The sequence below is a fragment of the Streptomyces sp. NPDC006385 genome, from assembly GCF_040612485.1.
Taxonomy (GTDB): Bacteria; Actinomycetota; Actinomycetes; order Streptomycetales; family Streptomycetaceae; genus Streptomyces.
This window is the reverse complement of record NZ_JBEXQG010000001.1, coordinates 112,388-338,128: the sequence shown is the minus strand read 5'-3', so window position 1 is coordinate 338,128 and position 225,741 is coordinate 112,388. Positions and strand designations below refer to the sequence as shown.

Sequence of the window (225,741 nt, the reverse complement as noted above, 5' to 3'; positions counted from 1 at the left end):
GGCAAGGTCGTCAAGAATCGGCTGCATCTCGACGTGCGGGTCGGCACCGGGCTCGTGGGTGAACAGCGCCTGGCCGCGCTCGAAGCCGAGTGCGCACGACTGGTCGCGCTCGGCGCGGTACGCGTGCGACTACTGCCGGCCGACGGTGACAGCGAGTCGTGCATCGTGATGCAGGACATCGAGGGCAACGAGTTCTGTCTCGACTGAGGGGCCGCGAACGTGTCCTTGCTCTGTCCCCGCGGGCCAGGACGAGGAGCGGCCCGCGATCTGTCGGGGCGGTGTGGCGCGGGACAGTTGGCGGTGAGGGGGGCAGGCATCGGCCCAAGCGCATGACCTTGCTGCGTGGGAGGGCGGCGGCCGGCGGATGACGCCAGGTCCACAGCCGCGCTGACAGGCGGGTGGCCTCGGCGGCGAGGTCGTCGCAGAAGGCGACGAGCATCTGCGGTTCGGGGAGCCTGCTGTCGAAGGTCGTCCTCCCGGTCGGGGTGGGTGCGGTGGGGTGGTGTTTGCCCTTGCCGACGTCCAGGCCGAGATGGACGTCGATGTCGCCGGCATCGATCACGTGCTGTGTCCTGGGGAAAGGTCGGTGGCGCCACGCCCCTCGCGTTCGTGGCCACTGCAGGCCAGGCAGGCGACGCCCCTGCCTTCACGGATGTCAGGGCGACCACTGTGCGATCGGTTGTCGTCTGTGCGGCTACTGCATCAGTTCGGTGTGGGGATGCTCCGGTGACGTCGGGCAGACGTAGAGCTGCTGTCGGTGGCCGCTGCCGATTTGGACGGCGGTCGGTTGTCTCGGGACCGGGTCGCTGACGGGCGGCGCGGCGCGGATGTCGCTGGGGACGCGGCCACGGTCATGCACCTCTATGCCCTTGGCGCGGAAGAAGTCGATCACGGCATGGGTCTCCGGGTAAGCGTGCGAGGGGGACGGCCTGGTGCGGGCTTGGTCTTCGTACTCTTCCTCCGGTATCCAGCCCCGCGTGCTGTCGTCCCATTCGAAGGTGGCGATGGTCAGCAGCGGATCCATCTTGGTGTCGCAGGTCGGGCAGAACTGGGGGACGGGATCGGTGTAGCCCCAAGAGGCCCAGCCGCCGACTTTCCAGCCGGGTGCGACGGACAGGTGGTCCCCGTAGAACTCCTCCGGGTAGGGGGCATAGGAGCTGTCCACAGCGGCGCCGGCCGCCTGCCACTTGCTCCAGTCCCCGAGTGGGTCCCGCAGTTCTTTGCTCAGCTCCATGGGGTTGGGGTACTCGGTGACCTGCTCCGGGGCGAGCAGGCACGGCTCGGGCACATAGAGGTCGAACTGCACCGCGGACGGCTCCGGGGGTGCGGTGAGGATGTCGGTGACCGTGGCCGCGGATCGCCAGAACAGCGCGGTCCTGGGCATGAACTTCATCGGAGGGTGGTCGAAAGGGCACCACAGCACCTGAAGCAGATCCGTCCCCGCGGGCGCGCGCAGATCGGGCACGTCACGCACGTACAGTTGTGCCAGCGGCAGCATCGCTATCGAACCGTCGTACGAGTGAGGGCCCGGCGACCTCCTGATCGGATACTTCCTCGGGGGACGGATTCGGGCGAGGGTCTCTCGTTCCTGCGGGGTCATGCTCCTGCCCTGCGCGGCAGCACGGATCCGTCGCTCCAGCCTCACGTCCGCCAGGGACATGGCCGGCTCCACCCCGTTCAGCTCGTGCGGGCCGTCGCAGTGCGGCCACGGCTCGCCGGCTGGCCACAACAGCGGCCCGCCGACCGAACTGTCGCGCGGCGACGGAGACCCGGGGGAGGGGTGCAACCGGGTCGCCGTCCGTGCCAGCGGCGCCAGTTGAGGAAAGACCGCGGCGACGTCGAGCGGCCGCGGCGGGGTGGTCCGGTTGACGTTCATAGCGGTTGATGCTGCCAGCAGCCTCTGACACTGGGCACATCGGTCCACGACCACTGACACCGGAACAGTCTTCGTGGGTGGGTGGGCGGACCAGAGAAGATGGCGGCGATGCAGGGTTCGGTGACGTAGAGCACGGCTTGATCCACGCGCACCGCGTGTCAGTGATCTGAGCGAAACCGCCTCGTAGTGCTTCGATCGCGACGCGTACCGCCAGGCCCTTTCGCCTGCATCAGCGGGCTGACCAGAGGAAGATGCCCGCGATGTGGAGGCCGGCCAGGTAGACGGTGGCGGTCTTTTCGTAGCGGGTGGCGATCCCTCGCCATTGGCTGAGGCGATTGATGCACGCTCGACCGTGGCGCGCTGCTTGTACGCCTCACGGTCGAAAGCCGGAGGGCGCCCGCCCGCCCCGGCTGCCTCGCCGCAAGAGGTGGGTGCTTGGGTCCGACCGGATCGGGATGACCGCCCGGATACGACGGCTGGTGGCGGGGCCTTCCCCGTCGACGGGTCGACGGGTCGACGGGGCGCACGCAGACGTGCCATCACCTGGGTGAAGGTGGGCGCGTCGATGGCCTGCCCCGCAGGTCAGGAGGAACACCAGCGGGCGGCAGCGTCCGTCGGCCGCGAAGGGGACCTTCGTGGTCAGCCCGCTGCGGGACCGACCGATGGCATGGTCGGCCGGACTCGCCTGTCGATGCCCCTTTTTCGATCCGCGCCCACTGCGCGTCAGTCAGCGACACAACCAGACCGACGGTCAGATGGTCTGAACGAAGCAGCGTAGTCGTGCGCGTACGCTGCCGCTGGTGCCGCAGGCCCGGCAGGGGTCCGTGGACTGGGGCCAAGTCCTCTCCTGGGCGTGCTGCTGGTCCTGCTTGTGCTGAATCGTCATCGCGTTCTCCAGCGGTGGTTCGTTCAGGACATCGCCAACTCCGCCTGCGAGCGTCAGACTTGACATCACGGAAGGGCAAACCCGCTTCCCCCATGCGTCATCGTCCAATCGGACCCACGGTCACCACCAACACCGCCGTCGACCTCGATCGGCTCGGCGGCCTGTCAGAGCCCGGCCGGCACGGCGTCGGCCCAGGCGTCACGCCCGGTCAGGCGGTGTTGCCATGAGCACCCGCCAGATCCTGCCGGGGCCGCTCGCCGAAGGCCCGAGCCACGGCTACGCCCTCAAGCGACGCTGCGGCGAACGCTTTCCGAGAGGCCGGCCACTGGCCTTCGGCCAGGCGCACATGCCCCTGCAAAGGCTCGTCCGCGACGGCTCGGCCCAGGTGGACGGCGCGGCTTCGGACCGCCACCCGCAGCGGACCGTGTACCGCCTGACCGATGAGGGGACGCGCGAGTCGGCGGAGTGGACGGCTGAGGTCGCCCCGTCGGTGCCGTCAACGAGCAACGAAGTCTTCCCCGAGGTCGCCGTCGCGATCCTCGTCGGCAGCGATCCCGCTGCGTACCTCCACCACCTCGACGCCGAACCCCGCTGGCCGAACACCACCGCAGCCAGGCTCACCGTACTGACCACCGAGATCGATGCCTCATGACCACGACGCCCCACCCCCCTGGTGGTGACCTGGCCCGCAGCGCGCCGAGTTCCGCCCACCTCGACGACACCCCTCCGCCGACGGCACCCCACCACTGGCAGGACCGTCTGCGCCGGTTCGGATACGCCGCACGCCCCCGCACCGACACCCGCGAAAGCCTGGTTCCGCCCTTTCCCGCGCCGCCAACCCGTCTCTGGGAGTTCATGGGCCTCAGCCCGGCACTGGCACACCGGGGCGCGACGGTGAGGGGCTGGCTGGGGCCGCTGCTCGTCGCCGTCCTGGCCGGAGCGATCCGGTTCTGGCATCTCGGTAGTCCGCGGGACCTCGTCTTCGACGAGACCTACTACGCCAAGGACGCCTGGTCCCTGCTGCAACTGGGCTATGAGGGCACCTGGCCGGATCGTAAGATCTCCGACCCGCAGATCCTGGCCGACCCCCAGGTGATCTTGCTCTCCGACACGGGGTCTTTTGTCGCGCACCCTCCGATGGGCAAGTGGGTGATCGCCCTCGGCGAGTGGATGTTCGGCCTCAACTCGTTCGGCTGGCGCTTCATGACAGCGGCGTTGGGCACGCTGTCGGTGCTGATGCTGTGCCGAATAGGACGCCGCCTGTTCCGTTCGACGGCACTGGGCTGCCTGGCCGGCACGCTGATGGCGGTGGACGGTCTGCACTACGTGATGAGCCGCACCGCCCTGCTCGACCTCATCGTCATGTTCTTCGTCCTGGCGGCGTTCGGATGCCTGCTGATCGACCGGGACGACGCACGCGCCCGGCTCGCGGCAGCCCTCCCGGTGAGCGGGGACGGCCACGTGCGCCCGGACCAGGTCACCGGCGACCGCGCCGGGACGGGAGTACGTCCCTGGCGGCTCGCGGCCGGCGTCTTCCTGGGCCTGGCGGCCGCGACCAAATGGAACGGCCTGTATTTCCTCGCCTTCTTCATGATCCTCACCGTGCTGTGGGACGTCGGCGCCCGCCGCGTCGCGGGGGCGCGCCGCCCGTACCGGGCGGTGCTGCGCAAGGACCTCGGCTGGTCGGTGCTGTCCCTCGTCGCGGCCGCCGTGGTGACGTATCTGGCGACGTGGACCGGCTGGTTCCGGTCCGGCAACGGCTACGGACGCCACTGGGCGGACGGCCGCGGCGGCACCTGGGCGTGGATTCCGGCTCCGCTCCGCAGCCTGTGGCACTACGAGCACGGGGTGTACCAGTTCAACGTGGGGCTGCACGCTTCGCACAAGTACGAGTCCAACCCCTGGAGCTGGCTGGTCCTCGGCCGCCCCGTGCTGTTCCAGTACGAGTCACCGAACTCCGGCAAGGCCGGCTGCCACACGGCCACCGACTGCACGCAGACGATCCTCGCACTGGGCACACCGCTCCTGTGGTGGACGGCATGTTGCGCACTCGTGTACCTGCTCTACCGGTGGGCACTGCGCCGCGACTGGCGCGCCGGCGCCATCCTGTGCGCGGTCGCCGCCGGTTACCTGCCCTGGTTCCTGTACCAGGACCGCACGACCTTCTCCTTCTACGCGGTCGTCTTCGTGCCGTATCTGTGCCTGGCCGTGGTGATGATGCTGGGCGCGCTGCTGGGTCCGCCGGGGGCGACTGGAACGCGCCGCCTACGGGGTGCGGTGGCCGCAGGTGCGCTTGTCCTGCTCATCACCTGGAACTTCATCCATCTCTTCCCGATCTACACCGGGCAGACGATCCCGTACGCCGACTGGCGCGCCAGAATGTGGCTCGACAGCTGGATCTGAGGGTGGACTCACACTCCCTTTCAAAAGCCCGTTCCTCAGGCGCCCCTGTGCTCCGGCCGGGGTGGTCGTGTACGCGAGGGTACTGACAGTGCTCCGCAGCAAGCAGCGGAGCACTGTCAGTGGTGGATGGCAGCATCGGGCGCATGACGGACACCACGGCATTCGACTGGCGTTCCTTCCTGCTCAGGTGGAGTGGGGAGTGGGCGGATTCCCTGCCGGACGGCGAGACGCGGGGCGAGGACGATGAGACGGCGCGGCGGGCGCGCTGGCTGGGCTTCCCGCCCGCGTCCGAGAAGCGGATCGCAGCCATGGAGAAGCGCCTCGGCCGACGAGTGCCCCCGTCGTACCGGGAGTTCCTCAAGGTCAGTGACGGGTGGCGGCACGCGGGCGGGTTCGTGTGGCTGCTGGCGGGGACCGAGGACGCGCACTGGCACAACAACGAGTCGGGACTCGCGGACATGGTCGAGGAGTACCTGGACGAGGACGCCGGGCCCGAGGAGCGGCGGGAGGCGGACATCTGGCGGCGCGGGCTGCAGCTCGACGTCGAGTCCGACATCACTCATGTCCTCATGGACCCCGAGGACGTGGACGAGGACGGTGAGTGGGCCGTGTACACGTGGGCGAGCTGGCGGGCCGCGCCGCCCGAGCGGCACGCGAACTTCCTTGAGTTCATGCGGGGCATGTACCGGGAGTTCCACAGGCTGCGGGCGCACCGGAGCGACGGAGAGCCGGTGTTCGCCAACGACACGACACGCAAGCTGGACGCCCAGGTGGAGGAGGCCCGGCTGGAGGCACTGCGAGGCGGCTGGGAACGGGCCCGGACAGCGCTGGACGAGGCCAAGGAGTACGGCAGACCGCGGGCCGCCGGGCTGGGCGACCAGATACGGCGCCTGCTCGGACAGACCTACATGGTCTACTTCGACGGACTGGTGACGGACCCGCGGTACGCTCCCGAGCTGCTGCCACCGCTGGTCGCCGAGCACGCGGCACACTCCTACCGGGACGACTCCACGCTGACGTTCCATCTGCGGGGCGCCGACGACGACCTCGTGGCACTGGCTTACGCGACGCTGGATCAGGTGCGGAACGGCACGTACCGGTACACGGCGGCCGGACCGTTCGGGGAAGCGGTCGAGAGGACGCGGGAGTTGGCGCGGTGGGGGGACTCCGACGGGGCATGGCGGACGTTCATGAACGCTCTGCCCATGTGGGAGCCGCTGGGGTCGGATCACGTGGCGCCGCTGGGATGGGTGGCCGACCCCGTACTCGGGCCGCTGCTGACCTTGGAACGGGGCCAGGAGTTGCTGTCCACGCCGAGGGGGCGGGCAGGCGAGTAGGACCTAACGGCGGACCAACTGCCGGCAGATCTCGAACTTCCGGTCTCCGCGTGGTCAGAGACGACTACGTTCATCCATGGCCGGACTCGGCATGCCCGCCGTGGTCGCCGAGCTGGGCTTCGAACCAGTCGTGCAGGGCGTCGACCCATGCGGAATCCTGCGTGGAGTAGGTCAGGGTGGCCCCGTCCGCCCGGTCCGCGCAGCGAACTTCGATGCGGTCGAAACCGTCCCGCAGTTCGTTCGAGGTCGAAGGGCATCACTGTTCTGCCCCGCTCGGCCACTAACGCCTGACGTTTCGTCTGACCCTCGCCCGGGTCCCGCTGTGAGCCGCCGGCCAGCAGGGCGACCGCCGTCACCGTGCCGACGGCCATCACGCCCGCGCCCGCCATCAGGGCGCGGCGCCTGCTGCTGTTCATCCAATGCCTCCACCATCACGTTGAGGACGTGGAGTACGCCCGCTCTCTCGTGGTCCGGGATCGAGCCGAGCAGCCGGGAGAACCGCTCCCGCCGCGCGTCAGCAAGGTTCTGCGCCGCTCGCCGCCCCGAAGGGCAACCAGTCTGGGCAGCCAGTTCGGCAGTGCTCGGGTCGGTGCATGAAACAGCGGCTGCCAGGGGCTGTTCGCGACTCTCCTCACCGCCGACGCGTGGCCGGCGCATTTGCCCTACCGCGCATTCTGGCAAGGCGGCGAACCCGTCGAAGTGCACAACAACGCTCCCTGTTTTGCCCATTGCCGCACAGGGGGACGTCACCGCACTGTGGAAACAGGTCGGACAGCCCCCGCCTTTCGACGGTCTCCGCGTCACTGTTTTCTGCATTCGGGACACCTGACCCGTATCCGGGCCACTCCCGAAGTCAGGGAACGGGCGGCGCTCCTGGAATGCGGACCATATTCCCGTCGTAGCGGAATTCCACTGGTTCGGCCACCCGCACCACGCGCCGTGCGGGGAATTGCCGCCAGCCAGAAAGGACTGCCCGTGTACGTCTCTACGGCAGGTTTCGCGGTCGGGACCGGTGGCACTGTCGCCGCCACCACGCTCGTGGTGTCCCCCGCCGGCCTGCTTGTGATGACGGCGCTGGCCGGTGTGGTCGCCGTGCTGATGGCGCTGGGGCTGTGCCGCGTACACCGCCGCGCCTCGCCGTGCCGCCGGACGACGGCCGATGACGTCGGCTTCCCGGAACCGCGACCGGAACCGCCGCCGCCGGCCCCGCCGTGCCGCCCGGGATCGGACGGAACCGAGCCATCTCCAGATCTCCGCCCGCCTGCCGAGCCTTCCTGAGGAGAGCGCCCCATGCCTGCTTCGCTCAGCCTGCTCATCGCCGCCGTCAGCATGACCGTGATCGCTTTCGGGCTCACGTACTTCTTCGCCCTCATGCTGCTGGGGGCGTGGCGGCTCAGACCCGGCAAGGGGCGCCATCGGCGTCCGGAGCGTTCCGCCCGTGCTGACAGGGAACCGGACTCCACGCCGCCGCCCGCAGGTTTCCACCTCTACTTCCTCGTGCCCTGCCTCAACGAGAGCGCGGTGATCGCGCCGACCGTCTCCCGGCTGGCGGAGATCGCCGGGAGCCGCGTCATCGTGATCGACGACGCCTCCGACGACGGAACCGGCGAGCGGTGCCAGGCCCTCGGCTCCTCCCGGGTGCACGTCCTCCGACGCGAACTGCCCGACGCGCGGCTCGGCAAAGGCCCCGCGCTGAACGCCGGGTTCAGGCATCTGGTGCTGGACGTGCACGCCCGCGGACTCGACCCGGAGACGGTACTGGTCTGCGTGATGGACGCCGACGGCCGCCTTTCCCCCGGCGCCGTCGACCACGTCACCGCCTGCTTCGCCGACCCCCGCGTGGGCGGTGTCCAGCTCGCGGTGCGCATCCGCAACCGCGACCGTCTGATCACCCGCTTCCAGGACATGGAGTTCTGGGCCCTGTCGGCGATCTCCCAGCACGCCCGGGTCCCGCTGGCCTGCGTCAGCCTGGGGGGAAACGGACAGTTCGTCCGGCTGCGGGCGCTGCTGGAGCTTGAGGGTCCCTGGCCGCCGTCGCTCACCGAGGACCTGGATCTCACGATCAGTCTGCTGGTCGGCGGGTGGTCGATGTCCACGACACCACATGCCTGGGTCGACCAGCAGGGCGTGGACAGCTGGCGGCGTCTGGTGCGCCAGCGCACCCGCTGGTACCAGGGCACGATGACGGCCACGGGCCGGCTCGGCGAGGTGTGGTCCAGTACCTGCCTACGCCGGCTCGCCGTGCTGGAGTTGACCTGCTACCTGCTGATTCCCTGGGTGCTGGTGCTGCCCTGGTCGATCCTGGGGCACATCAATCTGGTGCTGTTCGGGGTGCGTGTCGCCGACGGCAGGACACCGGTCGACGTGACGGCCGCGGGGTGGGCGTCGGTGGCCTTCTGGGTCTTCTTCTACCTGCTGTCCTGCGCCCCCAACATCACCTTGGGCTGCCTGTACTTCCTGCGCGACCGGGGCTACGGGCTGGCCCGCTCCGTGGCGCTGGGCCACCTGCTGCTGCTGACCAACTATGTGACGTATCTGGCGACTTGGCTGGCCCTGGTTCGCATGCTGCGCGGTCAGACCGGCTGGGCGAAGACCTCCCGGGCCGTCGAGACCACGGGAGGTGCCGCATGAGGCCCCGCACGATCCTGCGGCGGTGGTGGCAGGCGACGAACGGGCCGGCCGACCGTGTCCCCCGACTGGTGGGGGCTGCGGCCGCCACGGTGGGCGCCGTTCTCCTGGCCGACCGGGAGGCCGGGTTCCGGGCGTGGGAGGCGCGGGCCGCCGGTGCGCTCCTGGGCCTGTCCACCGACGCGGCGGTCAGCGTTCCGCCCTCCGGCACCTCACTGTTCTGGGACCTGGGCACGGCCAGGGCCGACGGAGTCATGATCACGGCGGAGTGCACCTCGGCGTACGCCCTCATCGTCCTGCTCCTGCTGACCGGTGCCGTGATCCTGTGGCCAGGGGTGAGGGCCAGCGCCGTGGTGGTGGCGGCCGTCGCCGCCGCCACCGTGCTCAGCGGTGTCAATCTGCTGCGCATCCTGCTCATCGCGCTCACCATCCGGCAGTGGGGCGCGGACAACTGGTTCGACCTGACGCACGTGTACGTCGGCACCGCTCTGTCGCTCCTCGCCGCCATGCTCGCGGCCCTCGTCTTCGCCCTGCTGCTGCGCCGCACGACCGGCCGCCGGCGCTCCGTTCCCGGCCGCTGACGACTCGCCCGCTCCGGCCGCTCCCAAGAAAGGCACGCCATGGCCCGCGTCATGCTCATCTACGGAACCCGCCCCGAAGCCGTCAAAATGGCCCCCCTCGTCAGCCGGTTGCGGCGCAGCGCCGACGTCGACCCCGTCGTCGTGGTGACCGGCCAGCACCGCACGATGCTGGACGAGATCAACGCCTTCTTCGACATCGTGCCCGACCACGACCTGGACCTCATGCGCGACCGGCAGGAACTGTCGGAACTGGCCGGGCACGCGCTGCTGGCACTGGAGCGGCACCTGCGGCGCGAGGCGCCCGCGGCGGTCGTGGTGCAGGGCGACACCACCACCGCCCTCGCCGGTGCGCTCGCCACGTTCCACGCCCGGATCCCCTTGGTCCACCTGGAGGCGGGCCTGCGCGTGCCGGGTCCCGGTGCGCCGTTCCCGGAGGAGACCAACCGGCGGCTGATCGGCCGACTGGCCAGGCTCCACCTCGCGCCCACCGTGGCGTGCAGGAACAACCTGCTCGCCGAGGACGTGCCGCCCGACGACATCGCCGTCGTGGGCAACACCGTTGTCGACGCCCTGCTCATCGCCGTACGACACACGGCCCCGTTCCGCGATCCGCTGCTGGAGGACGTCACCGCGCACCGCCAGGTGGTCGTGGTGACCATGCACCGGCGTGAGTCGTGGGGGGAGCGTATGGCCCAGGTGATGGCCGCCGTCCGTGAGTTGGCCCGCAGCCGGCCTGCCGTACACGTCGTCTTCCCCGTGCACCGCAACCCGGTGGTCCGTGACCTGGTGGTGCCCACACTCGGCGACCTGCCCAACGTGCATCTCGTCGATCCGCTGCCGTACGGGGAGTTCGTCCGTCTCATCTCCCGTTCCTTCGTGGTGCTCACCGACTCGGGGGGCATCCAGGAGGAGGCTCCCGCCCTCGGCAAGCCCGTCCTCGTGCTGCGGGACAGCACCGAACGGATCGAGGCGGTGCGGGCGGGCGTCGCGCAGGTGGTGGGAACCGGCAGCGACAGCATCCTCGGCCACTGCCTGTCCTTGCTGGACAACCCCGTGCGCTACCGGTCCATGGCACGCCGGCGCAGCCCGTTCGGAGACGGCCGCGCTGCCGCGCGCAGTGCCGCCGCGATCGCCGAACTGCTCGGGGTGGGCGTACGCCTGCCGGACTTCCGCGGGGACGATCCGGACGCCCAGAAGGACAACTCCCCTGTGGCGCCACCGCGTCGGGTGACAAGCGCCGGGCGAGTGTAGCGGTGCTGACCTCGCCGAACGGAGTCGATCATCTGCCGACACAGTCTTGATCCACTCGATCAGCAGACACGGACAGACGTTGATCACCCATAGCCTGTGACCGACCCGTTCCTAAACGTTTATGACGGAAAGGGACCGCTGCTTTGCCATCTGCTTCACCTCGCTCTGATCAGGGCGGCGACGGAGCAACGGGCCCGGTGGGCCGCCACCGCCCACTGGCGCCCAGCCCGGCCGGTGCACGCCTCGCCGTTCCAGCCAGTTCGACCGTTCCTCCCACCTCAGGAAACCGGCCTTGCCCCCACACCGAGACGATCTGCCAGCACCCGAGCACCCGCGAGCGCTCCTGACCCGGACGGCCCATGACATGCGCCGGCGCCTGCCCGCTCTCACCTCCGACGTACTCACCCGACTACGCGCCCACCACCCCGACTCGGCGTTCGACGGCGCATGCGTGCACGACTCCCTCAGCGCCTGGCTGGCCGCCCTCGCGGACGAGGCCGCCGACGAAGAGATCAGCGCACGCTTCCACGGCCTCGCGACGGCCGGAGCCGGCCGCGGCATCGCACCGGATGTCATCGCGGCGATCCAGCAGGCGGCCGCCGAGGCGCTCCTGCGGGGCTTCATCACGTGTCTGACGCGCAGTCAGTCGGATGTCATGGACGTCAACGTCATGGTGAGCAGACGCATCATCGAGGTGATCCAGACGGCTACCGCGGCGATCGTCGGCACGCACCGCACTCCCGGCACCGAGCGCGTGCCACGCCCCCGCGACGCGGACGCCCATCATCGCGATCAAGCCGTAGTGGAAGCGCTGCTCGATCCCCGGACCAGTACGTGCCCGCCACCGCTGCCGTCCCACGTCAAGGGCCCTCTTCGGTGGTGCGCCGCCAGCCTCCCGCTGGGAGATCGGCTCCTTCAGGCCCTGCGCAGAGCGCGGGCCGCCAACCCGGCGGCGCTCGTGGGACGGTGCGCGGACAGAGTCGTGCTGCTGACCGGTGACAGACCCCTCCTGCCGGAGGATCTGCGGCCCCACGGCCTGGCCCCGGTCACGTACGAAGGGGTCGCCCAAGCGGCACAGCAGGCACTGAGGGCGGCGGAGGTGGCCGGGCGCTTCGCGGTCGACCACGTCGAGGCCCCCACGGCGCTCCCTCTGATCACCGTCATGGCGCAGGACCAGGAAGAGCGCGACGCGTTCGTGGCCTCCTGCCTGGGGCCGCTGTGCACGGATACCCGGCATGCTCATCTTGAGGAAACCCTGCGCGCGTACCTGGAGCACGGACTGTGTGCCGCCGCCGCGGCTCGCAGTCTTTTCGTCCACCGCCGCACCTTCGAATACCGGCTTCAGCAGATCAAGCAACTCACCGGACTGGATCTGACGCACCCTCTGCACCGTTTGCGGGCCGAGATCGCGCTGTACCTGTGCACTCCGCACGTCACGTCCAGGTCGGGTTGAATTCCAAGACGCTGGAGATGCGGTGAATTTCCTTGTCCTCCTGCCACGTGGAAAAGGCAGGGCCGGCCGCAGCACTGTGAATACAGGGTGAGCCGACGGCGGAGAACGAAAAAACCGCCGCCTTATCGGCTCATCCGCAACCGGTACAAGCGGACCGAAAGGAAACGCCCATGCCAAGCACCCCACGTGCCGCCACGCGGCGCACGACTTCCAGGGCAGCCCTGGGAGCACTGTGCGCGACCGTGTTGCTGGCCGCCGGCGGCGGAGCAGCCACCGCCGCCGACTACCCCGTCACCGCCGACAAGGTGCCGGCCGAGATCGACTGCGACCACCTGTACTTCGCGCACAGGAAGTCCGTCAGCCGCCTCGAGAACGACGCCAACGGCAACGCCACGGCCATCAACCGCGTCGTCGCACGCGGCGACTCGGTCCCCCAGGACTGGGCCGGCAACCTCTCGGTGGGCACCGACCCGGACGCCCCCGGACGGGCGGCCATCGTCTCCGCCCAGTGGAACCGCCACTCCGCCACCCTGTACAAGGTCGCCGACGGGTCCGCCAACGTCACCGACCAGATCTTCTCCGGCAAGTCCTACAGCGCACCCAACGTGCCGGGGGTGACGTGGGGCGGGTACGCCATGGACTCGCGCCGTCAGCTGCTGTGGGGCGGCCAGAACCTCACCGCGGCCAAGAACGTCTTCCGCCTCGACCTGAAGACGGGCAGGACCGAGGTGCAGAACGTCCAGCCGGCCGACCCCACCGACACCGTCTGGAAGCACGGCGCCTTCATCCCGGACTTCCTGGTCGACCACGAGGGAGGGATCTACGCGATGTCCGTCCGGGGCGGGTCGTACCTGTACCGGATCGACACCTCCGGCAAGGAGTGGAAGGCCACTCGGGTGGTGCAGGTGACCGGACCCGTCGCGGGCGAGGGCGGCAACATCTACGGGATGGCCTGGCTGCGCGGCTCGATCTACATGGGCAGCGGCGGCAAGAACCTGTACCGGGTCGACCCGCGTACCGGCCAGTCCCAGCTCGTCGGCAACGTGGCGGCCGCGGGCAACCAGCAGGGCAGCGTCCATCCCAGTGACGGCGGCTGGCTGCTGGACATGGCCAGCTGCGACGTCACCTCCGATCTCACCAAGACCCTGAAGGTGAGCAAGTCGGCCGACCGGCAGGCCGTCGAAGCCGGTGGGCGCATCACCTACACGGTCAAGGTCAAGAACGAGGGCAACTCGCCGAACCCCCAGGCCTCGTTCACCGACGACCTGTCGACCCTGGGCGGTGCCGTCTACAACGATGACGCCACGGCCTCGGCCGGCAGCGTATCGGTGGACAGGGAGACGTCCCGGCTCACCTGGAACGGCAGCCTCCAGCCGGGTCAGGAGGTGACGGTGACCTTCTCCGTCACCGCCAACGACCCCGAGGGTGACAACGTGACGCTGGCCAACACGGTGACCTCCACCGAGGACTCCAACTGCGGGGCGGGCTCCGAAGACCCTGGCTGCACGAGCACCGTCACCGTCTCACGCGGCATCCCCCTCGTGAGCGCCGAGGCCGTGGCACCCGCCCTCGGCTCACTCGCCGCCGCATCCGCTCTCGGCGCCTTCCTGGTCCGCCGCAGGCGGCAAGGCGCCGAACTCTGAGGTGACGCCGTCGGCGCACGCATGACGGCCGTCCCCCAGGGCGGTGGGTTCACGGGCACGCGAACCCACCGCCCACTCGCGTTGACGGGCCAGTGAGAATGCCCCGACCGGGACATCGGGTTCAGGAGAGATCGAACCGATCGAGGGTCATCACCTTGTCCCACGCGGCCACGAAGTCACGCACGAACTTCTCTCCCGCGTCCTGGGACGCGTAGACCTCCGCGACGGCTCGGAGCTGGGAGTGCGAACCGAAGATGAGGTCGACCGCGGTGGCGGTCCACTTGACCTCCCCCGTGGCGCGATCCCGGCCTTCGAACACGTTCTCCTCCGCAGCCGACGCCTTCCACTGCGTGCCCGTGTCGAGCAGGTTGACGAAGAAGTCGTTGGTCAAGGTCTCCGGCCGGTGAGTGAAGACGCCGTGCGGGGACCGCTTGAAGCCGGTGTTCAGGACCCGCATGCCACCGATCAGCACCGTCATCTCGGGAGCGGTCAGCGTCAACAGGTTGGCGCGGTCCAGCAGGAGGGTCTCCGGCGACAACTTCTCTCCCGCCCGGAGGTAGTTGCGGAACCCGTCGGCCCTGGGTTCCAGCACGGCGAACGACTCCACGTCGGTCTGTTCCTGCGTGGCGTCGGTGCGCCCAGGTGCGAACGGGACCGTGACGTCGTACCCGGCGTTCTTCGCCGCTTGCTCGACGGCCGCGCACCCGCCCAGGACGATCAGGTCGGCGAGCGAGACCTTCGTTCCGCCGGCTTGTGAGTGGTGGAAGTCCTGCTGGATCTGCTCCAGCTTCCGCACCACCTCGGCCACCTCGGGCAGGCGGTTGACCTCCCAGTCCTTCTGCGGCGCGAGCCGAATCCGTGCCCCGTTGGCACCGCCCCGCTTGTCGGTGCCGCGGAAGCTCGCCGCCGACGCCCAAGCGGTGGTGACCAACTGGGAGACGGACAGTCCCGAGGCGACGATCCTGCTCTTGAGGGCGGCGATGTCCGCGTCCGCGACGAGCTCGTGATCGACCTCGGGGACGGGGTCCTGCCACAGCTGCGGCTCGGGGACCCACGGGCCGAGGTAGCGCGTGACGGGTCCCATGTCGCGGTGCAACAGCTTGTACCACGCCTTGGCGAACGCTTCCGCGAGCTGGTCCGGGCTCTCGTGGAAGCGCTTCGCGATCGGGCCGTAGACCGGATCCAGCTTCAGCGCCAGGTCCGTCGTCAGCATCATCGGAGCGTGCCTCTTCGACGGGTCATGAGCGTCGGGCACCGTGCCCTTGGCCGAAGGGTCCGTGGGAGTCCACTGCTTGGCACCGGCGGGGCTCGTCGTCAGCTCCCAGTCGTACCGGAACAGGTTGTCCAGGTACCCGTTGTCCCACCTCGTCGGCTCGGAGGTCCATGCGCCCTCCAGCCCACTGGTGAGCGTGTCGGCGCCCTTGCCGCTGCCGTAGGTGTTCCGCCAGCCGAGGCCCTGCTGTTCGATGGGGGCGGCCTCGGGTTCCGGGCCGATGTACGCGGGGTCGACGGCGCCATGACACTTGCCGAAGGTGTGGCCGCCGACGATGAGCGCGACCGTCTCCTCGTCGTTCATCGCCATGCGCCCGAATGTCTCGCGAATGTCGCGGGCGGCGGCCATGGGATCCGGGTTGCCGTTGGGCCCCTCCGGATTGACGTAGATCAGTCCCATCTGCACGGCACCGAAGGGAGTGGCGAGTTCCCTGTCGCCGCTGTAGCGCTCATCTCCGAGCCAGGTGTCCTCCGGTCCCCAGAAGATTTCCTCGGGTTCCCAGATGTCCTCTCGTCCGAAGCCGAATCCGAACGTCTTGAATCCCATCGATTCCATGGCACAGTTGCCGGCGAAGACCAGGAGGTCGGCCCAGGAGATTTTCTGGCCGTACTTCTGCTTGACCGGCCAGAGCAGACGGCGCGCCTTGTCGAGGCTCGCGTTGTCCGGCCAACTGTTGAGGGGGGCGAAGCGCTGAGCGCCGCTGCCGCCACCGCCCCGGCCGTCGGCGACACGGTACGTGCCCGCGGCGTGCCAACTCATCCGGATGAAGAGCGGCCCGTAGTGGCCGTAGTCGGCGGGCCACCAGTCCTGCGACGTCGTCATCACCTCGAAGACGTCCCGCTTCAGCGCGTCGAGGTCGAGGGTCGCGAACTCTTTCGCGTAGTCGAAGTCCTCGTCCATCGGATTGGAGCGGGACGAGTGCTGGTGGAGAATCTGAAGGTCCAGCTGATTCGGCCACCAGTCCCGGTTTGTCCTCGGCCGGGTCGGCGTGGGGGTCGGGGAGGGGATTGCTGGGTTCTCGCTTTCGCTGCCGGACACGTCCGTCCTTCTTTCTGTCTCGGTGTTCTCCACGCACAATGCCGATGACTGTGATGTGGTCGGCGTCCGTATGGTCGCGCACCGCAGACGGCACCGCTACGAAACACGCAGAGCATCCCCGCATGACAGGCGTGCGAGAAAAGACTGCTTTTCTGCTCCCGCGCCGGATCGGATGCTCCGACGAGAAAGTCCCTGCCCCACACCGACGGCATCACGGTGCGGGGCAGGGAATGAAGGCGCGGCCCAGCCGTCAGCGGCTGCCGGCCAGGTCGAAAACGGATCCGCCTTGACCGAGACCAGAGGCGTCCTGGTCGAAAGCAGGGGCACCCTGGTCCATAGCAGGGGCTCCCTGGTCCATACCAGACGCGCCCTGGCCGAAATCAGACGTGGCAGGAGAGTTGCTTCCGAAATCAACCGCGGCGTTACTCGTATCGTCGTTGCTGTCGGCAAGGGCCTGGCTCGCGCCTCCGAGCAGGAAAGTCCCGGTGAGCGCGAGGGCGGCCAGCACGGTAGGTGCACGCATGAGCGTCTCCTTCGGTCGGTGTGTGCTCGCCAGAGGTATGCCGCCGGCCCGCATGCGAGAAGCGCTGACCGCGCACAAGCACCCGAATAGACGGCGCACATGGCGCCACCGCATCAGGCCGCTTCGAAGAAGCAGCTCGCCCGCCAGCCGTACGCCGATCCAGGCCGGTCAGAGCGCGTCCACCGCGCTCACCTTCCAGCCCTCGTCCGTGTGCGTCATCGCCATCCGTACCCGGTTCAAGTCCACGCGCGAGCCCGAGACCTGGGTGCTCTCGGTGACCTGGTTGACGAAGAGGAGGACCACGACCTTGTCCGGCGAGGCCGAGACGACGGAGGCCGCGGGGGCTCCGCCGGCGCCGGGGGCGGCGACCGTTGCCTTCACCACGCCCCGGTACTTCTCGGCCGTCGGGCCGACCACGGTCTTGGTCGTCTTGCCGTACTCGTCGCGGAAGTCACCGGTCAGGTGGGTGCGGGCCCTGGCGAAGTCCCGGTCCAGGTGGCGGTAGTCGTACGACAGGACGGTCGGGGCCGCAGTCCGTGCGGCCGCGAGCGCCTCGGTCCGGGCGGTTTCCGTGCGGCGGGCGTCCTGGTACTGCCGGCCCAGTACGGCTGCCGCGACCAGACCCGCCACGAGCAGGACCACCAGGATCGCGGCGAGCAGCCTTCGACGGCCGCCGGGGCCGGTCGGCTCGGCCTGTTCCTCCGGCGCGTCCTCCTCGAAGGCTTCCGGCGACGGCTCCGGTGGGTCGTCCCAGCCGTCCTCCGGGGCCTCGATCAGCACCGTACGTCCCGCCACCGGCCGTTCGGCCTTGTGCGACGTCTCTTCGTCGGCGGTCGTTGCCACGCCCGCTTCGCGATGCCCGCGTTCCGCGCGCTTGGCCGCCGCTCGGGCCGCCGCGGTCATCGTACGGCGGCCGGGGGAGCCGGTAGTGCGGCCTCGGGTGGTCGCGTTCGCCATGGTCGTACTCCTCACTGGGTGATGCTTGTCAGCCGACGAACTCGACGTCCGACGTCAGCCAGCGGCCGCCCTTGTGGACGAGGTCGAGCTGGAGCCGGTACGTGCGCGCCTCCCCCTTGGGGACCGCCGTGTTGGTGACCTTGCTGTCGGCCACCACCAGGACGCGCGCCGAGTCCTCGTCCGCGCGGACGATCCCCGCCTCCAGGACCTGGCCCTCCGAGACCGACTCGTTCTGGGCCACCAGTTTCGTCAACTGGTCCGTCTGCGCCGCGAACTGCTTCTTGAAGTCACCCGTCGCGCCCGCCAGTACGTTCGCGCTGTCGCGGTCGTAGTGGCGGTAGTCGAGGGAGGTGAAGTTCAGGGCCGACTGGCGGGCCGCGGCCAGGATGTCCTGGCGCCGTTGGTCCGCCACACGTTGGTCGTGCAGGCCGAGGGTCAGCCAGACCGTGAGGGCGGTGACCGCGACCGTCGCCGCGACCAGAGCCGCCGACGTGGCCCGCCCCGACAGTGCCCTGTCCACGCCCCTCAGTGCCCTTCTCACGCCATCGGTCCGACGAGCAGCCATTGCCAGGACTCCTTTCCGAACACGGCCCGCTGGCCGCCCGTCGAGCCGATCTCGACGTTCCTTCCGTCCGGGCCGGTGGTGGTACCGGTCTCCGGGTCGTACGGGGTGACGTACGCCGCCTGGTTCGCCCCGGACGCGGCCCCCGCGCCCGGGGCGTTCTGCGCGCCCCTCACCGACGACTCGCTCCCGCGCGGGAGCGTGCAGCGGGCGTTGGTGTTCGCCTCGCGGGTGCTGGTGTCGGCCGGGTCGCGGCGGGCCGTGCCGTAGCCCTGGGTGCAGGCCGGGGGGTCGTCGGCGTTCAGGACCATGCCGAAGTGCGTGGTGCCGTCGCCCGGGACCACCGTGTAGCTGCCCGCCACCATCACCGGGAAGGTGACCAGGGCCTGTTCCACCCCGGGCAGGCGGGCCAGTGTCACCTGGCCGCCGCTGATCAGGTTGGCCAGCAGCACCGACAACTCCGGTCCCGCCGACTTCAGCAGCGAGTTGACCTCCTGCGCCGCCGGCCTCGCGTTCCCGATCAGCCTGCGCAGGTCCCCGTCGCTCGCCTTCAACTGGGCGGTGAGGGCCGCCAGATCGTGTGCGAAGGACTTGATCGACGAGCCCTGGTCGGCCTGGGTCTTCAACACCTTCCTCGAGTCCTCGATCAACGCGATCGTCTCCGGCAGCGCGTCGGACGCCGACTCGACCAGCTCGTTGCCGGAGTCCACCAGGCGGCTCAGGTTCGGGCCCGTTCCCGCGAATGCCTTGCCCAACTCGTCCACCGTGACCCGCAGATCCTCCTTGCCGACCGAGTTCACCAAGCGGTCCAGGCTGAGGACCAGGTCCGTCGTCGGCAGCGGCACGCGGGTGTTGCGGCGCGGGATGCCGCTGCCGTCGAGCAGGTACGGGCCGTGGGACGTACGGGGTTGCAGGTCGACGTACTGTTCGCCCACCGCCGAGCGGTTCGCCACCACGGCAAGGGTGTCCGCGGGGATGCGGGGCGCCCCGTCCTCGATGTCGAGGGCGACCGAAACCCCGTCCTTCCCCGTCAGACGCAGCGCCCCGACCCTGCCCACCGGCACCCCGCGATACGTCACCTCGGCGCCCGGGAAGATGCCCCCGGAGTCGGCGAAGTCCGCGCGGACCGTGTAGCCGCGGTCCAGGACGTCGTCCACCAGCCCCGTGTACTCGGCGCCCACGTACGACACCCCTACGGCGGTGAGGGTGGCGAAGGCCAGCAGTTGGACCTTGACCGTACGGGTGATCACGGCTGGACCCCCTTCAGCATCAGCTCGGCGAGTTCGAGGTCGATCCCCTCCGGCCAGCCGCCGGCGCCGCGGTGGCCGCCGCCGTAGCCGGCCGTGCACACCGGCGGGCACAGCACCTCCCCGTCGCCCGACGGCGCCGACGGGGACGGCACACTCGGTCCGCTCGGCAGCGCCGTGGGCGTCGGCACGCCCGGCACCTCCGGGAGATCCGGCACGTCCGGCAGGTCCGGCAGGTCGGGCGTCTCGGGCAGCCCGGGTCCCTGCGGAGCCCCGTTCCCGTCTCCGTCGCCGCCGTCCGGCTTCTTCGTCAGGTTGCCGTAGATCCCCGCCAGGTCGAGGTCCGCCGTGATGTGGAGGTTGACGTAGTCGCCCTTGATGGCGTCCACCGCGTTGCGCGGGAAGGGGTAGGTGGTCAGCAGTTCCAGGGAGTTGGGCAGGTCGCTGCCCGCCTTGTCGAGCTGTTGCAGGATGGGCCGCAGCCGCTTGAGGTTGGCCACCGTGTCGTCGTGCGAGGCGTCGACCACCTGCGTGCCGGTCCTGCCGAGCTTGGACAGTGCGGTGAGCATCCTCGTCAGATCGCGGCGCTGGTCGGCCAGGACCTTGAGAGCCGGCGGCATCTCCTCGACCGCCTCGGCGATGGTCTCCTTCTCCTTGCCGAGCCGTTCGGCCAGGCGGTCCACGGCCTTCAGCGCCCGGATGATGTCCTCCTTCTGCCTGTCCAGGCCGCCCAGGAACACGTTCAGCTCCTTGAGCAGGGACTTCACCCGGTTCTCCCGGCCCTCCAGTGCCTTGTTCAGCTCCACGGTGATCGTCTTGAGCTGGGCCACTCCGCCGCCGTTGAGCAGGGCGGACAGCGCGGACAGCACCTCCTCGATCTCCGGGTTGCGGCCGCTGCGGGACAGGGGGATCACATCGCCGTCGTGGAGTCGGCCGACCGGAGCCGTGCCCAACGGCTTGGAGAGGGACACGTACTTCTCGCCGAGCATGCTGGTCTGCCGTAGTTCGGCGATCGCGTTGGCGGGCAGCTTCACCGAGTCGGCGACACGGAGGCGCACGCGCGCGTGCCAGTCCTTCAGCTCCACCTTCTCGACCGCGCCGACCGTGACGTTGTTGACTTTCACCGCCGACTGCGGCACCAGGTCGAGTACGTCGCGGAACTCCACGGTGACGTGGTAGGCGTTCCCGTCCGAGGCCGCTCCGCCGGGGAGCTGGACGTCGTACCAGCCGTTGAACTCACAGCCGGACAGCACCATGGAGCCGAGGGCGGCCCAGGCGACTGCCCCGCCCTTGCGCAGCACGCTCATGCGCTCGCCCCCAGGATTCCGCCGAGCGTCCGGTCGACCGTGCCCGTCGCCGCGGGGCCCTGCGGAACGTCCGGCAGGGAGTCGAACAGTTCGCTCAGCTCGGTGCAGTCGGGGTTCTTGCCGCCCTCGTCACCCGTCGTCCTGAGCAGGGAGCACAGCAGTGACGCCGGATCCTGCGCCTGGTCGGCGTTGTTGCGGGTGTCGAGGGTGCCGGCCGACGGGTTGTAGGCGTTGTTGAGGTTCGACAGGCCCGTCGGGGCGACCTCCAACAGCTCCTCCAGCGCCGCCCGTTGGGTGACGAGCACCTTGGTCACCTTGCTGAGACCCTCCACGTTCGAGGTCAGCGACTTCTTGTTCTTCTTCACGAAGGCCGCCACGTCACCGAGCGCCGTGCCCAGGTTCTTCAGCGCCGCCGCCAGGTCCTCCCGCTCGCCCGCCAGTTGCTCGGCGACCTTCGCGAGGTTGCTGTTGAACGACCGCACGCTCTTGTCGTCGGCCGCCAGTGCCGCCGTGAACACCTGGAGGTTGCGGATCGTGCCGAACAGGTCCGTGCGGCCGTCGGACAGGGTCGTGACCGCCTGAGAGAGGTCCTCGACGGTCTGGTTGAGGTTCTTGCCCTGGCCGTCGAGGTTGTCCGCGCTCACCCCGAGCAGCCGGGACAGGGCGCCGTCCTTGTTGGCGCCCTCGGGGCCGAGCGCCTCGGCCGTGGTGTGCAGGCTGTCGAAGACACGGTCCAGCTCGACCGGTACGGCTGTACGCGACTCGGGGATCTCGTCCCCCGTCCGCAGGACCGGGCCGCCGCGGTACACCGGCAGCAACTGCACATAACGGTCGCTCACCACCGAGGAGTTGATGATCGCGGCCTGCGCGTCCGCCGGGACCTTGCGGCCCGCGTCGTACGCGAACTCCACCCGGACCCGGCCGCCCTCCGGCGTGATCTCCTTGACCTCTCCGATCCGGACGCCCAGCACGCGGACGTCCGAGCCGGGGTAGATGCCGACCGTGCGCGGGAAGTACGCCGTGACGCGGACCGGCTCGGGGCGCGGCCACAGCACGTAGGTGAGCGCGGCGACGAGGGCCGATGCGGTCAGCAGGGCCAGGCGCTTCCGCCAACGGCTGCTCACTGCCCACCTCCCGTCCGTGTCCGCGGCACCACCGGAGCGGCGACCAGGTTCTGGACGTAGGAGTCGAACCAGCGGCCGTTGCCGAGGGTGTTGGTGAAGACCCGTACGTAGGGCGCCAGGAGCCGGATGCTCCGGTCCAGGCTGGATTGGTTGCGTTCGAGCATCTCCACCACGCGGTTCAGGCCCTTGAGCGCGGGCCCGATCTCCTTGTCGTTGTCCTGGACCAGGCCGGAGAGCTGGATGCCGAGGGCGGCGGAGCTCCTCAGCAGTTTGTGGATCGCCTCACGTCGCTTGCTGAGCTCCTTGAACAGCTTGTCGCCGTCCTTGACCAGGGCGGTGAAGTCCTCGGAGCGGTCGGCCAGGACGCCCGTGACGCCGTTCGCGTGGTCGAGCAGCTCACGCAGCGCCTTGTCCCGGGTGGCCACCGTCCGGGAGATCCGCGACAGACCCTTGATGGACGCCCGTACCTCTTCCGGCGAGTCCTCGAAGGTGGTGGAGATCGTGTCCAGTGCCTTCGCCACGCGGTCGGTGTCGACCTCCTCCGTCGTGGTGGTGAGGTCGCTGAAGGCCTGTACGACGTCGTACGCGGGGACGGTCCGCTCCAGCGGGATCTCGCTGTCCGGCTTCAACCGGCCCTTGCCCTTGGGGTGCAGGGCCAGGTACTTCGCGCCGAGGACCGTCTTGACCCGGATCGACGCGCCGGTCTCCGTACCGAATTCCGGTTCGCCCTTGATCTTGAAGGTGACCTTGACGTGGTCGCCGTCCAGGCCGACCTCCTCCACCTTGCCGACCTTGACGCCGGCGATCCGCACCTCGTCGCCCGGCTTGAGACCGCCCGCCTCCGCGAAGGCGGCGCTGTAGGTCTCGCCGTCACCGATGACCGGCAGGCGGTCGGCGTTGAAGGCGGCCACCGTCAGCAGTGCGAGGACGGTCAGGCCGACCGCGCCGATGACGACGGGATTGCGCTCACGGAAGGGGATGAGGCGGGGGCGGCGCAGCCGTGGCCTCCAGATCCTCGGCGGCTCGACCCGCACTTTGATCAGCGGGGCCCGGCGGGGCTTGCGGCGCGGCAGGAGCCGTACCTTCGGCAGCCGTATCCGCGGCAGGCGCGGCGGCTCCACCCGCACCTTGAACAGCGGCTCCGGGCGATGCTTACGGCTCATGCCCCGCACCTCGCCCTCGCCACGTGCAGGTCGGGCGTGAGCACCTGCTGTGAGGTCGACTCCGTCTTCGGCAGCACGATCCGGCCGTCGAAGTCGCAGAGGTAGAAGTTGAACCACGAGCCGTAGGACGCCGTCCCCGTCAGCTCGTTGAGCTTGTTCGGCAGCCGCTTCAGCACGCCCTCCACGGTCTTCTCGTTGTCGTTCAGCGTTCCGGTGAGCTCGGTCAGCTCGGCGATGTCGTCCTTCAGCGGCGGACGCGCGTCCTTCAGCAGCCCCGAGGTGGCCTCGGCCAGGTCGCCGATGTTCACCAGGGACTGCCCGATCGGCTTGCGGTCGGCGGACAGGCCCGAGATGACCCGGCGGAGCTGCTTGAGCAGGCCGGAGAAGCGGGCGCCACGCTTGTCCAGCGTCTGCAGCACGGTGTTCAGGTTGTCGATCACCGAGCCGATCAGCTTGTCGCGGCCGGCCAGCGTCGAGGTGAGCGACGCGGTGTGCACGAGCAGGCTGTTGACGGTGCCGCCCTCGCCCTGAAGGGTCTTGACGATCTCGGTGGCGAGCTGGTTGACGTCCTTCGGGCTGAGCGCGGCGAACAGCGGCTTGAAGCCGTTCAGCAGGGCGTTGAGGTCCAGTGCCGGCTGGGTGCGGGACAGCGGGATCGTCGCGCCCGGGCGCATCCGGGCGCCGTCGCCCGCGCCCTCGGTCAGTGCCAGGTAGCGCTGCCCGACCAGGTTGCGGTAGCGGATGACGGCGCCCGTGCTGGTCAGCAGCGGCCGGTTCCGGGTGACGGTGAAGGTGACCTCGGCCAGCGTCCGGTCCTTGATCCGGATGTCCTCGACCTCGCCGACCCGCACCCCGGCCACCCGGATGTCGTCGCCCTCCTCCAGGCCGGTGACGTCGCTGAACACCGCGCGATAGCGATGCTCCGGGGTGAAGGAGATGTTGACGATGGTGGCGGCCAGCAGGGCTGTCGCGAGGATCGTCACCACCGCGAAGAGGCTGAACTTGATGAGCGGGGCAGCGGTCTGCCGGGCTCCTGCGGTGCTCATGCGACGCTCACCGCCGTCCCGCGCGCCAGCGGCCCGAACAGCAGAGTCGTGACCGGCGGCACCTCGTCGGCCGGCACACCCAGCACCGGCGCCACCAGCGAGCCGACGGCCCGCTGCTCGGCCCGGGTGGCGGTGACGCCGAGCGGACCGGAGGACGAACTCGCCTTCTTCGAACCGTCGTTGAGATGGACAACCGGCGCCGGCACCTGAGGGTGCGGCAGGCCATGGCAGTTCGGCCCCGACCGCTCGCCGTAACGCGGCTCCTCACCGGGCTCGTACGCCCCCTGCGGCCGTACGACCTCCAGCGTGATGTGCATCTTGCCGCCCCGGAACGCCTCTTCTGACGCCTTCTCCTGGCGGACCAGACCGGCCAGCAGGCACGGGTACTGGGGGGAGTAGCGGGCGAACAGCTCCAGCGTGGGGCGGGAGACCCGGCCGAGGGTGATCAGCCGGTCGCCGTTGTCGTCGAGGAAGTCCTCGGCGGTGCCGGCGACGGTGGCCGTGGTCCTCAGCGCCGCCGCCAGCCGGTCCTTCTGCTCGACGATGGTGCGGCTGGTGGTGACGGTGTTGCGCAGGATCTCCATCAGGTCGGGTGCCGCGTCGCCGTAGATCTCGGCGACCTCGGCGAAGCGGGCGATGTCCTCGGTGAGGGACGGCAGATGGGGGTTGAGGCGGCGCAGGTAGGCCTCCAGGCGCGTGAGGTTGTCGCCGATCCGGTCGCCGCGGCCTTCGAGGGCGGTGGCGAACGCGGAGAGCGTGGCGTTGAGCTTGCCGGGCTGGACCGTCCGGAGCAGGGGCAGCAGGTCGTTCATCAGCTGCTGGAGCTCGATGCCGACGCGGGTGCGGTCCTGGGTGATGACGTCACCGGCACGGATCGGGCGAGCCGACGAGGATCCGGCGCCGGCGGGCGGCACCAGGTCGACGTACTTCTCGCCGAACAGGGTCTTGGGCAGCAGCCGCGCGTGCACGTCCGACGGGATGTGCTCGACGTGCTCCGGCTTGAGCGCGATGTCCAGCGTCGCCTTCGTCCCGTCCGCGTGCACCTCCCGCACCTCGCCGACCAGCAGCCCGCGCAGCTTGACGTCGGCGCGCGGATCGAGCTGGTTGCCGAGGCTGTCGGCCTCCAGGGTGATCCGGACGACCGGCGTGAACACCTGCCGGTAGACGGCCACCGACAACGACAGCAGCAGCGCGAGTACGGCGAGGAAGACGACGCCGTACAACCGCAGTCTCAGTACCCTCGGCACCCTCATCGGGCGGCTCACCCCGCGATCCGTACGGTCGTGTTGGCGCCCCAGATCGCCAACGACAGGAAGAAGTCCAGGACGTTGATCGCCACGATCGACGTCCGCACCGCACGGCCCACCGCCACGCCGACGCCCGCCGGGCCGCCGCTCGCGTAGTAGCCGTAGAAGCAGTGCACCAGGATGATCAGGACGGCGAAGACGAGCACCTTGCCGAAGGACCACAGCACGTCCACCGGGGGCAGGTACTGCTGGAAGTAGTGGTCGTAGGTGCCGGCCGACTGCCCGTAGTAGACGGTGGTGATGGTGCGGGCGGCGAAGTACGAGGACAGCAGGCCGATCACGTACAGCGGGATCACCGCGACGAACCCGGCGATCATCCGCGTCGTCACCAGGAACGGCAGCGAGGGCACGCCCATCACTTCGAGCGCGTCGGTCTCCTCGCTGATCCGCATCGCGCCGAGCTGGGCGGTGAACCCGGCGCCGACGGTCGCGGACAGCGCGAGCCCGGCCACCAGCGGGGCGATCTCGCGGGTGTTGAAGTACGCCGACAGGAACGCCACGAAGTTGGAGGTGCCGAGCTGGTTGAGGGCCGCGTAGCCCTGGAGGCCGACCTCGGTGCCGGTGAAGAAGGACAGGAAGGCGATCACGCCCACCGTGCCGCCCACCACCGCCAGCGCGCCCCGGCCGAAGCTCACCTCGGCCAGCAGCCGCAGGATCTCCTTCTTGTAGCGGCGCAGGGTGCGGCCCGTCCAGGCCAACGAGCGGCCGTAGAAGGAGAGTTGGGTGCCCAGCGCCTCCAGTGAGCGCAGGGGTCGATCGAGAAGTCTCATTCGGCTGAACCCTCTAACCCCTCTGCGGGACGACCTGGAAGTACACCGCGGTCATCACGAAGTTCGTCACGAACAGCAACATGAAGGTGATCACCACCGACTGGTTCACCGCGTCGCCCACACCCTTCGGGCCGCCCTTCGCGGTCAGCCCCTTGTACGAGGCGACGATCCCGGCGATTGCCCCGAACACGAGTGCCTTGACCTCGGCCGCCCACAGGTCGGACAGCTGGGCGAGGGTGGTGAAGGAGGCGAGGTAGGCGCCGGGGGTGCCGTTCTGCAGGACGACGTTGAAGAAGTAGCCGCCCGCGACGCCGACCACCGACACCAGGCCGTTGAGGAGCACCGCCACCAGCATCGACGCCAGCACGCGCGGCACGACCAGCCGGTGGATGGGGTCGATGCCCAGCACCTGCATCGCGTCGATCTCGTCGCGGATCTTCCGCGCCCCGAGGTCGGCACAGATCGCCGTGCCGCCGGCGCCCGCGATCAGCAGTGCGGTGACGATCGGCGAGGCCTCGCGCAGTACGGCCAGCACGGAGGCGGCACCGGAGAAGGACTGGGCGCCGAGCTGCCGGGTCAGGCTGCCGATCTGCAGCGCGATGACCGCGCCGAAGGGGATGGAGACCAGGGCCGTCGGCAGGATCGTCACGCTCGCGACGAACCACGCCTGCTGGATGAACTCCCTTGCCTGGAACGGCCGTCGGGGGATCGTGCGCAGGACGTCCAGCGCCATCGCGAACAGGCTGCCGGAGTGCCGCAGGGCTCCGATCGGGGACAGGCTCATGCGCCGGCCACCGCCTTCTGGTGCAGCGCGGCCTCGCGCCGGGCGATGGCCTCCCAGCGCGGTGGCCGCGGGATGCCCGGCCCGGGCAGCAGGCGGGGAGTCAGAGCCTGGCTGCCGGGAGGCCGTGTGCCCTTGCCGTCGTCACCGAGGGTGGCCAGCTCCTGCTCGACCTGGGCGGCGTCCTTCTCCTCCGCCATGCCGATCGGGCCCTGCATACGGCCGTTGAGGAACTGCCGTACGACGGGCTCGTCGCTGGTCAGCAGTTCCTCGCGCGGCCCGAACATGACCAGCTCGCGGCGGAACAGCAGCCCGATGTTGTCCGGCACCTGGCGGGCCGAGGCGATGTCGTGTGTGACGATCAGGAAGGTCGCGTCGATCTGGGCGTTGAGGTCGACGATCAGCTGGTTGAGGTAGGCCACGCGGACCGGGTCGAGGCCCGAGTCCGGCTCGTCGAAGAGGATGATCTCCGGGTCCAGGACGAGGGCCCGGGCCAGCCCGGCCCTCTTCCGCATTCCGCCGGAGATCTCGCCGGGCAGCTTCCCCTCGGCGCCGATCAGCCCGACCATGTCCATCTTCTCCAGCACGATGCGCCGGATATCGCTCTCGGACTTGCGGGTGTGCTCGCGCAGCGGGAAGGCGATGTTGTCGTACAGGTTCATCGAGCCGAACAGCGCGCCGTCCTGGAACAGCACGCCGAACAGCTTCCGCACCTCGTACAGGTCGTGCTCGCGCAGTTTGGTGATGTCCCGGCCCTGGATGGTGATCGAGCCGCGCTCCGGCTTCAGCAGTCCGACGAGCGTCTTGAGGAACACCGACTTGCCCGTGCCGGAGGGGCCGAGCATGACCGAGACCTCCCCGGCGGGCAGCGTCAGCGAGACGTCCTGCCAGATGACCTGGTGACCGAAGGACTTGGTCAGCCCTTCCACACAGATCTCGACACCCATCCGGTCCACCCTTCAGCCTGTGGAGCAGCTCTGACATCTGCTCTACGGGGAGGGGACGGGCGTCCGTCGCTCGGATACCGGATTTTTTTCGGGCGGGTTTCCGGCCGGGTGATCAGCGAGGACACACGGCCGTGCGTCCGGGGCTACGGCAGCGCGCTCGCCGTCGCCAGGGGAAGCGGGGCGGAGGGTACGGCGTCGGAGGCGTCCGGCACCGACGGCGTCCGCGTCGGAACGTCGGACGGGCCCACCGGCGGATCGGAGACCTCGGGCAGGTCCGGGACGTCCGGCACCTCGGGTACCCCGGGCACCTCCGGGACGTCCGGCGCGGACAGCACCGGCAGGGGGGACAAGGAGACCTCCGGGACGTCCGGCACCGACGGCACGGACAGCGGCAGCAACGATTCGTCCGCCGAGGGCTCGGCCGCTCTCCGTTCGGCCGACGCGGCCGCGGGCTCGTTCCCCCGAGGTGCACGGCCCTCGTCGGCGCCGTCCTGCCGCTGCGCCTCCGCACGCGGAGAGGCGACGGCGGGCGTGGGCGCCGTACCGCCTCCGTCCCCGCCCCCGTCGAGTGCGTACGGCAGCACCAGTCCGGCCACCGCCAAGGTCGCCGCCGTCGAGGCCACCGCCAGGGCCGGGGTCTTGCCGGCCGGCCGCGGCCGGCCCCACCCGATCAGGAACAGCGCGAACCCGAGCGTGGCCGCCAGCGACTGGCGCAGCGTGCGCCGGGCCCGGGCCAGCAACGACTCGACGGTCCGGTAGCTCAGCCCCATCCGGACGGCGACCTGGCCGACGTCGAGGTCCTCCGACTTCAGCCGCAGCGCCTCGGCCTGCCGTGCGGGCAGCTCACCACTCCGGACCGCCAGCCACTTCGCCTCGGCCCGGTCGCACACCGCCTCCTCGACGGGCACCGGGCCGGGGGCGATGAGGGTCGGGCTGGTGCGCACCTCGGCCTCGCGGTTCACCTGCCGGTAGCGGTCGACACAGAGCCGCATCGTCACCGTCGTCAGCCAGGCCGCGAGCCGCTCGTCGTCCAGGTCCGGCCGCTCGGCGGCGCGCAGCATCGCCTCGTGGACCGCGTCCTCGGCGTCCTCCGCACTCATCGACCTGCGCCGGGCCACCCTGAGCAGTTGCTCACGGTGGCTCCACATGCGCCGCCAACGCTCGTCGGCGGCGTCCATCTCCGCAGGTGTCTCTGCGGGCATGTCCGCAGGCATGTCCGTCGCCATGAGGGCCCCTTCGCGCTCACCCACCGGTCTCGTGCTGTCCGGCGGTGGGCGACATTACCGGGGAGTATCCGCGGTTGTGGAGGGGGCGGCGGTCATCGAGTCCGCGTTGTTACTGGTCAGTGGGGCATCTGCGGGCAGCAGGCCGTCACCGGAGATCTTGATCTCCGGGACGGAGGCGGGGAGTTGTGGTTCCGCCGTTCCCTCGGGGGGCGGGCGTGTCACCGCGCGGCGGGAGCCGCAGGCGCCCGCACTCGGACGGGGCGGCCGCGGAAGTCGCCCGCGTGTGCGGGGCCTGCCCGGTTGCGCCGTCGCCCCAAAGGAGGAGCCGTTCTTTGGCTCCCCGGACCGAGAGCGGCAACCCCCCGCGCCGGTTGGCTGGGTGATGTGGTCGGCGATGCCGGTCACGCGGTCCGGCCGGCCGGGCACTCTCCGTGCTCCGGCTGTGCCCGTCGTGGCCGGACCGGCCCTACGTGAGAAACGTGCGAGGTGCTTGTGGACGAGCTGATCGGCGCCTGGGCCCTTGAGAACTCCACCACGACACGCGGGGGCATCACCACTCATCCACTCGGCGAGCACCCCAGCGGGCTGCTGCTGTACACCGCCGACGGCTGGATGAGCGCCCTGCTGACGCCCGACCCGGAGGTCCGAAGCCACGTACCCCCCGCGCCGGGCGCGCCCGGCGGGACCGTGGCGTACGCCGGGCGATGGTCCCGCAGCGCGGACAGGTTGGTGCTCCATCACGTCTGGTCCAGCCACTACGCGCCCTGGGTGGGGGCGACGCTGGAGCGTGGGGTCCGCCTGCGGCCGGGCGCGCTGGAACTGACAGCCGTCACCGCGGGCGGTTCCCGCTGGCTCCTGCGATGGCGACGGGCCGTGCCGCCACGGCGACTCACTGCTTGATCTCTTCGATCTCTTCGAAATCTTCGAACTCTTCGATGTGGAGGTGGTGCGCCCATGCGCACAGCCAATGTCAACGGCCGTCTGATGCTCGTCTTCGATGACGGTGCGGTGGACGTGGAGAAGGCGAGCGACGGGCTGTTCCCGTCCGACCCGCAGGCGGTCTTCGACCGCTGGCCGGAGTTTCGCACCTGGGCGACGTCCGCGACCGCGGCCAGTCACGAGCGCGTCCCCTTCGTCCGGCGTGACCTGGGCGCGCCCGTACCGCGTCCCCGGCAGGTCTTCGCCGTCGCCCTGAACTACTCCGACCACGTGGAGGAGTCGGCGTTCGACACCCCCGCTCAGCCCTCCGTGTTCACCAAGTACCCCACGTCCCTCGCCGGTCCCCACGACACGATCGAACTGCCCAGCGCGCTCGTGGACTGGGAGGTGGAGCTGGTGGCGGTGATCGGCGCCAGGGCCCACCGGGTGCCCTCCGCGGACGCGTGGCAGTACGTCGCGGGGCTCACCGTCGGGCAGGACCTGTCCGAGCGGCGCATCCAACTGGAGGGCCCCGCACCGCAGTTCGCGCTCGGCAAGTCCTTCCCCGGGTTCAGCCCGACCGGTCCGGTCCTGGTCACGCCCGACGAGTTCGCGGATCCGGACGACCTGGCACTCGGATGCGCGCTCGATGGGGAGACCATGCAGGAGTCACGCACCAGCCGGATGATCTTCCCGGTGTCCGAGCAGATCGCCTGGATCTCGGGGATCTGCCCGCTGCTGCCGGGCGACCTGATCTTCACCGGTACCCCCGCCGGCGTGGGCGGTGCTCGTGACCCCCGCCGCTTCCTCGCGCCCGGCGAGGAACTGCGCAGCTGGATCGAGGGCATCGGCGAACTCCGCAACCCGCTGATCGCCGGTTCGACCCACCCGGACCGCCCGCACGGGCACCACTGACCGCCCGAGGCACGGGGTCCGCCGCCGCGAGCCACGTGCCATGCGGACACCCGCTCTCTTCCGACACCGCACCAAGGAGCCTGCCATGGCCCTGCACCGTCTCGCCCGCATCACCATGGGCGTCCCCGACGTCGCCGCCACCGCGGCCTACTACACCGACTTCGGCCTGACCGCCCTCGGCGACGGGCGCTTCGCCTCCACCGACGGCGGCGAACAGCTCAAGATCGTCCACACGAACCGCCGCCGCCTGGAAGAACTGGTGGTGAGCGCCGACGACCCGGACGACCTGAGCCGTATCGCCGCCGACCTCAGCCGGCTGGACGTCCCCTTCGTCCGCGACGCGCACTCCGTTCGGGCCGTCGACCCGGGCACTGAGGTCACCGTCACCGTCGAGGTGCAGCCCCGCATCGTCCAGGCCGCGCCCCCACCCGTTCCGTTGAACGCGCCCGGCCGGGCCGAGCGCCCCGACGTGCGTGCCCCCGGCGTCCTGCGGGAGGGCGCCGTCCGCCCCAGGCGGCTCGGGCACGTCGTCCTCGGCTCGACGCATCAGGAGGCGTCGCAGCGCTTCTTCACCGAGGGGCTCGGCTTCAAGGTCAGTGACCTGGTGCCCGGCGCGGCCTTCCTGCGCTGTTCGACCGACCACCACAACGTTCTCGTCCAGCAGGCCCCCCTCGCCTTCCTGCACCACTCCTCGTGGCAGGTGGACGACGTCGACGAGGTCGGTCGCGGCGCGACCCGCATGCTGGAAGGCCACCCCGAGCGGCATGTGTGGGGACTGGGCCGCCACCACCTGGGCTCGAACTTCTTCTGGTACCTCAAGGACCCGGCGGGCAACTTCTCCGAGTACTTCGCCGACATGGACTGCATCGTCGACGACCAGCTGTGGACGCCGCGGGTGTGGGAGGACGCCCGTGCGCTCTACAACTGGGGCCCGCCCGTACCACCGTCCTTCCTGCACCCCGAGGACCTCGCCGCTCTGATGACCGGCGCCCACGACGCGAGCTGACCGGAGAACAGAGACCGCCATGCAGAGCGACAACAACGACATGGGTACGGACATCAAGACGGACGTGAAGACGGACATGACGACGGACATGAGGTACGAGTACGACGTGCTGGTCGTCGGCGCGGGTCCCGTCGGCCTCACCGCCGCCGTCCAACTGGCCGTGCGCGGCTGGCAGGTCGGCGTGGTCGAGCGCTGGCCGCGGCCCTACCCGCTGCCGCGCGCGGTGGTCTTCGACCACGAGATCGCCCGCATCCTTGCCTCACTCGGTCTGGCCGACGCCCTGCCGACCCTCAGCGAGCCCGCCGAGGACTACGAATGGCGCAACGGCAAGGGCGAGACACTGCTGCGCCTCGCCTTCGACGACACCAGCCACTCCGGCTGGCCGGCCATGAACATCTTCACCCAGCCCCGCCTCGAAGCCGTGCTGGAGGAGCGGGCCCGTGCCCTGCCCGGCGTCGACATCCTGCGCGGCTGGGAAGCGGTCGACCTCACCGAGAGCACGACGTCGGTACACCTGACCGTGGCGGAGAGCGCCGGCGACCAGCCCCTGCTCCGGGACGGCACACGCCGGCACCGCACGCTGCGATCCGCCTACGTCATCGGCGCCGACGGCGCCAACAGCTTCGTACGTTCCCGGATGCGCACCACGATGACGGACCTGGGCTTCCAGTACGACTGGCTCGTCCTCGACGTCATCCCGCACGACCAGGACCGGGTGTGGTCGCCCCGCAACCTCCAGGTCTGCGATCCGGCACGGCCCAGCACCGTCGTCTCGGGAGGTCCCGGCCGCCGGCGGTGGGAGTTCATGCGGCTGCCCGGTGAGACGGTCGCCGAACTCGCGCGGCCCGAAACGGCGTGGCGGTTCCTGGCGCCGTGGGACGTGCACCCCGGCAACGCCACTCTCGAGCGGCACACCGTCTACACCTTCCAGGCCCGCTGGGCGCACACCTGGCGCGAAGGGCGGCTCCTGATCGCCGGCGACGCCGCCCACCAGATGCCCCCGTTCGCCGGACAGGGCATGTGCTCGGGCATCCGGGACGCCGCCAACCTCACCTGGAAGCTCGACCTCGTACTCGCCGGCCACGCCGACGACGCGCTGCTGGACACCTACACCGCCGAACGCTCCCAGCACCTGCGGCACGCCATCGAGCTCTCCCTCCATCTGGGCCGCATCATCTGCGAGCCGGACCCCGCCGCGGCCGCCGAACGCGACGCCCGCATGCTCGCCGACCAGCAGGCCCGCCGCGATCCGCTCGCGGGCATGCCACCCCAGACGCTCACCACCGGACTCCTCGCGCGCCAGGCCGACGGCACGCCCGCACACCCCGCGGGCCGGCTCGGCCGCCAGGGCCGAGTCCGCTTCCAGGCGCGGACGGGCCTCTTCGACCAGGTGGTCGGCACGGGCCTCGCCCTCTTGGCGGTCGAGGAGCCGCGCCACGTGCTCGACGCGGACACCGTCGCCTGGTGCGAGCGGATCGGGCTGCGTCTTCTGAGGATCACCGACGATCCCACCGCCGACGGCGAGGGCGATGTCATCGACCTCGACGGCACCTACCTTCCCCACCTGACCGACGCCGGACAGCAGGCCCTGCTGCTACGCCCCGACCACTACGTGTTCGGCGCCACGACCCGCATGGACGAGGCGCCCGCCCTGGTGAGCGCACTGCGCGAAGGGCTCACCGTCAGTTCTTCCGCGACGGCCGGTACCGGATGATTCGATGGTGAACATCGGCGTCACCGGAACCGCCGCGCCGCATCCCGGCTGCCCACCCGCTGACCGCCCCGTCGCCCCATCGCCGGAGGGAACGGCCCATGACTCACCAGTGGCTCCTGGAGCTTCAGCCGGATCCTGACCTGGCCGTCGAGCCGGCGCTGCCCTCGGCCACCGTCGCCGGCACGGCGGAAACGCTGGGCACGGGTCCGGTCCAGTGGGCGGCGCAGATCGCCGAGGCCGCCGGGAGGGAGATCCTCGAGCAGGTCCCGGAGCACGGGGGAGGCCAGGGCCCCGTGACCACCCTGCGGCGGTCGATCGAGTCCGCCGTTCTGGCCGCCGTGCGTCTGCTGGTGTCGGAGCCACCACCCCGCGTCTCCGCCCTGACCGACGAAACGCGTGAAGGATGCCGCGAGTTCGCCCGCCGCGGCATCCCTCTCGACCAGGTGCTGCGCGGCGTTCGGCTCGGCCACGGCCGACTGGCCCACGCGCTCGCCGCAGCGGTCGACGAACACGTAGCGCCCGACCGGCGCCTCGCGGAACTGCGCCGGGTCAACGACCTGCTGTTCGTCTACGCCGACAGCCACGCGAGCCTGATGGCCGAGGAGTACATCGCCGAACGCGACCGCTGGCGAGGCAGCGACGAAGCCGCCCGCCGCGCCCTCGTCGACGACGTGATCGCCGGCCGGCCGGTGGACGCGCAGGCCGCGACTCGACGCCTCCATTACGACATCTCCCGCACCCACCTCGCCGCCGTCCTGTGGTGCGACGACACCGGCGGCAACCCGCCCACGGCGGAGCGGCTGCACAGAACGGCCATGGCGATGACACGCACCATGGCGGCGGCCGGCATGCTGCTCGTCCCCGCCGACAACACGAGCGTCTGGGCCTGGTTCACCCTCGCCGACGAGGACACCGCGGGCCGGACCGAGCGCCTGCGGGACAGCCTCGACCGGCAGCGCGACGTAAGAGCCGCGCTCGGCCCGCCCGCCTCCGGCCCGCAAGGGATGCGCCGTAGCCACCTGGCGGCCCTTGCGGCACAGCGCCTCGCACACCGATCACAGCGGTGGCTCTGCGACTACCAGGAAGTCCGCCTGGTGGCACTGGCGACGGCAGAACCCGAACACGCCCACTGGTTCGTCCAGGACGTCCTCGGCCCACTGGCCTCCGGCGGGGACAGAGTGCGGGAACTGCGTGAGACCCTGCGCGTCTACCTCGCTGAGGAACGCAGCCTGCGCACGGCGGCCGAGCGCCTGCACGTGGCGCGCAACACCGTCACCTACCGAGTCAAACGAGCCGAGGAGCTACTGCCCGCCGCCACCACGACGACGGGCAACTCCCTGGAACTGCGCCTGGCCCTGGAGATCGCCCAGCACCTCCACATGTGACGGCCTGGTCATCGAAGCCGTACTTCCGTCCGGGACAGTCCGGGCAGACCGAGACAGTCCGGACGGTGGATCACTCGTCGATCGCCGCGCCGAACCGCGCGTCGCCGCCCGGGGCGCGGAGCGAGCCGCCGCCGTACGACCAGGAGCCGGTGGCCACCGTCCCGGTGCGGGACGCCGGCAGGACCCAGACCACCCCGTCGGCGGTGTTCTCACCGGGCGCCGCGGCCAGCAGTTCGCGGCGGCCGTCGTCGTCCGTGTCCGCGAGCCGCACCTGCCCGCCCCAGCGGTCCGCGCGCTCCGCCGTGCCCGGCACGCCCGCCGAGTTCTGGTCGAAGGACTTCGCGCCGGCCGCGGTCAGCCCGGCGGCCGAACCGCGCAGCAGCCACACCGCTCCGGCGTCCGAGACGGTGCCGATGTCCTCGCCGGGTGCGCCGACGGCCAGGTCGTCGTAGCCGTCTCCGTCGACGTCGGCGAGGGAGAGGTCCGCGCCGAAACCGTCGCCGAGCTCACCGGTTCCCGGCACACCGTTGACGTCCTGGGTCCACACCTGAGCCACGGTGCCGTGCTCGTCGACCCCCTGAACGCCCTCCTCGCCGCCGAAGTAGACACCGACGACTCCGCCGGTGAGGGGCTCGTGGTGGTCGTCGGGACGGTCGGGCCGGCCGAAGACGAAGTCGTCGTAGCCGTCGTTGTCGACGTCCCCGGAGGCGGTGGCCGCGCCGCCGCCCAGGTCACGGGCGTAGCCGAGGCCGTCGGCGCCGCCCCTGTACACCGCCGACCGCCCCGTGCCGTCCTCCTCCAGGCTCTGTCCGGAGACGATCAGGTCGGCGTATCCGTCGGCGTCGTAGTCACCACTGGTCAGGGACGCCGGCTGGATCGCATCGCCCCCAGGGGCACCGGTGGTGTCCGTGCGGCCGGTGCCCTCCAGAGAGTCGGTGCCGTACGTGAACAGGTCCACGCCCCCGCGGTCGGCCACGGCGAGAACGTCGCCCGGCGTGGCCCCGGTGAACCGCGCGGCGGTGACGGCCAGGCCGAAACCGGCGTGCGCCTTCGGTGCGGCGGCCCGCACGGTGACGCTGCGGGTGGCGCGCAGCCCGTCCTCGGAGCCGTACAGGACGGTCACCCGGCCCGCGTCCGCGAGGGAGCCGGAGTCCTCGCCCGGCGCCGCGACGACGGCGTCGTCGTATCCGTCGGCGTCCAGGTCCCCGGTGGCCACGGCGGTGCCGAAACCGTCGCCGGGTTCGGCGGTGCCCGGGACACCGGGGGTGGCCTGACCGAAGACCGCCGTGCGGCCCCGGTGTGCACCGGTTGCGGTGCCCATGCCGCTCGCGGCGCCGTACTGGACGGTGACGTAACCCGCGCCCCTGTGGCCACCATCGGTGCCGCCGGGAGCGCCGGTGAGGACGTCGTCGTAGCCGTCGCCGTCGAAGTCGCTGTTGCGGTCGCCGGCGTACGTGCCCCCGGGCGTGCCCGCCAGGGCGGTGGGTGCGGCGGCGATGCCGGCGCCGGACAACAGCAGGAAGGACGCGGCGGCGACGGCTGCGGAACGCCTGTGGGTCATGGTTGGTTTCCCCGTGAGTTTCTGTCGGCCAGGTGTGTGGTCGTGAATTGGATGTGCGACCGGTTTCGACAGTTGTGGCCCGCCGATCGGCTGTGACAGAGCGGTGACAAAGGGGGCGGCGACGTAGGTGAGTGGAGCGGGGAGCCACCCTGCCGCCGATACCGCCTCCCACGGCGGGGGAATCCGGCCACCGAATTTCCGCCACGCTCTTGACCCCGAGGAATGTTAGCGCTCACACTCTCATCGCACGTGCTGCCGCATCACCCCCGCGATCGCACATGAGCCTCCCACCAAGCATCGGCTCCCAGTGCCTTCCACCTCCCTTGCTCTCGTGCATGCGATTGAGCCGTCCCTTCGGAGCATAGATGTGATCGATAACATTCCTGCCGTCGCACCGAGACCGGCAGCCGACCGCGGCACCCCCAAGGCCACGCCCCCTTCGGCCGCCGACGGCGAACGTCACCGGAGGCGGAGCCGGATCCGTACAGCCGTCGAGGCGTACGTCCTGCTCGCGCCGAGCCTGGTCGGGTTCGTCCTCTTCCTGGCCGTCCCGATCGCCGGCGTCGTCGGGATCAGCTTCTTCGAGTGGAACCTGATGGGGACGCCACGCTTCGTCGGCCTGGCGAACTACCGCGAGATGATGGGCGACAGCGAGGTGTGGCGCGCCGTGCGCAACACCATCTACTACGTCCTGCTGAACATCCCCGCGCAGACCGTGCTCGCCTTGCTCCTCGCCCTCGCGATGAACCGCAGACTCAAGGGCGGCAAGGTCTTCCGCGTGCTGTTCGTCCTGCCCTGGATGGCCATGCCGGTCGCCCTGGGCATCGTGTGGAGCTGGGCCTTCGATCCGCAGCACGGCGTGATCAACCAGTTCCTGTCGCTGTTCGGCATCGACGGCCCGGCATGGCTGTCGTCGACGACCTGGGCGATGCCGGTGATGGCCTCGGTGAACATCTGGCAGTACACCGGCTACACCATGCTCTTCCTGCTGGCCGGGCTCCAGGCGATCCCCGAGTCGCTCTACGAGGCCGCCGACCTCGACGGCGCGGGAGCGGTGCAGCGTTTCTTCCGGATCACCCTTCCGCTGCTGCGGCCGTCGATGTTCTTCGTCCTGGTCACCAACACCATCGGGTCGTTCCAGATGTTCGACACCGTCTACGTGATGACCCAGGGCGGACCCGGCGGATCGACGGACACCATGAACTTCCACATCTACCAGCAGGCGTTCCAGCTGTTCCGCAGCGGCTACGCCTCGGCGCTGGCGATGCTCCTGTTCGCGATGATCCTGCTCGTGACGGCGGTGCAGTTCCTGTACTTCCGCAAGCGCACCGTCTACGACTTCAGCTGAGAGCGGCCACCACCATGTCTTCTGTCCCCACCGTCGTCCGCAGGAGCGGACTGTACGGAATCCTGGCCGCGGGAGCGCTGCTGTCGGTCGGCCCCTACCTCCTGACCCTGAACGCCGCGTTCAAGCGTCCGTCGGACCTGCTGACGACCAATGCCTGGACGCCCGCGCATCCCGCCACCTTCGCCAACTTCGCCGACGTGTGGAACGACTACGGGATGTCCTCCTTCCTCCTGCACACGCTGCTCGTCGCGGTGGTCGTCACCGCCGGGCAGGTCGTGTTCAGCGCGACGGCGGCGTACGCGCTGGCCCGGCTGGAGTTCCCGGGGCGGGACTGGCTGTTCTGGGGCTACATCGCCACCATGATGGTGCCGCAGATGATCACTCTGGTCCCGCTTTTCCTGATGATGCGTGAGCTGGGGATGGTGGACACCTTCGCCGGCCTGATCCTGCCCACCGTCTTCGGCACCCCGTACGGCGTGTTCCTGGTGCGCCAGCACTTCCGTACCATCCCCAAGGACCTGGAGGCCGCCGCCCGCATCGACGGGGCGAGCACCTGGGGCATCCTCGTGCGGATCATGCTGCCGCTGAGCCGCCCCATCCTGGCCACGCTCGCCACCATCACGTTCATCAACACCTGGAACAACCTGATCTGGCCGCTGATCATCACCAACAGCGACCGGACGCGGGTGATCACCGTGGGCATAGCCGCCCTCCAGGGTCAGCACGTCTCCGACCTGCCGCACATCGTGCTGGCCGGTGCCGCACTCGCACTGCTGCCCCTCATCGCCGTCTTCCTGCTGTTCCAGCGGCACATCGTCCGTTCCATCGCCCTCACCGGCCTGAAGTGACCCACCCGCAAAGCCTTACCCCCCTCGTCCGCGCGCGGATGTGTTAGCGCTAACACATTCGTCTGGAACGGCTCTGCAACCGCCTCCTCGTACCCCACCCGCCCCGAAAGGACCCCCGACCATGTCCGCAGCCACCACAAGAGCCCTGACCGCAGCCGCCACCGGAGCCCTCCTGCTCGGCCTCACCACCGCCTGCGGTTCGTCCGACGCGGCCTCCTCCGACGGCACCGTCACCCTGCGGTACGCCATCTGGGACGCGGTCCAGCAGCCCGCACTGCAGAAGTCGATCGACGTCTTCGAGAAGCAGCACCCCAAGATCAAGGTGAAGATCGAGCTCAACCCGTGGGCCCAGTACTGGAGCAAGCTGCAGACCCAGATGGCGGGCCAGACCGCCCCCGACGTCTTCTGGGACCACGTGGCGTACTTCCCGCAGTTCGCCAAGCAGGGCGTGCTCACCGACCTGACCCCCTACATCAAGTCCGACAAGCTCAACACCTCCGTCTACGACGCCAAGTTGCTGGCGGGCTGGCAGCAGGACGGCAAGCAGTACGGCCTGCCGAAGGACTGGGACACCATCGCGCAGGTCTACAACAAGTCCATGCTCAAGAAGGCGGGGCTGACCCAGGACCAGCTCGGCGGCCTGACCTGGAACACCACCGACGGCGGCACCTTCGTCAAGGCGCTGCAGAAGCTGACGATCGACGTCAACGGCAAGCACCCGAACGAGAAGGGCTTCGACGCCAAGCACGTCAAGCAGTACGGACTCGCCCTCGCCTCGGCCAACGGCCAGACCGACTGGTGGAACGCCGCCACGCAGAACGGCTGCAAACTCCAGGACAAGGCGTGGGGCAAGTGGACGCTCGACCAGCAGTCCTGCGTGCAGGCCATCCAGTTCGTCCGCGACCTGCGGCTGAAGTACCACGTCGCGGTGCCCGCCTCCGTCACCAACACCCCCAACGGGGCCTCGTTGCCGCAGGTCCTGGCCCGCAAGCAGGCGGCCGTCGTCTGGGACGGCAGCTGGGACCTCAACGCCTACCAGGGTTCGATGAAGGGCAACTTCGGAGTCGCCGAGCTGCCCAGTGGCCCGGTGGGCAAGGGAACGGTGTACAACGGGCTCAGCAACGCCCTGTACGCCGGCAGCAAGCACCCCAAGGAGGCGTGGGAACTGGTGAAGTGGCTCGGATCGGAGGAGTCGCAGAAGATCATCGTGGCCGAGGGGTCGGTGTGGCCCGGGATCCCCACGCTCAACAAGGACTTCGTGGCCGCGTGGCAGAAGCGGGGCGTGGACGTCAGCGCCTTCTCGAAGGCGGCCGAGGGCACGACCGTCGGCTACCCCCTGACCACCTCCTCGGCGACGTACAACGTCAAGGTGCAGGATGCCTTCAACCAGGTCTGGCTGGGGCAGCAGTCCGCTGAGGAGGCGGCCGACTCCGTGAACGAGGAGTCCAACGCGGCCATCAAGTAGCCGAACACCGCCGACAGCCGCCCGCCCCCACCGCACGCCAGGAGCCACGACCATGCCGAAGCCAGCCCCGGACGCTCACGCCGAAGAACCCGCCGAGCACGGCCCCGACCGGCACCGTTCGGTGAGCATCTTCGACGTGGCCAAGGCGGCCGGGGTCTCCCACCAGACCGTCTCCCGCGTGGTCAACGGCAGCCCGAAGGTGAAGAAGGCCACCCGGGACCGGGTGCTGGAGGTCATCGACGAGCTGGGCTACAAGCCCAACCGGCTCGCCCGGGCCTTGGCCGGGGGAGAGGTGCGCTCGGTGACCGTGCTCACCTCGGACACCAGCCTGTACGGTGCGGCCCTGGCACTGCGCGGCATAGAGGAGGCGGCGCGGGCGGCGGACTTCGCGGTGGCGATCAGCGTCCTGGACGAGAAGTCGTCGCTGACACCGGACGACGTGGCGAGCAGGCTCGCCAGGCCGGGCGAGCCGGTGCTGGTCATCGCCTTCAACGCGGCCGGCGAACGCGCCTGGCGCGCCCTGCCCGCCGAGTTCCCGGCGGCCGCCGTGGTGGAGCGGCCGCAGGACGGGCGCACCGGCGGCCGGCCCGAGGCCTGGCTGGACGACCGCGCGGCCGCGGCGCAGGCCACCCGGTACCTGCTCAGCCTGGGCCACCGGACCGTCCACTACGTGGCGATCCCCTCCTCCACCACCCGGGTCGGCCAGCGGGCCGAGGGCTGGCGGGACGCCCTGGCCGACGCCGGGCTGCCCGTCCCCGAGCCGCTCGAAGGCGGCTGGAGCCCGCGATCCGGCTATCTGGCCTCCCGGGCCCTGGTCGCCGACCCGCAGGTCACCGCGGTGCTGTGCGGCAACGACGAACTGGCGCTGGGCGTGCTGCGCGCGGCGCGCGAGGCGGGCCGGGACGTACCGGGCGACCTGAGCGTCGTCGGCTTCGACGACGCGCCGTACGCGGGCTACGCCCACCCGGCCCTCACCACCGTACGGCTGGACTTCGAGGGGCTCGGGCGCGGCGCGTTCGGCATGCTGCACCGGCTGCTCGACCCGGACAACGCGCCACTTCCGCCGCTGTGGGCGGAGCCCGAGCTGATCGTCCGTGAGAGCACCGGCCCGGCACCCAGCCGCTCGCACTGACCACCCCCGAGGGGGCGCCGCCCGTGCGCGAGTGCCCCGCACCGCTCTCTTCGCGGGGGATGTGAGCGGTAACACATGCGCCGTACTCGCCTCTCGGCCCACCCACCATCCGTCCTCCCGCAACGTGGCGGGAGGAGAAAGCCAGGTTCCCATGTCCTTCCACACCGGTACCCACCAGGCGGCGCCGCCGCCCGGTCGCCGTGCGAGAACGTCTCTGCTCGGAGCGCTGGCCGTGGCCGCGCTCATCGGCACGGCCCTCGCCGTACCGCAGTCGGCCGCGGCGGCAACCCAGACCTTCACCGTCGACCTCGGCACCACCACCGGAGCCGTCCTGCACGGCTCGAACGGCGCGCTCTACGGGCAGAGCGACGACGGAGTCCCCGGTGACAACCTGCTGGCGCCGCTGAAGCTCACCACCGGCTCCCAGAAGCCCCCGAACGGAGCGCAGCACCCCAACGGCGACATCCTGAAGGTCGCCCCCTCGTTCTTCCGCAACGGCGGCGGCACGATGTACACCAACATCCAGGACATGTACTCGGACTGGCCCTACCAGAACCTGGGCATCAGCGACTACCTCACCAAGGTCGACAGCGCGGTCAACGCGATCAAGGCGACCTCGTACGAGGACAAGGTGGTCTTCGTCCCGTTCAACGAGCCCGACGGCAACTGGTACACCGGCCTCAAGAGCTCCAACTCCACCACCTACCAGACGGCCCTGAACAAGTTCGAGTCCGACTGGAGCACCGTCTACGCCCGGATCCGGAGCATCATTCCGGACGCGAAGATAGGCGGGCCCAACACCGAGTCCTTCAACAGCAAGTTCTTCGGCGACTTCCTGACCTACGCCAAGTCGAAGAACCAGCTCCCGGACGTCTTCACCTGGCACGAGCTGAACCCGGGCTCGCTCGCCGACTACCGTGGCCACTACGCCACCTACCGCTCCCTGGAGAGCGCCCGCGGCATCAGCCCGATCACGGTCAACGTCAACGAGTACGCCAACCGGCGCGACCAGTCGGTGCCCGGGCAGATGGTGCAGTGGGCCGCGATGTTCGAGGACACCAAGGTCTACGCGCAGCAGCCGTACTGGGACATCGCGGGCAACATGGACGGCAACACCGTCCGCACCAACGTCCCCAACGGCACGTGGTGGTTCTGGCGCTGGTACGCCGGGATGACCGGGCAGACGGTCAAGACCACCCCGCCGCAGCCCAACGTCAAGGACACGCTGCAGGGCATGGCGTCCCTCGACACCGGCCGCAAGCAGGCCCAGGTGATCGTGGGCGGCTCCGCCACCGACAGCAACGTGGTGATCAACAACATCCCGAGCGCCACGTTCGGCAGCAAGGTCGAGGTCACCGTGCAGGCCCTCGGCTGGAGCGGTTACGAAGGCGCCTCCGCGCCGCCGCAGACCATCTCCCGCGCCGCTTTCACCCCCTCGGGTGGCTCCGTCACCGTGCCGCTGACCGGCCTGGACCCCATGTCCGCCTACCGCATCACGGTCACCCCGAACGGCGGCGGCACGGCCGCCACGCCCAGCGTGCCGTTCTCCGCCTCCTACGAGGCCGAGAACGCGGCCATCACCAACGGCACCGTCGTCACCCAGGGCACCGGGGCCAACTTCGGCACCGCCCAGATGTACGCGACCTCCGGCACCAAGGACGTCGGCTTCCTCAGCCAGAGCGACAGCAAGGTCGTCTTCACCGTCAACGTCCCGTCCGCCGGCACCTACAACCTCCGCGTCTTCTACGGCAACCAGACCGGCGCCCCGTCCCAGCAGGTTCTGCGCGTGGACGGCGCCAACCCGAGGTTCGTGAACTACCCCTCGACGCTGAACTGGCAGTACCGCTCCACCGTCACCGTCCCGGTCAGCCTGAGCGCCGGCAGCCACACCGTGTCGCTCGCGGTCACGGACCCGACGCTGGGCACCGCGAAGGGGGAGGTGACCCTCGACAAGATCGACCTCACCGCCGCCGCGAGCACCTCGGAGACGGTGTACGAGGCCACGTTCGCCGACATCAGCGGCAGCCCGGCCTACTCGTACGGCGACGTCGGCGAGACCGGCACCGGCAGCCTGGTCATGACCAGCGGGGACAAGGCCACCTTCGACGCGTACGCCCCGACCGACGGCTACTACACCGTCAAGACGGGCTACTCCTCGTCCGGCGGCAGCACCGCCCTCGCCCTGAACGGCACCACGGTCGCCACCTACGCGTCGTCGAACGGGTCGGCCACGACCTCCAGCTCCAGGCTGTACCTGTCCGCCGGTATCAACCGGATCGCGGTCAGCCCGAACAGCGGCACCACGCTCACCCTGCGCGACCTGAAGGTGGCCGGCTCCGGTGACACCAGCGGCGTCGCCAAGTACGAGGCCGAGAACGCCACCCTGGCCGGGCAGGCCGCGGTGGCCTCGGACACCTGGGCGTCGGGCGGCAAGAAGGTCGGCTTCATCGGCAACGGCAGCGGCAACACGCTCACCTTCGGCAACGTGAACGCCTCCGCGGCCGGCCGCTACACGGTCGTCGTCCACTACGCCAACAACCAGCGGGCCGGGTCCGGCAACTACAACATCAACGTCGAGTCCCGCACCGCGCAGCTGTCGGTCAACGGCGGCACCGCCGACACGCTGCCCTTCCGCAACACCTACAGCTGGAACGACTACTGGACCCTGCCGACGACCGTCAGCCTGAGCGCCGGCACCAACACCCTGAAGTTCGCCAACTCCTCCTCCTGGGCGCCCGACATCGACTACATCGAAGTCGCCCCGGTCAACGGCTGACCGTCACCCCGAGGAGCCACCGCCGGGACGGCACTCCCGTCCCGGCGGCGGTCCGGACACCCGCCTCAGCCGCGGCACGCCAGCCGCCCCGCCCCCAGCCCGAAAGGCCGCCATGCCGAGCATCACCCACGACCCCGAGCACAAGCTGTGGGTCCTGTCCGGACCCGGGTCCAGCTACGTCCTCCACCTCGACGACGACCACCGACTCCGCGGCCTGCACTGGGGCCCCCGCCTCACCCTCGAACAGGCCGCATCCCTGCTCCGGTACCCGCAGCCCGGCTACCGGCCCTTCGAGGACGCCACCGACGGCACCCTCGACCTCGACACCGCGGGAGCCCTGCGCTACGCCCTTGCGGGCGTCCAGGTCCGTTTCCCCGACGGCGTACGCGACCTCGAACCCCGCTTCGTCGAGGAGACACGCCGCGACCATCCCGACGGCGGCACGGAACTGGTGCTGCGGTTCGCCGACCACCACTACCCCCTCACCATCGACGCCCACTACCGCCTGCGCCCCGGAACGGACGTGATCGAACGCCACCTCCGGCTCCGGCACACCGGCGGCGAGGCCGACGAGCCGGTCACCGTCGTCCGCGCCGACTCGGCCACCTGGGTCCTGCCCCGGCTGGGGGAGTACCGGCTGAGCCAGGTCCGCGGTCAGTGGTCGGCGGAGACACAGCTGAACCGCACGCCGCTTGCGTACGGGGAGACGGTGTTGACGAGCCGCCGTGGCACCACCAGCCACCTGGCCAACCCCTGGGCCATGATCGACGACGGGCGCACCACGGAGGACCACGGCGCCGTCTGGTCCTGCGCCCTCGCCTGGAGCGGCAGCTGGCGACTGACCGCCCAGCGGCTGCCCACCGAACGGGTCACCCTCTCGGCGGGCTTCGGCCACGACCCGGTCACCTCGGAACTGCCGCCCGGCGCGGAACTGACCACGCCCGTGTGCGCGGGCGCGTACACCGAGGGCGGCTTCGGCGCCGCGAGCCGCCTGTGGCACCGCCACGTCCTCGACCACGTGCTGCCGCACGCCGGCGAAGTGCGGCCGGTCCTGTACAACTCCTGGGAGGCCACCGAGTTCGACATCGACGTCACCGCACAGATCGAGCTGGCGCAGAAGGCGGCGGCGCTCGGCGTGGAGCTGTTCGTCATGGACGACGGCTGGTTCGGCGCCCGCACCCACGACGCCGCCGGACTCGGCGACTGGACGCCCAACCCCGAGCGCTTCCCCGACGGCCTCACCCCTCTCATCGACCGGGTCCACGACCTCGGCATGCAGTTCGGCCTGTGGGTCGAACCCGAGATGGTCAACCCGGACAGCGACCTGTACCGCGCCCACCCCGACTGGGTGCTCCACCACCCGCACCGCCGCCGCACCGAACACCGCAACCAGCTGGTCCTCAACCTCGCCCGCCCCGACGTGGCCGCCTGGCTCCACGGCCGGCTCGACGAACTGCTGTCGAAGAACGCCATCGACTTCCTCAAGTGGGACATGAACCGCCCCTTCACCGAGGCGGGCTGGCCCGACGCCGAGGGCGACCCCGACCGGCTGTGGACCGACCACGTCCACGCCCTGTACGCGCTGCTCGACCGGCTGCGCGCCGACCATCCGCACCTGCGCGTCGAGTCGTGCAGCAGCGGCGGAGGCCGCCTCGACCTCGGCATCCTCGCCCGCACCGACCAGGTGTGGACCTCCGACAACACCGACGCGGCGGACCGCGTCGAGATCCAGCACGGCTTCTCCCAGCTGTACCCCGCGCGTGTCATGGGCGCCTGGGTGACCGACAGCCCCAACCCGTACACCGGGCGGAGCGCGCCCCTGGACTTCCGTTTCCATGTCGCCATGACCGGCGTCCTGGGCATCGGCGGCGACCTGAACCGGTGGGGGAGCGCCGAGCTGTCCCGGGCCGCCGAACTCGTCGCGGCGTACAAGGGCGTACGGCACCTGGTGCAGTTGGGCGAGCAGTACCGTCTACGGCCGCTCGGAGACGGGGAGTTGAGCGCCGTGCAGTACCTGGCGCCCGACGGCCGTGAGACCGCGGTGATCGCTCTGCGGCGTGCACGGCGCTTCGGTCACCGGGACCCCGCGCTGCCCCTGCGTGCCCTCGACCCTTCGGCCCGTTACCGCGACACGACGACCGGAGCCGTCCACCACGGCGCCGTGCTGCTCACGCATGGGCTGCCATTGGACCTGGTAGCGGACGACTACGCCTCCGCGCTCGTCCACCTGGTACGCGAGCCGGCCTGAGCAGGGGAGGAAGCCCGGCCTTGGCCGTGACTGGCCCGGACGAGACATGATGTGCCCGCACCGTCGGCCTACGACCCTGACGGCTCCGGCATCGTGCCGCGTGCCGAGTGGGCCGGCGTTCCACTCTGCGTCGACGCGTCAGGGACCTCCTCGGTCCGCGCTGGAAGGGGAAGATCGTCTCGACGTTCCCGAACGACGACGACGCCGTCCTGTACCCCTACAAGCTCATCGTCGACAAGTACGGCTTCGGTACGCAGGAGCCCGCCGACCGTGTCGAGGCAGGCACCGCGGCCATCGCGCTCGGCGCGGACGGCATGCTCACCCGGCCGACGGCGTGAAGACCCGGTTCGTCGTGCCGAAGCACGATCCCTTCATGGCCTGGGCCCAGCGCGCCACCGTCCTCAAGGACGCGAAAGTACCCGGCCGCCGCAGGCTGTACCTGAACTGGTGGCTGTCGAAGCAGACCCGGTCCGACTTCTCCATGTGCCCCGTGCGCACGGACGTGGCGCCGCACGCCGGGTACCGCCCCTCCGGGAGTACCGCGGCGCCCACTCGACGGCTTCGAGAACTTCATGGCCGACCGTGCCCTCATCGGGCGCTTCCGCCGGCGACTCACCCTGTACGTGGGAGAGGTGAAGGGCGCCCCTTCGCCCGGCTGGCTCGGCCTGCACCCGGGGCGGTGGGCCGGAGAACGACCAGGACCGGCAGGAACCACTTTGACCTCAAGCTGACTTGAGGTTTTACGCTGATCGCGTCCAGGTGATCGATCGAAGGGGGCGTGTACGCGTGACACTCATGGAGTATTCGCAGGAGGAGCTGGCCGGGCAGCCCATCGGCGCGTGGAGCGGGGAGGCGTACCGGCGCGTAGTCGGAGCGCTCCGTGCGCAGTTGGCGGTGGAGGGGCTCACGCAGCCGCATTGGTGGGCGCTCAACCACGTCGCCGGGGATCCAGGCAAATGGAACCGTGCGACATTGATCGAGCGACTGGCGCAGTACGAGGATCTCGGGATCGACTTCAACGGCGTGTTCGACGACCTCGTCACCCGCGGATGGTTGCGGGAAGACGCGGGGATCATGACGTTGACCGAGGCCGGGGAGGCGGGCCGCGTTCGAGCCAGGGAACGCAACTTGCGCGTGCACCGGCAGATGCACGAAGGCATCGACACGGCCGACTTCGTCACCACGATCAATGTCCTGCGCCGCATGGTCGCCAACCTGGGCGGCAACGGCGACCTGCCCGACTGAAGGTCCGCACCACGCTGCCGCCGGGCTGCGACGCGGGCGACTTCCCGGCGTACGCCTCCGGCTCCCACGAGTTCATCGCCGTCGAATCAGGAACCCTGCGCCTGACGCTGGGCGACAGGACCGTGGACCTCGGGGCGGGGGACTCGGTGTACTTCGCCGCCGACGTCACCCACGGCTACGCCAACCCCGCCCCGGAGCCCTGCACCTATCACGTCGCCGCACTCGTCATGCGCCCGTGCGCCGCCCGGCCACGCGCCGGCGGCGAGGGCGCTTTGCAGCGCGAATGCGGGGAGTTGCTGTTCATCCATCGCGCCGAGCGATCCGCCTCCGCTACCGTGACGATCAGAATCGGGCTCGTCGACGCGCTGGTGGCTGGGTGGTGCGTCTCCTCGACGTACCCGATGGAGACATCAGTGTCGTACCGCTCCCTGCTGCGCGTCGCAGGCGTCGGCTTCTTCCCGCTGGGGTTCCTCGCCCGTCTGCCGTACGCGACCTCGGCTCTCTCCACACTCATCCTGCTCCAGGCATCGACCGACAGCTACGCCTTCGCCGGACTCGCCAGTGCGGCCCAGAGCATCGCCATCGCCATCGGCGGACCGCTGGTGGGGGCCCTTGCCGACCGCCACGGACACCGGTCCGTCGGAATCGCCGCCGCGATCGCCAACTTCGGTGCCTGGGCCGCCCTGCTCGTCGCGAGTCAAGGCAGCCGGGAGAGTATGTTCGCCGCGGCCGCTCTCGTGGGCCTGACCCAGCCCCAGGTGGGCCCTCTCGTGCGCGTGCACTGGTCTCGTCTGGTGCGCTCGTACGAGAGGCGCGACCTGATGCCGGCGGCACTGTCCTACGAGGCATCCGCCGACGAGATGAGCTTCGTCGCCGGACCGGCGCTCGTGGGGCTTCTCGCGGCGGCCTGTCCCCTCGCACCCACGGTGGCGACCATGGCCCTGATCGCATCGAGCACCCTTCCCTTCGCCCTCCGCTACGCCCAGGGCACCCCCACGCAGCAACCCCTTGCGGGGGAGCACAGGAAGTCGCGGCTGCCGCGTCGCCCGCTGGTCGTCGTGTTCCTGGCGATGGTCGCGATGGGGGCGGTCTTCGGAGCGATCCAGACGGCCGTCACCGTGTACGCCGACGCGATCGACAAGCCCGGCGCCTCGGGGCTCGTGTACGCCGCGTTCGGCATCGGCAGCGCCTTGGCCGGTGCGGCCTGTGCCTGGCTCCCGCAACGGTTCTCCTTGCGTGCCCGCTACGTCTCGTTCGCCGCGGCACTCTCCGTCGGCATGCTGGTCCTCTTCGTCGGAGCCCGGCTGGCGTCCCTCCCCGTAGCTGTCGTGCTGGCGAGCTTCACCGTCGCGCCCTACATGATCAGCCTGTACGCGTTGACCGAACGACTCGCCCCTGCCGGGCGGGCGGCGGTCGCGATGACCGTCCTGTGCGCGGGCGGCCCTCTCGGGACGGCCGGCGGACAAGCCCTGTCGGGACGCCTCGCGCAAACGCATGGCGTCGAAGGCGCCCTCCTGGTGGCTCTCGTCGTGGCGACCGGTGCGCTCCTGCTCGCCCTCTGGGCGGTCTGGGCCGACAGGAATCGCAACGTCTGGATCATCGACGGCGAACCCGCGAACCCGCGAAGCAGAGCGGGTCTGTGAAGTCGTCAGCCCGACGTGGCCGTGCGGGTTCGGCCGAGGGCGTCCCGCTGCGATGAGTTCCGGACGGGTCGGGAGTCCCTACTGCCGACCGCCGTAGAGCGGCGTACGACGCCGCCCGGCACCGGACACCACGGAGGACACCATGACGACCACGCCTCACGACCCGACCGTCACGCTGCCCGGCCGCCCACCCGTGGTCGACCTGGCCACCTGGCAGGCCGCCCGTGACGAGCTGCTGGTCCGCGAGAAGGCCCACACCCGCGAGGGCGACGCCCTCGCCGCGGCCCGCCGCCGACTGCCGATGGTGGAGTGCGACGGGACGGTCGAGGTCGTCGGACCCGACGGCCCGGTCCCGTTCCTGGACCTGTTCCAGGGGCGCGACGAACTCGTGGTCTACAAGCACATGTGGTACGACGGCGCGCCGCACCAGGGGCAGTGCGAGGGCTGCACCACCACGGCCTGGCACCTGAAGGACGCCGTCTACCTCAACGCCCGCGGTGTCTCGTTCGCCATCGTGACCACGGGCCCCTGGGACGAGGTGGCCTCCTACGTCGCGTTCATGGGCTACACCCAGCCCTGGTACTCCGTGCGCGGCGTGGACGCGCCGGTCGGCGGCGAGATGGGCTTCCTCACCTGCTTCCTGCGCGACGGCGACCGAGTGTTCCTCACCTACTCCACGACGGGCCGGGGCAACGAGCGGGTCAACGGTTCCCTCGGCCTGCTCGACATGACGCCCTACGGCCGTGGCGAGGCGTGGGAGGACAAGCCCGAGGGGTGGCCCGAGGGCGGCAGCCCGTGCTGGTCCTGGCGCTCGGACGCGGACGGGAACGCCACCTGGGGCCCGACCAGCCGCCCCGTGCCGCAGTGGACCCGCCCCGGCGCGACCCCCGTGGAGAACCTCGGCCGGCACGGCCACCACCACTGACACGCCTTGACCGAGGGAGAGCCATGGCGGCCAGGCTCGACCTCCGGCAGAACTTGCGTCGGTTGTTGTCAAACTTTCTTACGGTGAGCTATATAAGTCAGTGAGGTTGTTACACGCATCCCAGCATCCCGAAGAAGGGAGTGGTGACGATGCTGATGCGTACGGACCCCTTCCGCGAGCTGGACCGCCTCACCCAGCAACTTCTGGGCACCCCTGCCCACCCCGCGGCCATGCCGATGGACGCCTACCGTGAGGGCGACACCTTCGTCGTCGAACTCGACCTCCCCGGCGTCGATCCGGAGTCGATCGACCTCGACGTCGAACGCAACGTGCTGACCGTCAAGGCCGAACGCCGCTCCAGCGCGGCCGAGGGCGCCGAGGTCGTGGTCGCCGAGCGGCCCACCGGAACCTTCAGCCGCCAGCTCTTCCTCGGCGACACCCTGGACACCGAGCGCATCGACGCCTCCTACGGCGCGGGCGTGCTGCGCCTGACCATCCCGGTCGCCGAGCAGGCCAAGCCCCGCAAGATCGCGATCAGCGGCGGCGACACCCGCAAGGAGATCAGCGGCTGACCCGGCAACGGACGGGTGGGGCCATGGCCCCACCCGTCGAAAACGGCCACCCCGCGCGGACGAAGCCCGGGAGGAACGATGCGCATGCACTGGGACGCGTTCTTGGACGCGGTCCAAGAACGCGGGGAATACCGCACGCGGCAAGAGGCCGAACGGGCCGCCCGCACCGTTCTCGCCCTGTTGGGCGCACACCTGGTGGGAGAGGTGCGGTCCGAGCTGGCCGCCCGGTTGCCCGAAACCATGGCACTGGTCCTGGTCAACCCCCTCCAGGCACACGAACCACTCCCACCTGAGCGATTCATCCGCGCGGCATCCGCATGGATCGAGGGCGCGACAGAACGGACCGCCACCTGGGATGTCAGCGCCGTGCTCTCCGTGGTGGCCGACGTCGCGGGCGAAGAACTGATGAACCGGATCCTGCTCCAGCTCCCTCCGGGCTACGACCTCCTCTTCGGCCATCCGCAACCGGTCGACTGAGTGTGAGCCGCGCTCAGTCGCTCAGTCGGTGAGTCGGTGAGTCGGTCATCGGGCGAGCCCGGGTCGTGCCGACGTGGTCTTCGATCTGGTCAGGAATCGAGAAGCGTGACTCTCACAGCCGCACCTAGCGTCGTCGTCATGACTTCCATCGAATCCGTCACCCTTGAGGTGGCCGACCCCACCGCCGCCCACCGCTTCTACAGCACCGCTTTCGGCCTGGGCAGTCAGATACGCCTGCTTGCCTCGGACGCACCGACGACCGGCTTTCGCGGGTTCACCCTGTCGCTCGTGGTGTCCCAGCCGGCCGGCGTCCACGCCCTCGTCGACGCGGCCGTGGAAGCCGGCGCCACGGTGCTGAAGCCCGCCACCAGATCGCTTTGGGGCTACGGGGGCGTCGTACAGGCCCCGGACGGGACCATCTGGCAGGTTGCGTCGTCGGCGAAGAAGGACACCGGCCCGGCCACCCGGCGGATCGACGAGATCGTGCTGCTGCTCGGCGTCGAGGACGTGAAGGCCAGCAAGCAGTTCTACGTCGAACGCGGCCTCACCGTGGCGAAAAGCTTCGGCGGCAAGTACGTCGAGTTCGCCACCGGGCCGGGTCCCGTCAAGCTGGCGCTGTACAAGCGCCGTGCCCTGGCCAAGGTCGCCGGCGTCGATCCGGACGGCACCGGCTCGCACCGGCTCGCGATCGGCAGCAGCGCCGGGCCGTTCACCGACCCGGACGGCTTCGCGTGGACGACCGCGGCGCGGACCGCGTCGCTGTGAGCGGTCCGGAGCCGTGGGTAGACGTTGCGTCGTGATCGGTGATGTGGAGTGGACGACGTTCGTTCCGGCGGCGCTGTTGCTGGCCGCCACGCCTGGGGCGAATCAGTTGATGGCCCTCCGTAACGGTCTGCGGCACGGTCTCGCTCCGGCCGTGAGCGCATCGCTGGGTCGCTTCACGGCCTTCGCGTCCATGGTGGTGGCGGTGGCAGCCGGACTAGGGGCGGTGCTGACCGCGTCGGAGGCGGCCTTCAACGTGATCAAGTGGTGCGGTGTGGCCTATCTGTTGTGGCTGGGGGCACGGACGATCCTGACCGGCGTGCGCGGACGGAGCGACGGTGACGAGGAGTCGGCCGTCGGCGGTGTCGATGGGGAGGGCGTGCGCGGACGGCGTACGGCGTGGCGGCTGGGTCGGCAGGAGTTCCTGGTGGCGGTGACGAACCCCAAGGCGCTGATCCTGTTCGCGGTGTTCCTGCCGCAGTTCCTGCCGCGCGGCGCCGAAGGGGGCGCCGCCCCGCTGCTGGCGCTCGGCGCCGCGTACATCGGTATCGAGTTCTGCTGTGCATGGGGTTATGCGGCTCTGGGAAGTCGCCTGCGCCACAGGGGACTCACAGGACCTGGCCGGGGTCGGTTGGACGTTCTGACAGGGGTGGCCATGCTGGGCCTGGCCGGCTGGCTGGCAACGGAGAACCACTGACGGCGCCACTCGGCCACGGCGGGTACCTCTGTCGACGTGCGGATCGGGCCGTCCAAGGCGGACGAGCGGCCGTGCTGCGCCGCGGCACGCCCTGGTCGTACCGCGGCACAGCGCCGAAATGCGCGCACGGGAATTCCGCTTGTGAGCGTAGTTCCGCCGTCCTGGCCCCCTACCGGGATTCCGCTCCGGTCATCCCGCCGACCGCTCCATCTGCTGCCGGAGTGACAGCGGACGCATGTCTGTCCATACGTCGTTGATGTCGCGGAGGCATTCCTCCTTGGTCCCCGTCTTTCCGGTGTCGGACCAACCAGGCGCGAGTTCGCGATCCGCCGGCCAGATCGAGTACTGCTCCTCGCCGTTGACAACAACACGGTAGATGACAGATTCCATCCGTCAGTTCCCCCTTTTTCGTATTCCCCAGGTGTAAGGGATTGCGGCGTCTACCATACCCCCATGAGAATCGCTGTTCTCGGGGGAACCCGATTCATCGGACCGTGGGTGTTGCGCGGACTGCTGGCGCGCGGGCACGAGATTCTGGTTTTTCACCGAGGTGAGACGGGTTGCGCGGACGTGCCCGACCAGGTGTGTCATCTGCACGGTGACCGTGCCGCATTGCACGACCATGCCGCCGCCTTCGCCGCGTTCCGGCCGGACCTCGTGCTGGACATGGGCGCGATGTCCCGGACGGACGCGAGGCGCACGGTCGAGGTGTTCCGCGGTCTGGCCGCGCGGGCGGTGATGATCAGCAGCGTCGACGTGTACCAGGGGTTCGCCGTGGTGACCGGCGCCGCCGAGGACGGGCCGGTGCCGGTGCCGCTGACCGAGGACTCGATGCCGCGCGAGCAGCGGGCCGGGTCGCCGGACGCCTACGACAAGCTCCTCGCCGAGGAGGTCTTCCGGGAGTGCCGCGATCTGCGGACCACCGTGCTCCGCCTGCCGATGGTGTACGGACCGGGCGACCACCAGCGCCGCGCACGCGAGATCCTGCGCCCCATGCGCGACGGCCGGGAGACGGTCCTCCTCGACGAGGGCTTCCGGACCTGGCGGTTGACCCGCGGTTATGTGGAGGACGTGGCGGCGGCGATCGTGCTGGCCACGGGTGATCCGCGCGCCACCGGGCGTACCTACAACGTGGGAGAACGCGATCCCTGGAGCGAGGAGGAGTGGGTCCTCGCGATCGGTGCCGCGGCCGGATGGGGCGGAAAGGTGCGGTTCCTACCCCCTGACCGGCTCCCCGGGCACCTCGTCACGGGCATCGAGTTCCGCCAGGACCTCGTCGTCGACACCAGCCGGATCCGGCGGGAACTGGGCTACACCGAGCCGACGGCGCGGGCCGACGCGATCATGCGCACGGTCGCCTGGGAGTCGGCCCAGCCGGCCGGGGACGACCCCGACGACCGCCCCGACTACGCCGCGGAGGACGCGGCGATCGACGCGTGGCCCGGGAACGCATCCTAAAAGCGGAAAGGTTGAATCCGCAGACTGTTTTCCTGGCAACAAATATCCCGTGCAAAGACGATCCCAAACGATCAAAAGCCGGACCGATAAAGGTTGACTCGTTCGGGTCGGCTCTGTAAGGATCGGTCCCGGCGGTCGCCGCCGAGGAGCTGGCGGTCGTGCACGGGGGCCTTTATCAGCGGGGGTTGCGGCGGCGCCATGTGAAGCGCCGCGTCTTCAGAGAGCATTCGATGGCTCCGGCTGTTCAGCGCTGCCCTGTCACGGCAGCTCAGCCGTCGGCGTGGAAATATTCATCACAGGCAGTGTAAAAAGCGCATCGTGCTGCTGAAACGCTGGGTTCGGCGCGCGGAATCACGGGGGCACAGTGATCGATCTTCCTTTGGCATGCCATTCGTCTATTGACGCGTCGTCGGACGCAATTCCACAGCGCACGTATTGCGTTTCCGGCCCTTTCCGCCGACTCCACGTGGCGGGTTGATCGCAATGTCGCAGACCTTCGACATCCAGATGGCCGGAGCGCGGGAGCTGCCCGATCAGGACCCCGAGCTCGCCACCCTGCTGGACCAGGAACTGGACTACGAGACCGGCGTACTGGCCATCGTCGCGCACGCCAGCGTCGCACCGCCGTCGGTGCTGGCGGCGGCCGGCACGGTGCTCTCCAACGTCACCGCGGAGGGCTACCCGGGACGCCGGTACCACCCGGGCGCGGAGTGGTTCGACGCCATCGAGCGGCTCGCCGTCTCCCGCGCGCGGGCCGCGTTCGGCGCCCGATACGCCAACGTCCAGCCGCACTCCTGCACGGCGGCGAACCTGGCCGTCGAGTTCGGGCTGGTCGCCCCCGGCGACACCCTGCTCGGCCTGCACCTCGATGCCGGAGGCCATCTCACCCACGGGGCGCCGGCCTCCGTGACCGGCCGGGCCTTCCGCTCCGTCGCCTACGGGCTCGACGACGCCGGCCTGATCGACTACGACGAGGCCGCCCGACTCGCCCGCGAGCACCGGCCGAAGCTCATCATCGCCGGCGCCAGCGCCTATCCGCGGCGCATCGACTACCGGCGGTTCCGCGACATCGCCGACGAGGTGGGCGCGTACCTGCTCGCGGACATCTCGCACATCGCCGGCCTGGTGGCCGCCGGGGTACTGCCCAGCCCGGTGGACATCGCCCACGTCACGACGACGAGCACGTACAAGCAGCTCGGCGGGCCGCGCGGCGGCCTGATCCTGATGGGAGCCGAGCACGACACCCCCGGCCCGGACGGCCGTACCCCCCTGTCGACGCTGCTCGACCGCGCGGTCTTCCCCCTGACCCAGGGCACCCCGAACGCCGCGGCGATCGCCGCCAAGGCCCGGGCGCTGGACGTGGTGGCCGCGGCCGAGTTCAGGGCGACGGCCCGCCGCATCGCGGACGACGCCGCCGCGCTGGCCGACGCACTCGGCACGCGCGCCTGGCCCGTGCTCACCGGGGGCACCGACAACCACATGGTCCTGCTCGACGTGGGCCGCCGTGGCCTGACCGGCGCCATCGCCGAACTGGCGCTCAGCGACTGCGGCATCCTCGCCAACCGCAACCGGATTCCCGGCGACTCCCGGCCGCCGCTCGTGGCCAGCGGACTGCGCCTGGGCACCAACATCCTCGCGCAGCGCGGCATGGGGCCGGCCGACATGCCGACCTGTGCCGAGCTGGTGGTCCGCGTCCTGGACGCGGTCGAGCCGGTGTCCGACACCGAGTACCGCCTTGACCCCGACGTCCGCAAGGGCGTCCTCGACGAAGTGGCTGACCTGTGCCGATGTTTCCCGATCCCGGGCTACCCGCAGGCCACGTCGTGAACGTGACGGCAGGACTGCCCACCTACCGAACACCCGCGCCCGACCACCCCGTCCGCCGTACCCGGACCGCGCTACGGCTGGACGAGGACCTGGTCCACTCCCTCAAGGCCCTCGCCGAGGCCCACGACACCGACCTCCGCCACGTCCTCCTGGCCGCCTGCCTCGCCGTGCAGCCGCGGTACACCGGGGAGGCCGCGGCCGCGATCGGGGTCGGCGACGGCGCCGTCCTCGCCCTCGACGACGTCGAGGAGCCGACCTTCGCCCGACTGCTCGCCGCCGTACGGGACATGACTCCGCGGCCCGCCGGACCGGACAGCCGGATCGGCGTCGCCTTCGGGCGCACCGAGGACCTGGCGGCGGACGCCGAACTGCTCATCGACCTCGCCTCGGACGGTCCCGACCTGGTCATCGCGGCCACCTACGACACCGAGGTCTTCGACCCCGGCACCGTCGACCGCTTCCTGGCGCACATCCGCTCCCTGAGCGCTTCCGCCGTCGCCGCCCCGCACACGGAACGACTCGCCGCCCTGCCCGTCCTCACCGAGGCCGAGCAGCGGCGCGTCCTGGTCGACTGGAACGCCACCGAGACGCCGCTCGACCACGACGGCTGCCTGCACGAGCGGTTCGCCGCCCGCGCCGCCGCCGACCCGGACGCGCCCGCGGTGATCCAGCACGGCGCGGCCACCAGCGCCCGGGACATCGACGCGGCGGCCAACCGGCTGGCCCACCACCTGCGCGACCTCGGCGTCGGCGTCCGCAGCCGGGTCGCCCTGTGCGTGGACCGCGGCCCGGACCTGCTCACGGCCGTGCTCGGGGTGCTGAAGGCGGGCGGCGCGTACGTGCCGCTGGACGCGGACTACCCGGCCGAGCGCCTCGCGTTCATGCAGCGCGACTCCGACTGCCAGGTCATGGTCACGCAGTCCCATCTGCTCGCGCGCCTCCCCGAGCCCGGCATCCCGGTCGTCCTGCTCGACGGGGACGCGGAGCGGATCGCCGCACAGCCGGCGGACCGCCCGAAACCCACGGCCGGACCCGACGACCTGTGCTACATCATCTACACGTCGGGCTCCACCGGACGTCCCAAGGGCATCGCGCTGCGCCACCGCGGCGTCCTCAACAACCTGCTGGACCTCAACACCCGCTTCGACGTGGGCCCCGGCGACAAGGTCCTGGCCCTGTCCTCGACCAGCTTCGACATGTCGGTGTACGAGTTCCTCGGCATCACCCTGGCCGGCGGCGCCGTAGTCGTGGCGGACCCCGACCGGGCCAAGGACCCGGCGCACTGGCACGAACTGATCCAGCGCCACCAGGTCAGCGTGTGGAACTCCGCGCCAGCGCTCGCCGAGCTCTACGTCGCCCACCTCCAGGGACTCGACGGCGAACGCACCGGCCTGCGGCTGGCCATGCTGGGCGGCGACTGGGTGACACCGACACTGCCGGACCGGCTGCGCGCCTTCGCCCCCGGCATCCGCGTCATCGTGATGGGCGGCGCCACCGAATCCTCGATCCACTCCACCCTCACCGAAGCGGGCTCACCGCTGCCCGACTGGAGCAGCGTCCCGTACGGCCGCCCCATGGCCAACCAACGCACCTACATCCTGGACGCCCGGCAGCGCCCCGTCCCCATCGGCGTCCCCGGCGAACTGCACCTGGCCGGCATCGGACTCGCCGAGGGGTATCTGGGCCGGCCGGAGCTCACCGCCGAGAAGTTCACCGACTTCTCCTACGGACCCGTCCGCGGCGAACGCGTCTACCGGACCGGCGACCTGGCCCGGTTCCGTCCCGACGGCCGGATCGAGCTGCTCGGACGGATCGACTTCCAGACCAAGATCCGCGGACTGCGCGTCGAGCTGGGCGAGATCGAGGCGCTGCTGCGGGCGCAGCCGGAGATCGCCGAGGCCGTCGTATGCGTGGCGACGGACGGCGCCGGCGACCGGTTCCTCGCCGCGTACGTCGTCGCCGACGCCGAGCGCCGCGCCGGCGGCGCAGCGATGGGCCGTCGGTCGTCCGCGGCGCCGTCGTCGCGCCTGGACACCGATGACCTCCGGGCCCGGGTGGCCCGCGCGCTCCCCGACTACATGGTGCCCGCCGTCCTGACCGAACTGGACCGCCTGCCGGTCACGCCGAACGGCAAGCTGGACCGCGCCGCCCTGATCGGGATGGCCGGTACGCCGAGGGACCGGACCGGCCACGGCACCGCGCCCGCCGACGAGCTGGAGAGCGCGCTCGCCGCGCTGTGGCGCGAGAGCCTCGGGGTCACGGAGGTGTTCCGGGAGGACGGCTTCGTGGCACTGGGCGGCCATTCGCTCAAGGCCGTACGACTGGCGTCGCGTATCCGCCAGACCCTGGACGCCCCCGTCACACCGGCAGCGGTCCTCGGCAGCCGGGACCTGGCGGCGCTGGCGGCACAGGTGCGTGCCGCGCGGACCGAACCCCGGGCCACCGAAGCGCCGTTGACCCGCGGGGACGGGGACAGGGACGGGGCGGGGGACGGGGACGGCTCGGCGCCGCTGTCCTTCGCTCAGGAGCGACTGTGGTACCTGGACCGCCTGATGCCGGGATCGCCGGCCTACAACGTCGCGGTCGCCCTGCCCTGGCACGCCGAGCTCGACACGGCGGCGCTGCGGCGCGCGCTGGACCGGCTGATCGTGCGGCATGAGGCCCTGCGCACCACGTTCACCGAAGCCGGCGGGCTGGTACGGCAGACGGTCGGTGAGCCATGGCCCATCGACATCGCGGTCGAGGACATCGCGCCGGACGACGGCACGCGGGCCGGCGACGCGCTCGACGCGCGGATCCGCCGCGAGGCGGCCGTGCCGTTCGACCTCTCGGCCGGTCCGCTGCTGCGTGCCCGGCTGATCCGGGTCGCCGACGGTCCGCAGGGCCTCGTGCTGACGATGCATCACATCATCACCGACGGCTGGTCGCTCGACGTCTTCTTCGCCGAGCTGGAACGGCTGTACGCCGCCGAGACCGGCGGGGATCCGGTGAAGCTGCCCGAACTCCCGGTCGGCTACCGCGACTTCGCGCGATGGCAGCGAGCCCAGCAGGACAGCGGTGCCCGGGACGCCGACCTCCGGTACTGGCGCGAGCGTCTCGCCGGGGCGCCCACCGTCCTGGAACTGCCCAGTGGCCGGGTCCGGCCCGCCCAGCAGTCCTTCCGCGGCGGACTGCACCCGTTCGCCTGGGACCGTCACCTCCAGGAGCAGCTCGCCGACCTCGGCCGCGGTCAGGGCGTCACGCTCCACATGATCCTGCTGGCCGCGTTCACCGCACTGCTCAGCCGGCACACCGGCGAGACCGACATCGTCGTCGGTGCCCCCGCGGCCATGCGCATCCGGCCCGAACTGGAGCCGCTGCTCGGCTTCTTCGTCAACACCCTTCCGCTACGGGTGGACCTGTCCGGCGATCCCGCGTTCGACGAGATCCTCGGCCGGGTCCGCGACGCCGTACTGGGCGCCGTCGAGCACCAGGAGCTGCCCTTCGAGCGCCTCGTCGAGGAGCTGCGCCCGGAGCGCGACGCGGCCCGCATGCCGGTCGTGCAGTTCCTGGTCCAGTTCAACGACGTCCCCCTGCGGGCCGTACGCCTGGGCCGGCACCGGCTGCAGCCCCGGCCGGCCGATCCCGGCGCCGCCAAGGTCGACCTCACCCTGATCGTGGAGGACCGCGGCGACGGCCTCGACGGCAGCCTCGAGTACAACGGCGACGTCCTGGACCGGGCGGACGCCGCCCGGTTCGCCGAGCAGTTGACGCTGCTGCTGCGGCAGGTGGCGCGGACGCCCGGGACCCGGCTCGCCGATCTGGACCTGCTCGCCGCGGACCAGCGCGAGCGCGTCCTGCACGCCTGGAACCGGACCGGCGCCCCCCTTCCCGAGGCGCCCGTCCACCGGCTGTTCGAGCAGCACGCCGACGCCTCTCCCGACCTCCCGGCCGTGATCGCCGGAAACAGCACGCTCACCTACCGCGAGCTGGAGGAGCGGGCGAACCGCCTGGCCCACCGCCTGCGGCGCGACGGCGTACGCCCCGCAGACCGGGTCGGGATCTGCCTGGACCGCTCACCCGAGCTGGTCGTCGCGATGCTGGCGATCCTCAAGGCGGGGGCGGCGTACGTGCCGCTGGACCCCGAGTATCCCGGCGAGCGGCTGGCCCTGATGGCCGACGACGCCGGGCTGCGGGTGATCGTGACCCGGCACCGGACCGCGACCGAGATCCCCGGCGCGGGCCGGCTGCGGCTGTGCCTCGACGACGACCGGGACGGCCGCGCCGCCGAATCCACCGCGCGGCCGGACGCCTTCGCCTGCGCCCGCAGCACCGCGTACGTCATCTACACCTCCGGCTCGACGGGGCGGCCCAAGGGCGTCGTCGTCGACCACCGCGCGATCGTGCGCCTGGTGCGGGAGAGCGACTACGTCCGCGTCCAGGCCGGCGACCGGGTGGCCCAGGCGGCCAACGCCTCCTTCGACGCCGCGACCTTCGAGGTCTGGGGCGCGCTGGCCAACGGCGGATGCGTCGTGGTCCTGCCCCGTGACATCGTCCTGGACCCGGACAAGCTGGCCGCGGCGCTCGTGGAGCAGGGCATCGACTCGCTGTTCCTGACCACAGCCGCGGTCAACGCCGTCGCGCACCGACGCCCCGACGCCTTCCACACGCTGCGCGAGCTGCTGTTCGGCGGCGAGGCGGTGGACCCGGGCACGGTGCGCCGCATCCTTCGCCACGGCGCTCCCCAGCGGCTGCTGCACGTCTACGGCCCCACCGAGACCACCACGTTCGCGACCTGGCACCAGGTCCAGGACGTGCCGGCCGACGCCGCGACCGTGCCGATCGGCCGGCCGATCGCCAACACCCAGGCGTACGTCCTGGACGCCCGGATGCGGCCGGTCCCGGTCGGCATGCCAGGCGAGCTGTACCTCGGCGGCCCCGGACTCGCCGCCGGCTACCTCGGCCGCGCCGACCTGACCGCCGAGCGGTTCGTCCCGCACCCCTTCGCAGAGAGCCCGGGGGAGCGGCTGTACCGGACCGGTGACACGGTGCGGTACCGGGCGGACGGAGCGATCGAGTTCCTCGGACGCAGCGACGGGCAGGTGAAGATCCGCGGCTTCCGGATCGAGCCCGGTGAGATCGAGGCGGCACTCGGCGCTCATCCCGCCGTGGCCCGCGCGGCCGTCGTCGTCGACGCCCCGCGCGACACCGGCAAGCGGCTCGCCGCGTTCGTCGAGGCCACCGCGGCGGTGACCGGGGAGGAACTGCGCACCTGGCTGCGGCGCAGCCTGCCCGAGTACCTGGTGCCGTCGGTCTACGTCCCGCTGGACGCGCTCCCGATCACGCCGAACGGCAAGGTCGACCGACTAGCCCTGCGGGTCCCGGAGGGGCATCGCGGGCTGCCGGACGGATCCGGACCCGCCCCGCGTACGCCGGTCGAGGACATCCTGACCGGCATCTGGGCGGAGGTGCTCGGCCTCGAACACGTCGCCGTCGACGACGACTTCTTCGAGCTCGGCGGTCACTCGCTGCTCTCGATCCCGCTGCTGGCGCGGGTCAACGAGGCGCTGGGCACCTCCCTGTCGATCCGCGCCCTGATGAACGGTCCGACCCCGCGCGCGCTCGCCGCACAGGCCACCGCGACGGCCGAGGACGCCGGACCGGTGCCGCGCCGCCGCGAGCCCGGTTCCGACGAGCCGGTGCCCCTGTCGTTCGCCCAGCAACGCCTGTGGTTCATGGACCAGTTGGAGCCGGACAGCTCGCTCTACAACGTCCCCCTCGTCCTGCGCCTGCACGGTGACCTGGACCGCGTGGCGCTGGAACGGGCACTGGGCCTCCTCGTCCAGCGGCACGAGGTGCTGCGCACGTCCTACCCGGCCACCCGCGGCCGGCCCCGCCAGCACATCGCCCCGGCCGCCGACGTGGAGCTGCCCCGCACCGACCTGGCCGGCCACCCCGACCCGGCCGCCGAAGCCGCCCGCCTCCTACGGCAGGACGCCATCGAGCCCTTCGACCTGGCGAGCGGCCCGGTGCTGCGCGCCCGGCTCGTCCGGCTCGCACCGGACGAGCACCGACTCTCCCTGGTCCTGCACCACATCGCCATCGACGGCTGGTCCCTCCCACTGGTCTGCGACGAACTCGGCCGGCTGTACGCCGCGACCGTCGCCGACGAGCCGCATCGGCTCCCCGAGCCCACGCTCGCCTACGCCGACTACGCCGAGTGGCAGCACGCCTGGCTCCAGGGCGAGCGTCTGGAACAACTGCTCGACCACTGGCGCGGGGTGCTCGGCACCGACCCCGTCGCTCCGGCCTTGCCGACGGATCATCCGCGGCAGTCGCTGCGAAGCTTCGCCGGGGCGGTCGCGAGCGCCGCCATAGACACCGAACTGGCCCGGCGGGTGCGGGCACTCGGCCGCCGCGAGGGCGCCACCGAGTACATGGTGCTGCTCGCCGCCCTCCAGGTGCTGCTGGCCGACTGGTCGGGCGACCCGGAGGTCACCGTCGGCACCCCGGTCGCCGGCCGCGGCCGACCCGGCCTCGACCGCCTGGTCGGCTGCCTGATCAACATGCTGCCGGTGCGCACCTCGCTCGCCGACCGCCCGGACTTCCGCGCGCTGCTGGCCCGGGTGCGGCACGCCGTGCTGGGCGCCCTGGCCCACGAGGACCTGCCGCTCGACCGGATGGTCGAGGCGCTCGTGACCCGGCGGGACCGGCAACTCTCCCCGATCTTCCGGGTGATGTTCAACCACGTCACCGCCACCCCCGACCCCGACTTCGGGCCGGGGCTCCGGGTCGAGGGCGACATCGGCTGGACCGGCGAGACCGCCATGTTCGATCTCGGTCTCGTCGTCGAGGCCCGGGGCGAGGACCTGCGCCTCACCCTCCAGTACGCCACCGACCTGTTCACCGAGGAGACGGCGAACACCTTGCTCGCCCGGTACATCCGCGTCCTCGAAACCTGCACCGGCGAGCCGGGCCTGCCCGTCCTGCCGTCCGCCGACGGACCGAGGGACGCCGCCCACCCGACCGCCGTGGAAGCCCACGACGCCGACAGGAGGACCTCGTGACAGCCGAAGCGCCGCCGCCGGAACTGCCGACCACCGATGTCTTCAGGGCCTGGACTCCCGATGCCGGACCTGCCCACCCCGGCAGTCGGCGGCTGATCCTGGACCGCGAGCGCTGGACCGCCGTACGGGAGCGGGCCGGCCGGTACGGCGCGACCTCCCCGGACGCGGTGTGCACGGCCTTCACCGACGTGATCGGCGCCTGGAGCCGGAACGCCGACTTCACCGTACGCCGGGACGACGCCCCGCGGGGCGCGATCGTGCCGGACACCGATCCCGTCGCGCCCTTCGACACGCGCCTGGCCGCGGCGGCACGCCGGACGGACCTCACCGGCCACGGGTCGCCGGTCGCGTACGCCTTCGGGACCGCGCCGCGCGAGGACGACGGCGAACTGCTCATCGGCTGCCACGCCGAGGAGAGCCCCGACGGTGCGCTGCGCGTGACGTGGCACGTCCGGGAGACGGCGTTCGCCGGCGGCACGGTCGACGCGATGTTCACCGCCTTCGAGCGCCGCGTGCGCGCCCTCGCCGACACCGACGAGGCGTGGGAGAGCACGGCCGGCGTCCCCCTCCCGCCCGAGCAGGAGACGTGCCGGGCGCAGCGCAACGCCACCCGCCGCCCGCTGCCCGAAGCCCTCCTGCACGAGGGCGTGGTGGCGCAGTGCCGGCGCACCCCGCGGGCCCCGGCCGTCATCGCCGCCGACGCCGTGCTCAGCTACGCCGAGCTGCACGCCCGGGCGTCCGCCGTCGCCGCGCACCTGCGCGCCCGGCCCAAGGGTCCCGGACGGATCGTCGCGGTCGCGCTGGACAAGAGCACGGCCCAGATCGCCGCCGTGCTCGGAGTTCTCATGGCCGGCGCCGCCTATCTGCCGCTGGACCCGGCACAGCCGGCGGCCCGCCGGGACCGGATCCTCGCCGACGCCGCAGTGCGGCACGTCCTGGTGCCGGACGCCGCGGCCGGAGCGGGAGCCTGGCCCGAGGGGGTCACGGCGGTCCCCGTCGACGGCCTGAGCGACGGCGAAGCCCCGGTCGAGGCCTCCGCCGCCCATCCGGACGACCTCGCGTACGTCATCTACACCTCGGGCTCCACCGGCGTGCCCAAGGGGGTGATGATCAGTCACCGGGCCGCCCTCAACACCGTCGAGGACATCAACCGGCGGTTCGAGGTCGGCGCCGACGACCGCATGCTCGGCCTGGCCTCGCTCGGCTTCGACCTGTCCGTCTACGACATCTTCGGCCTGCTCGCCGTGGGTGGCGCCCTGGTGCTGCCGGACCCCGGCCGCCGCGCCGACCCGGCGCACTGGGCCGACCTGGTGGCCCGGCACCGCATCACGCTGTGGAACTCGGTCCCGGCCCAACTGGGCCTGCTGACCGACCACCTGGAGAGCGAGGGCAGCGGCGCCGCCGCGGCCTCGCTGCGGCTGGCCCTGATGTCCGGCGACTGGATCCCGCTGTCGCTGCCCGACCGGATCCGGGCCCTGGTCCCCGGTCTGCGGCTGAACAGCCTGGGCGGGGCGACCGAGGCCGCGATCTGGTCGATCTGGTACGCCATCGGCGAGGTGCCGCCCCACTGGCCGAGCATCCCGTACGGCATCCCGCTCGACAACCAGAGCTGGCACGTCCTGGACGACCATCTCAGGCCGCGCCCCGACGGCGTCGTCGGCGAGCTGTACATCGGCGGCGCCGGCCTGGCGATGGGGTACCTCGGCGACCCGGAGAAGACCGCGCACCGGTTCGTGCGGCACCCGGAGACCGGCGAGCGCCTGTACCGCACCGGCGACCTCGGCCGCTACCACCCGGACGGCGTGCTGGAGTTGCTCGGGCGTGAGGACCGCCAGGTGAAGATCCGCGGCCACCGGGTGGAGCCGGCCGAGGTGGAGGCGGCCCTGCTCGCCCACCCGGCGGTCAAGGACGCCGCGGTCACCGCCCACCCCGACGCCTCGGGCGGGCTGCGTCTGGCCGCGTACTACGTCGTCGGCACCGAGGCCGGCACGGCTCAGCTGCGGGAACACCTCGGCGCGCAGCTTCCCGCCTACATGGTGCCCAGCACGTTCACCCCGCTGGACCGGCTGCCGCTCACCGCCAACGGCAAGGTCGACCGGGCCGCGCTGCCGGACCCGGCGGCCACGGCCGGCACGGGCACCGCCGGGGCGGAGCAGGACCAGGAACCGGTCACCGAGGCCGAGCGGGTGCTGGCGGAGATCTGGGCCGCGGTGCTCGAGGTCGAGACGGTCCGGCCGGCCGATGACTTCTTCGAACTCGGCGGCCACTCGCTGCTCGCCACTCAGGTGGTGGCCGAGCTGCGGGAACGCCTCGGCGTCAAGGTGCCGCTGCGGCTGATGTTCGAGGAGACGACGCTGCGCGGATTCGGCGCCGTGGTCGCCGCGAAGGCCGCGCAACGCGATGGACACGAAGTGACAGGGGGAGTCCGATGACCGACTACACGGAGCTGCCGGAGACCGAGGGCGCGGTCGCGGTCATCGGTATGAGCTGCCGCCTGCCCGGCGCGCGGGACCTGGGCGAGTTCTGGGACCTGCTCGTCTCCGGCCGGGAGGGCCTCACCCGCTTCACCCCCGAGGAACTGGCCGACGCCGGCGTCGAGGCCCGCGACGACCAGGCGTTCGTCCCGGTCGCCGGGGCGCTCGGCGGGCCGGGCGAGTTCGACGCGGAGTTCTTCGGCCTCACCCCGGCCGAGGCCGAGGTGACCGACCCGCAGCACCGGCTGTTCCTCGAATGCGCCTGGCAGGCCCTGGAGCACTCCGGGTACGTGCCGGGCCGGATGCCGCCGAGGGCCGCCGTCTTCGCGGGCGCGGCCAACACCGGATACCGCTACGAGCGCGCCGTCCGGCGCGGCGCGGGGACGGCGGGACAGCCGCTCCAGGTCGCCGTCGGCAACGACACCGACATGCTGGCGCTGCGGGTGGCGTACAAGCTCGGCCTCACCGGTCCGGGCATCACCGTGCAGAGCGCGTGCTCCTCCTCGCTCGTGGCCGTCCACCTCGCCTGCCAGAGCCTGCTGACCCGGGAGTCCGACCTGGCCCTGGCCGGCGGTGCCGCGGTCCGCTTCCTGGAGCCGTCCGGCTACCGCTGGGAGGAGGGCGGCATCCTGTCCCGGGACGGGCACTGCCGCCCGTTCGACGCGCGTGCCGACGGCACCGTGCCCGGTGACGGCGCGGGCGTCGTCGTACTGAAGCGCCTGGAGGACGCGCTCGCCGACGGCGACCACATCCACGCGGTGATCCGCGGCTCGGCCGTGAACAACGACGGCGCCGACAAGATGGGCATCACCGCGCCGTCCGCGGCCGGCCAGACCGCTGTCGTCGCCGAGGCCCTGGAGGTCGCCGGCGTGGACCCGGCCACCGTGGACTACGTCGAGGCACACGGCACCGGCACCCCGCTCGGCGACCCGATCGAAGTCCGGGCCCTGGCCGAGGCGTTCGGCGACCGCACCGGAGCCGAGCCGTGCCTGCTGGGCGCGGTGAAGTCCAACATCGGCCACCTGGACGCCGCCGCCGGTGTGGCCGGCCTGATCAAGACGGTGCTGGCCCTCGCACACCGGGTGATCCCGCCGACGCTGCACTTCACCGCCGCCCACCCGGAGACCGGCCTGGACAAGGGACCGTTCCAGGTGTGCGCGCGGCGAGTGCCGTGGCCGGCGACGGGGCATCGGGCGCGGGCCGGCGTCAGCTCGTTCGGGTTCGGCGGCACGAACGCCCATGTGGTGCTGGAAGCCGCACCGGAGCTCCCGGAGCGTACGGGGGCCGCCGACGAGGAGCGGTGGCACATCCTGCCCCTGTCGGCCCGTACGCCGCAGGCGCTCGACGCCGCCACCACCGCTCTGGCCGACCATCTGCGGGCCCACCCCGAGACAGCCCTTGAGGACGTCGCCCACACCCTGCGCACGGGGCGCGCCGAGTTCGCCCACCGCCGTACCGTCGTCTGCCGCGACCTTCCCGGCGCCGTCGCCGCGCTGACCTCCCCCGGGCGGGGGCAGGCGCCCGCGGACGCGGCCACCGGCCGTCGCCGGACCGCGTTCCTGCTCCCCGGCCAGGCGAGCCAGTACCCGGGCATGGGGGCGCAGCTGTACCAGCGGGAGCCCGCCTTCCGCGCCGCCCTCGACGAGTGCGCCGACCTGCTGCGCCCGCACACCGGATGGGACGTGCGCGAGATCGCGTTCGCGCCCGACGGCGCCGAACGGCTGGCGCGCACCGAGTACACCCAGCCCGCGGTGTTCGCCGTCGACTACGCGATGTGCCGGCTCCTCGCCGACCACGGCGTCCGGCCCGACGCGATGCTCGGGCACAGCCTCGGCGAGCTGGTCGCGGCCTGCCTGGCCGACGTGTTCACACTGGCCGACGCGCTGCGTGTCGTCGCCGTCCGATCCCGGCTCATGCAGGCCCTGCCGACCGGCGCCATGCTCGCCGTGCCCCTCGGCGAGGCGGAGCTGCGCGAGGCGCTGGGGGAACTCGGCACCCTCGCGGCCGTCAACGCGCCCGGCGCGTGCGTCGTGGCCGCCACCGACCAAGAGGCCGCCCGCGTCACCGAGGTGCTGAAGTCCCGCGGCGTCGCACCGGTACGGCTGCCGACCTCGCACCCCTTCCACTCGCCCGTCATGGACCCCGTGCTCGACAAGATCGCGGAGGCGGTCGCCGAGGCCCGGCCGCGCGCGCCGCGCATCCCGTTCGTCTCCAACGTGACGGGCACCTGGATCACCGCGGAGCAGGCCACCGACCCGCACTACTGGGCGACCCACGCGCGCCGGCCGGTGCTGTTCTCCGCCGGGCTCGCCACCCTGCTCGCGGACGACCCGGTGCTGCTGGAAGCCGGTCCCGGCAGCGCGCTGGCCGGACTCGCCCGCGCTCAGCGCACCCCCGACGGCCGTCCGCCCGCCCTGGCCACCACGATGCGCCGCTCGCGCACCGAGGAGATCCCCGAGGGCCGCGCCTTCGCCGAGGGGCTGGCCGGGCTGTGGCGGCAGGGAGCGGACGTCGACCGGTCAGCGCCGGACGAGAGCCGCCCGAAGCACAGGGTGCCGCTGCCGACGTACCCGTTCGAACGCCGCACCCACCTCCTGCCGCCCCCGGGACCGGCCGCCGACGCGGCCGGCGGCGGCCGGCTCCCCGAGAACCGCTGGCACCACCTGCCGGTCTGGCGCCAGAGCCCGCCGGCCCCGTCCGCCGCGGCCCCGGAGCCCTGGGACTGCCTGGTGTTCGAGGACGACCGCGGTGTCGGCGCCCGGCTCACCGAAGCGCTGCGCGGCGCCGGGCACACAGTGACGGCGGTCCGCGCCGGCACGGGCTACGAGCGCGCGCGGGACGGCGGCCACCTGATCGATCCCCGGGACGCCGAGCACATCGGCCGCCTGATAGGGGAGTTGCGCGCCGAGGGCCGTCGGCCCACCCGGGTCGTGCACGCCTGGAGCATCACGGCGGCCGAGGACAGGGGCGTCGTCGAGCGCTGGGAGGGCGCCCTGGACCGCGGCTACCTCTCGGTGGTCCAGCTGGCGCAGGCGCTGACCGGGACCGGCGAGGCCGAGCCCGTCCAGGTGGACGTCCTCACCGATCAGCTCTGGGACGTGTGCGGTGAGGACGTGCGGGCGCCCGAGCGGGCCGCCGTACTCGGAGCCGTCACCGTCCTGCCCCAGGAGCTCCCGACCCTCAAGTGCCGTGCCGTGGACGTAATCCTCCCCACCGACGACCCCACCCACGACGCGGCCTGGCACCGGCTCACCGCGCACCTGCTCACCGAGCTGGCCGCCGAGCCGAGCACGGACCTGGTGGCGCTGCGCGGCGGCCGGCGCTGGGTGCGGACCTTCGCCCCGGAACCGGCCGACCCGGTCGAGGCGCCGCAGGTGTCCGGCGTCCTGATCACCGGCGCCTCCGGCGAAGCGGGGCTCGCCTTCGCCGAGCAACTGGCGGCCGGGACCGGGTCGCGCCTCTTCCTGGTCACCGAACCCGATTTCCCGCACCCCCCGCAGGATTCCGCGGACCTGACGGCGTACGACGACCGCGTCCGCGCCCGGGCCGGACGGCTGGCCGCGCTGCTGGACGCGCACCCGGGCCGGATCGGCATCCACACCGCCGACCTGTCCGACCCCGCGCGAGCCGCCGGGGCCGTCGACGCGGCACGCGCCCACCTCGGCACCGTCGACGGCGTCGTGCACGCCCTGGACGTCCGCGGCTCCGGACTGGCCGCCCTGAAGACCCGCGAGCAACTGGCGCCCGCGCTCACCGCACGTGCGCGATCCGTGCTGCTGCTGGACGAGTTGCTGCACGACGAGCCGCTGCGCATGAACCTGCTCGTCTCCTCGACGACCGGCATCGTCGGCGGCTTCGGACAACTGGAGAACTGCGCCGCCGGGGCGTTCCTCGACGCCTTCGCGCACGCCCGCACCGCGGCCGGCCGCCCCACGACGGCCGTCGACTGGGGCCAGTGGGCGTGGGACGACTGGCTGGAGCAGCACGCGGCGGGCAACCCCGAACTGGCCGCGCAGCTACGCCGGTTCCGTGAGGACGCCGGTATCCCCGCCGACCGGGGCGTGGCCGCGGCCTGGCCCGCACTGGCCGCCGGCCATCCGCAGACGGTCGTGTCGGCTACCGACTTCCAGGACGTGCTGGCCGGTCGGGCGACGCTGACGACCACCGCGTACGCCCGCGAGAACGACGGGCTGCGCGCGGCCCCGGACGACGACTGGGACCCCGGTCTGCTGTGGCCGGACGACGACATCGCCCGGACCATCGCGCAGGTCCTGCACGAGGTGCTCGGCGTCACCGGCTTCGGCCCGGACGACGACTTCTTCGGCCTCGGCGGGAACTCCCTGTTCGCCATCCAGGTCATCGGCCGACTGCGGGAGAAGTTCGGCGACCTGTCCATGAGCGCCATCTTCGAGGCGCCCACCGTACGGGAACTGGCCGAGGTGATCCGGGCGAGCGGACCCCGGTCCCTGGACGAGCTCACCCCCGAGGAACTGGAAGCCCTGCTCGCCGAGATCGAGAGCCTGACACCGGAAGAAGCCGAAGCCAGGCTGCAAGGAGAGGACCTCCGATGACGACGACCCCCGACATCGCGGGACGGCTCGCCGCTCTGTCACCGCAGCAACGAGCGCTGCTGGACAAGAAGTTGCGGCGCACGGCACCGGCTCTGGGCGACGCGCCGCAAGCCTCCGCGGCAGGACCGCGCCGCCGCGCCCGGCGCGCGGACAGCGTCATGGACTTCATGCTGTTCTTCTTCTCCGGCGACGGCACCACGCACGGACCGGGCAAGTACGACTTCCTGTTCGACGCGGCCCGCTACGCCGACCGGAACGGGTTCAGCGCGATCTCGGTCCCCGAGCGGCACTTCGTCGACTTCGGAGGGCTGTACCCGAACCCGTCGCTGCTCGCCGCCGCGCTCGCCGCCGTGACCGAGCGGATCCAGATCCGCGCCGGCAGCGTCGTACTCCCGCTGCACCACCCGGTCCGCATCGCCGAGGAGTGGTCGGTGGTGGACAACATCTCCGGCGGCCGGACCGCGATCTCCTGCGCCTCCGGCTGGCACCCGGACGACTTCGTCCTCGCGCCCGACACCAGCGCGGAGCGGTTCGAGCGCCGCCGGGAGGAGATGTTCGACCAACTCGCCGCGATCCAGCGGCTGTGGGCCGGCGAGGCGGTGGCGTTCCCCGGTCCGTTCGGCAAGCCCGTGGAGGTACGCAGCCTGCCCCGGCCGATCCAGCCCCGGCTGCCCGTCTGGGTCTCCTCCCAGGGCAGCGTCGAGACCTTCGTCCGGGCCGGCGAGGCCGGCGCCCATGTCCTCACCGGCCTCGTCGCCCAGCGTCTGACGGACCTCGGCGAGAAGATCGCCGCCTACCGCGAGGCCCGACGCGAACACGGCCACGACCCGGCCGCCGGCAAGGTCAGCGTGATGGTGCACACCTTCCTCGGCGCCGACGAGGCGGACGTCAAGCGGATCGTGCGGCAACCGCTCATCGACTACCTGAAGACCTTCCTCGCCCAACAGGACGGATTCGGCAGCGAGTACGCCCAGATCAGCGGTGAGGCCCGGGACGCCATGCTCGCCGCCACCTTCGAGCGCTACTACGACACCATCGCGCTGCTCGGCACCCCCGACAAGTGCGAGACGCTCATCGAGGACCTGGTGGACATCGGCGTCGACGAGGTCGCCTGCCTGGTCGACTTCGGCGTCGACCAGCGGGCCGTGCTGGACAGCCTCGACCATCTCACCGAGTTGAAGGATCGCTACCGGCGCGAGGACGGGGACGCGGCATGACCGAGGTTGCACAGCGGCTGGCGAAACTCACCCCGGCGCAGCGCGCGCTGCTCCAGTCCCGGCTGGCCGGCCGGCCCGCGCCGCCACCGGAACTCGGCGCGGTCCCGCGCCGGGAAGGCAAGGGCCCCGCCCGGCTCACCGTGGACCAGGAACGCATCTGGCTCATCCATCAGTTCGACGAGTCGAGCCCGGTCTACAACGTGTTCTTCGGCGCCCGGCTGCGCGGCCGGCTCGACACGCAGGCGATGGAGCGGGCCGTCAACGCCGTCATCGCCCGGCACGAACCGCTGCGCACCACCTTCGAGATGAGCGGCGAGCGGCCGGTGCAGGTCGTCCACGACACGATGCCGATCACGATCCGCCGCGAGGACCTCACCGCCGTACCCGCCGACCGGCGCGAGAGCGAGCTGTTCCGCCTGGTCAACGCGGAGGTGAGCGTCCCGCTGGACATCAAGGCCGGGCCGCCGCTGCGCGTCGTGGTCTACCGTCTCGCCGAGGACGAGCACGTCATGGTGACCACCGTCGACCACCTCGTGTGGGACCGGCAGTCGGCCGGCATCTTCGAGAGCGAGGTCGCCGCGTACTACCGGGCGTTCGTGACCGGAGGCGAGCCGGCGCTGCCGGACCTGCCGATCCAGTACGCGGACTACGCCGAGTGGCAGCCGCACTGGCTCGCACACGAGGTGAGCCGCAGGCAACTTCCGTACTGGAGAAAGCAGTTGGCCGACGCCTCGCTCGTGCTGGAGCTGCCGACCGACTTCCCGCGTCCCTCGGTGCAGACCTTCGACGGCGCCCGGTACGAGTTCGCCATGACGCCCGAACTGACCGCGGCGATCCGTGAGTTGGCCCGGCGCGAGGGCGTGACCGTGTATGTCGCCCTGCTGGCCGCCTGGCAGCTGCTGCTGCACCGCTACACCGGCCAGGAGGACATCGTCGTCGGCACGACGTCCTCCACCCGCAACCGCCCCGAGACCGAGGCGATCATCGGCTACTTCCTGACCATGCTGCCCCTGCGCACGGCGGTCCGGCCGGACATGAGCTTCCGCGAACTGCTGCGGGCGACGCGCACCACCATGGTCGGCGCCATGGACCACCACGACATCCCCTTCGGCACCCTGCTGGACGAGATGGACATCGAGCGCGACCCCAGCCGCAACCCCGTCTACCAGGCGTCCTTCTTCTTCGTGGACTTCCACGAGACTGCCCTGGAGATGCCCGGACTGAGCCTTGAGCCGCTGGTCTTCGACAACCACACGGCCAAGGACGAGTGCATGCTGTGCATCTTCGACGACGAGGTGCTGGCGGACCATTTCTTCGGGCTCATCGAGTACAACACCGACCTGTTCACCGAGAGCACGATCGCCCGCATGTGGCGCCACCTGGAGCTGCTGCTGACGCAGGCGGCCGCCGATCCGGGCCGCCGCGTCGACGCCTTCTCCCTGCTGGCGGCGGACGAGCGGGCGACGATGCTGGAGGAGTGGAACCGCACCGAGACCGCGCGTGAACCCGGCTTGGGCCTGGACGACCTGGTGCGACGCCAGGCCGCCCGCACCCCCGACGCGGTCGCGGTCCGCAGCGGCGACGAGTCCCTGACGTATGCCGAACTCCTCGACCGGGCCGCCCGGTTGGCCACCCACCTGACCCGCCGCGGTGTCGGCCCGGAAACCGTGGTCGGCGTGTGCCTGGAACGCTCCTGCGACCTGCTGGTCGGCCTGCTCGGCGTGGTCCTGGCCGGCGGCGCCTACCTGCCGCTCGACCCGCAGTTCCCGGCGCGCCGCGTCGCGGAGATGACCGCGGACGCCGGCGTGCGCACCGTGCTGGCGCACAGCTCGCTGGCCGATCGCGTGACCGACAGCGGGGCCGAGACGATCTTCCTCGATCGGGAGCGTGACGCCGTCCTGGCCGAGCCGCCGCTGACCGGCGCCCCGGCGGTGCCGGGCGACCGGCTCGCGTACGTCATCTACACCTCCGGTTCCACCGGCCGCCCGAAGGGTGTCGAGGTCACCCACCGCAACCTCGTGAACCTGCTGCTGGCGCTGGCCGACGACCTGCGCATCGGCCCCGGCGACGTGCTGCCCTCGGTCACCTCGGTCTCCTTCGACATCGCCGGACTGGAGCTGTACGCGCCCCTGATCACCGGCGCCACCGTCGTCGTCGTACCGCGCGAGACCGCGCAGGACGGCCCCGCCCTCGCCGGTCTCGTGGCCGCCGTCGGCGCGACCGTGATGCAGGCGACCCCGGCCACCTGGCACCTGCTGACCGAGTCGGGCTGGCGCAACAGCACCGGTATGCGGGTCGTCGTCGGCGGTGAGGCGCTGCCCGCGTCGCTCGCCGCGACCCTGGCCGAGGAGCCGGGCCGGACCTGGAACGTCTACGGACCGACCGAGACCACCATCTGGTCCACCACCTGCCGCGTCGACGACGGCTCGGCGGAGATCTCCATCGGCCGGCCGCTGGCCAACACCGAGGTCTACGTACTGGACGAACACCTCGACCCGGTCCCGGTCGGGCTGCCCGGCGAGCTGTACATCGGCGGACGCGGGGTCGCCCGCGGCTACCGGGGACGCCCCGACCTGACCGCCGAACGCTTCGTCCCCGACCCGTTCAGCGGCCGCCCCGGCGACCGGCTGTACCGGACCGGCGACGTCGTCCGCTACCGGCCCGACGGCTCCCTCGTCTTCCTCGGCCGCAACGACGGCCAGGTGAAGCTGCGCGGCTTCCGCATCGAACTCGGCGAGATCGAGGCGCGGCTGGAGCAGCACCCCGACGTGGCCCGCGCCGTCGTGATCGTCCGCGAGGACAGGCCGGGAGACCGGCGGCTCGTGGCGTACACCGCGAGCCGCGGCGAGCCGGTCGAGGCCGAGCGGCTGCGCGAGCACCTGCGTCCGGCGCTGCCGGACTACATGATCCCCGCGGCGTTCGTCACGGTCACCGAGTTCCCGCTGACCACCAGCGGCAAGATCGACCGCAAGGCCCTGCCGAAGCCGGCCGCCGACCAGGACCGCGCCGACTACGTCGCGCCGCGCGACCGGATCGAGCTCGAAGTGGCCCGGATCTGGGAAGAGGTGCTCGACGTCCGCCCGGTCGGGCTGCACGACCGCTTCTTCGACCTCGGCGGGCACTCCCTGCTGGTGCTCAAGCTCGTCGGCGAGATCGAGCGACGGTTCGGCAGCCGGCTGCCGATGGCCGCCATCTTCCAGGGCGCCACGGTCGAGCGGTTCGCGCGGATGCTCCGCGAGGGCTACCACGAGCGGACCGAGGCCCACCTCACCGAGATCCGGGCCGGCCGCCCCGACGCGCGACCCGTCTTCTTCGCCCACCCGGCGGGCAGCGAAGTGGTCTGCTACATGCCGTTCGCGGGCCTGCTCCAGCCGCTGGAACGGCCGCTGTACGCCGTCAGCGCCCCGGCGCTGCGGGACGGCCGGCTGCCGTACGAGACCTTCGAGGAACGCGCCGCCGACTACGCGCGCGTGGTCCGCGAAGCCCAACCCGAGGGCCCCTACACCTTCGTCGGCTGGTGCTACGGCGGCACCAATGCCTTCGCCATCGCCCGCGAACTGGAGAAACAGGGCGAACAGACCTCGGTCGTCCTCATCGACGCCTACCCGCCCGTCCCCGTCGACCCCGCCGACGAGCCCGGCCGGGCACCCATCGTGGAGGCGCTCGCCCTGAACCTCGTCTGGGACTTCGCCGACGAGCGCAAGACCCTGGACGAACTGGCCGGGATGAGCGACGAGGAGCACCTGGACTACCTGCTCGCGCTGGCCCGCCGCAACGACTACCTGCCGCCGGAGGCGGGCCGCGACCGCATCGCCGAAGTCGTCGACCTGTGGGTCGCCAACCTGCGGCTGATGTGGCGCTACCGGCCGACGCCGCTGTCCGGCGACCTCACGCTGATCCGCGCCGGCGAGGCGAACCCGGAACTCGCCGCCACACCCGAGCTGTTCGACGCCTGGCAGGGCTGGGCCGCCGACGGCCTGCGGGTCCTGAAGGCCGACGGCAACCACTACACCATGATGCGCGAGCCGCACGTCGCGCGGCTGGCCGAGACGATCAGCGCTCTGCTGGCCGACAACGAGAAGGGCGCCTGATGCTGGAACTGCTCAAGGACCGGGTCTACATCCGCTACTGGCTGGCGGTCGTCGTCTCCTTCCTCGGAGACGCGATGACCCGGGTCACCCTGGTGTACCTGGTGGCGCGGCTGACGCACAGCCCCATGATGATCGCGCTCGTGGTGATGATGCAGCTGCTGCCCTCCGGGGTGCTGGCCGCCTTCATCGGGCCGCTGGCCGACCGCGTACCCAAGCGGGTCCTGCTGGTCGGCTCGGACCTCGCCCGGATCGTCATCGTGCTGGCCATGATCCCGGCCCGCGACAGCGTCTGGGCGCTGATCGCGCTGACGCTCGCCGAGGGCGTCGGCAAGGCGTTCTTCGAGACCGCCCGGATCGCCGCGGTGCCGAAGGTGGTCGGTGACCCGAAGCGGATCCCGGTGGCGATCGCCCTGTTCCAGAGCACATACCAGACCGTCAACCTGGGCGGCCCGGCCCTGGCCGGCCTGCTGATCGCCGTCGGCTCCGTCCCGGTGGTGTTCGTGCTCGACGCCGCCACCTTCCTGATCTCGGCGCTCCTGCTGGGCTCGCTGGTGGCCCTGCGCGAGATGCCGTCCTCGGGGCAGGTCTCGGAGTCGTACTGGGCGTCCCTGCGGACGGGCATCCGCGGTGTGCTCGCGGTTCCCTCGCTGCGCGTGCTGCTGACGCTGGCGGTCCCGGCGACGATCGTCTACGGGCTGTTCACGACCAACGTCAACGCCCAGTTCCTCGATGTGTTCAAGCTGGACGGATTCCAGTTCGGTATGGCGCAGGCCCTGCTGGCCGGCGGCGCCGCCATCGGCGCGCTGTCCGGCCCCGCCCTGATCAAACGGTTCGGCAGCTCCAGCGGGCTGCTGCTGGCCGGCATGGGCCTGTTCGGCCTCGCCATGGCGGAACTGGGCCCGACGCAGTGGCTGTGGGAGCACACCGGCTGGGGCGCGGTGCTCCAGTGGTGCCTGCTGACCGGGCTGTTCTCCGGGCTGTTCCAGGTGCCCATCGCCAACACGCTGCTCACCGACCTGCCCGAGGAGCTGCGCGGCCGCGGCGTCGGCCTGCTCAACGCGATCACCGTCAACTTCACCATCCTCGGAGTGCTGATCGGCGGTGCCGCGGCCGACCTGTTCGGCATCGCCGGGTCGATCGTCGTCCCCGGACTCCTGCTGGCCGCCTTCAGCGCCGTCGCGGCCCTGGTCCTGCGCGGCTCGCAGCCCTCCGCCGAAAAAGCCCCCGTCGCATAGAGGAGCCGGTGATGCGGGGACGTACCGCCGGCCGCACCATCACGACCAACCGAAGGCCTTGCTTGCCATGGACTCTGCGATAGTTCCTCTCTCCGCCACCCAGCGCCGCCTGTGGGTGCTGGCCCAGATGCGCCCCCAGGACCCCTTCTACAACCTCCCGTTCACCCTCGACATCGAAGGACCGCTGGACGTCGCGGTCCTGCGGCGCTGCCTGGACGGGATCGCCGCCCGGCACCCCGCCCTGCGTACCGCGATCCGGACCGTCGACGGCGGGCTCGCGCAGGTCGTCCGTGCGCCGGAGCCGGTCGCGCTGCCCGTCGTGGACCTCTCCCGCCTGCCCGCCGACGAGCGTGCGCGGGAGACGGCCCGACTGGTCGACGACAGCGCGTGCGAGCCGTTCGACCTGGCGGCCGGGCACATGTTCCGACCGGCGCTGTTCCGCCTGGCCGAGGACTTGCACAAGCTGGTCGTCACCACGCACCACAGCGTGTTCGACGGCGTCTCGGCCGGTGTGCTGCAGGATGAACTGGCCGCCCTGTACGAGGCGTTCGCCGACGGCCGTCCCTCCCCGTTGCCCGAGCCGCCGGACTACCGCGCGCACTGCCGGCGCCAGGCCGACTCGGCGCAGGAGGACGCCGCGCGGTCGCTGGCGTACTGGACGAAGCGGCTGACCGGGGCGCCGGACGTGATGGAGCTGCCGATCCAGGGTCCGCGCCCGGCGCGCACCGAGCACGAGGCGGCACGCCGCTCCCGGTTGATCCCCGCGGCCGTCATCGAGCCACTGGAACAGGTGGCGCGGCGGACCGGCACGACCATGTTCATGGTCCTCCAGGCGGCCTGCGCCACCCTGCTGCACCAGCACGGCGCCCCGGACGTCGTCATGGGCACCGCGCTCTCGGGCCGTGACACCGTCGACAGCCTGCGGCAGATCGGCTATCTCGCCAAGCCGGTCGTGCTGCGCACCGAGTTCACCGCCGACCAGCCCTTCACCGACATCCTGGCGCGCAGGCGCGGCGACGTCCTGGACGCGCACGACCACCCGGACCTGGACTTCGAGGCCGTGCTGCGCGAGCTCGGAGTCGCTCACGACCCCAGCTACTACCCGCTGTACCAGGTGCTGTTCGGATACGAGCCGCTGCGGCCGCCGACCCGCGCGGCCGGGCTGGTGTTCACCGGCGGCTTCGCGAACCTGGCGACCGCCAAGGTGGAACTCGAATTCACACTCCGGGAGACCCCCGACGGTCTGCTGGCCCAACTCGGCTACCGCACCGACCTGTTCGACGCGGCGACGATCGACCGACTGCTGACCCGCCTGGAGATCCTGCTGGAGCGGATCGGCGACGACCCCTCCACCACGGTCTCCTGCCTCGTGCAGGCCGGTGCGCGCGAGCGGCAGCTGGTCGTCGAGGAGTGGAACCGGACCGCCGTCGACTTCCCCGCCCATCTGTGCATCCACCAGCTCGTCGAACAGCAGGCGGAGCGCACCCCCGACGCCGTCGCCGTCCAGGCGGGCGAGCGGACCTGGACGTACGGGGAACTCGACCGGGAGGCCAACCGCGTAGCCCACTTCCTGCGGGCCGGGGGCATCGGACCCGAGATCCGGGTGGGCGTGTATCTGCCGCGCTCCCTGGAACTGATCGCCGTGATGCTGGGCATCTTCAAGGCCGGCGGCGTGTACGTCCCGCTGGACGCGGCACTGCCGACGCTGCGGCTGCGCACCCTGGTGACGGACGCCGAGGTGGCACTGGTGCTCGCCGACCCCGACAGCACCGCTCTCTTCGACGGCCTGGGCGCGCGCGTGGTCGGTCTGGACCGGCAGGACCGCGACTGGCTGGTCGCCGACCGGCCCGACGGACCCGTCGCCTCCCCGGTGGTGTCGGCCAACGCCGCCTACATCCTGTTCACCTCCGGATCGACCGGCGGCCCGAAGGGCGTCGTCCTCGAGCACCGCAACCTGATCAACATCATCACCTGGGCGCACCGGGAACTGGGCACCGAGCTGTGGCAGATGGTACCGCTGATCAGCGCGCTCGCCTTCGACGTCTGCATGTGGGAGATCTTCACGGCGCTCGGCTGCGGCGGCCGGGTCGTCGTGGCCGAGGACGCGCTGGCCCTGGCCCGTACGCCGGGGGCCGAGAACGCGACCGTGATCACGGCCGTGCCGTCCATCTGGGCCGAACTGCTCAAGATCGGCGGGCTGCCCGAGACGGCGCGCACCGTCTTCTCCAACGGTGAGGTGCTGCCGCCCTCGGTGCTCCGAGACCTGTACGCGCTCCCGGGCGTCGAGGTCGTCTACAACATGTGCGCGCCGACCGAGACCACCACGTTCTCGCTCTACAACGTGGTACGCCCGGGCGAGCCGATCCCGCTCGGCCGGCCGATGCACAACACCACGGCGTACGTCCTCGACTCCCGGATGCGACCGGTGCCGCCCGGTGTCGTCGGCGAACTCCACTTCGGCGGCGCCGGCGTCAGCCGGGGATACCTCAACCGCCCCGACCTGACCGCCGAGCGCTTCGTCCCGGACCCGTTCTCCACCAAGGGCGGGGAGCGGCTGTACGCGACCGGCGACCTGGTACGGCACGCCCCCGACGGCCGCATCCTGTTCGTCGGACGGGCCGACCACCAGGTGAAGCTGCGCGGCGCCCGGATCGAGCTCGGCGAGGTGGAGGCCGCGCTGCTGGCCCATCCCGGCGTGGGCGAAGCCTGCGCGGCGGTCGGACGGGAGGGCGGCGACCGGCTGGTGGCGGCGGTCTCCCCGGCGAACGGGGCCACGGTGGTGGCGGAGGAACTGCGCACCGGGCTCCAGGAACGCCTCCCCGGCTACATGGTGCCGTCCGTCATCAAGGTCGTACCGTCCCTGCCGCTGCTGGTCAGCGGCAAGCTCGACCGCAAACAGGTCCTGGCGATGTTCAGCGCCCCGGCCGCTCGGCCGGACGCCGCGCCGGAGGCCGTCGAGCCGCCCGCCGGGGCCGCGGAGCAGACGGTGGCCGACGCCTGGGAGCAGGTCCTTGGCCGTTCGGTCGGAGCCACCACGAACTTTTTCGAAGCGGGCGGCAACTCGCTGCTGCTGATCCGGCTGCGCGAACTGCTGCGCGGCGCGTTCGACAAGGACGTCGGCGTGACGGAGCTGTTCCGGCACCCCACGGTGCGGGCCATGGCGGAGTTCTTCGCCGGTGGCGCCGGGCCCGGGGAGCCGACCACGGGGATCGCCGGGCTCGGGCGCTCCAGGCAGGACGCCCGACTTGTGATGGCGAAGAGGAGGAGTCGCAATGTCCGTTGAACCGAGGGAGGCCGAACCCCGCGCGGAGGTGCTGGCCGCACTGCGGTCGACGCTGTCCGACACCGATGTGGCCGGCGTGGAGAAGTGCGCCACGCGGCTGCGGGACGCGCTGCCGCGGCACCAGGTCGCCGACAACGTCGTGATGGTGGCGTACGGCGGCGGCAAGGACAGTTCGTACACGCTGGCGTTCGTGCGGGCGGTCCAGCTGTGCCTGTTCGCCCGGCTGGGCACCACGTTCAAGCTGCGCTCGGCCACCAACCGGCACGCCGGCATGCCGCAGGCCGTCATGGACAACATCGACCGCGCCTACACCGCGCTCGGCATGACCGACGATCCGGACTGCGAGATGCTGCTGGTCGACGGCCCGGCGGTGAAGCCCTTCGCACGCCACGAGCCGCTGCCGGCACAGATCGTGGACCGCAACCGTATCGATCTGCTGATGACCGGGCACCGCACGTACGGCGAGGCCCGGCCCACCTTCTGCAACGCCTGCAACCTGAGCATGGTCAACTCGTTCGGCGCCGCCGCGGCCCACGGCGCCGGCGTCGACGTGATCATCACCGGGGACTCGCCGGAGGAACAGCGCGCCTACAGCTGGTGGATCCGTCGTCTCAGCCGGAAGGTGAACCCGCGCCGGCCACGCCGGACGGGGGCCGGCTTCCGCGGCTTCCTCCAGGACACCGACATGATCGCGGCGGCCTACTTCGCCGAGGTCTACGGCCCCGAGGCGAGCGCCGAGATCGGCGAGCGGGCGGTGACGAGCGAGGTCTCCGAGGACATCCGGTTCTTCTCCATCTTCGACGACACCCGCTACTCGTCGGGGGAGCACTGGGCGCTGCTCACCGAACTGCTCCGGTTCGAGTTCGACGAAATAGCCTTCAGCTTCACCGAGTCCGACTGCGGCAACCCGACGATCATGGCGCATCTGCGGGCCCTGAAGTCCGAACGCGTCCACGGCCGTGAGTACGCCGAGGGCCTGGCCGAGTACGTGGACTTCGCCGAGTCGCTCATGCGGGTCAAGGAGTTCCCGGAGAACCTGATCGAGGTGATGCGCGAGCGGTATCGCGGCCCGCGTGCGGCGACCCGGATGCGCGCCGTGGCCGGCGGCTTCGCCGAGGAGGCGTACGGCCTGACGGAGGAGCAACTGGTCTGCATGCTCTACTCGCCGTTCACCGACAAGGGCGAGCGGCTGGAGGCGTACCTGGAGGCCGAGCAGCCCGACCTCGCCGCCCGGGCGGACGCGGTGCGCTCGCTGCTCGACGGCGAGGGCGAGCCGATGGACCCGGAGGAAGCCGGACTCGTGCCACGGCTGGCCGGGATCACCGGTCTCGAACTGAGCCGGCTGCGGACGCTCTACCACGCGGAAGCGGTGCGGTTCTCCTCGAACGGCGGCCCCAGCATGATGGCGGCCATCCTTGAGGGCGACCCGCACAAGGCGGAGATCCGCACCCGCCTCTCACCTGACGGCTCGGAGGTGATCCAACTCGTCACGGGACGGTGAGGCAGGCGATCGCCGGTGCGAGGGCGGCGAGCGGGATCCGGCGCCGCGACGGCATCGCCGGTGCCGCTTGCCGCCCTGCCCTGACGCCCGCCGTTCCCGGTCACCCACAGGCTGGTCGAGAGGAAGCTCGATGACGGATCCGGCAACCCGCGCAGTCCTTCACCTCTCTCCCCCCCCCGAGGACGAGCGTTCGTCGGCGGTCGACTTCGACACCGCCGATCCGGACGCCCGCACGCTGCGGCAGGCGTTCGGGTGTTTCCCCAGCGGCGTGACGGCCGTGGGCGGTCTGGTGGGCGGCGAGCCGGTCGGCATGGCGGTCAGCTCCTTCACCTCCGTGTCCCTCACGCCGCCCCTGCTGTCGGTGTGCATCCGGGCTTCTTCGTCGACCTGGCCGCGGCTGCGGGACCGGCGGCGGCTGGGGCTGAGCGTCCTGGCCGAGGACCAGGACGCGGCCTGTCGCCGCCTGGCCGACAGGGACCGGAACCGGTTCGCCGGCGTGCGCTGGCGGGCCACCCCGGAGGGCGCGGTGTTCCTCGACGGGGCGTCGGCCTGGTTCGAGTGCTCGCTCGCCGCGGAACTGCCCGGTGGCGACCACACGATCGCCCTCCTGCGGATCCACCGCGTCCGCACCGATCCGGCCACACCTCCCCTCGTCTTCCACGGCAGCCGCTTCCGGCGTCTCGCACCCGACGACCAGCAGTGAGGTCGGTCGGAAACGCAGTCGGACCGGACTCGGGTCAGGCGCCCGGCTCCGTCCGACGTTCCGTCCGACGTGCCGACAGCGGTTGCTCGGCCCAGATCGTCTTTCTGTCGCGGCCGTAGCGCGTGCCCCACCGTTCGGACAACTGGGCCACCAGGAACAGCCCGCGGCCGCCCTCGTCGGTGCCGCGTGCCTGGCGCAGGTGGGGCGAGGTGCTGCTGGTGTCGGAGACCTCGCAGATGAGGTGGTCGTCCCGGATCAGACGCAGCAGCACCGGTCCGCCGGCGTACCGGTAGGCGTTGGTGACCAGTTCGCTCACGATCAGTTCCGTGGTGGAGGCCAACTCCTCCAGCCCCCACTCCGACAGCCGGTCCCTCACCAGCGTCCGGGCCCGGCCGGCCGCGGTGGCCTCGGCCGACAGCTGCCAGGTGGCCACGTTCTCCGCCGCCAGCACCCGGGTCCGGGCCAGCAGCAGCGTGACGTCGTCGGCGGGGCGCTCGGGCAGCATCGCGTCCTCCACCGCCTTGCACGTGTGCTCCAGGGACAGGGCGTGGAACGGACCGGCCAGCGCGGAGCGCAGCAGGGCGAGGCCCTGGTCGATGTCCCGGGACTCGGCCCGCAGGAGGCCGTCGCTGTACAGGGCGATCAGGCTGCCCTCGTCCACTTCGAGCTCGACCGTCTCGAACGGCAGCCCGCCCACGCCGAGCGGCGGCCCGGCGGGGAGGTCGATCGTCCGGACCCGGCCGTCCGGGCCCAGCACGGTCGGCGGCGGGTGCCCCGCGCGAGCCATGGCACAGTGCCGGGAGACCGGATCGTAGATCGCGTACAGGCACGTCGCGCCCACGATCGGGGCGGCTGCGCCCTCGGCCGCCCGCTGTTCGGTGGCCAACTGGTCCACCAGGTCGTCGAGCCGGGCGAGGACCTCCTCCGGCGCCAGGTCGAGGTGTGCCAGCGTGTGCACGGCGGCGCGCAGCCGGCCCATGGTCACCGAGGCGTGCATGCCATGCCCGACGACATCGCCGACGACCAGCGCGACCCGCAGTCCCGACAGCGGGATGACGTCGAACCAGTCGCCGCCGACACCGGTGGAGGCGTGCGCGGGCAGGTAGCGGTGCGCCGTCCCGACCGCCGGATGGTCGGGCACCTCACTCGGCAGCAGGCTGCGCTGCAGCGCCTCGGCGGCGTTGTGCTGCTGGGTGTAGCGGCGCGCGTTGTCGATGCAGACCGCGGCCCGGGCGGCGAACTCCTCCGCCAGGGTGAGGTCGTCCTCCTCGAACGGCTCCGGCCGCTGCGAGCGCCACAGGCAGACCAGGCCGAGGATGACGCCACGCGCCGCCAACGGCACCACCATCTGCGAGTGGACACCCAGCGCGAGCGCCTTCTCCGCCCGTGCCGGGTCGGCCGAGAACCAGCCGCGGTTGCCCTCAAGGAGCGGCTCCAGGACCGGACGCCGCTCGGCCAGGCAGCGGGCCGGCGCGGTCTCCTCGGGGAAGGAGAACAGATGGCCGACGGGATACATCACCCGCTGCGCCTCGGGCCGGACGCTGCGCACCGCCGTCCTGCGCAACGGGCCCATGGCGTCGGGGGCCGGCTCCTCCCCGCGGGTCACGGGTTCCAGCAGGTCCACCGAGATGGCGTCGGCGAGCGCGGGAACCGCCGCCTCGGCCAGCTCGCGCGCGGTCCTCGCCACGTCCAGGGTGCTCCCGATGCTCGCGCCGGCCTCGTTCAGCAGCGCGAGTCGCCGGCGGGCCCGATGACGGTCGGTGACGTCCTCGACGATCTCGGTGATGCCCAGCACCCTGCCGGCGGGGTCCTGCATCCGGAAGGCGGACACGGAGACGATCAGTTCCTTCCCCGGGTCCCGCAGCAGCCGGCAGGGCTGCTCGGCGAAGATCAGGGGCTCGCCCGTCTCCAGAACGCGCCGGAGCCGTTCCTCGACCAGTTCCGTGTCCGGGGCGAGCAGGAAGTCGGCGGTGCGATGCCCGCGGTACGCCTCGGGCGGCAGCCCGCCGAACCGCGCGACCGCCCGGTTCACCCGCAGCACGCGCAGGTCCGGGCCGAGGAGCGCGACACCCACCGGGGACCGGCTGAAGAAGCCGTCCAGCACGGCCCGGTCGATGTCCCACTGGACGACGTCCTCGGCGCGCGAGCCGACGAGAAGCCACTCGACGGTCGAGTCCAGCCGTTGCACCTTCCGGGCCCTGAACCCCACGAACACCCGGTGGCCCGCGCGATGCCGCACCGGCAGCAGCCCGAACCAGCCGCCGTCCCGCAGGCACGCGGCGGTCGCCTCGGCGATCACGGCCTTGTCGCCGTCGTCGACCAGGACCTCACGCACCAGCCGGCCCAGCACCTCCTCGGCGCGGTGCCCGAGGAGCGCGGTGGCCTGTTCGCTCCAGGCGACGACCCGTCCGCGGCCGTCCAGCACGGCCGACGCGGATCGGTGGACCGAGAACGGATCCTCCGGGCTCTCGCTGAGCGACGTAGGGGATGTGTTGTGCATCGCCCACCCATCTCGCGCGGTTCGCGGCCCCGCCGTACGGCGCCCCTGGGCGCTCCTGTCGTTCCGCATGCCTGCCACTGCGGTGGCTCACTCCAGTATCGGCTCCGGGCGCGTCGTCGTCGCGGCCGGGACGGTCCGCCGAGTGACCCTCGTGCCGGTCCGGCGGCCCGGTTCACCGGGGCAGTGCCCGGGCCAGGAGCACCGCCACGTCGTCGTCCGCCACCCCCGTCAGGACGTGGGCCAGGAGGTCGTCGCAGACCTGTTCCAGCGGACGTCCGGGGTGCCGCAGTGCCTGGGCCAGACGGCGCATGCCCTGGTCGAGGTCCGTGCCGCGGGTCTCGATCAGACCGTCGGTGTACGTCACCAGGAGACTGCGCGGCGGCAGGACCAGCCGCTGGACCTCCCAGTCCTGCCTGCCCACGCCGAGCGGCGGGCCCGCCGCTCCGCCCAGAAAGGCGACCGAGCCCCGCTCGTCGGCGACCACGGGAGGCGGATGACCCGCCCTGGCGATCAGGCAGTGGCCGGCGACCGGATCGTGCACGGCGTACAGGCAGGTGGCCATCTCGTTGTCACCGAGGTCGGCCACGGCGGCGTCCAGGGAGCGCAGCACCTGGTCGGGCTCGGTGCCCCGGCGTGCCAGGGTCCGTACGGCCGTGCGCAGCTGGCCCATGACCGCCGCGGCGTGGATGCCGTGCCCCATCACGTCTCCGATCACCAGGGCGGTCCGGCCGTCCGGCAGAGCGATGGCGTCGAACCAGTCGCCGCCGACCTCGTGGTCGCCGGCCGGCAGATAGCGCCCGGTGAGTTCCAGTCCGCCGACGGTGGGCAGGGACGTGTCCATCAGGCTGCGCTGGAGGGTGAGCGCCGCGTCGCGTTCCCGGCTGTACATGCGGGCGTTGTCGATGTTCAGCGCCGCCCGGGCGACCAGCTCGTCGATCAGCAGCGTGTCCTGGTCGTCGAACGGCTCTCGATCGTAGGTCCGGGTGACCACGACCGCGCCGAGCACGGTGCCCCGGGCCACCAGCGGGACCAGGCGCGCAGAGCCCACGCGGGCCCGCAGGTACGCGCGCAGCCGGTCGGCGCCCGGGGTGGTGATCAGCGGTCCGATGTCGGTCAGATACAGGTTCATGGGCCGTCCCGCGCTCATCACCTGCTCGTACACCGAGCCGGGCGGGACCTGCAGGGTCATGCCGACCGCGAGGTCGTCGGCCGGGGCGGCCGGATCGGTGAAGACCGCCGCGACACGGCGCACCACGCCGTGCGCCGACGCGGCGGTCTCGTCCGGGGCCACCGCCTCCTCCAGCAACTGCACGTCGGCGGAGTCGGCCAGCCGGGGCACCAGGACGCGGACCACCTCCCGTGCCGTCCGCGTCAGATCCAGCGTGGAACCCATCTGCGTGCCCGCCTCCGCCAGCAGCGCCAGACGCCGCCGCGCCCGCTCCGCCTCCGCATGGGCCCGCTGCCCCTCCGTGACATCGATCAGCGACGCGATCACCCCCACCCGCCGGCCGGCCGCGCCGAGCAAGGGGGCGTAGGAGCAGGACCACGTCCGCTGCCCTTCCGGGTCCGCCGCGCCGGAGACGTGACGGAAGTCCACCACCGCCTCGCCCCGGTCCAGGACCCGCCGCATCACCGACTCCAGCGCGCCCGCGCCGGGGGCGACCTCGGTCACACGCCTGCCGACGTGCGCTGCCACCGGGACGCCGTCCATCCGGGCCAGAGCCTCGTTGACCCGCAGGAAACGCAGGTCGGGACCGAGCATGGCCAGGCCGATCGGGGACTGGGTGAACAGCCCCTCCAGTGCGGCCAGCGCGTCCCGCATCCGCTCCACGGCGGACGTCTCCGCCGCGATGGCCAGCACACCCGTACGCCCCCGCACGTCCGCGATCGGACAGTGCCACATCTCCATGTCGACCAGCGTCCCGTCGCGATGCCGGACCGGCAGCCGGGCGACCACCGCCGCGCCCGCGCGCACCGTCCCGGCCAGACGATCGGCCAGCTCCCGGTTCTCCTCGGGGACGAGTACGCGCCTGACGTCCTGGCCCACCACCTGCTCCGGCGTGTGACCGAGCAGGTCCTGCGCGGCGAGCGACCACTGCACCACGCGCCCGTCGGCGTCGACCACCCACAGGGCGAGCGGGAGGAGGTCCTGGAACACCCCCGCGTGTCCCCCCGCGGACGTGCGCCGATCCGGCGTTTCGCCGATCGCATCGGGGGCACGCGCACCGCGGTGACTCGCGCTGGTCATGAGGGCACCTCGCTCACACCGCCCTGACCACATCGGGCTCAAGGACAGCCTAGGCCGCGAGTGGCCCGGCTCACATGGCGTGAACGGAGTACCGCCGACACCATGGGTGCTCCGTCACCGGCAGGCTGAAGGGATCAAGGATGTTCCGCAAGGTGCTGGTAGCCAACCGCGGCGAGATCGCGATCCGTGCGTTCCGCGCGGGCTACGAGCTGGGCGCGCGCACCGTCGCCGTCTTCCCGTACGAGGACCGCAACTCCCTGCACCGGCTGAAGGCCGACGAGGCCTACGAGATCGGCGAGCCGGGACATCCGGTGCGCGCCTATCTCTCCGTCGAGGAGATCGTCCGCGCGGCCCGCCGTGCGGGAGCGGACGCCGTCTACCCGGGCTACGGCTTCCTGTCCGAGAACCCCGACCTGGCCCGGGCGTGCGAAGAGGCGGGCATCACGTTCGTCGGACCGAGCGCGGACATCCTGGAGCTGACCGGGAACAAGGCCCGCGCGGTGGCCGCCGCGCGCGAGGCCGGCGTGCCGGTGCTGGGTTCCTCGGCGCCGTCCACCGACCTGGACGAACTCGTCGGCGCCGCCGAGGACATCGGCTTCCCCGTGTTCGTCAAGGCGGTCGCGGGCGGCGGCGGGCGGGGCATGCGCCGCGTCGAGGAGCCCGCCCAGCTCCGGGAGGCCATCGAGGCGGCGTCCCGGGAGGCGGCGTCCGCGTTCGGCGACCCCACGGTCTTCCTGGAGAAGGCGGTCGTCGAACCCCGCCACATCGAGGTGCAGATCCTCGCCGACGGACAGGGCGACGTCATCCACCTGTTCGAGCGGGACTGCTCGGTGCAGCGCCGCCACCAGAAGGTGATCGAACTCGCCCCCGCCCCGAACCTCGACCCGGAGCTGCGCGACCGCATCTGCGCCGACGCCGTGCGCTTCGCCCGGCAGATCGGCTACCGCAACGCCGGGACCGTGGAGTTCCTGCTCGACCGCGACGGCAACCACGTCTTCATCGAGATGAACCCGCGCATCCAGGTCGAGCACACGGTGACCGAGGAGGTCACCGACGTCGACCTGGTGCAGTCGCAGCTGCGCATCGCCTCCGGCGAGACCTTGGCCGACCTGGGGCTGTCGCAGGAGACGGTCACCCTGCGCGGCGCCGCCCTCCAGTGCCGTATCACCACCGAGGACCCCGCCAACGGCTTCCGCCCGGACACCGGCCGCATCAGCGCCTACCGCTCACCGGGCGGCTCGGGCATCCGCCTGGACGGCGGCACCACCCACGCCGGTACGGAGATCAGCGCGCACTTCGACTCGATGCTGGTGAAACTCACCTGCCGGGGCCGGGACTTCCCCACCGCCGTGGGCCGCGCCCGGCGCGCGGTGGCCGAGTTCCGCATCCGCGGCGTGGCCACCAACATCCCCTTCCTGCAAGCGGTGCTGGACGACCCCGACTTCCGGGCCGGCCGGGTCACCACCTCGTTCATCGAGCGGCGCCCGCACCTGCTGACCGCCCGCCACTCCGCCGACCGCGGCACGAAGCTGCTCACCTACCTCGCCGACGTCACGGTCAACAAGCCGCACGGCGAACGGCCCAACCTGATCGACCCGTTGACCAAGCTGCCCGCCCTGCCGGCCGGTGAGCCGCCGGCCGGGTCCCGGCAGCGCCTCGCCGAGCTCGGCCCGGAGGGCTTCGCCCGCTGGCTGCGCGCCTCACCGACCATCGGCGTCACCGACACCACCTTCCGCGACGCCCACCAGTCGCTGCTCGCCACCCGCGTGCGCACCAAGGACATGCTCGCCGTCGCCCCGGTCGTGGCGCGCACCCTGCCCCAGCTGCTCTCCCTGGAGTGCTGGGGCGGCGCGACCTACGACGTCGCCCTGCGCTTCCTCGCCGAGGACCCGTGGGAGCGCCTGGCCGCCCTGCGGGAAGCCGCGCCGAACCTCTGCCTGCAGATGCTGCTGCGCGGCCGCAACACCGTGGGCTACACCCCCTATCCCACCGAGGTGACCGACGCGTTCGTGCAGGAGGCGGCGGCCACCGGCATCGACATCTTCCGCATATTCGACGCCCTCAACGACGTCGGCCAGATGCGGCCCGCCATCGACGCCGTACGGGAGACCGGGACGGCCGTCGCGGAGGTGGCCCTGTGCTACACCTCCGACCTGTCCGACCCGTCGGAGCGCCTGTACACCCTGGACTACTACCTTCGCCTGGCCGAGCAGATCGTGGACGCGGGCGCGCACATTCTGGCCGTCAAGGACATGGCGGGCCTGCTGCGGGCACCGGCCGCGGCGAAGCTGGTGGCGGCCCTGCGCCGGGAGTTCGACCTGCCGGTCCACATCCACACCCACGACACCGCGGGCGGCCAGCTCGCCACCTACCTCGCCGCGATCCAGGCCGGCGCGGACGCGGTGGACGGTGCGGTGGCGTCCATGGCCGGGACGACCTCGCAGCCGTCGCTGTCGGCGATCGTCGCCGCGACCGACCACTCCGAGCGGCCCACCGGCCTTGACCTCCAGGCCGTCGGCGACCTGGAGCCGTACTGGGAGAGCGTCCGCAAGGTCTACGCCCCCTTCGAGGCCGGCCTCGCCTCGCCGACCGGCCGCGTCTACCACCACGAGATCCCCGGCGGGCAGCTGTCCAACCTGCGTACCCAGGCGGTCGCGCTGGGCCTCGGCGACCGCTTCGAGGAGATCGAGGCGATGTACGAGGCCGCCGACCGGATGCTCGGCCGCCTGGTGAAGGTCACCCCCTCCTCCAAGGTGGTCGGCGACCTGGCGCTGCACCTCGTGGGCGCCGGTGTGTCCCCGGCGGACTTCGAGGCGGAACCGGACCGGTTCGACATCCCCGACTCCGTCATCGGCTTCCTGCGCGGCGAGCTCGGCACCCCGCCCGGCGGCTGGCCGGAGCCGTTCCGCAGCAAGGCGTTGCGGGGCCGCGCAGACGCCAAGCCGATGCGGGAACTGACGGCCGACGACCGCGAGGGACTGGCGAAGGACCGGCGGGCGACACTCAACCGGCTGCTGTTCCCGGGACCGACGCGCGAGTTCGAGACGCACCGTGAGTCCTTCGGCGACACCAGCGTCCTGGACAGCAAGGCCTTCTTCTACGGGCTGCGTCCGGGCAACGAGTACGGCGTCGACCTGGAGCGCGGTGTGCGGCTGCTGATCGAGTTGCAGGCGGTCGGCGACGCCGACGAGCGTGGCATGCGCACCGTGATGTCGTCCCTGAACGGCCAGCTGCGCCCGATCCAGGTCCGCGACAGGGCCGCCGCCTCGGACGTCCCGGTCACCGAGAAGGCCGACCGGGCGAACCCCGGCCATGTGGCGGCGCCGTTCGCGGGCGTGGTGACCCTCACGGTCGCCGAGGGGGACGAGGTGGCGGCCGGTGCCACGGTGGCCACCATCGAGGCGATGAAGATGGAGGCGTCGATCACCGCCGCGAAGTCCGGCACGGTGACGCGCCTGGCCATCCATCCCATCCAGCAGGTCGAGGGCGGCGATCTGCTCGTGGAACTCGCCTGAGCAGGGCCGAAACGGAGGTCGGACGCGGACTCGGACGCGGACACTGACACCATGACCCGGACTCTCGTGGACCCGCACTCCGTTCCGGCCGAACTCCGCCCCTACCTCCAGGAGCTCGTCCACCGCACGCACTCCGTGTGCGGACCTCACCTGGTGAGCGTCATCGCCGTCGGCTCCGTCGCGCTCGGCGACTACCGGCACGGGCGCAGCGACACCGACGTCACGGTGGTCGTGGACGGGGCGCTGCCCGGGCGAGCCCTGCCCGGCCTGGCCACCGCGCTCGCGCACCCCGCTCTGCCCTGCCCCGCGGCGGGACTGGAGCTGGTGGTCTACGACGAGGACTTCGCGGCCCGGCCGTCCGGTGCGGCCGGGTACCTGCTGGACCTCAACTCCGGCCCGTCGCTGCCCGGCAAGGTCAGCCTCGACCCGGCGCAGTCCTCGGCGTTCTGGTACGTCATCGACCGTTCCGTCGCCCACCAGGCGGGGCGCGTGCTGTACGGCAGTCCGGCGCGGGAGGTCATCGCCGAGCCCGCCCGCGCCGACGTGCTCGCCGCGCTCCGTGCCTCGGTCCGTGAGCACAGCACCGGCGCGGGGCATCTCGCGGACAACCGGGTCCTCAACGGCTGCCGCTCCGTGCAGTTCTGCCGTACCGGCCGCTGGCAGGCCAAGCGCCGGGCGGCGCAGGCGGTCGCGGCGTCCGAGGAACGCTTCCGACCGCTCGTGAACGCCGCCCTGCGCAGCTACGAACGTCCCTCACGCACCGCCGCGGCCGCACTGCCCACCGCCGACGTACGGGCGTTCTTGGCCTGGGTGGCCGAACGCGTCGACGAGACGGCGGTGTGACCCGCGCGCACCGGGAACTCGTCGCGCACTCACCGCCGCACTCACCGCGCACCCCCGATGGCCAGTGGATCGGCGGAGCCGCTCGGCTGCTTGCGGACGAACGCCGACCGCAGTTCGTGGTACGGGGCATGCGGATCGAAGAAGATCGCGCGCATACGGGCGAGTTCGTCCCGCCGGTACTCGGCGAGCGGGTGCCGCTCCTCGCTCGCCCGGCGGACCGCGGCCTTCGCGGCGACGCGGCGCGCGAGGTCCGGCTCGTCGGCGAGCGCGGCCGCCAGGTGCTCGACCTCGGAGCCGAACTCCTGCGCCGACACATGCACCAGCCGGTCCACCAGGCCGATCTCGAGGGCACCCGCGGAACTCACCGGCAGCGCCTCGGTCGCCAGGCGCTGCGCCGTCTCGGCTCCGACGCGGCGCGGCAGCGAGTACGTCCAGAACTCCGACCCGTACAGGCCCATCCTCCGGTAGTGCGGGTTGAGGACGGCGCCCGAGCGGCACCACACCTCGTCGGCGGCCAGGGCCAGCATCACCCCGCCGGCCGCCGCGTTGCCGCCCAGCGCCGACACCACCAGGCGGTCGGTGGTGCGCAGCACGGCTTCGATCAGGTCGTTCATGGCATTGACGTTGGCCCAGGACTCGCCCGCGGGGTCCGCGGCCGCCTCGATGACATGCAGATGGATGCCGTTGGAGAAGAAGTCGCGGGATCCGCCGAGCACCAGCACCCGGGTCGGCCGGGTCAGCGCGTACCGGTAGGCGGCCAGCAGCCTGCGGCAGTGGCCGGTGCTCATCGCCCCGCCGGGGAAGGAGAAGGCGAGGAAGCCGACATCGCCGCGCTGCCGGTACCGGATGTCGGTCCAGGTGCGTCGGCCGGGGGACAGTTCGAGGGGCGCGGCGACCTCCGGGAGCCGCAGCCCGGCCGCTTGCGGCAGGGAGGCCAGCACGGACGCCGCCGGGCGGCGGAACGGCGCCGGGTCGCCGGAGTTCTTGCGGGGGCGCAGCTCCGGGATCCACACCGCGCCGTCGACGGTGGCCCGGCAGATCGCCCCGGCGCGCGTCGCGAGCAACTCCCCGGGGCGTCCGCGCAGCCGGTCCTCGGGGTGCCCGCCGTGCAGGAACACCTCCTGGCCGAGGAGCTCGTCCAATACTCCCGGCTGTGAGTCGGCGCCTCGGAGCTTGCGCAGCACCGTCACGGTGCTGTCGTCGTCCCAGTCGATCCGCCGCTGCTCCTGGCGCAGGTAGTCCCGCCACACCACACGGATCGCGGGATCGCTCTGGGCCTGCGGCTTGAACGATCCGTCGGCGTACCGTCGTACGGCCAGATGGACGGCGGCCGAGGCGGCGTCGGACACCTCGCCCCGGTACAGGTCGCTCTTGCCGACCGGTGCCACCGGGAAGGTCCGGGCGGCCCACACGTCGCCCGAGTCCATGGCCGCCTGGGCCTGGAGCACCGTCACTCCCCAGTGGGACGCGTCCTCCGCGATCGCCCAGTCGAGCGACGACGGGCCGCGGTCGCCGGGTGGCCCCGGATGCACGATGAGGCAGGTGTGCTCCCGCCAGACGTCCTCCGGCAGCGCCGTCTTGAGCATGGGAGCGACGATCAGCTCCGGGCGGGATGCGCGTACGGCGGCCCGGACGGCATCGGCGCCGTGCGAGGCGAGCACGACGTCCACCTGGTGCCCTTGGTCCGACAGTTCCGCGTACAGACGCTGGGACAAGCTGTTGAACGCGCTGGCGACGAGCAGGATCTCCATGACGGGATGTTCGCCGGTTTGCGCAGGGGCGAGAAGGACCACGGCGGCGTTTCGCCGGCCACTGCCGGATATCTTCCGCCAATCGGATTGCCTTACAGACGCACGCGGCCCCTCACCGTACGTCCTGCTCGCTGTGCACGATCTGGATCAGGTTGCCGCAGGTGTCGTCGAGGACCGCGGCGGTGACCGTGCCCATCTCCAGTGGCTCCTGGGTGAAGTACACGCCCAGCCCGCGCAGCCGGTCGAACTCCGCCTGCACGTCGTCCACGGCGAAGGAGGCGGCCGGGATGCCGTCCTGGAGCAGCGCCGCCTTGTACGGATGCACCGCGGGATGGCCGGAGGGTTCGAGCAGCAGTTCGGTCCCGTCCGGGTCCTCCGGCGAGACCACGGTCAGCCACCGGTCCCTGCCCACCGGGACGTCGTGCTTCTTCACGAAGCCCAGCACGTCGGTGTAGAAGTGCAGGGCCTTTTCCTGGTCGTCGACGAAGACGCTGGTGATGTGGATCCTCATGGGGTGCTCTCCGGGGCGCCGGGCCTGAGCCACCGGGTGACGATGCGCTCAAGCGGTTCGGTGGTGAGGTCGTGGAACTTGTAGCGGCCCTGGCGCCGGGTCCGGACCAGGCCCGCGGCTTCCAGCACGGCGAGGTGCTGGCTGATCGCCTGGCGGGACGACCCCAGCCCGTGCTTGGTCGTCAGCCGCGCGCAGATCTCGAACAGTGTCTGACCGTTCCGCTCCGTCAGCTCGTCGAGGATCTTCCTGCGGGTGGGGTCGGCCAGGGCCTTGAAGATGTCGTCCGCCACACCCTCACCATAGGCAAGTGGCAACTTGCCTATCAAGCGGGCGTGGCCGACGTGCCGACGGCCCGGTTCACGCCATCCGTCGCAGCAGGCGCTCCTTGCGGCGGGTGAAGGGAGGGTAGGCGAGGCGCAGCGTGTCCGGCAGGAGCGGCTTGTCGAGTACGGCCTTGGTGTGGCTGAAGGTGTCCATCGAGTACGAGCCGTGGTAGCGGCCCTGGCCGCTCTCGCCGACGCCGCCGAAGGGCAGGCCCTGCACCGTGAGGTGGGCGTTGGGGATGCCGAAGGCCAGGGCGCCGGAGGAGGTCTCGGCCAGGAGCCGTCGCTTGGAGTGCCGGGAGGCGGTGAAGGCGTAGAGGGCCAGCGGCTTGTCCCGGCCGTTGATGAACGCGATCGCCGAGTCCAGGTCGGGGACGTGGACGACAGGCAGGATCGGGCCGAAGATCTCCTCGCGCATCACGGCCGAGCCGGGGTCGACGTCGGCCAGCACGGTGGGGGCGATGTAGCGGGCCGTACGGTCGTGGTCGCCGCCGACGACGGTCCGGCCGTCGGTCAGCAGCCCGGTCAGCCGGTCGAAGTGCCGGTCGTTGACGATACGGCCGTAGTCGCCGCTCGTGGCCGGGTCGGCGCCGTACATCTCGCGGACCGCGGTGGCGAGGTGCGGCTCGATCGCCGTGGCCGCCTCGCCGACGGCGAGGACGTAGTCGGGGGCGACGCAGGTCTGGCCGGCGTTCATGAACTTGCCCCAGGCGATGCGGCGGGCGGCCGTGGCGAGGTCGGTGCCCGGTTCGACGACGGCGGGGGACTTGCCGCCGAGTTCCAGGGTGACGGGGGTGAGGTGGCGGGCCGCGGCGGCCATGACGATGCGCCCGACCGTGCCGTTGCCGGTGTAGAAGACGTGGTCGAAGCGCTGGTCCAGCAGCGCGGTCGTCTCCGGCACGCCGCCCTCGACGACGGCCACGGCGTGCGGGTCGAGAACCCGGGGGAGCCAGTGCGCGAGCGCGGCCGAGGTCGCGGGCGCGAGCTCGCTGGGCTTGATGACAGCGCAGTTGCCCGCGGCCAGGGCGCCCACGAGCGGCGCCAGCGCCAGTTGCAGCGGGTAGTTCCAGGGGCTGATGATCAGCACCGTGCCCAGCGGCTCCCGCACCGTGCGGGCCCGGGCCGGGGCGAGCGACAGCGGTGTGCGGACCTTGTGCGGGCGCGTCCAGCGGTCCAGGTGGCGCAGCGTGTGGTCGATCTCGTTGACGGTGAAGCCGATCTCGGTGGTGTGCGCCTCGGTCGCGCTCTTGCCCAGGTCGGCGTTCAGGGCCGCCGCGAACACTTGCTGATGTTCCGTCAGCAGGTCGCGCAGAGCGCGTAGCTGGGCCTTCCGCCAGTCCAGGGGTCTGGTGCGGCCGGTGGCGAAGGCGGCACCGAGTCGCGCGGTGATTTCCGCCGGATTGCCGGCGCGGGCGAGATCAGAGTCGGGGAGCATGTCCCGGAGCATATACGAAACGAAAGCTTTTCGTTTCGTATATGGGGTACGCTCCCGGCATGACCTCACGCACCCTCGCCGAGCTCACCGAGCGGCTCCACAAGGACCTCGACCGCCCCGAGCGCGACCTGCTGGCGCCGGGCAGCACCTGGAACCTGTCCCAGACGCTCCAGCACTGCGCCCAGACGGTCCGCTACTCCGTCACCGGATATCCCCGGCTCAAGCCGGCCCTGTTCCGGGCCACGGCAGGCGTCCTGGCCAAACATGTCTTCCTGCGCCGCGGAGCGATGAAGCACCCGCTCGGCGCGGAGATCGACGGAGCCCCGCCGCTGGACCCGAACCTGCCGGTGACGCAGGCCGCCGCCGGACTCGCGGAGGCGGTGGCCCTGTTCACCGCCCACACGGGAGAGCACGCCCCGCACCCCGCCTACGGTCGCTGCACGCACGAGGAGTTCGCACGGCTGCACGCCCTGCACCTCGCCGAACACCTGCCGGGACTGGCCGATGCCTGACGCGGGGCCGCACAAGGGACGCCCCCGCGACGCCTCGCGGGACCGCGCGCTGCTGGACGCCACGCTGGCCGTTCTGGCCGAGAGCGGTTACGGCGGTTTGACCACCGCTGCCGTCGCCGCCCGCGCGGGGGTGTCCACCGCCACGCTGTACCGCCGCTGGTCCTCCAAGGAGGAACTGGTGATCGCCGCTGCCTCGGCCCACGCCCCGGAGCTCGCGACGTCGCCCGACACCGGCACGCTCGAAGGTGATCTGCGCGCCCTGCTCCGGGACAAGGCCGCCGCTCTGACCGGCGAGAGCGGGCGGCTGATGCGGGCTCTGATCGGCGAGGCCGCGCACAACACCGCCCTGGCCGAGGCCCTCACCACGGCGTTCCTGACGCCCGTGCGCCGACGCGTCGGCGAGATCACGCGACGCGCGGCGGGCCGGGGCGAGATCGCACCGGTCGAGGACGCCGACCTGCTCGGCGACCTGGTGATCGGTCCCATGGTGAACAGGTTCCTGCTCACCCCCTCGCCGCCGGACCGGGTGGACGCGGCCGAGGCGGCGCGGACGGCGGACCGTCTGCTGCCCTTCCTGCTGCGCGCGGTCGGGAGCGAGGCGGCTCGTCGGTGACCGGCCGCGTCCACCCCGTACCGGCGGCCGCGCTCACCCCATCTTTGCGGCCGCGCTCTTGATCGCCTCGCGGATACGGAAGTACGTTCCGCAGCGGCAGACGTTCGCGATCGCGTCGATATCGGCGTCCGTGGGGTTCTTCGTGCGCTTCAGCAGGGCCACCGCCGCCATGATCTGACCGGGCTGGCAGTAGCCGCACTGGGCCACGTCCTGCTCCAGCCAGGCCTCCTGTACCGGGTGCAGCCGGTCGCCGTCCGCGAGGCCCTCGATCGTGGTGACCTCCCGCCCCGCGGCCTCGGCCACCGGGACCACGCAGGGGTTGCAGGCCTCGCCGTCGAGGTGGCTGGTGCATGCCTTGCAGACGTCGATGCCGCAGCCGTACTTGGGGCCGCGCACGCCGAGCAGGTCGCGCAGCACCCACAGCAGGGGCAGGTCGTCGGGGGCGTCGACGGTCACGGTCTTGCCGTTGACGGTGAAGGTGTGGGAGGGCACGTGCGGGCTCCTGTCGGGGTGCTGAGGAGTCTCAGCGCGGGAACGGGGTGAAGTCGACGTCGAAATTGACAGGGAAGCTGCGGGGCTTCGTACCGGTGGCCCGGGCGTAGGCGTTCGCGATCGCCCCGACGGCCGCCGGGACGCCCAGCTCCCCCGCGCCCCCCGGCTCGCCGCTCGCGGGCATGATGAAGATCTTCACGTCCTTGGGGCTGTCCTTCTGCCGCGCGTAGTGGAACTGGGAGTAACTCCCCTCCAGCGGCAGCCCCTTGTCGATGTGGAGCCCGGCCCGCAGGGTGGTGGAGATGGCGTCGGTCAGTCCGCCGAGCAGCTGGGCCTCCAGTCCTCGCGGATTGACCGGCCGCCCCACGTCGGCGGCGATGACGGCCTTCGTCACCCGTGGCTTCTTCGGGTCGGTGGCGTCGATCTCGACCAGGCAGGCCGTGCAGGACTTGTACTCCTCGTGGAAGCCGACGCCCTGCGCGAAGCCCTTCGGCAGGGCGCGACCCCAGCCGCCCTCCGCCGCCACCTTGTCCAGCACGGCCCGCTGCCGGGCGGTCTTGAGGAACGAGCGCCGGAAGGCCACCGGGTCCTTGCCCTGCTTGGCGGCCAGTTCGTCGACGACGATCTCCTCCGCTCCCCGGGTGTTGGCCGAGTACACCGAGCGCCAGGAGCCGGTGTGCATCTTCAGCGGCACCTCGGTGAGCAGCTGCGTGGTGACGCCGAAGTTGTAGGGGGACTTCACGGTGGTCAGGAAGAGGGTCTGGGCGAAGCCCGCGTTGCCCACCCCGGCGGGCAGGTCGGACGCGGTGGCGGTCAGGATCTCGCCGAGACCGTGCCGGAAGTCGGTCTCGACGGCCGCCACCCGGTGCTCGAACGTGAGTACCTGGCCGAGCGCGTAGGTGGCACGGATCTTGTGGTGGGTCGCGGGGCGCGCGCGGCCGTGCCGCATGTCGTCGATGCGCGACCACATGACACGGACGGGGCGCCCGGTCTTCTGCGAGACGAGCGCGGCTTCCAGGGCCGCGTCGAAGAACAGCCGGCGCCCGAAGGAACCACCCGCCTGCACGACGTGGACGGTGACCTTGTCCACCGGCAGCCCGAGCCGCTTCGCGATGGTCTGGCGGGCCACGATGGGGGACTTGAGCCCCGACCAGATCTCGGCACGGTCGGGACGGACGTCCGCGACCGCCGAGTTGGTCTCCAGCGGGGCGTGGCTGACGAACGCGAAGTCGAACTCGGCGTCGACGTGCTTGACCAGCAGCCCGGGGACGACCAGCGGGGCCGTCGACGCCTTCAGCTTCGCCCGGATGTCGTCGTCGGAGAGTGTGTCGACGGTTCCGGGTCCCCAGGTGACGTCCAGGGCGTTCTTGCCGTCGAGCGCCTGCCCGAAGGTCTCCGCCACCACCGCCACACCCGTGGGAACGGTCACGACGTCCAGGACACCCGGCATGGCCCGGACCGCGGACTCGTTGTTCACCGACTTGACGGTGCCGTTGATGGTCGGCGGCCGGCGCAGCATGCAGGGCTTGGCGCCGGGCACCTCCAGGTCGAGGGTGTAGTGCTGGCGGCCGGTGACGATCGACCGGGCGTCGACGCGGGAGGTCGGGGTGCCGACCAGCGTGTGCTCGGACTCGGGCTTGGGGGTGGCGTCGAGCGCGCCCAGGTCGGGGGAGGCCGCCGTGGCCGACAGCGAACCATAGGAGGCGGTACGCCCGTCCGGAGCCGTCACCACGCCCTGACGGACGGTCAGGGAGCCGGGCTTCACGCCCCACCGTTCCGCCGCCGCGGCGACCATGCGGGCACGGGCGGCCGCGGCGGTGTGCCGCACCGGGTCGTAGAGGGAACGGATCGAGTTCGAACTGCCGGTCAGCTGGTTGAAGACCAGCTCGGGCCGGGCGTCGTCCAGCCGGATGCGCACCCGGCCGAGCGGGACGTCCAGTTCCTCGGCGACCAGCATCGCCACGGCGGTCGTGAGGCCCTGCCCGACCTCCTCCCTCGGCAGCCGGAAGTCGACGATCCCGTCCTCGCCGATCTCCAGCACCAGCATGTTGGCGGTGGGCGTGCCCGCGAGGATCAGCAGGTCGCCGAGGTCGACCAGGTCGGCCGGCGCGGGCGGCGTGGGTATCGCGCCTTCGGCCGCGCTGGGAGCTGCGGCGTCCAGGCCGACCTTCGTGGCCAGGGCGAGGGTGGGGGCTGCGACCAGGTAAGTGAGGAACTTACGTCTGCCGTGTCGTGTCATCGGCGCTCCGTTCGAGCGTGCCCGTCGACGTCGTCGGGCACGTTCCGTAGATCTTCACCGGTTGGTAGTCAGCGGGACAAGGGCTTGCTGCGGTCTTCTGGTGTGACCTGAGTGACCAAGGGCAGTGTCTGTGGAAGTTCTGCGATCTCTTCGGGTATTCGGGGCGGCTCGCGACGGCAGCGGCTATGGGGTGTCCAGGGCGCGGGGGCCGCGAGGCCGCCGACGGAGCACCGGCCGTGGGCGGTCCTCGCTTCATGCGGGTGAAGGCGGCACCACCATCCGGACGCCGACGGCGCGGCGTGCGGTGCCGCCGTCACTCGTGTGGTGTGCCCTGGAGCGTCAGGCAGACGCACCCGCGAAGGAGACACACGGCATGCTCGGACAATCGCAGGCGTTCAGCGGCTTCTCGGTCGACGACCTCGGCGAGGCCCGCCGGTTCTACGGCGAGGTTCTCGGCCTGGAGGTGGAGGAGACCGGTCAGGGGGAGATGCGGATGCTGACCATCAAGCTCGGCAGCGGCGCGCGTGTCTTCGTCTATCCGAAGGAGCGGCACACCCCCGCGACGTTCACGATCCTCAACTTCCCCGTGGACGACATCGAGACGGCCGTCGACGAACTGGGGCGGCGCGGCGTGACGTTCGAGCGCTACCCGGACTTCGATCATGACGAGAAGGGCGTCGTCCGGGTCGGTGACGGGGGTCCTGCGGCGATCGCGTGGTTCACCGACCCCGCCGGGAACGTGCTGTCCGTGCTCCAGGAGGACTGACCGGCCGGGAATCACTCGCGCCCTCCATGAGCCGAACTCCGCAGGCACGCGTGGCCCGGAGTTCGGCTCGACGCGCCCGGCGTCGTGTCTCCGATGGTTCATGCATGGGAACAGCGATCACGTACCGAGTCATTGACATGATCAGGGCAAGCCTCTACCGTCGCACGGCAACGTCCGGGAGAAAGCGCTTTCCGACCTTGGTTCCGCACAGCCGCACCCTGGAGACGAACCCATGCGCCTGAAACCCCCCACCCTCCCCGCCGGCCTCTCCGCCCTGATGGCCGGACTGCTCGTCCTGTCCTTCCCCGGCACCGCGCCCGCCGCAGGCAGTCACGGGCGGGCGAGCGACGTGTACGTGGCGACGAACGGCAGCGACAGCAACCCCGGAACACTCACCGCGCCCTTGAGGACGATCCAGCGGGCGGTGGATCTGGCGAAGCCGGGGTCCACCATCCAGATCCGCGGCGGGACCTACGCGCCGAGCACCAACATCCGGTTACTCAAGAGCGGCACGGCGAGCCGGCCCATCACCCTGCGCGGCCACAACGGTGAGCGCGTCGTCATCGACGGCGAGAACATGCCGTACACGCCGGGCGCCGTGGGCTCGACGATCCCCCGCCCCGAGCGGGGCGCCATCCACGTCGAGGGCGAGTACTGGCGGCTGATCGGATTGGAGATCATCCACGGCCCGTACGGCATCTTCGGGCTGGACTCCGGCAACAACGTCTACGACCGTCTCGTCACCCGGGACAACTACGAGTCCGGGCTCCACCTCGCGGGCGCGAGCAGCAACAACCAGATCCTCAACCTCGACAGTCACGGCAACCGCGACCCGCGCAAGAACGGTGAGAGCGCCGACGGCCTGGCCATCAAGGAGGGCTCCGGCAGCGGCAACGTCGTACGCGGCGCCCGCTTGTGGAACAACTCGGACGACGGACTCGACTGGTGGATGTTCGAGTCGCCGATCCTCACCGAGAACACCCTCGCCTGGGGCAACGGGTTCAACCGGTGGAGCCTGCCCGACTACCAGGGCGACGGCAACGGGTTCAAGATGGGCGGCAACGGCGTCGCCGCCCACCACACCGTGCGCAACAGCATGGCGTGGGACAACGCGGTCGGCGGCTTCATCGACAACAACAACCCGGGCCGGATGAAGCTCGACCGCTGCACGGCATGGGACCATCCGAAGGCCGGGTTCGACTTCAGCCGCTCCTCCAGCACGCTGACGAGGAACCTCGCGGTGGCCAACGGCACCAACGCCTCACTGGGCTCGAACTCCACCGGCAGCGGCAACTCGTGGAACACGGGCGGAAACTGGTTCTTCGTCAGCACCGACGCGGGCACGATCACCGGCCCCCGGAAGGCCGACGGCTCCATCCCGTCCTCCACCTTCCTGCGTCCCGGCAACGGCGCGGACGTGGGGGCCCGGTTCTGAGCGGTGGGCCGGGTCGCCCTCCCGGTCAGCTCAGGCCCGGGTCGATGTGGAACTTCGGTCCGGGTCCCGCCCCGGGTGGGCGCTCTCCGGCGAGGACGGGTCCGGCCTGGCGGAGACCGACGGTCGCCGCGACCAGGGGCCTGGGGTCGACGGATCCGTCCGCGTAGGCCCGGATGGTGGCGTCCAGACCGGGGGAGGCCGACAGGATGCCGACCGCCGTGACGTCCTTCAACACGAGGGCGCGGGTGTCGATCCGGCTGGGCTCACCGGCGAGTCCCACGTAGACCACCCGGCCGCCCGGCTCGACCGCGTCGAGGGCCGTCGCGGGCAGGTGGGCCGCGTTCGAGGCGTCGATGACCGCGTCGAAGGGCAGGTCCGGGACCTCGCCCTCGCGCCATACGTGGGCGAAGCCGAGCGCGCGGGCGAAGGCGAGCGAGTTGTCGGTCCGGCCCATCAGATGCACCTCGGTGCCGGCGGCGCGCGCGAACAGCGCGACGAGCAGGCCGATGGTGCCCGGCCCGAGCACCAGCACCCTGTCCGCAGCCGCCAGCCGGGCTGCCTGTACGGCCCGCAGGGCGTTGCCCCCGGGTTCCACCAACGCACCGAGCGTGGCGTCGACGGTGTCGGGCAGGACATGCAGGGAGGAGACGGGAACGGCGAGTCGCTCGGCGAGGGCGCCGGGGCGGTCGCCGCGGATGCCGACCTCCTGTCGCCCGTCGCACACATGGTGACGGCCGCGCAGGCAGCGACGGCAGGTGCCGCAGCCGAGCATCGTGTCGCCCATGACCCGCCGGCCGATCCAGACGGGGTCGACGCCGTCGCCGACGGCCGCCACACGGCCGGCCCACTCGTGGCCGAGCCGCATCGGGTAGGCGGAGTGACCCTGCTGCAGGTAGGCCATACGGCCGGTGAAGAACTCCACGTCGGTGCCGCACACGCCGACCCGTTCGACGCCGACGACGACCTCTCCGGGAGCCGGCTCCGGTGCGGGGACCGCTCGCACCTCGTACGCGCCGGGTGCGGTCAGGACGAACGCCCGCATGACAGGCATGGGATCAATCTCCGGATCTGCGGCGGGAGTTGCCGTGGTCGGCGTGCCGGCTCATCGGTGCGGGTGTCCCAGCCGGCCGACCGCGGCCCGTGTCTCGTGGCCAACTGGTGGGCGAGCAGCGGTTTTCCGACAGCGGCGGCGTGGGCCGGGCTGGAACGCGTCGCCGAGCAGATACCGGCCGCGGGCGTCCTGTCCGGCCGCACCCGCCGGGCGCGGCGCGTCCAGCGCCCGGCGCACGGTCGGCTTCGGGCTGCCGATCACCCGGGCCGGCTCGTCCAGGCCCACGCCCGTCTGTCGATCCGGTGAACGCCTGCGTATGCTCCATGGCGTTCCAGAGATTAGACCGCTGTGTCGATCACCGGAAAGAGGCGGGTGTGGAGCTTCGTAGTGCGCAGTGGTACGCCGGTCAGGACCGGAACGCCTACATTCACCGGGCCTGGATGCGCCGCGGCGTCCCGGGCGACGCCTTCGACGGTCGCCCGCAGATCGCCATCGCCGACACCGCCTCGGACCTGACACCCTGCAACGCCCACCTGACCGAGGTGGCCGCCGCCGTCCGCGACGGTGTGTACGAGGCGGGCGGCATCCCGTTGCACCTGCCCGTGGTCTCGCTCGGGGAGACCCAGATGCGGCCCACCGCCATGCTCTGGCGCAACATGGCGGCCATGGCGGCGGAGGAGATGTTCCGGGCCAATCCGATCGACGGTGTGGTGCTGTTGGGGGGCTGTGACAAGACCATCCCGGCGCTGCTGATGGCCGCCGCCTCGGTGGATCTGCCCGCGGTGGTCGTGCCGGGCGGCCCGATGCTCACCGGCACCTTCCGCGGCCGACCGCTCGGCTGCGGCACGGACGTGTGGCGGCTGTCGGAGGAGGTGCGGGCGGGCAAGCTCTCCCAGGAGCAGTTCACCCGCTCCGAGTCGGCGATGATCCGCAGCCGCGGCCACTGCAACACCATGGGCACCGCCTCGACGATGGCGCTGGTCGCCGAGGCGCTGGGCACGGTCGTCCCCGGTGTCGCCGGCACCCCCGCCCCCGACAGCCGCCTGCTGGAGGCATCCCACGGCACCGGCCGGCTGGCCGTGGACATGGTGGCCGCCGACCGCAGGCCGGGCACCTTCCTCACCGAGGCGTCCTTCCGGAACGCGATCGTCGCGCTGGCCGCCATCGGCGGATCGACCAACGCGGTCGTCCACCTGCTCGCCATCGCCGGCCGACTCGGCATCGGCCTGACGCTCGACGACTTCGACCGCATCGGCTCGCGGGTCCCGGTGCTCGTGGACCTCCTGCCGGCCGGGCGTTTCCTCATGGAGGACTTCCACCGCGCCGGAGGCCTGCTCGCCGTCCTGCGCGAGGTCCGCGACCTGCTCGACCCCGACGCGCTGACCGTCACCGGCCGCCCGCTGGTGGACCACCTCGACGACGCCCCGATCTGGGACACCGAGGTCATCCGTGGCCGCGCCGAGCCGCTGGTGGCCGAGGGCGGCATCGCCGTCCTGCGGGGCAACCTCGCCCCCGACGGGGCCGTCGTCAAACCGGCCGCCGCCTCCCCGCACCTGCTGCGCCACCGGGGCCGCGCGGTCGTCTTCGACAGCATCGAGGACTTCCACGCCCGTATCGACGACCCGGACCTCGACGTCGACGCCGACTCCGTCCTCGTGCTGCGCGGCTGCGGCCCCAAGGGCTATCCGGGCATGCCGGAGGTGTCGAACATGCCGCTGCCGAAGAAGCTGCTGGAGCAGGGGGTGCGCGACATGGTCCGTGTCTGCGACGGCCGGATGAGCGGCACGGCGTACGGCACGGTCGTCCTGCACGTCGCACCGGAGGCCGCGGCCGGCGGTCCCCTCGCCCTGGTGCGTACGGGGGACGTCGTCAGCCTCGATGTCGAGGGCCGCCGCATCGACGTCGAGGTCCCCGCCGACGAACTGGCCCGCCGCACACCGAACAAGGCCACCGTCGCCGGCTTCGCCAACCCCAGGCGTGGCTGGGAGCGCCTCTACGTCGACCACGTCCAGCAGGCCGACACCGGCGCCGACCTCGACTTCCTCGTCGGCTCCAGCGGCTCGGAGGTCAGCCGCGAGTCGCACTGAGATCTCCGCTCCCGCCCCGCAGTTGCCGACCCCTGTCCGCCCGCGGGCATCGAGGGCTAGCGGGTCCCGTACACCGGCTGCGGTGCCTCCGCCTCCGCCAGCAGCTTCAGTGCCGCCTGGCCCGCCTCGGCGGGGCTCCAGCGGGCGCCCTTGTCCGCGCTCGGGCCGGGGCGCCAGCCCTCCATGACGGTGATGCGGCCGCCCTCGGCCTCGAAGACCCGGCCGGTCACCCCGGCCGAGGCGGCGGAGCCCAGCCAGACGACGAGGGGGGAGACGTTCTCGGGGGCCATGGCGTCGAAACCGCCGTCCGCGGGGGCCGCCATGGCACCGGCGAAGGTCTGCTCGGTCATGCGGGTGCGGGCCGCCGGGGCGATGGCGTTGACCCGCACGCCGTAACGGCCCAGCTCGGCGGCGGCCACCAGGGTCAGGCCGACGATGCCGGCCTTGGCGGCGGAGTAGTTGCCCTGCCCGACGCTGCCGAGGAGCCCGGCGCCGGAACTGGTGTTGATCACCCGCGCCTCGGGCGTGCGGCCCGCCTTCGCCTCGGCCCGCCAGTGTGCGGCGGCGTGCCTCAACGGCAGGAAGTGGCCCTTGAGATGGACGCGCATGACGGCGTCCCAGTCGTCCTCGCCGAGGTTGACGAGCATGCGGTCGCGCAGGAACCCGGCGTTGTTGACGAGCGTGTCGAGACGGCCGTACGTGTCCAGGGCGACCCGTACGAGGGAGGCGGCGCCGTCGCTCGTCGTGATGTCGCCGCTGTGGGCGACCGCGTCCCCGCCCAGCGCCCGGATCTCGTCGGCGACCCGCTGCGCGGGACCGGCGGTTCCTCCGGTGCCGTCGAGGCCGACGCCGAGGTCGTTGACGACGACCTCGGCGCCCTCGGCGGCGAACGCGAGGGCGTGCGCGCGGCCGAGCCCGCGGCCCGCCCCGGTGACGGCGACGACGCGTTCGGCGCACAGTCCGCTCATGGTGGAGGTGTCCTTCCGATCGGGGGTCACTTGTCGATCGCGGATCGCTGGTTGGCGGTCGCCGCGTCCAGGAAGGCGGGCCGCTCCCCGCCGCCGTGCACGAGGAGGCTGGCGCCGCTGATGTAGGAGGCGCGGTCGGAGGCGAGGAAGACGCAGGCGTCGCCGACGTCCGCCGGTTCGGCGAGGCGGCCGAGCGGCACGGTGCGCCCGACAGCGGCGATGCCGTCCTCGTCGCCGTAGTGCAGAGGGGACAGTTCGGTGCGGACCATGCCGAGGACGAGGGTGTTGACCCGTATGCGCGGGGCCCATTCGACGGCCATCGTCCGCGCCAGGCTGTCGAGACCGGCCTTGGCCGCGCCGTACGCCGCCGAGCCGGGGGAGGGGCGGCCACCGCTCACGCTGCCGATCATCACGATCGACCCGCCGCCGGACTGACCGCGCATCACCTCGTACGCGGCGAGCGAGGCGGTCAGCGGGGCGAGCAGGTTCAGCTCGACCACGCGCGCGTGCCGGGCGGCCCCGCCCTCGTCGAGCATGCGGTACGGGGTGCCGCCGGCGTTGTTGACCAGCGTGTCCAGGCGGCCGTGATCCTCCCGGATCCGGTCGAAGAGGGCGCCGACCGCCGCCTGGTCGCGCAGGTCGACCGGCATGAAGCGGGCCGTCCTCCCGGCCGCCTCGACCGGCTCCTTCGGGGCGCGGCGGGCGCAGGTCACGACCTCGGCACCGGCCTCCAGCAGGGACCGGGCGATGCCGGCGCCCACGCCCCGGGTACCGCCGGTGACGACGGCGACGGACCCGGACAGATCGATGATCGATGCCATGGGACACCTCCCGCGGCGCGAGGACCGCTGCTACCTTGCACCTAACAAACGTTTGGTGGAAAGGTAGCTGATCCGCTCATGGGTGTCTCCACCTCCGCCCCGGAAGAGGGCGTCGCCGTCGTCACCGTGGACTTTCCGCCCGTCAACGCCCTTCCTCTGCGGGGTTGGTACGACCTGGCCGCCGCCCTCCGCTCCGCCGGGGCCGATCCCGAGGTGCGCTGCGTGGTGCTCACCGCGGCGGGGCGCGGCTTCAACGCCGGTGTCGACATCAAGGAGCTCCAGCGCTCGGCGGACAACGAGGCCCTCATCGGCGTCAACCGCGGCTGCTCCGAGGCCTTCGCCGCGGTCTACGACTGCGAGGTCCCGGTCGTCGCGGCGGTGCACGGCTTCTGCGTGGGCGGCGGGATCGGCCTGGTGGGCAACGCGGACGCGATCGTGGCGAGCGACGACGCGACCTTCGGCCTGCCGGAGCTGGACCGGGGCGCGCTGGGCGCGGCCACCCATCTGGCCCGCCTGGTCCCGCAGCACCTGATGCGGACCCTGTACTTCACCTCGCGTACGGTCACCGCCGCCGAGCTGCACCGGCACGGATCCGTGTGGCAGGTGGTCCAGCGCGAACAACTCCGCGCCGCCGCATTGGAGTTGGCGCGTGAGATCGCCGCGAAGGACGGCTACCTCATCCGCCTCGCCAAGGCCGCGATCAACGGAATCGACCCGGTCGACGTCCGCCGCAGCTACCGCTTCGAGCAGGGCTTCACCTTCGAGGCGGGCCTCAGCGGCGTCGCCGGCCGGGTGCGGAGCCGGTTCGGCGCGGGGAAGGAGCAGCAGGCGTGAGCAGGGACAAGACGATGACCGCCGAGCAGGTCGTCGGCCGGCTCGGCAGCGGCATGACCATCGGCATCGGCGGCTGGGGATCGCGGCGCAAGCCGATGGCGTTGGTGCGCGCACTGCTGCGCTCCGACGTCACCGACCTCACCGTCGTCTCCTACGGCGGCCCGGACGTCGGCCTCCTCGCCGCAGCCGGGAAGATCCGCAAGCTGGTCGCGGCGTTCGTGACGCTCGACTCGATCCCGCTGGAGCCCCACTTCTCGACGGCCCGGCAGCAGGGCGCGTTCGAACTGGTGGAGCTGGACGAGGCCATGTTCATGTGGGGCCTGACCGCGGCCGCGCACCGGCTGCCCTTCCTGCCGATCCGCGCCGGACTCGGCTCGGACGTGATGCGGGTCAACCCCCACCTGCGCACGGTCACGTCACCGTACGACGACGGCGAGGAACTCCTCGCCGTCCCGGCCCTCCGGCTGGACGCCGCGCTCGTCCACCTCAACCGGGCGGACGCGCACGGCAACGCGCAGTACCTGGGCCCCGACCCGTACTTCGACGACCTGTTCTGCCAGGCCGCCGATACGGCCTACGTCTCCTGTGAGCGGATCGTGGACACCGCGGATCTGCTCAAGGACGCCGGCCCGCAGACCCTGCTGGTCCAACGGCCGTTCGTGACCGGGGTGGTGGAAGCACCGAACGGCGCGCACTTCACGTCCTGCGCTCCCGACCACGACCGTGACGAGTCCTTCCAGCGCGCCTACGCGCGGTCCGCCCGCGACCCGGAGACCTGGCGGGCCTTCGCCGAGCGGTTCCTGTCGGGAGACGAGGACGCCTACCAGACGGCGGTCGCGGCCTTCCACAAGGAGGAAGCGGAGGAGGGATCCCGATGACGGTGACCCGCGCCGAGTACTGCGTGGTGGCCTGCGCCGAGGCATGGCGGGACGCCGGCGAGATCCTGGCCGCCCCGATCGGTACCGTTCCGACGATCGGGGCCCGGCTGGCGAGGCTGACCTTCGCCTCCGACCTGTTGCTGACCGACGGTGAGGCACTGCTGACGGCGGACGTCCCGGCGGTGGGCGCCAGGTCAGAGGTGATCGAGGGCTGGCTGCCGTACCGACGGCACCTGGCGCTGGTGGCCACCGGGCGGCGGCACGTGATGATGGGCGCGAGCCAGATCGACCGGTACGGCAACCAGAACATCTCCTGCGTCGGCGGCTGGGCCAAGCCGAGGCGGCAGCTGCTGGGCGTGCGCGGAGCCCCCGTCAACACCCTCAACCATCCGACCAGTTACTGGATCCCCCGCCACTCCAGGCGGGTCTTCGTCGAGCGGGTCGACATGGTCTGCGGGGTGGGGTACGACCGTGCCGTCGCGGCCGGCCCCTCCGCGACCCGCTTCCACCACCTCGCCCAGGTCGTCAGCGACCTCGGCGTGTTCGACTTCGCCACGCCGGACCGGACGATGCGCGTGCGCTCCCTGCATCCCGGCGTGACGGCCGGACAGGTCGCCGACGCCACGGGCTTCGCTCTCGCGATCCCCGACGAAGTGCCGGACACCCGCGAACCCACCGTCGAGGAACTGCGGTTGATCCGTGAGGTCATCGACCCCAACGGGCTGCGCGAGCGCGAGGTGCGGGCGGCATGACCGGCCCGACGCTCGACACCGCGCTGACGAAGCTGGTCGGCGTACGGCACCCGCTCGTGCAGACGGGCATGGGCTGGGTGGCCGGCCCCCGCCTGGTGTCCGCCACCGCGAACGCCGGGGCGCTCGGCATCCTCGCCTCCGCCACCATGACGGTGCGGCAGCTCCGCTCGGCGGTCCGGGAGGTCAAGTCCCGTACGGACGCGCCCTTCGGGGTCAACCTGCGGGCGGACGCGGGCGATGCGGGCGAGCGGGTCCGGATCATCATCGACGAGGGCGTGAAGGTCGCCTCCTTCGCGCTCGCGCCCACGCGCGAGTCGATCGCCCGGCTCAAGGACGCGGGCGTCGTCGTCATCCCGTCCGTCGGCGCGCGACGGCATGCGGAGAAGGTCGCCGCGTGGGGCGTGGACGCGGTCGTCGTGCAGGGCGGCGAGGGCGGCGGGCACACGGGGAGCGTCGCCACCACCGTGCTGCTCCCGCAGGTCGTGGACGCCGTGGACATCCCCGTGATCGCGGCGGGCGGCTTCCACGACGGGCGCGGCCTGGTCGCGGCACTCGCCTACGGCGCCGCCGGGATCGCCATGGGCACCCGCTTCCTGCTCACCTCCGACAGCACCGTCCCCGACCCCGTCAAGGCCCGCTACCTGGCCGCGGCCGTCCAGGACGTCACCGTCACCACGAAGGTCGACGGCCTGCCCCACCGGATGCTGCGCAGCGACCTGGTCGACACGCTGGAGCGCTCGGGCCGGGCCGTGTCCCTGTGGCGTGCGGTCCGGCACGCCGCCGCCTTCCGCCGCGAGACCGGCATGAGCTGGGCGGCGATGGTCCGCGACGGCCTGGCGATGAAGCACGGCAAGGAGCTGACCTGGAGCCAGGTCCTGCTCGCCGCCAACACCCCCGTGCTGCTCAAGGCCGCGATGGTCGACGGCCGCACCGACCTCGGCGTGATGGCCTGCGGGCAGGTCGCCGGGGTGATCGACGACTTGCCGTCCTGCGCCGAACTCGTCGACCGGATCATGTCCGAGGCGCGTGCGGCGCTGCACCGGCTGCCGCACCCGGAGTGAGCCGCGCGGGGGTCTGCCCTCCACTTCCACCTCGCCGCCGTACGGCTGCTCCGCCGGGCCACCACGGGCGGACGTACGCGCTGACCGGGCCGGAACACGTCACCGCCCGGCGGCAGGTCGCGGCCATCGCCGCCGCTGCGGGACGGGACGTGTCCTTCGTCGAGACCAGCCGGGAGGAGGCGCATGCGCAGATGGCCTCGTTCCTGGGGGACGAGACGGCGAACGCGGTGCTCGATCTCATGGGCGGGGACGTCTCGGAGAACACTGTTGCCTTCCGCTGAGCCCTCGTGCTCAGAGCCGCTCGATGACGGTGACGTTGGCCTGGCCGCCGCCCTCGCACATCGTCTGGAGGCCGTAACGGCCGCCCGTGCGCTCCAGTTCGTGCAGCAGCGTGGTCATGAGCTTGGCGCCGGTGGCGCCCAGGGGGTGGCCAAGAGCGATGGCGCCGCCGTTGACATTGACCTTCTCCGGATCGGCGCCGGTCTCCTTCAACCAGGCCAGCACCACGGGCGCGAACGCCTCGTTGATCTCGACCAGGTCGATGTCGTCGAGCGTCATCCCGGTCTTCTTCAGCGCGTACGCCGTGGCGGGGATCGGTGCGGACAGCATGCGGATCGGGTCCTCGCCGCGCACCGAGATGTGGTGGACGCGGGCGCGCGGGGTCAGGCCGTGCTCCCGTACGGCCCGTTCGCTCGCCAGCAGCATGGCGCAGGCGCCGTCGGAGACCTGGGAGGAGCAGGCGGCGGTGATGCTGCCGCCGTCGATCACCGGCTTCAGACCGGCCATCTTCTCCAGGCTGGTGTCCCGGCGCGGCCCCTCGTCGGTCGCGACGCCCCCGTAGGGCACGGTCTCCCGGTCGAAGCGGCCCTCGTCGATGGCGCGGATCGCCCGCTGGTGGGAGCGCAGCGCGAACTCCTCCATGTCCCGGCGGGAGATGCCCCACTTCGCGGCGATCATCTCGGCGCCGGCGAACTGGTTGACGGGCCGGTCGCCGTACCGGGCCTGCCAGCCCTCGGAGCCGGCGAAGGGGCCCTGGGTCAGGCCGAGCGGCTCGGCGGCCTGACGGGTGGCGAAGGCGATCGGGACCATCGACATGTTCTGCACGCCGCCCGCGACCACCAGGTCCTGTGTGCCCGACAGCACCGCCTGGGCGGCGAAGTGCACGGCCTGCTGCGAGGAGCCGCACTGCCGGTCCACCGTCACGCCCGGCACCTCCTCGGGCAGCCCGGCCGCCAGCCAGCAGGTGCGGGCGATGTCGCCGGCCTGCGGGCCGACCGTGTCCAGGCAGCCGAAGACGACGTCCTCGACGGCCGCCGGGTCGGCACCCGAGCGCTCCATCAGCGCCTTGAGTACGTGCGCGCCGAGATCGGCGGGATGCGCGGCGGACAGTCCGCCGCCGCGCCTGCCGACGGGGGTGCGGACCGCTTCGACGATGTATGCCTCGGCCATGGCCACTCCTGTTCACTCTCACGGTGTCATTCGCGCAGGGTGATGCCCTCCAGCACCATGGACAGGTACTGCCGGGCGATCTCCTCCGGGCTGTGCTGTCCGCCTGGCCGGTACCAGGACGCGGCCACCCAGACGGTGTCGCGCAGGAAGCGGTACGTGAGCCGGACGTCGAGGTCGGCGCGGAAGGCCCGTTCGGCCACTCCGCGCTCCAGTGTGCCCAGCCACGCCTTCTCGAACTTCACCTGCGAATCGGCGAGATAGACGAACCGCGGCTGGGCCTTGAGGTGCTTGGCCTCCTTCTGGTAGATGGCGACGGCGGCGCGATGCCGGTCGATCTCCCGGAAGGACTCGGTGACGAGGGCCTCGACGGTCTCCCTGGGCCCGAGGTCCGCGGCGAGCACGGCGTCGTACCGGCCCCACAGATCGTTCAGGAAGCCGGAGAGGATCTCGTCGAGCATCGACTCCTTGGAGTCGAAGTGGTAGTAGAGGCTGCCCGCGAGCATGCCCGCCTCGTCCGCGATCCTGCGGACGGTGGTGGCGCGATAGCCCTGCGCGGCGAACACCTCGGCGGCGGTGGCCAGGATCTCCTCACGCCGCTCGGGCGCGGCGCTCATCGCCGTCTTCTTACGGTCACTCTTGCTGTTCGGCACCGCATCATTCTCGCCTCACGCATGCTGACTGCTGACCGGGACGACCTCGCCGGTCATGTACGAGGAGTAGCCGGACGCCAGGAAGACGATCACGTTGGCCACCTCCCACGGCTCGGCGTACCGCCCGAACGCCTCCCGGGCGGTCAGCTCCTCCAGCAGTTCCGAAGTGGTCACCTTGACCAGGTGCGGATGCATGGCGAGGCTCGGCGCGACGGCGTTGACCCGGACACCGAACCCGGCGGCCTCCAGCGCCGCGCACCGGGTGAGCGCCATGACCCCGGCCTTGGCGGCGGCGTAGTGCGCCTGCCCCTTCTGCGCCCGCCAGCCGACCACCGAGGCGTTGTTCACGATCACCCCGCCGCCCCCGCCTTCGGCCTTCATACGGCGCAGCGCGGCACGAGTGCAGCGGAACGTGCCGTTCAGGGTGACGTCGAGGACCTTCGCCCACTGCTCGTCGGTCATGTCGACGAGGTCGGCCGTCCCGCCGAGACCGGCGTTGTTGACGACGATGTCCAGCCGCCCGTGCCGCTCCTGCGCGAGGTCGAACAACGCGGCCACCTGCGCCTCGTCGGTGACGTCACAGGGGAGCGCCCCGACCCGGTCCGCGCCGAAGGCGTCGGCCAGCTCCGCCGCGGCCTCCTTCAGACGGCGGGCGTGCGCGTCGGAGACGACGACCCGCGCCCCCTCCTCCAGCAGCCGCCGCGCGGTCGCGCCACCGATCCCGGCGCCCGCGGCGGCGGTGACGACGGCGCTACGGCCGTTCAGCAGCTCGTGCCCGGGCACGTACGGCGGCGGCATGGTCACGGACGGGCCTCCTCTTCGGCCGGCCGAGGACGCGCTCGGCGACTGCGGACGGCTCTCGACGGCTGACCTACCGCAAGTTAATCTACCAAACACTTGTTAGGGAAGGAGGGGGTCGATGTCCACCGGCCGGACGGCGCCCGAGGAGCCCGAGGAGCCCGAGGAGCCCGAGGAGCTTGAGGCACCCCAGGAGCCTGTGCGCTACGAACGTCGCGGACCCGTCGCCGTGGTCACGATGAACCGCCCCGAGTACCGCAACGCCCAGAACTCGGCCATGACCTACGCCCTGGACCGCGCCTTCTACCGCGCGGCCGACGACGACGAGGTCAAGGTCGTCGTCCTCGCGGGGGAGGGCAAGCACTTCTCGGCCGGGCACGACATCGGCACCCCGGAGCGCGACGCCCACCTTCCGTTCCCACGCCGGGCCGGGCTGTGGTGGGACCACTCCGACAAGCAGGGCGCGGAGAGCCGCTTCGCCCGCGAGTCGGAGGTCTACCTGGGCATGTGTCGCCGCTGGCGGGAACTGCCGAAGCCGTCGATCGCCTCGGTGCAGGGCGCGTGCGTCGCGGGCGGGCTGATGCTCGCCTGGGTGTGCGACCTGATCGTCGCCTCCGAGGACGCCTTCTTCGCCGACCCGGTGGTCCGCATGGGCATCCCCGGCGTCGAGTACTTCGCCCACCCGTGGGCGATGCCACCCAGGATCGCCAAGGAGTTCCTCTACACCGGCGACCGCATGAGCGCCCGCCGGGCGTACGAGATCGGCATGATCAACCGCGTCGTGCCCCGCCCCGAACTCACCGACCGCACCCTGGAGTTGGCGGCACGCGTCGCCGACATGCCCCGCATGGGGCTGGCCCTGGCCAAACGCGCCGTCAATCAGGCCGAGGACCTCCAGGGGATGCACGCCGGCATGGACTCCGTCTTCGGCCTGCACCACCTGGCCCACGCGCACAACGCCGAGACCGCCGCCGACTCCCTCGGGGGCATGGACGTCCGCGCGATGAAGAAGGCGGGATCCTGATGGACCTCTCCTTCTCACCCGCCGAGGACGCCTTCCGCGCCGAGGCCCGCGCCTGGTTGGCCGCCCACGTCCCCGACACCCCACTGCCCTCCCTGGAGACGGCGGAGGGCTTCGCGGCCCACCGCGCGTGGGAGCGCACGCTGTTCACGGACCGCTGGTCGGTGGTCTCCTGGCCCGAGGAGTGCGGCGGCCGGGGCGCCTCCCTCCTCCAGTGGCTGATCTTCGAGGAGGAGTACTACGCGGCCGGCGCGCCCGCCCGGGTCAGTCAGAACGGCATCAACCTCCTGGCCCCGACCCTCTTCGAGCACGGCACACCCGAGCAGCGCGCCCGCGTCCTGCCGCCGATGGCGAGCGGCGAGGTCGTCTGGGCCCAGGCATGGTCCGAACCGGAAGCCGGATCCGATCTCGCCTCGCTGCGTTCGACGGCGCGACGGACCGACGGTGGCTGGCTGCTGTCCGGCCAGAAGACCTGGTCCTCCCGCGCCGCCTTCGCCGACCGCGCCTTCGGACTGTTCCGCAGCGACCGGCACACCCACAGACCCCACCAGGGACTGACGTACGTGATGTTCCCGCTGGACGCGGACGGCGTGACCGTACGCCCCATCGGGCGCCTGGACGGCAAGCCCGCCTTCGCCGAACTCTTCCTCGACGACGTCTTCGTGCCCGACGAGGACGTCATCGGCGAGGTGGGGCAGGGCTGGCGGGTCGCGATGAGCACGGCCGGCAACGAGCGCGGCCTCACCCTGCGCAGCCCCGGCCGCTTCACGGCCGCCGCCGACCGCCTCACCGCACTGTGGCGCACCACCGCCGACCCGTCCGACACGGCACTGCGCGACCGGGTCGCCGACGCGGTCATCGGCGCCCGCGCCTACCAGTTGTTCACCTACGCCCACGCCTCCCGCCTGGCGGCGGGCGGAGCGATCGGAGCGGAGTCGAGCCTGAACAAGGTCTTCTGGTCCGACCTGGACATCGCCCTGCACGAGACCGCCCTGGACCTCCTCGGCCCCTACGGCGAACTCGCCGACGCCGCCGCCGAGTCGCCCGCCCACGGCGCCTGGGCCGAGGGCCACACCTTCTCCCTGGCCGGACCGATCTACGCCGGCACCAACGAGATCCAGCGCGACATCATCGCCGAGCGGCTGCTCGGCCTGCCGAAGGGGCGCCGGTGATGCGGTTCCTTCTCGACGACCAACAGCGGGAGTTCGCCCGCTCACTGGACTGCATGTTGACGGCGGCCGGGACCCCCGCGGTCGTACGCGCCTGGTCGGCCGGAGACCATGGCCCCGGGCGTGCGCTGTGGGCGCGCCTGGCGGAGGCGGGTGTCTTCGCCCTGGCCGTTCCGGAGGAGTACGACGGGCTGGGTCCGCGACCCGTCGAACTCGCCGTCGCCTTCACCGAGTTGGGACGGCATGCGGTACCCGGTCCGCTCGTGGAGACGGTGGCCGCGGCCGCGCTGCTCGACCGCCTCGACGACGCGACGCTCGCCACGGACTGGCTGCCGGGCATCGCCTCCGGCAAGACCGCCGCCTCCCTGTGCCTGCTGACGCCCGACAGCCCGTACGCCCTCGACGCGGACGCCGCCGACGTGGTCCTCGTCGTGACCGGGGACGCCGTACGGGTGGCCGAGTCGGTGGGGCCCGCCCAGCCGTCGGCCGACCCGGCGCGCCGGCTGGCCCGGCCGCTCGGCGGAACGGTCCTGGCGCGGGGCCCGCACGTGTCGGCCGCCGCCGAGCGTGCCGCCGACATCGCGGCACTGGCCACCGCCGCGCAGGCCCTGGGACTCGGCCGGGCCCTGCTCGACCGCACGGTCGACCACGTGCGGCGGCGCACCCAGTTCGGCCGGCCGATCGGCTCCTTCCAGGCCGTGAAGCACCGCCTGGCGGACGTCCTGATCGCGTTGGAGTTCGCGCAGCCGCTCGTCCACGCGGCGGCGGTGGCTGTGGCGGCGGGGCGGCCGGACGGCGCCCGCGACATCGCGGCGGCGAAGGTGGCGGCGGGCGAAGCGGCCTACGGCGCCGCCCGCACGGCCCTGCACTGCCACGGTGCCCTCGGCTACACCGAGGAACTGGACCTGTCCCTGTGGATCCGCAAGGCCCGCCCCCTGCGCACCGCCTGGGGAACACCCGCGTCCTGCCGCGCCCGCGTCCTCCCGGGCTGACCGCACCCTTCAACGGCTGGCCGCCGCCACGGCAGACTCGGCCCGCGCGGAAGCGGTGGTGGCCCGCTCCACCCGTAACCGCCCGGCCGAGGACGGCATCGAGATCTCCTTCCGTACGCCGACTACTACCTGCTGGAAGGCATCATGCGGGTGCTGCGGCCGCGGGACGTCGACCGGGCGATCGACCTCTCCACAGTCTGATCCACGGTCTGACCGGTTTCTTCCGTCGCCTCGTGTGGCTGTGCGCGCCGCGGAAGTCGACAAAGATGCAAAGACGTCATGGGGTTTGCGTGTGCGGCGACCCTCCGCGCAGGTCGGCCGGCCGTGCTACGCGCATAGCGTTCCGCGCGTCGGCCGCACCACCTCTGCCGGCCTCGAAGAGGCACGGCTGACCAGGCCGTTTTCGGTCCGGCGCCCCTCATGGCGCACCACCTGGAACGGCTTGCGGAGGGGCCCGAACGCCGGTCGGCCCAGCGGACCGGGTGGTCTCACCCTTCCGCGATGCCCCGTCGGCTCCTACCATCCGGACGCGTATCCGAGCGCTGCCTGGGAACCAGCAGCGAAGGAAGCAGCACGACGACTCACCACGGCCGCGTGCCAGACGGGCCGGAGAAGGTGTGATGGGGACCGAATCGCGTGGAGGCGGCAAGCCGTCCTCCGAAGAGATCAAGGACTGCGAGGTCAGCTTTGACGGGGGCTTTGGTGATGTGACGGGAGCGCGCCTGAGCGCGGAGGAGTTTCTGACCACGCTGGCGCGGTCGTCACCGCCGGCGACACCCGAGTACCGTGACGACATATTGCTGGTGGTCGCCGAACTGGCCGCCAACGCGATCCAGTACGCTCCGGGCCCGTTCACGCTGACGATGCGCAGGGCGTTCGACGGCGTGCACGTGACGCTCAGCGACACGAGCACCAGCCCACCGGCACCGCGCCCCTTCCACCCCGGCACCGGCACGGGCGGCGGCATCGGCTGGTACCTGATCCACACACTGTGCGACCAGGTCAGCGTGGTGGTGCGGGAGGACGGCAAGGACGTCCACACGTTCCTGCCCTGGTGAGCGATCCGCCCGTGAGCCGCCCGGCCGGCGAGCCGGCGCTCACGTCAGCGGCACCAGCACGCTGACCGTCTTGCCGCCCTCCCGGCGGCGCTCGATGTGGATCTCCCGGGCCAGGCGGATGATCAGAGGCCATCCGTATCCGCTGCCCTCGTGTACGTGGGGCAGCGTGCCCGGCCCGAAGGCCGCGGCCGGGACGGTGTCGCTGTAGTCGTGCACGTCCAGCCTCACGCCCTCGGCCAGCAGGGTCACCTCGAATCCCGCGAGGCCGCGGCCGTGCCGGATGGCGTTGGTCACCAGTTCCGACACGACCAGCAGGAGATCCGTGACGGCTCTCTCACTCGCCGGCCCCGAGGGGGTACGCCAGTGCTCTGCCACGACCGACCGCACATAGCTGCGTGCCGTCGCCGCGCTGCTGATCGGGACCGGCCGGGTGCTCGCCGTCCCGCTGACTCCGGCCGGCCGGTGCTCCGCCGGCTTCACGGTTGCTCGTCAGCCGTCTGCGGGATGCCCATCACTTCCTGAGCATCGCAGGCGCGCATCAAGAGGACTGCGGCTCCGGTCACTTCACCATTCCTCGCACGCTGTCGTCTCCCACTCCTCGTCGTCCGGCCGTGTTCATGAGACGTTCATGATGCCTCGGCTACCCGCTCTCGCCCGAACCATGGGCAAGAGTGGCGTAGTAGGCACCGACGGCGGAAAGGTACTCGGGATCGAGGGTCTCGCGGTCGGTCCGGAAACGAGGGGCCGACCTGGCCTCCGCGCGGGTGCACGCCACGGTGATCACCCGGGTCTCGATGTCGATGCCGGTGACCGCGCCCGCCGGTATCAGCACACTCCTGCCGAACACCCAAGCGCCCGTGTCGACGACCAAGTGCCGCAGGGGAGGATCGTCGGCCTGACGGTCCACATGGCCGATGACCCCGTCGGTCGCCTGCACCGTGAACCCCGTCAGCGTCCGGCCCTCCTGGTGACCGCTCCCGGGAGCGTACGACCAGATTCCGTCCGTGCTCACAGCGCTTCCCTCCTCCTCGGGGCCGGCTCAGCCGACGGCCGCCGGCTGTTCCGCCGGGGGCTCGTCCAGGCCGGCGGCGAGCAGGCGGCGGGCCGTTGCCAGAGCCGTACTCGTCGACGAGCCTTCTCAGCATCGCCGGATGGGGCATCAGCATGCGTCCTCGCTCCTGGGTGAGGTGATCGTCATGACCGCCGTGGCCGAGACAGTCGGCCTGGACGGAACGGGACCGTCATCCGGTCCGGCCGTCGGGCGCGTCGCGTCCCGACCGTGTGCCCCGGTCGAGCGCCTGCTCGCGCACCTGGGCGCAGCACCGGCTGATGAGGCGTGAGACATGCATCTGGGAGATGCCCAGGCGGTCGGCGATGCGGCTTTGCGTCATGTCCTCGAAGAAGCGCATGTACAGGATGGCGCGTTCACGCTCGGGCAGGCGCCGCAGTCCTTCCTTCGCCGCCTCCCGGTCTATGACGACGTCGTACGCCTCGTCGCACGCTCCGATCGTGTCGGCGAGGCTGAAGCCGTCGTCGCTCGAGGACATCTCGGCGTCCAGGGACAGGGTGCTGAAGCTCTCCAGCGCCTCCAGACCGGCGTTGACCTCCTCCTCGGTGAGCCCGGCGTGGGCGGCGATCTCGGTGACCGACGGCGTGGCGCCGCTCGAACTCGCGGCGAGGTCGCGGCGCGCGATCCGTACCTTGTTGCGCAGCTCCTGGACGCGACGGGGCACCCTGAGGGCCCACATCCGGTCACGGAAATGCCGCTTGATCTCGCCCGTGATGGTGGGCACGGCGTAGCTTTCGAAGGCTCCTCGCCCGGGCTCGTAACGGTCGATCGCCTTCACCAGGCCCAGGGCCGCGACCTGGCGCAAATCCTCCAGCGACTCACCGCGGTTGCGGAACCGGCCGGCGATGCGGTGGGCCATGGGCAGCCACGCCTTGGTCAGTTCGTCGCGTACCGCGTCGCGCTCGGGCCCGTCCGGCAGGGCGGCCAGGCGGGTGAAGTCGGCCGCGGTGTCGGGGGCGTCGTCGTGGACGCGTCCGCCGGACACGCGGGGACGGGTGGAGATGTCGGAACCATGTGCGGACGTCTCAACCAGCATGCAGAACAGCTCCTGAACAGCGTTCTCAGGGAAATTGCCGTGGGAAACGGTGCACGGGGCAACTCGGGCCCCGGAGCGGTCACACCTGTAGCACCGGTGCGCCTCTGGTCCGAAGCACGAGAACCCGCATGCCCCGCGTCCTCGTCCGCAAACGAAGGCGAGCGCAAGAGAGGTGACACAAGGTTGCGCGCCGGTCGGGAAGTCCATGACGACGTGGCCGTGGCGATCGCGCCAAAGGGCGACTTCACGTCAGAACGCACGCCCATACCGGGTTCCCCGCGACAAAGAAGGAATGACCCGTGCGAGTCGGGGCACGCGGGGGGACGACAACAGGCATCGGCGATCGGGAGGGCGGCATGGCAGCCGTGACGGTGGCGCAGGCAACGGCCACGGCACAGGAGACGGTCACGACGGACGGGGCGGCGCTGCCGCAGATCGACGATCCGACGAAGGTGAGCCCCCAGGACGCGCGGGAGTTGTCGCGTCAGTTCTTCGACCGACTGGTCATGCTGGAAGAGGGCACGCACGAACACCAGTACGTCCGCAACACGCTGATCGAGATGAACCTGTCGCTCGTGCGGTACGCGGCCTCGCGCTTCCGCGCCCGCGGGGACTCGCTGGAGGACATCGTCCAGGTCGGGACCATCGGGCTCATCAAGGCCATCGACCGCTTCGAGGTGTCCCGGGAAGTCGAGTTCACCACGTTCGCCGTCCCGTACGTCGTCGGCGAGATCAAGCGCTTCTTCCGCGACACGAGCTGGGCGGTCCACGTCCCGCGCCGGCTCCAGGAGGCGCGCGCGGAACTGGCCAAGGCGACGGAGGAACTCAGCTCCCGGCTGGGCCGAACGCCGACCACCCGCGAGCTGTCGCAGCTGATGTCCCTGTCCGAGGAAGAGGTGATCGAGGCCCGCAAGGCCTCCAACTGCTACCAGTCCGCCTCCCTCGACGCGGCCGTCACCGGGGACGCCGAGAACGGCGAGTCGGTCCTGGCGGACCTCCTCGGGGAGGAGGACCCCGCGCTGGAACTCGTGGAGGACTTCCACTCGTTGGCGCCGCTGATCGCCGCACTGGACGAGCGTGAGCGCCGGATCGTCCATCTGCGCTTCGTCGAGGAGCTCACCCAGGCGCAGATCGCCGAGCGGATCGGCGTCTCCCAGATGCATGTCTCACGGCTCATCGGCCGCATCATCAAGCAGCTTCGCGCCGGGCTGCTGGAGCCCGGGGTGGCCTGAGCGGCCAGCAGTACAGCCTGAGCGGCAAAGCAGAAAGGCAGACTCAACAGGAGGTGCAACAGGTGGGCCGCGGCCGTAGGGCTGGTGGCCCACCGGCCCGTCCGGGGTGGGTCTGTCTCCCGTCCGGGTCCGTCCGGGTCCGTCCGGGGCGGCTTCCGTGTCAGATTCCGTCGACCGGGTGCCCGCACTCCGCCGGCAGGGGTATCACCGCGGTGACGCGCTTGCCGCCGGCCGGGAGGTCCGACACCAGCACGGCGCGCGACAGCCGACAGACGATCGGCCAGCCGCGGCCCCCACAGCGGTGTCGTCCGTGCCGGTCCACCGGGTTCCGCGCGACCGGCCGTCGCCGCTCCCGGTCGCTGACCGACAGATACAGGTCCTGGCCCACCACCTCGGCGTCGAAGTCGGTGACGCCGCCGCCGTGCAGCATCGCGTTGGTCGTCAGCTCCGACGCCACCAGCAACGCGTCCGAGAGTGTGTCCGGTGTGCATGCGGCGCCCCGGGCGCGCGCCTGCTCGGACAGCACCCGTCGCACGGCTCCGCGTGCCTCCGCCGGACTCAGGGGGCCGCGGCGCGTACCGCCCGCGGCGGCCGAGCCCCCGAGGGCGCCGGTCCGGTATGTCTCACTCATCCTTTCGCTCCCTGACAGAGGCGAGGGAACGGAGAACCCGCCGTACGTCCGTGGCGGACCGCGGTCGGGCCCGTTCTCCCCTCCCTCCTCCACTTCCCGTGATGCCTTCCACCTCTTCGCGTGACCAGTCGGCGAGCCGCCAAACCGCCCGCGGCCCCCGGACGCGCAAAAGCGGTCAGAAGCGTCACGGCGTACCGCTCCTCGCGTGAGCTCTGTGTGCTGGGTGGATTCGGGGGTAGGCGGGCGAACGCATCGAAGGGTGGGTCGACAGCGCGTCTCCTCGGGAGGGTCGACAGCGTGTTTCCTCGTTCCGCGATGCATTGAATCCGTCCGTCGGGGCACCCGTCCCGATCGCCAACGTCTGTGGGAGGTACTTGTGTCCGTTGCCCAGAATCCCTTGTCGATCAAGGTGGAACTGCCCCGGGAGGACGCCGTGCTGCTGACGGTCGAGGGCGACCTGGACATGGATACAGCGACCGAGTTGCAGCACCACCTCGCCAACCAGCTCCATCACGGCCGGCGGCACTTCCTGCTCGACATCGCCGGCGTTCCCTTCATGGACTCGTCCGGCATGAACATCGTCCTGCGGGCCTATCAGGAGGTGCGGGAGATCCCGGGCGGTGTGTATGTCATCTCGCCGACGCCCGCCGTCCGGCGGATCCTGGACCTCACCGGTGTGAGCATCACCGTCCCGATCGTGGGCAGTGTCGAGGAGGCGCTCGAAGTCGCGGACTCCGGACCTGCGGATCCCGGGCCGGTGACCCCGACGGACGAGTGAAGGCGGCTTCCCGGAGAGGCAGTTACAGACCGCGGACCGCACGCGGAGGGCCAACAGTTGCCGTTTGACAACTATGGCCATGAGGCAACAGAGTGAGCGAGTCAAGTGCGGGAGGGGTGTGGAACGTGCCGATCAGCAACGACGACAGCCCGCGTCGCCGGACGGCGGTGCGTACGCGGCCCCGCCCCCGCGCCGCGTCCTGGCGGGTCCGGGTTTCAGGCGGTCCTGGCATCGGAGACGTCCTCGCCCTCGTGGATCTCCGCGGACGCCGCCGCGCAGAACGCCTCCAGGCCCTCCAGCAGGGCGGTCCGCTTGGCGGCCGGCATCTGCTCCAGCACGGACTGCAGGGCCGCCTCGCGTCGTGCGCGCAGCTCGTCCAGGAAGGTCCGACCGCGCCGGCTCAGACGCAGACGCAGTTCCCGGCGGCTGGAGGCGCTCGGCCCGCGCTCCACGAAGCCCACCGCCTGGAGGCGGTCGCACAGCCGGCTGGTCGACGGCGGTGTGGAGCCGAGCGCCGCGGCGAGGGTGCGCAGGTTGATGCCGTCGCTGTGTTCCAGGATGAACAGCACGCGGATCTGCGAGGCGGACACCGGCGCCGTCGATGCCCGGCCCCACAGGACCTCCAGCAACTCGGCGGCCTCGGAGGTCACACGCCCCACCTCGTCCGGTCGCGGATGCGAGTAGGAGGAAGTCACGCTCCCACTCTTCCAGGCTTCACGGGCACTGTCAGCCCACCGGTTCGGACAATACGCGCACAGCGTTGAATACGGACAAGAAGGATCGACGGACGGCGTCCGCGGCAGGTTGGGGCGGGCGCCGTCACCGTGACGAGAATGGCGTATCCGACATCGTGAACAGATTCGTGGCAGCCGAGCGGGCGCTTCGCTCTGCGGCCCCGCACCAGCTGGTGGACGCGGTCCGAGAAGCACTGTGCGACGCCTACGCGGCGAAGACCGTCCAGCTCTACCTCGCCGACTACGGCGTCGCCACACTCCAGCCCGTGCGGCCGGCTCCGAGCCCGCAGGAGTCCGTGCCCGTGCACGGCAGCCCGGCCGGACGGGCGTTCGGATCCCAGGAGCCCTTCGTTGAGACGTCGACCGACGGCGAGGCCCGCCTGCACCTGCCGGTGACCGTGCGCGGCGACCGGCTCGGCGTCCTGACCGTCACCATGCCCTCCGACCGGGCCGCGGAGTGCCTGGACGAACTGGCCGAGGTGGCGCAGGTACTGGGGCACGAGGTGCTCGTCGCCGACCGCGACACCGACCTGTACCTCCGGGCACGCCGCACGGACCGGCTCACCCTGGCGGCGGAGATGCAGTGGCAACTGCTGCCGGGCCGGTCCTGCAGCCGCCCCGAGTACGCGCTCGGCGCCCAACTGGAGCCCGCCTACGCCATCTTCGGCGACAACTTCGACTGGTCCGCGAACGCCGACCGCCTCATGCTCTACATCACCAACGGCATGGGCGAGGGCATCGAGGCATCCCTCCTGACCACCCTGGGCATCAACGCGCTGCGCAACGCCCGGCGGGCCGGCCTGTCCATCGCGGACCAGGCGGCACTCGCCGACCAGGCCCTCTACGCCCAGTACCGCGGGCAGTCCCACCTGTCCGTGCTCCTGCTCGACCTCGACCTGCGCACGGGCCGGCTGCAGGTCGTCGACGCCGGCTCCCCGCAGATGCTGCGGCTGCGCGGCCGTACTGTGACGTCCGTGGACTTCGAGGAGCAGCTCCCCCTGGGCATGTTCGAGGAAACCGACTATGTCGCCCAGGAGTTCGACGTCGAGCCCGGTGACCGGCTCGTCTTCGCCAGCGACGGGGTGTACGCCGTCGCCGCGCCCGGCGGGGAGCGGTACGGGGAGCGCGCGCTGGCCAGGGCCATCGTGTCCACCAGTCTGCTGCCCGCGGCCGAGGTTCCCCGTGCCGTCCTGAGAGAGCTGTCCGGGCACCGCGGCACACCGGTGGCCGACGACGACGCGCTCGTGGTCTGTCTCGACTGGTTCGGGCCGCAGCAGGAGCCTTGACCGTGCAGTCCGGCGCTCCCCGGCGGTCGGGGCAGGGCCACAACGTAGGAGGAGGGAAGTACGTGCCGGAGCAGCGAGCGGCAGAACATCAGACGGACCCGGTGCAGGAGGTCGGTTCCTTCCTGCGGCAGCGACGGGAGCAGATCGCCCAGCGCTGGGCCGACGCGGCGCTGTTCCGCACCGTGTTCACCGTCTCCCGGGACGAGGCGGTGGAAGCCGGCCGGGTCGTGGTGGAGGCGCTGGCCGCGGTGGCCGCCTCGGGTCGCGTGGCGGACGCGGAGGCAGACGGGTTCGCGGTCGTGCGCGAGCAGTTGGCTCGTACGGCACAGGCCCGGGCCCGGGCCGGCGCCAGCATCGCGCAGATCTCGGCGGAGATGGACGCGCTGCGACCGCCCGTCACCGACCTCCTGCTCGACGAGCTCTCCGAGGCGCCCGCCCAGCACCTGCGGGAGTGCACGACGGCGCTCACCGTGCTCATGGGCACCCTGCGTCTGGTCATGCTGGAAGTGACGACGATCGCCGGGCAGGAACTCATCAACCGCCAGCGGCTGGAACTGCTGGAGATCGCCACCCCCGTGATCAAGCTGTGGGAGGGCATCGTCGCCGTACCGCTGATCGGCACGCTCGACAGCGCCCGCAGCCAGGTGGTGATGGAGACGCTGCTGGACGCCGTCGTCGAGCAGCACGCCCGTATCGCGATCCTGGACATCACCGGAGTGCCGACGGTCGACTCCCTGGTGGCGCAGCACCTGATGAAGACGGTGGCGGCCGCGCGGCTGATGGGCGCGGAGTGCATAGTCTCCGGCATCCGGCCGGCCATCGCGCAGACCATCGTCCACCTCGGCATCGACCTGAGCTCGGTGCTCACACGCGCCAGTCTCGCGGACGCCCTGGCCTACGCCCTCCAGCAGCAGGGCGCGCACATCGTGCCCAACCCCGACTCGGCCGCGGAGCTCCGGTGACCGGCGCGTCCCTCTCCTCGTACGAAGGACACGTCCCCGTACTCCGGCTCGGCGGGGTCCTCCTGGTGACCCTGCAGGGCGACCTGTACGACAGCACGGCGGAACAGCTCCAGCAGGACATCGGCGAGACCGTCTCCGACAGCGCGGTCACCGGTGTGGTCATCGACCTGTCCGGGGTCGAGATCGTCGACTCCTTCATGGGGAGGGTGCTCAGCGACGTCGCGGCCATGACCAAGCTGCTGGCGGCTCAGACCGTGGTGGCGGGCATGCGCCCGGCGGTGGCCATCACGCTGGTGGAACTCGGCCTCACCCTGCCGGGGCTGCGCACCGCCCTCAACACCGAGGAGGCCCTGCACCTGCTCGGGGCCGAGGTGTCGGCCGTGCCCCGGGGCGGGCGAGCACGCCGGGAGAGCCTGTGACCCACAGCACCGGCAGTGTCTCCGCCTGCCTGCCGATCCACTCGGACCTCGATCTGGTGCGAGTGCGGCAGCATGTGCGGCAGATGACCGCCCACCTCGGGTTCGGTCTGGTGGAGCAGACCAAACTCGTCACCGCCGCCAGTGAGCTGGCGCGCAACGCCCTCGTCCACGGCGGCGGGGGCCAGATGGAGTGCACGCCGGTCACCAGCGGCGGAGTCCAGGGGCTGCGTCTCGTCTTCAGCGACGAGGGCCCCGGCATCGCGGACCTGGACCAGGCCCTGCGCGACGGCTACACCTCCGGTGAGGGGCTCGGGATGGGGCTGGGCGGTGCCCGGCGCCTGGTCCACGAGTTCGCCGTCGACAGCCGTCGCGGCATGGGCACCACCGTTACGGTGACGTCATGGACGTCCCGGCCGCCCCGTCCGCGCGAGGCGCCCTGATGCCGCGCGTCTGGGAGGTGCCGGTGCACGACTCGACCCGGCTGCGCGACGTCCGGGTGGCGGCCGCCGACGCGGCACATCACGCCGGGCTGGCCGGGGACAGGGTCGCCGCCGCCGAACTCGTGGCCACGGAGCTGGCCACGAACCTGTTGAAGCACGCCGGTGGCGGACGGATACTGCTCGATCTCGTGGGTCCACCGTGTCCCGCCTACGGCGACGAGAGGACGTCCATGGTGCAGATCATGGCCGTCGACCACGGGCCGGGCATACCCGACACCGCCGCCGCGCTGCGCGACGGCTACTCGACGACCGCCTCCCTCGGCGCGGGCCTCGGCACCTGTCTGCGCACGGCCGACGACTTCGGCCTGCACGGCGCACCCGGGCGGGGAACGATCGTCATGGCCAGGATCGCCTCCCGCCCGAAGCGCGACGCCGCGGGTCCGCAGACCGTGCCGCTCCCGGTACGGGCCGGCGGGGTCAACGTCCCTTTCGCGGGCGTGGAGTTCTCCGGTGACGCCTGGACCTGCGTGCGCACCGGCGACCGCGTGACCCTGATGCTGGCCGACGGCCTCGGCCACGGCCCCCAGGCGGCCCGTGCCTCCTCGGCGGCGGTGGAGACGGTGCGGTCCTCCCCGCACCTGCCGCCGCCGGACCTGCTGCGGCGGCTGCACGCCGCCCTGCGCGCCACCCGGGGCGCGGCCGTGGCCGTGGCCCAGCTCGATCTCGGCGCCGGTCAGCTGTACTTCGCGGGAGTCGGCAATGTCGGTGCCCGGCTGCGCCGCGGCGACAGCTGGCAGGGGCTGGTCTCGCGCCCCGGCATCGTCGGCGCCCACCTCCCCGTGCACCTGCCGCAGCAACGGCAGACCTGGACGGACGACTGCCTCCTCGTCCTGCACACCGACGGACTGCCCAGCCGCTGGAGTCCCGGCCCGGCCGTCCACACCCCCTCGTCCCTCGACCCCGCCGTGACCGCCGCCTCGATCGTGCGGGACGCCAGCAGCCCCGCCCGGCCGGTGCGCGACGACACCGCCGTCGTCGTGCTGAGCCCCTTCCCCTGGGACCGCTCCTCATGACCCGCACCTGGTACGTCCGCACCATCACCGACGCCGCGCAGGCCCGTATCGTCACGGCCCGGCTGGCCGCCGCGTGCGGAGTGACCACCGTCGAGCGCACCCGCCTGGTGACCGCGCTCACCGCGCAGCTGCGGCAGTGCCTCACCAAGGGCGGCGCCTGGCGGGTCGGCGTGGAAACGGTCATGTCGCCCGCCGGGGGCGACTTCCGCGTCGAGGTGGCGCCCGCCAGGCGCCGGCCGGAGGACCGGCAGCCTCCGTGGCGGGTGTCGGTCCCCTGTGCCGAGGACGCGGACGTCTCCGGCGCCGAGCACGCCGACGACGACCCGGCGACGCTGGCCGAGGCCCTGTTCGGTGCCGACGAGGACGCGGCGCTGCTGCTGGAGCGGCTCGACGAGCAGGAGGCGCTGGTCGCCTTCCACCGCGAGGAACTGCACCAGACCAACCAGGGCGTACTGGCGCTGCACGCCGAACTGGACGCCGCGGGACGTACTCAGCGCGAGCTGTTCGCCGCCGAGCAGAAGGCCCGCAAGGAGGCGGAGAACGCCCGCGGCCGGCTGACCTTCCTGGCCGACGCCAGCGCCGCCCTGACGGCCTCCCTGAACCACGAGGCCATCGTGCGGCTGCTCCCCGCCCTGCTGGTCCCACGGTATGCGCGCACCGTCGACGTCTGGCTGTTCGACGGCGCGGACGAGGCCCAGCGCAGCGGTCCGCACCCGGCCGCCGCCGTCCTCGCCGCCCGCCGCGGCCGCCCCCAGTACGCCGCCGACCACCCCGGCGGTCTGCCCGGCGTCGACGACCAGCCGCCCTCGGCCCTCGACCCCGGCCGGCCCCTGCTGTGCATCCCCCTGCTCACCCGCCGGGCGTCACAAGGCGTCCTCACGCTGTCGCCGCCCGACGAGCGCTGGGACGCGGACGACGCCGTCATGCTGATCGAGCTGACCCGGCGGGCCAGCATCGCCCTGGAGAACGCCAGGCGCTTCGAGCACAACCGGGACATCGCCGAGACGCTGCAACGCGCCCTGCTCACCGACCTGCCCACCACACCGGGTCTGAGCCTGGCGGCGCGCTACCTCCCGGCCACCCGGGGTCTGAACATCGGCGGTGACTGGTACGACGCCTTCCGCCAGCCCGACGGCAGTCTCATCACCGTCGTCGGCGACGTCACGGGGCACGGGCTGCACGCCGCGGTGATGATGAGTCAGCTGCGCACCGCCCTGCGCGCCTACGCCGTGGACGGCAGCAGTCCGGGCCAGCTGCTGACGCGGTTGCACCAGTTCCTGCACCGGCTGCGCCTCGACCTCTACGCCACGGCGGTCATCGCCCGCTTCCATCCGGACGACCCCACGCTCACCTGGGCCGCCGCCGGTCATCCGCCACCGGTGCTGCGCACCGCCGACGGCCAGGTGGAGACGCTCGACGCCAAACCCGGCGCGATGCTCGGCATCCCGCTGAAGCAGGAGATCCGCGACCACACGGTGCCGCTCCCGCCCGGATCGACGCTGGCGCTGTACACCGACGGGCTGGTGGAGCGCCGCGCCCGGGGGATCGACCCCGGTATCCAGCGCCTCGCCGAGGTGCTGGGCGAGTTCCGGGCGACCGAACTCGACGAGGATCTGGAAGGGTCGGCCGACCGGCTCCTGCACCCGCTGCTGCACGACTCCGAACACGACGACGACGTCTGCCTGTTGCTCTGCCATGTGCACGGCGGCGCGCGGCGGCAAGGTACGCCGCGGCCCTGAGCGGCGCGTTCAGCGCTCGCCGCCGGCCTCCGCGCCGGGCTCGGTGTCGGGGTCGTGCTCGCGGTCCTGCTCGGAGCCGGGCTCGGAGCCCGGCTCGGCGGGGAGTCTCCCCTCGTGAAAGGCGCGCAGCATCTGTTCGAGCCGCACGCGCTGGGCGGGGGGAACCCCCTCGAAGGCGGTGGCCAGGTGCAGGGACAGCCGCTCGGTGACGTCCCCCAGGAACCGCTGCCCCTGGGCGGTCACCTCCAGGCGTATCTCGCGCCGGTCGTCGGGCTGCACGCGCCGCCGGAGCAGCCCGGCGGCTTCCAGCCGGTCGCAGAGCCGGCTGGCGGTGGGCAGCCCGATGCGCAGATGCTCGGCCAGGGCGGTGACGTTGAGCGTGGGCTGACGCCGCACGGCCCGCAGGGCGCGTACCTGGCGCGGCGGCAGACGCGGCCGGACGTCCTCGACGGCCGAGAACCACAGCGCCACCAGGTTCTCCACGGCTTCGACCACCTGCCGGCCGACGGCATCGGAAGGGATCTCGGGATCATGTTCCCGCCGCATGGCCCTCATCCTCCGAAGGCCGCTGTCGATTCCCCACCGGAGCGCCCGGACAGCCTCACAGCGATACCCACGAACACTTCTCTCTCGGTCGACTCCCGCCTGGGCTCCATCAGTGCAGGGCCCTACCCGAAGCGGCGGAGACTACACAGCCACGAGGGCGACGTCCCCGAGATCCCCACGCCGACCGTGTGCCGAACGCGCCTCGGCCCGGATCAGGCGTGCTCGCCGTGGCGTTCCGGCGCCGACGGTGACCGCGTCCGGGCCGAGCGCGCCGAGGTCGATGGAGACGTGCTCGGCGGGGTGGCGCAGGGCGTACGAGGCGGCGTACCGGCGTACGGCGGGCAGGAACCGGGGACCGAGTTGCAGCCCCGCCCAACCGCCGATGAGGATGCGCTCCGGTTCGAAGAGGTTGATCAGGTCGGACAGGCCGGCCCCCACGTACTCGGCGGCCTCCTCCAGGACGGCGCGTGCCACGGGGTCGGCTTCGCTGCCGTCGGCCGGATGGGCCGCGCCCAGCATCGCGGTCAGCGCCGTCTCCTCGTCGGTGCCCTCCGGCGGGTGCCCGCCCTCCTCGCGCCAGCGGTCGAGGAGCGCCTCCGCGCCCGCGTAGGCGTCGAGGCAGCCCAGGGCGCCGCAACGGCACCGGCGCCCCCTGAGCCGTACCGTCAGATGCCCCCACTCGACGGAACGGCGTCCCAGCCGATCGTCTGACCGTGGACCACGGCCCCCTGGTCAGGGGTGCGGGTCACGATGCCGGGGACGCCGATGCCGACGCCCAGCAGCCGCTCGGGGGGGATGCCGGTCGCGGCGAGGACCTCGGCGACGCCGTCGCGGATGTGGCCGACGACGACCTCGACGTCATAGCCCTGCCGCGCCAAGGGCCGTTCGGTGCGGGCGAGTTCGGTGAGGGTGAGGTCGAACAGCTCGACGCGTACGCGGGTCTCGCCGACGTCCACGCCGATCATGTGTCCGCTGGCGGGGGCGACGCGCAGCAGGATGCGGGGGCGGCCGCCGTCGGACTCCACGGTGCCGGCCTCCTCGACCAGTCCGTCGGCGACCAGCTCCGCGACGACGTTGCTGACGGAACCGCCGCTCAGCCCGGTGGCCGGGCCCAGCTCGAAGCGGCTCATCGGCCCGTCGAAATACAACCGTTGCAGCACGACGGTGCGGTTGCCCCGTCACAGGGCGAGGGCGGCTGACAGGCGGCCGGGAATCGTCACTCCGGCACGCTTGTTGTCGTACGGCATGACGACTCATGATCGACTCGCTGATGTGCTGCACTACACCGCGTTCTCGTCCCACCCGGACGGTGGCAACCCGGCGGGGGTGGTGCTGGACGCCTCAGGTCTCGACGACACCGCGATGTCGGCGATCGCTGCCGAGTTGGGGTACAGCGAGTCCGCGTTCCTGACCGGTCCGCCCGAGGGGCTGGGCGGGGCGCCCGGGCGTGCCTTCACCATCCGTTACTTCAGTCCGCAGGCGGAGGTGCCGTTCTGCGGCCACGCCACCATCGCCGCCGCCGTGGCGCTGGCCGAGCGGATCGGTCCGGGCGACCTGGTCTTCGCCACCCGCGCAGGCACGGTGCCGGTGACGGTCACGGGCGAGGCGGACGGTACGCTCCGGGCGACCCTGACGAGCGTGGCGCCCCGGATCGAGGAGATCGCCCCGGAGGAACTGGCCGAGGCCCTGGCGGCGTTGGGCTGGCCGTCGACCGACCTGGATCCGCGGTTGCCGGCCCGCATCGCCTTCGCCGGTGCCCGGCATCTGGTGCTGGGTGCCGGAAGCCGGGAACGGCTCGCGGACCTGTCGTACGACTTCGAGCGGCTCGCCGCCCTGATGCGGAAGCTGGACCTGACGACGGTGCAGTTGGTGTGGCGCGCAGCGGACACCGTCTTCCACGTCCGTGACCCGTTCCCGGTCGGCGGTGTCGTCGAGGACCCGGCCACCGGTGCCGCGGCCGCGGCGTTCGGGGCGTACGCGCGTGAACTCGCCCTGGTGCCCCCGGAGTCGGTCCTCACCCTGCACCAGGGCGAGGACATGGGCAGGCCCAGTCTGCTGACCGTGACCCTGCACGCCGGCGACCCGAAGGTCCGGGTGAGCGGCGCGGGTACGCGGATGACTCGGTGACCGAGGCGTTCCCACGGGTGTCGCCGGCCCGCTGAGCGTTGCCGCCCGCGACGACCGGCAGACGCGCTCGTCATGAGCGGTGTGCGCTCCCACGACCCCGGAAGCGCTACGGACGACGCCGGGTGAACCGGGCCGGGAGCACGCGCGGCTCCCGGCCCGGTCCGTCGGTCACATCCCGTCGCGGACCATGGCGGCGACGATCCGGACGTGGCGGTCGGCCGCCGTGTTCGAGAACTCGTTGTCGTAGTTCAGGCCGTAGGGCCAGAAGTGCTGGCCGCCGGTGGAGATCTTGGCCCCGGGGCCGTCGTACTGCTTGACGAGTGCCGTGGCCTGGGCGCCGGTCCAGGTGCCGCTGCCGCCGAGGCGGGACCAGCCCGCGCTCAGTCCCACGCCGACGGTGTGGGAGATCTCGTGCAGGGCCGTCCGCTCGTTCATGTAGCTGCGGTTGCTGCCGAAGCGGATGGTCCCGTTCATGTTGGCGTCGGCGGTGGGCACGCCCGGTACGTACCGGACGGTGATGGACTTGCCCAGGTCGCTGAGGTTGTTGTAGCGGGCCACCGCCGCGTTCATGGCCCTGGTGATGAGGTCGTAGGCCGTGCGCTGGTCCTGGGTGGGGTTGCTCGCCCGTTCCAGGGTCCAGGTGATGCTGGCTGCCTTGACCTGCGCCTGCGATGCCGGTGCGGTCTGCGGGATGGCCTGTGCGACGCCCGGGCCCGCCAGCAGGGCGGCCGCCAGAGCGGCCACGACCGCCTTGTTGCGCCGGGATATGGGCGTGCGCCGAGTGGGCACCGGGGCTCGTCGTGCGCTCATGGGGGGAGTCCTCCTGTGTGTGGGGGGTGGGCCGTCGCATGTGGGGGCGACGGTCGATCAGTCCGTCCGCTGAGCGTGCGGACGGAAAGGCCGTGGCGGTGGCGCTGGCGGTGCAGGTCCCCGGCCCGGGCCGGGGGAGGGGGCGGTCGTTCAGGCGCCGATCTTTCCGACGCCCACGCCGGCCCGTACGAGCGCGGGCACGTCGGCCGTGCGGTCCAGCGTGTAGGAGTAGTACGTGCGCGGTTCGACCACGGTCCCGTTGGTCTCACAGGCGCCGGCACCGTTGAAGACGTTGCCGCGCTGCACCAGCCGGCCTGGTCCCGACTCGTCGTAGCCGCTCGCCGAGTAGCAGGGGTGGGGGACGCTCTCGAAGTAGTTGCCCTCGACCAGCACTCCCGCGTTCATGGTCGACGCGACGCCGTAGATCGCGTTGCCTTTGTAGTAGTTGTTGTAGACGTGCACCGGCTCGCCGAACCGCACCCGCGGATGCCGCTGCTGGGAGCCGTCGAAGAAGTTGTGGTGGATGGACACCCTCAACTTGCCGGCGTCCTGGCCGCTGTTGGAGTCGGAGTGGCCGAGCAGCATGCTCTTGTCGGTCTTGTTGAACCAGTTCCACGACACGGTGACGTACTGGGAGCCGCGGACGACGTCGATCGCCCCGTCCGTGGAGCCGACGAACTCGTTGTGGTCGATCCAGATGTGATGGGACTCCTGGCCGACGTTGACGGCGTCGTCCTCGGCGTTCGTGAACCTGATGTTCCGCACGATGACGTTGTAGGAGCGGTAGAAGTCCAGGCCGCCGCCGTTGATGACGGCCGAGGAACCGACGCCGACGATCGTCTTGTTGGGGCGCACGCCTTGCTTGCTGGTGATGTCGATCGTGCCCTGGACCCGGATGATCAGCGGGCCCGTCGTGTCGATGTACTCCAGGAACTGCTCGGTGGTGGTGGCGGTCACGGTCCGGCCGCCGGCTCCACCGGTGGTGCCGTTCTGGCCGAGCGCGTTGACGGCGGCGAAGCCGGTGGGCGACGTCTCCGCCAGGGGTACCGGCGCCCTCTCGGCGGCGCTGCCGGCCGGCATGGTCACCGCGCCGAGCAGCAGGGCGAGTGTCAGAGCGGGAACGCCGCGTGCGGCGCGATACGACGACCTCATGGTGTTCCTCCCGGGGCGAAGGGGCGGATCTTGGTGGGTCGTGCGGGGGCACGGGGGACGGCAGAGATGGAAAGCGCTTTCCAAGGTGTCCCGGATGGTAATCAGATGTCTTGAGCATGTCAACGACATGCGAGACGCTCACACGACGAGTACCTGCCGGCCCATCGGCAGGCCGAGGCGGGGGAGAGGTTCGCCGCGCTGTCGGCCCTCTTCGATTCGTCGACGTTCCGGCACTTCGACACGGGGCGTGACCGGGACCCAGGCGCCGGAGCGCTTGAGGAACACGCGGGTGTGCCGCGCTCCCGCCGTCACCCGCACGGCGCCCTTCGCACCGGACGCCACGTCCGTCATCGGCACGGACCGGACCCGGGCGAGGTCGGCGGCGTCGGCACGCCCGTTGACCTTGGCGTCGGAAGCGTCGTTGCAGGAGGCCAGCTCGGCGTCGGACAGGGGGCTGCCGCCCGGCCCGGTGACCGGGCAACGCCGGGTGTCGTCGTCGACGTTGGGCAGGTAGAGCGCCCCGCGGCCGGTGGACCAGCCGTCCTCACCGGCCGAGTCGGAGGCGCCGCTGACGTCGACCCGGCCGTCGCGGTCGACGTCAGCGCGCAGGTCGGCCACGGCAGCCGGCGGCGCCCACGGCGAGAGTTCCTGCCCGGGTTACGACTCAAGGCACGTACGGCGCACGGGAGTTCCGGGCGGTCGACGTACGACCGTGATCCGTATGTGATCAGTACGCCGTAGTCTCTGGCCGACCGGGGGATTCACGTGATGCGCGATCAGGCGGGGGACAGGACATGGAATACCGGCGTGCGGCGATACCGGCCGTGATCGGAGGGGTGCTCCTCACGGCGCTGCTGTGGTGGGCGGGGGCGAGCGCGAACGCGCTGCACCTGCCGGGCACGTCCGGCGTGCTCGGTGGCCGGGTCGCCGCCGAACTCGAACACTGGCTCACCCCTTGGTCGTACGACCCTCCGAACTCGGTTCGGTTCGGCACCGGGGTGATCGGGGAGATCGGTGAGCCGGCCGGGACCGACGGCTCTCGCTACCTCGCGCTGTACGAGACCGCGCTGCAGATCCGGTTCGTCGCGGTCTTCGCCTTCTTCGTGCCCGGGGCGCTGCTCCTGGTCCGCAGGCTGCCCCCGGTGAACGGCCGGACGGCCGCCACGCTCCTCGCGGTGTGGGCCTGGGGCCTGGTCGCCGGGACCCTGGCGGTGACCGTCTCCGCGCCGTGGCTGATCGCCGCGTACGGGCACGGCAGTTACCGCTTCCTGCCGCAGCTGGCGAGCGCGATCGCCGCCGGCCGGCAGATCGTCGTGGTGACCGCGCTGGTCGCGGCGGTGGGAACGGTGCTCGCGGCGCGGGTCACCGTCAAGGGCGCCGGTCCGCTGCCGCGCCGGAACGTCCCCGCGCGCGCCGCCCGCCTGGCCGCCACCGTCGGAACCGCGGTCATCGCGCTGTCCCTTGTGGTCCTCTCGTACCAGTCGGTGGCCGCCGCCATCCAGACGGCCGCCACGGGCGGCGGGACGCTCGCCGAACCGGGAGACCTGCTGCGCCAGTGGCTGCTGCTCGGCGCCTGGGCGGGCCCGGCCGGCGCCCCGTTCGGCGACTGGCTCCTGTACCGCGCGGCCGACGTGCTGCTGCTCGCGGTGGTGTGGTGGGCACTGCGGACGCTGCCCGGACTGCTCACCCGAGTCACCGTCCCGGCGATGGCGGCGGGCACGGTCTGCGCGACCGTCCTCGCACTGATGGCCGGCCAGGTGGTGCGGGTGGTCACCGACGGGGCGAGCCTGCGCTGGGACCTGATGTATCTGTCGTCCGCCATCGGCGGCGGCGTCCCGGCCGCCCTGACCTGGGGGCTGATCGCGGGAGTCGCGGCCGCGGTGACCCTGCGGGCGACGGCCGGCGGGGCGGAGGGCGCCGAAGCGCCGGCTCCTGCCCAGGCGCCCGCGGGATCAGGGGCGGCGCGACAGCAGTCGTGATCCGCGCCGCCCTCTCTCGAACTCCAGCCACGCCAGGTCGGCCACTTTGATCACGGGGTTCCGGGACCGCCCCGGGGTGCGAGCCGCGGACTGTGCCGAGGGGGGTTTCGGACAGGACACCGGCGCCGGCATCCAGGCGATCGCGGAGCGCGCGGACGTCGGCTTCGGCCTTCTACCACCACTTCGAGTCGAGGGCGGAACTGTTCGACGCGGCGGTCAGGGCCGCCCTCGAGGAACTCGGCCGCACCTTCGACGAGCGCCTGGAGGGCATCGACGACCCCGCGGAACTCGTCGCGGGGGGGCTTCCGCCTCAGCGCGCGCCTGGCCGCCTCGCGGCCCGAGCTGATGCAGGTGCTGCGCCACCGCGGACTCGGCCCCATCCACTCCGAGTCCGGCCTGGCTGCGCGCGCTCTGCGCGACCTGGAGGTCGGCATCGCCTCCGGCCGTTTCACCATCGCCGACCCGCCGGCCGCACGGACCGCCCTCGGCGGCTCCCTGCTCGCGCTGCTGGAGCTGAGGTTCGCCCGGCCGGAACACGACGGCGACGAGGCCGCGTCCCACCTGGCCGAGATGCTGCTCCGGATGCTCGGTGTCCCACCGGACGAGGCGCGCGACGTCGCCCGGCGTCCACTGCCCGACCTGGGCTGACGCGGGCCGGGCCGAGCGGCTCCCGGCAGCTGAGCACCTGGCGTCTCGGTGACCTGGGCTTCCCCGTGGAGCTGGTGGTCACGGGGGGACGCGGCACACCCGGCACGGCAGGACGGTCGGTCTGGGCGGAGTCGAACGAGACCGCCGGGATGCGGACGTTCGCCTCCGCCTGGCGCACGCGGACGTCGCTGAGCGTGATGCCGGCCCTCAGGACCAGCCGAAACGGCGGTCCACCAGTGCCGTGAACTCCTCCAGCGTCAGTTCCCGGTCCCCGTTCTGGTCGGCGGCGTCGAACAGCGCCGAGGAGGCGTCCTCGTCCCCCAGAGCCCAGAACGGCAGATCTCCCGACGCGGCCAGCGACGGGCCCTTCGTCCGCAAGGCGGTGATCACCTCGACGCGGCTCAGGGTCCCGTTCTTGTCGAGGTCGAGCGCCTCGAACAGCTTCCGGGCCTTGTCGCTCATCGTGTCACCCTCGTTCCTCTCGGCAGTCGGGTCGCCCGCCGCACTCGCAGTTAATGACGCCTGCGCCAGTTCCCAGGTTCCCTCTTCCGGCCGACGACCGGCGCGCGGTCGGCCATCAGGTCGACGAGCACGTGGATCCGTTCAGCGTGAAGGCCGCGGGGCTCGGGTTCGCACCGCCGACGGCGGCCGTGAAGCCCACGGTGGCCGAGCCCGCCGGCGCGATCGTCGCCGTGTACGGCGCCGAGGTGACGGTGACCGCGGAGCCGCTCTGCGTGGCGGTGCCGCCCCACAGGTCGCTGATGCGCTGACCGCCGGGGAAGGTCCAGCGCAGCGTCCAGCCGTCGATCGCCGAGCTGCCGGTGTTGCGCAGGACGATCTCGCCCTGGAAGCCGCCGGGCCACTCGTTCGTCACCCGGTAGGTGACCCCGCACGTCGTCGGCGCACCGCCGGAGGTCGTGGTCACGGTCACCCTGCCGGAGCGCTGCGAACGGTTCCCCGCGGCGTCGCGGGCGTAGACGGCGAAGGTGCGGGCGGTGGCCGGAGCCAGGCCGGAGACGGTGGCGGAGGTACCGGTCGTGGTGGTGGTCGCGGTCTCCGTCCCGCCGCTGACGCGGACCACGTCGTAGCCGGTGACGCCGTTCGCGTCGCTGGATGCCGCCCAGCCGAGGGTGACGGATGACGACGTCGGCGGAGGACGCGGTCGAGCAGGCGTGCGCGGCGGTACGGCTGGCGGTGCGGGAACGGCGTACCGTCCTGCTCAACCTCCCCCTGCCGGTGCAGACACAGGATGTACCCGACGGCGCCCTGGCGCGGGCCGCCCCACCGCCGCGGCGGGCCGCGGTCGAACCGCACCCGGACGAGGTCACCGCCCTGTCCCGGCTGCTCGAACAGGCCCGACGGCCCGTCTTCATGGCCGGCCGGGATTCACGGACCAGGCTGCCGCGAAGCCCTGGAGGAGCTCGCCGAACGACACGGCGCGCTGCTGGCGACCTCGGCCGTCGCCCACGGCCTCTTCCACGGCAATCCCTGGTCCCTGGGCATCTCCGGCGGTTTCGCCTCGCCCCTGGCCTCCGAGCTGGTCCAGGGAGCGGACCTGATCGTCGGCTGGGGGTGCGCCCTGAACATGTGGACGATGCGGCACGGCCGCCTCATCGGCGCCGACGCGACCGTCGTACAGGTCGACGACGAGCCGTCGGCACTCGGCGCGCACCGGCCGGTGCACCTCGACGTCACCGGCGACGTCCGGCTCACCGCGCGCAGGCTGTGCGAGCGGGGCGGCGAGCGGAGGCAGGGCTACCGCACGCGGGAGGCCGGCCCGGCCCTCGCCGCGCGGGTGCGGCTGCGGGACGTGCCGTACGAGGACACGAGCACCCGGGAGCGCATCGACCCGCGGACGCTGAGCATCGCCCTCGACGACATCCTGCCCGCTCAGCGGGTGGTCGGCGTGGACTCCGGCAACTTCATGGGCTACCCGAGCGCGTACTGGTCGGTGCCGGACGAGAAGGGCTTCTGCTTCACGCAGGCGTTCCAGTCGATCGGGCTGGGGCCGGCGACCACGATCGGGGCGGCGCTGGCGCGGCCGGACCGGCTGCCCGTGGCCGCGCTCGGGGACGGCGGCGCGCTGATGAGCGCCGTCGAACTCGACACGGTGCGGCGGCTCGGACTGCCGATGGTGGTCGTCGTGTACGACGACGAGGGCTACGGGGCCGAGGTGCACCACTTCGGTTCCGAGGGGCATCCGCTCGACACCGTCCGCTTCCCGCCGACGGACATCGCCGCCGTGGGGCGGTGACACGGCTTCGAGGCGGTGACCGTGCGGACGCGGGCCGACCTGAAGGCCGTCGCGGACTGGGTGGCCGGTCCGCGGTCCGCGCCGCTGCTCGTCGACGCCAAGGTGGTCGCGGACCACGGGTCCTGGTGGCTGGAGGAGGCGTTCCGCGGCCAGTGAGCCGAGCGTCCCGGGGCGCCTCGAAGCGGGTCCGGCCCGCCGGCCTCACCTGCGCGAGAGCGCGGTGGCGGCGGGCGGGCCGGATCCCTCGGATCAGACCGCCGGGGCCGGGAAGGTCGGGTACTCCACCCCGGAGACGTGCTGGACGACGCGGATCACCTGGCACGAGTAGCCGAACTCGTTGTCGTACCAGAGGTAGAGGATCGCGTTGTCGCCCTCCACCTTGAGCGCGCCGGCGTCGACGATCGAGGCGTGGCGCGAGCCGATGAAGTCGCTGGAGACCGCGTCGGGGGCCGAGATGAAGTCGATCTGGCGGCGCAGCGGCGAGGTCAGCGAGACGTCACGCAGGTAGTCCAGGACCTCCGCACGGCTGGTCTCGCGTGCGAGCTGGAGGTTGAGGATCGCTATCGAGACGTCCGGCACCGGGACCCGGATCGAGCTGCCGGAGATCTTCGCCTTGAGGTCGGGCAGCGCCTTGGCGACCGCCGAGGCGGCGCCGGTCTCGGTGATGACCATGTTCAGCGGCGCGCTGCGACCACGGCGCTCGGACTTGTGGTAATTGTCCAGCAGGTTCTGGTCGTTGGTGAACGAGTGGACGGTCTCCACGTGCCCGCGCAGCACACCGAACTCGTCGTCCATCGCCTTCAGCGGCGGGACTATGGCGTTGGTGGTGCAGGAGGCGCAGGACAGGATCTGCTCGTCCGGCTTGATCGTGTCGTGGTTGACGCCGTGCACGATGTTCGGGACGTCGCCCTTGCCGGGCGCGGTCAGGACGACCTTGTCGACGCCGGGACGCAGGTGCTTGGACAGGCCCTCGCGGTCGCGCCACTTGCCGGTGTTGTCGATGAGGATGGCGTTCTTGATGCCGTACGCCGTGTAGTCGACCTCGGACGGGTCGTTCGCGTAGATCACCTTGATCGCGTTGCCGTTGGCGAAGATCGTGCCGCTCGCCTCGTCGACGGTGATCGTGCCCTGGAACTGGCCGTGGATGGAGTCACGGCGCAGCAGCGAGGCGCGCTTGACGAGATCCTCGTCGGCCCGGCCACCGCCGCCCCGGACGACGATGGCCCGCAGCCGCAGCCCGTTGCCCGAGCCGGCCTTCTCGATCAGCAGGCGGGCCACGAGGCGGCCGATGCGGCCGAAGCCGTAGAGGACGACGTCGCGTCCCTCGCCGCCCTCGATCTTGTTGGCGCCGGTGGCACCGGCGACGGCCTCGGCGGTGAAGTCCGCCACGGACAGACCGCGGTCGTCGGTCTTGTACGTCGCGGCCAGCATGCCGATGTCGATCTGCGACGGACCGAGGTCGAGCACGGTCAGGGCCTGCAGGAACGGCAGCGTCTCGGTGACCGAGAGCTCCTCACCGGCGATCTGCCGGGCGAACCGGTGGGTCTTGAGGATGCTGACCACCGACTTGTTCACCAAGGAGCGGCTGTGGAGGAGGACGGTGACGTCCCGCTCCCGGTGCAGCTTCCCGATGAGCGGGATCATCGACTCCGCGATCTCCTCGCGGTTCTTCCAATTGGTGAACGAGTCGTCGTTGACAGTCACGGGCCTATCTTTCGAGCTAGGTGGCGCTCATATGCTAACCGCAGGGTGCGACGGTCACTCAAAGGGGGTCACGAGTGGGGGGAATGCCCGTATTTGCCGTGATGTGGCCGTCTATCTCAAGCATGTGATGACATACATCGCGCATGGGCCGCGTTGACCCGAAGAGGGAGTGAGCGAGTGGAGTTGGAGCTACGGCATCTGCGCGTGCTGTGCGCGATCGCGGACGCGGGAAGCGTGGGCCGGGCCGCGGCGGAGCTGGGTTACTCGCAGCCCGCGATGAGCACCCAACTCCGGCGCATCGAGCGGTACTTCGGTGAGTCGCTGTTCGAGCGGGGACCGACAGGCGTGCGGCTGACCCCCTACGGCTTCGAGGTGGTCGCCCAGGCGCGCGACGTCCTGTCCCGTGCCGACGCGATCGGGCGCCGCCCCGCCTCCGGTGCCGGGCCCGCCCACCGGACCCTGCGGGTGGCGGCGACCAACTCGCCGATGCTGGCGGGCATGATGTCGGGTGCCCGTACCCGGCTGCCGGATGTCTCGCTCGCGGTGAGCAGCGTGTACGCCTCCTCGCGGATCGTCGAGCTGCTGGAGGAGGGCGCGGTGGACGCGGCCATCGCCGCGGACTACCCCGGCAGGGAGCTGGAGCACTCGGACGCGGTGGCCCATCGCGGGATCGTCACCGAGCCGACGTTCGTGGCGCTGCCGTCCCGGCATCCGCTCGGGCAGCGCTCTCAGGTCGCCCTCGCGGACCTCGCCGAGGAGGCGTGGTTCCTGACGCCGGACGACGGGGCCGGCTGGCCGGGAGTGTTCTACGCGGCGTGTGCGGCGGCCGGGTTCACGCCGGCGGTCACGCACGAATTCCTCGGCGATCAGCAGCAGTTGCAGGGGATGATCGCCGACGGCCTGGGCGTGGCCGTCGTGCAGCCCACGATGCGCCCCCTGCCGCACGTGGTCGTCAAGCCGCTGGTCGGCACGCCGTTGTGGTGCCGGTATGTGCTGGCCTGGCGGCGTACGGCCGTCGCCGAGGAACTGGCCGACGCCCTGTTCCAGTGCGCCGCCGAGGCCCACCGTCGACTGATCGCCCAGTCACCGCACTTGCGGACCTGGGCAGCGCGCACCTGGAGTGTGCCCGGCCCCTAGCCGCAGCATCTCACCGCCGACGTCCGGACGTTATGACTCCTCGACGCCATGTGCTATGTCACACACCATTGTTGGGGCAGGGCGGCGTTGGGACAGTGCCTCACACGCCTCAGCACCCCATCTCCGAGGCGCATCCGTCCGTGGAGGAACCCAGATGCGCTACCGCATCGTGCCGCCCAGACGCATGGCGTCCGCGCTCGCCGCCTGCGTCACCCTCACCGGCCTGCTGTCGACCCCGGCACTCGCCGCACAGCCCGACGTCACGCCCGCCCCCACCACCGCATCCCGCACGACGACACCACCCCCGCCACCGACCGGCGCGACCCTCGACGCCGCCACCCGACCCGCCGTACAGGAACGGCCGCTCACCCCGACCCACCTGCCTCCCCTGACGCCGCCGCCCCTCCCGACCCGGCCGAGCACGGAACCCGGTGTCCGGGCGGCCTGCACGCCGGCCGACTTCGGCCGCAGGACCGGCGCCGAACTCGTCGCGTTCGTCAAAGCCTCGACCACGGACTGCGTCAACACCCTGTTCGCGGTCACCGGCACGGACGCGCGCGCCGTCTTCCGCGAGTCCCAGATGGTCACGGTCGCGAAGGCGTTCACCAGCACGGCACGGCACTATCGCGGCGACAACTCCGCCCGCCTCTGGCAGCTCGTCCTGTTCCTGCGGGCCGGCTACTACGTGCAGTTCAACAACCCGGCCGACGTCGGCCCGTACGGCCCGCCCCTGGCCCGGAACACCGTCCGCGGCCTGGACACCTTCTTCGCCCGCCCGCACTCCAGGGACGTCAGCGCCGCGAACGGCGACGTGCTGAGCGAGGTCGTCGTCCTCACCGACAGCGCCGACGAGCAGGCCCGCTATCTGCGGGTCTACCAGCGGATACTGAAGGACTACGACAGCTCCTACGACGCCATCCGCAGCATGCTGGCGGCCGTCAACGCCGTCCACACCCCACTGTGGCGCGGCAACTGGAACCCGGAGTACGTCAGCGCGGTCGTCGCCGCCCCGTCCGTCATCCGGACCCTGCACGCCTTCGCGCTGGACCACCTGGACCTGCTCGGCACCGACCGGGCCTATCTGACCTCCAACGCCGGGATGACCCTGGCCCGGCACGTCGAGCACCCGCCGCTGCGGGTCACGGTCCGCCCGAAGGTCAGGCACCTGCTGGACACGACCCGCATCACCGGCCCCACGGCAGGTCTCTGGGTGGCCGTGGCGACGCAGGCCGACTCCTACGACGGCACCAACTGCGCCTACTACGGCGTCTGCGACCTGACCGGCCGACTGACGCGCGCGGCCCTGCCGATCACCCACGAGTGCGATGCCACGCGCACGATCCGCGCCCAGTCGCTCACCCCGGCCGACCTCGCCGCGGCGTGCGCCAGCGTGCTGGGCCAGGACGCGTACGTCCATGACCTGGTCAAGGACGACGGGCCCATTCCGGGCCAGTACCTGTCGACCCTCGACCTGGTCGTCTTCGCCGGGCGCGAGGACTACCGGACGTACGCCGGAGCGATCTTCGGCATCAGCACGGACAACGGCGGCATGACCCTGATCGGCGACCCGGCGGACCCCGCCAACGAACCGTTCGCGGTCATGTACCAGAAAAGCCAGGACGACGGACACGCCGCCCGGATCTGGAACCTCAACCACGAGTACACGCACTACCTCGACGCCCGGTTCAACATGAAGGGCGACTTCGCCCAGCAGACGTCGGTGCCGGACGTCTGGTGGATCGAGGGCCTGGCCGAGTACGTCTCCTACGGCTACCGCGGCCTCACCCACGACCAGGCGATCGCGGAGGCGGGCAGGCACACGTACCGGCTGAGCACGCTGTTCCAGAACACCTACGCCAACAGCGACGTGACCCGCACCTATCCCTGGGGCTACCTCGCGGTCCGGTACATGGTCGAAAGGCACCCGGACGACGTCCAGCGCATGCTCGCCCGCTTCCGCGTCGGCGACTACACCGGCGGCCACGCCGTCTACGCCACCGACATCGGCACCCGCTACGACGCCGACTTCGACGAGTGGCTGACGGCGTGCGCGGCCGGCGCCTGCGCGGCGACGAAGAAGCGCTGAACGCGCCCCGTGGCCGCGCGGAGGTGATCCGCGCGGCCACCCTCGCGCCCGCCGGTCGCGGCTGATCCCGTCTTCCCCGGGCGGGGCGAGCGGTGCGACGATGCCGGGATGATCACATCCCCGGACCCGCTCGACGGCACATCCCCGAGCCGAAGGCTCCAGGTGGAGACCCACGGCCTCGACGTCATCGCCGACGCCGAACGCAAAGGCACTCCCCGCACGCTGTTCTGGCCCTGGTTCGGGGCCAACGTGTCGATCCTGGGCCTGAGTTACGGCGCCTTCGCGCTCGGCTTCGGGATCTCCTTCTGGCAGGCGCTGGTCGCCGGAGTCGTCGGCATCGTCTTCTCGTTCCTGCTGTGCGGCTTCGTCGCCGTGGCCGGAAAGCGCGGCTCCGCGCCGACGATGGTGCTCGGCCGCGCCGCGTACGGTGTGCGCGGCAACCGCCTGCCGTCGGTGCTCTCCTGGATCCTCACCGTCGGCTGGGAGACCGTGCTGTGCGCCCTGGCCACCATGGCCACCGCGACCGTGTTCGGCCGGCTCGGCTGGGGCGGCGGCACCGAGACCAAGGTGGTCGCCCTCGTCCTGGTCGGGGCGCTGACCGTCGTGGTCGGGGTCATGGGCTTCGATCTGATCATGCGGCTGCAGACCGTGATCACCGTGGTCACGGGCGTGCTCACCCTCATCTACGTCGCCCTGGTCGCCGACCACGTCCACTGGTCCGCCGTCAGCGCCGTACCGGCGGGCTCCGCACAGGAGTTCATCGGCGCGCTCGTCTTCATGATGACCGGCTTCGGCCTCGGCTGGGTCAACGCGGCCGCCGACTACTCCCGCTATCTGCCGCGCACCGCGTCGAGCCGGGGCGTGGTCGGCTGGACCGCCTTCGGCGCCTCACTGGCACCGCTGCTCCTGCTGGTGTTCGGACTCCTGCTGGCCGGCTGCTCCAGCAAGCTCAACGCTGCCGTCGCCGCCGACCCGATCGGCGCGCTGACCACGATCCTGCCCACCTGGTTCCTCATCCCGTTCGCCGTGGTCGCCGTCCTCGGCCTGGTCGGCGGCGCCGTCCTCGACATCTACTCGTCCGGCCTGGCCCTGCTCTCGGCGGGCCTGCGCGTGCCGCGCCCGGTGGCCGCGCTGATCGACGGCGTCCTGATGATCGTCGGCTCGATCTACATCGTGTTCGTCGCCGACGACTTCCTCGGCCCGTTCACGGGCTTCCTCACCACGCTCGGCGTCCCGATCGCCGCCTGGTGCGGCGTCATGCTCGCCGACCTGCTCCTGCGCCGCCGCGACTACGACGAGCCCGACCTCTACCGCCCGACCGGCCGCTACGGCGACGTACCGCTCACCCCGCTGCTCCTGACCCTCACGGCCACCGCCCTCGGCTGGGGCCTGGTCACCAACTCGGCGGCCGGCTGGCTGGACTGGCAGGGCTACCTGCTCGGCCCGCTGGGCCTCGGCGGCCGGTCCGGAGACTGGGCGTACGCCAACCTCGGCGTCCTGGCGGCCCTCGCGCTCGGCTTCCTCGGCACGCTGGCGCTGCGGCGCGGACGCGTCCGCGAGCAGGAGGCGCGGGCACCGGGCCGGACGGCGGACGAGGGGGCGGGCGTATGACCACCGGGTTGCTCACGGTCATCGACATGCAGCGCGTCTTCGCCGACCCCGACAGCCCCTGGGCCTCCCCGCGATTCACCGAGGCGGCGGCGGGCGTACGACGTCTGCTGCCGGCCTTCGGGAACCGGGTGACGTTCACCCGCTTCGTGGCACCCCGCACCCCGGAAGGCGCCTGGCGGGCGTACTACGAGCAGTGGCCCTTCGCCCTGCGACCTCCCGATTCCGAACTCTGGCGCCTGACCGACGAGTTCGCGGACCGCGCACGGCACGTACTGGACGCCTCCACCTTCGGCAAATGGACCCCGGAACTGGCCCGACGCGCCACCCCGGAGGGCCGCCTCGTCCTGGCGGGCGTCAGTACCGACTGCTGCGTGCTGTCGACGGCCCTCGCGGCCGCCGACGCGGGTGTCGAGGTGCTGGTCGTCGCCGACGCCTGCGCGGGGGCGGACGACGACTCGCACGCCAAGGCGTTGCACCTGCTGGACCTGTACCGCCCGCTGATCCGGGTGACGACGGTCGCCGAGCTGCTGGAGGAGACGACGTGAGCCACCCGCCTCGCCTGGCCCTCTTCGGCGGAGGTTTCTCCACCGAGGAGGACGGGCTGCTGGACGACTGGGTTCTGGGCCACGCCCGTACGCCTCGGCCCAAGGTGTGCTTCCTGCCCACCGCCAGCGGCGACGCCCCGGCCTATGTCGAGAGTTTCCTCGCCGCGTTCCGCGACCGGCCGGACTGCGAGCCCTCCGTCCTGCGTCTGTTCGGCAGGAAGCTCGACGACGACGCGCTGCGCGCCTTCGTGCTCGCTCAGGACGTCGTCTATGTGGGCGGCGGCAACACCGCGAACCTGCTCGCGGTGTGGCGCGTGCACGGCGTGGACCGGCTGTTGCGTGAGGCATACGGCCACGGAACCCTGCTGTGCGGAATCAGCGCGGGCGCCAACTGCTGGGCCGAGGGCTCGCACACCGACTCCTTCGGCCCGCTCACCTTCCTGCCGGACGGACTGGGCCTGCTGCCGGGTTCGGTGTGCCCGCACTACGACAGCGAACCCGGGCGCCGCCGTTCCTACCGGTCGGCCGTGGCGACGGGTGCCCTGCCCGCCGGCTGGGCTCTCGACGACGGCACCGGCGCCCTCTTCAGGGACGGCCGGCTCACGGAGACCGTGTCCCGGGCGCCGGGTGCTTCCGTGTACCGGGTGGTGAGGGACGGGACCGGCGAGGCCGGCGAGCAAGCGATTGCGTGCCAGGTGCTGACCCGTGGCACCGGCGCCGCGGAGGTGGGGCGCTGACCCTGAGGGCTCGCAGGCCACGGCTCCGAGATCCGAGGTCTCGGATTCGAGTGACTTCCGGGCCCCGACGGGACGGGCTGCCGGTCGGCGCGGCGGAGCGGGTCGGGTCGTCCGGGGCGGTCGTCGGGGTCGTCGGGCGGGGGTGCCCGCACACCGTCGGGCAGCGCCCCGTCCCGCGAGGGGCTGTCGTACGTCAGCAGCCCGCCGACGAAGGCCCCCGTCAGCAGGACGGCCGGCGCGGCGCCTACCCCGGTGCGTGATCAGCGGAGTGCGGTGTACGCGCCGGATGCTGCACCGGGTGGCGGAACCCGCCCCGTGCCTTTCCCCTGACGGCCGTATCCGCACCGGTATTCGAAGTCCCCGCCTCCGCCGCCCCCGCCGTGCGCGACCCGCGATGGGCGTCCGACGTGGGGAGTCGACGGCACCAGGTGCTCCACACCGTCGAGGATCGGCCGACCCGGGCTACGCGGAACGACGGGGCGTGCTCGAAGTGGGTCGGCCGAGATGGGCGGTGAACCAGTCGCGGGCCAGCTCGGCCACGGTGGTGAGGGTGCCGGGCTCCTCGAAGAGGTGGGTGGCGCCCGGGACGACGGCGATCCGGTGCTCGCAGTGCATCCGGTCGGCGGCCAGACGGTTGAGGCTGAGCACCTGGGTGTCGCGGCTGCCGACGATGAGCAGGGTCGGCGCCCGCAGACGGGTCAGCGCCGCCGGGGTGGCCAGGTCGGGACGGCCGCCGCGGGAGACGACCGAGCGGACCTCGGAACCGGACAGCGCGGCCGCCTCCAGCGCGGCGGCGGCTCCGGTACTGGCCCCGAAGTAGGCGACGGGCAGACCGGTCTCCCCGCGCAGCCACACGGACGCGGCGTGCAGGCGCCGGGCGAGCAGGAGGATGTCGAAGACGTTGTTCCGGTCGTGCGCCTCGTCGTCGGTGAGGAGGTCGAGCAGCAGGGTGGCCAGCCCCGCGCGGTTGAGGGCGGTGGCCACGTACCGGTTGCGCGGGCTGTGCCGGCCGCTTCCGCTGCCGTGCGCGAACGCCACCACCTGCGGTGCCCCGTCCGGCACGACCAGGTGGGCGCCCACCCGCGCGCCGGCGGCCGGGATCAGCACCTCGCCGTCCGACGGCGGCGCGGCGGGGGAGCGGGACGAGGACCGGGCGGCCTCCGCGAGCAGGGCCGTGACCTCGGCGTCGGAGACCTGGGCGAAGTCCCGGTACCAGGCACCCACCGAGCCGAGCATCCGGTGCGTCTGCGGACAGACGACGTCGTCGGCCACCTCCCGCAGCCGGGCGACACTGCGGGCCGCCCCGACGGGCGCGGCGAGCACGATCCGGGCCGCGCCCCGATCGCGTGCGATCCGGCAGGCCGCCTCGGCCGTCGCCCCGGTGGCGAGCCCGTCGTCCACCACGACGGCCGTACGCCCGGCGACCGGCAGCGCGGCCCGCTCCTGCCGGTAACCGCGCACCCGCCGTTCCAGCTCGGCCCGCTCCGCCGCCTCCACGGCCTCCTGCTCGGCCGAATCCAGCCCGGCCTCGCCGATCACGTCCCGGTTGAGGACGCGGACCCCGTGCTCGCCGATCGCCCCGAAGGCCCACTCCGGCTGCTCGGGAACGCCCAGCTTGCGCACCACCAGCACATCCAGCGGGGCACCGAGCAGCCGGGCCACCTCGGCGGCCACGGGCACGCCACCGCGCGGCAGCCCCAGCACCACCACGTCCCGGCCGCGCAGCTCCTGAAGCGCTTCGGCCAGCAGCCGCCCGGCCACCCTGCGGTCGTCGTAACGCATACACGCCTCCCGCGCCCACGAGGACGGGAGCCTGTCCTTCCTCTTCAGGCTACGACTGTTCGTCCGCGGCTCCCGCACTTGGCGATATCCGACCGGTCCCTCCACGGCTGTTGCCGTGTTCAATCACTCGTATCGCGTCACGCGTCACGGCACGAACGGACGGCCCCACACGTCAGGAGGCATCGTGATCGCCGCTCCCGAGCCCGGTCCGACCGAAAGCGACATCGTCGAACGCGCCGTGAACCTGCGGCCCGTGCTGCTCGAACGCCAGCCGGAGACGGAACGGCTGACGCACTACCCCAAGGACACCCACGACGACTTCCTGCGGGCCGGCTTCTACCGGATGCTCCAGCCGCGCCGGTACGGCGGCTACGAGTTCGGCCTGCCCACCTTCTACCGCGTGGTCACCGAGATCGCGCGCGGCTGCCCCTCCACCGGTTGGGCCCTGTCGCTCACCGCCGCCCACGTCCTCCAGGTCGCCTCGGTCTTCGAGGAGAAGGCGCAGGACGAGATCTTCGGCGCCGACGGCGACTTCCGTGCCGCGTCCACCGTCGCGCCCGTCGGCGTCGCCCAGCCGGACGGCGACGGCCACGTCGTCCTGGACGGCACCTGGCCGTACTCCTCGGGCGCCCCCTACTCCACCCACTACGTCGGCCAGACCCTGCGCGCCCCCGACCGGCCTGGCGGCCCGCCGGGACCCCCGGTGCTGTTCGTCGCCCCGCGCTCGGTGTGGACGGTGCTCGACGACTGGCACGGCGTCCTCGGCCTGCGCGGCAGCGGCTCCAACAGCATCCACATGGAGCGGGCCCGCATCCCCGCGTACCTCACCCGCGAGGCGAGCCTGCTCGACCTGCCCGTCGAGGGCGGCAGTGTCGGATCCGAACTGCACGGCAACTCCCTGTACGCGGGCCGGGCGCCGAGCTTCTTCCACGGTGAACTGGCCGCCGTCATGATCGGCACCGCGTACGCCGCCGCCGACGAGTACGCCCGTGCCGTCGCCGACCGCCCCCTCCTCCTCGAACCCGACCGCAGCCGGGCCGAACTGCACGACTACCAGCGGCACCTGGGCGAGGCCCTCGGCGTGATCCACACGGCCGAGGCGGCACTGCGGCGCACCGCCGAGGAATGGATGGAGACCTGCCACCGCAACGTCAGCGGGGCCGCTCCCTTCACCATGGCGCAGGACAACCGCCTCGCGCTCATGTTCCTGAACGCCGGCCGCATGACCTGGGACGTCCTGCAGGGCATCCTCTTTCGCACGGCCGGTTCCCGGCACGCGCGCGACGGCGAGCGGATGCAGCGCTACTTCCGGGACGCGGCCACGTACTGGACCCACGTCGGCCCCACCATGGCCGAGCCGCTCGCCTGCCGGGTCGGCTGCGACCGCCTGGGGCTGCCCTCCGCACACATCCCGTTGATTCCCTGAGCCCTGATCGGGCGGCCGATCCCCTGGCCAGTCATAGGAATGCTCCAGTCCGGATCGGGTACGCGAGCAGGACCGCCACCGGACGACGACGTCCCGGGCGGGCCGCACGACCGCCGCTACCAGGGGATCTGCCATGGAGACACCCGCGAACGACAACACCGCCACACCGGCCCGGCAGGCGCTGGACGCGCTCGCCGGCAACACCGAGGACAGGGCGGCGATGGAGACGCTCGCGAGCAGCGACGTCCTCGTCCCCGTGCCCGACGACGCCGGCGAGGCGGACGCCACCGACCCCGGCGCCGTGGCACTGCCGGTCATCGAGCGGCCGGGCGGTGAGCCGGTCGTCCCCGTGTTCACCTCCGAGCCCGCGATGGCCGAGCTGCTGCCGTACGTCTCCCGCTACCGCCTGGTGCCGCTGGGCGCACTCGCCTCCCAGTGGCCGGCCGACGAACTGGCCCTGACCATAGACGCCGGCTCCACACACCCGCTGACGCTGACCTCGGAGGGCGTACGGACCCTGCTGGCACGGCCGTAGCGGCACGGACGGCCGCGGCACCGAGGAACGACGCGCACGCGAAGGGGAGGAGCGGCGGCACCGAAGCCGCCGCTCCTCCCCTTCGCCGCGCCACTGCGCCTTGCCGTCAGCCGCCCAGCATCCGGGCCAGCGCGTCCCGCTGCAACGGCAGGACCTCAGCGTGCAGATCACGGCCCTTGCGGGTCAGGCTGACGAACACGCCGCGCCGGTCCTCCGCACAGACGGAACGCTCCACCAGGCCGTCCTTCTCCAGCCGGCCGATGAGCCGGGACAGCGCGCTCTGGCTGAGATGGACGCGTCCGACGAGGTTCTGCACCCGGCAGTGGTCGCCCTCCTCGGGCGCGGCGGACGCCAGGATGTCGAGTACCTCGAAGTCGCTCGCGCCCAGGCCGTGCGGGTGCAGGACACGATCGATCTCGCACATCGTGCGCGCGTGCACCGCCAGGATGTCGCGCCACTGTTCCTCGAGCCGCGCGTCGGCCGTCTTCACTGCCATACCGGCACGGTAGCACCGATCCGGACATTTGTTGACTGTGCAACTAGTGCAGGCGCTGGCTTCCAGCAGGGCCGCGTGCGTCGCCCTGATGGCGGCCACGTGCGATTCCGGACCGGTCGCGAACCGAGGGCGCGCCACCGGCCGGATCGCCGTGCGGCACGCCCCCGCCCGCTCGCCCTGCCGCGGTCCGCTCACCGCGTCACGTGGACTCGCGCTTCACCAGTTCCGTCGGCAGGATCACCGCCGCCGGGTCCTCGCCGCCGATCTGCGCGAGCAGCAACCGCACCATCTCGGCGCTGATGCGGTCGTAGGGCTGGTGGATGGTCGTGAGGGGCGGGGTGGCCTCGGTCGCCGCGGCGGAGTCGTCGAAACCGCCCACCGCCACGTCCTCGGGCACCCGGCGGCCCGCCCGGTGCAGCGCCGTCAGGGCGCCCTGTGCCATCAGGTCGGAGGCCACGAACAGGGCGTCCATGTCCGGGGCCTGGGCCAGTAGCCGCGCGGCGCCCGCCTCGCCGCTGGCCCGGCTGTAGTCGCCGGAGACGATGAGCCGCTCGTCGATCTCGACGCCCGCCTCGGTGAGCACCTCCTTGTAGCCGGCGAGGCGGTCGACGCCGCCCGGGGTGTCCAGCGGACCACTGACCACGCCGATCCGGCGGCGGCCCAGGGACAGCAGGTGGCGCACCATGTCACGGGCGCCGTCCCGGTCGTCCGCCGCCACGTAGCTCACCTTGGAGCCGAGCCCCATGGGCTTGCCGCACTGCACGAGCGGTACGCCCGCCTCGCGCAGTTCCTCGGCGACCCGGTCGCCGGAGTGGCTGGAGACCAGCAGTACCCCGTCCACGTGGCCAGCCGTGATGTACCGCGTTATGCGCCGCCGTTCGTCCTTCGTGCCCGCCAGCATCAGCAGCAGCGGGATGTCGTGCGCCGCGAGCGCCTGCGTGCAGCCGCTCAGCAGGACGTTGAAGTTGGGGTCCTCGAAGAACCTCTCCTGCGGCTCGGTCAGCAGGAAGCCGATCGAGTCCGAACGGCCCGTGATCAGCGAGCGGGCGTGCCGGTTGACGACGTAACCCGTCTTGCGGATCGCCGCGTTGACCGCCTCCTGGGCGGACGGGCTGACGTAGTGACCGCCGTTGAGCACCCGCGAGACCGTGCCCCGTGAGACTCCGGCCTCGCGGGCCACGTCGTGGATCGTCGGCGGTCTGCGCCGGCCCCCCGTGTTGCTCATGGTCATGACTTTACGGCTCCGGAGAGCAGATCCAGGCTCCAGAACCGCTGGATGACCAGGAACAGCGCCACGAGCGGGATGACCGCGAGGAACGCCCCGGTGATCACCAGCGTGTACAGCGCCGGGGTGTTGGCACCCTGTTCGAGGAGCGTGAACAGACCCAGGGTGATCGGGAACTTCTCGTCGTCGCTGAGCATGACGTACGGCAGCAGGAAGTTGTTCCAGATGGCCACGAACTGGAACAGGAACACCGTCACCATGCCGGGCACCATCATCGGCAGCGCGACCCGCGTGAAGATCCGCCACTCGCTCGCCCCGTCCATCCGCCCGGCCTCGACCACGTCCGCGGGGACGGCCGCCGCCGCGTAGATCCGCGCGAGGTAGACGCCGTACGGCGAGAGGATCTGGGGCAGCAGCACGCCGAGGTACGAGTCCGTCAGATCGGCCTTCGCCAGCAGCAGGTACTGCGGAATGGCGAGGATGACCGGCGGCATCAGCACGCCCGCGAGCAGCACGTTGAAGATCGTCTCGCGGCCGGGGAAGCGGTAGGTCGCCAGGGCGTAGCCGCTGAACGCCGACACGCCCGTCGACAGCAGCGCGCCGAGACCGGCGTAGAGGGCGGAGTTGCCCATCCACTGCCAGTACACGCCGTCCCGATAGGCGCTCAGGTCCGAGAAGTTGTCGGCGAAACCCGTGCCCGGGAGGAAGGTGAAGGTGGAGAACAACTCACTGCCGGACTTCGTCGCCGCGATCACCACCCACGCCACGGGCAGCAGGCAGTAGAGCGCGCCGAGCAGCAGCGTGATCGTGGGGAGCAGCGCGATCCGGCGCCGGAGGGGCGGACGGTCCTGGACGGTGCCCGGCGCCGAGCCGGCCGCCGTCCCGGTCTTGCTCACGGCAAGAGAACTCATCGGGCTGCCTCCTGCTTGTTGTGACGGTTCGCGGCCCGCAGGAACCCGAAGGACAGCAGCAGAGTGGCCAGGGCGATGATCGTGGCCTGCGCGGCCGCCGCGTAGATGTCACCCTTGCCGAAGGCGTCCTGGTACACCTTCATCAGCGGACTCCAGGTCGTGGACACCGAGTTGGTCAGCGGCTTGAGCGTGGTCGGCTCGTTGAACACCTGGAGCGTGGCGATGATCGAGAAGAAGAAGGTCAGCACCAGTGAGGGCGCCACCATCGGGATCTTGATCTTCAGCGCGATCTGCAGCGGCGTGGCGCCGTCCAGCTTGGCCGCCTCGTACACCTCGGCCGGGATCGCCTGCAGCGAGGTGTAGATGACGATCATGTTGAAGCCGGTGCCGCCCCAGACCGCGATGTTCGACAGGGCGAGATAGAGCGGCCCGCCGTCCAGCAGGTCCGGCTGCGGCAGGCCCAGCTTGTCGAGCACGAAGTAGAACGGGCTGACGTCGGGCAGGTACAGAAAGCCCCACAGCAGCGCGGCCACGACGCCCGGGATGGCGTACGGCAGGAAGATCGCGAGCCGGGTGAAGGGCGCGAGTCGCACCTTGTCGGAGTCGAGCATCAGCGCGAACAGCAGGGCGAGGCCCAGCATCACCGGTACGACGATGCAGCCGTAACCGAGCACGCGCAGCGCGCCGTCGACCAGCTCGCTGTCGGTGAGGGCGTCCGTGTAGTTCTCCAGGCCGGCCCAGACCTCCTTGCGGGCACCGGAACCGAGCCCCAGGCCGGAGACCTTCACCTTGTGGAAGCTGAGCCAGACCGCGTAGCCGATGGGCAGCGCGAAGAACAGGGCGAAGAGGATGGTCGCGGGGACGAGGAAGGCGTACGGGGCCCCCTTCACCCCGTACGCCTTCCGGCTCGTGCTGGTCACTCGGAGACCTCGAAGCCCTGCTTCTTGAGGTCGGTGACCGTGTCGTCCTGCATGGTCTTCAAAGCGGCGACGAAGTCCGACTTGTTCTTGGCGGCCTTGCCGAAGGCGTCCTTGAAGGTCGTGTAGGCGACGTTCACGTTCGGGCCCCAGGCCGACGGTGCCGTGGTCTCGGCGATCTCGGCGGCCTTCGTGTAGAAGTCGGGCTGGTTGGCGAAGTAGGCCGGCGGGGTGGTGAAGGCGCCACTGAGCTGGGCCGAGGTGGAGGCCGGGTAGATGCCGCTCTCCTTGGCCAGCGCGTTGAGGGCGTCGCCGTCGGTGTTCAGCCAGGCGGCGAACTTCGCGGCGGCCGCCTTGTTGTCGGAGTCCGTGGTGACGGCGGTGGAGGAGCCGCCCCAGCTGCCGGTGACGTTCTTCGAGTCCGACCACTGGGGGAGCGGGGCCATGGCCCACTTGCCCTTGGTGTCGGGCGCGGCCGTGGTCAGCGTGCCCGGCGCCCACACGGCGCTGACCCAGGCGATCTGCTTGCCGGTGTTGAGTGCCTTGTTCCAGGCCGGGGTGTACATCGGCTGGTTGTCGACGGCGCCCTCCTCGACGAGGTCGCCCCAGAACCTGGCGACCTTCTGGGAGGCGGCGTCGTCGATGCCGACCTGCCACTTGTCGCCGGAGGTCGTCCACCACTTGGCGCCGGCCTGCTGGGCGAGGCCCGCGAAGAGGCCGGAGTCATTGGCGGAGAAGGTGGTCAGGTCCTTGTCGGGGGCCTTCTTCTTCAGCGCGCGGGCGGTCTCGGCGAACTCCTCCCAGGTGGCCGGGACCTTCAGGCCGTACTGCTTGAAGAGGTCCGCGCGGTAGTAGAACATCATGGGCCCGATGTCCTGCGGGACGGCGTAGACCGCGTCGGTGCCCAGCGTGGTCTGCTGCCACACGCCCTCGGCGAACTTGCCCTTCGCGTCGCCGACTTCGCTCGCTATGTCCGCGACCGCGTCGTTGCTGACCAGCGTCGGCAGCGCCTGGTACTCGGCCTGGACCAGGTCCGGGGCCTTGCCGGCCTTGTGCGCGGTGAGGATCTTGGTGACCAGCGTGTCGCCGGACGCCTGCTTCTTCACCGTGACCGTGATCTGGTCCTTCTTGCCCGGGCCCTTGTTCCACAGGTCGACGACCTTGTCCATGCCGGGCGTCCAGGTCCAGTACGTCAGCGCGACCGGCCCGGAGGGGTCCTCGCTCGCGTCTTCGGAGCCGCAGGCGGCGAGGGCGGTGGCGCCGAGGGCGACGGCGACGCAGGTGGCTGCACTTTTGAACAAGAGCCGCCGACGCTTCGTGATGGGCATGGATCTCTCCCCTGACCTGGGTCTCCGCCTGGTGCGAAGACCTGCCATGCTTCTGTGAGCGTTCACAGTAGAGAAACATCCCGGACCCTTGTCAATGGTTGTTGCTGTGCGGTTATGTTGGGATCACACCGCCGCCGCTGTGTGTGCACGTTCCCAATTGATCGATCAACCGGGAGAGAATCCATGCCGGAGACCACCCCCAGGGGCCTCACCAGGCTCGCCTTCGGTGGGGACTACAACCCCGAGCAGTGGCCGGAAAGCGTCTGGCAGGAAGACGTCCGGCTGATGCGGGAGGCCGGCGTCACGATGGTGAGCGTCGGGATCTTCTCCTGGGCGCTGCTGGAGCCCTCACCCGGCGTGTACGACTTCGGCTGGCTGGACCGCCTCTTCGATCTGCTGCACGAGCACGGCATCCGCGTCGACCTGGGCACGCCCACCGTCTGCCCACCGGTGTGGTTCTACCGCGCCCACCCCGAGGCGCTGCCGGTGACGGCGGAGGGCGTGCGCTACGAGTTCGGCTCGCGCGCCGCGATCTGCCACAGCAACGCCGACTACCGCGCCGCCGCCGCGCGCATCACCACCGAGCTCGCCGAGCGCTACGGCGACCACCCGGCGCTGGCGATGTGGCACGTGCACAACGAGTACGGTGTGCCCGTCTCGGCCTGCTACTGCGACTCCTGCGCCGCCCACTTCCGCCGCTGGCTGGCCTCGGTGTACGGCACGGTCGACGCGGTCAACACGGCCTGGGGCACCGCCTTCTGGGGCCAGCGCTACACCGACCTGGAGCAGATCAACCCGCCGCGGGCGACACCCACGGCCGTCAACCCCTCGCAGGCGCTGGACTACAAGCGCTTCGCCGACGCCACCATGCGCGAGAACTTCGTGGCCGAACGGGACATCCTGCACCGTCTCTCGCCGGGCGTCCCCGTCACGACCAACTTCATGACGGCCCTCAGCCAGTGCGACTCGGTGGACTACTGGGCCTGGGGCCGTGAGGTCGACATCGTCACCAACGACCACTACCTGATCACCGACGGCCGCCGCACCCACGTCAACCTCGCGATGGCCGCCGACCTCACCCGCTCGGTGGCCGGCGGCGCTCCGTGGATCCTCCTGGAGCACTCCACCTCGGGCGTCAACTGGCAGCCCCGCAACCCCGCCAAGGCCCCCGGCCAGATGGCCCGCAACTCCCTCGCCCACGTCGCGCGCGGCTCCGAGGGCGCCATGTTCTTCCAGTGGCGGCAGTCCCGGCGCGGCGCCGAGAAGTTCCACTCGGCGATGCTCCCGCACGGCGGAACGGACACGCGCGTGTGGCGCGAGGTCGTCGAACTCGGCGCCTGCCTGGACTCGTTGAGCGCCGTGCGCGGCACCCGCACCCAGGCCGACGTGGCGATGCTGTGGGACTGGCACTCCTGGTGGGCGCAGAACCTCGACTGGCGGCCCAGCGAGGACCACGACCCGCGCGAGCGCGCCGACGCCTTCTACGAGGTGCTCTACGACCGTCACCTCACAGTCGACTTCGCCCACCCGGAAGCCGACTTGTCGGCCTATCCCCTTGTCGTCGTACCGGCGCTGTACCTGATGACGGAGGCGGCCGGCCGCAACCTGCGCCGGTACGTCGAGAACGGCGGCACCCTCGTCGTGTCGTACTTCTCCGGCATCGTCGACGAGCACGACGCCGTGCACGAGGGCGCCTACCCGGGCGCGCTGCGGGACGTCCTCGGCCTGACGATCGAGGAGTTCTCGCCCCTGCTCCAGGACCAGTTGGTGCGCATCACCGGCCCGGACGGCTCCGAGCTCAGCGGCGACGTGTGGAGCGAGTTCGTCGTCCCGCGCGGCGCCGAGCCCGTCTGGACGTACGCCGACGGCCTGACCGCCGGCCACCCGGCCGTCACCCGGCACCGCCTCGGCGAGGGCACCGCCTGGTACGTCTCCACCCGCCTGGGTGCCGAGGGCCTCGACGCGCTGCTGGGCTGGGCGATCGAGGACGCGCAGGTCGCGCCGCGGGCCGACCTGCCCCGCGATGTGGAGGTCGTGCGCCGCGTCGGCGAGTCCGGCAGCTACCTGTTCGCCGTCAACCACACCGCGTCGGACGCCAAGGTGCCGCTCGATGCGCACGGCACCGAGCTGCTGACCGGTGAACGCGCCGCGGGCCGCCTGGCGGTCCCCGCGGGAGCCGTCCGCGTCGTACGACTCGACGGCTGAGCCGACTCCCTCCCCTCCCCTCCCCTCCGCTCCCCTCCGCCCGCGCGTGCCACGAGCCGCGGGCGGAGGGGCTCCTCACCGCCCAGGTGAGGGACACCCCCAACCCCCACTTACGTCGAAGGGACGACGGACGACGATGTTCCATCCCAGACGCACCCTCCGAGTCCTGCTGCTGCCGCTCGCGGCGGGCCTCGCCCTCACCGCCCTGCCCGCCCAGACCGCCTCGGCGGCGAGCACGCTCACCAACGGCGGTTTCGAGTCCGGTGGCACCGGCACCGCGACACCGGCCGGCTGGTCCACGTACTCGGCCGCCGGCCAGAACTCCGCCTCGTTCACCGAGGCCGGTGGCCACGGCGGGAGCTACCGCCTGACCCACTGGGCGTCCTCCGCCTACAAGGTGGAGACCTACCAGTACCTGTCCGGGCTGACCAACGGGAACTACAAGCTCACCGCCTGGGTCCGCTCCGGCGGCGGTCAGAACTCGGCCTACATAGCGCTGAAGAACTGCGGCGGCGCCGAGCAGCGCACCGACCTCCCGGTCTCGGCGAGCGGCTGGATCCGTATCGTCGTGCCGGTCAACGTGACGAACAACCAGTGCACGATCAGCATCAACAGTGACGCGAACGCGGGCAACTGGATCAATGTCGACGACCTGACCTTCGCGTCCGGCACCTCCGGCACGTCGATCCACGGCGCCGACATCTCCTCCCTCGCCAAGAGCGAGGCCAAGGGCGGCGTCTACCGGACCGGCTCCGGCGCGACCGGCGACGCGCTCACCATCCTGAAGAACGCCGGCATGAACTACGCGCGTCTGAAGGTCTGGGTCAACCCGGCCGACGGCTACAACAACAAGACGCGCGTCCTCGCCATGGCCAAGCGCATCAAGGCCTCCGGCATGAAGCTGCTGGTCGACTTCCACTACTCGGACACGTGGGCCGACCCGGGCGCCCAGGGCAAGCCGGCCGCCTGGGCGGGGCACTCGTACAGTCAACTCAAGACCGACGTGTACAACCACACGTACGACGTGTTGAACGCGTTGAAGGCTCAAGGCACCACCGCCGACATGGTCCAGGTGGGCAATGAGATCAATGGCGGCATGCTGTGGAACGAGGGCTCCACGAACAACTGGTCGCAGCTCGCCGGCCTGCTCAACTCCGGCTACGACGCGGTCAAGGCGGTCAACTCGTCCACCACGGTCGCGCTGCACCTCGCCAAGGGCGGCGACCTGTCCGGCACCCGCTGGTGGTTCGACAGCGCGGTCGCGAACGGCGTGAAGTTCGACGCGATCGGCCTGTCGTACTACGGCTACTGGCACGGCTCGCTGTACGACTTCCAGACGACCCTGGACGACGCGGCCTCCCGCTACGGCAAGCCGGTCTTCGTCGCCGAGACGGCCTACCCGTTCCGGCTGGACAGCGAGGACTCGCACGAGGAGATCATCAACACCACCGGCGAACTGGTCGCCGGCTACCCGGCGAACACGGCCGGGCAGCGCCGCTGGATGAACGACGTCACGAGCATCGTGGAGGCCGTTCCGGGCGGCCGCGGTCTCGGTGTCTTCTACTGGGAGGCGACCTGGACGGCCGTCTCCGGCAACGGCTGGGACCCGACCGACGCCTCCTCCGGCAACGGCTGGGAGAACCAGGCCCTGTTCGGCTACGACGACAAGGCCCTGCCGTCGATGGCGTGGTTCAGCCACCGGTGACCCGGTGAGGACGCGCTTGTAACGAGGGGCCCGGCCACGCTCCGGCGGGCCGGGCTTCTCCGCGTACTGCCCACCGGGCCGCCCGGCGCGGGCCGCGCCGGGCGCTCTCGCCGTATCGTGAAAGCCAAACGGACAGCAGTCCGCTCCTGCGGAGTTGTCGCGAGCCCCCGAGGTACCGCTGAGCGTGATCGCCAAGAAGGCCGCTGTGGGCCAGGGCACGTTCTACCGCAACTTCCCAACCGTGAGGCGCTCGTCCTGGAGGTGCACCGTCACGAGGTGCGACAGCTCACCGACAGCGCGGCCGACCTGCTGAAGACGCGGGAACCCGACCAGGCGCTGCGTGAGTGGATGGACCGCCTGGCGCGTTTCGCGATGGCCAAATCCGACCTGGCCGAGGCGCTGCGGCAGGCCACCCTACGGCCTGCGCGCCGACGCGCCCGTGCGGCGGTGAACGAGGCGCGAGGCGCATCATTGCTGACCGGACAGCTGTCCGCTTAGCCGTTCCCGCCGGTCCCCGAACCGGTTCGCCGGCACGGCCGGACCGCCACCGCGCTCGGCGCGGGCAACTCCGTGCGTGCGGGCGGTCTCTTCACCCGGTCCGCGGCGGCCGTGCTCGACGCGGCCGAGGCGGCGGGCGTCTCCCGCCTGGTCTGGCTGTCGTCGTTCGGTGTCGGCCACACCCTCCCGTGGTCGAGCGCCACTCAGAAGGCGGTCTACCGAACGCTGCTGCGCTCGCTCTGCCGCGCCGACGTCGCCGCCTTCATGCACCGGGCGGCACACGACGACGAGTGGATACACCGCAGTCCCGTGATCAGCGGCTGACGACCGCGCGGGGCAGGGTGAGTGGGTTCGGTATCGGACAAGCCGTGTGAAGTCCGTACGCCGGAGCCCGGACTGCGGGAGAGTGGGAAGACGCGGCACGAGGAGCCCTGATCGGAAGGGGGCTGCATGCTGAGGACTCCCGTCAGTGAACGGCGACTGGACATCCTGGAGTGGCTGAAGGATCCGGTCGCGCACTTCCCGTCGCAGCGCCACGGCGTTCTGACCGACGACGGCGTCACCGCGCACGCCGTGGCCGCGAAGCTCGGCGTGCCGCGCAAGGTCGCCGAGACCCACCTCGGCCTGCTCGTGGCCGTCGGCCTGCTGCGCACGAAGCGGATCCGCCGACGCCTGTACTACCGACGTGACGAGGTGCGGATCGCCGAGGTGGCCCGCATGTTCGAGAAGGGCTGGTAGAACGGGCGGGAACAGCTTTCGGGAACGGCGAGTGGGGAGTCGAGGGCCTTGGCGGACGACCGCGGCACAGGGCAGGCGCACATGGATCGACCCACCGCTCTCGTCCCACGCCGCTACGTCACGATCGGCGGCCGGGGCCCGGAGGATGTCGTGGCCGACGCCCACGGCCGTGTCCTGACCGGCGTCGAGGACGGCCGTATCCTGCGCATCGACGGCCTGGCGGAGCCGACCGAGGCTGCCCGCGTCGAGGTGCTCGCCGACACCGGCGGCCGACCCCTCGGCCTCGAACTCCTCCCGGACGACGGCCTGGTGGTGTGCGACGCCGAACACGGACTGCTCCGCGTCGACCTCGCCGACGGCACCGTCCGCATCCTCGCCGACTCGGTGGCGGGGGAGAGGCTGCGGTTCTGCAGCAACGTCGTCGCCCTGCCCGACGGCAGCGTCTGCTTCACCGTCAGCAGCCGCCGCCACCCGCTGGAGCACTGGATCGGCGACCTCGTCGAACACACGGCGACCGGCCGGCTCCTGAGGCTCGCCCCCGGCAGCGAGACCCCCGAAGTCCTCCTGGACGGACTCCAGTTCGCCAACGGCCTCGCCCTGAGCGCCGACGGCTCCTTCCTGATCGTCGCCGAGACGAGCGCGTACCGCCTCACCCGCTACTGGCTCACCGGACCGCGGACCGGACACGGCGAGCCGTTCGTCGAGAACCTGCCGGGCATGCCGGACAACCTCTGGCGCGGCACGCCGGACGGCCCGACATGGGTCGCGCTGGCCGGCCCGCGCGTCCCCCCGCTGGACCTCCTGCACCGCACCGCCCCGGCCGTACGCCGCGCCGCCGCACGCGTCGCCGTGCGCGCCCCCTTCCGGCCGACCGGCACGATCGGCGTGCTCGCGGTCGACGACACCGGGACGGTCGTCCACCACCTGGCCCGCCGCCACTCCCGGTTCCGCATGGTCACCAGCGTCTGCGAGAGCGGCGGCCGGCTGATCCTCGGGAGCATGTGGGAGCGGGGCGTGGCGGTCTGTGAGCCGCCGGTCCCGAGGTGACCCGCCGACGCCCGCGGAGTTAGGCTTTCAGCGGCCGCGATCGTCCTCGCGGCGCGGCGGTGGGGCCCGCCGTACCCGAACCGCGGTGCACACACCGCCAACGGTCCCTACTTGCGATCCGCGCCCGTGCGTCCGGGCCCGGCGAGTAGGAGAGGTACGACCATGACAGCCCCGAAGACCGAGAACCCGCGCGCCGCCGCGCCCACCCCACGGCGGCCCGACCGGCGGGCGCAGGCCCCGGTCGTCGCGGTGGTCGCGCTCGGCGGAGCCATCGGCGCCACCGCCCGCTACGCGGCCGCGCTCTGGTGGCCGGCCCAGCCGGGCGGCTTCCCCTGGGCGACCTTCTGGACCAATGTCGTCGGCTGCGCCGTGATCGGCGTGTTCATGGTGCTCATCACCGAGGTGTGGGCCGCCCACCGCCTCGTCCGGCCCTTCTTCGGCACCGGAGTGCTCGGCGGCTTCACCACCTTCTCCACGTACGCCGTCGACATCCAGAAGCTGGTGGACGACGGCCACCCCCGCACCGGCCTGGCCTACCTCGCCGCCACCCTGACAGCGGCGCTGACAGCGGTCTGGCTGGCGAGCGCCGCCACCCGCCGCTTCCTCGGACGGAGGCAACCATGACCAGGCTGACCGGCAGAGCCCTGCGCGTGACCGTCTTCGTCGGCGAACACGACACCTGGCACCACAAGCCCCTCTACTCGGAGATCGTGCACCGCGCCCACGCGGCCGGCCTCGCGGGCGCCAGCGTCTTCCGCGGCGTCGAAGGCTTCGGCGCCTCCTCGCTGGTCCACACCTCGCGGCTGCTGTCGCTGAGCGAGGACCTGCCGGTCGCGATCGTGATCGTCGACACGGAGGAGCGCGTACGCGCCTTCCTGCCCCAGCTCGACGAACTCGTCACCGAAGGACTCGTGACCCTCGACCACTGCGAGGTCATCCGGTACCTCGGCCGCGACGACACACCGCCCGAATCGGACCTGAAGGGTAAGAAGTCGACGTGAACTGGCTCCTGGTGATCGCGGGCGCCGTGATCGGCGCCCCCCTGCGGTATCTCACCGACCGAGCGGTGCAGTCCCGGCACGACTCGGTCTTCCCCTGGGGCACCTTCGCGGTCAACGTCAGCGGCTGCCTGATCCTCGGGCTGCTCACCGGCGCGGCGTCCGCCGGAGCCGCGAGTTCCCACCTCCAGCTGCTGCTCGGCACCGGGCTGTGCGGGGCCCTGACCACGTACTCGACCTTCTCCTACGAGACCCTGCGGCTGACCGGGACGGGAGCGGGGCTCTACGCCGTCGCCAACATCGTGGGCAGCGTCACCGCCGGCCTCGGCGCGGCGTTCCTGGGCGTGTCGATGGCCCAGGCGGTGTGGTCGTAGGCCACCTGGCCACCCGACCACGCGTCGTACGCCACGGATCCACACCCGGGCCTGGTAGGACGGTGCGCGCCACTGCCCGCCGAGCCCGGAACGGGATCCCATGAGCGTCATCAGCGTCGGTCAGGCCGTCGTCCTCGGAGCCGTCGAGGGGGTGACCGAGTTCCTGCCCGTCTCCTCGACCGGCCATCTGAAGATCGCCGAGGGGCTCATGGGCATCCCCGTCGACGACGACGCGGTCGTCGGGTTCTCGGCCGTCATCCAGGTCGGCGCGATCGCCGCCGTGCTCGTGTACTTCTTCAAGGACATCGTGCGGATCGTCTCCGCGTGGCTGCGCGGGTTGCGGGACAAGGAGGAGCGGTACCACCACGACTACAAGTTCGCCTGGTGGGTGATCTGCGCGACGATCCCGATCGTCGTCGTCGGCCTGGCCGCCAAGCCGCTCATCCAGGGGCCGCTCGCCTCCCTCTGGGTGGTCGCCGGGTCGCTGATCGTCGGCAGCGGCGTGATGTGGGCGGCCGATCAGATGGGACGGCACAAGCGCGGGGAGGGCGACACCTCCTTCAAGGACGCCATGCTCGTCGGCAGCTCCCAGATCCTCGCCCTGCTCTTCCCGGGCTTCTCGCGCTCCGGCGCCACGATGTCCACGGCGCTCATGCTCGACCTGGACCGGGTCGCCGCCACCCGCCTGTCCTTCTTCCTCGGCATCCCCGCGCTCACCGGCGCCGGCCTGTACGAGCTGAAGGACGCCCTGGGCACGACGGGCACGGCAGCGCTGCCGCTGGCCGTCGGTACCGCCGTCTCCTTCGTCGTCGCCTACGCCTCCATCGCCTGGCTGCTCAGGTTCGTCGCCAAGCACTCCTTCAACGCCTTCGTGATCTACCGGATCGTCGTCGGGGTGCTGCTGTTCGGTCTGTTGGGCGCGGGCGTGGTCAACGGTTGAGCGGGACGGGTGGGACGTAGTGCTTCACCAGCCCGGCGCAAGTCCCGCTTCGCGCGTCACACCCGGTGGATCTTTCCTTTCGGCTCCCCTTGACACCACCCACGGCCCACCCGGAGTATCTCTCCCGTGAACCTGTCAGACAGCCGGACAGCCGGACAGCTCCCGCGGCGCGTCAGTGCCATGGAAGCGGTGCTGGCGCACCTCCGCGGCGCCATCGAACGCGGCGACTACGCCATCGGCGACAAGCTTCCCTCCGAGGCGGAGCTCTGCCGCACTCTGGAGATCAGCCGCCCCGTCCTGCGTGAGGCCCTGCGGGCCCTGCAGACCATGGGCCTGACGGTCTCCAAGACCGGCAAGGGCACCTTCGTCGTCGCCAACGCCGTCGAGGACCCCACCTTCGGCGACTACGCGGCCAGCGACCTGCTGGAAGTGCGCCGCCACGTCGAGATCCCGGTCGCCGGATACGCGGCCCTGCGCCGCACCCCGGAGAACCTCGACCACCTGGCTCACCTGCTCGACCGCATGGAGCGGGAGACGGACACCACCGCGTGGGTCGCGATGGACACCCTCTTCCACCTGGCCGTGGCCGAGGCCGCCCAGAACCCGGTCTTCCGCCGGGTCATCGAGGAGATCCGTGACGCGCTGGCGCGTCAGTCGGCGTTCCTCAACGAGCTGGGCGGCCGCCGCGAGCAGTCCAACCGCGAGCACCGGGCCATCGTCGAGGCGCTGATCGACGGTTCCGAGATCGACGCGACCGAGGCCATGGCCCACCATCTCGACCGCGTCGAGACGACCCTCACCGACATCGTGCGTCCCGCGCGCACGGACACCCCCACGGAAGGCGGAACCGAGGCGTGAGCGAGCAGTCCCTGCACGAAGGTGTGCAGAAACGTTCCGGCCATGTCGACGCCGGAGACGAGGGCTACAGCAAGTCCCTGAAGTCCCGGCACGTCAACATGATCGCCATCGGCGGTGCCATCGGCACCGGCCTGTTCCTCGGAGCGGGCGGCCGTCTCGCCGACGCCGGCCCGTCCCTGTTCATCGCCTACGCGGTCTGCGGCGTCTTCGCCTTCCTCGTCGTACGTGCCCTCGGTGAACTCGTCCTGTACCGGCCCTCCTCCGGCGCCTTCGTGTCCTACGCCCGCGAGTTCATGGGCGAGAAGGGCGCGTACACCGCGGGCTGGATGTACTTCCTCAACTGGGCGACCACCGGCATCGCGGACATCACCGCCGTGGCCACGTACACCCACTACTGGGGCATGTTCTCCGACATCCCGCAGTGGGTGCTCGCGCTGATCGCCCTGGCCGTCGTCCTCACCGTGAACCTGATCTCGGTGAAGATCTTCGGCGAACTGGAGTTCTGGTTCGCCATCATCAAGGTCGGCGCGCTCGTCGTCTTCATGTGCATCGGCATCTTCCTGCTGGTCACCCAGCAGCCGGTGGACGGCCACACCCCCGGCCCGTCCCTCATCACCGACAACGGCGGCGTCTTCCCCAACGGCCTGCTGCCGATGCTGCTGATCGTCCAGGGCGTCGTCTTCGCCTACGCCTCCGTCGAGCTGGTCGGCGTCGCGGCCGGTGAGACCGAGAACCCCGAGAAGATCATGCCGAAGGCGATCAACTCGATCATGTGGCGCGTCGGCCTCTTCTACGTCGGCTCGGTCGTCCTGCTCTCGATGCTGCTGCCCTGGTCCTCGTACAAGGCGGGCGAGAGCCCCTTCGTCACGGTGCTGTCCAACATCGGCATCCCGGCGGCCGGCGGCATCATGAACCTCGTCGTGCTCACCGCGGCGATGTCCTCGCTCAACTCCGGCCTGTACTCCACCGGCCGCATCCTGCGCTCCATGGCGATGTCCGGCTCCGCCCCGAAGTTCACCTCCGTGATGAGCCGCAGCAAGGTCCCCTACGGCGGCATCCTGCTCACCAGCGGCTTCTGCGTCCTCGGCGTCGGCCTCAACTTCGTCGTCCCCGCCGAGGCGTTCGAGATCGTGCTGAACTTCGCCGCGATCGGCATCCTCGCCACCTGGGGCATGATCATGATCTGTCACCTGATCTTCTGGCAGAAGACCCAGAAGGGCGAGCTCACCCGCCCCGGCTACCGACTGCCGGGCTCCCCCTGGACCGAACTCGTGACGCTGGCCTTCCTCGCCTCCGTCCTGGTCCTCATGTACGCCGACGGAGGCGCCGGCCGCACCACCGTGCTGTGCCTGCCGCTGATCGTCGCAGCGCTGGTCGCGGGCTGGTACGGCATCCGAAGCCGGGCCGCGCGCACCTCCACCAAGGCCGACGCGTGAGATCCGTGTCGGTCGACGCCCCCTCATCGACCCACCACAACCAGGCAGTGATGTACAGCAGCTCCCCAGCGGACGCACCCCTTGTCCGCGAACCCCTCCACGTCCCCGTCGCCCACCTCATACGCGGCGGAATGATCGAAGGCATCCACTACGGCTCCGTCGTCGTCCTCGGCGCCGACGGTGACGTCCGGTTCCAGCTCGGCGACATCGAGGCCGCCTTCTACCCGCGCTCGGCGCTCAAGCCCGTCCAGGCCGTCGCCATGGCGCGCGCCGGGCTGCCGCTCGACGGCGAGCTGCTCTCACTCACGGCGGCCAGCCACTCCGGCGAGGAACGCCACCTCGCCGGCACCCGGCGCATCCTCGAACTCGCCGGGCTCACCGAGGACCACCTGCGCAACGTCCCCGACCTGCCGTTCGACCCGGTCGTGCGGGACGTCTGGGTCCGGGAAGGCCGAGCGCCCTCCCGGCTCGCCCAGAACTGCTCCGGCAAGCACGCGGCCATGCTGTACACCTGCCGGCTCAACGGCTGGTCCCTGGAGGGCTACCTCGACCCCGAGCACCCCCTTCAGCAGGCGATCGCCGAGATCGTCGAGGACCTCACGGGGCAGCGGATCGCCCAGGCCACCGTCGACGGGTGTGGGGCGCCGTTGTTCTCCGTCTCGCTGCACGGTCTTGCCCGCGCGGCCGCTCGTATCACCACGGCGGCGCCGGGTACGCCCGAGGCGCGGGTCGCGGATGCGATGCGGGAGCATGCGGAGATGGCCTCCGGCGCCGGGCGGGATGTGGCGGCGCTGATGCGGGCCGTGCCGGGGCTGCTGGCCAAGGACGGGTTCGAGGGCGTGCAGGTCGCAGCGTTGCCCGATGGCCGGGCCGTTGCCGTGAAGATCGCTGACGGGGCCGATCGGGCGCGGGTGCCGGTGGCCGCGGCGGCGCTGGCGTGGGCCGGGGTCGATCCGGAGCTGCTCACCGAGTTCCAGGGTGAGGCGCTTCTCGGGGGCGGGCGGGAGGTCGGGTGTGTGCGGCCCGTCCGTTCGCTGGAGCCGGTCGCCGTTCCGGCTTGCGCCTAAGGATGTGCCGGCTTTGCGCCTGAGGATGTGCCGGATTTCTTGTTGGGCGACTGCTGGCCGTTTTGTGGCCGATCGCGCAGTTCCCCGCGCCCTATAGGGGCGCTTACCCTCAACTTCTTTGAAAGAGGAACCGTTCCCTCATGACTGTCGTCGTCACCCGTAGCGAACACGATCTGCTCGGCGACCGTGACATCCCTGCCGAGGCGTACTGGGGTGTGCACACGCTGCGTGCCACGGAGAACTTCCCGATCACCGGCACCCCGATCTCCGCCTACCCGCACCTCATCGATGCCCTCGCCGCCGTCAAGGAGGCAGCCGCCCTCGCCAACGAGGAACTCGGGCTGCTGGAGCCGGAGAAGGCCGCCGCGATCGTCGCCGCCTGCCGTGAGATCCGCTCCGGCAAGCTGCACGACCAGTTCGTCGTCGACGTCATCCAGGGCGGCGCCGGCACCTCGACCAACATGAACGCCAACGAGGTCGTGGCGAACCGGGCGTTGGAGCTGCTGGGCCACGAAAAGGGGCAGTACCGGTACCTGCACCCCAACGAGGACGTCAACCTCGGCCAGTCGACCAATGACGTCTACCCGACCGCGGTCAAGATCGCGACGGTGTTCGCGGTGCGCGGGTTGCTCAAGGCGATGTCTGTACTGCAGGACGCCTTCGCCCGCAAGGCCGTCGAGTTCCGCGACGTGCTCAAGATGGGCCGTACACAGTTGCAGGACGCGGTGCCGATGACGCTCGGTCAAGAGTTCTCGGCGTACGCGGTCATGATTGACGAGGACCGGTCCCGTCTTGCCGAGGCCGTCGAGTTGATCCATGAGATCAACCTGGGCGCCACGGCCATCGGCACCGGCCTCAACGCTCCCGCCGGATACGCCGAGTCGGCCCGCCGTCACCTCGCCGAGATCACCGGGCTGCCGCTGGTCACCGCCGCCAACCTCGTCGAGGCCACGCAGGACTGCGGGGCGTTCGTGCAGATGTCCGGCGTGCTCAAGCGCATCGCCGTCAAGCTGTCCAAGAGCTGCAACGACCTGCGCCTGCTGTCCTCCGGGCCGCGCGCTGGGCTCGGCGAGATCAACCTGCCGCCGGTACAGGCGGGCTCGTCGATCATGCCGGGCAAGGTCAACCCGGTGATCCCGGAGGTCGTCAACCAGGTCGCCTTCGAGGTGATCGGCAACGACGTGGCCATCACCATGGCCGCCGAGGCCGGACAGCTCCAGCTCAACGCCTTCGAGCCGATCATCCTGCACTCCCTGTCGGAGTCGGTCACCCACCTGCGGGCGGCCTGCCTGACCCTCGCCGAGCGCTGCGTGGACGGCATCACCGCCAACACCGAGGCGCTGCGCAGGACCGTGGAGAACTCCATCGGCCTGGTCACCGCCCTGAACCCGCACATCGGGTACACGGCCGCGACCGACATCGCCAAGGAGGCCCTCGTCAGCGGCCGGGGCGTGGCCGAACTCGTCCTGGAGAAGGGCCTGTTGCCGGCCGAGACCCTGGCCGACCTGCTGCGGCCGGAGGTCGTCGCGGGCAGCGGCCAGGCCCTGGCCTGACCTGCCCGTCCCACGGATGCGCGCCGGGACCGGCACGGAGGCACAATGGTGATCATGGCAGCGTCGACGTCGTCACTGACCTTCCAGCCGATCCTGGAGCGCATCGCGGAGGAGATCGGGCGGACTCCCGGCCGCGGCCGGCCCGCCGACTACATCCCGGCCCTCGCGGCCCGCGACCCGCGCCGCTTCGGCATGGCCGTCGCGGAACTCGACGGCACGGTGTACGGCGTGGGGGACTGGCGCGAGCCGTTCTCCACACAGTCCATCACCAAGGTCTTCACCCTCGCGCTCGACCTGGCCCGGGAGGGCGACGAGCTGTGGGAGCACGTGGGCCGCGAACCCTCCGGCAACCCCTTCAACTCCCTGATCCAGCTGGAATACGAGAACGGCATCCCGCGCAACCCGTTCATCAACGCGGGCGCGCTCGTCGTCACCGACCGCCTCCAGACCCGTACCGGCGACGCCGCGGGCGAACTGCTGGCCTTCCTGCGCGCCGAGAGCGGCAACCCGACCCTGGACTTCGACAAGGACGTCGCCGCCTCCGAGTCCGCGCACGGCGACCGCAACGCCGCCCTCGCCCATTTCATGGCGTCCTACGGCAACATCGACAACCCCGTGCCCGCCCTCCTGGACCAGTACTTCCGCCAGTGCTCCCTCACGGCGTCCTGCGCCGACCTCGCCCTGGCCACCACCTTCCTGGCCCGCCACGGCGTCCGCGCCGACGGCACCCGGCTGCTCTCCCGCAGCCAGGCCAAGCAGATCAACGCGATCATGCTGACCTGCGGCACGTACGACGCGGCGGGCGACTTCGCCTACCGGGTCGGCCTGCCCGGCAAGAGCGGCGTCGGCGGCGGGATCATCGCCGTCGTACCGGGGCGCTGCACACTGTGCGTGTGGAGCCCCGGCCTGGACGAGCGCGGCAACTCGGTGGCCGGCGTGGCGGCCCTCGACCGCTTCACGACGCTCACCGGCCTGTCGGTCTTCTGACGCTCCGCCCCCGTGATGCGGGTGCGCCTGGCCGTAATGCGGTTGAGGAGGAGCCGGATCGTCGGTGAAGATCCTCCGCATGTTCTCGCGCAGGAATCGCCGACCGAAGACCCCCGAACTCCTCCAGGCATGGGCAGCCCTCGACGAGGGGGACATCCCCGGCGCCCTGCGCCGGTTGCGGCACGGCGCCGACGACCAGCCGCTCGGCGAGGTCGCTCTCGTGGTCGCCCGGGCCGCCGCAGCGGCCGGCTTCGAGGATCTCCGCGAGGCCGCCGACGCCCTCGCCGCCCGGCCCGAAAAGGCCCGGGCGCTCTACGACTTCGGATACGCCTGCATCGAGCGCGGCGTGCCCTACCTGGCGATACCCGCCCTGCGCGAGGCACTGGACCAGGCGCCGGACTCGGCGGCGGTCCTGCGTGAACTGGTCTCGGCGTACGAGCGCGAGGGCCGCCACCGCGAGGCGGTCGACGTCCTGGCCGCGCGCCAGAGCGGGCTCGCCGACTGGCCGGACCGCTACCTGCTGGTCTTCAACGCCCTCATGTCCGGTGACCTCGCCCTGGCCCGCCGGCAGCACGCCCTGCTGTCCGACCCCGACGACGCCATGTGGCAGCCGACCCGGGCCCGCCAGCGCCGCATGCTGGAGCGGGCGGCGAGCGCCGAGCCGGCGAGCCCGCTGGACCTGACCGATCTGCGGGGATGGCAGTACGTCCTCGGCGGCACCGTGCTCGGCACGCTGTCCCCGTACGGCTGGAACGCGGGCATGGCAGGGCGGTACGCCTGGCTGCAGGACTCCCACGACCAGTGCCTGCGCGGTCTGCTGCGGCTGAAGGCCGTGCTCGGCGCCACCGGCGTGCACCCCACGTCGGTGTCCCTGCTGCCCGACCGGAGCAGCAGGATCCTCGGCCGCGCCGCGGCCGAGGTGCTTGAGCTGCCCACGGAGCCGTTCGCGCCCGACCGGGAGGACACCGTCGTCGTCGCGTACGACCTGAACGAGGTGGCCGCTGCCGATCAGGGCCCGGACATCCTCGGCGGACTCTTCGAGCGGACTTCGGGACAGGTGCTGCACGAGCACGCGAGCAACTGGACCGATCCGCCGGTCGTCACCGCCGACAGCGTCACCCTGCTGCACCAGTCGGTGACGGCGCCCTGGGAGGGGCAACTGCGCGTGGACGACGAGGGGAACGTGGAGCGGGGCGCCCCCGACGACCGGCCGGAGGAGGAGATCGCCGCACAGATCCTCGCGGCCGATCCGTCGCCCGACGAAGGCGACGGCGAGACCCCCGCCGACCCGGTCGACAAGCTCACCGACTTCGTCACCGCCGTCCGCGGCTCCTGGCTGAGCGGCGACCGGGCGGGCCTCACCTCCTCGGGTCCGGTGGCCGGCTCGCGGTTCCTCTGACGCCCTGACCGGGGCCGATCACACGCCGGTCACACGCAGTCCGCCGCCCCGAGGGTCCCGCGTCGCTTTCCGGCCACCCGGCGTTGACACGCTGACCGAGTGTTGGCCATGGCTTTTCCCGTCGATCTCCGCCGCTGCCGGATACTCGGTCTGGCCGGTACCGCCTTCCTCGCCCTGGGCGGTGAGACGTCCGGTGCGCTGCCGGTCCGGGAGCTCCTGGCCCCGAGCTCGGCCCACGCGGCCCTGGGCCTGGTCGGCGTGTACTTCGGACTCGTCCTGCTGATAGCGGCCTGGCTGCTGCTCGGGCGGCTCGTGCGCAGCGCCGACCCGCCGACCCCGCGCGCCCTGCTGCTGGTGCTGGCGCTCTGGGCCGCCCCGCTGCTGATGGCGCCGCCGCTGTTCAGCCGGGACGTGTACAGCTACCTGGCCCAAGGGGCCATGGTCGACGCCCACATCGACGTGTACGCGTACGGCCCGTCCCACCTCGGCGGGCCGCTCGCGGACGAGGTCGCGCCGCTGTGGCGGCACACGGCGGCCCCCTACGGCCCGGTGTTCCTCGGCGTCGCCTCCGCGCTGTCCGGCCTCACCCGCGGCGAACTGCCCGCCGGGCTCCTCGGCATGCGCCTCATAGCGGTCCTCGGGGTGGCCCTGATGGCGGCCGCGCTGCCGCGCCTCGCCCGGCACAGCGGAGCCGACCCGGCCGCCGCGCTGTGGCTGGGCGCCCTGAACCCGCTCGTGCTGCTGCACCTGGTCGCGGGCGCCCACAACGACGCCATCATGCTCGGCCTGCTCGGCGCCGGCCTGGTCGCGGCCCTCGGCCGGTGGCCCGTCCTGGGCGCCGTACTCGTCACCCTCGCCGCCCTGGTCAAGGCACCCGCCGCGCTCGGCCTCGCAGCGGTCGTCGTGCTCCGGACGCGGGCCGGCCACCACCCGGCGAAGGCCGTCCTGACCACGGCGGCGGCGTCCGCCGTCACCACGGTCGCCGCAACGGCCGTAGCGGGCACGGGATACGGGTGGATAGGTGCCCTGGACACCCCGGTCTCCCCGCAGAACTGGGCGCTGACCAGCCTGCTCGGACGCGCCACCGCCTCACTGCTGGACGAGGTCGGCAGCGATCTGGCGCCGCTGGCCGTCCCGGCGTGGCACGTCTTCGGACTGGTGCTCACCGCGGCCCTCCTGGTCCTCATATGGTGGCGCCGGCGTCCGCGCCCCGTGTACGCGCTCGGCCTGAGCCTGGCGGCCGTGGCCGCCTTCGGACCGGCGATCCGCCCCTGGTACGCGCTGTGGGGCCTGTTCCTCATCGCCGCCGCGGCGCCCAGCACGTCGGTACGGCACCGGGTGGCGGTCCTGACGGGAGTGCTCGCGCTCGCCGTCCTGCCCAGCGGCGACCCCGCGGACGTCGGCCAACTGGTACTGGCCGCCTCCGGGGGCGCCCTAGCCGTGGTCGTCCTGTGGCAGGCGCAACTGGCCGCGCAGGCCCCGGCGTTGGAGCGCACCGCATGAGGCTCCCGCGCACCGACCGCGGCCGGCTCGCGCTGGTGCTCGTGCTCGCCGCCGCCGTGACCGCCTTCACCGCGACCGTGCCGTTGCTGCGCGACTGGTTCGACCTGCGCGTCTACCACGGCACCGTCGACAGCTGGATCCACGAGGGCGGCCGCATCTACGACTACCGGGTGCCGGGGACGACGTACGGCTTCACCTACCCGCCGTTCGCCGCCGTCGTCATGCTGCCCATGGCGCTGGTCGACCTGTCCGTGGCGATCGCGGTGGCGCTGCTGCTCAACCTGGTCGGGCTGGCCTTCGTGCTGTACGTGCTGGCGGGAGGGCACTGGCGGCGCCACGGCTGGTACGGCTGGGCGCTGGCCGGCTGCGCGCTGGCCCTGTTCGAACCGCTCCGGGACACCTTCAGCTTCGGTCAGGTGAACATCCTGCTGCTGGCCCTCGTGCTCCTCGACTGCCGGCTGCTGGCCACGGGACGGGGCCGCTGGGCGGGCGTGGGCATCGGCCTCGCGGCCGCGATCAAGCTGACGCCCGCCGCCTTCATCGGCCTGCTGCTGGTGGCGAGGCGATGGCGAACCGCCGCCGTGGCGAGTGCCGTGGCCGCCGCCGCGACGGCACTCGCGGCCTGGGTGGCTCCCGATGCCTCCCGTTTCTACTGGACGCACGCGATGTGGGACACCACTCGGGTGGGCCGTCTCGACTACGTCTCCAACCAGTCGCTCCAGGGCGTCCTGGCCCGGCTGGGCGTGACGGACCGCGTGGTGTGGGCGGTGGTGGTCGTGCTGGTCCTGGGCGTGTGGGCGGCGCGCACCCGCCGCGCCGTGGCGGCGGGGGACTGGACGGCGGCGTTCGCCCTCACGGGGCTGGCCGCCTGCCTGGTCAGTCCGATCACCTGGGTGCATCACCTGGTGTGGCTGCTGCCGTCCTTCGCCGTCCTGGTCCGTGCCGGGCACCCACGGGTGGCGGGCGCCCTGTACGCGGTGCTGTGCACCAGCGTGGTGTGGCTCTGGTTCGACGACGCCTCCGGAGTCGACGGCTTCCTCGGCAGCAACATCTACACCTGGATCACCCTCGGCCTGCTGCTGCGGCTGCCGGTCGGTCAGTCCTGCTCCGGTCGCTCGACGCCCTTGCCGCGCAGCACCAGTGAGGTGGCGCCGGCTCCCATCCCGGCGGCGCCCGCGATCGCCCAGGCCTCCGCCCAGCCCGCTCCGGCCACCCCGCCCGCGCCGCCCCGCGGTCCCACGTCCGCCGCGACGGGCTCCGTCACCGGTCCGGGTCTCGGCTTGGCCCGCAAGGCGTCCAGCGACCCCACCGGATCGACCCGTCCGGCCGCGGCGAACCCCCAGTCGAGCAGTTCGCCGGCCTCCTCGTAGACGGCGAGCCCGCCGCCCGCCCGAGGGTTCAGCACCGTGACGACGAGGGTGCGATCGCCCCGGCGGGCGGCGGCGATGAGCGTGCTGCCCGCCTTGCTGGTGTAGCCGTTCTTGACGCCGATCAGCCCCGGATACCGGTCCACGCCGTCCGCGCCGGTCAGCAGCCGGTTGGTGTTGCGGATCTCGTACGGGTAGCCGTTCCTGCCCGGGAACCAGGCCGCGGCGGTGCCGCAGTACCGCGCGAAGTCCGCTCTGCGCAGCCCCGCCCGGCCGAACACGGCCAGGTCGTACGCCGACGAGACCTGGCCCGGGGTGTCGTAACCGTCCGGCGACAGCACCTTCGTGTCGAGGGCGCCCAGCGAACGGGCCTTTTCCTGCATGCGGGCGGCCGTGAAGCGCCAGCCCCCGTTCAGCGCGGCCAGCACCCGCACCGCGTCGTTGCCGGAGCTGAGGAACACCCCGCGCCACAGATCGGCGACCTGGTACACCCGTCCCTCGGCGATCCCCACCAGGCTGCTGCCGGGCCCGGTCCCCGCCAGTTCCTTCTCGCTCACCCGGTGCCGGATGCCGCCCGGCAGGGTCGGCAGCACGGTCAGGGCGAACAGCGCCTTCAGGGTGCTGGCCGGCGGCAGCTCCCGGTGCGCGTCGTGCGCGGCGAGCACCTCCCCGGTGCCGGCGTCGGCCACCAGCCAGGACAGCGCGGAGACGCGGGGGACCCGGGGCGCGTCACCGTGCGGCCGCGCATGGGTGCCGGACCGGTACAGCAGCGCGGGCTCCGGGGTCGCCGCCCGCGGGCCGCCGGACCTGTCGGAGTCGGGCTCGGCGCGGGCGACCGCGGTGGCGGGCGCGAGCGCCAGCAGGCCGGCCGCGCACAGCGCGCAGGTGGACGCGAGGACGCGGGAGGTAAATCCGATCTTCATATCGCCAACGTAGGAAGCGAGCCGCCGTACACCGTGCTGCCCGGGCCGGACAGGACGCGTCGGCACCCGGACGGGCGATGCGCGGGCGACGCGTCAGTGGCCGGGCAGGGTCGGCTGGATCCGCCGCAGGAACGTCGCGTTGTCGGGCGTCTCCCGCATGCGCTCCAGGAGGGTTTCCAGGCCGCTCTGGCCGTCGCGGCCCTGTAGCACCCGGCGCAGACCGCGCACGGCTGTCAACTCCTCGGGAGGAAGGAGGAGTTCCTCGCGGCGGGTGCCGGAGGTGGTGATGTCGACGGCGGGGAAGACGCGGCGGGAGGCGAGGTCCCGGCTGAGACGCAGCTCCATGTTGCCGGTGCTCTTGAGCTCCTCGAAGAAGTAGTCGTCGGCCCGGGAGCCGGTCTCCACGAGGGCCGTGGCGAGGATGGTGAGCGAACCGCCCTCCTCGGCGCAGCGCGCGGCACCGAAGAACCGCTTGGGCCCCTGCAGCGCGGCCGCGTCGACACCGCCGCTCAGCGTACGGCCGCCGGACGCGGCGGCGTTGTTGTGGGCCCGGCACAGCCGGGTCAGGGAGTCGAACAGGATGACGACGTCCTCACCCGCCTCGACGAGCCGCTTGGCCCGCTCGATCACGAGCTCGGCCAGCGCGATGTGCTGCTTGGGCGCCCGGTCGAAGGTCGAGGCGTACACCTCGCCCCGCACCGAACGCCGCATGTCGGTGACCTCCTCGGGTCGTTCGTCGAGGAGCACCACCATCAGCCGGCACTGCGGGTGGTTGCCGGCGACGGCGGCCGCGATCTGCTGGAGCAGCACGGTCTTGCCGGTCTTGGGCGGCGCCACGATCAGGCCGCGCTGGCCCTTGCCCACCGGGGCGATCAGGTCGGTGACACGGCCGGCCAGGCCGGAGGCCGGGTGCTCGAGGCGGATCCGCTCCCGCGGGTGAAGCGGCGTCAGCTCGCCGAAGGCGCGTCGGTTCCTGTCGGGGGTGCGGCCGTTGACGCGGGCGACCTCGGTCAGGGCCCGCCGGTCGCCGTGGACCCCGTCGACGAGGTCGCCCTTGCGCAGGCCGTGGCGCCGGATCAGCGCGGACGGCACCTGTGGGTCGCAGGGCGAGGGCATCAGGTTCGCGGCGCGCAGGTGCCCCTTCCCGCTCGCGTCGATGTCGAGCACGCCGGTGACGGCGTGGGCCGGGGGCCGCTGCTGGACTGGGGAGTGTTCGAGTGTGGTGGTCACGATGGTCGGTCCTTTCACGGACGGAAGGCATGGGACATGCGGAAGGAAGGGGAGTGCCGCGGACATCGGGAAGGCGGACGGTGCGCCTTCGGGCGGCGGGAAACAGCACCTCGGACACGGCAGAGGCGACTGGCCGTGAGGTGGTGAGGTGAAGCCGGTACGACGACCGGCGAACTGAAGGAGAACCGGCACCAGCGCCCACGACGGGGCGTACACAGGTGCTAACGGGACGGTACCACGACGGCTGGCGTATGGCGAGCAGTCCGTAGAGCAGGGGGATGCGCGGCTCGGGCAGCCGCCACCGGCCGGACGGCGTGCGGACCGTCCGAGGTCAGCGCGGCCAGGGGAGTTCCTCGCTCTCCGTGAGGCGCCGGATGGTCAGTCCCGCACCGGTCAACGCGTTGACGACCTCGCCTATTCCGTGCATCCACTCGTAGCTGTCCGTGGCGCCTTCGACGGACGGTCCGTCGGTGTGGAACTCGACGACGGACAACCGCCCACCGGGGCGCAGCAGTCGTGCCACGACCCGCGCCGAGCGGTCGAGGTCGGGCAGGTGGCACAGGGCGCCCTTGCGGGTCTACACCACGTCGAACTGCCGCCCGCCGAGCGCCTCCACGGCGTCGTACACATTGGCCTGTACGTACGTGACGTCGAGCCCCGCCTTCCGGGCGATGCCCCGCGCGGCCGCCACGGACGCCGCGGAGAAGTCCAGGCCGACGGCCCGTGCCCCGCGCTGTGCGAAGGCGATCGTCTCGGTGCCGAGGCGGCACTGGAGAGGGAGCACGTCACGGCCCGCCGGATCACCGAGGTCGTCCCACGCGAACCGAGCGTGAACCGGTCCGCGTCGCCGGGAAGAACGCGGGATCGGCACATCACACCGACCGCGCCCGCGCCTCCTGCTCGATCTCCTCGAACCGCGCTCCCATGGCCGCGGCCAGGGCATGCGCTCCCGACAGCGGACGGACCATGACCATGAACTCGTCGATCAGACCGTCCTCGTTCACCCGGAGGAAGTCGCAGCCGGTGATCTCCCGGTCGCCCACCCGCGCGGTGAACACCAGCGCGTGATCACGCCCGCCCGGGTCGTTGATCTCGCGCACGTAGCGGAAGTCCTCGAAGACCCGCACGACACCGCGCAGGATCGCCGCGGTGATCGCCTTGCCGGCGTACGGCTTGAACACGACCGGGCTGGTGAAGACGACGTCCTCCGCCAGCAGGGCCTCCACGGCGTCGAGGTCGCCTGTCTCGACCGCCTCGCGGAACGCGCGCATCGGATCACCTCATCGTCAATTCGTGATAGTCAATTAGTTGAGTAGGTGTCGATGAGAATAATCACCTGCTGTTAACGTGTCCATATGTCCCTCAGGTACGCCGTCCTCGCCGCCCTCCTGGAGGGCGAGGCCTCGGGATACGAACTGTCCAAGGTCTTCGACGTCTCGTTCGCCAACTTCTGGCCCGCGACCCCGCAGCAGCTCTACCGGGAGCTGGAGCGCCTGGAGCGGGACGGCCTCGTCGAGGCCCGGATCGTGCGGCAGGAACGGCGGCCGAACAAGCGGATGTTCACGCTCACCGAGGCCGGACGGGAGGACCTGCGCGCCTTCGCCGCCGAGCCGCCCCGCAGGCCCACCGCCGTCCGCGACGAACTCCTGATCAAGCTCCAGGCCATGGAGGACCCCGAGGCCACCCGTGCCCTGATCGAGGAACGCATGACATGGTCGCGCGGCAAGCTCGACCGGTACGAACGCGTCCGTGACCGCCTCCTCGACGGGCGGACCGAGGAGGCGTACCTGCGCGAGTCCGGCCGCGTCGGCCCGTATCTGACGCTGCTGCGCGGCATCTCCTTCGAGGAGGAGAACCTGCGCTGGTGCGAGCGGGTTCTCGCCGTTCTGAAGCAGCGCGTCGCTGCGGGGTGACGGGGATGTTCGGTCCGGAAGGCCCCTCCCTGCGGGAACTCGCCGTGCAGGCGCTGTCGTCCGTCGAGCGCGGATACGACCTGCTCGCCCCGAAGTTCGACCACACGCCCTTCCGTACGCCCGAATCGGTGCTCGCCGCCGTCGCGAAGGCACTCGCGCGAACGGGCTCCTACGGCGACGGCCTCGACCTGTGCTGCGGGACCGGCGCGGGGGTGGAGGTGCTGGCCGAGGTGTGCGGGCGCAGCGTCACGGGCGTCGACTTCAGTGCCGGCATGCTGGAGGTCGCCCGGCGGCGGGTGCGGGTGGGGGAGCCGCGCGTCGCCTGGGTCCGCGCGGACGCGCGGGCTCTGCCGTTCGCCCCTGCCTTCGACCTCGTGGTGAGCTTCGGGGCGTTCGGTCACTTCCTGCCCCGCGAGTTGCCCGGGCTGTTCGCCCAGGTCCATTCCGTCCTGCGGCCCGGTGGCTGCTTCGCCTTCCCCGTCGTGGCCCCGCCCGGGCCTCTTTCCCCGGCCTACTGGATGCTGCTGGGTTTCGACACGGCGATGCGGGTGCGCAACGCCGTGTGGCGGCCGCCGTTCGTCATGTACTACCGGGCCTTCCGGCTCGGCGAGGTGCGGACCGAGCTGGGACGCGCCGGCTTCCGGGTGGAGCTGCAAGCGCTGCCCGAGTTCGGAAGGCGGCGCGACGGAAGCCCACGCGTGCGGATGGTGGTGGCGCGACGCGTGGTCTAGCGGTGGGTTGGCATTTCCTCCCCTGGTGGGCGTGGAGGGTTTGTTCTCCAAGTCGCGGGTCGTGCGCGCTCAGCCCGCTGCGGGCAGCGTGAACTCGTAGACCAAGGCGTCCTGTTGGGCGTCCACGACGAGGTCGGTGATCTCCAGCGGACGTGCGTACTGGTCGTGCACGCGCCGGGTCACCCGCACCGAAGGCACACCCGGGAGCCGGGTGATGGCGTCGCGGTGATGCAGAGCGAGGCCCGCCTTGCGCATCCAGTCGTAGGCACGCCGCAGTTGGGCCGACCCGGCGCCGTCGGCGCGGTCGCGGTAGCGGCCCAGCTCCGCCACCTCGGCGAGCGCCACCGCGGAGAAGGACGTCACGGCCGTACGCCGGCCGTGCCCGTCGGCGCCCGCGGACTCGTAGCGGTGCACGAGCGTCGGCCGGTGCGGGGCGAGCCCCAGCGCCTCGGCGTGCTCCGGCGGGGGAGTCTCCCAGGCGACCGTGGCCCGGTCCACGGCACCCGGGAGCGAGGCCCGGGCGCCGACCGGGAAGGTGAGGGACGTCGGGCTCTCGACCGGCAGACCGGGCAGGGTGGCATGGCTGCCCCGCCGGTCGGTGGCGACCAGGCCGCCGCGGCGAAGCACCTCCAGAGCCTGTCGTACGGTCTCCCTGCTGACCTCGAAGTGCTCCGCCAACTGCCGTTCCCCCGGCAGCCGTTCGCCGGGCGGAATGCTTCCGTCGCGCAGCTCGCCGAGCAACTGGGTGGCGATCCTCCCGTACAGCGGCTGTGCTTCGGTGAGCGGGCGGTCGTGCGGGGTGGTGCGGGCCATGCCGCGCCTCCTGTTGGTGACGTGTGGTAGTCGTGCGGGTTCGGTGCGCCACCAGGTCTAGCATTGGTCTAAACCAACAAGGAAGGGTGGTCGGTCAGTTCGGCCGAAACGGTACCTGCCGACCGGTCGTCACAGGGCGCTGTACAGGGCCTCGATCAGCGCCGTCTTGCGCGGGTCATCGGCGATGTGCGGGCCCATCCGGTTCATCACATAGCCCAGCGACACGCCGGAGTCCGGATCCGCCAGACCGCAGGAGCCGCCGAAGCCGTCGTGTCCGAAAGCCCGCGGGTTCGGCCCGTACGAACCGTTCGGCCCGCTCAGCCACAGGCCGAGCCCGATCTCGGTCTCCTTCTCGAACCCGGCCCCGAGCACCAGATCCCGGCAGCTGCCCTGCCCCTCGCGCACCCGCTCCGCCGCCTCGGCGGAGAGGACGCGCTGACCGTCGTACGACCCGCGGCCCGCGAAGATCCCGTACAGGGCGGCGACCGCCCGCGCCGTGCCATGGCCGTTGGCGGCGGGGATCTCGGCGGCCCGCCACTCGGGCGAGTTGGCCTGGGCCGCGCCCACGGCCGGGTTGGCCAGCGCGGCCAGGGCGGCGGGCGTCAACCGGCCGAAGACCGCCGCCTGTTCGCTGGTCGCCTGGACCGGCGGCTGTACCAGCTCGGCCGCTCGAACGGACTCCTTCTGCGGCAACCCGATCGCGAAGTCGATCCCGAGCGGCCCGGTCACCTCCCGCTCCAGGAAGGCCCCCGGCAGCAGCCCCGACACCCGCCGTACGACCTCCCCGACCAGGAAGCCGTAGGTGAGCGCGTGATACCCGGACCGCGTGCCCGGCGTCCACCACGGCTCCATCGCCGCGAGTCGCTGTGTCGTCAGCTCCCAGTCGCACAGCTGCCGAAGGGAGTGCGGCTCCCGCAGGCCGGACAGGCCGGCGCGGTGCGACAGCAGATGCCGTACGAGGATCCGCTCCTTGCCGGCGGCGGCGAACTCCGGCCAGTACGCTGCCACCGGCGCGTCGAGGTCGAGCAGTCCCCGGTCGGCGAGGATGTGCGCGCACAGCGCCGTGGGGCCCTTCGACGTCGACCACACGTTGACCAGCGTGTCGCGCTCCCACGGGCGGCCGCGCGCCGCGTCGGCCCACCCGGCCCACAGGTCCACGACCGTCCGGCCGCCGACTGTGACGGCGACCGCGGCGCCCAGCTCCCCGCGCTCCCGGAAGTTCGCCTCGAACGCCGTCCGCACCGCCGCGAACCGCGGATCGCAGTGACCGTGCACCTGTGCCTCGTGCTCCGCCATGGGCCGCCCTTCGTCCGCCGGAACCGGGCCGGGACACCGCAGGCCCGGGCCGCCCTGAACGTACCGACTGGTCGGACCAGGCGGAAGATGCGGAACGCGCCGACTCACCCGAAGAACAGCGCGCCTTCCGACTCCCGGTGCCCCTCGGCCATGCGGGCCTGTCAGATGCGCGCGCGCAGCCAGTCCAGCTTCGCCGCCTCGTGGAACGGGCCGCCGCCCTCGTGGTCGTTGAAGTCGTACACCTCGATGTCCTTCGCGTCGTGGGCCCAGGCGTTGAAGGCCGCGAAGACGGTGGAGGGCGGGCAGGTCTGGTCCTCCAGGGCCGCCGAGAAGAAGGCGGGCGCCCGGCCGCGGGCCGCGAAGTGGACGCCGTCGAAGTAGGACAGGGTGCGCAGCACGTCCTCGGCGCGGCCCCGGTGCGTCTTGAGGTAGAGGCCGATCTCGCGGTACGGGTGGCGGTCGGTGAGGGTCGCCGCGCGCGGGTAGTCGCACAGGAACGGCACGTCGGGCGCGATCGCCGTGAGGTCCGGGACCAGGCCGCCGACGGCGATCGCGATGCCGCCGCCCTGGCTCGCGCCGAGCGCGACCGTGCGTGAGGCGTCGGTCAGCGGATGCGAACGGGCGGCCTCCACGGCACGCACCGCGTCCGTGAACACCCGGCGGTAGTAGTAGTTCTCGGGCGCGTCGATGCCCCGCGTCATGAACCCGGGGTACGCGGGCGCGGCCCCCACCGGGTCGGCGGTCCCGCCACCGGCGCCCCACGCGCTGCCCTGGCCGCGCGTGTCCATCATGAAGTGCGCGCGGCCCGTGGACGCCCACAGCAGGTTCTCGTGCGGCAGGCCGCGCCCACCGCCGTAGCCGATGAACTCCACTATCAGCGGCAGCGGTTCCGTGGCCCCGGCGGGCAGCCGCAGCCAGCCCTTCACCGGGTGACCGCCGAACCCGGCGAACGTCACGTCGTACACCTGCACCGTGGTCAACCCCGTGTCGACCGGCTCGAAGCGGGCGTCCAGATCGTGCTCGCGGGCCTGGTCGAGGGTCTTGGACCAGAACGCGTCGAAGCCCTCGGGTTCGACGGACTTGCTGCGGTACTCGCGCAGTTCGTCGAGCGGAAGGTCGAACAGGGGCATCTGGTACCGCCTTTGCGTAGAGTGAGCGTCGATGATCACACCGTACGCGGGAGGTCGGAGGACTCGCCAGGTTCTTGCCGCGCCGAGCCCCTGCGATGGCGCCATGACGTCTGCCGTCGATGCCCCGCTCGGTGCCATGGAAGCGCTGGTCAGAGATGCCGAACTACTTGTCGTGGACGGTGTGCCGAAGATCCCGGGCGGCTGGCTGGCCTTCAACGGAGATCGGGTCACCGGCGTGGCCTTGGGTCACGCCCGGCGGCCCGTCCACTCCGGCTCCGTGCGCGCCCACTCCTGTTCCCATTCCTCCAGGCGGCGACGCATCGCGGCACGCCGTACGACGGTATGGCCGAGCAGGATCACGGCGACCGCGCCGCCCGCGGCACAGACGCCGAGGGTGGCGGTGTGCTGCCAGACCGCCGTGCTGTCCGGCGGCGGGGCGACGGCGCGGCCCCGCGAGTCGAGCCACACGTCGACCATGTCGCCGGTCCCCGTCCCCGCCGGGACACGCGTCGTCGCCGTACGCGGACCCTCGCCCGGCTCCGTCCAACGGACCGTCATCTTGGTGGACGGGTGCCGTCCGCCCTGCGCCACGGGGAGCGCGTCAGAGGCCCTGCCGACGACCTCGGCCCGGACGGGACGCCGGTCGGCGCGCTGCTCCCCGACCGTGGCCCGGGCCTCGCCATGGGCCCACCAGGCCGCGACCACCCCGACCAGGGGAGCTCCGACGAACAACAGGACGACCACGGCCAGTACCGTCCACGCCTCGACGACATCCGACCGGCGCCGCAGCGGACTGCGTCGCCAACGCCAACCACGCACCCGGCTTCGCATGCCGTTCAGGTACCCCGTACACGGGACATCGTTCATGACGACCCCGCACGGATACGCGCCCGCGCCCGGCGACGATCAGCCGAAGCGCTCGATCCGGATACGGTCCACGGGCTGACCCGCCGCCACCAGCAGCCGCGAGGCATGCTCCGCGAATCCGTTGGAGCCGCACACATAGGCTTCCCACCCACCGGGAGGCCGCTCGGCCAGGAGGGTCGCCACATGGGTGGCGGCCATACGTCCCACGGGCACACCGTCCGGAGCGCTCCGCGTGAACACGGGCGTCGTCTCCACGCCGTACTCCCGCGCGTAGATCAGCTCCTCGGGGCTGCGCGCCGACACCAGCAGCCGCAGCGGCACATCGAGGCCGCGCGCCCGGTGGTGCCGCACCATCGACATCAGCGGTACGACACCGGAGCCGGCGCCGACCAGCAGCGCGGGCCGGTCCCCGGGCCAGGCGAAGAAGCCGCTGACCGGGCCGCGCACCTCGACCGTGTCACCGACTGCCGCCACCGTGTGGAACCAGCCGGACACCTCACCGCCCTCCACATGGTCGAGGGTCAGCTCGATGTGCCCCGAGTCGTCCGGCGCGGACGCGATCGAGTAGTGGCGCTGGGCCACATAGCCGTCCTCGGCGGTCAGCCGCAGCATCAGGTGCTGGCCGGGCAGATGGCCCGCCCAGGCCGGCACCGCGAGACGGAAGGTGGTGGCCCGCGCGGTCTCGCGGCGGACCTCCGTGATCGTGGCGGTCTGCCACACTCCGGCGGCCCGGTCGCTGACGGCGATCCGCCCGGGCACGGCGAATCGGGTCGGGGGAGTGAACACCTCAGTCACCGGAGTACCGCTGCTCCTCCCAGGGGTTGCCGCGGGCGTGGTAGCCGTTCTGCTCCCAGAACCCGGGTTCGTCGTGGTCGAGGAGGCGCAGGCCCGCGATCCACTTCGCGCTCTTCCAGAAGTACAGGTGTGGCACCAGCAGCCTCGCCGGGCCGCCGTGCTCAGGGGCGAGCGGCCTCCCTTCGTACTCCCAGGCGATCCACGCCCGCCCGCCGGTCAGGTCGGCGAGCGGCAGGTTGGTGGTGTACCCGGTGTGGGCGTAGGCGACGGCATGTGTGGCGGACACATGGGGTCGGACCACATCGAGGAAGGCGTCCAGCGAGACGCCCCCGAACCGCACGCCGAACTTGGACCAGCTCGTCACGCAGTGGATGTCACCCTCGTACACCGACGCCGGCAGCTCGTGCGCCTCCTCCCAGCTCCAGTCGCGCGGCTCGGCCACGAGGCCGTCGATGCGGAAGGACCACTCGGCGGGCGTCAGCTCGGGCGTGACCTCGGCGGACAGAACGGGCCAGTCGTCGCCCGCGTCGTACTGGCCGGGCGGCAGTGCGGCGTTGGGGACGCGTGGACGTCCGGTGAATCCTCGGGTGACGTTCATGCGGGTGGTGCCTCCAGGCCGGCGTGGGTGACGGCCCGCGGGTCGCGTGTGATCAGTACCTGTGCACACAACGGTACGCGTCCCCCGCGACCCGCCTGGCCGGGGGCCCGTCGCGAGGGGACCTGGTGTGCTCAGCCGGGCTTCGTCGGTGCACGGGAGCGGGAGTGATCGTTGGGGTAGGGTGGCCGTCCGGTCGGGACGGGCCCGGTCGCGCGGAACTGCAGGAGGTGAGACCGATCACCGCTGTGTCAGGTCGGGTGCTCTCACCTCGAGTCGGCGCGGATCACCGCACGTAGGCGACCGCGAGAGCACCCTTCGGCTTCCGAAAGGCTCTCGGCTTCCATGCCCCCTGTCTCCGCTTCCTCGCCCTCGTCCCCCTCGCCGCTCTCGCGCGACGCCGTCGTCCGCGCACTCCGTGCCGCCGGTTGTGTCTTCGCCGAGGACGAGGCCCGGCTGATCCTGGCCGCCGCCCGCACCCCTGATGAGCTGGCCGCCATGGTGGACCGCCGCGTCACCGGCCTGCCCCTCGAACTCGTCCTCGGCTGGGCCGAGTTCCGCGGTCTGCGCATCACGGTGGAACCCGGCGTCTTCGTGCCCCGCCGCCGTACCGAGTTCCTGGTCGAACAGGCCCTCGCCCACGCCCCCGACGCGGCCGTCGTCGTGGACCTGTGCTGCGGCACGGGCGCGGTGGGCGCGGCACTGGCCGCCGCGGTCGGCCGGGTCGAGCTGCACGCCGCCGACATCGATCCGGCGGCGGTGCGCTGTGCCCGCCGCAATGTGACCGCGTTCGGCGGTCAGGTCCACGAGGGCGACCTGTTCGAGGCGCTGCCCGACAGCCTGCGCGGCCGGGTGGGCATCCTCGCGGCGAACGTGCCGTACGTACCCACCGGCGAGGTCCCCCTGCTGCCCGCGGAGGCGCGCGACCACGAGCCGCACGTCGCGCTGGACGGCGGTCCCGACGGGCTGGACGTCCTGCGCCGGGTCGCCGCCGAGGCGCCCCGATGGCTGGCACCCGGCGGCTGTCTCGTGGTGGAGACGAGCGAACGCCAGGCGCCGAAGGCCCTGGACGCCTTCACCCGCAGCGGCCTCTCCGCACGCCTGGCCGTCTCCGAGGAGCTGTACGCGCATGTGGTGACCGGCCTCAGCCAGGCCTCCTCGCGGGCCCCCTCGACGCCGGTCTGATCCGCAGGAGCGCCCCTGGATCGATCAGGTGGCCGCGCAGCTCATCGAAGGACCGTTCGAGGGGCCGGGGCCGCGACCATCAACCCGGCGTCAGCACACGGGCGATGAGCAGCGCCACGTCGTCGGAGTTGTCGGGCTGGTGCAGGGTGCGCAGGAGGAGGTCGCAGCACTCCTCCAGGGGACGGTCGGGGCCTTCGAGAAGCTCCAGGAGCGCGTCGAGGCGCTCGTCGAGCGGGTGCTGGCGGGTCTCGACGAGGCCGTCCGTGTAGAACACCAGCCGGTCGCCGGGCTGGAGGTCGACGGTCGTCGTGGAGAAGGCGACGCCGCCGACGCCCAGCGGTGCCCCGGTGGGCAGTTCGAGGAGTTCCGGGGAGCGGCCGGGGCGGACGCGGACCGGCGGCAGATGGCCGGCGTTGGCGATCCGGCACTGCCGCGACTGCGGGTCGTGGACGGCGTAGACGCAAGTCGCGATGGAGTGGTCCAAGCCCTCGGTGATCTTGTCGAGGTGTTCCAGGAGCCGGGTCGGTTCGAGGTCGAGGGAGGCCAGGGTGTGGGTCGCGGTGCGCAGCCGGCCCATCGTCGTGGCGGCGTCGATGCCGCTGCCCATCACGTCACCCACGACGAGCGCGGTCTTGCCGCCCTCCAGCGGGATCACGTCGAACCAGTCGCCGCCCACCTCGGCGCTGGCCCCCGCGGGCTGGTAGCGGGAGGCGACCTCCAGGCCGCCCGTCACCGCCGGATGGCTGGGCAGCAGGCTGCGCTGCAGGGTGAGCGCGGTGTCGCGGGCGTTCTGGTACCAGCGGGCGTTGTCGATCTGCACGGCCGCGCGGGCGGCCAGTTCACGGGCGAGCAGCAGGTCGTCCCGGCTGAACGGCAGCGGATTGCGGGTGCGCTTGAGGTCGAGGGCGCCGAGCACCTCGCCGCGCGCGATCAACGGCACCGCCAGATAGGAGTGCACGCCCGCGCGGCCCAGCTGCTCGGCGGCCTCGGGGGAGCGGGCGATGCGGGGCAGGTCCGTGTCCTGGACGTGGGCGACCATGACCGGGCGGGCGGTGCGCACGCACTCGGTGACGAGGCGGTCGGGGCCGTAGCGGGCGACCTGCCCGGGCGGGTCGGCGGCGCTCAGGGCCTCCGTGGCGTGCCCGGCCCGGACGGCCAGGGCACGGATCACCGCCGATTCGGAGGGCTTGAGGCTGCTGCGTCTGCCCTCGACCACCGCTTCCAGAAGATCCACGGCCGCCACGTCGGCGAGCTCCGGCACGGCGACGTCGGCCAGCTCGCGCGCCGTGCGGTCCAGCTCCAGCGTGGTGCCGATCCGCGCGGAGGCGTCGGCGATGAGGGCCAGGCGCCGCCGTGCCGTCTCGGCCTCGACGGCGGCCTGGTGCTGTTCGGTGATGTCCACGGCCATGCCGGCCACGCCGAGCACCGTCCCGGTGGTGTCCTCGAGCCGGTAGAGCGAGATGGAGAAGAAGTGCTGCTGCTCCGGATCGGCCGGGGTCCGGCCCACGATGCGCTGGTTGACCAGCGGGTCACCGGTCCGCAGCACCTCGCGCAGGGCCGCCTCGATGGCTTCGGCGGCATCCGGATCGGGCAGCAGCTCACGCGGCGTACGACCGATGTGGTCCTCGGCGGGGAGGCCGTTGAGCCGCTCCAACGCCGGGTTGACCGAGACGTACCGCAGTTCGGTGTCCAGGACGGCCAGCCCGACCGGGGCCTGCGCGATGGTCCGCGTGGACAGCGCCACGTCCCGCTCGACCTGGCGGACCGTCGTCTGGTCGGCGCACAGGCCCAGCGCGTAGACGTCGCCCTGGTCGTCGAGCAGCCGCATGTTGCGGAACTCCACCAGGCGCGTGCTGCCGTCCTTGCGCCGGATCGGGAAGGCCCCGGCCCAGCCCTCGCCGGTCTCCATGACGTCGGCGAACAACTTGACGACCAGGTCCAGGTACTGCTCGTGGACCATGATCCGGGCGGCGTACTGGCCCAGCGCCTCCCGCGCCGGATAACCGAACAGCTCCTCGGCCTGGGGGCTCCACAGCACGATGCGCCCCTCGGTGTCCAGCACCACCGAGGCCACGCCCAGGACGTCGAGCAGCCCGCTCGGACCCACCGGCCCGCGCACCGGCTCATGGCCCTCGGGCACGGGAGGTTCGGCTGCTGACATCCCACGCACCGCCTTCACCCATTGTCGCGGCACGCCGTTCCCCCGTGCCGACTCCCCTTGTTCTACCGCGTTCAACCGTCTCCGGGCCCCCTCGGTCATCCTCCTCCACCATCTCTCAACACGAGGGCGAACGTCCGCCCAAGTCATCAGGAGGGCACGTGACTGTGGCCGACATGACAGCACACATTCGTGCCCTTGGTCTGTACATGACCACATCACGCGGCCAGACTGTCGGCCGACACGCCCCCCACGTCCCGAGGAGTCCCCCCATGGCCCCACGCGCCCGGCAACGTTGTCAGGCCGTCCTCACCGGCCTCGTCGCCCTCGCGTCCGCCGCCGTGCTGTCCACCGCGGCGCCCGCGCGGGCCGCCGCCGACACCTGGACGGAGGTGGGCTCCGACCGCGTCGACCCGCTGACCGAGAGCCAGGGCCTGGCCTCCGTCGAGGTCCCGGCGAACAGCCCCAACCGCTACACCGGCATCGGCACCGTCCCCGCATCGCTCAGCAGCCGCGGCTGGAACCATGTGGGTGACCCCGACGCCTCCTACGACGGCCACTACATCGAGCCGTACCAGGCGGACTCGGGCAGCGCGAAGATGTTCCGGGTGCAGGCACCGGACGGGACCTGGTCGGAGTACGTCCACACGCTCGGCGCCGGGGAGGCCCTGAACAACTCCTTCGTCGCCGTCGCGCCGGGCGGCCAGTGGATGGTCTCCGGCGAGTGGGGCACCATGACCCGCCTGCTGGTCCACCCGACACCCGGCGTCAACCCCAGCACCTCGCCGTCGGCGAACCTCCCGTGGTCGTCCACCGTCCGGCTCGACCGCGCGGTACGTGACATCCAGGGCTGTGACTTCCTCGCCGCCACGACCCTGCTGTGCTCCTCCGACGACCCCGCCGGCACCCTCTTCGGCATGACCAAGCCGCTGCTGCGGATCGACCTCTCCGCCGAGCCGGGCGCCTCCGACGTGACCGGACATGTCACGGCAGTGCGCCGGCTCCCGCTGCGCAGCTCCTGTTCGGGCGAGTTCGAGACGGAGGGCATCGACTACGACCGCCGCACCGGCACCCTGCGCGTGATCGTCCTCTCGCCGGGCTTCTGTGTGCTGACCGACAGCATGACCTACCGGTTCACCCGCGGCTGAGGCACCGACGGTGCGGCCGCGCCGGTAGTGCTCCGCCGTCCGCGGTGCTTTTCTTGGGGTTGGGGTCCGGTTCCGCGGGCAACCCGTGGCACCACGGCGCGGCCACGAGAGGAGCGATCACGATGGACCGTGAACGACCGCACGAGGAGTCCGTCTCCGTCGAGATCAGCGGATGCAGCAAGGAGGACGCCCGCATCGTGTTCGACGCGCTGTGCACGTGCTTCGAGTCCGACCGGGGCCCCGACGACGTGCCGCAGCAGCTCCACGAGACCCGGCCCATGGTGTGGCTCGGCACGTTCGAGGTGACGGACACGCACGCGTGCCCGCCGCCCGCCCGGCTCTCGTCGTCCGTCGAGGCCGACGCGCAGGGCGGCTACTGGGCCATCGAACGGCTGCGCACGACGTTGGACTCCCTTTTCACCGTGCACGACCTCACCTCGGCCTCGGGCGACCAGGAGCGGGAGCTGCACGTGGTACTGGAGAGCCGTTGATCCTCACGCACCCAGCAGGGTGAGCACGGCACGCCGGTAGACGGCGTGGACGGCGGGCAGGTCCGCGAGGCACGCCCGCTCGTCCACACCGTGCAGTCCCTCGTACCGCACCCCGAAGCCCGCTGTGGCCCAGATGTCCTCGCCCGCGAGCAGATTGCCGATGTTGGACGGTCCGGCGGTCTTCGGCCGGACGGTCAGGCCCTCCCCGGCGGCGGCGTCCAGCAGCGCGGCGGCGGGCTGCCGGCCCTCGGTCAGCCGATACGGCGGCCAGGTGGCCACCGGGGTGACGGTGGTCGGCCGTGGCCCGGGCACCCGCATGTCCAGCTCGGCCACCGCCGCGCGGACCAGCTGTTCGGCCGCCCGGGCGTCGAAGGCGGGGGTCGTGCGGATGTCGACGCCCAGCTCGCACAGGCCGGGCACGACGGAGAAGCCCTGACCGCCGTGGCAGGACGTCACCGTCAGCTTCGGCGGCAGGGGGAACTCGCCCTGAACACCCGGGAGTCCGGCCTCCTCCAGCAGCCGTACGAGGTGCGCCGCACGAGAGACGGCACCGGGCGCCGTACGGCGGGACCCGGAGTGGCCGGAGGCCGCGTGCACGGCGATCGTGGCCCGCCACAGGCCCCGCCCGCCGACCACGACCTCGTCGAGCCCCGGGTAGCCGATCATCACGCCGGCCGGGCGGGTCGCCTCCGGATCGGCCAGGTAGGCGCGGGCGCCGCCGAAGCCGCCCGTGTGCTCGTCGACGTCGAGGAGCACGGCCAGCCCGCCGCGCAGGGCGTCGGCGCGCGCGTGCACCTCCCGCGCGATGCCGCAGAACATCGCCGCGGCCAGCTTGGAGTCCGCGGCGCCGCGGCCGCGCAGCCAGCCGTCGACGACGTCGCCGCAGTCCGGTGCGAACGACCAGGCGGCCTCGTCGCCGTAGGGGGCGGTGTCGACGCAGGCGTCCAGCGCCCACCAGGAGCCGGGCCGGCCGCCCGGGACCTCGATCAGCAGACCAACGACGGCGCCGGTGTCGCCGTGGAGACGGCGATACGGTAGCTCACGCCCGGCGAGCCAGTCCTCCAGGACGCCGAGGACGGGCCCGTAGTCGTCGATTCCGGCGCGGCTGGGGCAGCGGACCAGCCGCTGGGCGAGGGCGATCACATCGGCGTGCGCGGTCATGGGGCCACTGTGCCCGAGGGTGGTCCGTGTCACCCCTTCCCGGTTGTGCAACTAGTTGCACAAAGGTCCCGCGGTCCTCTACAACTACAGAGCACGACACCGCGCACGGAGGGGCCCGATGAGCCGTTACCCGCACCTGCTGAGCCCGCTCGACCTGGGCTTCACCACGCTGCCCAACCGCGTCCTCATGGGCTCCATGCACGTGGGCCTGGAGGAGGCCGAGCGCGGCTTCGAGCGCATGGCGGCCTTCTACGCCGAGCGCGCCCGCGGGGGAGTGGGGCTCATCGTCACCGGTGGCATCGCGCCCAACGACGAGGGCCGGCCCTACGAGGGCGGCGCCAAGCTCACCACCGAGGCGGAGGCCGAGCAGCACCGGGTCATCACCGACGCCGTGCACCGCGAGGGCGGCCGGATCGCGATGCAGATCCTGCACTTCGGCCGGTACGCCTACCACCAGGACCTCGTCGCACCGAGTCCGCTCCAGGCGCCGATCAGCCCCTTCCCGCCCCGCGAACTCACCGACGCCGACGTCGAGCGGACCATCGACGACTACGCCCGCGCCGCCCGCCTCGCCCGCCAGGCCGGCTACGACGGCGTGGAGATCATGGGCTCCGAGGGCTACCTCATCAACGAGTTCATCGCCACGCAGACCAACCGGCGCACCGACCGCTGGGGCGGCTCGTACGAGAACCGCATGCGCTTCCCGGTCGAGATCGTCCGGCGGGTGCGCGAGGCCGTCGGCGAGGACTTCATCATCGTCTACCGGCTGTCCATGCTGGACCTCGTCCCGGGCGGTTCGACCCTGGACGAGGTGATCACCCTCGCCAAGGCCGTCGAGGACGCCGGTGCGACGATCATCAACACCGGCATCGGCTGGCACGAGGCGCGCATCCCGACCATCGCCACCTCGGTGCCGCGCGGCGCGTACACCTGGGTCACCAAGCGGTTGATGGGCGAGGTGTCCGTCCCGCTCGTCACCACCAACCGCATCAACACCCCCGAGCTGGCGGAGGAGTTGCTCGCGGACGGTCGCGCCGACATGGTGTCCATGGCCCGCCCGATGCTCGCCGACCCCGACTTCGTCGCCAAGGCCGCGGCCGGCAAGCCGGAGGCCATCAACACCTGCATCGGCTGCAACCAGGCCTGCCTCGACCACACCTTCAGCGGCAAGATCACCTCCTGCCTGGTCAACCCCCGTGCCTGCCACGAGACCGAGCTGACGCTGTCCCCGACCCGGCGGCGCTTGCGCGTCGCGGTCGTGGGCGCGGGACCCGCCGGGCTGGCCTGTGCGGTGAGCGCGGCCGAGCGCGGTCACGAGGTCACACTGTTCGACGCGGCCGGCGAGATCGGCGGCCAGCTGAACGTCGCCCGCAGGGTCCCCGGCAAGCAGGAGTTCGACGAGACCCTGCGCTACTTCCGCCACCAACTCGACTGGCAGGGCGTGGACGTACGGCTGAACACCTGGGTGACTGCCGACGACCTCGCCGACTACGACGAGGTGGTGGTCGCCACCGGCGTCACCCCCCGCACCCCGGACATCCCCGGCGTCGACCACCCGAGCGTCGTCGGCTACCTCGACGTGCTGCGCGACGGCGCCCCCGTCGGTGACCGCGTCGCCGTCCTCGGCGCCGGCGGCATCGGCTTCGACGTCGCCGAGTTCCTCACCGACGGCGGCGACAAGGCGAGCGAGGACCCGGCGACGTACTTCCGGCACTGGGGCGTCGACATGGACTACGCGGGCCCCGGCGGCCTCGCCGCCCCCGAGCGGCCCGCCCCGCCGCGCACCGTCCACCTGCTCCAGCGCAAGACCACCAAGGTCGGCGCGGGCCTCGGCAAGACCACCGGCTGGATCCACCGCACCGAACTCAAGCACCGGGGCGTCACGATGGTCCCGGGTGTGCGCTACGACCGTATCGACGACGCCGGACTGCACGTCACCGTCGGCGAGGAGAGCACCGTCCTCGAGGTCGACACCATCGTGCTGTGCACCGGGCAGGAGCCGCGCCGCGACCTGTACGAGACGCTGCTCGCCGCGGGCCGCAGCGTCCATCTCATCGGCGGTGCCGACGTGGCCGCCGAACTGGACGCCAAGCGCGCCATCAAGCAGGGCACCGAGCTGGCGGCGAGCCTCTAGGGGCGCCCGAGCGCGTCCCTAGGATGAGCCCATGTCACTCCCGCACGCGATCCTCACCGCCCTGCTCGAAAAGCCGTCCTCGGGGCTGGAGCTGACCCGCCGCTTCGACAAGTCGATCGGCTACTTCTGGTCGGCGACGCATCAGCAGATCTATCGCGAGCTGGGAAAGCTGGAGAACGAGGGGTTCATCCGCACCCTGCCGGCCGAGCAGCCGGCCCGCGGGCAGAAGAAGAACTACGAGGTCCTGCCCGCGGGCCGCGCCGAACTGGCCCGCTGGACGGCCGCCTCCCAGGACCCGAGGCCCCACCGCGACACGCTGCTGCTGCGGATGCGTGCCGCGGCCGTCGTGGGGACCGAGGGCATCGAGGCCGACCTGCGACGCCATCTCGATCTGCACCGACGCCAGTTGGCCGAGTACGAGGAGATCGAGCGGCGCGACTTCCCGCCCGGCAGGGACAGTTCCCAGGACCGGCTGCGGCACCTGGTGCTGCGCGCCGGCATCGACCTGGAGACCTTCTGGATCCAGTGGCTCACAGGCGCGCTGGAGGAGTTCGCCGAGCTGCCGGGGCACGAAACGGTCTGAACCCGGGGGGCCTCAGAGCCGGTACGGCTTCGACTTGCGGCGCAGGAACCAGACGGTGGCCAGGACGCCCGTGCCCACCAGGGCCCCGCCCCCCACCAGTGTCACAGTGCCGTAGTCCTCGATGGCACCGCCCACGCCGCCCATGACGCCGCGCGAGGGTGAGGCCGTCGGCCTGGGGGTCGGGGGCGCCGTGACGATGACCGACTGGGTGCCCGCGGTCTTGCCGTCGGAGCACACGACGATGACGGTGTACGTGCCCGGGCTCACGGCCGACCAGGCCGCCGACTGCAGGGACGCCGTCCCCGACAGGGAGACCTGGCGGCCCTGCGCGAAGTTCGCCTGTCTGCTGGTGAGCAGTGAGGCGGTGCCCCAACTGCCGTTGATGTTGGTGCACGCGCTCGTCGTGACGGAGACCGTGGACCCGGTCGTGCTCACGGAGATCCCCGAGACCGCGCCGGCCGGACCGGCGGCCAGGGCGAGGGGGAGAGCGGAGGCGGCTGCCACGGTCAGACCCGAGCGGAGGAGGAGCGATAGCGATGAATTGCGCATGTGGACTGCCCTCCGGCGGCACGGTCGGCGGTACATCCGGTGCGCCGCCGGGGATCGGGAACGCCCGTGCTGCCTCAGGGGCAGCCAACGCGCCCCGGGCCCGCGCCGCATGCGGACCTCACCCGGACAGGTGATGGACCGCGGCATTCGGGGGGCGCCGGGCGGTTCGTCACCGCCGCGCGCCGGTCGTCACCGTCCGCTCCGCCGAGAACCCGCCCCAGGTGCCGTCCGGCAGCCTGCCCCGGATCCGTACCCGGTGACTGACCCCGCTCTCCCGGCCCAGGTAGAAGCTGTACGTGGCCCGCTCGCGCGGCGCGTTCCCGCCGTACACCAGCGAGGTCGCCGTACGGCCGTCGAGGCGCACCTCGTACTCCGTGACCACCCCGTCCGTCCGCGGCGGCACCCAGCTCAGGTCGAGGTGGTGGGCCCCGTCCTCGCGATGCGTCGACGCCCGGAAGCCGGTCGGCGCGGTGCCGCGCCCGTCGTCGGTGCCGGGCGTGGTGATGCGGACCGCCTCGGTGGCGGGTGAGAGGTTGTCGGCCGCGTCCCGGGCCCGGACGGTGAAGGAGTAGCGCGTGCCGGGCCGAAGTCCGGTGACGACTGTCGCCGTCTGGTTCCCGCCCACACTGTGGATCTTCGTGTCGCCCTGAAGGATGTCGTACGACACCACGTCCCGGTCGTCCGTCGCCCTCGACCACGACAGCTGGACCGCCCGGCTGCCCACCGCACGCCCATGGGGCTTGCCGGGGCGTGTGGGGGCCGCGTGGTCGGCGGCCACGGCCGCGGGAGTCGTCGCCCGGACCTCCCTGCTCGGCGGCCCGAGACGCCCGTCGGTGTCACGGGCCCGCACAGTGAACGCGTACGACGTGGACGGCCTGAGCATGGCGACATCCACCATGTGCGCGGAGCCCGGCACTTCCTTGACCTTCGTGGGGCCCCGGTACACCTCGTAGACCCGGATGCCGCGATCCGTGGCGACCGCGTTCCACATGACGTGCACGCTGGTCGCGCTGCCCGCGGCGGCCGTGACCCCGGTGGGCGCCGCGGGCAGCCGGCCACCGCCCTCGTCCGCCCCGCCCCAGGCGCAGGAGGAGAGCAGCAGTGCGAGTGCCGCGCAGCGGGCGGAAACGAGAACGAGGGCGCGTCGCACGGCTCTGCCTCCCCGGGCGGACTCGCGGTAATGGTCCGGACCAATATGGCGGGCCGGCGCGACCACATCAAGAGGGCGGTCGTTGGTGACCCGCTCGGAGAGTTACGTATGCTGAAGCTCCTCACGGCTGAACTCTCCATGAGGGCTCGGGAGTTCACGCCGCCGACGCGGGCCGCTGTCGTCGCTGTTCCCGCGCCGGACGCGGGTGGCCGGGGGGTCGGGAGTCCGACGCGGACTCAGGCCCTCGGCCCCTTGCGGAAGTCGGCGGGCATCGACAACCGCCCTGCGTCGGAACCGGCGTCAGGCCGCCGACCAGCCGTCGTCGACCGGCGGGAGCCGATGGAGCAGGTACTCGACCATGAGCCGGCGGTGGCGGAACGCATGCCGGCCGGACCCGACCGCGCGACCGACCTGCGCACCGCCGACACCCCCTCCGACCCGGCGACGGCACGGGCCGAGCTGATGGCGACGCTGCGTTCGGCGCTGGGCGTGGTGGGGGAAGGAGGTGCGTAAGGGAGGGACGGCGACGTGCGTGGCTGAAACCCGGGAGCACCGCCAAGGGACCGGCGGCGCGCGAACCGGCAGGGGAAACGCCGGCCCGCCTCACACCTTCCGGTACGTGTACGCCTCCGCGGCCGCCGCCTCCACCGTCGGCAGATCGGCGCCGGTCGCCGCCGTGACGACCGCGGCGACGGCGCCCTCGACGAACGGGGCGTCCACCAGGCGTGTGCCGTCCGGCAGTTCGTCGCCCTCCGTGAGCAGGGCCTTCACGGTGAGGACCGCGCTGCCGAGGTCGGTGAGCACCGCGACCCCGGCGCCGCGGTCCACGGAGGCGGCCGCCGCGGCGATCAGCTCGGCGCTGGTGCCGAGGCCGCCCGCCTCCGTGCCGCCCGCCGCGGCCACCGGCACGGCCGTACCGCCGCCCGCGAGCCCCTGTGCCAGCTCGGCCACCGACGCCGCCACCTGCGCGCTGTGCGAGACCAGCACGATGCCGACGAGCCGCTCGCCCGCCCCCTCGCCGCTCACCCTCGTCTCACTCACCGTCGGCCTCCGCCAGGCCCGCGATCAGCAGCGCCGAGGACGTGGCACCGGGATCCTGGTGCCCGATGCTGCGCTCCCCGAGATAACTCGCCCGCCCCTTGCGGGCCTGCAACGGAGTCGTGGCCAGGGCGCCCTCCTCGGCGGCGGCCCGTGCCGCGGCGAAGCCCTCCCCGAGGGCGTCCACGGCCGGCACCAGCGCGTCGATCATGGTCTTGTCGCCCGGCGCCGCACCCCCGAGCGTCATGACCGCGTCCACCCCCGCCCGCAGTGCCTGGGCGAACTGCTCCTCGCTCACCTCGCCGGCGTCCCCGAGGGCCTTGCCGGTCCGGCGCAGCAGCGTCCCGTACAGCGGCCCCGACGCCCCGCCGACCGTCGAGATGAGCTGCCGCCCGGCGAGTGTGAGGATCGCGCCGGGCGTCTGCGGGGCCTCCTTCTCCAGCACCGTGGTGACGGCGTGGAACCCGCGTTGCAGATTGCTGCCGTGGTCGGCGTCGCCGATGGGCGAGTCGAGGGCGGTGAGCCGTTCCGCCTCACGGTCGACGGCAGCGGCGGTCACCGTCATCCAACGGCGGAAGAAATCGGCGTCGAGCACTGGAACTCCTTGCGTGGTCGGTACGTTGACACCTCGGCGTCGCCGGTCGCGATGTCCTACATGCCCCAGCGCAGCCCCGGCGTCCGCACCGGCGCGTTCCACAGCCGCAGCGACTCCTCGTCGACCTGGCACAGGGTGACCGAGGCGCCGGCCATGTCCAGCGAGGTGACGTAGTTGCCGACGAGGGTGTGGGCGACGGCGACACCGCGCTCGGTGAGCACGCGCTGGACCTCGGCGTTGAAGCCGTACAGCTCCAACAGCGGTGTGCCGCCCATGCCGTTGACGAGGACGAGGACCGGGTTGCGCGGGGTCATGTCGTCCAGGACGGCGCTCACCGCGAAGTCGGCGATCTCGCCCGACGTCATCATCGCCCGCCGCTCCCGGCCGGGTTCGCCGTGGATGCCGATGCCCAACTCCAGTTCGCCGGGCGGCAGATCGAAGGTGGGGGTGCCCTTGGCGGGCGTGGTGCAGGCGCTGAGGGCGACGCCGAAGCTGCGGGAGTTCTCGTTGACCTGCCGCGCGATCGCCTCCACCCGCTCCAGCGGCTGACCCTCGTCGGCCGCGGCGCCCGCGATCTTCTCCACGAAGAGAGTCGCGCCCGTGCCGCGCCGCCCGGCCGTGTAGAGGCTGTCGGTGACCGCCACGTCGTCGTTGACGAGGACCTTGGCGACCTGGATGCCCTCGTCCTCGGCGAGCTCGGCCGCCATGTCGAAGTTCAGGACGTCACCCGTGTAGTTCTTGACGATGAACAGCACGCCCGCCCCGCTGTCCACCGCGGCCGCGGCCCGCAGCATCTGGTCGGGCACCGGCGAGGTGAACACCTCGCCCGGACAGGCCGCCGACAGCATCCCCGGACCGACGAAACCACCGTGCAGCGGCTCGTGCCCCGATCCGCCACCGGAGATGAGCGCGACCTTCCCCGCCACGGGGGCGTCCCGGCGCACGATCACCCGGTTCTCCACATCGACGACCAGCTCGGGATGCGCGGCCGCCATACCGCGCAGCGCGTCCGCGACCACGGTCTCCGCGACGTTGATCAGCATCTTCATGGGTACCTCCCGGTGAGGCGGGCAGATGGCTCGTGATCTGCGTTTCAGCAGGTGGGGCTGGGTCGGTCCGGTAGGTCGATCCTATGGTCCGCGGCGGTCGGAGGCGGTGTCGGACGGAAACTCTGCTGTCGGCAGTATCGACCTTGTGACAGCCGAGGTCACGTGGGCGGCCGCTCCTGGGCGTGCCCGGTCAGCGTGCGGCTGCCCACCGCACGCATCGAATCGGGCCTGACCGTCACCACGTCGACGGTGAGGGCAACCTCCCCATGGCCGCGGCGCCTTGTCACGTGTCGCGGTGCACGATGTGCCCGCCGGTCACGGTGAGGCGTACGGGGGCGTCGGCGACCTCATCGGCGGGGGCCTCGACGGGATCGAGGTGCAGCGCGGTGAGGTCGGCACGGTGACCCACGGCGACGCGCCCGGCGACGGCCCCCTCGCCGGCCGCGAGGGCCGCGTGTGTGGTGCAGCCCTCCAGAGCCTGCAGTCCGGTGAGCCCGGCCCGCGCGGACGCCGCTCCTCGGGGCGCGCGGGCGGTGGCCAGGACGGCCCGGGCGTCGTAGTGGGCGATCGGCCAGTCCGAGCCCAGCGCGACCACCGCGCCCGCGTCGCGCAGGTCCCGCAGGCGCCAGGCCCGCGAGGCACGGTCCTCGCCCAGCCGCAGGGACCACTCGTCGGAGCGGTCCGCCCGGGTGTAGGCGGTGTGCGGGGGCTGCATGGAGGCGATGACGCCGAGCCGGGCGAACCGCGCCACGGTGTCGTCGGGCGCCGACTCGATGTGCTCCACGCGGTGGGTGAGCCGTGCGCCCGGACCGAGTGCCTCCACGGTGTCGAGTACGTGACGCACGGCCGCGTCCCCGATCGCGTGGGTCGCGGTCCGCACCCCGGCCCGGTGCAGGAAGCGCACGGCGGCGCCGTACGCGGACGGGTCGGGCCAGAAGGCCCCCGTGCCCTGGCCGTGGCAGTCCGGGTGCTCCAGCCAGGCCGTGCCGCCCTCGACGGTGCCGTCCATGAAGAACTTCACGCCGCCGACGCGCCAGTGCCGCCCGCCGCGGCCCTGCAGCGCGACGAGTTCCTCCAGTGCCTCCTTGTCGGCGCCCGGCATGCACCAGGGCGCGAAGCGCAGCCGCAACGGCAGGACCGTCTCCCGCGCCACGGCGTCGAGGAGGTCGGGGTCGCCGCCGTCCATGACATGGGCGCCGGTGAGACCGGTGGCCGCCATGGCGGACAGCAACTGCACCAGCCGGAGCCGCCGTTCGCCGTACGACGGCCGGGGCATGACGGCCGCGACCAGGTCCATCGCGGCGTGCTCCACCAGATGGCCGGTCAGGCGCCCGTCGGAGTCGGTCGCGAGGTGGGAGCGCTGTGCGAACGTCCGGGGCCCGGTGACCCCGGCCGCCTTCAGCGCCGCGCCGGTGACGAGGGCGGAGTGTCCGTCGTACAGCCGCAGGAAGGCCGGCGCCCCGTACAGGACGTCCTCGATCAGGGCCCGGTCCACCGGGCGTCCGCCGAACACGTTGTGGTCCAGGCCGAAGCCGATGACCCATCCGTCGGTCCGTTGCGCGCAGGCGAGCGCCGATCGCAGCCCGTCGAGGTCGTGGACGGTGGACAGGTCGAGCCCGGTGGTCATGTCCAGGCCCCACACGGGATGGCTGTGGCAGTCCACCAGCCCGGGCACGAGACAGGCGCCGCCCAGATCCACGACCTCGGTGCCCGCCCCACGCCATGCGCGGACCTCGCTCTCGTCACCGACGGCCGCGATCAGCCCGTCGCGTACCGCGACCGCGGAGGCTCGGGGGCGACCCGGGCCGAGCGTGCGGACGCGGGCGCCGGTGAGGAGAAGGTCGGCGGTGGGCATGCGGGGGTGCTCCTTGGTGTCGGTGCGGGGGCGTATGGGTGGGGGCGTGGGTGTGGTCACCCGGCAGACGTCAGGGCATGGCTGCCGTCACTGCCGTCGTCCTCGGGCTCGGCGGCGAAGTGGGCGTACACGCCGGGCCGGTGGCGGCGCAGCCACCACGCGAGCGCCAGCCCGGTGAGGAAGACGGCCGGGACGGTGGCCGTGAGCACGGTGTTCACCGTCGCGGAGGCACCGGTGAACTGGTCGAGGTGCCGGACGACCAGCACGATCGCGGCGGCCAGGAGCACCGCCGCGACGACGGGGGCCACGATCGTGCGCCAGACGCCCTCGCGGTGCCGGATGCGCCGGAAGTACAGCGGTACGGCCAGCGCGGCCAGCAACTGCAGCGTCAGCAGACCCAGCATGCCGGGGGTGTTGACCCACAGCAGCAGCTGCCCGTACGGGTCGGCCCCCGCCGCCGCGAAGGCGAGGACGACGACGGCACCGGCGACGGTCTGGGCGATGCCGACGAGGTACGGGGAGCCGTGTCGCGGATGGACCCGGGCCAGCGCCTTGGGGAGGACGCCTTCCTCGGCGAGGGCGAGGCCGTAGCGGTTGATGGCGTTGTGGAAGGCCAGCAGGGACGCCAGGACGCTGGTGATGATCAGGACGTGCATCGTGTCGGCCGCCCATGCGCCGACGTACGTCGTGATGGCGGTGAAGAACAGCCCCGCGGGGTCGCTGCCGGCGGCCGCGAGGACCTCCGCGTCGCCGAACGCCTGGATCGCCGTCCACACGACGAACGCGTAGAACAGGCCGAGGAAGGCGACCGCGATGTACGTGGCACGCGGCACCGTGCGCTGGGGGTCACGGGCCTCGCGGCGGTAGATCACGGTCGACTCGAAGCCGGTGAACGCGGCGAACGCGAAGGCCAGTACCACCGCCATGCCGGGCACCAGCACGTTGCCGGGGGCGAACGACGCCAGGGACAGGCCGCGGGCGCCGCCCTTGACGAGCACCCCGACGGCCAGCAGTACGAGGATGGCGGTCTCGGCGACGAGCAGGACGCCGAGGACCTTGGCGCCGAAGTCGATCGACCGGTAGCCGCCGTAGCCGATGAGCAGCAGGCCCACGAGCGAGACGGGCAGCCACGGGATGTCCGCACCGGTGAGGGCGTGGACGGTGTCCTGGGTGGCGGTGCCGAGGAGGCCGTAGACGCCGATATCCATGCCGTTGTAACCGACCAGGGCGAGCAGCGCGGCGCCCACGCCGGCCGCGCGGCCGAGCCCGCGGGTGATGTACGCGTAGAAGGCGCCGCCGCCCCGGACATGGCGGCTCATCGTGGTGAACCCGACGGCGAAGACCGCGAGGGTGACGCCGGCGAGCAGGTAGCCGACGGGGGCGCCGATCCCGCCGAGCAGGATGGCGAGCGGGGCGACTCCGGCCATGACGGTGAGCGGGGCGGCTGCGGAGACGACGAAGAAGGCGATGTCGGCGGTGCCGAGCGAGCCGGAGCGCAGGGCGGGCGCGGGCGCGGAGGCGGCGGCCGGGGTGCTGTCGGCGGGGCCCCGGCCGGGGCTCGGGCTGGGACTGGTCACGGGCACGGGAAAGCCCTTCTGGCTGCGTGAGGGACGAGGGGGCGGGCGTGCGGGATGTCCGGCGCCCGTAAATCTAAAGGCTTTCGGTTTTCGCAATGTAACCTCCTCTTCAGACGACTGGGAAGACCCTTGAGGGGGAGCACAGGACATGGGACGGCCGCGCACGCCGCTGCTCGACCGGGAGCGCATCACCAGCACCGCGCTCGAACTCGTCGATGCCCAGGGGGAGTTCAGCGTTCCGCAAATCGCGCGCCGGCTCGGGGTGCAGACCGGCTCGGTGTATCACCACGTGGACGGGCGGGACGGCATCGTCGAGCTGCTGCGCGAGCGGGTGGCGGAGGGCATCGACGCGGCGGCCCTGGAGCTCCGGCCCTGGGACACCGCGCTCGAGGCATGGGCCCGCTCCTACCGGGCGGCCTTCGCCGCGCACCCGCGAGCGATCCCCCTGCTCATGACGAGCCCGGTGCGGGCACCTCGCGTCCTCGAACAGTACGAGCGGGCCGTCGCCCTCCTCCTCGACGCGGGCTTCACCGCGGCCGACGTCATGCCGGTCATCGTCGCCCTGGAGAACGTCGTCCTCGGCTCGGCCCTGGACCTCGCCGCTCCCGAGGCCATGTGGGAGATCGCCGACGACACGGCCACCCCCCGGCTCGCCGAGGCGCTGGACGCCGTCGGAGAGCACCGCGCCGACCGAGCCTTCGAGCTGGCTCTGGAGGGCTTCCTCGCCCATGTGCGCCACCGGCTGCGGGCGCGGGAGGGCGCATAGGGTTCGTCGGCCGTCCGGCACCTGGGGAGCGGGCGAGGCCCGAACTGCCGTGTCGGGCCCGAGGCTGACGCCCCGCCCGGTACCTCGGCCTGAAGCCCGGGCAGTGGTCCGGTGACCACCACCCGGGCCCGGCATCCGCCGCCCCCCCGTCCCCACGGGCGCGACGGGCGCGGGGCGCTGCCGCTTCAGCGCCCCCACCCGGTGGCCGTCCCGGCAGGCGGCCACCAGGTGACGTCGACGCGCGAGAGCGGCCGGTCCAGTCACGGCGGCAGCCGCCACGCACGGTCGCCGAGCAGGACGTGGGTGGCGGTCGTCCGGCGCACCTCGACGAGCGTGCGCAGTCGGCGGCCTCAGGTCGCCGGCCGGCCTGTCAGTCGGCGGACTGCGTCGGGTTGGTCGTCACCCTGCGCAGCAGCGGCTTGCTGCCGGCGATCGCGGCGAACATCGCCAGCGCTCCGACGGTCACGCAAAGGGTCAGCTGGAGCGCGCCGGCGCTGTTGACGGTGGCGCCGGCCGCCTTGTTGAGCTGGTAGCCGCCGAAGACGCCCATCGCGGTGGTGCCGCCGGCCAGGGCGACCAGGGGCAGGACCGTCTCACGGACCCGTGCCCGGTCCAGGACCTTCAGCGGGGTGCCGGACAGTCGCAGCAGGCCGTAGACGCGGCGTCGGTCGAGGACGCTCGCGGCGGCGGTCAATCCGGCGGAGGCCGTGGCCACGAGGAAGCTCAGAATCAGCGTGGCCGTGCTGACCGTGGCGATACGGTCGCCGATGGTGTCGTCCGAGGCGGACACGTAGTCCTGCGAGACCGGGAAGCGGCCCTCGCCGACGGGCGTCAGGGCCGTGATGGCGGTGTCGATCTGCTCGGGACCACCGGAGACCCGCGCGACCACACCGGTGCTGCCGAGCAGCACGGTGTTCTGGAAGTCGTCCTCGCCCACGGTGCTGACGGTCGCCTCGACGCCCGCCCGGTCCAGCAGCGTACGGGCCTCGGCGGCCGTGTGCCGGGCGTGGGCGCCGCCGTCGGTGAGCACCGCGACCTGGTCGGGGTGCTCGGGGAAGCCGGTGCCCAGCTGGCTGACGGAGAAGAACCCGGCGACGAAGCCGGCCAGCACCAGGCCGCTGACGGTGCGCCAGGCGCCGCGCGGGTCGTCGCTGAGCCGGCGAGCGGCCAGCAGCGTCGCCGGACGGCGGGCGAAGCGGCCCGCGATCCGGCCCAGCCGGTCCACGACCCACGGACCGAACAGCCAGAACGCCCCGTAGAAGAGAGCCAGCAGCACGATCATCTGACGGTTCGTCAGCTGGCCGTTCGTGCTCAGCAGGATGTAGCCGAGGGCCACGGCGAACAGCACGAGCCGGATCAGACGCGTACGGCGCGGGTTGGCCTGCTGGGCGACGCCGAGGGGCGAGGTGGCCACCTGGCGCAGCATCGTCACCGCGCTGACCGTGAGGAGGACGGTGACCCCCAGCACCACTGCCGCGAGCCACGGCAGTCCGACCCACAGCTCACTGGTGTACCAGGTGCCGATGCCGTAGGGGATCTCGGCGAGGGCGGGCAGCAGCGCCGCATAGGCGAGGGCACCCGTGAGGGCGCCGGCGGCGCCCACGGCCGCCGCCTCGGCCGCGGTCATCGCGAGGATCTGGCGCGGAGTGGCCCCGGCCAGCCGCAGCGCGGCGAGCCGCTGTTCGCGCCGGGCCGCCCCCAGCCGTCCTGCGGCGGCGGCCAGCACGACGACGGGCACCACCAGCAGCACCGCGCCGAGCACCGCCATCTGCTGGTCGGCGCCCGTGAACATGCTCGGCTTGGAGCCGGCGAACCCGGTGATCCCGGCGCGGGCGGTCTGGCCCTCGTCGTACCAGTTGCCGCCATCGGCGGACGCGGAGACCGCAGGGTCGCCGGGGGCGCGTCCGATGACGGCGACCAGTTCGTCGGGAGAGGCGAGACCGGCGGCGCCGATCGTCCCGTACGACCTCACCTTCGGGAAACGGTCCGCGAGTTGGTGCGCGGGCAGCTTGTGCAACTGCTCGGCCAGGGCGGGGGAGACGTACACCTCCCCCTTCCTCGGGAACGTGCTCAGGCCGGGCGGCGCCGGGGTGGGCTCCCGGTGCGGGCGCTGGGCGAGGTTGACGACGGTGACGGGCTGGTGGCGCACGTACGTCGTGGTCGTGGCCTGGACGGCGGTCGCCGACTTGGCGGGCACCGCGTCGGGGACGCGCCAGGCGGTGCGGTCGGCGCGGGCGCCGGAGCCGAGGCAGGCGGCGATCATCACCAGCATCACGAACGCGCCGGCGGCGGCGGCTCCGGCTGCCAGCAACTGGCTCTGCAGGCCGCGGCGGCCGGAGGACCGGGCCAGATGCCAGGTCAGGGGCAGGACGGGGGAACGCATCGAAGTCTCCGGTGGCGTCGCGGTCGGTCAGGCGACCGTGTACTGGTGGTAGCTGCTGATCCGGCCGTCCCGGACCTGAAGGACGCGGTCGCAGTGGGCGGCGACGTCCGCGTCGTGGGTCACCATGACCAGGGCGGCGCCCTGCTCGCGGGTGACGGAGGTGAGGAGCCGCACGACCTCGGCGCTGGTGTTCTGGTCCAGGGCGCCGGTCGGCTCGTCGGCGAAGACCACGTCCGGCTCGATCACCAGGGCGCGGGCGATGGCGACCCGCTGCGCCTGTCCGCCGGAGAGCTGACCGGGGCGGCGCTTGTCCAGGCCGTCCAGGCCGAGCGGCGCGAACCAGCGGCGGGCGCGTTCGACGGCCTGCCTGCGGGGCATGCCCTCCAGCATCAGCGGCAGGGCGACGTTCTCCTCGGCGGGCAGTTCGGGCAGCAGCTGCCCGAACTGGAAGACGAAGCCGAACCGCTTGCGGCGCAGGGCACTGAGCCGGTTCTCGCCGAGGTCGTCGATGCGCCCCAGGCCTTCCGCCGGGGGGACCCCCCGCTCGCTTCGCTCGCCGCGCAGCAGCACCTGGCCGCCGTCGGGGCGGATGATCCCGGCGAGGGTGTGCAGCAGGGTGGACTTGCCGGATCCGGACGGGCCCATGATGGCCAGCGAGTCGCGGTCGCCGACCTCGACATCGACGCCGGCCAGGGCGGTGGTGGAGCCGTACTTCTTGACGAGGCCGTATCCGGCCAGGACGGTGCTCATGACTGGGTGTGCTCCCGAGTGGGTGTCAGCGCTCGAACTTCCAGGTGACCCGCGGCTTCGCGGGGTCTCCCTCGACCTTGATCACCTCGACCGGGATGGAGATCCGCTCGCCGTCGCCACGCGCCGTGCACGTCTGCGTCGTACCGACCACCGCCTTCAGATGGACCGGGCACGACACGTCGTCGATGTCCGTCCCGACCCACGGCAGCGGGTGATACCAGCCCTGGATACGGGCCTCCAGGATGGTCTTCGCGACCGCCGGGTGGCCGTCCACCTTCACATAGAGCTCGCGCGGGATGGGGTCGACGGTGGTGTGCTGCACGTCCTTGGCGGCGAGGAGCCAGGTGGCGAGACCGACCGCGGTGGCCACGACGGTCACGCCGCCTACGGCACCGACGAGGAAACCGCGCTGCATGTCGTACTCCTGGGGATCGGTTCATGGTCGTGTCGACGATCTGGATGATCTAGCAGAGGAAGTGGCTCCACTCTCGCCCCGAGGCCCGGGCGCGCGCCTCGGCCGTTCGGCCAGAGCCCGCGGCCCGCCACCGGGCCGCCCTCGGCCGTTCGGCCGATCACGCCGCCGGCGGTCGGACATACGGTGACCATCATGAGATCCGTTTCCCCCCAGGGCTGCGCGCGGGGCTTCGGCCTCGGCATCCTGCTCGCCGCGTCCGCGGTCGACCTGGCGTACGCCGACAGCGGCGGCCTCGGCATGCCACCGGTCGCCGTGCTCCTGGCCGCAGGGCTCGCCGCCGTGCTGTGGCCGGCCCGGCGGCGCCCGCGATGGCTCACCGTACCGGTGCGTACCACCGTGCCCGCACTGTGCTCGCTGCTGTACTGCGCCGCCACGCTGCTGGCCCGCGGCGACGCACCGTTCGGCCCGGGCGAGGCGATCATCCTGCTGTGCCTGCTGTTCGTCGCCGTACGGCACGCCCCGCCGCGCTGGGCGCCGGTGTGCGCGTTCCTGGACGCCGGCGCCCTGCTCGCCCTGCCGGTGCGCTTCTTCGGGCCCGGGACGGACGAGTTCGTCGTGCCGCTGCTGCTGGTCGGGCTCGTCCTGATCGGCCTCGTCGGCGGGCTCGCCGGCTACCTGCGCTCGATGGACTACCGCCGTACCCTCGCCGTCGGTGAGACGCGCCGCGCCGAACGGCTGGCCATCGCCGCCGACCTGCACGACTTCGTCGCCCACCATGTCACCGGCATCCTCGTACAGACCCAGATGGCCCGCATGATGGCCGCCTCCCGGCCGGACGAGCTGGACCCGGTCCTGGCGGGCATCGAACGCGCGGCGACGGAGGCCCTGGCATCGATGCGGCGCACGGTCGGCGTGCTGCGGGAGACGGACGAGACGGAGTCGGCCGAGCGCCGCCCGGTGGGCGACCTGGCCGGCATCGAGGACCTGGTCGACGGCTTCGCCGGCCCGCACCAGCGGGTCGCCCTGCGCCGCGACCCGACGGTGTCCGACGACCTGCCGCACGAGGTGCAGGCGGCCGCCTTCCGGGTCGTGCAGGAGGCCCTGACCAACGTACGGCGGCACGCGGCCGACGCCACGGAGGTCACCGTCTGCCTGCGGCACGACGGCAGCCGGTTGGAGGTGTCGGTGACGGACGACGGCCGCGGCGGCACCCAGCTCCCGGACGCCGCCCGCGGCGGTGGCTTCGGCCTGGTCGGGCTGAAGGAGCGGGTGACCACGCTCGGCGGCGAGCTGCGCGTGGGGCCGCGCGCCGACATCGGTTGGGAGGTCCGGGCCCTCCTGCCGACAGGCAAGCCCTGACCCGCCACGCCGGCGGTCCCGGGTACGACGTCCAGCACCTCGCACGGGCCGGTGACCTGGTCGTCGTGTCCTTCAACTACCGTGTCGGCATCGAGGGGTTCGCCTGTATCGAAGGGGCGCCCGCGAACAGGGGCCTGCTGGACCAGGTCGCCGCGCTGGAGTGGGTGCGGGACAACATCGCGGCGTTCGGCGGGGACCCCGGGCAGGTCACGGTCTTCGGGGAGTCGGCGGAGGCGGGCCTGCCCTCGACGGCCGCCGCCCTGTCCGCGGTCGACCCGCGCCAACTCCCTTCGGCGAGTGAGGCGTTGACCGGCAGGATGCGGCGGTACGAGGACAGGTGGAGCCGGGCCGCCCCGCCGTCCCGATCTTCTCGCCGGTCGTGACGGCGACGTGCTGGCGTGCACTCCCTGGCAGGCGCTGGCGGCGGGCGCGGCCCGGGACGTGGAACTGCACCTACGGCGTACGACAGCGAGCGCAGGCAGACGCACGTGCTGGACGTGGAGCCGGAGGTGCGGTCGCACCCGGAGGAAGGCCGCGAGGGTCGGCCGAAAGTCCGATCAGGGGCCGGGCGAGGTCGGGCCGTTCGGCTGAGGCCGGGAGCCGGGCGGTGGGACGAGGCTGACCAAGGCCCCGATCCCTCGCCTTCCATCAGGACGCCCGTGATCCCCACAGCAGACTCCCGCCAGCCGGCCTTCGCCCGACCCCGCCCGCCCGCACCCCCGCCCCCGGCACCTCCTGCCCCCTTCCGCCGTCGTCACCGCGTTCCACTGATCGCCACCGCGGCGGTGCTCCCGCTGTACGCGCTGTGGTGGGCGTTCCTGGCCACCGGCGGCGGGGACCTCGCGGCCCAGGAGTCATGGGCGGGCTTCGTGGCGCGGTACGGCGGGTCGGCGTACAACCTGTCCTGGTTCGGAGGGACGCACACCGTCAACTACAGCGTGCTGTCCCCGTACGTGATGGCGGCGTTCGGAGTGAACGCCGTGAGCGTCGTCTCCGGACTGGCGGCCTCCTGGCTCACCGCTCTGCTCCTGGTCCGCAGTGGGGTGCGCCGGCCCATGGGCCCGGCGCTGCTCGCCTCGGTGATGCTGTGGTTCGACGTCGCCGCGGGCCGTACGACCTTCGCGCTCGGCGTCGCCCTGGGCCTCGCCGCCTGCGTGCTGCTGACGGGCGGGCGACGGGTGGTGCTCGCCGCGGTGTGCGCGGCGTCGGCCACGCTGGCCTCACCGGTGGCCGGGCTGTTCCTCGCGGTGGTGGGCGCCGGCTTCCTCGCCGTACGGCACTGGAGGCCGGCCCTCGCCCTGCTGGCGCCGCCCGCGGCCGTCGTCGCCACGACCACGCTGGTGTTCCCGTACTCGGGCCAACAGCCGATGCCGTTCGCGCGGCTGGTCATGCCGGTGCTGCTCGGCCTCACCGTCACCGCACTGGCCCCGCGCACCTGGCGCGTGGCCCGGTGGGCGGGGGCGGTGTACGCGGTCGGGGCGGTCCTGGTGTACCTCGTCCCGTCCCCGATCGGCACGAACGTCGAGCGGCTGGCGTGGGTGTTCGCGGCGCCCGTCCTGCTCGCGGCGCTGTCGGCCACCCCGCGGGCCGCCCGGTGGCGGCGCGGCGTCCTGGTCGTGGCGCTGGTGGCGGCCGTCGGCTGGGTGGCGCCGAAGATGGTCGTCGATCGCCTGGGAGGCGATCCGGTGCCCGCCTGGGCCGCCGACACCCGGGGCGTCGTACGCGCCCTGAAGGAGTTCGGCGCCGACCGCACCCGCGTCGAGGCCGTCCCGGCCATCGACCACCGCGACGCCGCCGTCCTCGCCCCGTACGTCAACCTGGCCCGCGGCTTCAACACCCAGCTCGACATGGAACGCGGTCGCCTCTTCTACGACGGCGCCTTCTCGCCGGCCCGCTACCGGGCCTGGCTGGATCACTGGGCCGTCGGCCTGGTCGCCCTGCCCGCCACCGAACCGGACCGGTACGGCCGGGACGAGGCCCGCCTCGTACGTGATCACACGCCCCGCTGGCTCGAACCGGTCTGGCACGACGCCCACTGGCGGATCTACCGGGTGCGCGACGCCGTGCCCCTCGTCTCACCACCGGCCACGGTGACGCGGACGACCGGCGCCGAGTGGTACGTCCACATGCCGCGGCCCGGCACCACGACCCTCCGCATCGCCTACTCCCCCTGGCTGCGCGCCGACGGCGCCTGCCTCAGCCGGGACGGCGAGTTCACCCGGCTGACGGCGACCGTGCCGGGGGAGTACCGGATCGGTTCGGAGTACGGTCGCTCCTCAGGATCGGGGTGCTGAGTCCGGCCTTCCCGCGGTGCCGGTGCTGCGGCACCGGGCGTTCAGGACGCGTCCGTCCCCGGCCCCGTCCCCGCCACTGAGCCCCCGAGTGCCCCCAGAATGCGCTCGGCCGCCAGCGTCGGTGTCAACCGGCCTTCCCTGACCCGCTGTTCGAGGGCGGGGGCGAGAGCGCGTACCGCCGGGTCGGCGTGCAGGCGGCCGAGGAGTTCGTCGCGGACCATGGCCCAGGTCCAGTCGACCTGCTGGTCGCGGCGCTTGGCGGCGAGGCGGCCCGTCGAGTCCAGCAGGGTGCGGTGCTGTTCGAGGCGCTCCCAGACGGTGTCCAGACCGGTCGACTCCCGCGCGCTGCAACTCAGCACGGGCGGAGTCCACACGGCGTCCTTGCCGTGCATCAGCCGCAGCGCGCCCGCCAGTTCACGGGCGGCGGCGCGGGCGTCGCGCTCGTGCGGGCCGTCCGCCTTGTTGACGGCGATCACGTCGGCCAGTTCCAGGACGCCCTTCTTGATGCCCTGCAACTGGTCGCCGGTACGGGCGAGGGTGAGCAGCAGAAAGGAGTCGACCATGCCCGCGACCGCGGTCTCGGACTGGCCGACGCCCACCGTCTCGACCAGGATCACGTCGTAGCCGGCCGCCTCCATCACCACGATCGACTCGCGCGTGGCCTTGGCGACCCCGCCGAGCGTGCCCGCCGTGGGGGAGGGGCGTACGAAGGCCGCCGGGTCCACGGCCAGGCGTTCCATGCGGGTCTTGTCGCCGAGGATCGAACCGCCCGTACGGCTGGAGGACGGGTCCACCGCGAGAACGGCCACCCGGTGCCCGAGCGAGGTCAGCAGGGTGCCGAACGCGTCGATGAACGTCGACTTGCCCACGCCGGGCACGCCGCTGACGCCGATCCGCCGCGCCCGGCCGCTGTGCGGGAGCAGCTCGGTCAGCAACTCCTGGGCCAGCACGCGGTGTTGCGGGCGGGTGGACTCGACGAGCGTGATGGCGCGGGCGATGACCGCCCGCTTCCCGTCGAGCACGCCCTTCACATACGCGTCGACATCGATCACAGGTCGTGCCCGAGGTCGTCCGACAGTCGCTTCACGAGGTCGTACGCCGCGTCCGGGATCACCGTCCCGGGCGGGAAGACGGCCGCCGCGCCCATCTCCAGCAGCGTGGGCACGTCCTGCGGCGGGATCACCCCGCCGACCACGATCACGATGTCCTCGCGCCCCTCCTCGGCGAGCTGCTCCTTCAACGCCGGTACGAGAGTGAGGTGTCCGGCGGCCAGCGACGACACCCCGACGATGTGGACGTCCGCCTCCACGGCCTGGCGGGCCACCTCGGCCGGGGTCTGGAACAGCGGGCCGACGTCCACGTCGAAGCCGAGGTCGGCGAAGGCGGTGGCGATCACCTTCTGGCCGCGGTCGTGGCCGTCCTGGCCCATCTTGGCGACCAGGATGCGCGGGCGGCGGCCCTCGGCCTCCTCGAAGGCGTCCACGAGGGTGCGGGTGCGGTCCACGTTCGGGGACTCGCCTGCTTCGTTGCGGTACACACCGGAGATCGTACGGATCTGACTCGCGTGCCGGCCGTACACCTTCTCCAGGGCGTCGGAGATCTCCCCGACGGTCGCCTTGGCGCGGGCCGCGCGCACGGCCAGCTCCAGCAGGTTGCCCTCGCCCCCGGCGGCCCGGGTCAGCGCGTCCAGCGCGTCCTGGCAGGCGGTCGCGTCGCGCTCCTCGCGCAGCCGCCGCAGCTTCGCGATCTGCTGGGCGCGCACCGAGGAGTTGTCGACCTTGAGGACCTCGATCTGCTCGTCGTTCTCCACGCGGTACTTGTTGACGCCGATCACCGGCTGGCGCCCGGAGTCGATGCGGGCCTGCGTGCGGGCCGCGGCCTCCTCCACCCGCAGCTTGGGAATGCCGGCGTCGATGGCCTGCGCCATGCCGCCCGCCTGCTCGACCTCCTGGATGTGCTGCCAGGCCCGGCGCGCGAGGTCGTACGTCAGCTTCTCCACATACGCGCTGCCGCCCCACGGGTCGATGACCCGGGTCGTGCCGGACTCCTGCTGGAGCAGCAGCTGGGTGTTGCGGGCGATGCGCGCCGAGAAGTCGGTGGGCAGCGCGAGCGCCTCGTCGAGGGCGTTGGTGTGCAGCGACTGCGTGTGACCCTGCGTGGCCGCCATCGCCTCGACGCAGGTGCGCGTGACGTTGTTGAAGACGTCCTGCGCGGTCAGCGACCAGCCGGAGGTCTGCGAATGGGTACGCAGGGAAAGGGACTTGGCGTTCTTCGGGTCGAACTGCTTCACCAGCTTCGCCCACAGCAGCCGCGCCGCCCGCAGCTTGGCGATCTCCATGAAGAAGTTCATGCCGATCGCCCAGAAGAAGGAGAGCCGGGGCGCGAACGCGTCCACGTCCAGGCCGGCCTCACGGCCCGCGCGGATGTACTCCACCCCGTCCGCGAGCGTGTACGCCAGCTCCAGGTCGGCCGTCGCGCCGGCCTCCTGGATGTGGTAGCCGGAGATGGAGATGGAGTTGTAACGGGGCATCCGCTGCGAGGTGAAGGCGAAGATGTCGGAGATGATCCGCATCGACGGCTTCGGCGGATAGATGTAGGTGTTGCGGACCATGAACTCCTTGAGGATGTCGTTCTGGATGGTCCCGGCCAGCTTCTCGGGCGGTACGCCCTGTTCCTCGGCGGCCACGATGTACAGCGCGAGCACCGGCAGCACGGCGCCGTTCATCGTCATCGACACCGTCATCTTGTCCAGCGGAATGCCGTCGAACAACTGCCGCATGTCGTAGATCGAGTCGATCGCCACGCCCGCCATGCCGACGTCACCGGTCACCCGCGGGTGGTCGCTGTCGTAGCCGCGGTGGGTGGGCAGGTCGAAGGCGACCGACAGGCCCTTCTGGCCGGCCGCGAGGTTGCGGCGGTAGAAGGCGTTGGACTCCTCGGCCGTGGAGAAGCCCGCGTACTGGCGGATCGTCCAGGGCTGGTTGACGTACATCGTCGGGTACGGCCCGCGCAGATACGGCGCCGCGCCCGGGTACGTCCCGAGGAAGTCCAGGCCCTCCAGGTCCTGCCCGGTGTAGAGCGGCTTGACCGGGATGCCTTCCGGGGTCTCCCAGAGCAGGTCGTCCCCGCCGGCCGCGTTCTTGACCGCCGTGCGCCACTCGTCGGGGCCGCCGCCGGGGGCCGGGGTGCCCAGCTCGATCCCACAGAAGTCGGGGATGGCAGGGCCAGAAGGGGCGGTCATCAGGACACTCCCATGCGGTCGAGGGTCGCGGAGAGCACGGCCACGGCGTCGCAGCCCGCGAAGACGTACGCGTCGACACCCGGGTACTCCCCGGGACGTCCGGCGAGGAACACGTGCGAGGCGCCGGCCGACCGCAGTTCCTCGGCCACCGCCGCCGCCCGCTCCTCGTACAGGGCGTCGCTGGAGCACAGGCAGACCTCCGTGGCACCGCTGTCCGCGAACGCGCCCTCGGTGACCGGCTCGATGCCGCCCGCCTGGAAGAGGTTCGAGGCGAAGGTGAGGCGTGCGGTGTGCGCGGCGGCCGGGCCGAGCGCGGCGAGGAAGATCCGGGGCCGGGAGCCGGTCGCGGCGAGGTGGGCGTCGGAGCGGGCGCGCAGCGCCTCGTACGCCTCGTCGCGGCGGACCCGCGGCAGACCGCCGGACGGCTGCTCGGGTGCCGGTCGCCGGTCCACGGGCTTCTCGGCGAGGTGCGGGAACTCGCTGACGCCGGTCACCGGTTCGCGCCGCTTGGCGAGCTTGCTGCTGCGGGCCTGCCAGGTGGTGGCGAGGTCCTGCGCGAGGCGTCCCGAGCGCAGGGCGGCCGCCTGTCCGCCGATCCGCTCGATCCACTGGAAGAACTCCCAGCCCGCCCGGGCGAGTTCGTCCGTCAGCCGCTCCACGTACCAGGAGCCGCCCGCCGGGTCGATGACCCGGGCCAGATGCGACTCCTCGATGAGGATCGTCGAGGTGTTGCGGGCGATGCGCCGCGCGAACGCGTCCGGCAGACCGAGCGCGTGGTCGAAGGGCAGCACGGTGACCGAGTCGGCGCCGCCCGCCCCCGCGGCCAGCGTGGCGATGGTCGTGCGCAGCATGTTCACCCACGGGTCGCGGCGCGTCATCATCACCGGCGAGGTCACCACGTGCTGCACCTGCGCCCCCGCACCGGGCGCCCCGCAGACCTCGGCCACCCTGGCCCACAGCCTGCGCGCGGCCCGCAGCTTGGCGATCGTGAGGAACTGGTCGGCGGTCGCCGCGTACCGGAACTCCAGCTGCCCACACGCCTGTTCGACGCTCAGCCCGGCCCCGGTCAGCTCCCGCAGCGAGGCGACGCCGGTCGCCAGCGAGCAGCCCAGCTCCTGGGCGGCCGAGCCACCGGCCTCGTGGTACGGCAGCGCGTCCACCGTCAGCGCTCGCAGCCCCGGGTACTCCTCGGCGCACAGCCGCGCGAGACCGGCCACCGGTGCGAAGTCGTACGCCTGTCCGGTACGGGCCTCGTGGCCGAGCGGATCCGCGCCGAGGCTGCCGCGCGCCGCGTCCTTGGCGACGCCCCGCTCCTCGTACAGCCGCAGCAACGCACGGGCGGCGGGCTCGACCTCGCGGCCGGCGTCCAGGACGACGGGCGCCAGGTCGAGGTAGACGCCCTCCAGGGCCCGGCCGAGCGACGGCACCGGGATGCCGCTGTCGCCGACGACCAGCCACAGCGAGGTGACGCCGTTCTCCAGGTCCGCGAGGATCGCGTCGCCGTCGGCCGTGGTGTGCCGCTGACGTACGTCCCACCCGCCGACGGTGTTCCCCTCGGCGCGGCTGCCCCTGGTGAAGGGCGTGAACCCGGGGAGGCCCGGCTCGGGCGCGGTGTCGTGCGCGGTGTACAGAGGCCGGGTGCGCAACCCGTCCTCCAGCGCGGTGGACAGGGCTTCCTCGGCCTGAGGCCCCTCGACGTCCTTGCCCGACTTGCGCAGCACGCCCGCAACGAGGCGCTGCCACTGCTCGTGGGTCACGTCAGGGAACTCGGCGGCCAGTTCAAGCCCGTCGTCAGGCAGGACCGTCATGCTCGGATGCTAGGCCACAAGTACAAAGGGGCAGCAGAGGGCACGGCTGTGACCTTGCCCTCGCCGTCGCTGTGACCTGGCCCTCGTCGGGCTGATCTTGCGTGGCGCTCGGCGGTCGATCGGTTCCCTGACGCTCTTACTTGCATCTAATATGCAACAACATTCTCTCGGCAGTAAGGGTGTGAGGTCATGACGTCCGGACGGATACGAGGTGCCGCCATCGCGGCGGCGCTGGCCACCGGAGCGGCCGCGTGCTCGGCGCCCGGCGGCTCCGGCGCCGGCTCCGGGAACGGCGGGACCGCCGACTCCGTGGTCATCGGCGTGGCCTCGGAGCCGGACACCCTCAGTCCGCTGCTCGGGTACGGCAAGGACGGCAACTCCAAGATCTTCGACGGTCTGCTCGCCCGCGACGCCGACCTGAAGCTGAGACCCGCGCTGGCGAAGGCCCTGCCGGACGTGGGCGACGGCGGCCGCACGTACACCTACACGTTGCGCGAGGGCGTCGAGTTCAGTGACGGCGAGCCGCTGACCTCGGCCGACGTGGTGTTCACGTACCGGACGATCCTGGACGGGAAGACCAACAACAGCTCCCGGAGCGAGCTGGAGGCCATCAAGGAGGTGCGGGCGGACGGCGACGACAAGGTCGTCTTCACGCTCAAGTACCCCTACGCCCCCTTCGCCGACCGCACCGTCCTGCCCATCGTCCCCGAGCACGTCGCGGGCGAGCAGGACCCCAACACCGGCCCCTTCAACACCGAGCCGATCGGCACCGGCCCGTACGTCCTGGCCGACTGGCGCAAGGGCGAGAAGCTCACCTTCAAGGCCAACCCGCACTACTGGGGCGGCGCACCGAAGGTGAAGACCGTCACCATGGCGATCGTCGAGGACGACGACGTACGCGCCACCCGACTGCGCTCCGGCGACCTGGACGGCGCGGTCCTCCCGCCCAACCTCGCCGCCACCTTCGAGGGCGACAGCGGCAGGAAGACCTACCAGGCGAAGTCCTACGACTACCGCACCGTCACCCTCCCCACCGCGCACAAGGTCACCGGTGACCGGGCGATCCGCCGGGCGCTCGACGCCGCCGTGGACCGCGAGGCGATGGTCGACAAGATCCTCGACGGCGCGGGCCGGCCGGCGTACGGGCCGCTTCCCGTCGGCGACCCCTGGTTCGCGAAGGGCATCGAACGCTCCCAGGACCTCGCCGCGGCCAACCGCGTACTGGACGCGGCGGGTTGGAAGGCCGGCGACGACGGCATCCGAGCCAAGGACGGACGGCGGGCCGCCTTCACCCTTCTCCACCCCTCCGGCGACAAGGTCCGCCAGGACCACGCCCTCGCCTACGCCTCCGACGCCAAGAAGGCCGGCATCGAGGTCAAGGTGGAGAGCGCCACCTGGGAGGTCATCGAACCGCGGATGAGGAACGACGCGGTCCTCGCGGGCTTCGGCAGCACCGGCGACCCCGACTTCGGTCTCTACACCATGCTGCACTCCTCCCTCGCCGGCGACGGCTTCAACAACATGGGCCGCTACGACAACCCGGCCGTGGACGAGGCGCTGGACACCGGCCGCCGCAGCCAGGACAAGGCCGCCCGCAAAGCCGCGTACGACACGCTCCAGCGGGAGTTGGTGAAGGACCCCGGCTACACGTTCCTCACCCACATCGACCACGTCTACGTGCTCGCCGACCGCTGGGACGGGCTGAGCACCCAGGTCGAGCCGCACGAGCACGGCTTCGCCAGCGGCCCCTGGTGGAACCTCCAGGACTGGCAGCCGAAGCAGTGACCCGACTCCCCTGGGGAGCGATGGCACGACTGGCGGGACGGCGGGCCCTGTTCGCCGTACCCGTCGTCCTCGTCGTCACCTTCGGCGCGTTCGCGATCGCCGCCGCCTCCCCCTTCGACCCCGTCAAGGCATACGCCGGAACCGCCGCGCTCGGCGCCGACCAGGAGACCCTGGACCGGCTGCGCGCCAATCTCGGCGTGGACGACCCCTTCGCCGTGCGCTGGTGGCGGTGGCTGACGTCCGCGCTCTCCGGCGACCTCGGCCAGTCCAGCGTGATGCGGCAGCCGGTGGCCCAGGTGATCGGCGAACGCCTGGTGTGGTCCACGCTGTTGTGCGCGGTCGCGTTCGCCGTCGCCGTGACGGTCGGCACGGTGCTCGGGGTCCTCGCGGCCCGCCGCCCCGGATCGTGGCTCGACCGCACCGTCACCTCGCTCGCCTACACCCTGGAGGCCGCCCCGGTCTTCTGGATCGCCCTGCTCGCCATCTGGCTGTTCGCCCTCCGCCTGGACGTCCTCCCGGCGGGCGGCCTGACCGACACCGCCAGCGAACAGGTCACCGCGGGCCAGGTCACGAGCCACCTCGTGCTGCCCGCGGGCGTGCTCGCCCTCTCCCAACTCCCGTGGTTCACCCTGTACGTCCGCCAGGGCGTCGGCGACGCACTCGCCGAGGACCCGGTGCGCGGCGCCCGCGCCCGCGGCCTGAGCGAACGCACCGTCCTGCTCGGCCACGCCCTGCGCTGCGGACTGCTGCCGGTCCTCACGCTGATCGGCTCCCGGGTCCCCGAACTCATCACCGGCGCGCTGCTGGTGGAGAGCGTCTTCGGCTGGCCCGGCATCGCGGCGGCCACCGTCGAGGCGGCCACCGCCGTCGACTTCCCGCTGCTCGCCGCCCTGACCACGCTGGCCACCGCCGCCGTCCTGGTCGGCAACCTGCTCGCGGACCTGTTGTACGGACTCTTCGACCCGAGGGTGAAGCTCAGTGACATGTGACTCCCATGGCTGACGCCGCAGTCGAGAAGAAGTGGCGGTCCTACGGCACCGAGCGCCGCTCCACCCGCAAGGTCCGGGTACGCGCCTCCGGCGCGCTGGTCGCCGTGACCGTCCTCGCCGTCCTGCTCGTACCGCCGCTCGTCCAGCTCGACCAGCAGGCCGTCGACCTGGCCGCGAAGCTGCGACCGCCGTCCTGGGCCCACCCGTTCGGCACCGACGACGTCGGGCGCGACCTGCTGCTGCGCTGCGTCTACGGCCTGCGGGTCTCGCTGCTCGTGGGCCTGGCCGCGGCCCTCACCGCCACGGTCATCGGCACCGCCGTCGGTGCCACCGCCGGCGCGTTGGGCGGCTGGGCGGACCGGGGCATCATGCGGCTGGTCGACACGTTCTCGTCCGTGCCGCACCTGCTGCTCGGCATCTTCATCGTCGCCATGTTCCGCCCGGGCGTCTGGCCGGTGGTGGTCTCGGTGGCGCTCACCCACTGGCTGTCCACGGCCCGGATCGTCCGCGCCGAGGTCCTCTCCCTGCGCTCCCGCCCGTACATCGACGCCGCCGTCTGCGGGGGCGCGTCCCGATGGCGGGTGGCGGTACGGCACCTGCTGCCCGCCGTGCTGCCCCAGGCCGCCCTCGCCGCCGTCCTCATGGTGCCGCACGCCATGTGGCACGAGTCGGCGCTGTCCTTCCTCGGGCTCGGGCTGCCGACCCACACGGCGAGCCTCGGCACCCTCATCCAGAACGCGCGCGGCTCACTCCTGGCCGGGCAGTGGTGGCCGACCCTGTTCCCCGGCCTCTTCCTCATCGTCCCCACCCTCGCCCTCGCCGGTCTCGCCGGAGCCTGGCGGGAGCGGATCAACCCGCGCCGCCGATCGGAGCTGATGCTGTGACCGAGCGACCCGTGGCGCTGTCCGTACGCGGTATGTCGGTGCGCTTCCTGATGCCCTCAGGTCGCCGCGTCGCCGCCGTCACCGACGCCCACTTCGACGTCGGGGCCGGTGAGTGCCTGGCGCTGATCGGGGAGAGCGGCTGCGGCAAGTCCGTGCTCGCCTCCGCCCTCCTCGGCCTGCTCCCCGCCAACGCGCAGACCGCCGGAGAGGCCCGCCTCGGCGACCTCGACCTGCTCGCGGCCGACGAGCGCACCCTGGCCCGCACGGTCCGGGGCCGCCGTATCGCCCTCGTTCCGCAGAGCCCGGCCGCGCACCTCACGCCCGTGCGGACCATCCGCTCCCAGCTGGAGGAGACGGTCGCCGCGCTGACCGCGACCCGGGGCCGGACGGCGCTGCGTGCCGCGGCCGAAGCAGCCGCCGAACGTGCCGCGTTCCCCGCGGACCACCTCGACCGGCACCCGCACGAACTCTCCGGCGGCCTCGCCCAGCGCGCCGCCACCGCCCTCGCCCTCGTCGGCGACGCACCAGTGCTCCTCGCCGACGAGCCGACCACCGGACTCGACCGCGACCTCGTGGACCACACGGTGGACGAACTGCGGCGCCACGTCGACATCGCCGGCCGGGCCCTGCTGATGATCACCCACGACCTCACCGCGGCCGAGCGCATCGCGGACCGGGTCGCCGTCATGTACGCGGGCCGCGTCGTCGAACTCGCGGACGCGGCCGCCTTCTTCGGCGCCCCGGGACCCCGCCACCCCTACAGCCACGGCCTGCTGCAGGCCCTCCCGGACCGCGCCTTCACCCCGGTCCCGGGCATGCCTCCCGAACTGGACGCCCTCCCCGACGGCTGCGCCTTCGCCGCCCGCTGCGACCGGGCCGCCGACTCCTGCGCCGCCCGGCCGACCCTGACGCACGGGGTCGCCTGCCACCGCCCGCACGTCACGGAGGACGTCCGTGCTTGAACTGCGTGCCCTCACGGCCGGCTACGACCGCCGCACCCCCGTCGTGCGTGACGTCTCCCTGACCGTGAAGCCCGGTGAGGCCGTCGGCCTCCTCGGCCCCAGCGGGTGCGGCAAGTCCACCCTCGCCCGCGTCGCGGCCCTGCTGCACCGCCCCGACTCCGGGACCCTGGTCGTCGACGGCACCCCCGTACACCGCTGGCGTCACCGTGCTCCGCGCGAACTGCGCACCGCCTTCGGCGTCGTCTTCCAGCAGCCCCGGCTCTCCGCCGACCCGCGTCTGCGGCTCACCGACCTGATCGCCGAGCCCCTGCGCGCCACCGGGCGCCGCGCGGAGATACCCGGCCTCGTCCCCGAGCTGGCCGCGACCGTCGGCCTCACCCCCGACCTGCTGACCAGACGCCCGCACGAAGTGAGCGACGGCCAACTGCAACGCGCCTGCCTCGCCCGCGCCCTCGTCCTACGGCCCCGGTGGCTGATCTGCGACGAGATGACCGCCATGCTGGACGCCTCCACAAGCGCCGCGCTGGTCGCGGCCGTCGAGGACTACAGAGCCGCGTCCGGCGCCGGCCTGCTCGCCGTCGGCCACGACCGCACGCTCCTGGAGCGCTGGTGCGACCGCACCGTCCATTGGCAGACACTGACGCCCCCTGCGGAGAGGACGGCCACCGAATGACTGCGCGTCAGCTCCGTGACGTCAGGATGCTGAGCGAGTTGGCGGCGACGATGGCGCCGATGCCCGCCCACTCCGGGCCGCCCAGGGCCTGACCCAGGCCGATCCATCCGACGGCGGCGGCGAGGACCGGATTGACGCTCATGAACAGCCCGAAGGCCCGGGCCGGTACGTGTCGCAGGGTGAACAGGTCCGCGAGGTACGGCACGGCCGAGGAGAGGACACCGGCGGCGACCGCGCACGCCAGGGCACCCGCCGTCGGTGGGTTCCGAAGGGCGACGGCGATGCCGACCGGCAGGAACATCACGGCGGACAGAGCGGCCGCGGCCGCCGCGCCCTGGGCGCCGGGGATGCGCCGGCCGACGGTGCGGTTGAGCAGGATGTACGACGCCCAGCAGACGGCGGCCAGCAGGCCCAGGGCCATCCCGAGGTAGTCGGTCGAGGGCCGCGGACGCATCAGGGTGACGACGCCGGCCGCGGCGATCACCGCGCAGCCGACGTCCACGCGGCGGCGCGAGGTCGCCAGGGCGATGGTGAGCGGGCCCAGGAACTCCAGGGTCACCGCCAGGCCCAGGCCGACACGGTCGATCGCGGAGTACAGCGAGAGGTTCATGGTGCCGAACACCAGGGCCAGCGAGGCGACCGGCCACCACTCGCGCCAGGTGAACGTACGCGGACTCGGCCTGGCGACGACCAGCAGGACGAGGGCGGCGACGTACTGGCGTACGGCGACGACGCCGATGGGGCCCAGGACCGGGAAGGCGAGGGAACCGATCGCGGCGCCGGTCTGGTTCGACAGACCGCTGCCGACCATCGTGGCCACACCGGCGAGGCGTCCGCCGGCCGGCGCGGCAGGTACGAGCGGGGCCGCCGGGGCGGGCGCGGGGGCGGGCGTCGGGGCGGACACGGGTGCGGGTCGGATGCGCATGCGCCGATCGTGGGCCCGCGTGATCTTTGCGCAAAATGCGCCCGCTCCACCATCTATACGCTTGGCTCATGGATGTGGAGCTGAGGCAGTTGCGCTGTCTCGTCGCGATCGTCGACGAGGGCACGTTCACCGACGCCGCCATCGCCCTGGGCGTCTCCCAGGCGGCCGTCTCCCGCTCACTGGCCTCGCTCGAACGCGCCCTGGGCGTACGGCTGTTGCGGCGGACCTCCCGCGAGGTGGCCGCGACGGGGACCGGGCTGCGCGTCCTGGCCCACGCCCGGCGGGTGCTCGGCGAGGTGGACGACCTGGTCCGGGAAGCCCGCTCCGGGCACGACCGGCTGCGGATGGGCTACGCCTGGGCGGCGCTCGGCCGGCACACCCCGGCCTTCCAGCGCCGCTGGGCCGCCGCGCACCCCGGGACCGATCTGCAGCTCGTGCGCGTCAACTCGGCCACCGCGGGACTCGCGGAGGGCGCCTGCGACCTGTCCGTCGTACGCCGGCCGGTGGACGACCGGCGCTTCGACTCCGCCATCGTCGGGCTGGAACGGCGGCTGTGCGCGGTCGCCGCCGACGACCCGCTGGCCCGGCGGCGCGCGATCCGCCTGGCCGACCTCAGCGGCCGAACCCTCCTCGTCGACCGCCGCACCGGCACCACGACCACCGAACTGTGGCCGCCCGACGGGCGGCCGGCGACCGAGGAGACGCACGACGTCGACGACTGGCTCACGGTCATCTCCACCGGCCGCTGCGTCGGCGTCACCGCCGAGGCCACCGCCAACCAGTACCCGCGCCCCGGCGTCGTCTACCGACCGGTACGGGACGCCGAACCCATCGCCGTACGGTTGGCCTGGTGGCGCGACGACCCGCATCCCGCCGCCCAGGCGGCGATCGAGCTGCTCAGCGCGTTGTACCGGGGGGACTGAGGGACGAGGCGCGCGAGCGCGCCGTGTCAGCCCGAGGGCCGGCTCGCAAGGCACCTCACATGCCCCGGGCGGGTCGCCCGCCCTGCTGCCGCCGCGCCGCGCGTGCGACCGTGGAGGGGAACACCGCGCCGCACCACCTGCGGCGGCACGAAAGGCGGTGGGTGCCATGGAGCCTCGCGACCCCGGTGAGCCCGCCGTCCTGCCGCCGATCGCGGTCCCGCCGACCGTCACGGGCCGCCCACATCGCTCGGTCGTCGTCGCCCGAGGTGACATGTCGCATCTGGCGGGTACCCATGAGCGGATCCGAGCGGGAGAAACGGCGAGCGGAGGTGAGCAGGCCGTGCGGTTCGCGTACCGAGAGGCGACGGCGCGCACAGGCACGCCGGACGTCCTGCGAGCGTGGCGTCGACCCGTGTACGAGGACGACCTGCGGGCACGTCGCACCACCGGCGAGACCCCCGCCCGCGGCGTTCCGCCGGCCTGCCCGAGCGCCACGGCCCCCGTCGCACCGCGGCAGGAGTGACCATGCGCCGACATGACGGCTCCGAGACGGCCCCCGCGGGCCTCGCCCCGGCCCTGCGGGACGTACGCGCCGTCGTCTTCGACACCGACGGGGTGATCACCGACTCGGCCCAGGTGCACGCCGCCGCCTGGAAGGCGGCCTTCGACGCCTTTCTGCGCGCCCACCCGCCCGAGGACCCCGACCGGCGCCGACCGTTCGACGAGCGGGACGACTACCTGCGCCACGTGGACGGCAAGTCCCGCCTCGACGGAGCCGCCGCCTTCCTCGCCGCACGCGGCATCGACGCCTCGGACCAGACCGTGCGCGCCGTCGCGGCGGACAAGGAACACCTCTTCACCGAACGCCTGCGCGAACACGGCGTCGACGCCTATCCGGGGACCGTACGGCTGGTACAGGCCCTGCGGGACGCCGGGGTGCCGCGCGCGGCCGCCTCCGCGTCCCGGCACGCCGGTGAGCTGCTGAGCCGGGCCGGCGTGCTCGACCTGTTCGACGTCCTCGTGGACGGCGGCGAGGCGGCCCGCCTGGGCCTGGCGGGCAAGCCGGCGCCCGACCTGTTCCTGGAGGCCGTCCGCAGGCTCGGCGCCTCCGCCGACCGTGCCGCCGTCGTGGAAGACGCCCTGGCCGGCGTCGAGGCGGGGCGGCGCGGCGGGTTCGCCCTGGTCGTCGGCGTCGACCGCGCGGCCGGCGCGGACACCGGGGCGCGGCTCCTGCGGCACGGCGCCGACCTCGTCGTACGTGATCTCGCGGAACTCTGCTCGGGAGGAGCGCCGAAGTGACGGCCTGGAGCTGGGAGTACGAGGGCTACGAGCCCGCCGACCAACGCCTGCGCGAGTCGCTGTGCACCCTCGGCAACGGCTACTTCGCCACCCGCGGGGCACTGCCGGAGTGCGCCGCCGACGAGATCCACTACCCGGGGACGTATGTGGCCGGCATCTACAACCGGCTCATCTCCGAGGTGGCCGGCCGCCAGGTCGAGAACGAGGACATGGTCAACCTCCCGAACTGGCTGCCCCTGCGCTTCCGCCTCCCCGGCGGACCCTGGCTCACCCCCGACAACGCGACCGTGCTCGAACACCGCCAGATGCTGCACCTGTCCGCCGGGCTGCTGGAACGCCGCACGCGCTACGACCTCGGCGACGACCGGGCGCTCACGGTACGACAGCAGCGGCTCGTACACATGGCCGACCCTCATATCGGCGCACTGCGCACCGAGTTCACGGTCGCGGGATTCTCCGGGCCACTCGAAGTGGAAGCCGCCCTCGACGGCGGCGTCACCAACGCCGGCGTGCCCCGCTACCGGGACCTGGACGGCCGCCACCTCACCCATGTGCAGACCGGCAGCGCCGACGCGGAGACCGTGTGGCTGCGCTGCCGTACCCGCACCTCGGACATCCGCGTCGGCATGGCGGCCCGGCTGACGGCCGAGGCACCGGCCGCGATCCATCACCAACCGCCGTACGCCATCCAGCGGCTGACCCTCGACCTGGCACCCGGCCGCACCGTCACCGTCGACAAGACCGTCGCCCTGCACACCTCCCGCGACCCGGCCATCAGCGACCCGCTGCACGCCGCCGTCGACCGGGTGGACCGGGCCCCCGGCTTCGACGCCCTGGCTGCGTCGCACCTCACCGCCTGGGACCAGCTCTGGCGCCGCGCCGAACTCGACGTCCCCGGCGAGTCCGGCCGCATCCTGCGACTGCACCTCTTCCACGTCCTGCAGACCCTCTCCCCGCACACCGCCGACCTCGACGTCGGCGTGCCCGCGCGCGGCATGCACGGCGAGGCCTACCGCGGCCACGTCTTCTGGGACGAACTGTTCGTCCTGCCCTACCTCAACCTGCACTTCCCCGAGACCTCCCGCGCCCTCCTGCGCTACCGCCACCGGCGTCTCGAACAGGCATGCACCGCGGCCCGCAGGGTCGGTCGCCGGGGCGCGATGTACCCCTGGCAGAGCGGCAGCGACGGACGCGAGGAGACCCAGCAGCTCCACCTCAACCCGCGCTCGGGACGCTGGCTGCCCGACCACTCCCACCTCCAGCACCACGTGGGCTCGGCGATCGCCTACAACGTGTGGCAGTACTGCGAGGCGAGCGGCGACATGGAGTTCCTGCACACCAAGGGCGCCGAGATGCTGCTCCAGATCGCCCGGTTCTGGGGCGACAAGGCCGTCTACGACGAGGCACTGGGCCGCCACCGCATCAAGGGCGTGGTCGGCCCGGACGAGTACCACGAGGCGTACCCGGACGCCGAACGGCCCGGCCTGGACGACAACGCGTACACGAACGTCACCGCCGCCTGGGTGCTCACCCGCACCCTGGAACTCCTGGACGCGCTGCCCGAGCCCCGCCGCCGCGAACTCGTCGAGCGCACCGGACTGGACGGCGGCGAGACCGAACTGTGGGAGGACGTCTCCCACACGCTGCACATCCCCTTCCACGACGACGTCATCAGCCAGTTCGAGGGCTACGGCAAGCTCGCCGAGCTCGACTGGGACGGCTATCGCGAGCGGTACGGGGACATCCGCCGCCTGGACCGGATCCTGGAGGCGGAGGGCGACACCGTCAACCGCTACCAGGCCTCCAAGCAGGCCGACGTGCTGATGCTCGGCTATCTCTTCTCCCCGGCCGAGCTGCGGAGCCTGTTCCACCGGCTGGGGCTGCGGCTGGACGAGGAGACCTGGCAGCGCACCGTCGACTACTACCTGCACCGCACGAGCCACGGCTCCACCCTCAGCGGCCTCGTCCACGGCTGGGTGCTGGCGAGGGCCCGGCGGGCGGAGGCGTGGAAGTTCTGCCAGGAGGCCCTCCAGGGCGACATCGCGGACGTCCAGGGCGGCACCACCGGCGAGGGCATCCACCTGGGCGCCATGGCCGGCACGCTCGACCTGGTCCAGCGCGGGCTGACCGGCCTGGAGACCAGGGGCGGCGCGCTGTGGCTCGACCCCGTGCCGCTGCCCGAGCTGTCCTCGTACGGGTTCGCCCTGCGCTACCAGGGCCACTGGGGCGTGCGGCTGCGCCTGGAGCGCGGCAAGCTGGAGATCGCCGTACCGTCGTCCGACGCGTCCCCGATCGAGGTACGTCTGCCGGACCGGGCGCTGAGCGTCGAGCCGGGGCAGACGATGCGGCTGGAACTCCCGGAATGACCGGTGCGAGGCCGCCCCGGGAGGTCAGTCGTGGGGGACCACGGCGACGGGGCACGGGATGTGGTGGAGCGCCGCGTGGGCGACGGGGCCGAGCTTCCAGGCCAGCTGCGACGGGTGGAGCCTGCGGCCGACCACGGTCAGGCAGCCTCGGGAGGTCGCGGCCAGCAGGACGTGCGTGGCGGCGCCCGTGGCCACGTGCTCGATGACGGGCACGTCCGGGAACTTGTCCCGCCACGGCGCCAGGGCCTCCGCCAGCCGCCTGCGCTCCTGCGCCTCCAGGTCCTCCCCGGCCTCGGTGGCCGGGGCGCACAGCGGCAGGGCCCGCACCGCGCGCAGGCCCGCGCCGTGCGCCCCGGCCGCGGTGAACGCGAACTCCAGCAGCGGATCGGTGACCGCTCCCGGCTCCTGCACCCCGACCACGATCTCGTCCCGGTCCGCCGCCGCGGGGTGGTCCCGGCCCGCCTCGACGGCAGGGTCGTCCGCCCGGACGGCGACAGCGGGGCAGGGTGCCAGGCCCAGCACGCGCAGGCTGATCGCGCCGAGCAGGAAGCCCGCCACCGACCCGTGCCCGCGCGAGCCCAGCACCAGCATGGACGCGCTCTCGCCACGCTCCAGGAGCGCCTGGGCGGCGGGGTACGGGACGAGCTGGGTCGTCACGGACAGGGCGGGGTGGCGGCGCAGCAACTCGGCCGACGTCCGGGTGAGCACCTCGTCGCCGTGGCGCCGCTTGGCCTGCGCCTCCTGCCCGGCGGGCAGGTCCAGCGGCTGGGTGGTCCACGAGTGCAGCAGTACGACGGGCAGACGCCGGTCCGCCGCTTCCCGGGCGGCCCACCAGGCGGCCGTCACGCTCGCGGGTGAACCGTCGAGTCCGACGACGACAGGTCCGGACATGACGCACCTCCGATGTCGGCGCGACACCGAGTACCCGAGCAGGCGCGCTTGTGCACCCCGCCGCTTCAAGCTGTGCGGGATCCGGTCGGCGGGGCGAGGCTGGAGAGCAGGGACGGACGAGGCCGGGAGAAAAGCGGTGCTGTCCGCGCGCGTCATGGGCGGCCCGGGCGGGGACCCGCCCGGAGAAGGGCCGTACGGACCCGGCGGGGCCCACCCTCGGAAGCCGTACGGCGCCTGCGGATCCCGCCCGGAAAGGGGAGCGCGATGAACGGCCCGGTTGTCGTAGGGGTGGACGGCTCGCCGTCGAGTCTGGTGGCCGTGGAGGTCGCGGCGCGCGAGGCCGGCCTGCGGGGAGTGGGGCTCCGGCTGGTGCACGCCTTCGGGTGGCCGGCCGCGCATGTGCCGCCGGGCGGCCGGCCCTGGCCGTCGGGCAGCGCCGGAATGCGCGAGCTGGTCGACGGCACACTCACCAAGGCCGAGCGGCTCGCTCACGAGACCGCCGCCGGGATCGACATCATGCGCGAAGTCGTCGTCGGTGAACCGGTGCTGGTGCTGGAGATCGAGTCCCGCACGGCCTCCCTGGCGGTCGTCGGCAGCCGGGGCCACAGTCGGTTCGGCGCCCTGCTGCTCGGCTCCACCGCCGGGCATCTCGCCGCCCACGCCGCCTGCCCCGTACTGGTGGTGCGCGACCGGCCGAAACCCGGCGGGCCCGTCCTCCTGGCCGTCGACGGCTCACCCGCGGCGAAGGGAGCCGTCGAGTTCGCCTTCGCGGAGGCGTCGCTGCACGGCACGGACCTGGTCGCGCTGCACGCCTGGAACACCCGGACCGACCGCGCCTACGCCGGCCCCTCCGACCCGCCCTTCGTCACGTACGACGAGGACCGGCTG

General features: G+C 71.9%; 182 protein-coding genes and 13 pseudogenes (1 of these 195 running past the window's edge). 116 read left to right on the top strand and 79 right to left on the bottom strand.

What is annotated here, in order from left to right:
* A partial coding sequence (locus ABZ078_RS01505) for a VOC family protein (protein WP_356570450.1) occupies positions 1 to 207 on the top strand: 207 nt, incomplete at its 5' end.
* A 487-nt stretch (positions 208 to 694) separates the two neighbouring features.
* Here the strand turns inward: ABZ078_RS01505 and ABZ078_RS01500 are convergent.
* Complete coding sequence (locus tag ABZ078_RS01500; protein WP_356570448.1) at positions 695 to 1,876, bottom strand: hypothetical protein; 1,182 nt, start codon at positions 1,874 to 1,876, stop codon at positions 695 to 697.
* A gap of 229 nt (positions 1,877 to 2,105) precedes the next feature.
* A pseudogene (locus tag ABZ078_RS01495) lies at positions 2,106 to 2,555 on the bottom strand (IS5/IS1182 family transposase); the annotation flags it as partial.
* A 430-nt stretch (positions 2,556 to 2,985) separates the two neighbouring features.
* Between ABZ078_RS01495 and ABZ078_RS01490 the strand changes: the two are divergent.
* The 8 genes and pseudogenes from ABZ078_RS01490 to ABZ078_RS01455 all read left to right on the top strand — a co-directional run bounded on the left by ABZ078_RS01490 (position 2,986) and on the right by ABZ078_RS01455 (position 14,058).
* Positions 2,986 to 3,414, top strand: coding sequence for a PadR family transcriptional regulator (locus ABZ078_RS01490; protein WP_356570446.1), 429 nt, complete (start codon positions 2,986 to 2,988; stop codon positions 3,412 to 3,414).
* Complete coding sequence (locus tag ABZ078_RS01485) at positions 3,411 to 5,165, top strand: phospholipid carrier-dependent glycosyltransferase (protein WP_356570444.1); 1,755 nt, start codon at positions 3,411 to 3,413, stop codon at positions 5,163 to 5,165. The genes ABZ078_RS01490 and ABZ078_RS01485 overlap by 4 nt, the downstream gene beginning before the upstream one ends.
* 143 nt (positions 5,166 to 5,308) lie before the next feature.
* Positions 5,309 to 6,487, top strand: a pseudogene (locus tag ABZ078_RS01480) (SMI1/KNR4 family protein); the annotation flags it as partial.
* Between the two features lie 1,305 nt (positions 6,488 to 7,792).
* Complete coding sequence (locus ABZ078_RS01475; RefSeq protein WP_356570442.1) at positions 7,793 to 9,133, top strand: glycosyltransferase family 2 protein; 1,341 nt, start codon at positions 7,793 to 7,795, stop codon at positions 9,131 to 9,133.
* Positions 9,130 to 9,711, top strand: coding sequence for a hypothetical protein (locus ABZ078_RS01470; protein ID WP_356570440.1), 582 nt, complete (start codon positions 9,130 to 9,132; stop codon positions 9,709 to 9,711). The genes ABZ078_RS01475 and ABZ078_RS01470 overlap by 4 nt, the downstream gene beginning before the upstream one ends.
* 39 nt (positions 9,712 to 9,750) lie before the next feature.
* On the top strand, positions 9,751 to 10,962 hold the full coding sequence (wecB, locus tag ABZ078_RS01465; RefSeq protein ID WP_356570438.1) for a UDP-N-acetylglucosamine 2-epimerase (non-hydrolyzing): 1,212 nt from the start codon (positions 9,751 to 9,753) through the stop codon (positions 10,960 to 10,962).
* A gap of 364 nt (positions 10,963 to 11,326) precedes the next feature.
* A complete protein-coding gene (locus ABZ078_RS01460; protein ID WP_356570436.1) occupies positions 11,327 to 12,415 on the top strand; it encodes a helix-turn-helix domain-containing protein in 1,089 nt (362 codons plus the stop codon).
* A 170-nt stretch (positions 12,416 to 12,585) separates the two neighbouring features.
* Positions 12,586 to 14,058 carry a hypothetical protein gene (locus tag ABZ078_RS01455; protein ID WP_356570434.1) on the top strand — a complete coding sequence of 491 codons (1,473 nt, stop codon included), beginning with the start codon at positions 12,586 to 12,588 and terminating at the stop codon, positions 14,056 to 14,058.
* Between the two features lie 121 nt (positions 14,059 to 14,179).
* Here ABZ078_RS01455 and katG read toward each other — a convergent pair whose 3' ends face one another.
* The 14 genes from katG to ABZ078_RS01385 all read right to left on the bottom strand — a co-directional run bounded on the left by katG (position 14,180) and on the right by ABZ078_RS01385 (position 29,329).
* Positions 14,180 to 16,369, bottom strand: a complete 2,190-nt coding sequence (katG, locus tag ABZ078_RS01450) for a catalase/peroxidase HPI (RefSeq protein ID WP_356570432.1) — start codon at positions 16,367 to 16,369, stop codon at positions 14,180 to 14,182.
* Positions 16,370 to 16,619: 250 nt separating this feature from the next.
* A complete protein-coding gene (locus ABZ078_RS01445; RefSeq protein WP_356570430.1) occupies positions 16,620 to 16,892 on the bottom strand; it encodes a hypothetical protein in 273 nt (90 codons plus the stop codon).
* A gap of 168 nt (positions 16,893 to 17,060) precedes the next feature.
* Positions 17,061 to 17,849 carry a hypothetical protein gene (locus ABZ078_RS01440; RefSeq protein WP_356570428.1) on the bottom strand — a complete coding sequence of 263 codons (789 nt, stop codon included), beginning with the start codon at positions 17,847 to 17,849 and terminating at the stop codon, positions 17,061 to 17,063.
* Positions 17,850 to 17,877: 28 nt separating this feature from the next.
* Positions 17,878 to 18,369 (bottom strand): hypothetical protein, encoded by a 492-nt coding sequence (locus tag ABZ078_RS01435; RefSeq protein ID WP_356570426.1) that lies wholly within the window; start codon positions 18,367 to 18,369, stop codon positions 17,878 to 17,880.
* A gap of 17 nt (positions 18,370 to 18,386) precedes the next feature.
* A complete protein-coding gene (locus tag ABZ078_RS01430; protein WP_356570424.1) occupies positions 18,387 to 19,661 on the bottom strand; it encodes an MlaD family protein in 1,275 nt (424 codons plus the stop codon).
* Positions 19,658 to 20,965, bottom strand: a complete 1,308-nt coding sequence (locus tag ABZ078_RS01425) for an MCE family protein (RefSeq protein WP_356570422.1) — start codon at positions 20,963 to 20,965, stop codon at positions 19,658 to 19,660. The genes ABZ078_RS01430 and ABZ078_RS01425 overlap by 4 nt, the downstream gene beginning before the upstream one ends.
* Positions 20,962 to 22,089, bottom strand: coding sequence for an MCE family protein (locus ABZ078_RS01420; protein ID WP_356570420.1), 1,128 nt, complete (start codon positions 22,087 to 22,089; stop codon positions 20,962 to 20,964). The genes ABZ078_RS01425 and ABZ078_RS01420 overlap by 4 nt, the downstream gene beginning before the upstream one ends.
* Entirely contained in the window at positions 22,086 to 23,252 is a 1,167-nt protein-coding gene (locus ABZ078_RS01415) for an MCE family protein (protein ID WP_356570418.1), read from the bottom strand. Before ABZ078_RS01415 ends, ABZ078_RS01420 begins: the two co-directional genes overlap by 4 nt.
* A complete protein-coding gene (locus ABZ078_RS01410; protein WP_356570416.1) occupies positions 23,249 to 24,298 on the bottom strand; it encodes an MlaD family protein in 1,050 nt (349 codons plus the stop codon). Before ABZ078_RS01410 ends, ABZ078_RS01415 begins: the two co-directional genes overlap by 4 nt.
* The gene (locus tag ABZ078_RS01405; RefSeq protein WP_356570414.1) at positions 24,295 to 25,551 is read right to left on the bottom strand and encodes an MCE family protein; all 1,257 of its coding nucleotides are present in this window, start codon (positions 25,549 to 25,551) and stop codon (positions 24,295 to 24,297) included. The genes ABZ078_RS01410 and ABZ078_RS01405 overlap by 4 nt, the downstream gene beginning before the upstream one ends.
* Positions 25,552 to 25,559: 8 nt before the next feature.
* Positions 25,560 to 26,375: an ABC transporter permease gene (locus ABZ078_RS01400; protein WP_356570412.1), complete on the bottom strand. Its 816-nt coding sequence runs from the start codon at positions 26,373 to 26,375 to the stop codon at positions 25,560 to 25,562.
* Positions 26,376 to 26,388: 13 nt separating this feature from the next.
* Entirely contained in the window at positions 26,389 to 27,159 is a 771-nt protein-coding gene (locus tag ABZ078_RS01395; RefSeq protein WP_356570410.1) for an ABC transporter permease, read from the bottom strand.
* Positions 27,156 to 28,103 (bottom strand): ABC transporter ATP-binding protein, encoded by a 948-nt coding sequence (locus ABZ078_RS01390; protein WP_356570408.1) that lies wholly within the window; start codon positions 28,101 to 28,103, stop codon positions 27,156 to 27,158. The genes ABZ078_RS01395 and ABZ078_RS01390 overlap by 4 nt, the downstream gene beginning before the upstream one ends.
* A 143-nt stretch (positions 28,104 to 28,246) precedes the next feature.
* On the bottom strand, positions 28,247 to 29,329 hold the full coding sequence (locus ABZ078_RS01385; RefSeq protein WP_356570406.1) for a sigma-70 family RNA polymerase sigma factor: 1,083 nt from the start codon (positions 29,327 to 29,329) through the stop codon (positions 28,247 to 28,249).
* Positions 29,330 to 29,821: 492 nt separating this feature from the next.
* On the opposite strand from ABZ078_RS01385, the gene ABZ078_RS01380 reads away from it, so the two are divergent.
* From ABZ078_RS01380 to ABZ078_RS01360, 5 genes are all read left to right on the top strand, one after another.
* On the top strand, positions 29,822 to 30,229 hold the full coding sequence (locus ABZ078_RS01380) for a lipocalin-like domain-containing protein (RefSeq protein ID WP_356570404.1): 408 nt from the start codon (positions 29,822 to 29,824) through the stop codon (positions 30,227 to 30,229).
* A 54-nt stretch (positions 30,230 to 30,283) separates the two neighbouring features.
* Positions 30,284 to 31,162 carry a fumarylacetoacetate hydrolase family protein gene (locus tag ABZ078_RS01375; protein WP_356570402.1) on the top strand — a complete coding sequence of 293 codons (879 nt, stop codon included), beginning with the start codon at positions 30,284 to 30,286 and terminating at the stop codon, positions 31,160 to 31,162.
* An 85-nt stretch (positions 31,163 to 31,247) separates the two neighbouring features.
* On the top strand, positions 31,248 to 32,168 hold the full coding sequence (locus ABZ078_RS01370; protein ID WP_356570400.1) for a VOC family protein: 921 nt from the start codon (positions 31,248 to 31,250) through the stop codon (positions 32,166 to 32,168).
* A gap of 19 nt (positions 32,169 to 32,187) precedes the next feature.
* A complete protein-coding gene (locus tag ABZ078_RS01365; protein WP_356570398.1) occupies positions 32,188 to 33,882 on the top strand; it encodes a bifunctional 3-(3-hydroxy-phenyl)propionate/3-hydroxycinnamic acid hydroxylase in 1,695 nt (564 codons plus the stop codon).
* Between the two features lie 98 nt (positions 33,883 to 33,980).
* The gene (locus ABZ078_RS01360; RefSeq protein WP_356570396.1) at positions 33,981 to 35,267 is read left to right on the top strand and encodes a helix-turn-helix domain-containing protein; all 1,287 of its coding nucleotides are present in this window, start codon (positions 33,981 to 33,983) and stop codon (positions 35,265 to 35,267) included.
* A 70-nt stretch (positions 35,268 to 35,337) separates the two neighbouring features.
* Here the strand turns inward: ABZ078_RS01360 and ABZ078_RS01355 are convergent, their stop codons facing one another.
* A complete protein-coding gene (locus ABZ078_RS01355) occupies positions 35,338 to 36,828 on the bottom strand; it encodes an FG-GAP repeat protein (RefSeq protein WP_356570394.1) in 1,491 nt (496 codons plus the stop codon).
* A gap of 367 nt (positions 36,829 to 37,195) precedes the next feature.
* Here ABZ078_RS01355 and ABZ078_RS01350 point away from each other — a divergent pair, with 367 nt between their 5' ends.
* The 14 genes from ABZ078_RS01350 to ABZ078_RS01285 all read left to right on the top strand — a co-directional run bounded on the left by ABZ078_RS01350 (position 37,196) and on the right by ABZ078_RS01285 (position 52,966).
* Entirely contained in the window at positions 37,196 to 38,176 is a 981-nt protein-coding gene (locus ABZ078_RS01350) for a sugar ABC transporter permease (protein ID WP_356570392.1), read from the top strand.
* A gap of 14 nt (positions 38,177 to 38,190) precedes the next feature.
* Positions 38,191 to 39,024: a carbohydrate ABC transporter permease gene (locus ABZ078_RS01345; protein ID WP_356570390.1), complete on the top strand. Its 834-nt coding sequence runs from the start codon at positions 38,191 to 38,193 to the stop codon at positions 39,022 to 39,024.
* A 121-nt stretch (positions 39,025 to 39,145) separates the two neighbouring features.
* Entirely contained in the window at positions 39,146 to 40,489 is a 1,344-nt protein-coding gene (locus ABZ078_RS01340) for a sugar ABC transporter substrate-binding protein (protein ID WP_356570388.1), read from the top strand.
* Between the two features lie 52 nt (positions 40,490 to 40,541).
* On the top strand, positions 40,542 to 41,621 hold the full coding sequence (locus ABZ078_RS01335) for a LacI family DNA-binding transcriptional regulator (protein ID WP_356570386.1): 1,080 nt from the start codon (positions 40,542 to 40,544) through the stop codon (positions 41,619 to 41,621).
* A 151-nt stretch (positions 41,622 to 41,772) separates the two neighbouring features.
* Entirely contained in the window at positions 41,773 to 44,397 is a 2,625-nt protein-coding gene (locus tag ABZ078_RS01330) for a CBM35 domain-containing protein (protein WP_356570384.1), read from the top strand.
* A gap of 112 nt (positions 44,398 to 44,509) precedes the next feature.
* Positions 44,510 to 46,645: an alpha-galactosidase gene (locus ABZ078_RS01325; RefSeq protein ID WP_356570382.1), complete on the top strand. Its 2,136-nt coding sequence runs from the start codon at positions 44,510 to 44,512 to the stop codon at positions 46,643 to 46,645.
* Positions 46,646 to 46,752: 107 nt separating this feature from the next.
* The gene (locus tag ABZ078_RS01320; RefSeq protein ID WP_356570381.1) at positions 46,753 to 46,983 is read left to right on the top strand and encodes a hypothetical protein; all 231 of its coding nucleotides are present in this window, start codon (positions 46,753 to 46,755) and stop codon (positions 46,981 to 46,983) included.
* A 457-nt stretch (positions 46,984 to 47,440) separates the two neighbouring features.
* Entirely contained in the window at positions 47,441 to 47,890 is a 450-nt protein-coding gene (locus tag ABZ078_RS01315) for a MarR family transcriptional regulator (protein ID WP_356570481.1), read from the top strand.
* On the top strand, positions 47,887 to 49,533 hold the full coding sequence (locus ABZ078_RS01310) for an MFS transporter (RefSeq protein WP_356570479.1): 1,647 nt from the start codon (positions 47,887 to 47,889) through the stop codon (positions 49,531 to 49,533). Before ABZ078_RS01315 ends, ABZ078_RS01310 begins: the two co-directional genes overlap by 4 nt.
* Positions 49,534 to 49,675: 142 nt before the next feature.
* Positions 49,676 to 50,458 carry a DUF899 domain-containing protein gene (locus tag ABZ078_RS01305; protein ID WP_356570379.1) on the top strand — a complete coding sequence of 261 codons (783 nt, stop codon included), beginning with the start codon at positions 49,676 to 49,678 and terminating at the stop codon, positions 50,456 to 50,458.
* A 149-nt stretch (positions 50,459 to 50,607) separates the two neighbouring features.
* On the top strand, positions 50,608 to 51,030 hold the full coding sequence (locus ABZ078_RS01300; RefSeq protein ID WP_356570377.1) for an Hsp20/alpha crystallin family protein: 423 nt from the start codon (positions 50,608 to 50,610) through the stop codon (positions 51,028 to 51,030).
* Between the two features lie 78 nt (positions 51,031 to 51,108).
* The gene (locus ABZ078_RS01295; protein ID WP_356570375.1) at positions 51,109 to 51,507 is read left to right on the top strand and encodes a DUF2267 domain-containing protein; all 399 of its coding nucleotides are present in this window, start codon (positions 51,109 to 51,111) and stop codon (positions 51,505 to 51,507) included.
* Positions 51,508 to 51,645: 138 nt separating this feature from the next.
* The gene (locus tag ABZ078_RS01290) at positions 51,646 to 52,272 is read left to right on the top strand and encodes a glyoxalase (RefSeq protein WP_356570374.1); all 627 of its coding nucleotides are present in this window, start codon (positions 51,646 to 51,648) and stop codon (positions 52,270 to 52,272) included.
* Between the two features lie 43 nt (positions 52,273 to 52,315).
* On the top strand, positions 52,316 to 52,966 hold the full coding sequence (locus ABZ078_RS01285; RefSeq protein WP_356570372.1) for a LysE family translocator: 651 nt from the start codon (positions 52,316 to 52,318) through the stop codon (positions 52,964 to 52,966).
* Between the two features lie 189 nt (positions 52,967 to 53,155).
* On the opposite strand, the gene ABZ078_RS01280 is transcribed toward ABZ078_RS01285, so the two are convergent.
* A complete protein-coding gene (locus ABZ078_RS01280) occupies positions 53,156 to 53,356 on the bottom strand; it encodes an MbtH family NRPS accessory protein (protein ID WP_356570370.1) in 201 nt (66 codons plus the stop codon).
* Positions 53,357 to 53,419: 63 nt separating this feature from the next.
* Here ABZ078_RS01280 and ABZ078_RS01275 point away from each other — a divergent pair, with 63 nt between their 5' ends.
* The 11 genes from ABZ078_RS01275 to ABZ078_RS01225 all read left to right on the top strand — a co-directional run bounded on the left by ABZ078_RS01275 (position 53,420) and on the right by ABZ078_RS01225 (position 82,372).
* Positions 53,420 to 54,424, top strand: a complete 1,005-nt coding sequence (locus tag ABZ078_RS01275) for an NAD-dependent epimerase/dehydratase family protein (protein WP_356570368.1) — start codon at positions 53,420 to 53,422, stop codon at positions 54,422 to 54,424.
* 483 nt (positions 54,425 to 54,907) lie between these two features.
* Positions 54,908 to 56,251, top strand: coding sequence for a serine hydroxymethyltransferase (locus ABZ078_RS01270; protein ID WP_356570366.1), 1,344 nt, complete (start codon positions 54,908 to 54,910; stop codon positions 56,249 to 56,251).
* Entirely contained in the window at positions 56,248 to 63,297 is a 7,050-nt protein-coding gene (locus ABZ078_RS01265; RefSeq protein WP_356570364.1) for an amino acid adenylation domain-containing protein, read from the top strand. Before ABZ078_RS01270 ends, ABZ078_RS01265 begins: the two co-directional genes overlap by 4 nt.
* Positions 63,294 to 65,729, top strand: a complete 2,436-nt coding sequence (locus ABZ078_RS01260; protein ID WP_356570362.1) for an amino acid adenylation domain-containing protein — start codon at positions 63,294 to 63,296, stop codon at positions 65,727 to 65,729. The genes ABZ078_RS01265 and ABZ078_RS01260 overlap by 4 nt, the downstream gene beginning before the upstream one ends.
* Positions 65,726 to 70,342 (top strand): beta-ketoacyl synthase N-terminal-like domain-containing protein, encoded by a 4,617-nt coding sequence (locus tag ABZ078_RS01255; RefSeq protein WP_356570361.1) that lies wholly within the window; start codon positions 65,726 to 65,728, stop codon positions 70,340 to 70,342. Before ABZ078_RS01260 ends, ABZ078_RS01255 begins: the two co-directional genes overlap by 4 nt.
* Positions 70,339 to 71,559, top strand: a complete 1,221-nt coding sequence (locus ABZ078_RS01250; RefSeq protein ID WP_356570360.1) for a MupA/Atu3671 family FMN-dependent luciferase-like monooxygenase — start codon at positions 70,339 to 70,341, stop codon at positions 71,557 to 71,559. Before ABZ078_RS01255 ends, ABZ078_RS01250 begins: the two co-directional genes overlap by 4 nt.
* Positions 71,556 to 75,650 (top strand): amino acid adenylation domain-containing protein, encoded by a 4,095-nt coding sequence (locus tag ABZ078_RS01245; RefSeq protein ID WP_356570359.1) that lies wholly within the window; start codon positions 71,556 to 71,558, stop codon positions 75,648 to 75,650. The genes ABZ078_RS01250 and ABZ078_RS01245 overlap by 4 nt, the downstream gene beginning before the upstream one ends.
* Complete coding sequence (locus tag ABZ078_RS01240; RefSeq protein WP_356570358.1) at positions 75,650 to 76,885, top strand: MFS transporter; 1,236 nt, start codon at positions 75,650 to 75,652, stop codon at positions 76,883 to 76,885. Before ABZ078_RS01245 ends, ABZ078_RS01240 begins: the two co-directional genes overlap by 1 nt.
* Before the next feature lie 67 nt (positions 76,886 to 76,952).
* Positions 76,953 to 80,168, top strand: coding sequence for an amino acid adenylation domain-containing protein (locus tag ABZ078_RS01235; protein ID WP_356570357.1), 3,216 nt, complete (start codon positions 76,953 to 76,955; stop codon positions 80,166 to 80,168).
* The gene (locus tag ABZ078_RS01230) at positions 80,158 to 81,669 is read left to right on the top strand and encodes a PqqD family protein (RefSeq protein WP_356570356.1); all 1,512 of its coding nucleotides are present in this window, start codon (positions 80,158 to 80,160) and stop codon (positions 81,667 to 81,669) included. Before ABZ078_RS01235 ends, ABZ078_RS01230 begins: the two co-directional genes overlap by 11 nt.
* Positions 81,670 to 81,799: 130 nt before the next feature.
* A complete protein-coding gene (locus ABZ078_RS01225) occupies positions 81,800 to 82,372 on the top strand; it encodes a flavin reductase family protein (protein ID WP_356570355.1) in 573 nt (190 codons plus the stop codon).
* Between the two features lie 34 nt (positions 82,373 to 82,406).
* Here ABZ078_RS01225 and ABZ078_RS01220 read toward each other — a convergent pair whose 3' ends face one another.
* Positions 82,407 to 84,872: a SpoIIE family protein phosphatase gene (locus ABZ078_RS01220; RefSeq protein WP_356570354.1), complete on the bottom strand. Its 2,466-nt coding sequence runs from the start codon at positions 84,870 to 84,872 to the stop codon at positions 82,407 to 82,409.
* 172 nt (positions 84,873 to 85,044) lie between these two features.
* Positions 85,045 to 87,120 (bottom strand): SpoIIE family protein phosphatase, encoded by a 2,076-nt coding sequence (locus ABZ078_RS01215; RefSeq protein WP_356570353.1) that lies wholly within the window; start codon positions 87,118 to 87,120, stop codon positions 85,045 to 85,047.
* Positions 87,121 to 87,260: 140 nt separating this feature from the next.
* Between ABZ078_RS01215 and ABZ078_RS01210 the strand changes: the two genes are divergently transcribed.
* On the top strand, positions 87,261 to 90,635 hold the full coding sequence (locus ABZ078_RS01210) for a pyruvate carboxylase (RefSeq protein WP_356570352.1): 3,375 nt from the start codon (positions 87,261 to 87,263) through the stop codon (positions 90,633 to 90,635).
* A 51-nt stretch (positions 90,636 to 90,686) separates the two neighbouring features.
* Positions 90,687 to 91,478, top strand: coding sequence for an aminoglycoside adenylyltransferase domain-containing protein (locus ABZ078_RS01205; RefSeq protein WP_356570351.1), 792 nt, complete (start codon positions 90,687 to 90,689; stop codon positions 91,476 to 91,478).
* A gap of 41 nt (positions 91,479 to 91,519) precedes the next feature.
* On the opposite strand, the gene ABZ078_RS01200 is transcribed toward ABZ078_RS01205, so the two are convergent.
* From ABZ078_RS01200 to ABZ078_RS01185, 4 genes are all read right to left on the bottom strand, one after another.
* Positions 91,520 to 93,229 carry an enoyl-CoA hydratase-related protein gene (locus tag ABZ078_RS01200; protein ID WP_356570350.1) on the bottom strand — a complete coding sequence of 570 codons (1,710 nt, stop codon included), beginning with the start codon at positions 93,227 to 93,229 and terminating at the stop codon, positions 91,520 to 91,522.
* Positions 93,230 to 93,341: 112 nt separating this feature from the next.
* Positions 93,342 to 93,740 (bottom strand): VOC family protein, encoded by a 399-nt coding sequence (locus tag ABZ078_RS01195; protein WP_356570349.1) that lies wholly within the window; start codon positions 93,738 to 93,740, stop codon positions 93,342 to 93,344.
* Positions 93,737 to 94,030, bottom strand: coding sequence for a metalloregulator ArsR/SmtB family transcription factor (locus ABZ078_RS01190; protein WP_356570348.1), 294 nt, complete (start codon positions 94,028 to 94,030; stop codon positions 93,737 to 93,739). Before ABZ078_RS01190 ends, ABZ078_RS01195 begins: the two co-directional genes overlap by 4 nt.
* Positions 94,031 to 94,097: 67 nt before the next feature.
* Positions 94,098 to 95,498, bottom strand: coding sequence for an aldehyde dehydrogenase family protein (locus ABZ078_RS01185; protein WP_356570347.1), 1,401 nt, complete (start codon positions 95,496 to 95,498; stop codon positions 94,098 to 94,100).
* Positions 95,499 to 95,557: 59 nt separating this feature from the next.
* Between ABZ078_RS01185 and ABZ078_RS01180 the strand changes: the two genes are divergently transcribed.
* On the top strand, positions 95,558 to 96,010 hold the full coding sequence (locus ABZ078_RS01180; protein ID WP_356570346.1) for a DUF1569 domain-containing protein: 453 nt from the start codon (positions 95,558 to 95,560) through the stop codon (positions 96,008 to 96,010).
* Entirely contained in the window at positions 96,003 to 96,623 is a 621-nt protein-coding gene (locus tag ABZ078_RS01175) for a TetR/AcrR family transcriptional regulator (RefSeq protein WP_356570345.1), read from the top strand. The genes ABZ078_RS01180 and ABZ078_RS01175 overlap by 8 nt, the downstream gene beginning before the upstream one ends.
* Before the next feature lie 33 nt (positions 96,624 to 96,656).
* On the opposite strand, the gene ABZ078_RS01170 is transcribed toward ABZ078_RS01175, so the two are convergent.
* A complete protein-coding gene (locus ABZ078_RS01170; protein WP_356570344.1) occupies positions 96,657 to 97,115 on the bottom strand; it encodes a (2Fe-2S)-binding protein in 459 nt (152 codons plus the stop codon).
* A gap of 31 nt (positions 97,116 to 97,146) precedes the next feature.
* The gene (locus tag ABZ078_RS01165) at positions 97,147 to 99,354 is read right to left on the bottom strand and encodes a molybdopterin cofactor-binding domain-containing protein (RefSeq protein WP_356570343.1); all 2,208 of its coding nucleotides are present in this window, start codon (positions 99,352 to 99,354) and stop codon (positions 97,147 to 97,149) included.
* Between the two features lie 373 nt (positions 99,355 to 99,727).
* Here ABZ078_RS01165 and ABZ078_RS01160 point away from each other — a divergent pair, with 373 nt between their 5' ends.
* Together ABZ078_RS01160 and ABZ078_RS01155 are read left to right on the top strand one after the other, a co-directional pair.
* A complete protein-coding gene (locus tag ABZ078_RS01160; RefSeq protein ID WP_356570342.1) occupies positions 99,728 to 100,120 on the top strand; it encodes a VOC family protein in 393 nt (130 codons plus the stop codon).
* Positions 100,121 to 100,352: 232 nt separating this feature from the next.
* Positions 100,353 to 101,555: a right-handed parallel beta-helix repeat-containing protein gene (locus ABZ078_RS01155; RefSeq protein ID WP_356570341.1), complete on the top strand. Its 1,203-nt coding sequence runs from the start codon at positions 100,353 to 100,355 to the stop codon at positions 101,553 to 101,555.
* Between the two features lie 25 nt (positions 101,556 to 101,580).
* On the opposite strand, the gene ABZ078_RS01150 is transcribed toward ABZ078_RS01155, so the two are convergent.
* Complete coding sequence (locus ABZ078_RS01150; protein ID WP_356570340.1) at positions 101,581 to 102,606, bottom strand: alcohol dehydrogenase catalytic domain-containing protein; 1,026 nt, start codon at positions 102,604 to 102,606, stop codon at positions 101,581 to 101,583.
* A 153-nt stretch (positions 102,607 to 102,759) separates the two neighbouring features.
* Positions 102,760 to 102,945, bottom strand: a pseudogene (locus ABZ078_RS01145) (hypothetical protein); the annotation flags it as partial.
* A gap of 35 nt (positions 102,946 to 102,980) precedes the next feature.
* On the opposite strand from ABZ078_RS01145, the gene ABZ078_RS01140 reads away from it, so the two are divergent.
* Positions 102,981 to 104,693: an IlvD/Edd family dehydratase gene (locus ABZ078_RS01140; RefSeq protein ID WP_356570339.1), complete on the top strand. Its 1,713-nt coding sequence runs from the start codon at positions 102,981 to 102,983 to the stop codon at positions 104,691 to 104,693.
* Between the two features lie 56 nt (positions 104,694 to 104,749).
* On the opposite strand, the gene ABZ078_RS01135 is transcribed toward ABZ078_RS01140, so the two are convergent.
* Both ABZ078_RS01135 and ABZ078_RS01130 read right to left on the bottom strand, forming a co-directional pair.
* Positions 104,750 to 105,661 (bottom strand): SDR family oxidoreductase, encoded by a 912-nt coding sequence (locus tag ABZ078_RS01135; protein WP_356570338.1) that lies wholly within the window; start codon positions 105,659 to 105,661, stop codon positions 104,750 to 104,752.
* A 26-nt stretch (positions 105,662 to 105,687) separates the two neighbouring features.
* Positions 105,688 to 106,482, bottom strand: coding sequence for an SDR family oxidoreductase (locus ABZ078_RS01130; RefSeq protein ID WP_356570337.1), 795 nt, complete (start codon positions 106,480 to 106,482; stop codon positions 105,688 to 105,690).
* Between the two features lie 78 nt (positions 106,483 to 106,560).
* Here ABZ078_RS01130 and ABZ078_RS01125 point away from each other — a divergent pair, with 78 nt between their 5' ends.
* The 5 genes and pseudogenes from ABZ078_RS01125 to ABZ078_RS01105 form a co-directional block, all read left to right on the top strand.
* On the top strand, positions 106,561 to 107,316 hold the full coding sequence (locus ABZ078_RS01125) for an enoyl-CoA hydratase family protein (protein ID WP_356570336.1): 756 nt from the start codon (positions 106,561 to 106,563) through the stop codon (positions 107,314 to 107,316).
* A 14-nt stretch (positions 107,317 to 107,330) separates the two neighbouring features.
* Positions 107,331 to 108,194 (top strand): CoA-transferase, encoded by an 864-nt coding sequence (locus ABZ078_RS01120; RefSeq protein ID WP_356570477.1) that lies wholly within the window; start codon positions 107,331 to 107,333, stop codon positions 108,192 to 108,194.
* Positions 108,191 to 108,946 (top strand): CoA-transferase, encoded by a 756-nt coding sequence (locus ABZ078_RS01115; RefSeq protein ID WP_356570335.1) that lies wholly within the window; start codon positions 108,191 to 108,193, stop codon positions 108,944 to 108,946. The genes ABZ078_RS01120 and ABZ078_RS01115 overlap by 4 nt, the downstream gene beginning before the upstream one ends.
* Entirely contained in the window at positions 108,943 to 110,007 is a 1,065-nt protein-coding gene (locus ABZ078_RS01110) for a nitronate monooxygenase (protein ID WP_356570334.1), read from the top strand. The genes ABZ078_RS01115 and ABZ078_RS01110 overlap by 4 nt, the downstream gene beginning before the upstream one ends.
* A 53-nt stretch (positions 110,008 to 110,060) precedes the next feature.
* Positions 110,061 to 110,285, top strand: a pseudogene (locus ABZ078_RS01105) (hypothetical protein); the annotation flags it as partial.
* 13 nt (positions 110,286 to 110,298) lie between these two features.
* On the opposite strand, the gene ABZ078_RS01100 reads toward ABZ078_RS01105, so the two are convergent.
* From ABZ078_RS01100 to ABZ078_RS01090, 3 genes are read right to left on the bottom strand one after another with little or no spacing between them, the layout of a single operon-like run.
* Positions 110,299 to 111,456 (bottom strand): acetyl-CoA C-acetyltransferase, encoded by a 1,158-nt coding sequence (locus ABZ078_RS01100; protein ID WP_356570333.1) that lies wholly within the window; start codon positions 111,454 to 111,456, stop codon positions 110,299 to 110,301.
* Between the two features lie 26 nt (positions 111,457 to 111,482).
* The gene (locus ABZ078_RS01095; RefSeq protein WP_356570475.1) at positions 111,483 to 112,070 is read right to left on the bottom strand and encodes a TetR/AcrR family transcriptional regulator; all 588 of its coding nucleotides are present in this window, start codon (positions 112,068 to 112,070) and stop codon (positions 111,483 to 111,485) included.
* A gap of 51 nt (positions 112,071 to 112,121) precedes the next feature.
* Complete coding sequence (locus ABZ078_RS01090) at positions 112,122 to 112,904, bottom strand: SDR family oxidoreductase (protein WP_356570473.1); 783 nt, start codon at positions 112,902 to 112,904, stop codon at positions 112,122 to 112,124.
* Positions 112,905 to 113,025: 121 nt separating this feature from the next.
* Here ABZ078_RS01090 and ABZ078_RS01085 point away from each other — a divergent pair, with 121 nt between their 5' ends.
* From ABZ078_RS01085 to ABZ078_RS01070, 4 genes are all read left to right on the top strand, one after another.
* Positions 113,026 to 113,928, top strand: a complete 903-nt coding sequence (locus ABZ078_RS01085; RefSeq protein WP_356570332.1) for an enoyl-CoA hydratase — start codon at positions 113,026 to 113,028, stop codon at positions 113,926 to 113,928.
* A complete protein-coding gene (locus ABZ078_RS01080) occupies positions 113,928 to 115,097 on the top strand; it encodes an acyl-CoA dehydrogenase family protein (protein WP_356570331.1) in 1,170 nt (389 codons plus the stop codon). Before ABZ078_RS01085 ends, ABZ078_RS01080 begins: the two co-directional genes overlap by 1 nt.
* Complete coding sequence (locus ABZ078_RS01075) at positions 115,097 to 116,086, top strand: acyl-CoA dehydrogenase family protein (RefSeq protein WP_356570330.1); 990 nt, start codon at positions 115,097 to 115,099, stop codon at positions 116,084 to 116,086. Before ABZ078_RS01080 ends, ABZ078_RS01075 begins: the two co-directional genes overlap by 1 nt.
* A gap of 620 nt (positions 116,087 to 116,706) precedes the next feature.
* Positions 116,707 to 117,144 (top strand): ATP-binding protein, encoded by a 438-nt coding sequence (locus ABZ078_RS01070; protein WP_356570329.1) that lies wholly within the window; start codon positions 116,707 to 116,709, stop codon positions 117,142 to 117,144.
* Positions 117,145 to 117,183: 39 nt separating this feature from the next.
* On the opposite strand, the gene ABZ078_RS01065 is transcribed toward ABZ078_RS01070, so the two are convergent.
* From ABZ078_RS01065 to ABZ078_RS01055, 3 genes are all read right to left on the bottom strand, one after another.
* Entirely contained in the window at positions 117,184 to 117,624 is a 441-nt protein-coding gene (locus ABZ078_RS01065) for an ATP-binding protein (RefSeq protein WP_356570328.1), read from the bottom strand.
* 160 nt (positions 117,625 to 117,784) lie between these two features.
* The gene (locus ABZ078_RS01060; protein WP_356570327.1) at positions 117,785 to 118,156 is read right to left on the bottom strand and encodes a PRC-barrel domain-containing protein; all 372 of its coding nucleotides are present in this window, start codon (positions 118,154 to 118,156) and stop codon (positions 117,785 to 117,787) included.
* Positions 118,157 to 118,385: 229 nt separating this feature from the next.
* Positions 118,386 to 119,249: a SigB/SigF/SigG family RNA polymerase sigma factor gene (locus ABZ078_RS01055; protein WP_356570326.1), complete on the bottom strand. Its 864-nt coding sequence runs from the start codon at positions 119,247 to 119,249 to the stop codon at positions 118,386 to 118,388.
* Positions 119,250 to 119,605: 356 nt separating this feature from the next.
* Between ABZ078_RS01055 and ABZ078_RS01050 the strand changes: the two genes are divergently transcribed.
* Positions 119,606 to 120,481, top strand: coding sequence for an RNA polymerase sigma factor SigF (locus ABZ078_RS01050; RefSeq protein WP_356570325.1), 876 nt, complete (start codon positions 119,606 to 119,608; stop codon positions 120,479 to 120,481).
* Positions 120,482 to 120,641: 160 nt separating this feature from the next.
* Here the strand turns inward: ABZ078_RS01050 and ABZ078_RS01045 are convergent, their stop codons facing one another.
* A complete protein-coding gene (locus ABZ078_RS01045) occupies positions 120,642 to 121,112 on the bottom strand; it encodes an ATP-binding protein (protein WP_356570324.1) in 471 nt (156 codons plus the stop codon).
* Positions 121,113 to 121,488: 376 nt separating this feature from the next.
* Between ABZ078_RS01045 and ABZ078_RS01040 the strand changes: the two genes are divergently transcribed.
* Entirely contained in the window at positions 121,489 to 121,890 is a 402-nt protein-coding gene (locus ABZ078_RS01040) for an STAS domain-containing protein (RefSeq protein WP_356570323.1), read from the top strand.
* 215 nt (positions 121,891 to 122,105) lie between these two features.
* On the opposite strand, the gene ABZ078_RS01035 is transcribed toward ABZ078_RS01040, so the two are convergent.
* Complete coding sequence (locus ABZ078_RS01035) at positions 122,106 to 122,540, bottom strand: MarR family transcriptional regulator (protein ID WP_356570322.1); 435 nt, start codon at positions 122,538 to 122,540, stop codon at positions 122,106 to 122,108.
* Between the two features lie 200 nt (positions 122,541 to 122,740).
* Between ABZ078_RS01035 and ABZ078_RS01030 the strand changes: the two genes are divergently transcribed.
* The 6 genes from ABZ078_RS01030 (at position 122,741) to ABZ078_RS01005 (ending at position 128,543) form a co-directional block, all read left to right on the top strand.
* Complete coding sequence (locus tag ABZ078_RS01030) at positions 122,741 to 123,910, top strand: SpoIIE family protein phosphatase (protein WP_356570321.1); 1,170 nt, start codon at positions 122,741 to 122,743, stop codon at positions 123,908 to 123,910.
* Between the two features lie 62 nt (positions 123,911 to 123,972).
* Entirely contained in the window at positions 123,973 to 124,872 is a 900-nt protein-coding gene (locus ABZ078_RS01025) for an STAS domain-containing protein (RefSeq protein ID WP_356570320.1), read from the top strand.
* Positions 124,869 to 125,291 (top strand): STAS domain-containing protein, encoded by a 423-nt coding sequence (locus ABZ078_RS01020; protein ID WP_356570319.1) that lies wholly within the window; start codon positions 124,869 to 124,871, stop codon positions 125,289 to 125,291. Before ABZ078_RS01025 ends, ABZ078_RS01020 begins: the two co-directional genes overlap by 4 nt.
* Entirely contained in the window at positions 125,288 to 125,731 is a 444-nt protein-coding gene (locus tag ABZ078_RS01015) for an anti-sigma regulatory factor (protein WP_356570318.1), read from the top strand. Before ABZ078_RS01020 ends, ABZ078_RS01015 begins: the two co-directional genes overlap by 4 nt.
* Positions 125,731 to 126,804: an ATP-binding SpoIIE family protein phosphatase gene (locus tag ABZ078_RS01010; protein ID WP_356570471.1), complete on the top strand. Its 1,074-nt coding sequence runs from the start codon at positions 125,731 to 125,733 to the stop codon at positions 126,802 to 126,804. The genes ABZ078_RS01015 and ABZ078_RS01010 overlap by 1 nt, the downstream gene beginning before the upstream one ends.
* Positions 126,801 to 128,543: a SpoIIE family protein phosphatase gene (locus ABZ078_RS01005; protein ID WP_356570317.1), complete on the top strand. Its 1,743-nt coding sequence runs from the start codon at positions 126,801 to 126,803 to the stop codon at positions 128,541 to 128,543. The genes ABZ078_RS01010 and ABZ078_RS01005 overlap by 4 nt, the downstream gene beginning before the upstream one ends.
* 9 nt (positions 128,544 to 128,552) lie before the next feature.
* Here ABZ078_RS01005 and ABZ078_RS01000 read toward each other — a convergent pair whose 3' ends face one another.
* Complete coding sequence (locus ABZ078_RS01000) at positions 128,553 to 129,089, bottom strand: MarR family winged helix-turn-helix transcriptional regulator (RefSeq protein ID WP_356570316.1); 537 nt, start codon at positions 129,087 to 129,089, stop codon at positions 128,553 to 128,555.
* 237 nt (positions 129,090 to 129,326) lie between these two features.
* Positions 129,327 to 130,249: pseudogene (locus tag ABZ078_RS00995) on the bottom strand (ROK family protein); the annotation flags it as partial.
* 85 nt (positions 130,250 to 130,334) lie between these two features.
* On the opposite strand from ABZ078_RS00995, the gene ABZ078_RS00990 reads away from it, so the two are divergent.
* Entirely contained in the window at positions 130,335 to 131,216 is an 882-nt protein-coding gene (locus ABZ078_RS00990) for a PhzF family phenazine biosynthesis isomerase (RefSeq protein WP_356570315.1), read from the top strand.
* 168 nt (positions 131,217 to 131,384) lie between these two features.
* Here the strand turns inward: ABZ078_RS00990 and ABZ078_RS00985 are convergent, their stop codons facing one another.
* The 3 genes and pseudogenes from ABZ078_RS00985 to ABZ078_RS00975 form a co-directional block, all read right to left on the bottom strand.
* The gene (locus ABZ078_RS00985; RefSeq protein ID WP_356570314.1) at positions 131,385 to 132,026 is read right to left on the bottom strand and encodes a hypothetical protein; all 642 of its coding nucleotides are present in this window, start codon (positions 132,024 to 132,026) and stop codon (positions 131,385 to 131,387) included.
* Positions 132,027 to 132,176: 150 nt separating this feature from the next.
* Positions 132,177 to 133,178 carry a pectate lyase gene (locus tag ABZ078_RS00980; protein ID WP_356570313.1) on the bottom strand — a complete coding sequence of 334 codons (1,002 nt, stop codon included), beginning with the start codon at positions 133,176 to 133,178 and terminating at the stop codon, positions 132,177 to 132,179.
* A gap of 243 nt (positions 133,179 to 133,421) precedes the next feature.
* A pseudogene (locus ABZ078_RS00975) lies at positions 133,422 to 133,793 on the bottom strand (hypothetical protein); the annotation flags it as partial.
* Between the two features lie 179 nt (positions 133,794 to 133,972).
* Between ABZ078_RS00975 and ABZ078_RS00970 the strand changes: the two are divergent.
* The gene (locus ABZ078_RS00970; RefSeq protein WP_356570312.1) at positions 133,973 to 135,157 is read left to right on the top strand and encodes a hypothetical protein; all 1,185 of its coding nucleotides are present in this window, start codon (positions 133,973 to 133,975) and stop codon (positions 135,155 to 135,157) included.
* A 76-nt stretch (positions 135,158 to 135,233) separates the two neighbouring features.
* Positions 135,234 to 135,805 (top strand): annotated as a pseudogene (locus tag ABZ078_RS00965) (TetR family transcriptional regulator).
* 207 nt (positions 135,806 to 136,012) lie between these two features.
* Here ABZ078_RS00965 and ABZ078_RS00960 read toward each other — a convergent pair.
* Positions 136,013 to 136,267 (bottom strand): EF-hand domain-containing protein, encoded by a 255-nt coding sequence (locus ABZ078_RS00960; protein ID WP_356570311.1) that lies wholly within the window; start codon positions 136,265 to 136,267, stop codon positions 136,013 to 136,015.
* A gap of 115 nt (positions 136,268 to 136,382) precedes the next feature.
* A pseudogene (locus ABZ078_RS00955) lies at positions 136,383 to 136,952 on the bottom strand (cellulose binding domain-containing protein); the annotation flags it as partial.
* Between the two features lie 102 nt (positions 136,953 to 137,054).
* Here ABZ078_RS00955 and ABZ078_RS00950 point away from each other — a divergent pair.
* Positions 137,055 to 138,059: a thiamine pyrophosphate-dependent enzyme gene (locus ABZ078_RS00950; protein ID WP_356570310.1), complete on the top strand. Its 1,005-nt coding sequence runs from the start codon at positions 137,055 to 137,057 to the stop codon at positions 138,057 to 138,059.
* Positions 138,060 to 138,080: 21 nt separating this feature from the next.
* A complete protein-coding gene (locus tag ABZ078_RS00945) occupies positions 138,081 to 138,215 on the top strand; it encodes a hypothetical protein (protein WP_356570309.1) in 135 nt (44 codons plus the stop codon).
* A 93-nt stretch (positions 138,216 to 138,308) separates the two neighbouring features.
* Here ABZ078_RS00945 and ABZ078_RS00940 read toward each other — a convergent pair whose 3' ends face one another.
* The gene (locus ABZ078_RS00940; protein WP_356570308.1) at positions 138,309 to 139,763 is read right to left on the bottom strand and encodes a glyceraldehyde-3-phosphate dehydrogenase; all 1,455 of its coding nucleotides are present in this window, start codon (positions 139,761 to 139,763) and stop codon (positions 138,309 to 138,311) included.
* Positions 139,764 to 139,940: 177 nt separating this feature from the next.
* On the opposite strand from ABZ078_RS00940, the gene ABZ078_RS00935 reads away from it, so the two are divergent.
* The 6 genes from ABZ078_RS00935 to ABZ078_RS00910 all read left to right on the top strand — a co-directional run bounded on the left by ABZ078_RS00935 (position 139,941) and on the right by ABZ078_RS00910 (position 146,139).
* The gene (locus tag ABZ078_RS00935; RefSeq protein ID WP_356570307.1) at positions 139,941 to 140,900 is read left to right on the top strand and encodes a LysR family transcriptional regulator; all 960 of its coding nucleotides are present in this window, start codon (positions 139,941 to 139,943) and stop codon (positions 140,898 to 140,900) included.
* 154 nt (positions 140,901 to 141,054) lie between these two features.
* Positions 141,055 to 142,986, top strand: coding sequence for a collagenase (locus ABZ078_RS00930; RefSeq protein ID WP_356570306.1), 1,932 nt, complete (start codon positions 141,055 to 141,057; stop codon positions 142,984 to 142,986).
* Positions 142,987 to 143,094: 108 nt separating this feature from the next.
* Positions 143,095 to 144,597, top strand: coding sequence for a cytosine permease (locus ABZ078_RS00925; RefSeq protein ID WP_356570305.1), 1,503 nt, complete (start codon positions 143,095 to 143,097; stop codon positions 144,595 to 144,597).
* The gene (locus ABZ078_RS00920; RefSeq protein WP_356570304.1) at positions 144,594 to 145,142 is read left to right on the top strand and encodes an isochorismatase family protein; all 549 of its coding nucleotides are present in this window, start codon (positions 144,594 to 144,596) and stop codon (positions 145,140 to 145,142) included. Before ABZ078_RS00925 ends, ABZ078_RS00920 begins: the two co-directional genes overlap by 4 nt.
* Positions 145,139 to 145,879 carry a peptidase E gene (locus ABZ078_RS00915; RefSeq protein ID WP_356570303.1) on the top strand — a complete coding sequence of 247 codons (741 nt, stop codon included), beginning with the start codon at positions 145,139 to 145,141 and terminating at the stop codon, positions 145,877 to 145,879. Before ABZ078_RS00920 ends, ABZ078_RS00915 begins: the two co-directional genes overlap by 4 nt.
* A 50-nt stretch (positions 145,880 to 145,929) precedes the next feature.
* Positions 145,930 to 146,139 (top strand): hypothetical protein, encoded by a 210-nt coding sequence (locus ABZ078_RS00910; RefSeq protein ID WP_356570302.1) that lies wholly within the window; start codon positions 145,930 to 145,932, stop codon positions 146,137 to 146,139.
* Between the two features lie 202 nt (positions 146,140 to 146,341).
* Here ABZ078_RS00910 and ABZ078_RS00905 read toward each other — a convergent pair whose 3' ends face one another.
* Entirely contained in the window at positions 146,342 to 147,661 is a 1,320-nt protein-coding gene (locus ABZ078_RS00905) for a phosphoribosyltransferase family protein (protein ID WP_356570301.1), read from the bottom strand.
* A 184-nt stretch (positions 147,662 to 147,845) separates the two neighbouring features.
* On the opposite strand from ABZ078_RS00905, the gene ABZ078_RS00900 reads away from it, so the two are divergent.
* Together ABZ078_RS00900 and ABZ078_RS00895 are read left to right on the top strand one after the other, a co-directional pair.
* Positions 147,846 to 149,087, top strand: coding sequence for an acyl-CoA dehydrogenase family protein (locus ABZ078_RS00900; protein WP_356570300.1), 1,242 nt, complete (start codon positions 147,846 to 147,848; stop codon positions 149,085 to 149,087).
* Positions 149,088 to 149,220: 133 nt separating this feature from the next.
* Positions 149,221 to 149,622 (top strand): SseB family protein, encoded by a 402-nt coding sequence (locus ABZ078_RS00895; protein WP_356570299.1) that lies wholly within the window; start codon positions 149,221 to 149,223, stop codon positions 149,620 to 149,622.
* 106 nt (positions 149,623 to 149,728) lie between these two features.
* Here ABZ078_RS00895 and ABZ078_RS00890 read toward each other — a convergent pair whose 3' ends face one another.
* The 5 genes from ABZ078_RS00890 to ABZ078_RS00870 form a co-directional block, all read right to left on the bottom strand.
* On the bottom strand, positions 149,729 to 150,118 hold the full coding sequence (locus tag ABZ078_RS00890) for a MarR family transcriptional regulator (RefSeq protein WP_356570298.1): 390 nt from the start codon (positions 150,116 to 150,118) through the stop codon (positions 149,729 to 149,731).
* A 199-nt stretch (positions 150,119 to 150,317) separates the two neighbouring features.
* Entirely contained in the window at positions 150,318 to 151,349 is a 1,032-nt protein-coding gene (locus ABZ078_RS00885) for a LacI family DNA-binding transcriptional regulator (protein ID WP_356570297.1), read from the bottom strand.
* Positions 151,346 to 152,254, bottom strand: a complete 909-nt coding sequence (locus tag ABZ078_RS00880) for a carbohydrate ABC transporter permease (protein WP_356570296.1) — start codon at positions 152,252 to 152,254, stop codon at positions 151,346 to 151,348. Before ABZ078_RS00880 ends, ABZ078_RS00885 begins: the two co-directional genes overlap by 4 nt.
* Positions 152,251 to 153,174 carry a sugar ABC transporter permease gene (locus ABZ078_RS00875; RefSeq protein WP_356570295.1) on the bottom strand — a complete coding sequence of 308 codons (924 nt, stop codon included), beginning with the start codon at positions 153,172 to 153,174 and terminating at the stop codon, positions 152,251 to 152,253. Before ABZ078_RS00875 ends, ABZ078_RS00880 begins: the two co-directional genes overlap by 4 nt.
* A complete protein-coding gene (locus tag ABZ078_RS00870; RefSeq protein ID WP_356570294.1) occupies positions 153,171 to 154,499 on the bottom strand; it encodes an extracellular solute-binding protein in 1,329 nt (442 codons plus the stop codon). The genes ABZ078_RS00875 and ABZ078_RS00870 overlap by 4 nt, the downstream gene beginning before the upstream one ends.
* A 183-nt stretch (positions 154,500 to 154,682) precedes the next feature.
* On the opposite strand from ABZ078_RS00870, the gene ABZ078_RS00865 reads away from it, so the two are divergent.
* The 18 genes and pseudogenes from ABZ078_RS00865 (at position 154,683) to ABZ078_RS00780 (ending at position 173,177) form a co-directional block, all read left to right on the top strand.
* The gene (locus ABZ078_RS00865) at positions 154,683 to 156,704 is read left to right on the top strand and encodes a beta-galactosidase (protein WP_356570293.1); all 2,022 of its coding nucleotides are present in this window, start codon (positions 154,683 to 154,685) and stop codon (positions 156,702 to 156,704) included.
* Between the two features lie 136 nt (positions 156,705 to 156,840).
* On the top strand, positions 156,841 to 158,409 hold the full coding sequence (locus ABZ078_RS00860; RefSeq protein ID WP_356570292.1) for an arabinogalactan endo-1,4-beta-galactosidase: 1,569 nt from the start codon (positions 156,841 to 156,843) through the stop codon (positions 158,407 to 158,409).
* A 148-nt stretch (positions 158,410 to 158,557) separates the two neighbouring features.
* Positions 158,558 to 158,823, top strand: a pseudogene (locus ABZ078_RS00855) (TetR family transcriptional regulator); the annotation flags it as partial.
* A 147-nt stretch (positions 158,824 to 158,970) separates the two neighbouring features.
* Positions 158,971 to 159,231 (top strand): annotated as a pseudogene (locus ABZ078_RS00850) (NAD(P)H-binding protein); the annotation flags it as partial.
* Between the two features lie 126 nt (positions 159,232 to 159,357).
* Positions 159,358 to 159,645 carry a helix-turn-helix domain-containing protein gene (locus tag ABZ078_RS00845; RefSeq protein WP_356570291.1) on the top strand — a complete coding sequence of 96 codons (288 nt, stop codon included), beginning with the start codon at positions 159,358 to 159,360 and terminating at the stop codon, positions 159,643 to 159,645.
* An 81-nt stretch (positions 159,646 to 159,726) separates the two neighbouring features.
* Positions 159,727 to 160,692 (top strand): SMP-30/gluconolactonase/LRE family protein, encoded by a 966-nt coding sequence (locus ABZ078_RS00840; RefSeq protein WP_356570290.1) that lies wholly within the window; start codon positions 159,727 to 159,729, stop codon positions 160,690 to 160,692.
* A gap of 162 nt (positions 160,693 to 160,854) precedes the next feature.
* On the top strand, positions 160,855 to 161,316 hold the full coding sequence (gene crcB / locus ABZ078_RS00835) for a fluoride efflux transporter CrcB (protein ID WP_356570289.1): 462 nt from the start codon (positions 160,855 to 160,857) through the stop codon (positions 161,314 to 161,316).
* Positions 161,313 to 161,693 (top strand): DUF190 domain-containing protein, encoded by a 381-nt coding sequence (locus ABZ078_RS00830; RefSeq protein ID WP_356570288.1) that lies wholly within the window; start codon positions 161,313 to 161,315, stop codon positions 161,691 to 161,693. Before crcB (ABZ078_RS00835) ends, ABZ078_RS00830 begins: the two co-directional genes overlap by 4 nt.
* Positions 161,690 to 162,064 carry a fluoride efflux transporter CrcB gene (gene crcB / locus ABZ078_RS00825; protein WP_356570287.1) on the top strand — a complete coding sequence of 125 codons (375 nt, stop codon included), beginning with the start codon at positions 161,690 to 161,692 and terminating at the stop codon, positions 162,062 to 162,064. Before ABZ078_RS00830 ends, crcB (ABZ078_RS00825) begins: the two co-directional genes overlap by 4 nt.
* A gap of 100 nt (positions 162,065 to 162,164) precedes the next feature.
* A complete protein-coding gene (locus ABZ078_RS00820) occupies positions 162,165 to 163,004 on the top strand; it encodes an undecaprenyl-diphosphate phosphatase (RefSeq protein WP_356570286.1) in 840 nt (279 codons plus the stop codon).
* A 180-nt stretch (positions 163,005 to 163,184) separates the two neighbouring features.
* Positions 163,185 to 163,862 carry a FadR/GntR family transcriptional regulator gene (locus ABZ078_RS00815; RefSeq protein WP_356570469.1) on the top strand — a complete coding sequence of 226 codons (678 nt, stop codon included), beginning with the start codon at positions 163,185 to 163,187 and terminating at the stop codon, positions 163,860 to 163,862.
* On the top strand, positions 163,859 to 165,298 hold the full coding sequence (locus ABZ078_RS00810) for an amino acid permease (protein ID WP_356570285.1): 1,440 nt from the start codon (positions 163,859 to 163,861) through the stop codon (positions 165,296 to 165,298). Before ABZ078_RS00815 ends, ABZ078_RS00810 begins: the two co-directional genes overlap by 4 nt.
* A gap of 50 nt (positions 165,299 to 165,348) precedes the next feature.
* Complete coding sequence (locus ABZ078_RS00805; protein WP_356570284.1) at positions 165,349 to 166,365, top strand: asparaginase; 1,017 nt, start codon at positions 165,349 to 165,351, stop codon at positions 166,363 to 166,365.
* Between the two features lie 140 nt (positions 166,366 to 166,505).
* Complete coding sequence (gene aspA / locus ABZ078_RS00800; protein ID WP_356570283.1) at positions 166,506 to 167,918, top strand: aspartate ammonia-lyase; 1,413 nt, start codon at positions 166,506 to 166,508, stop codon at positions 167,916 to 167,918.
* Positions 167,919 to 167,963: 45 nt separating this feature from the next.
* Complete coding sequence (locus ABZ078_RS00795) at positions 167,964 to 168,905, top strand: glutaminase (RefSeq protein ID WP_356570282.1); 942 nt, start codon at positions 167,964 to 167,966, stop codon at positions 168,903 to 168,905.
* A gap of 79 nt (positions 168,906 to 168,984) precedes the next feature.
* The gene (locus tag ABZ078_RS00790; RefSeq protein WP_356570467.1) at positions 168,985 to 170,304 is read left to right on the top strand and encodes a hypothetical protein; all 1,320 of its coding nucleotides are present in this window, start codon (positions 168,985 to 168,987) and stop codon (positions 170,302 to 170,304) included.
* 108 nt (positions 170,305 to 170,412) lie between these two features.
* On the top strand, positions 170,413 to 171,807 hold the full coding sequence (gene mptB, locus ABZ078_RS00785) for a polyprenol phosphomannose-dependent alpha 1,6 mannosyltransferase MptB (protein WP_356570281.1): 1,395 nt from the start codon (positions 170,413 to 170,415) through the stop codon (positions 171,805 to 171,807).
* Positions 171,804 to 173,177: a glycosyltransferase family 87 protein gene (locus ABZ078_RS00780; RefSeq protein ID WP_356570280.1), complete on the top strand. Its 1,374-nt coding sequence runs from the start codon at positions 171,804 to 171,806 to the stop codon at positions 173,175 to 173,177. Before mptB ends, ABZ078_RS00780 begins: the two co-directional genes overlap by 4 nt.
* 38 nt (positions 173,178 to 173,215) lie before the next feature.
* Here ABZ078_RS00780 and ABZ078_RS00775 read toward each other — a convergent pair.
* The 4 genes and pseudogenes from ABZ078_RS00775 to ABZ078_RS00760 form a co-directional block, all read right to left on the bottom strand.
* Positions 173,216 to 174,097 (bottom strand): annotated as a pseudogene (locus ABZ078_RS00775) (D-alanyl-D-alanine carboxypeptidase); the annotation flags it as partial.
* A 93-nt stretch (positions 174,098 to 174,190) separates the two neighbouring features.
* Entirely contained in the window at positions 174,191 to 175,327 is a 1,137-nt protein-coding gene (gene rho / locus ABZ078_RS00770) for a transcription termination factor Rho (protein WP_356570279.1), read from the bottom strand.
* A 247-nt stretch (positions 175,328 to 175,574) separates the two neighbouring features.
* Positions 175,575 to 176,156, bottom strand: a pseudogene (locus tag ABZ078_RS00765) (methyltransferase); the annotation flags it as partial.
* 43 nt (positions 176,157 to 176,199) lie between these two features.
* Positions 176,200 to 176,598, bottom strand: coding sequence for a nuclear transport factor 2 family protein (locus ABZ078_RS00760; protein ID WP_356570278.1), 399 nt, complete (start codon positions 176,596 to 176,598; stop codon positions 176,200 to 176,202).
* Positions 176,599 to 176,682: 84 nt separating this feature from the next.
* Between ABZ078_RS00760 and ABZ078_RS00755 the strand changes: the two genes are divergently transcribed.
* Entirely contained in the window at positions 176,683 to 177,240 is a 558-nt protein-coding gene (locus ABZ078_RS00755; RefSeq protein ID WP_356570277.1) for a PadR family transcriptional regulator, read from the top strand.
* A gap of 5 nt (positions 177,241 to 177,245) precedes the next feature.
* Positions 177,246 to 177,971, top strand: a complete 726-nt coding sequence (locus ABZ078_RS00750; RefSeq protein ID WP_356570276.1) for a class I SAM-dependent methyltransferase — start codon at positions 177,246 to 177,248, stop codon at positions 177,969 to 177,971.
* 69 nt (positions 177,972 to 178,040) lie between these two features.
* On the opposite strand, the gene ABZ078_RS00745 is transcribed toward ABZ078_RS00750, so the two are convergent.
* From ABZ078_RS00745 to ABZ078_RS00720, 6 genes are all read right to left on the bottom strand, one after another.
* Positions 178,041 to 178,784: a GntR family transcriptional regulator gene (locus tag ABZ078_RS00745; protein ID WP_356570275.1), complete on the bottom strand. Its 744-nt coding sequence runs from the start codon at positions 178,782 to 178,784 to the stop codon at positions 178,041 to 178,043.
* 129 nt (positions 178,785 to 178,913) lie between these two features.
* A complete protein-coding gene (locus tag ABZ078_RS00740; protein WP_356570274.1) occupies positions 178,914 to 180,080 on the bottom strand; it encodes a serine hydrolase domain-containing protein in 1,167 nt (388 codons plus the stop codon).
* Between the two features lie 161 nt (positions 180,081 to 180,241).
* Positions 180,242 to 181,210 (bottom strand): acetylxylan esterase, encoded by a 969-nt coding sequence (locus ABZ078_RS00735; RefSeq protein WP_356570273.1) that lies wholly within the window; start codon positions 181,208 to 181,210, stop codon positions 180,242 to 180,244.
* Between the two features lie 246 nt (positions 181,211 to 181,456).
* Positions 181,457 to 182,041, bottom strand: a complete 585-nt coding sequence (locus tag ABZ078_RS00730; RefSeq protein WP_356570272.1) for a hypothetical protein — start codon at positions 182,039 to 182,041, stop codon at positions 181,457 to 181,459.
* Positions 182,042 to 182,116: 75 nt separating this feature from the next.
* Positions 182,117 to 182,872, bottom strand: coding sequence for a ferredoxin reductase (locus ABZ078_RS00725; RefSeq protein WP_356570271.1), 756 nt, complete (start codon positions 182,870 to 182,872; stop codon positions 182,117 to 182,119).
* Positions 182,865 to 183,470 (bottom strand): sulfite oxidase-like oxidoreductase, encoded by a 606-nt coding sequence (locus ABZ078_RS00720; RefSeq protein WP_356570270.1) that lies wholly within the window; start codon positions 183,468 to 183,470, stop codon positions 182,865 to 182,867. Before ABZ078_RS00720 ends, ABZ078_RS00725 begins: the two co-directional genes overlap by 8 nt.
* Before the next feature lie 342 nt (positions 183,471 to 183,812).
* On the opposite strand from ABZ078_RS00720, the gene ABZ078_RS00715 reads away from it, so the two are divergent.
* Positions 183,813 to 184,652 carry a putative protein N(5)-glutamine methyltransferase gene (locus tag ABZ078_RS00715; RefSeq protein WP_356570269.1) on the top strand — a complete coding sequence of 280 codons (840 nt, stop codon included), beginning with the start codon at positions 183,813 to 183,815 and terminating at the stop codon, positions 184,650 to 184,652.
* 79 nt (positions 184,653 to 184,731) lie between these two features.
* On the opposite strand, the gene ABZ078_RS00710 is transcribed toward ABZ078_RS00715, so the two are convergent.
* Entirely contained in the window at positions 184,732 to 186,813 is a 2,082-nt protein-coding gene (locus tag ABZ078_RS00710) for a SpoIIE family protein phosphatase (protein ID WP_356570268.1), read from the bottom strand.
* Between the two features lie 269 nt (positions 186,814 to 187,082).
* Here ABZ078_RS00710 and ABZ078_RS00705 point away from each other — a divergent pair, with 269 nt between their 5' ends.
* On the top strand, positions 187,083 to 187,958 hold the full coding sequence (locus tag ABZ078_RS00705) for a hypothetical protein (protein ID WP_356570267.1): 876 nt from the start codon (positions 187,083 to 187,085) through the stop codon (positions 187,956 to 187,958).
* Between the two features lie 122 nt (positions 187,959 to 188,080).
* Positions 188,081 to 188,449 (top strand): hypothetical protein, encoded by a 369-nt coding sequence (locus ABZ078_RS00700; protein ID WP_356570266.1) that lies wholly within the window; start codon positions 188,081 to 188,083, stop codon positions 188,447 to 188,449.
* Between the two features lie 3 nt (positions 188,450 to 188,452).
* Here the strand turns inward: ABZ078_RS00700 and ABZ078_RS00695 are convergent, their stop codons facing one another.
* Complete coding sequence (locus ABZ078_RS00695) at positions 188,453 to 189,610, bottom strand: M20/M25/M40 family metallo-hydrolase (protein ID WP_356570265.1); 1,158 nt, start codon at positions 189,608 to 189,610, stop codon at positions 188,453 to 188,455.
* 118 nt (positions 189,611 to 189,728) lie between these two features.
* Here ABZ078_RS00695 and ABZ078_RS00690 point away from each other — a divergent pair, with 118 nt between their 5' ends.
* The gene (locus ABZ078_RS00690) at positions 189,729 to 191,744 is read left to right on the top strand and encodes an NADPH-dependent 2,4-dienoyl-CoA reductase (RefSeq protein WP_356570264.1); all 2,016 of its coding nucleotides are present in this window, start codon (positions 189,729 to 189,731) and stop codon (positions 191,742 to 191,744) included.
* Between the two features lie 31 nt (positions 191,745 to 191,775).
* Positions 191,776 to 192,327 carry a PadR family transcriptional regulator gene (locus ABZ078_RS00685; protein WP_356570263.1) on the top strand — a complete coding sequence of 184 codons (552 nt, stop codon included), beginning with the start codon at positions 191,776 to 191,778 and terminating at the stop codon, positions 192,325 to 192,327.
* A 12-nt stretch (positions 192,328 to 192,339) separates the two neighbouring features.
* On the opposite strand, the gene ABZ078_RS00680 is transcribed toward ABZ078_RS00685, so the two are convergent.
* Both ABZ078_RS00680 and ABZ078_RS00675 read right to left on the bottom strand, forming a co-directional pair.
* Positions 192,340 to 192,876 (bottom strand): hypothetical protein, encoded by a 537-nt coding sequence (locus tag ABZ078_RS00680; RefSeq protein WP_356570262.1) that lies wholly within the window; start codon positions 192,874 to 192,876, stop codon positions 192,340 to 192,342.
* Positions 192,877 to 193,045: 169 nt separating this feature from the next.
* Positions 193,046 to 194,026, bottom strand: coding sequence for a fibronectin type III domain-containing protein (locus tag ABZ078_RS00675; RefSeq protein WP_356570261.1), 981 nt, complete (start codon positions 194,024 to 194,026; stop codon positions 193,046 to 193,048).
* A 339-nt stretch (positions 194,027 to 194,365) separates the two neighbouring features.
* Between ABZ078_RS00675 and ABZ078_RS00670 the strand changes: the two genes are divergently transcribed.
* Positions 194,366 to 194,539 (top strand): hypothetical protein, encoded by a 174-nt coding sequence (locus ABZ078_RS00670; protein WP_356570260.1) that lies wholly within the window; start codon positions 194,366 to 194,368, stop codon positions 194,537 to 194,539.
* A 90-nt stretch (positions 194,540 to 194,629) separates the two neighbouring features.
* Here ABZ078_RS00670 and ABZ078_RS00665 read toward each other — a convergent pair whose 3' ends face one another.
* From ABZ078_RS00665 to ABZ078_RS00645, 5 genes are all read right to left on the bottom strand, one after another.
* Positions 194,630 to 195,067: a PTS fructose transporter subunit IIA gene (locus tag ABZ078_RS00665; RefSeq protein WP_356570259.1), complete on the bottom strand. Its 438-nt coding sequence runs from the start codon at positions 195,065 to 195,067 to the stop codon at positions 194,630 to 194,632.
* Positions 195,060 to 195,659: a dihydroxyacetone kinase subunit DhaL gene (gene dhaL / locus ABZ078_RS00660; RefSeq protein WP_356570258.1), complete on the bottom strand. Its 600-nt coding sequence runs from the start codon at positions 195,657 to 195,659 to the stop codon at positions 195,060 to 195,062. The genes ABZ078_RS00665 and dhaL overlap by 8 nt, the downstream gene beginning before the upstream one ends.
* Positions 195,660 to 195,715: 56 nt before the next feature.
* Positions 195,716 to 196,708, bottom strand: coding sequence for a dihydroxyacetone kinase subunit DhaK (dhaK, locus tag ABZ078_RS00655; RefSeq protein WP_356570257.1), 993 nt, complete (start codon positions 196,706 to 196,708; stop codon positions 195,716 to 195,718).
* 283 nt (positions 196,709 to 196,991) lie between these two features.
* The gene (locus ABZ078_RS00650; RefSeq protein ID WP_356570256.1) at positions 196,992 to 198,563 is read right to left on the bottom strand and encodes an amidohydrolase; all 1,572 of its coding nucleotides are present in this window, start codon (positions 198,561 to 198,563) and stop codon (positions 196,992 to 196,994) included.
* A 56-nt stretch (positions 198,564 to 198,619) separates the two neighbouring features.
* A complete protein-coding gene (locus ABZ078_RS00645; protein WP_356570465.1) occupies positions 198,620 to 200,062 on the bottom strand; it encodes an APC family permease in 1,443 nt (480 codons plus the stop codon).
* Between the two features lie 226 nt (positions 200,063 to 200,288).
* On the opposite strand from ABZ078_RS00645, the gene ABZ078_RS00640 reads away from it, so the two are divergent.
* A complete protein-coding gene (locus ABZ078_RS00640) occupies positions 200,289 to 200,906 on the top strand; it encodes a TetR/AcrR family transcriptional regulator C-terminal domain-containing protein (protein WP_356570255.1) in 618 nt (205 codons plus the stop codon).
* A gap of 370 nt (positions 200,907 to 201,276) precedes the next feature.
* On the opposite strand, the gene ABZ078_RS00635 is transcribed toward ABZ078_RS00640, so the two are convergent.
* Genes ABZ078_RS00635 through ABZ078_RS00625 form a run of 3 tightly spaced genes read right to left on the bottom strand, consistent with a single transcriptional unit; the run spans position 201,277 to position 204,454 of the window.
* Positions 201,277 to 203,289: an FtsX-like permease family protein gene (locus tag ABZ078_RS00635; RefSeq protein ID WP_356570254.1), complete on the bottom strand. Its 2,013-nt coding sequence runs from the start codon at positions 203,287 to 203,289 to the stop codon at positions 201,277 to 201,279.
* Positions 203,290 to 203,316: 27 nt separating this feature from the next.
* A complete protein-coding gene (locus ABZ078_RS00630) occupies positions 203,317 to 204,039 on the bottom strand; it encodes an ABC transporter ATP-binding protein (RefSeq protein WP_356570253.1) in 723 nt (240 codons plus the stop codon).
* Between the two features lie 25 nt (positions 204,040 to 204,064).
* Positions 204,065 to 204,454: a DUF4333 domain-containing protein gene (locus ABZ078_RS00625; protein ID WP_356570252.1), complete on the bottom strand. Its 390-nt coding sequence runs from the start codon at positions 204,452 to 204,454 to the stop codon at positions 204,065 to 204,067.
* A gap of 192 nt (positions 204,455 to 204,646) precedes the next feature.
* Between ABZ078_RS00625 and ABZ078_RS00620 the strand changes: the two genes are divergently transcribed.
* The 3 genes and pseudogenes from ABZ078_RS00620 (at position 204,647) to ABZ078_RS00610 (ending at position 208,107) form a co-directional block, all read left to right on the top strand.
* A complete protein-coding gene (locus ABZ078_RS00620) occupies positions 204,647 to 205,813 on the top strand; it encodes a histidine kinase (protein ID WP_356570251.1) in 1,167 nt (388 codons plus the stop codon).
* A gap of 5 nt (positions 205,814 to 205,818) precedes the next feature.
* Positions 205,819 to 206,263 (top strand): annotated as a pseudogene (locus ABZ078_RS00615) (carboxylesterase family protein); the annotation flags it as partial.
* Between the two features lie 209 nt (positions 206,264 to 206,472).
* Positions 206,473 to 208,107 (top strand): hypothetical protein, encoded by a 1,635-nt coding sequence (locus ABZ078_RS00610; protein ID WP_356570250.1) that lies wholly within the window; start codon positions 206,473 to 206,475, stop codon positions 208,105 to 208,107.
* Between the two features lie 41 nt (positions 208,108 to 208,148).
* Here ABZ078_RS00610 and meaB read toward each other — a convergent pair whose 3' ends face one another.
* From meaB to ABZ078_RS00595, 3 genes are read right to left on the bottom strand one after another with little or no spacing between them, the layout of a single operon-like run.
* On the bottom strand, positions 208,149 to 209,159 hold the full coding sequence (meaB, locus tag ABZ078_RS00605) for a methylmalonyl Co-A mutase-associated GTPase MeaB (protein ID WP_356570249.1): 1,011 nt from the start codon (positions 209,157 to 209,159) through the stop codon (positions 208,149 to 208,151).
* Positions 209,156 to 211,348, bottom strand: a complete 2,193-nt coding sequence (scpA, locus tag ABZ078_RS00600; RefSeq protein WP_356570248.1) for a methylmalonyl-CoA mutase — start codon at positions 211,346 to 211,348, stop codon at positions 209,156 to 209,158. Before scpA ends, meaB begins: the two co-directional genes overlap by 4 nt.
* On the bottom strand, positions 211,348 to 213,156 hold the full coding sequence (locus tag ABZ078_RS00595) for a methylmalonyl-CoA mutase subunit beta (protein WP_356570247.1): 1,809 nt from the start codon (positions 213,154 to 213,156) through the stop codon (positions 211,348 to 211,350). Before ABZ078_RS00595 ends, scpA begins: the two co-directional genes overlap by 1 nt.
* A gap of 189 nt (positions 213,157 to 213,345) precedes the next feature.
* Here ABZ078_RS00595 and ABZ078_RS00590 point away from each other — a divergent pair, with 189 nt between their 5' ends.
* Genes ABZ078_RS00590 through ABZ078_RS00570 form a run of 5 tightly spaced genes read left to right on the top strand, consistent with a single transcriptional unit; the run spans position 213,346 to position 218,449 of the window.
* Complete coding sequence (locus ABZ078_RS00590; protein WP_356570246.1) at positions 213,346 to 214,941, top strand: ABC transporter substrate-binding protein; 1,596 nt, start codon at positions 213,346 to 213,348, stop codon at positions 214,939 to 214,941.
* 20 nt (positions 214,942 to 214,961) lie between these two features.
* The gene (locus ABZ078_RS00585; RefSeq protein WP_356570245.1) at positions 214,962 to 215,930 is read left to right on the top strand and encodes an ABC transporter permease; all 969 of its coding nucleotides are present in this window, start codon (positions 214,962 to 214,964) and stop codon (positions 215,928 to 215,930) included.
* A 5-nt stretch (positions 215,931 to 215,935) separates the two neighbouring features.
* On the top strand, positions 215,936 to 216,814 hold the full coding sequence (locus ABZ078_RS00580) for an ABC transporter permease (protein WP_356570244.1): 879 nt from the start codon (positions 215,936 to 215,938) through the stop codon (positions 216,812 to 216,814).
* A 32-nt stretch (positions 216,815 to 216,846) separates the two neighbouring features.
* Entirely contained in the window at positions 216,847 to 217,776 is a 930-nt protein-coding gene (locus ABZ078_RS00575) for an ABC transporter ATP-binding protein (protein ID WP_356570463.1), read from the top strand.
* A complete protein-coding gene (locus ABZ078_RS00570; RefSeq protein WP_356570243.1) occupies positions 217,769 to 218,449 on the top strand; it encodes an ATP-binding cassette domain-containing protein in 681 nt (226 codons plus the stop codon). Before ABZ078_RS00575 ends, ABZ078_RS00570 begins: the two co-directional genes overlap by 8 nt.
* A 7-nt stretch (positions 218,450 to 218,456) precedes the next feature.
* Here the strand turns inward: ABZ078_RS00570 and ABZ078_RS00565 are convergent, their stop codons facing one another.
* Complete coding sequence (locus ABZ078_RS00565; RefSeq protein ID WP_356570242.1) at positions 218,457 to 219,374, bottom strand: EamA family transporter; 918 nt, start codon at positions 219,372 to 219,374, stop codon at positions 218,457 to 218,459.
* A 68-nt stretch (positions 219,375 to 219,442) separates the two neighbouring features.
* Here ABZ078_RS00565 and ABZ078_RS00560 point away from each other — a divergent pair, with 68 nt between their 5' ends.
* From ABZ078_RS00560 to ABZ078_RS00545, 4 genes are all read left to right on the top strand, one after another.
* Positions 219,443 to 220,297, top strand: coding sequence for a LysR family transcriptional regulator (locus ABZ078_RS00560; protein ID WP_356570241.1), 855 nt, complete (start codon positions 219,443 to 219,445; stop codon positions 220,295 to 220,297).
* A 166-nt stretch (positions 220,298 to 220,463) separates the two neighbouring features.
* Positions 220,464 to 220,820, top strand: a complete 357-nt coding sequence (locus ABZ078_RS00555) for a hypothetical protein (protein WP_356570240.1) — start codon at positions 220,464 to 220,466, stop codon at positions 220,818 to 220,820.
* Between the two features lie 2 nt (positions 220,821 to 220,822).
* Entirely contained in the window at positions 220,823 to 221,596 is a 774-nt protein-coding gene (locus ABZ078_RS00550; protein ID WP_356570239.1) for an HAD-IA family hydrolase, read from the top strand.
* Positions 221,593 to 223,962 carry a glycosyl hydrolase family 65 protein gene (locus tag ABZ078_RS00545; RefSeq protein WP_356570238.1) on the top strand — a complete coding sequence of 790 codons (2,370 nt, stop codon included), beginning with the start codon at positions 221,593 to 221,595 and terminating at the stop codon, positions 223,960 to 223,962. Before ABZ078_RS00550 ends, ABZ078_RS00545 begins: the two co-directional genes overlap by 4 nt.
* Positions 223,963 to 223,986: 24 nt before the next feature.
* Here the strand turns inward: ABZ078_RS00545 and ABZ078_RS00540 are convergent, their stop codons facing one another.
* Positions 223,987 to 224,853: a universal stress protein gene (locus tag ABZ078_RS00540; RefSeq protein WP_356570237.1), complete on the bottom strand. Its 867-nt coding sequence runs from the start codon at positions 224,851 to 224,853 to the stop codon at positions 223,987 to 223,989.
* 264 nt (positions 224,854 to 225,117) lie between these two features.
* On the opposite strand from ABZ078_RS00540, the gene ABZ078_RS00535 reads away from it, so the two are divergent.
* On the top strand, positions 225,118 to 225,741 hold the 5' portion of the coding sequence (locus ABZ078_RS00535) for a universal stress protein (RefSeq protein ID WP_356570236.1). It continues 264 nt past the right edge of the window; the window shows 624 of its 888 coding nt (coding positions 1–624); the start codon lies at positions 225,118 to 225,120; its stop codon lies off the right edge, out of view.

Coding starts and splice junctions, on each gene's coding strand:
- ABZ078_RS00920 (WP_356570304.1), top strand. CDS start 144,594: ATGACCACCGGGTTGCTCACGGTCATCGACATGCAGCGCGTCTTCGCC.
- ABZ078_RS00805 (WP_356570284.1), top strand. CDS start 165,349: ATGTACAGCAGCTCCCCAGCGGACGCACCCCTTGTCCGCGAACCCCTC.
- ABZ078_RS01385 (WP_356570406.1), bottom strand. CDS start 29,329: ATGGCGACGGACATGCCTGCGGACATGCCCGCAGAGACACCTGCGGAG.
- ABZ078_RS01280 (WP_356570370.1), bottom strand. CDS start 53,356: ATGGAATCTGTCATCTACCGTGTTGTTGTCAACGGCGAGGAGCAGTAC.
- ABZ078_RS01050 (WP_356570325.1), top strand. CDS start 119,606: ATGGCAGCCGTGACGGTGGCGCAGGCAACGGCCACGGCACAGGAGACG.
- ABZ078_RS00760 (WP_356570278.1), bottom strand. CDS start 176,598: ATGCGCGCGTTCCGCGAGGCGGTCGAGACAGGCGACCTCGACGCCGTG.
- ABZ078_RS01415 (WP_356570418.1), bottom strand. CDS start 23,252: ATGAGCCGTAAGCATCGCCCGGAGCCGCTGTTCAAGGTGCGGGTGGAG.
- ABZ078_RS00735 (WP_356570273.1), bottom strand. CDS start 181,210: ATGCCCCTGTTCGACCTTCCGCTCGACGAACTGCGCGAGTACCGCAGC.
- ABZ078_RS00710 (WP_356570268.1), bottom strand. CDS start 186,813: ATGTCAGCAGCCGAACCTCCCGTGCCCGAGGGCCATGAGCCGGTGCGC.
- ABZ078_RS01120 (WP_356570477.1), top strand. CDS start 107,331: ATGACCGCCGAGCAGGTCGTCGGCCGGCTCGGCAGCGGCATGACCATC.
- ABZ078_RS00905 (WP_356570301.1), bottom strand. CDS start 147,661: ATGCGTTACGACGACCGCAGGGTGGCCGGGCGGCTGCTGGCCGAAGCG.
- ABZ078_RS01315 (WP_356570481.1), top strand. CDS start 47,441: ATGGAGTATTCGCAGGAGGAGCTGGCCGGGCAGCCCATCGGCGCGTGG.
- ABZ078_RS01445 (WP_356570430.1), bottom strand. CDS start 16,892: ATGCGTGCACCTACCGTGCTGGCCGCCCTCGCGCTCACCGGGACTTTC.
- ABZ078_RS00555 (WP_356570240.1), top strand. CDS start 220,464: ATGGAGCCTCGCGACCCCGGTGAGCCCGCCGTCCTGCCGCCGATCGCG.
- ABZ078_RS01245 (WP_356570359.1), top strand. CDS start 71,556: ATGACCGAGGTTGCACAGCGGCTGGCGAAACTCACCCCGGCGCAGCGC.
- ABZ078_RS01295 (WP_356570375.1), top strand. CDS start 51,109: ATGCGCATGCACTGGGACGCGTTCTTGGACGCGGTCCAAGAACGCGGG.
- ABZ078_RS01165 (WP_356570343.1), bottom strand. CDS start 99,354: ATGACACGACACGGCAGACGTAAGTTCCTCACTTACCTGGTCGCAGCC.
- ABZ078_RS00795 (WP_356570282.1), top strand. CDS start 167,964: ATGGTGATCATGGCAGCGTCGACGTCGTCACTGACCTTCCAGCCGATC.
- ABZ078_RS00745 (WP_356570275.1), bottom strand. CDS start 178,784: ATGGCCCGCACCACCCCGCACGACCGCCCGCTCACCGAAGCACAGCCG.
- ABZ078_RS00730 (WP_356570272.1), bottom strand. CDS start 182,041: ATGCGAAGCCGGGTGCGTGGTTGGCGTTGGCGACGCAGTCCGCTGCGG.
- ABZ078_RS00790 (WP_356570467.1), top strand. CDS start 168,985: ATGTTCTCGCGCAGGAATCGCCGACCGAAGACCCCCGAACTCCTCCAG.
- ABZ078_RS01325 (WP_356570382.1), top strand. CDS start 44,510: ATGCCGAGCATCACCCACGACCCCGAGCACAAGCTGTGGGTCCTGTCC.
- ABZ078_RS00960 (WP_356570311.1), bottom strand. CDS start 136,267: ATGAGCGACAAGGCCCGGAAGCTGTTCGAGGCGCTCGACCTCGACAAG.
- ABZ078_RS01200 (WP_356570350.1), bottom strand. CDS start 93,229: ATGGAGATCCTGCTCGTCGCCAGCGCGTTCAACAGCTTGTCCCAGCGT.
- ABZ078_RS01005 (WP_356570317.1), top strand. CDS start 126,801: ATGACCCGCACCTGGTACGTCCGCACCATCACCGACGCCGCGCAGGCC.
- ABZ078_RS00845 (WP_356570291.1), top strand. CDS start 159,358: ATGCTGAGGACTCCCGTCAGTGAACGGCGACTGGACATCCTGGAGTGG.
- ABZ078_RS00930 (WP_356570306.1), top strand. CDS start 141,055: ATGCGCTACCGCATCGTGCCGCCCAGACGCATGGCGTCCGCGCTCGCC.
- ABZ078_RS00595 (WP_356570247.1), bottom strand. CDS start 213,156: ATGACGGTCCTGCCTGACGACGGGCTTGAACTGGCCGCCGAGTTCCCT.
- ABZ078_RS01455 (WP_356570434.1), top strand. CDS start 12,586: ATGCCAAGCACCCCACGTGCCGCCACGCGGCGCACGACTTCCAGGGCA.
- ABZ078_RS00625 (WP_356570252.1), bottom strand. CDS start 204,454: ATGCAGCGCGGTTTCCTCGTCGGTGCCGTAGGCGGCGTGACCGTCGTG.
- ABZ078_RS01335 (WP_356570386.1), top strand. CDS start 40,542: ATGCCGAAGCCAGCCCCGGACGCTCACGCCGAAGAACCCGCCGAGCAC.
- ABZ078_RS00890 (WP_356570298.1), bottom strand. CDS start 150,118: ATGGCAGTGAAGACGGCCGACGCGCGGCTCGAGGAACAGTGGCGCGAC.
- ABZ078_RS01345 (WP_356570390.1), top strand. CDS start 38,191: ATGTCTTCTGTCCCCACCGTCGTCCGCAGGAGCGGACTGTACGGAATC.
- ABZ078_RS01085 (WP_356570332.1), top strand. CDS start 113,026: ATGTCCACCGGCCGGACGGCGCCCGAGGAGCCCGAGGAGCCCGAGGAG.
- ABZ078_RS00830 (WP_356570288.1), top strand. CDS start 161,313: ATGACCAGGCTGACCGGCAGAGCCCTGCGCGTGACCGTCTTCGTCGGC.
- ABZ078_RS01130 (WP_356570337.1), bottom strand. CDS start 106,482: ATGGCATCGATCATCGATCTGTCCGGGTCCGTCGCCGTCGTCACCGGC.
- ABZ078_RS01490 (WP_356570446.1), top strand. CDS start 2,986: ATGAGCACCCGCCAGATCCTGCCGGGGCCGCTCGCCGAAGGCCCGAGC.
- ABZ078_RS01365 (WP_356570398.1), top strand. CDS start 32,188: ATGCAGAGCGACAACAACGACATGGGTACGGACATCAAGACGGACGTG.
- ABZ078_RS00715 (WP_356570269.1), top strand. CDS start 183,813: ATGCCCCCTGTCTCCGCTTCCTCGCCCTCGTCCCCCTCGCCGCTCTCG.
- ABZ078_RS01055 (WP_356570326.1), bottom strand. CDS start 119,249: ATGCTGGTTGAGACGTCCGCACATGGTTCCGACATCTCCACCCGTCCC.
- ABZ078_RS01475 (WP_356570442.1), top strand. CDS start 7,793: ATGCCTGCTTCGCTCAGCCTGCTCATCGCCGCCGTCAGCATGACCGTG.
- ABZ078_RS00860 (WP_356570292.1), top strand. CDS start 156,841: ATGTTCCATCCCAGACGCACCCTCCGAGTCCTGCTGCTGCCGCTCGCG.
- ABZ078_RS00590 (WP_356570246.1), top strand. CDS start 213,346: ATGACGTCCGGACGGATACGAGGTGCCGCCATCGCGGCGGCGCTGGCC.
- ABZ078_RS01135 (WP_356570338.1), bottom strand. CDS start 105,661: ATGAGCGGACTGTGCGCCGAACGCGTCGTCGCCGTCACCGGGGCGGGC.
- ABZ078_RS01090 (WP_356570473.1), bottom strand. CDS start 112,904: ATGCCGCCGCCGTACGTGCCCGGGCACGAGCTGCTGAACGGCCGTAGC.
- ABZ078_RS01400 (WP_356570412.1), bottom strand. CDS start 26,375: ATGAGACTTCTCGATCGACCCCTGCGCTCACTGGAGGCGCTGGGCACC.
- ABZ078_RS00720 (WP_356570270.1), bottom strand. CDS start 183,470: ATGAACGTCACCCGAGGATTCACCGGACGTCCACGCGTCCCCAACGCC.
- ABZ078_RS01075 (WP_356570330.1), top strand. CDS start 115,097: ATGCGGTTCCTTCTCGACGACCAACAGCGGGAGTTCGCCCGCTCACTG.
- ABZ078_RS00750 (WP_356570276.1), top strand. CDS start 177,246: ATGTTCGGTCCGGAAGGCCCCTCCCTGCGGGAACTCGCCGTGCAGGCG.
- ABZ078_RS01440 (WP_356570428.1), bottom strand. CDS start 17,849: ATGGCGAACGCGACCACCCGAGGCCGCACTACCGGCTCCCCCGGCCGC.
- ABZ078_RS01290 (WP_356570374.1), top strand. CDS start 51,646: ATGACTTCCATCGAATCCGTCACCCTTGAGGTGGCCGACCCCACCGCC.
- ABZ078_RS01300 (WP_356570377.1), top strand. CDS start 50,608: ATGCTGATGCGTACGGACCCCTTCCGCGAGCTGGACCGCCTCACCCAG.
- ABZ078_RS01240 (WP_356570358.1), top strand. CDS start 75,650: ATGCTGGAACTGCTCAAGGACCGGGTCTACATCCGCTACTGGCTGGCG.
- ABZ078_RS00980 (WP_356570313.1), bottom strand. CDS start 133,178: ATGAGGTCGTCGTATCGCGCCGCACGCGGCGTTCCCGCTCTGACACTC.
- ABZ078_RS01255 (WP_356570361.1), top strand. CDS start 65,726: ATGACCGACTACACGGAGCTGCCGGAGACCGAGGGCGCGGTCGCGGTC.
- ABZ078_RS00705 (WP_356570267.1), top strand. CDS start 187,083: ATGGCCCCACGCGCCCGGCAACGTTGTCAGGCCGTCCTCACCGGCCTC.
- ABZ078_RS01395 (WP_356570410.1), bottom strand. CDS start 27,159: ATGAGCCTGTCCCCGATCGGAGCCCTGCGGCACTCCGGCAGCCTGTTC.
- ABZ078_RS00630 (WP_356570253.1), bottom strand. CDS start 204,039: ATGAGCACCGTCCTGGCCGGATACGGCCTCGTCAAGAAGTACGGCTCC.
- ABZ078_RS01070 (WP_356570329.1), top strand. CDS start 116,707: ATGGGGACCGAATCGCGTGGAGGCGGCAAGCCGTCCTCCGAAGAGATC.
- ABZ078_RS01355 (WP_356570394.1), bottom strand. CDS start 36,828: ATGACCCACAGGCGTTCCGCAGCCGTCGCCGCCGCGTCCTTCCTGCTG.
- ABZ078_RS01230 (WP_356570356.1), top strand. CDS start 80,158: ATGTCCGTTGAACCGAGGGAGGCCGAACCCCGCGCGGAGGTGCTGGCC.
- ABZ078_RS01405 (WP_356570414.1), bottom strand. CDS start 25,551: ATGAGGGTGCCGAGGGTACTGAGACTGCGGTTGTACGGCGTCGTCTTC.
- ABZ078_RS01375 (WP_356570402.1), top strand. CDS start 30,284: ATGCGCACAGCCAATGTCAACGGCCGTCTGATGCTCGTCTTCGATGAC.
- ABZ078_RS01175 (WP_356570345.1), top strand. CDS start 96,003: ATGCCTGACGCGGGGCCGCACAAGGGACGCCCCCGCGACGCCTCGCGG.
- ABZ078_RS01160 (WP_356570342.1), top strand. CDS start 99,728: ATGCTCGGACAATCGCAGGCGTTCAGCGGCTTCTCGGTCGACGACCTC.
- ABZ078_RS01010 (WP_356570471.1), top strand. CDS start 125,731: ATGCCGCGCGTCTGGGAGGTGCCGGTGCACGACTCGACCCGGCTGCGC.
- ABZ078_RS01235 (WP_356570357.1), top strand. CDS start 76,953: ATGGACTCTGCGATAGTTCCTCTCTCCGCCACCCAGCGCCGCCTGTGG.
- ABZ078_RS01220 (WP_356570354.1), bottom strand. CDS start 84,872: ATGCACAACACATCCCCTACGTCGCTCAGCGAGAGCCCGGAGGATCCG.
- ABZ078_RS01100 (WP_356570333.1), bottom strand. CDS start 111,456: ATGGCCGAGGCATACATCGTCGAAGCGGTCCGCACCCCCGTCGGCAGG.
- aspA (WP_356570283.1), top strand. CDS start 166,506: ATGACTGTCGTCGTCACCCGTAGCGAACACGATCTGCTCGGCGACCGT.
- ABZ078_RS00695 (WP_356570265.1), bottom strand. CDS start 189,610: ATGACCGCGCACGCCGATGTGATCGCCCTCGCCCAGCGGCTGGTCCGC.
- ABZ078_RS00690 (WP_356570264.1), top strand. CDS start 189,729: ATGAGCCGTTACCCGCACCTGCTGAGCCCGCTCGACCTGGGCTTCACC.
- ABZ078_RS00880 (WP_356570296.1), bottom strand. CDS start 152,254: ATGAGTTCTCTTGCCGTGAGCAAGACCGGGACGGCGGCCGGCTCGGCG.
- ABZ078_RS00865 (WP_356570293.1), top strand. CDS start 154,683: ATGCCGGAGACCACCCCCAGGGGCCTCACCAGGCTCGCCTTCGGTGGG.
- ABZ078_RS00815 (WP_356570469.1), top strand. CDS start 163,185: ATGGAAGCGGTGCTGGCGCACCTCCGCGGCGCCATCGAACGCGGCGAC.
- ABZ078_RS00540 (WP_356570237.1), bottom strand. CDS start 224,853: ATGTCCGGACCTGTCGTCGTCGGACTCGACGGTTCACCCGCGAGCGTG.
- ABZ078_RS01460 (WP_356570436.1), top strand. CDS start 11,327: ATGCGCCGGCGCCTGCCCGCTCTCACCTCCGACGTACTCACCCGACTA.
- ABZ078_RS00550 (WP_356570239.1), top strand. CDS start 220,823: ATGCGCCGACATGACGGCTCCGAGACGGCCCCCGCGGGCCTCGCCCCG.
- ABZ078_RS01185 (WP_356570347.1), bottom strand. CDS start 95,498: ATGCTCCCCGACTCTGATCTCGCCCGCGCCGGCAATCCGGCGGAAATC.
- ABZ078_RS00580 (WP_356570244.1), top strand. CDS start 215,936: ATGGCTGACGCCGCAGTCGAGAAGAAGTGGCGGTCCTACGGCACCGAG.
- ABZ078_RS01390 (WP_356570408.1), bottom strand. CDS start 28,103: ATGGGTGTCGAGATCTGTGTGGAAGGGCTGACCAAGTCCTTCGGTCAC.
- ABZ078_RS01150 (WP_356570340.1), bottom strand. CDS start 102,606: ATGCCTGTCATGCGGGCGTTCGTCCTGACCGCACCCGGCGCGTACGAG.
- ABZ078_RS01115 (WP_356570335.1), top strand. CDS start 108,191: ATGACGGTGACCCGCGCCGAGTACTGCGTGGTGGCCTGCGCCGAGGCA.
- ABZ078_RS00840 (WP_356570290.1), top strand. CDS start 159,727: ATGGATCGACCCACCGCTCTCGTCCCACGCCGCTACGTCACGATCGGC.
- ABZ078_RS01305 (WP_356570379.1), top strand. CDS start 49,676: ATGACGACCACGCCTCACGACCCGACCGTCACGCTGCCCGGCCGCCCA.
- ABZ078_RS01410 (WP_356570416.1), bottom strand. CDS start 24,298: ATGAGCACCGCAGGAGCCCGGCAGACCGCTGCCCCGCTCATCAAGTTC.
- ABZ078_RS01180 (WP_356570346.1), top strand. CDS start 95,558: ATGACCTCACGCACCCTCGCCGAGCTCACCGAGCGGCTCCACAAGGAC.
- ABZ078_RS00755 (WP_356570277.1), top strand. CDS start 176,683: ATGTCCCTCAGGTACGCCGTCCTCGCCGCCCTCCTGGAGGGCGAGGCC.
- ABZ078_RS01045 (WP_356570324.1), bottom strand. CDS start 121,112: ATGAGTGAGACATACCGGACCGGCGCCCTCGGGGGCTCGGCCGCCGCG.
- ABZ078_RS01205 (WP_356570351.1), top strand. CDS start 90,687: ATGACCCGGACTCTCGTGGACCCGCACTCCGTTCCGGCCGAACTCCGC.
- ABZ078_RS01225 (WP_356570355.1), top strand. CDS start 81,800: ATGACGGATCCGGCAACCCGCGCAGTCCTTCACCTCTCTCCCCCCCCC.
- ABZ078_RS00870 (WP_356570294.1), bottom strand. CDS start 154,499: ATGCCCATCACGAAGCGTCGGCGGCTCTTGTTCAAAAGTGCAGCCACC.
- ABZ078_RS01110 (WP_356570334.1), top strand. CDS start 108,943: ATGACCGGCCCGACGCTCGACACCGCGCTGACGAAGCTGGTCGGCGTA.
- ABZ078_RS01155 (WP_356570341.1), top strand. CDS start 100,353: ATGCGCCTGAAACCCCCCACCCTCCCCGCCGGCCTCTCCGCCCTGATG.
- dhaK (WP_356570257.1), bottom strand. CDS start 196,708: ATGAAGATGCTGATCAACGTCGCGGAGACCGTGGTCGCGGACGCGCTG.
- scpA (WP_356570248.1), bottom strand. CDS start 211,348: ATGACCGCCCCTTCTGGCCCTGCCATCCCCGACTTCTGTGGGATCGAG.
- ABZ078_RS00895 (WP_356570299.1), top strand. CDS start 149,221: ATGGAGACACCCGCGAACGACAACACCGCCACACCGGCCCGGCAGGCG.
- ABZ078_RS00585 (WP_356570245.1), top strand. CDS start 214,962: ATGGCACGACTGGCGGGACGGCGGGCCCTGTTCGCCGTACCCGTCGTC.
- ABZ078_RS01215 (WP_356570353.1), bottom strand. CDS start 87,120: ATGACCAGCGCGAGTCACCGCGGTGCGCGTGCCCCCGATGCGATCGGC.
- ABZ078_RS00575 (WP_356570463.1), top strand. CDS start 216,847: ATGTCGGTGCGCTTCCTGATGCCCTCAGGTCGCCGCGTCGCCGCCGTC.
- ABZ078_RS00925 (WP_356570305.1), top strand. CDS start 143,095: ATGATCACATCCCCGGACCCGCTCGACGGCACATCCCCGAGCCGAAGG.
- ABZ078_RS01500 (WP_356570448.1), bottom strand. CDS start 1,876: ATGAACGTCAACCGGACCACCCCGCCGCGGCCGCTCGACGTCGCCGCG.
- ABZ078_RS00620 (WP_356570251.1), top strand. CDS start 204,647: ATGAGATCCGTTTCCCCCCAGGGCTGCGCGCGGGGCTTCGGCCTCGGC.
- ABZ078_RS00560 (WP_356570241.1), top strand. CDS start 219,443: ATGGATGTGGAGCTGAGGCAGTTGCGCTGTCTCGTCGCGATCGTCGAC.
- ABZ078_RS00780 (WP_356570280.1), top strand. CDS start 171,804: ATGAGGCTCCCGCGCACCGACCGCGGCCGGCTCGCGCTGGTGCTCGTG.
- ABZ078_RS01095 (WP_356570475.1), bottom strand. CDS start 112,070: ATGAGCGCCGCGCCCGAGCGGCGTGAGGAGATCCTGGCCACCGCCGCC.
- ABZ078_RS00950 (WP_356570310.1), top strand. CDS start 137,055: ATGTACCCGACGGCGCCCTGGCGCGGGCCGCCCCACCGCCGCGGCGGG.
- ABZ078_RS00985 (WP_356570314.1), bottom strand. CDS start 132,026: ATGAGCGCACGACGAGCCCCGGTGCCCACTCGGCGCACGCCCATATCC.
- ABZ078_RS01485 (WP_356570444.1), top strand. CDS start 3,411: ATGACCACGACGCCCCACCCCCCTGGTGGTGACCTGGCCCGCAGCGCG.
- ABZ078_RS00635 (WP_356570254.1), bottom strand. CDS start 203,289: ATGCGTTCCCCCGTCCTGCCCCTGACCTGGCATCTGGCCCGGTCCTCC.
- ABZ078_RS01360 (WP_356570396.1), top strand. CDS start 33,981: ATGACTCACCAGTGGCTCCTGGAGCTTCAGCCGGATCCTGACCTGGCC.
- ABZ078_RS00700 (WP_356570266.1), top strand. CDS start 188,081: ATGGACCGTGAACGACCGCACGAGGAGTCCGTCTCCGTCGAGATCAGC.
- wecB (WP_356570438.1), top strand. CDS start 9,751: ATGGCCCGCGTCATGCTCATCTACGGAACCCGCCCCGAAGCCGTCAAA.
- ABZ078_RS01425 (WP_356570422.1), bottom strand. CDS start 20,965: ATGAGCGTGCTGCGCAAGGGCGGGGCAGTCGCCTGGGCCGCCCTCGGC.
- crcB (WP_356570289.1), top strand. CDS start 160,855: ATGACAGCCCCGAAGACCGAGAACCCGCGCGCCGCCGCGCCCACCCCA.
- ABZ078_RS00670 (WP_356570260.1), top strand. CDS start 194,366: ATGGAGCAGGTACTCGACCATGAGCCGGCGGTGGCGGAACGCATGCCG.
- ABZ078_RS00680 (WP_356570262.1), bottom strand. CDS start 192,876: ATGCGCAATTCATCGCTATCGCTCCTCCTCCGCTCGGGTCTGACCGTG.
- ABZ078_RS00650 (WP_356570256.1), bottom strand. CDS start 198,563: ATGCCCACCGCCGACCTTCTCCTCACCGGCGCCCGCGTCCGCACGCTC.
- ABZ078_RS00565 (WP_356570242.1), bottom strand. CDS start 219,374: ATGCGCATCCGACCCGCACCCGTGTCCGCCCCGACGCCCGCCCCCGCG.
- ABZ078_RS01470 (WP_356570440.1), top strand. CDS start 9,130: ATGAGGCCCCGCACGATCCTGCGGCGGTGGTGGCAGGCGACGAACGGG.
- ABZ078_RS00970 (WP_356570312.1), top strand. CDS start 133,973: ATGGAATACCGGCGTGCGGCGATACCGGCCGTGATCGGAGGGGTGCTC.
- ABZ078_RS00820 (WP_356570286.1), top strand. CDS start 162,165: ATGAGCGTCATCAGCGTCGGTCAGGCCGTCGTCCTCGGAGCCGTCGAG.
- ABZ078_RS00740 (WP_356570274.1), bottom strand. CDS start 180,080: ATGGCGGAGCACGAGGCACAGGTGCACGGTCACTGCGATCCGCGGTTC.
- ABZ078_RS01250 (WP_356570360.1), top strand. CDS start 70,339: ATGACGACGACCCCCGACATCGCGGGACGGCTCGCCGCTCTGTCACCG.
- ABZ078_RS01270 (WP_356570366.1), top strand. CDS start 54,908: ATGTCGCAGACCTTCGACATCCAGATGGCCGGAGCGCGGGAGCTGCCC.
- ABZ078_RS00640 (WP_356570255.1), top strand. CDS start 200,289: ATGGGACGGCCGCGCACGCCGCTGCTCGACCGGGAGCGCATCACCAGC.
- ABZ078_RS01275 (WP_356570368.1), top strand. CDS start 53,420: ATGAGAATCGCTGTTCTCGGGGGAACCCGATTCATCGGACCGTGGGTG.
- ABZ078_RS00885 (WP_356570297.1), bottom strand. CDS start 151,349: ATGACCATGAGCAACACGGGGGGCCGGCGCAGACCGCCGACGATCCAC.
- mptB (WP_356570281.1), top strand. CDS start 170,413: ATGGCTTTTCCCGTCGATCTCCGCCGCTGCCGGATACTCGGTCTGGCC.
- ABZ078_RS01000 (WP_356570316.1), bottom strand. CDS start 129,089: ATGCGGCGGGAACATGATCCCGAGATCCCTTCCGATGCCGTCGGCCGG.
- ABZ078_RS01340 (WP_356570388.1), top strand. CDS start 39,146: ATGTCCGCAGCCACCACAAGAGCCCTGACCGCAGCCGCCACCGGAGCC.
- ABZ078_RS01330 (WP_356570384.1), top strand. CDS start 41,773: ATGTCCTTCCACACCGGTACCCACCAGGCGGCGCCGCCGCCCGGTCGC.
- ABZ078_RS00685 (WP_356570263.1), top strand. CDS start 191,776: ATGTCACTCCCGCACGCGATCCTCACCGCCCTGCTCGAAAAGCCGTCC.
- ABZ078_RS01080 (WP_356570331.1), top strand. CDS start 113,928: ATGGACCTCTCCTTCTCACCCGCCGAGGACGCCTTCCGCGCCGAGGCC.
- ABZ078_RS01125 (WP_356570336.1), top strand. CDS start 106,561: ATGGGTGTCTCCACCTCCGCCCCGGAAGAGGGCGTCGCCGTCGTCACC.
- ABZ078_RS01370 (WP_356570400.1), top strand. CDS start 31,248: ATGGCCCTGCACCGTCTCGCCCGCATCACCATGGGCGTCCCCGACGTC.
- ABZ078_RS00990 (WP_356570315.1), top strand. CDS start 130,335: ATGACGACTCATGATCGACTCGCTGATGTGCTGCACTACACCGCGTTC.
- ABZ078_RS01195 (WP_356570349.1), bottom strand. CDS start 93,740: ATGAGGATCCACATCACCAGCGTCTTCGTCGACGACCAGGAAAAGGCC.
- ABZ078_RS01210 (WP_356570352.1), top strand. CDS start 87,261: ATGTTCCGCAAGGTGCTGGTAGCCAACCGCGGCGAGATCGCGATCCGT.